Genomic DNA, 230,686 nt, shown 5'->3' with positions numbered 1-230,686 from the left:
TCGTCAAATCCTAATGACGAAAGCCTTTGTTTTTTATTTATGATGTTCCTAAATTCTTTAAGAACTATTTATAGTTCAGTCCCTCTCTGTTTGTAAATAAGTTACTCAACTTGCTCAATTAAGTTTTAGTTTCGATGCTTAGTGGTATTTATGCTACATGCTAACTAAATATCTATTGATAAAGGAAGCAATTATTGAAAAAGATTTATTTGTCATTGGAATGGTTGAGTTAATAATTATCTCTATTTTTATGAAATTATTGATTTTTCTAAAAAAATAATTAATACTATAATAGAATTCATTTCATATTTTTATTTTCACTTAAATATGAAAGCGTTATTACCGAGAATACAAAGGAGGATTCCATGATACAACAAAAACATACACAAATTGAGCAAGATCTAGGGGTAAAAAAATCTACCATTATTGGACCTGGCTTGATTGTTGCTGCTACTGGCGTAGGTGCAGGTGATTTAGTTGCCGCACTTGTGGCAGGTACAAATTATGGCTTAGTTTTTCTCTGGGCGATTCTTATAGGTTCCATTCTTAAATTCGCTTTAAATGAAGGTGTTGGTCGTTGGCATTTAACAAGTGGTAAAACGATATTAGAAGGCTGGCGCCTAATGGGGAAATGGGCTACAGGTTATTTTGGTGTTTATTCAGTCATTTGGGGCTTTGTTTATGGTGCTGCAGGTACAGCTTCATGTGCGCTTGCAATGGCGGCATTATTCCCGCAACTTTCTTTAACTCAATGGGCAATCATACATGGGTTATTAGCATTTATATTAGTATGGTGGGGAAAGTATAAAACATTTGAAAAAATTATGAACGTGTTAATCGGACTCATGTTTATCGCAGTTGTTGGATCTGCCCTTTTAGTCATCCCGCAACTAGGTGATATCTTGGGGACTGCTGTACCGACACTTCCACAAGGATCATTAGTGTATGCTCTCGGTTTAATTGGTGGTGTAGGTGGTTCACTAACTATGGCTTCTTATGGTTATTGGTTACAAGAGAATAAATGGAAGGGACCATCTTTTATCCGTGCTGTTCGCTATGATTCTGCAATTGCATATATTGTTACTGGGTTGTTTACAATCTCACTTCTAGTATTGGGTGCAGGATTATTATATGGAACTGATGTTAATATTAGTGGAGAAAAGGGATTAGTAGAATTTGCTTCAATCTTAGGTAATGAACTACATCCATCTGTTCGATATTTATTCTTAATCGGATTCTGGTCAGCTTCATTTAGTTCTGTCCTTGGAGTATGGAATGGTGTTCCTTATTTATTTGCGGATTTCATTAGATCCATTCGTCACCAAGACATTAGTAATGATGATTTAAGTAAATCAAAGGCATATCGTTTCTATGTACTATGGTTAACATTCCCTCCAATGCTCCTTCATTTTATAGGAAAGCCTGTTGGATTAATCATAGCATATGGCGCACTAGGATCTATCTTTATGCCTTTTATGGCAATCACGTTGCTTTATTTACTAAACAAGAAAAAATATGTTGGTTCTATTGATCGCCATCAGTGGCTATCTAATATTGCGCTAGGCGTTAGTATTTTACTATTCATTATTTTAACTATTATTGAATTAAAAGGTATATTTTTTGGTTAATCGTAGACATGTGGATTTGATATAGGATTTCTCTTTATATGAAAAGTTACAAAGGTTGTTTTTTATTTCAATTATCAATCATACAAAATAGCAAAGGACATGGTGAAGTACCATGTCCTTTATTATTAGTTAATTTCTTGATACTCTTTTGTCGTTTTTTCCTGCAAGGATAATAGACGTTGTTTGATTTCTTCTGTATTTACATTTTTTTGTGAAACCCCGGATTCGATAGCAGCACCAGCAACCGCTGCCGCAACATAAGCAGCCACTCTGCTGTCAAATGGATCTGGAATGACATAATCGCAATGAAGCTCTTCCGCATCAATAATTCCCGCAATTGCATAAACAGCTGCAAGCTTCATTTCTTCATTTATTTCTTTCGCTTGAACATCTAATGCTCCCCGGAAAATACCAGGGAATGCTAGAACATTATTGACCTGATTCGGAAAGTCAGAACGACCTGTTCCTATTACAAGTGCACCCGCCTCTTTTGCCTCCTCAGGCATAATTTCCGGTACAGGATTTGCCATTGCAAAAATGATTGGATCTTGATTCATGGAGCGAACCATTTCTTTTGTGACAGCACCTGCTGCTGAGACACCAACAAATACATCTGCACCGACAAGTGCATCTGCTAGTAAGCCTTGTTTTTGTTGTTTATTCGTTATACGGGCCATTTCATCTTTAAATGGATTCATTCCCACAGTTCGACCTTCATATATAATTCCTTTTGTATCACATAAAATGGCATCTTTTACACCCATACTAAGAAGTAGCTTAACAATTGCTACTCCTGCAGCACCTGCTCCATTTATGACGACAGATATATCTTCGATTCTTTTATTTGCTAATTTTAAAGCGTTAATTAACCCTGCTGCTGTTACAATAGCTGTACCATGTTGGTCATCATGAAAAATCGGAATTTGACAAACCTTACGTAAGCGCTCTTCAATTTCAAAACATTGTGGAGCCGTAATATCTTCCAAATTAACTCCGCCAAACGTCGGCTGTAACAACTTAACAACTTCAACAATTTTATCAGGATCATTTGTATCCAGACAAATAGGAAATGCATCCACATCAGCAAATGATTTAAATAATAAAGCCTTCCCTTCCATTACCGGCATGGCAGCTTTTGGACCTATATTGCCAAGGCCAAGTACAGCTGAACCATCTGAGACCACCGCGACAAGGTTTCCTTTCATCGTATAGTCATATACTTTGCTTTCATCTTCATATATATCTTTACAAGGCTCAGCCACACCTGGTGAATATGCCAAACTTAAATCTTTCGTATTACTTACCGCAACTTTCGAATGGACACCAAGCTTTCCTTGATTTTCCTTGTGCATTTTTAATGCTTCTTCACGTAGAGTGGACATCTTTTTGTCTCCTTTTTTTGTGTGTAGTAGAAAACGATTTTTTAAAAGAGATAAGGAATCTTTGTGCAGTATGGACCTATTTTCAAGGCAGATTGACTAATTATGTTAGCCTTCGAATAGTGAGTAATAATCCATACTATGAATTCCCCCTAAAGATATCGTTTCATCATTTTCATAAAGATAAGTATTTTTTTAAAAGTATCGTATTTACCTTAGCCAAAACCATTACAAGATTGTAGGTCCCATGGCTGATTTGTTGTTAAAAATGCAGCTAATTCTTTACTTTTTTGTTTTCGTTCTTTACGCATTCTTGCTCTCTCGGGCGCAGTTTCATGTAACTTTTTCTCTTCTTCCGTTTCGGGAATCACTTGTGGAACGCGAGTTGGACGTTTTTGTTCATCCAGTGCGACAAAAGTTAAGAGGGCGGTCGCTGCCATTTTACGTTTACCGCTTTTTAAGTCTTCCGCAATAATTTTCACAAAAACTTCCATGGATGATGTTCCTGTCCATGTCACATACGATTCAAAACAAACTGAATCCGTCGGCTGAACAGGATGTAAAAAATCAACTGAATCTGTTGAAGCCGTTACACATTCTCTCCGGCTATGACGCGCTGCAGAAATGGAAGCGATTTGGTCAACATCACTCATTAACCTGCCTCCAAATAATGTATTGTGGTTGTTAACATCATTTGGGAACACACGACTTGTTCGTATTACTCTAGACTCTTTACAATATTTTGCTTCCATCCACACATCCCCTTAAAACCTAACTCTCTATTGTCGTTTTATTGCTTTCCCCAAATATGGATGAAGCTTCCCTATAAAAGTTTAGCTCTCATCTTATAGAGAAGCTTGCTAAGTCAATTACTTTTTATCCTTCTAATAATAAAGTTTCCGGGTCTTCTAAAAGATCTTTTATCATAGCCAGGAAGCTAACTGCTTCTTTTCCATCAACGATTCGATGATCATATGAAAGGGCAATGTACATCATTGGACGGTTTTCAATTCGGTCGTTATCAATAGCTACCGGTCTTGTTTGAATCTTATGCATACCTAGAATTCCTACTTGTGGTGCGTTTAAAATCGGTGTTGACATTAAAGATCCAAACACACCGCCATTTGTAATCGTAAATGTACCACCTTGTAAATCTTTTAATGTTAGAGCATTGTCCCGGGCTTTTTTACCAAGCTGGCCAATTTCTCTCTCAATATCAGCGAAGCTTTTTTGATTAGCATCACGCACGACTGGTACTACTAACCCCTCCGGAGCTGCTACTGCAATACCAATATCATAAAATTTCTTTAATACAAGCTCATCCCCTTGAATTTCGGCATTCAATAGAGGGTATTTTCTTAAAGCCGCTACTACAGCTTTTGTAAAGAACGACATGAAACCTAGACGGACATCATGTTTTTCCAGGAAGGCATCTTTGCGTTTTTTCCGGATATCCATAACTGCTGTCATGTCTACTTCATTAAAAGTCGTTAACATTGCAGCAGTATGTTGGACTTCTACAAGACGTTTGGCAATGGTTTGACGACGACGGGACATTTTAATGCGTTCTACTGATTTATCATTCTCTTGATTTGCCTGTAGAGCAGCTGGCTTTGAACTCGGATTTTCTGATTTTTGCTCTTCTTTTTCTTTTGTAACAGGCGTCTGTAAATGTGCTTTTACGTCATGCGGTCTAATTCTGCCAAGTGGATCACTGCTTACTACTTGATTTAAATCAATTCCCAGTTCTCTTGCCAATTTTCTAGCGGATGGTGAAGCAATCGGCTGTAATGTTTTTGAATTTTGCGGTGCGCTTGGTGTACTAGGTGGTTGAACCTCTTCTTTTACCGGTTCTTTCGACGCTTCTGCCTCGGCTCGAACTGTACCCTCTGCAGCATTATCTTCTAAAATAGCGATTACGTCACCTACTTCGACTGTATCTCCAGGCTCTCTTAGTACTTTTGTTACGACACCAGAGTATTCAGTATTTACTTCTAAATTGACTTTGTCTGTTTCAAGTTCTACAATGCCTTCTCCTTTGGACACTTGATCACCTATTTTAACAAGCCATTCTAAAACCGTTCCCTCTGTAATGGATTCTGCTAGTTCTGGTACTTTTACTTCAATCATGTGATTCTCCTCCTAGACTATTTTGTCTTACTATTAAAAGTGAATCTGCTACCTTAGTTCACTTGTCGGATTATGTTCGGTTAAAACATTCCAATTCCATGATTTAGTGTATCTACTAGACTATCTACTTCAAATGTTTGCTCAATAATACGTTCTTGTTCTCTTTTATGCACAAGTGGATCACCACCTGCAGGACTGGAACGATGCGGACGACCAATGTACCCTACTTCCAGAATGCCGGAAGCAAGTTCAATTAGAATAGGAGCGATATAATGCCATGAACCCATATTCTTCGGTTCTTCCTGTACCCAGATTATTTCACTTAAGTTCGGATATCGCTGTATAATTTCCCTTACTTGTTCCTTTGGAAATGGATACAATTGTTCAATACGAATGATGTGAACTTCATCCAGGTTTCGATTTCCTTTCATTTCCTCAACTTTTGCAGCCAAATCAATGGCCATTTTTCCTGTTGTGAATACTAAACGCTTCACTTCATTTACATTTGATCCCGTTTGCGGCTGTTCTACTACTGTTTTAAAATGACTTTCGCTAAGCTCTGTACCTGCAGAAGCAGTTAATGGATGTCTAAGCAAACTTTTCGGTGTCATGATGACTAACGGTCGAACAAATTCGGTTCCCAAAATAGCAGCCTGACGACGTAAAATATGGAAATATTGCGCTGCACTTGTTAAGTTTGCAACTGTCCAGTTATTTTCAGCTGCTAATTGTAAAAAGCGTTCAATTCTAGCACTGGAGTGTTCAGGACCTTGACCTTCATATCCATGCGGCAACAGAAGAACAAGTCCTGATTTTTGTCCCCATTTCGCTCTTGCTGCGGAAAGGAATTGATCAAAGAATGGCTGAGCAGTGTTGGCAAAATCACCATATTGCGCTTCCCACATCACAAGTGTTTCAGGTGCAAACACATTGTAGCCATATTCAAAACCGATAACTGCCGCCTCAGACAATGGGCTATTGTGAACAGCAAACGAAGCCTGAGTTTGTGGAATTCGGTGCAAAGGTGAAAAGGTTTCATTTGTTATGGAGTCATGCAATACGATATGACGCTGTGCAAACGTTCCACGTTCCGAATCCTGACCTGTTAGACGAATTGGCGTACCATCTTTTATGATTGTTGCAAATGCTAGTGCTTCCGCTGTCGCCCATTCTACCTTCCCGTTCTGTTCCAAGGCATTTTTTCGGCGTTCAAGGATGCGCTTTAATTTTGGATAGACATTAAAGCCCTCTGGCCATTTCAATAAATCCTCATTTACCTCTCGAAGGTTATCTAGCTGAACCTTTGTTTCGATAGATGGAATTCCTTTAGCAATAACCCCCGGGACCTCTACATCAGCAGCAGGTTCATCTTGTTTATTCTCTAACGCCTTTTCATATTCAGCTTTCACTGTTTCCTGCACAGTTTGATAGATTTGCTGTATTTCTTCTTGACCGAGGGTGCTGTTTGTCTGTAAATGATCAGCATATAAATCTCTTACTGTCTTATGACTAGTCACTATTTTGTAAGTTTTAGGCTGAGTAACTGCCGGATCATCCATCTCATTATGTCCAAATCGGCGATAACCGACCAAGTCAATCAAAAAGTCTTTTCCAAAGCGTACACGGTATTGATAAGCTAGATGGACGGCTGCCAAACAAGCTTCCGGATCATCTGCATTCACATGTACAACAGGAATTTCGTATCCTTTCGCTAGATCACTAGCATATCTTGTATAACGCGAATCATGGCTGTCTGTTGTAAATCCAATCATATTGTTGGCGATAATATGGATCGTACCGCCTGTTTTATATCCCTTTAATCCCGCTAAATTCAAGGTTTCTGCTACAATCCCCTGCCCTGGAAACGCGGCATCACCATGAACTAAAATTGCAAACGCCTTCGATGTATCTTGTACAGGGTAGCCGGCTTGATTGCGTTCTTCTTGAGCGGCTCTAGCAAATCCCTCAACTATTGGATCAACAAATTCAAGGTGGCTTGGGTTATTTGCTAAGGTAATACGGGTACGAACCTCACCGGAACCTGTGATAAATCGGTCGCTTCCTAAATGGTATTTCACATCTCCTGTCCATCCCTCACTTATATCGAGTAAATCTCCTGATGGTCCTTGCTGCTTTGCATTTGAATGCTGAAATTCAGAGAAAATTTTATGATAAGGTTTTTCCATTACATGTGCCAGAACACTTAAACGACCGCGGTGGGCCATTCCAATCATGACATTACATACCCCATCCTTAGCCCCTTCCCTAACCGCATGATCGAGCATCGGTACGAGAGAGTCGACTCCTTCAATAGAGAATCTTTTTTGACCGACAAATGTTTTGTGTAAAAACTGTTCAAATCCTTCCACTTCTGCCAGTTTCGTTAATAACTCTGTACACTCTTTTTTGGATAAGTCACGCTTTACAGCACCGCTTTCCACCATCTGAGTTAACCATTCTCGTTCTTCCTCTTCATGTACATGACTGAACTCATATGCTAAGGATCCTGTGTAAAAATCCGTTAATAGGTTAACTGCATCAAGTGCATTGTGAATACCCTTTGGAGCATTTGTCCATACCAACTCAGTTGGAATCGCTTTCAAATCATGCTCACTTAGGCCATATCGTTCAGGAGTTGGGAGAGAGTTATTTTTATCTTCATTCTTTTCTAACGGATTAATTTTGGCGGCTAAATGTCCATTAAGTCGAATATCATCAAGCAGTTTAGCTGCTTTTAATATTTTCTTCGTACTTGTCAGATCGCTTTGAACAGCTCCTGTTATTTCAATACTATTTTGAACGTGCATTCCTTCAGCTTGTAAAGGAGAACCCCAACTTTTGAAAAGCTCCTTTAATTCTGAATCAACCGAGTCAGCACCATTTACATACATTTCATATTGTTCCATTACATAGCCAAGGTTTGGACCATGAAAATGACTCCATGGATTTTGTTTATATTCATTTCGTGTCAACGACAATGCCCCCTCGAATAGGTATTACGTATATTTTTTATTGCATTATGAAAGAAGTAATTTACCATTGCTTACGAATAAGGATAATGCAATAATTAAAATAAATAAAATATTGAAAAATTATATATAAATATAATTAAAATTTATATCGCAAGGATTGGGAAAATATGGATTACCGAGATTGGGAGATACTAAAGGTTCTTTATAGTCAAAAGAATATTACAAAAGCAGCTAGACTTTTATTTATTACTCAACCAGCATTAACAAACCGTTTGAAGCACATGCAGGAGGAGCTAGGTGTTAAAATCGTAACCCGTGAAAGCAGAGGCGTTCATTTTACTCCACAAGGAGAATATCTTGTCCAATGTGCGGACGAAGCCCTTTCTCACTATCAAAAAGTCAAAGAAAATGTCCAAAATATGAGTCATATTTCCAGTAATGAAGTTGCAGGCACATTAAAATTAGGCGTTTCAAATTTCTTTGCTAATTATGAACTTCCATATATCTTAAAATTATTTAAAGCACAATATCCTCATGTTGAATTTAAGGTTGTTACGGGGTGGAGCAGAGATGTCACTCAACTGATCCACAACAAAGATGTTCATATAAGTTTTATACGAGGAGACTATGGTTGGAGAGGGTTATCAAAACATTTATTGTTTGAAGAAACAATATGTATTACTTCAAAGGAAGAAATAGATATTACCGAACTCCCCCATCTACCAAAAATTGAATATAAAGTAGATTATTTACTAAAATCAATAGAAGATCATTGGTGGGCTGAAAACTATTCAAAAGAACCATTTGTTAGTATAGCAGTCGACCAAGTTGATACCTGCAAGGAAATGGTGATCAATGGTCTAGGTTACGGGGTCTTGTCCAGCAGGGTTCTTACCGGGATTGATGACTTATATAAAATAGAATTAAAGGATCAGAATGGAGATCCTATATTGCGAAGAACGTGGATGTATTATCACGAGGAATCTCTGGAATGGAATGTTGTTAAGGCTTTCGTTAATTTTATTAAAGATTTTGATTGGAAATAGGTTGAAAGGTTTGTTCTGTTTAGATTAGAAATCCTTTAAAATTAATATTACTAGATACAAAGGGAAAGATGAATTTTCATCTTTCCCTTTCCTTTATTCTTACACTTCAGTTGTTTGGAAAACTGTCGAAAATGCTCCTTATGTGCTTCTAGCATTTCATAAGGATCCGACATAGTTTTGAAAGCGTTAGATTTGTTTTTCACTTTAAGGCATTTGTTTCTTATAAGTAACACTGCGTTTCTCTTTTGAAGTATAATGACAAAAGAATGTACACAAGAAGGGAGAAAAGGATTTGTTTACGAATGAGGTAATTGCAACATTCAATGACCTTGAGATGCTGATTTATAAATATGTTATGCAACATAAAGAAAAAGTCATTTATATGCGGATAAGGGATCTTGCTGATGAGGCTCATGTTTCCACATCTACAATCATGCGATTCTGCAGGAAATTAGATTGTGAAGGTTTTTCGGAATTTAAAGTAAAACTGAAATTATCAATGGACGAAAAGAGTGACACATTGATCAAAAGCGGCCAGCATGTGGTAGCGGAGTTTTTAGAACGCACCCAAAATGAGCATTTCACTACTAAGCTCGATGATGCTGCGGACACCATATCTAAAGCAAATCATGTATATTTTATCGGAATCGGCAGTTCGGGTACTCTTGCCGAATATGGTGCTAGATACTTTTCAAGCTTAGGGACGTTTTCTACATACTTAAAAGACTGGTATACACCTATTCACGCCAACTTAAACAACAGCATCACAATTGCTTTATCCGCATCGGGAGAAAATCACTTTACCCTCTCCCACATCCATATGTTGAAAGATAAAAACAGTAAGATTCTAAGTATTACAAATAACGGACAATCTACAATAGCCAAAATTTCCGATAAAAATATATCCTACTATGTGTCTGAAGAATTTTATGAAACATCGAATATCACGACTCAAATTCCAGTTGTTTATATACTTGAGGAATTAGCAAGAAGGGTATATGAAAAGAATAGAAAGAGTCATTAACGTAAAAATTCTTTCCATAATAAAAGCTCCTTTTATAAACGTAAAGTAGGAGCTTTTTTCAAACTACCGCTTATTGAATATAATTCCCATAATTCTTCCCTAGTTTTTCGTTTAATATCTCAAATCGAACAAAACGATCTTCGCGCAAATATTCCTTTTGGTCTATGATCAAAAGCATAATAGGGGCAGTTAAAATCTAGGATTGAGAGGGTTCACACGTAATGGTTTGGAGATCAGGTTAAGCAACAGAGCTGATAAATACACGGAAAAATTCCGCTTAATTAATAATTAATAATTAATAATTAATAGTAAAAAAAGGCTGTAATAGACGGAGGGATTCCGCCTATTGGCTCGAAAGATTCGAAAATAGGAAACTTTGCTGTGCATAATCGGAAAAACTCCCCTTATTTTCTCCGAAACAAGCTCCATTCTGCATTTAACCGAAAAAACTCCGCTTATTTTACTTTCGTGATTCTTAGATAAAGGACAAAACATCTTATTTAAAAGATTACAGTGAACCATATACCTGTGAGTGAGGTTTTATATACCAATAATGATGCCAATACGATAGTCATTTCAGCACATATTATTAAAAATACACCTCAAAACAGAACGGTTTAGGATATAGTGGAAGGACATCTTTCCATTTTTTCCATTTATTCTTTTACTTCTATAACAAATGGATAAACATTGACCTGATCCCCGAACTTGAACTCTGCCCATAGCTTATAAATTCCCGGTTTATCAAACTGTGTTTCAAATACAGTCTTATCATCCGCTACCGGGTGAACATGGATATATTGCTCTCCATTTTCATCCAAAATAACAACATGGCCTAAGGCGCCTAAATATGGATCAGGCTTTGCATTCTTCACATCAAAGTTAAGGGTTATTTCTTTGTTGACTTCAAAAGACTCAGTTATTAATTCAACTGTTTGACCATTGATGGTCTTAATAAATTCCTTATCGGCTACTAGATCATTCTCCTCGTGTTCATGATTCGCTTTACCAACATGGAATTCCATAGGTGTTACAGAATATTGAAAACCTTTTGGTTTAATGTCAACAAACGCTTGATAAGAATGACCTGGTAAACTTACCTTCTGTTTGTAGATTCCATCTCCCGCTTTCTCGGGATGAAAATGGTGGTACTCTTTTAAGTCTGAACTCACGACGATGAAATGCATGTATTTTTCATGGGAAACTTCCAGTTCCGGAACATTGTTATTCTTATCTTTTAACTCAATGGTGATTTCTCCGTTAGCATAAGAAACCTTTGGTGTAACGTCGCTAATTGTGTTTACACTATGATTTTCGTCATCGTGATGACTATGATTCTTATTTTCTTCTTCCTGATCAGTAGTTTCATGGGTAAGGTGTTCTTCTGATTTTGGATTCATACTAGCGTAAACTTTGAAACCTACAATGACTACTCCAAGGTACACGATTGCTGAAATGGTCCAAATCAATATACTTTTTTTCAAACTAGGCGCCTCCTTTCTACTTTTAAGCCTTTAACTTAATTCTTTGAAGCCTTAAGGCATTAATAACAACAGATACAGAACTGAAAGCCATTGCTGCTCCGGCTAACCATGGAGCTAAGAATCCTAATGCAGCAATTGGAACACCTAAACTGTTATAAGCAAGTGCCCAGAAAAGATTTTGCTTAATATTTGTGATTGTCTTCTTACTCATATAAATTGCGTCTGCAATACTTGTTAAATCCCCGCGGATAAGCGTGATATCAGCTGCTTCCATGGCCACATCTGTACCTGTACCAATCGCCATCCCAATGTCAGCTGTAGCTAGTGCCGGGGCATCGTTTATTCCGTCTCCTACCATGGCTACTTTTTTACCAGCCTGCTGAAGCTTTTTCACTTCTTCTGCCTTGCCTTCCGGTAAAACCTCTGCAATGACGTTTTTAATTCCAACCTGTTCTGCAATTGCTTGAGCCGTTTTGGTGTTATCCCCTGTAATCATAACTACATCTAAGCCCATGCTATGCAAGCGGGAAATGGCTTCTTTAGATGTATCTTTAATGGTATCTGCAACAGCAACAATACCTGCATAGTGTCCATCAATGGCTACGAGCATCGCTGTTTTCCCTTGCTTCTCTAAATTCTCCATTTTCACTAATTCAGTTTTTACATCGATATTATGTTTCGCCATCAGCTTTCTTGTACCGATAACTAGTTCCTTACCTTGCACAGCCGCTTTTATCCCAAAACCTGGAATGGCTTCAAAGGTATCGGCTGATCCTAGTGTAATATCTTTTTCTTTAATCCCTTCAACGATTGCTTCGGCAAGTGGGTGTTCTGAGTTTCGCTCTGATGTACCAACAAGCGTAAGAAATTCTGTTTCATCGATACCTTCAGCTAAAATAACGTCAGTTAAAGATGGTTTTCCATTTGTAACTGTACCTGTTTTATCAAGAATAACAGTGTCTAATTGATGAGTTGTTTCAAGGTGCTCCCCACCTTTAAATAAAATACCAAATTCAGCTGCACGACCGGATCCAGCCATTATGGAAGTTGGTGTGGCAAGACCAAGTGCACAAGGACATGCGATAACTAATACCGCAATGAACTTTTCAAGGGCTTCGGCAAAATCTCCGGGGCTAACAGCAAAATACCATATAAGGAAGGTTACAATCGCTATACCGACTACAATAGGTACGAAAATACCTGAAATTACGTCAGCTAAACGTTGGATCGGTGCTTTTGAACCTTGGGCTTCTTCCACCACTTTAATAATTTGAGCTAAAGCCGTATCTTTCCCTACTTTTGTTGCTTTAATTTTTAGGAAGCCATTTTTATTGATCGTTGAACCAATGACATGGTCTCCTCCCTTTTTATCGACTGGAATACTTTCTCCGGTTAGCATTGATTCATCAAGCGCTGATTGTCCTTCAACAATTTCACCGTCAACCGGCACTTTTTCACCTGGTTTCACATAGACGATATCGCCTTCTAATACATCTTCAATTGGAATGATCATTTCTTGACCATTACGCATAACCGTTGCGTTTTTCGCCTGTAACCCCATTAATTTCTTAATTGCTTCTGAGGATCGGCCTTTCGCTTTTGCTTCAAATAATTTACCTAATATTATTAATGTAATAAGAACAGCACTTGTTTCATAATAGAGCTCAACCATATGTTCGTTTGAACCGATTGACATAATACTTAAATACAAACTATAAAAATAAGCAGCTGATGTACCTAATGCAACGAGTACATCCATGTTTGCACTTTTATTTCTTAACGCCTTATAAGCTCCAACATAGAATTGTCTACCTACGATAAATTGAACAGGTGTAGCTAGAGCTAGTTGGACCCAAGGATTCATAAACATATCCGGAAGCCAAATAAAGCGTGTAAATTCAAAATGACTGACCATGGCCCACAATAACGGAAATGACAAAATGACCGAGAAAAGAAACTTCCCTTGTTGCTTTTCAATTTCTTTTTGACGATGATCGACTTGTTCTCCTTCTTTTTCTTGCTTTTGTTCAAGCGAATAACCTAATTTTTTAATTGCCTCTTTCATATCAGAAATGGATACCTGATCAGGGTTATATTCCACACGAACTGTTTCTAACGCGAAGTTAACTGTTGCTTGATCAACGCCTTCTAATTTGTTTAGCCGTTTTTCAATTCTATTCGCACATGCAGCACACGTCATTCCCGTAATATCAAACTCCATTTTCTCGCTTACAACGTTATAGCCTAAAGATTGGACTTTTTCCTTAAACTTCCCTACATCCGTAATATCGGGATTATATTTTATATTCGTTTTCTCAAGGGCAAAGTTCACATTAGCCTCTTCGACCCCTTCAATTTTTTTAAGTCCTTTTTCAATTCTTGTCGCACAAGCTGCACATGTCATACCTTGGATTTGCAGTGTTGTTTCCTTTTGATTCATGTTTTCTCACTCCTCGCTACATACTACTAGGGGGTATATATTTTTGTAAAAAGTAATTGTGCCGGCTACCAGCACAATCACTCTGTATTTCTATATAAAATTAACTTTCCACATCATATCCTTGATCTTCAATTACATCTGTAATTTCTTTCATACTTACGACGTTCGAATCGAATGTTACATCAACTTTTCCTGTATCAAGATGTACCTTAACGGCTTCAACACCTTTTAACTCTCCTACATTTCCTTCAATTGAATTCACGCAATGTCCACAAGACATTCCCTCTACATTTAGTGTTACTTGTTTCATAGAAAATTCCTCCTTAACATTTCTATTATACAATACCCTAGTAAGGTATTTAATAAACAACTTTTATCAAAGAACTATCATAAATTCAATTTACCATACCCCCTGTGGGTATGTCAACAGATAGACTGCCAGCATCTTTCAATTACTGAGATTTAGAAAAACGTTTAAACACTTCCATTAATTCTGAAATGGCCTCTTCTCCATCTCCATCCCTAATCGCGTCTGATACACAATGGTGTGCATGCTTTTCCAACAATTGAAGGCCGACTTTATTCATGGCTGCGTTAATAGCCGAAATTTGGGTGAGAATATCTACACAATACCTCTCATTTTCAATCATATTTTGAATTCCTCGGACTTGGCCTTCGATTCGTTTTAAACGGGTAATCAATTGATCTTTTTCTTTTGTTGATCTATGTGTCACTTTTCCTTCTTCAGAATTAGCCATGCAATTCCCTCCCTCTTTTTCCCTTTAATATATAAAGTTAAATATACGTAACTGGGGTATAATATAATTGTACCATATAGTTAAGGAGAAAGGTAAACCCGCAGCAATTTTAAGAAAGCATCAACATAACTATTGCTATTTTATTATAAGCATAACGAGCTATCGAGTAATAAGAAAAAACGCTAGAATCTTTTTTAACTGATTCTAACGTTTTATATGTTAGGTATTATTTTCTATCATTTAAAATCTATGTTCTTAACCTAAACCTTTGTACTTTACCTGTTGCTGTTTTTGGTAATTCCTCTAAAAACTCTACTTCTCTTGGATATTTATATGGAGCCAAATTATTTTTCACATATAATTTTAGCTCACCCGCAAGTTCTTCAGAAGGTTCGACTCCTTCTTTTAAGACGATGTATGCTTTAGGATATACTAAATTATTCTCCGTTTTCTTTCCAATAACAGCAACTTCCAAAACTTTTTCATGATGATAAAGCACTGTTTCAATTTCAATTGGTGAGACCCAGATGCCACCAACCTTTAACATATCATCTGATCGACCTGAATACCAAAAGCAACCATTTTCATCACGATAATATTTATCACCGGTGTACATCCATTCACCGTAAAATTTCCGATGATTTTCCTCGATATTGCACCAATAGCCACCAGTTAAACTCTCACCTTTAATAACTAAGTCACCAACCACATTTGGACCAACCTCTTGTGAGTTATCATTAAGAATTCTTGCCTCATACCCAGGAACGACTTTTCCTGTGCTGCCACTTTTGACATCCCCAATTCGGTTCGAGAGGTATATGTGCAATGCCTCGGTTGAGCCAATTCCATCGAGTATATCTAAATTGAAGATTTCTCTCCATTTATTTATAAAGGCAGAAGGAAGCGGTTCCCCTGCAGATACACAGATTCTGACAGAAGAAAGGTCTGGAATTGAACCTGTTTTTTCTACATAGTTAATCATGGCACCATAAAGAGTTGGTACTCCGAAAAAGACGGTTGGTTTTGAGTCAATAATTTTATTAAAGATGTTTTCCGGGGTTGGTCTGTCTTTCATTAGAACGGTCGTCCCACCGGCTCCAAGCGGAAAATACATGCCATTACCTAGCCCGTAAGCAAAAAACAGCTTTGAAGCAGAAAACGTAATATCAGCTTCAGTTATGTTCAACACTTGTTTTGCAAAGTTATCAAAAGCTGCTTCCATACTTTTATGGTAGTGCATGACTCCTTTCGGGTTGCCTGTACTACCTGAACTATATAGCCAAAAGCCTGGATCTTCTGGGGTTGTATATAAAGATTGTAATTCAGAAGATGCTCGATTCGTCATTTCATGAAAATTGAAAACGTCCGTACTATGTGAAGCTTGTTTCGAAATAACAATAATATGTTTTAGAAATACAAAACGTTCACGAAACTCTTGTAAACTGTTCCAAATATCCTCATGAACGACAAGAGCCTTTGCACGACTATTATTTAACATATACTCATAATCCTGGGGCTGTAACATCGTGCTGATTGGTATAGGAACAGCTCCTATTTTCATTGTTCCAAAAAACGTTGCAATAAACTCAGGAGAATCATAAGTTAATAGAATGATCCTATTTTCTCTTTCAATATCAAGTTCCTTTAAAGCGCTTCCAAATTTATTCACCTGTATAAGAAGATCATTGTATGTTACGTGTTCATCATCACCAATAATGGCTATTTTTTCACCCAATCCTCTTCGTACATTTTCCTCAATGAACCGATTAGCTGCATTATAACGCTCCTTTAATCCCTTAAAGGTAGTTGCTGATTCGATCACATTTTTCCCCCCAAGAAAAACGATTTTATGAACTTGTTAGGCATATATTGCTTGAATACATTCTTCACATTAATCAAAAGGTAAAGTAGAGTCTTTACCTTTTGATTTAATATTCGTCTTCCAACCAGGTAATCCTTTTATTTTCCTGACCAATTAGCACCGCGTTTTTCAATAAATGCGCTCAGCCCTTCTTGAGCATCTTGTGAACGGAATAATAGATTTTGCAGCTCGCCCTCATAACGAACAGCTACATTTAATGGCATTTCTTTTCCATTCATAATGGATAGTTTAATATTTGATGCTGCATATGTTGCACTGCTTGCAATTTTCTCTGCGTATTCTAATGTTTTTGCTCTTGTTTCAGCTTGAGGGAAAACACGGTCAACCAGCTGAATATCCAGAGCTTCCTGTGGTGTTAACGTTTCACCTGTTAAATTAAGATCCAACGCTTTCGAATGGCCAACTTGACGTGCAAGACGTTGGGTTCCGCCTGTGCCGGCTAATACACCTAGTGTAATTTCCGGTAAGCCGATTTTTCCTGCTTCATCTCCCATAAAGCGTAAGTCACAAGCAAGTGCCATCTCTAATCCGCCGCCAACTGTATGTCCTTCTAAGCAGGCAATCCAAATTTGTGGAGAGCGGGCGATTTTATCAAGTGTTTCGTTACAGAATAAGCAAAATTGTGTTTTAAAGCGAGGCTCTGCAGCTTTTAAAAAGTTAATATTTGCTCCGGCTGAGAAAAACTTCGGCATATCACTCATTAACACAGCCACTTTAATATCACTATCAAAGCGGATATCGTCAATCGCAGCATTTAATTCTCTGTAATAGTCAAGATCATAAGCATTTGTTTTGTTTACATGAATGTGTACTTCAGCGATTCCATTGTTTTTTACCACCGTTAAATTTTTTGTTTTCGTTTCTGCTGTCGTCATTTTAATTCCTCCATTTTTTATTATCTTTGTAGTTAATTTAAATCTGTTTTCGCATATTTTGTTGTTCTGATGAGAAAGGTTGAAAATTAGTCCGTTCCATTGCGCTGCAGAGCTAAAATAGTGTTTTAAAAGCCACAACCTTTGTGAAAACAGCCTACTCTTAAAAAATTAAATTCCAAATAGGTTTAAAGGACGTTCTCCAGTATAAGAGACAACACTTTTTGTTTCTGTATATAAATCCAATGTCTCAACACTCAATTCTCTTCCAAACCCTGATTGCTTATAGCCGCCAAAAGGTGTTCCAGGGAATGCAGAGATTGGGTTATTTACCATCACAATTCCAGCTCGCAGTCCTGCTGCAAGTCGATGAGCTTTACCGTGATCTTTTGTCCAAACAGCTGACCCAAGTCCAAAAATCGTATCATTAGCTAATTTCAGAACTTCTTTTTCATCACTGAACTTCATTACAACAACTACAGGACCAAACACTTCCTCTTGTGCAATTCTCATATCATTTGTGACATTGCCGATGATTGTTGGCATATACCAATAACCTTTTTCAAATTCAGGCCCCTCAGGACGCTTGCCTCCATATAAAACTTCGCCACCTTCTTCGACTGCGAGCTGTACATAACCATCCACCACTTCTTCATGGCTTTTAGAAATTAATGCACCCATATGTGTTTCTTTGTTGAAAGGATCGCCTACCTTTAACAGCTTTGCCTTTTCTATGAACTTTGCTAAAAATTCATCGTAAATATTTTCATGAACAAACAGTCTTGATCGCGCTTCACAAGATTGACCGGTGTTATAAAAAATTCCATAAAGAGATCCAACAACGGCTCCATCAATATCACAGTCATCAAACACAATGTTCGGTGATTTCCCGCCTAACTCAAGAGTCACTCGTTTTAATGTCTGAGATGCCCGGGCCATGATATCCTTACCTGTTTCTGTTTCTCCAGTGAAGGCCACCTTATCGACACCCGGATGTTCTGTTAAATAAGGGCCAATTTCAGAACCGCTGCCTGTAATGACATTGACAACCCCTTCTGGTACACCAGCTTCATGGCAAATGTCAGCAAGCATATACGCGGTAATTGGTGTGTTCGAAGCTGGTTTTAAAATGACGGTACATCCTGCGGCCAGTGCAGGAGCTACTTTCCATGCCGCCATCATGAATGGATAATTCCAAGGAATAATTTGTGCGCATACACCAACAGGCTCCTTTAATGTGTAGTTAAAGAATCCATTTGGCATAGGATTTGTACGGCCTCCAAATGTTGAAATAGCTCCTGCATAAAATTCGAAATCTTCAATCGCCTGAGTAATCTGTCCTTGTGCTGCAGCAACTGTTTTACCAGTATCCAACACCTCTGCTTCAACCAATTCATTGAAACGCTTTCTCATAATGGCTGCAATATTATTCAACAACCTTGCACGCTTTGTATGAGTTTGTCTTGGCCATTTTCCTGTCTCAAATGCATTTCTTGCCGCTTCAACTGTCCGATCAACATCATCTTTTGTTGCTTTGGCAACCTTTGCTAACACCTCACCGGTTGCAGGATTAATTGTTTCGAAAAAATGATTGTTACTACTATTTGAGTAGTCGCCGTTAATGTATAATTGGTACGTTTCTTTTATCACGCCGGTTTGATTGCTTACATTTAACACTTCGCTCACTCTCCTTAAACTTTTTCAATAATTGTAGAAATTCCCTGACCTACCCCGATACACATTGTCGCTAATCCATAGCGGACATCCCGCTTTTGCATTTCATGAACAAGAGTCGTTACGATTCGGGCCCCGCTACATCCAAGAGGGTGTCCTAAAGCAATGGCTCCACCATTCACATTGACCTTTTCCATTGGAAGACCAAGCTCTTTGATACATGCAACAGATTGTGCTGCAAAAGCCTCATTAATTTCGATGAGATCAAGGTCATTGATTGTAAGGTTTGCTCTTTTTAATGCCTTTAGTGTTGCGGGGATCGGACCAATCCCCATATAGCCGGGATCTACACCACTTACAGCGGAAGTAACAATTTTTGCAATTGGTTTTAAGCCGAGCTGCTGAGCGGTCTCTTTTTCCATGATTAATAACGCACTTGCCCCATCATTAATTCCTGAAGAGTTGCCCGCAGTTACCGTTCCTCCTTCTCTGAAAACAGGCCGGAGTTTAGATAGCGCTTCCATTGTTGTGTCAGGTCTTACATGTTCATCTGTATCAAACGAAACAGTATCACCTTTCTTTTGAGAAATCTCCATTGGAACAATTTCTTCTTTAAATCTGCCTGTTTTGATAGCTTGTTCTGCTTTCTTTTGACTAAGAAAAGCTAATTCATCTTGTTCTTCTCTTGAAATCCGGTATTTTTCAGCTACATTTTCTGCTGTTTCTCCTAGACTAATAGGAGGGTACATTTCTGCAAGCTTAGGATTAACAAGGCGCCAGCCTATTGTTGTATCATGTAATGTTTGATTTCCGCGTGGATTTGTTATATGCGGCTTCATCATGACATACGGAGCTCTAGTCATACTTTCTGTTCCACCAGCGATAAATACTTGACCAAGACCTGCTTTAATGGCTGCTGATGCTTGGTTAATAGCATCAAGTCCAGAACCACACAAACGATTGACAGTTACACCTGACACTGTTTCAGGTACTCCTGCTAATAGCAAACCCATCCTGGCAACATTTCGATTGTCTTCACCACCTTGGTTTGCACATCCAAAATAAACATCTTCAATGAGATCTTTATCAATTGAGATTCGATTGAGCAATTCTTTTATGACATGTGCCGCAAGATCATCTGGCCTGACACTTGTTAAAGCGCCGTTCACCTTACCGATAGGTGTTCGAACAGCATCAATGATGACGGCTTCTTTCATAGTGAAAACTCCTTTATATTACGATTTTGATAGTGATAAAAACACTTATCTTTTTCACCGCCAATCCACCCTGCATAAACAAGCTTTTTCATAAGAGGTGCAGGTCGGTACCGCTCTTCCCCATACTGTTTATATAAACCTGCTAAAACAGCGTATACATCATCTAACCCGATCTTCTCACACCATTCAAAAGGACCTAACGGATAATTTGTGCCCTTTTTCATCGCTTGGTCAATATCATAAGCAGATGCTGTACCTTCGGTTAATGCAAAAGCAGCTTCATTAATAATGAGTGACAGAATGCGCGGAAATACTAATCCAACTTCATCCTCCACAACTTCTGTCTCTATACCTAGTAATTGAAACATTGATTGTACATTTTGGAGATAACGTAAATCAGCCTGTAGGGGAAGTGCCACTTCAACAAGGTCATGCTCATAAAAGTCAGCAAAAGCAGCAAACCCTACAAGTCTATCAGGTTGTTGCAGCCATGAAGCTGCTTCTGTTGCAGATACGTGAAGAATGGATGATAGGATACATGTGTCAGGCGATACGATCGACTCTATTTGTTGTAAATTTCTTTTCTTTTCCTCTAAATGAAGATTCGTTGTTTCAATGACGAGATCAGCTTGCTCCAACAACGAAAACTCATTAAAAGGAATACTTCCCTTCACTTTTTTCTCAAGAACTCCTACCACTCTCTTAGCTAGTAAATTTTCACCTATAACGGCTATAGTTTTATTCATCATAATGAAAGTATCCTCCATTAGACTTCCGCCCCAAGCTTCCAGCTTGAACCATTCGCTCCTGGTAAAAATGCGGTCTAAATCGACTTTCTCCATGAAAACCGGCATGAACTGATTTCGTTGTGGCAAGATTCACATCAATACCTATTAAGTCCTGTAATTGGAATGGACCCATTTTAAACTTTCCTGCCCGTTTCATAATGCGATCGATTTGCTCAACATCAGCAACTTGATCATTCATAATTCTTAGTGCTTCATTATAAAAAGGGCGAGCAACCCGGTTCACGATAAATCCCGGAGTGTCCTTACAAACTACAGGAGTTTTATTAATGTTTTTCGCAAATTCTACTAATCTCTCTACTGTTTTCGGCTCTGTTTTTAATCCTTTTATTACCTCTACTAAGGGCATCAATGGAGCTGGATTAAAAAAGTGAAGGCCTATGACCCGCTCAGGATGTAACATATGACCGGAAATTTCTGTAATTGAAAAAGATGATGTATTTGTAGCTAAAATTGTATCTTGTGAACAAATTTCTTCGAGTTGTGTAAATAGAGATCGTTTAATCTCAATTTTTTCAGGGGCTGCCTCTATTACTAATTGACAATGGTTAAAATCCTGCAGGTCTGTTGTTATGTCTAGGAGGTTGATGCTGGAGGTCATTTCTTTATCTGTTAGTTTCTTCTTTTCAACTAAGCGATTTAACTTTGCTTCAATAGTTGTTTTTGCCTTTTGCAAAAAATCATACTGAAGATCGTATAGGATTGTTTTGTAGCCATGTTGAATCATTAGCTGTGCTATACCGGCACCCATTGTTCCAGATCCGACTACACCAATTTGTTTTATTTGCCCCATTGTTAGTCGACACCTTTCATTCTTTCGTTTCAGAGTCCTGCCAACGAATGTATTCGAAAACACAACGACAATTGTTGCAATAATACTGTCTCACTAACTGAGCTGTCCCAAATGATGAAAGCTTATCTACCTTGTTTGATGAACAAAATGCGCATTTTACTTCAGAACGTTGATCAAGCATTGGAAACAGCTCCAACATTCAGTAATTCATTGACAATTTCTTTACACTTAGAAACTAAGTTTTCATTTTTATTTATAATATTTTGCGAGAGTAAGAGATGGTCTGACTCTATTGTCTTCAACCACTCAACAACTTCAATCATCACCTTCTCTAAAGAGATCTTAAAATGTCCAGGTATAGATCCCTTATCATTTAGTAACTGTTTACACCAAACTTTCGAATAAACCAGATGCTCATTTTGCTCTTTTAGCATTTTGCTGAAAGGATGATTAATATCGGTATTTCCACTTTCGATAATTGCTCGCATGACTAAATCTGTCGCTACATTTACCGCATAAAGACCGGCAATGAGTTCAATCCAATTATTTATTTCTACATTTCGACTAAATGCCTTTCCTGTTTGATCTTTAATTTCAATTTTACTGCCGTTTACACCCTTTAAATCATTCGCCCATCTGTAAATTAATCGGGAGTGACCTAATTCCTGCTGAGCCATTGCAATGGCCGATAGTGTTGCTTCCAGTGTTGGTCCGCTTACACCAATTTCAACAAGACGATCACCTAAAATATATTTATTATCTGCTATCGTTTCAGCGAGAGTTATTAATGAGCTGTAATTGTTCTCTGCCATTTAGTTCACCCCTTCCTTTTTAAATAATGGTTCGGGACTACGTAAGCAAATCAACGACTCTTTTGGCACGACATGCATTTCCACCCAATCTTCTTCATCATAAATATGTTCGGCATAAATTTTGGCTAAGTCGTCACATGTTGCTTTAAAAGACCCAACTTGAATCAAATCGTCTCCACGCTTAATTCGGGTAAAAAGTAAGTAGTCAATCTGTTTCAATTCTGTCATGAACTTACCCCCCAATGCTTTAACATCTTCTTTCCTTCTTCACTAAGGTTGTTAACCGTCCAAGGCGGATCCCATACAACCTGAATATTTACATCATTAATTTCTTCTTCCTTAAGCAAGCGCTCTTTGATATCGCTTTCAATCCACTGCATACAAGCGCATCCTGTTGACGTATATGTCATCCGAACTTCTAATTGATTTTTATTTTTCATAATTTCATAGATTAACCCCATATCTACGACGCTGATTGGAAATTCAGGATCCATTACTTCCTTGAGGGCATTCCAATATTTTGCTGTTGCTTGTGCATTGATTGTTGTTTCGTTCAACACTTATACCACCTCTTCTCTCATTTCTTGTAACTCCCTGGCACCCTTTTGAATTCTATGAACAAATTCTTCATTCTGCGGTCCGCGGGCTTTAAAGCGTTGAATTACGTTTTCCCATGTATCAGGTTGATCAAATAACCATTTTTTATTTTCTACATCGAACTTACATGGGAATGGTACATCTAAAACATATTTACCTTGTTCTTCATCATAGTGAGCTGGAACTTTTACACCAATTGACTCACAGAATGGAACAGCCGTTGATAACCACCTTTGACGAAGTTCATCATTTGTTCTCCCTTTTAACCTGTAATCAAGTTGTGCCGAACGGCTTTTCAGCCCATCTGCCACACCAAAAAACTCGAGAGCCATTAAGAACATCCAATCAACAGCTTCCTGAACCTGCTTAGCTGTTTCCGGCTTTTTCATTCCAGCTTTCATAATGATTTCACCATTTCTTAAATGAAACAATTCTTCTTTATCTACTTTAACTAAGGCACGTTTCCATGGTCCGTATGATGTATGCTCATGCGCATCACCGAGCAATGTATATCCGGCGCGGTCAAATAGCCCATTAAAAACACCTAATTCAATCCAATTGTCTAATTTATAATCAAATGCATAAGGATTCTTCCACCGATTCGGCTGTCTCTCATACAATAGACTGTTAACGTCTTCACCTAGATCCTCTAATAATCTGAAAGCAATATGAGCATGCCCAATTTCATCCTGCATAATTGCTAGAGCGGTAATTTTATAGTTTAAGTTCGGTGCTTGATTATAGACAGTTAAGAGTGGAGGCACACTTAGAAGTTCAGTATCTCCTACAATCGTCAATGTTTGCTTTAATGCTTTTAAATACTCCTCGTTCATATCTTCAATATTTTCTACCTTAAAGCCATTTTGGACTTTCTCTAATAGAATCTCGGTTTGATTCACACTCATTGTTACACCTCATCTTTATTATGTTTTTTATTTCTTCGTCTATATTTAATAATATAAATCATTCGCAATAGTCTGTCAATGAATTTATTATGTTTTATTTACGAACGTACAAAATATGATACAAAACAAAAAACACATGAATTCTGGGTAGAGAATTCATGTGTTTTGATACTTTGTTCGTTTCATTGCGCTGCAGACTCTCGCTTTCCGCGGGGAGGAAGCTGAGCCTCCTCGGCTTTGCCTGCGGGGTCTCAGCCTTTCCTCACTTCCCGCAGGAGTCGAGTGTCTTCCGCTTCATTCCACTATAGAGGTTAAAAATAGTATCTTTAGAAACAATCATTCCGAAACAGTCACTAAATAAAATCCATTATTGATGTGAAACATTTATTTTTTCATGATAAATGATGGGTCTTGTACCTTGACATTCAATTCGATTTTCTTGTTCCAGGTAATTTAAATGGGCAATTGTTTCCGCTATAGCAAATCGCCATTGGTGTGGAGTTAAGTTTTTATGTGAGAAGAGAATTTCTGCGATTTCAAATGCCGTTTTTCCTCGGGCCAAATTTTCTATTTTGGCTAATCGCTCATGATGATGGGCGATTAGTTCATCAATTCGATCGTTTACGTTTTCAATTGACACATTGTGTGCAGTGTAGGCTGTTTTGATGGATAATGTTTTCAGCATTTTTAACGACTCCATATAATCGTGTAATGGTTTTTGGCTTGCTCCCGGCCACACGCTTATGTTCGGAGTAATTTTATCCAAAATCATATCTCCAGAAATCATCGTTTTATCATTTTCTTGGTAAAAACATATATGACCACTGCTGTGTCCAGGGGTATGAATAACCTTCCAATCCTTATGACCAAATTGAACTTCCAAACCAATTTTTTTAAATTTTGGCAATGGCAAAACACTTTTTCTGAGCTTTTCCATATGCATAATAATCTTTTCACTTAGTTGTTCAGGTACACCATGTTTAAGGATCATTTCTTTTAATTTTACGGTTTGAACACTGTTTTCGCCAAATACTCTTTCCATCATTTCAGTATCAATTTCATGCATATAAACATCCGCACCTGTTAATTCCTGCATCCATCCGGCCAAACCTGTATGGTCAGGATGAAAATGTGTTAAATAAATCGTCTTTATATCTGAAAATTGTATAGTTAAAAATTCAAAGACCTTTGCCCATGTTTCTCTTGCTTCACTGTAGTTTAATCCAACATCTATCAAGGTATATCCATCATTTTGTTTAAATAGATAGCAGTAAACATACTTCATTGGAAAAGGAACTGGAATTCCGATTCGATAGCCGTCATATTTTATCTTTTCAATATTCACCGTTACACCCCCAATAAAACACAGATATTTTGTTCAATATCCCAGCACTAAATGACAACGCTTACTTACTAGATTTTTTGATATTATTCTCCTTTAAAGTTCGGTGGACGCTTTTCTCTAAAAGCCTCTAAAGCTTCTATTCTATCTTTGGATGGAATAATGACTTCATATGCTTTCGATTCAATCGCAAGACCTGTATGCATATCAACACTTGATCCATAATTGATCGCATATTTCGCTTGAGTAACAGCAAGAGGGCCATTTTGCATGATTTCTTCTGCAAGTGAAATGGCACTGCTTGATAACTCATCCATTCGATCAACAACTTTATTAAGTATTCCTAATTCAAAAGCCTGTTGTGCATCAATTTTTCTCGCTGTAAGAATAAGCTCCTTTGCTTTTGATGTACCTATTAAACGGCTTAATCGCTGGGTTCCGCCTGCACCTGGAATAATTCCCCAACTAACTTCTGTTAAACCGATTTTAGCTGTTTTGATAGCATAGCGGAAATCACATACAAGTGCAAGCTCGAAACCGCCCCCAAGTGCATACCCATTTATTGCTGCAATCGTTGGCTGTGGTAATTCTTCAATCATTGAGAAAACATCACGAATTTTGTTCACATTTCTTCTTACTTCTTTTTCGGTTAAAGTACGTCTTTCCTTTAAATCAGCTCCGGCACTAAATGCTTTTTCACCTTTTCCAGTGAATATAACAACCCGGATTTCCTTATTAAGTTTAATGTCTTCTACAATGTTTTCAAGTTCTAAAAGTGTTTCATAATCAAAACAATTCAACTGCTCTTCACGATTAATCGTAACAAATGCAAGGTGATTCCTAACTTCCATTAATACTTTACTCATGAATATCCCTCACTTCTATCGAGAACTATTAATACATTATAGAAACTTGATGAACCTGGGGAATTGGGTGTAGTAGAGTGAGACAGAAAAGAATATTACCTATACACGAACATCTCTAAATGGATTTATCGCTTTATCACGCTTTGCCTGGACATCACGATCAGGTGCAGCTTCATAAAGAGTTTCAAAGAAGCGGACAGCCGGAATAGAAATTAGTTGATGAATATTCCAAAATAATTCCCTTGCCTTTGCACCAGACCATTTATCAGGTAGTAAATCACGAGGAAAACCAGGATCCTGAAAAAGAAACTTCCGATATTCATGGACAAGTTGTGTTCTTTCAATAAAACATTCTACATCTGAAATGCTGTTATTTAGTGCTTTTTCACATAGAGTTTCATAGATAGGGGTATATTTGTTGATAAAAATATCATATTCACTTGAGATTGCTTCAAGATCCCAACCTTTATCAATAATACTTTGGTTGTCATGTGAAACAATTGAAGAAGCACTGAATAAAAAGGCATTCTCTTCAATCTCGTACGTTTGAATCAGTTCTAATACTTGATCTTCCAATGCATTAGGACTAACCCATGTACTGTTTGAAATGGCTCCAAACCCTGTCCAGTTCAATTCTTTTCTAATTTCATTACGAAGTTCCCGCTTTTCCTCTGGAAACGAATAGGTTAAAATTCTCCACATACCATCCCATGTCTCACTTTGCGTGGTATAAACCCTTTTTACCCCATCTTCCATTCTACGATTTCCTTGATCTGATAATGAATAATAGCTTTTATTTCCTATCTTTCTAACAGTTAATAAATTTTTTTGAACCATTCGTAAAATAGCGCCTCTTACAGAAGATTCTGAAACTCCAAAATGGCTCATCATCTGTATTAAGCTTCCAACCCAAATTTCTCCTCCATAATATTCAATGTATTCTCCGTATAATGTAAACATCAAAGACCTTGGCTTCAACTTCTTCACCATCCAAATTGATTATGTTATGTTCATATGAGACATTATAGAGGATTGTTTGCGATTATGCATTAAATACAGTTCTATCAGCCATGTCTTTTGTATGCGTATTTTCTTGTAAAATGTTTTTCACCTCTAAAGGAATGGGGACAGCTTTTATTTGTTGATCTTGTTGGCTTACCCAGCCTCTCAATTCATATCCGTGACCAGTTCTTACATTCCCTTTAAAGACTTGATGACTTAATTTAATTGTTTTATTGTTTATCTCCTGTACTTCTGTATGAATGGTCATAATATCTTCATATAATAAAGGTTTTTCAAAACTGCATCTTGCGTCTAAAAGTGGAAGAATAATATTTCTCTCCTTCTCAAGCTTTTGTGGAGATAAATTACAGCTTCGAAAGAATTGATGACCTGCTATATCAAACCATTTAAAATAATTTGGATAATAGACAATACCAGCTTTGTCGGTATCTCCCCAGTTGACCATAATGTTTATTTCATTTGAACGCAAAGTATCCCCCCTATTTCTTTCCAGTCCAAAATCCTTCAGGATCAATCTCCCGTATAACACGAAGCTCTTCTTCAGAAGGCGGAGCTGTTTCGATTAAATTAGATGATACTTTTAACTCCCAACCTGTATTTTCCTTTACATCCTCAACAGTAATACCCGGATGCACACTACTTAATTCCAATTCCTTTGTAACAGGATCCGGCCTCATAAGTCCAAGCGTAGTAATTAGTGCACCAATACCACCCCGTGGAAGACCTTGTTCCTCTCTCCAATTTCCTCCACTTCCATATCCAGGAGAAGTAATATAATCAACACCCTCTCTAAATCTTCTTTTCTCATGATTCATAATGACAAGAAGTCTTTTTGAAAGTGAAGCAATATCTGCTGCTCCTCCGCTTCCCGGGAGTTTTATTTTTGGATTTTTATAATCACCTATATATGAGGTGTTTACATTACCATACTTATCTATTTCAGCCCCACCGATAAAACCACAATCAACATTGCCTTGCTGCATTAAAAACATTAAGTGATTTGTTGATGTACACCATTGAGCACCAATCACATTAGGAGTATCTCCCATGGTATAAAGTAATGTTTTAGAAGGCTCATCACGGACAATACCACATTCATAAAATCCAACCGAATTTGGTGCATGCAGCTTTTTCGCCACTGCAAAGGCAAGCATCGGTAAACGCATGCCAACAAACACAACTTCCTCGTCTTTTATTTCTCTTGCCGCAGCAACTACCATTAACTCTTCTGTTGTAAAGTTCAACTTCTTCACTCCCTTTTATTCAGAGGCATAATTAACCGGTGCGGCTAAATGCTGACTCTTCACTTTTAATGCTTCCATTCTTAATTGACCAACTATCTCTAAATAGTTTTCATGTGATTGAACGTCTTTTACCCACTTATTGATCCAATCAATAAATCCTTCTCTAGATTTTGTAAGAGTATGATACTCTTGGAAAAATTCGTGATCTCTACCATAATGACCTTGCATTGGAGAAGGATGGCAAAATGCCGGACAATGTACGACAGATGTCACTTTAAAGCCGGGCACAAATACTCGATTAGGATCACTTTCTATGACACTCGTATCCACAATTTCCTCAGCTAATAAAATAACCTTTTTACTTGCAAGTGCCGCATCCTGAGCTATCCCAAAATTCCCCCAAAGATGAGCGTTTCCATTTTTGTCTGCCCGTTGTACGCCAATAATCGCAACATCCGGGTTTAAGGCAGGAACATGGACCAGTTTTTCCCCGTTATACTCTTCCACCTTAAAGTGTTGATTACTTTCTAAAAGCCCTGTTCCTAAAAGAGTTTTCGCTGGTACATACGGTACCCCCATTGCACCGGCCAGTAGTGCCAATCCTATAGAAAAATTGCTATGATCCTCAATTTCTATTCGTAAAGGAATACTTTTTTCAATAGAACGACGATAATTATGACCAAGACCCGCACTTACATTTCCTGCCCATGCGGCAATTATTTTTTTCACTCTTCCGTCACCAATTAACATATCAAACAAAATATCTGAAATAGGAGCGATGACGGTTAGCTCACTTTTTTCCTGGCGAATGATTTCATGTGCAGCGGCAAAGGGAATCATTGGCTCCAAGCAAGCGCCTAATACAACGGAATCACCATGCTGAATATGCTCTTCAATTGATTCTTTCAAGGTTTGCAGCTTATTCCTCATAAATACTCACTTCCATTCTTTTATTCTTATGAAAACGGCGATATCGGTTTTCCGATATCGCCCACTCGTATCATTTGTTTACTGTCCAGACCAATTAGCACCGCGTTTTTCAATAAATGCGCTCAGCCCTTCTTGAGCATCTTGTGAACGGAATAATAGATTTTGCAGCTCGCCCTCATAACGAACAGCTACATTTAATGGCATTTCTTTTCCATTCATAATGGATAGTTTAATATTTGATGCTGCATATGTTGCACTGCTTGCAATTTTCTCTGCGTATTCTAATGTTTTTGCTCTTGTTTCAGCTTGAGGGAAAACACGGTCAACCAGCTGAATATCCAGAGCTTCCTGTGGTGTTAACGTTTCACCTGTTAAATTAAGATCCAACGCTTTCGAATGGCCAACTTGACGTGCAAGACGTTGTGTTCCGCCTGTGCCGGCTAATACACCTAGTGTAATTTCCGGTAAGCCGATTTTTCCTGCTTCATCTCCCATAAAGCGTAAGTCACAAGCAAGTGCCATTTCTAGTCCGCCGCCAACTGTATGTCCTTCTAAGCAGGCAATCCAAATTTGTGGAGAGCGGGCGATTTTATCAAGTGTTTCATTACAGAATAAGCAAAATTGTGTTTTAAAGCGAGGCTCTGCAGCTTTTAAAAAGTTAATATTCGCTCCGGCTGAGAAAAACTTCGGCATATCACTCATTAACACAGCAACTTTAATATCACTATCAAAGCGGATATCGTCGATTGCAGCATTTAATTCTCTGTAATAGTCAAGATCATAAGCATTTGTTTTGTTCACATGAATGTGTACTTCTGCAATTCCATTAGCCTTTTTAACTGTAAGCGTTTTCGTTTTAGATAGTGTGATTGACATGATAAAACCTCCCAAGTGTTATGTGTTTATTTCTTTCGTAACTAATTCATAATATACAGAATAGTTTTCCAACTTTCAAAGTTAATTAAAGGCTGTTTTCTTGGGGATTTACCATTTATTCTATCTTTTTCTCTATTATACTCTGAAATACTAATTATTTTACGAACGTTAAAAAAACATAATTTTAATTTAGTTTATACAGTCTCAGTCTTCTCATTTTTATTAAGAACAACATGCCTTTAAATATATAAGAAATAATTTCTTTATAGATTTCACATCTTGACAGATGATTGAGAATATTTTATATTACTTATAATTAACGAAGGTAAAATAAACGTAATGTAAATAGGAGGTATTCTATGTCACACCCATCTGTTCAGGAAATTACCATTATTGGAGGAGGGCCAACAGGGCTATTTGCTGCATTTTATGCTGGAATGAGAAACTCTTCTGTTAAGGTTATTGAAAGCTTACCTCAACTAGGAGGGCAATTATCTGCCCTTTATCCTGAAAAATATATTTACGATATAGCCGGATTCCCAAGAGTCCGTGCACAGGAATTAATTGACCGCCTCAAAGAACAAGCTCAACAATTCAACCCTGCCATCTGTCTTGACCAAATGGTTGAGAACTTAGAGATTATTGACGATGGTGTCATTCGACTCACTACAAATAAAGAAGCACATCTAACAAAAACGGTTATTCTCACAGCCGGTAACGGTGCCTTTCAACCTCGCAAACTTGAATTAGAAAATGCTGAAATCTATGAATCAAGCAATCTTCACTATTTTATCGACAATCTTGAAAAGTTCAGAAACAAAAAGGTTCTCATTTGTGGTGGGGGTGACTCTGCTGTTGATTGGTCCTTAATGCTGGAACCTATTGCCGCTCAAGTAACTCTTGTTCACCGACGTGATAAGTTTCGTGCTCATGAATCAAGCGTTACTAATCTAATGAAAAGTAATGTTGTGATAAAAACCCCGTTCATTCCTGTTGGCCTTAATGGAGATGGAGAGACAATACATTCTGTTAAACTGGAACACTCAAAAGATGGAACGGAAGAAATAGTGGATGTAGATGATGTCATTATTAACTACGGGTTTCTATCATCACTTGGTCCAATGAAAAACTGGGGGCTAACAATTGAAAAAAACTCTGTTGTTGTAAACTCGAAAATGGAAACCAATATTCCGGGGGTTTATGCAGCCGGAGACATCTGTACGTACGATGGAAAAGTCAAGCTAATCGCTACGGGATTTGGTGAAGCTCCAACTGCAGTTAATAATGCAAAGGCCTATATTGACCCAAAAGCTAAAGTACAACCGCTTCATAGTACGAGTATATTTGCGTAATCTATCATTTAATTGGAGGCGACTTTGATGGCTAAGTATACAATGGTTGATAAAGAAACATGCATTGCATGTGGAGCATGCGGGGCTACTGCTCCTGATCTTTTTGATTATGATGATGAAGGAATTGCTGAGGCAATATTAGATAATAACCAAGGAGTCACAGCTGTTAGTGAAGACTTTGAAGATGATTTAATCGATGCAGAAGAAGGGTGTCCAACTGAATCGATTAAAGTTTCTAATCAACCGTTTCATACACATGCGGAAGTATAAACTTAATTTAGAAAAGCAGGGGTGAAATGATCTCCCTGCTTTTTAATTACTCCTAATGTCAATTAGAGAATTAATAATGATTTATAATGATGGACGCTTCTATCTTTTTTTGTTTTCGAAATGTCCTTCATCAGTCCTATGAAGGACATTCCTCTACCTTTTTAACTTTGTTGTGTCTTTCATGAGCCCAATGAAGAACATTCCTCTCCTTTTCTGACTTCTTTTTGTCCTTCATTCAATGAAAAGACATTTCTCTTCCTTTTTGTCTCTGCTTTGTCTTTCATAAGCCTTCTGAAGAATATTTCTCTTTATTTTTGACTTTGTTTTGTCCTTCATAAGCCCCATGAAAGACATTCCTCTTCCTTCTGACTTTGTTTTGTCCTTCATTAGCCCCATGAAAGACATTCCTCTTCCTTCTGAATTTGTTTTGTCCTTCATGTGACCGATGAAGGACATCCCTCTACCCTTTCTATCTCTGTTTTGTCCTTCATGAGCTCAATGAACACCAAGAGGACGAAAAAAATGGCCAGCAATATCTGGCCATTTTCAACTTACGAACTTAACGATAAATATTTATTTTTAACCCCTGAATCAAATTCCTTTGGTGTTCCCTCAAACACAATAGATCCCTTATTTAAAATGTATACATAATCGGCTAAATCCATTGCCATGGCTAAATTCTGCTCAACAAGCAGCATCGACATGCCATTATCTTTTAACTCCCTAATGATTCTAATCACTTCCCTAACCATTAAAGGTGAAAGGCCTTCTGATGGCTCATCTAGTAAGAGAAGCTCCGGATTTGTCATAAGAGCTCTTCCAATTGAAAGCATTTGCTGCTCTCCTCCGCTAAGTGTTCCTCCCATTGATGTTTCTCTTTCTTTTAGTCTTGGAAACATCTCATAAATTTTATTCAAATCCCATCCATTATTGATTGGTCGATAGGTCGTTAATAAATTTTCTTTTACTGTTAAATCACTAAAAATCCTCCTTCCCTGAGGCACAATTCCAATTCCATGTTTCGAAACTTGATAGCTTGGCTTTCCGTTTATTTCTGTATTTTTTATTAATACCTTCCCGCTTTTGGGTGGTACAATCCCCATTATGGAGTGAAGTGTTGTTGTTTTTCCCATCCCGTTACGGCCAAGAAGAACAGAAACTGAACCTTTTTTCACTTTTAAAGAAACATCGTGAAGAATATGGCTTTCTCCATAGTAAGTGTGGAGATTTTGAACATCTAACATTTGACTTCATCTCCGCTTCCGATATAGATTTTGTTCACTTTCTCATCTTTTTTTACGACCTCAGGTGGGCCATCTATTAAAATCTCACCTTCAAATAATACGATCATACGATCAGCCAAACCAAACACGATTTCAAGATCATGTTCAATAATCATGACGGTTAAATCTTTTGGGAGTTTATAAAGTAGATCGACAATGTGATTTGTTTCTGACTGAGACATTCCGGCTGTTGGTTCATCGAGTAATAGAATGGTAGGTTCTGTGGCAACACCAAGCAGTATTTCAATTTGTCTTTGCTCACCATATGATAGATTTTTTACAATCGCATTTCGTTGATGAAATAAGCCCCATTTTTCAAGCAGTTCATCGGCCTTTGTATAAAGGTCACGATATTGTTTTGCTCCTCTCTGCTTGAACCATACATGACCAATTCCATTCTTCCTCTGCAATACAAGAAGCAAATTGTCAATTACAGACAACTCATTTAAAAGATTATTTTTTTGGAACGTTCGAACAATCCCATTTCGAGCACGTTTATAATTTGGTTGTTTTGAAATATTTGCTTTTCCGTAATAGATTTCTCCGAAACTTGGCTCCAAATCTCCTGTTAACAAATTAAAAAACGTCGTTTTACCAGCACCATTCGGTCCGATGATCCCTATTCTTTCCCCTTTTTCTACTTCCAAAGAGATATTTTTTAAAATGTGTAAGCCACCAAAACTTTTACCTATCCCACTAATCGTTAAGATTTTGTCTTCAACCAAGCAACTCACCTCTTATTTTATTGACATTAAGTAGCATGAGATTTTTTTTGTTCATAAGCTTGTTTTTTCCTGGTTTTGATAGAAATGAGCATACGTTCTCCAATACCAACGATTCCTTTCGGGAAAAAGATGACGAAAATAATAAACACGGAACCAACAATGAGCATCCATGAATTTGTGTACGAACTAATTAAGGTTTCAAGGGTAACGAACAAGGCTGCACCCAACACAGGGCCGGTCATCGTTCCTGCTCCTCCAATCAAAACCATAATAAGCGCAGCACCGGACATCGTCCAATATACATCACTAGGTGCAACAAACCCGTTAAAATATGTGTACAAAGATCCTGCGATTCCTCCGAAGCTTCCGGCAATTAAAAACGCTGCGTATTTATAAAGGGATGTGTTATACCCCATTGACTTTATTCTTGTTTCGTTTTCACGAATCCCAATTAGCACTTGGCCAAAAGGTGACCTCATGACAAGCCTTAATGCAAAATACGTGAGTAAAAAGATTAGCAAAATGAGATAGAAGATATAGACTGGATTGGAAAATTGGAATGCACCTAGCACAGCTTTTGGAATACCTGATAATCCGTTAGACCCTCCGGTCAGGTTTGTAGATTGATAGATATAGGAATAAATCATTTGAGAGAAAGCTAATGTTAACATTAAGAAGTAAAACCCGCTTACTTTTAAACAAAACATCCCAATAACTGCAGCTACAAGAACAGATATCAGAACAGCTAAGCCTACTGTCATGATTAAATTACTAGTAAGATTCTTTGCAACTAGCCCGGCAGTATAAGCACCAACTCCAAAAAAAGCTGCATGACCTAATGAAACAAGTCCTGTATAGCCAACCAATACATTTAAACTCAACGCAAAAATCGCAAAAATTAGTATCTCAGATAGCAAATTCAAATGAAAGAGCGACAAGAAAAAAGGGGTCAGGCATAAAAAAATAATAATAATTAGGTATTTTGCAAATGTTTTTTTCATGTTAAGCGACCTTCTTTCCAAATAATCCGTTTGGCTTAACAACAAGAATGACCACCATTAATCCGAATATAAGGAACATGCTGAGATCAGGGAACACAAATCGACTAAATGTTTCAAATACTCCTACAAGCAGGCCGGCCACTAATGTTCCTGCTATTGAACCAAGTCCCCCAATAACAAGCACAACAAGGGCAAGTATTAATGTTTGGAATTCCATACTAGGATAAATTCCGAGGATTGGACCTGCAATAACACCACCAAAACCAGCTAGAAGTCCACCAATGACAAAGACAATAGTAAATACAAGTGTAATATTTACTCCAAGGGCACTAACCATTTCTTTATCATTCAAACCCGCTCGAATAATGGCCCCCCATCTTGTTTTTGCTTGGATAAACCATAATAATGCCGCAATAATAATCCCAATCACAATAACCACAATTCGATATACTGGGAAAACTTGACCAAATATAGAGATGGAGCCTGAAAAAACAGAAGGAACTTTAATTGTAAGAACATTAGATCCCCAAATATGTGATGCGATGTCATGAAAAACATAAGCTAGGCCGAATGTAAGCAATACTTGAGATAAATGGCCTAATTTGTAGGTAGGGCGGAGCAAGACAAGCTCCACCACTAACGCTAACAACGCTACACATATCGGGGCAATTAGTAATGCTATCCAAAAGCTTTGGGTATATGTTGCGGTTAGTGAATAAGCGATGTAGGCACCGAACATATACATTGAACCATGTGCTAAATTTAAAACTCCCAAAATCCCAAAGACAAGTGATAATCCACATGTGATGACAAATAGAAGCAGACCATATGACACACCATTTACTAATTGCGCTCCGATTAAATCCATCTCAAAACTCCTTTCTTATCATCATTACTTGCCAGGATCCTGAACTTTTTCAATCGTATCAATGATTTTGTTCTCTGTTTTCCCTTCAGAAATGATCGTTTCAGAAATGTACATGTCTTGAATGACATGATGTGTTTCTTTATCAAAGGAAATGGTACCTCTTGGACTTGTAAACGAAACATTGGCCATAGCCTCCACAAACTTATCTGAATCTGAAACATCTCCTTTAGTAGTAGCAAGTGCTTCAGCGATGATTCGTGCAGCATCATAGCCTTCTAACGATTCAATTGTTGGTCTTCTGTTATAAGCTTCTTCGTACGCTTTAACAAACGCTTGATTTTCCTCAGTTTCTAAACTGTAATCCCAGAATGTTGACGCGTAAGTACCTTCTGCAGCGTTCCCAATCGTTTCACGTAAATCTTCAGCCACTAACCATCCAGAACCAACAAGCTTGTATTTTTCTTTTAATCCAAACTGCTCATACTGTTGAACGAATCGTACAGCATCACTACCGGCAAAAAATGCATAAACACCATCTGCTTCCACTCCACCAATTGTGGTTAAATAAGAAGAATAGTCATTATTCCCAAGAGGTGGATACACTTCACCAACAATTTCTCCGCCTGCATTTGTATAAGCCTCAATAAATGCTTGTGAAACTTCCCTTCCAAATGCATAATCAGCAGCTGCAATGTATATTTTATCTCCTACATTTTCAAACGCCCATTCACCCATAGAGTGACCTATTTGCCATGATGAAAAGGATGATCTCCAAATATAATCACTGCGTTTTGCTCTAGTTAAATCATTTCCTCCTGCATGTGAAGTAAGATATGGCAATTTCTTGGAATCAACTTCATCACGAATTGCATAAGCAACAGCCGTACTGACTGATCCATTTAAAATATCAATATCATCCTGATCCATAAGTTTACGTAGTTTTCGTAAAGCAACCTGGGGATCTGCCTCTGTATCTTCCTCAATTAATTCAATCTTTTTTCCCTCTACTTCCCAATCAATACTGTCAAAATACAACTTCATTCCATCTGATAAATCTTTCCCAAGAGAAGCGTAAACACCAGAAAACGGAAGAATTGAACCAATCTTAATCGTTTCGTTGCTATCACCTTGTTGAGAGGATTCATTTTCTTCTTCATTTGTACTTGTATTAATGGCACTGTTTCCACAAGCAGCTAGTAAGGTTAAAACCAAGATGAAACTGAACATTTTACCTAATCTTTTCTTCACATTCATCCACCCCTTTACAGTCTTTAGTAACCGCTTACAAAAATACCTATCCTCCTTTTTAAGTATTCTAACTATTAGAATATATCCGAAAGCACTATTAATCAATATCTTTTTTAAACTTTCGTAAATAAAATATTATATAAATTTTTGTAAAATAAAGAAAAACCCATATAAAAAAGACTTTTTCACCATTAATTCATTATATAAATAATTTCTTCGTAAATATTACATTATATAATATATTTAATATAAACTGGTTTTGTAGTACTATTGTTATAAGGAGAGGTGGTATATATGAACATGAATAGCAATTATGAAATTTTTCCGGTTATTGTTCCCACACAATCAAGTTTAAGAAGTATTAATTTTTACATTGTGAAATCTGAAGATTCTCTTTCTTTAATTGATGCAGGGCTTAATAACGAGGGTTGTTTCAATGCATTAAATAAACAGTTAAATGAAATGGGATGTTCTATTTCAGATTTAACTGACATTATTTTAACTCACCATCATATTGACCATGTCGGCTTGGTGAATCGTATTTTTACGGAACAACAAATTCCAGTTTACACACACCCTTTGTCTATTCCCCGCTTAACAAGAGAAAACTCCTTTCTTGAAATGAGAGTTGAATTTTTCTCCACTCTATATTCACAAATGGGCTGTGGAGAAATGGGAAATAAACAAGTTCATTATTTAAAAGAAAGCATAGTAAAAAACAGGGATCATGCGATAACAGCAGCTCTTACACCATTGGAAGATTCTAAGCTTCATCACTTTGATATTATTCACACCCCAGGTCATGCCCCTGATCAAATCGCCCTTTATCATTTAACAAACAAATGGTTACTGTCTGGTGATTTATTGATCAGCCATATTTCCAGCAATGCATTAGTTGAACCTGACCCATATGGAAAAAGGATACATACTCTTGTTGAACATATTGATTCTTTAATGAAATGTCGGTCCTTACAGCTTGACCTTGTTTTCCCGGGACATGGTGAGGTGATTGATAAACCGGAGGATCTCATTCAAAAACGACTTGATAGAATTGAAGAAAAGGCGGAAAGATTGAAGAGTTTCATTAATGAAGGATTTAATACAGGAAGTGCTATTGCCCAACACTATTATAAAAACAACTATGAAAAGCAGTTTTCTCTCGTTATGTCAGAGATTATTGGGTTTTTAGATTACTTAGAGGGTAAGAGGGAGATTACGAAGGGCTTGGTTGAAGGGGTTTGGAGGTATTCGGTTTTATAGTTTTTTTCCTTTGTGTAAAAGGCAACATTTAATATGGAATGTTGCCTTTTATACTTTGACTTTTTCAGCATTAATTTGTTGTTTTTAATGCAGTTAAGGTGAAATTTAGTTCGTTCCATTATGCTCCAGAAACTATAGACTATAGTTTTACTTTTTCCACCGCATGCCCGCCAAACTCATTTCTTAGCGCTGATACCACTTTTCCAGTGAACGTATCCGTACTTAATGAGCGGTAACGCATTAAAAGCGCCAATGCAATAACAGGTGTAGCTGTTTGTAAATCAAGCGCTGCTTCTACTGTCCATTTCCCTTCACCGGATGAGTTCATCACCCCATTAATTTCTTCCAAATTAGAATCTTTAGAGAACGCTCTTTCTGTTAATTCCATCAGCCATGAACGAATAACAGATCCGTGGTTCCATACTCTCGCAACTTGTTCATAATCGTATTGAAATTCACTTTTATCTAGTATTTCAAATCCTTCACCAATCGCTGCCATCATGCCGTATTCAATTCCATTGTGAATCATTTTAAGGTAGTGACCGCTTCCTGCCTTACCAGTATAAAGACAGCCATTTTCAACAGATGTGTCTTCAAAAAGCTCTTTTACGATTCTCCAAGCTTCATGGTCACCCCCGACCATATAGCAGGCTCCATTTCTAGCACCCTCCATACCGCCTGATGTACCAACATCCATAAACCGTATACCCATTTCTTTTAAACGATAATATCTTGTAATGGATTCTTTATAGTGTGAGTTTCCGGCATCTATCACAATATCATTACTGTCTAAAAGAGAAGTTAATTCATAAATAACAGTATCAACAACTGAATGTGGAACCATTAGCCACAAAACTCTGGGCTTTTCTAATGATTGAACAAGATCTTTTAAATGGTGATACCCTTCAGCCCCATCTTTCACGATCTCTTTAACTGCTTCTCTATTAAGGTCATAAACTGAAATCTGGTGACCTGAATCTAACAAATTTCTACCTAAATTCAACCCCATCTTGCCTAGTCCGATTAGTCCAATTTTCATATGTAGCCTCCTAAAAAGTTTAGATCGTTTACCACCAATTAAACCCATCCTCTTGTATCAAATGAGTAGATTCTATAGGTCCTAACGAACCGGATTTATAAAAATAAAGAGGTGCTTTATTTTCTTTAAATGCTTCTAATACAGGTTGAACCCACTCCCAAGATAATTCGACTTCCCGCCAATGAGCAAAGAATGTGGCGTCACCTTTTAATGCATCAAATAGTAAAAGTTCGTAAGCTTCAGGTACAGATTGTTGGTTATTATAGTAATGAACTTTTACTGGTTCAATTTCCCCGTTAAATGGGTTTTTCATATTTAACTTTAATGATATAGACTCATTTGGATTTATTGAGATCACCATACAGTTTGGTAATTTAGCCGTATCATTATTTTTAAATTCAATGACGATTTTAGTAGACTTTTCCTTCATTCTTTTACCAGTTCGTATATAAAAAGGTACACCTTTCCACATCTCATTATCAATCCATACACGTGCGGCAATATACGTGTCATTAACGGAGTTAGAAGCTACTCCACGCTCATCACGATAACCAATTACCTTTTCCCCTGCTATTTCACCAGATTGATATTGCCCTCTGATCACATTACCTTTTACTTCATCTTTTTCTAAAAAGCGGAGCGACTCCATAATCTTTATTTTTTCATTCCTAATGACTTCAGGACTACTATTTTCCGGTAAATTCATACTCGTCATCATTAGTAGTTGCAGTAAATGGTTTTGCAGCATATCTCTAATTGCCCCTGCATGATCGTAATATCCCGCTCGATCTTCCACACCAACTGTTTCACTTGCAGTAATTTGTATATTGGATACATTTTGGTTATTCCAAAGTGCCCGAATAATAGGATTTGCAAATTTTAATGCTTCAAGGTTTTGCACCATCGGTTTTCCTAAATAATGGTCTATTCGGAAAATTTCATGTTCCATAAAACTTTTTGTTAATTTTTCATTTAATTGTCGGGCAGATTCTAAGTCATGGCCGAACGGCTTTTCTATAATAAGACGTTTCCATCCCGTTGTATGACCTAGTCCACTGTTCTTAATATTTAAAGAAATATCATCGATTAATTCCGGAGCAACAGACAAATAGAACATTCTGTTTTCAGGTATTCCATGTTTTTCTTCAAAATCTTTCACTGTTTCTAATAAATCGAGGTAATCAGAATTCTTTTTTGCATCGAAGGTAACATAGGAAAAAGACTGAAGAAAATCTTTGATATCAACATTGTCATTTCGCGTTTCTCTTGAAAATGTTTTGATGGATTCAATCACATGTTTCTGAAACATAGCTGTGGACCAATCACTCCTCCCTAAACCTATCACTCTAAAAGTCTTCGGGAATTTTTCATGAATAAATAAGTTGTATAGTGCCGGGAAAATTTTTCTTTTCGCTAAATCTCCTGATGCACCAAACAAAATAAATGTCATGGGGTCTAACTGAGTAGATACATTAACATGCGATAAATCTTCAGGACTATCCTTACGGAATACAGCTAAGCTACTCATCATTTTCCTCCTTCATCTCTTTTCTTACTTGCTAACTAATTATGGAGTCAGTATAACTTGAGTTGTAAATTTAAGTAAGTACGCACTTTTATTTCATTAAGTGTCAAAAACCATACCATGTATACTAAGGAAAAAATGAAATAAGTGAAGAACTTATATTTTTTGTAACCTTTACTAACAAGTATCTTTCAAATCCAAAATTTACATGTAAAAATGAAACCACTTTAAACAATATCAACTAGAAGAAGATTAATAGGGAAGCAGATAATTGATTTTCGAAACGAAATGAGGTGAAAAAAGTGGAGGAAAACAAACTGTCATTTGAATCAAAGAAAATCATGACAATGGGTACTGTCAAGGAAATGACAGGTCTTTCAGAGCGACAAATAAGATACTATGAAGAGAAAAAACTAGTATTTCCAGAACGATCATCATCAGGTACACGAAAATATTCTTTGTCAGATATAAAACTATTAATTAACATTGCAGAGCAAATACGAAAGGGAATCCATACAGATATGATTCGAGATCAAATACATGGAGAAAATCTTTCAATCACTTAAGATCATTTTTTTAAAAAGATGTTACATTTCATAACATCTTTTTTAAAATTATCCCAATATTCAGGAAAATCAACTACTTTATAAAAAACCTCATATGTCATGATGTATGTATTCCAGATACTTAATGTTGATAGCAACGGTCTTAATGGAAAAGAAAAATTATAGGAGTGATTGTAATGAATGAAGGTACTTTAACAAAAATGGATATTGATTATTTAAGCAAAAAACCTGGTGTCCAATTAATTAAAGCTGGTACATACCAGAAGAAAGAGCTTAATGAGCAATTAGGAATTCCAAATTTAAAAAGTCAAATTATTGATGTACCGATAACTTCTAAAAGTGAAGCATTCCAAATCGGTTACTTTTCTATGCAGCCTTCAGAGGATTTTGAGTTTACTTATACTTTTCTCGAAGCTAAAGTCGTGATTAGCGGAAAGATTATTATCCGTGACGACCAAGGTGTTAAATATGTGGCGGAAGCAGGAGATGTATTACTTTTCACTCCTGATACAACCGTTATTTTTGACAAAGAAAGTGATGGGCAAGCCATTTATTCTGCACACCGTTCACCAGAACCAGCATTCTTGTAAGACCGAATAGGTTAGAAAGCATTCTACCAATGTTTCTCGTAGAATGCTTTCTATTTTTACCATCATAACCTTACATTTTAGGAGGATCCTCATGACTGAAGAAAAGGTAAAACATATTGATACTCGTCCCTTAATCGAACGATTTCCATTTCCATTCAAAGCAGATTCCTATCGCTATTCCAATAATGCAGAGTCTCTTATACCGTCATTTGTATTAGACGTTACACCTGAATATTTCCATGAAATAAGTGAAAAAAGAAGAGTTTTAGACAGCAGAAATGAGCAGGCATTCCAATCATTCCCTCATTCAATGGATGCACAATGGGAGCTCCTTGAAATGATTATTGATGAAATGACAGAGAGATTTCCGACCTTTTTCAGCGTAAAAAAAATGGATGACCTATGGACATTTCAAAACCACTTACTGAAGGAAAAATACACATTTGTCTTTGGCGATTCAACCACTTTACCTTACGAACCACTTGATTTTATCGGCCGACATGTTCAAGAAGACTTAGTTTATCTTGCAAATAGAGACGGAGATCTATACATGGATGCCGGTCAGCTTTGTTTTCCTGCTAACTGGTCAATCGCCTTTAATCTTGGGATGACGTTTACCGAGTTTCATTCTCCGGTACCTTTCACTGATCGCGGCTTTATAGAGAAAGTGAGAAACTTCCTATTAAGAATGGAACCTGGTAAACCTTTTACTCGATTAAATTGGACGATAACTGTTGAACATATCCTTGATACGTTTCCAGAAAACTATGATGAATGGGGACCGAAAAAAGAGAAGATCACAACCGAAAACATTGGTGAACTTGTGCACTTAAGAGTAGAAGATCAACGATTATTCCGTCTCCCTAAATCAAACGGAATTCTTTTTAGCATTCATACAAGTTTACTACCAATAGAAGAACTACAAAAAAATGAAGAGTGGTTAACTCGTTTTTATCATGTTTTAACTGATTTACCTGATCACATTGCTCAGTATAAAGGTTTTCTCTCTTATAAAGATAAAATGATTCAATATTTAGAAGAGATATTACAAAAAAAAGCAGGTGTCTTAAAATGAACACTTTAACATGCGAGATCATACAAGAATATAAAATGTTTAATTCCGTTTATAGTGCAGAGGTAAAGGTGAAAGAAGGGTCTTTTCCAAACGAAGTAGGAATCTCAAACTCTATGAATTCCTTACATTCACTCGTAAGCTATCACGTTATTTCAGGTGATGAAGGATTATACCGTCTCTATTACCAATCTCGTCATGAATCACCATTTATAGAATTACAATTTAACGAAGATAAACTACCAATAATATCCAAATCATATAAGAAATTATTATTATTTATTGATGATTTTTCACTAATTGAAAGCCTTGCTCTTATTCGTTATTTAACAACTCAACCATTTAATGGCTATGTATATTTACTAACAGAGATGAACAATGAAGATAATAAATCTCTTTATTTTCAAGATATTCTTGGAAATCAATTCTCAAAAATATCCTTCTCACATAAAGAATTGAATCAAACCTTGCAATCCCAAGAGATTGGTACAAGACTCTTTTTAGTAGGAAAATGGGCAATGGTTGACGATATCGAAAAGATCGCACATGAAATTGGGTTTACGAATGAAGAGATTGTTAAACATGGATTGGGTGAAAAGGTAGACCATATTTTCTGTGTGAAGTGTTATCAATTCAGTATAAAACAAGATCCCTTGCAAGAAGAAACAACCTGTAGTCATTGTCAAATACGATTAGATATTTCCAATCATTTTTCGAAAAGGCATAATGCCTATCTTGGCTATATCCATATTTAAAAAATAACACAAAGGAGTACTGTAAGATGAACACAACTACAATCGATGTTATCGTTGAACAAATCCGACAAGAATCACCTAATGTAAAAAGCTTCAGACTTGTTCCGGCAAATGGTTCACATCTTCCACGTTTTAGTGGCGGCTCACACCTCACTACGTACTTAGATACCGAAGCTGGTGTTCTTGAACGCCATTATTCTCTTACAACCGACCCTAACGTCAACAATTATTATGAGATTGCCATTCGTCGCAGTGAAACATCTAAAGGTGGTTCAATTTATTGGCACGATAAGGTACGTGAAGGAAAAAAACTATCTGTCAGCTATCCTAAAAATCACTTTCCTCTAAGCTTTCATGCAAAGCACCATGTATTTTTCGCTGCTGGTATTGGGATAACTCCCTTTTTAGCAATGGCAGCGGAGTTACATAAACATGGTAAATCTTTTGAGCTTCACTACGCCTCCCCGTCCAGGGAAAAATGTGCCTTTTATGACTTACTTTCTACAAACTATAAAGACGTGACACATTTCTACTTCTCGAATGAAGGACGTAAAATGACTTCTACTCTTATGGAAAACAAACCAATTGGGACACATGTTTATTTTTGTGGATCAGAAACAATGATGAGAAATTTTGCTGAGGCTGCAAAAGCAATTGGCTACCCTGAAAAAAGTATTCACTTTGAATTATTCACTCCCCCTGACTTCGGGCCTCAACACCCTTTTCAAGTTAAATTACGACAAAGTAACATCGTACTTGATATCCCTGAAGACCAGTCATTATTAGATACTCTTTTAAAGCATGACATCCAAGCTCCATATTCCTGTAAGATTGGCGGTTGTGGAAGCTGTCAAGTTGAGGTACTGGATGGTGACATTGATCATCGGGATTTCTTTTTAAGTGAAGCGGAAAAAAATGAAGGGGACGCGATGTTAACCTGTGTATCTAGAGGGAAGGGTTGTATTACATTGGATTTATGATGAAACGGGTAAATCATTCTTACCCGTTTTTTGTTGCCAATTACAAAAGAAATGTAATTATAAAAGATAACAGAGGCTCTACTGTGCCCTTCACAACTTATGCAATCAACTATTTTCAGGTATAAATCTAGATATTTTAGGGTAGCCTTTATTATAAATAGCCCCTATCGTAATGTAGCTCTGATTTGGTTTTCTATAAAAACAGATTAACCTACGATGTTACGAGTAAGGGGCTATTTTGTTCAATATAACCTATACTATTTTTTGAGCTAAGAGTTTTATCTAAGTTTTAAAATACAAATTCCCAAAAAAGATAGTGGAATGGAGCGGAAGAAACTTGACTCCTGCGGGAAGTGAGGAAAGGCTGAGACCCCGCAGGCGAAGCCAAGGAGGCTCAGCTTCCTCCCCGCGGAAAGCAAGTTTCTGGAGCGCAATGGAACGAACAAGTTTTTAAGTTTAACTATGTTAAAAACAACAAAGTGTACGAAACTAGGTCTAATCATATTTCCTGTTGAAATTTATACTTATTTTATACAACCCCATAAACAATTACTCTCTCTGAAAGTAAAAACTCCACACCAATTGTTACGTTCTTAACCAATCAGTGTGGAGCTTTTAAACTTTTTTCTACTATTATATATACTATCAGTTTACCCCTTCTACTTTTACAGGAATCGTAAATTCCGGTTCCCAGCTTACTTTTAACTCTTCTTGGATACTTGGATATAAATCTGCTGTTTCTTCAAATGATTGTCTTTCATGTCTCATTACCGTCACAATCAGCGCGCCAACCACGGCTACAGCTAAAACGATTGATAACCATATTCCAATAGAAGCAGGACCAAAAGTAAAATATGCACCAACATTTTCCCAACTTGTTATAGGACTTGTATTCATTACGTTCCCTCCATTATTTATCCAATTTTATTTTGAGCTGTTACTTTCAACTTTTCTCTATCCTGTGTCGAAGGAATTCCTTCCGGATAAGCAGAACCTGGGATTTCCGCTAAATCAATTCCGATAATCTCAGCTTGCTCTGGAATCCTTAATACATTCATCTTTTTCATTACCAAGGAAATAACATATCCAGGTATAATACCTAAAGCTATAATGATGACGGCACATATTAATTGACCTAAGAAAGAAATTTCCGGACCATTTATATTTGGGTATCCGGAAGCAAATATCCCAACTGCCAGAACAGACCATATCCCTGCAAATCCATGTACAGCAATGGCCCCTACTGGATCATCAATTTTTTTCCTTTCGAGGTAATTCCCAATTAACGCACAGATAATCCCACCACTGATTGCAATTAAAAATGCAAGTGCAGGGTGATAAAGATCCAAACCAGCTCCAACTGATATCATTCCTGCAAGTCCACCGGAAGCTACCCAGAAAGGATCTCCTTTTGTGATCAGGTAAGCACCTATGAAACCACCAGCTAATCCCATCAAGGCATTAAATGCAAAAGCTGATAAATTTGTAGGTGTTCCATAGATCGTTAACCACTCCCCATTACTTACAGCAATAATACATCCACCTAAAAATCCAAAAAATCCTACAAAAATGAGCATTAATCCTAATAATGTTGAAGGAAGATTGTGCGGCAGAATCCTGTTCGGCTTGCCATCTTCCGTATACTTCCCTATTCTTGGTCCTAAGTTGATGAGAACACCAAGTGCAAAGAATCCGGCGATGGCATGAACGACTCCTGCGGCTGCTACATCATGATATCCCAGTTTCGTTAAAAACCACCCTTCACCATGCCATCCCCAAGAAGCTGCAAGATTCCAAATGACAGATCCTAAGACAATCGCTAAAATCATAAATGCACTAAGTCGAATTCTTTCTATAATAGCACCTGATAAGATTGAGGCGGTTGTCGCTGCAAAAAGAGCAAAAGCTCCCCAGAAGATTCCGCTGGCATGGTCCGTCACATTCGGACCCATGTTTTCACTCCAAGGTAAAGCCGCCATTGCAACGTCAGTCATCCGGGGAATGAGTCCATCTGGAAAGGCATTATAGATCCACCAACCAAAAAAATAAAATGTCGGGATCACGACTGCTAGAGTCATAATGTTTTTCACGGCAGAAGCAAGTACGTTTTTCACCCTTGATACACCAATTTCATAGGATAAAAATCCCGCGTGTATTAACAACATGAAAGCAATACACCACCAATAGAAAGCCTCAATCGTTGTAGCAGAGAAAATTTCAAACGAATTAGCTAAATCTTCCACGATCTCTTTCCCCCTTTTTTCGTTTAGTTTTTCCTTACAATAATAATCTCAAAATTCAAAAAATAAACATACCTGATTTTCTCTTATTTTGGGAAAATCCTATTTTCATTGATACATAATGTTACATGAACAAAGAATTAAATGTGTTTTTTACAAATCTTATCCTGTTTGTTTGTTATAAAAACTAACAAAAAAAGACCAGATACATAAGATCTGGTCCGAGTTCATGTGATTATGAAATTGCTTTTGCGGAAGACTCGCTATCATTTGTTGAAGAGTATGCAGGTTCTTCGTGAAAGCTCAGATCCAGACCCATAAGCTCTTCTTCCTTACTCACTCTAAGTGGTGTAAAGATACTTACAATTTTAAGAATAATAAACGTACCAATTGTTGCCATAGCGATCGCAGTTAGTACACCGATACATTGGTGCAATAATTGTTCTGGATTGCCATAAAACAACCCGTTGTTTCCAGCTTCATTCACTGATGTTGTGGCAAATAATCCTGTAGCAATAGCGCCCCAAATACCACCAAGACCATGAACTCCAAATGCATCTAATGTATCATCATACTTAAAGCGGGCTTTAATAAAATGAATACCGAAGAAGCATACTGGTGCTGCTACTAATCCAATAATGAGAGCTGAGATGACAGTAACAAATCCAGCTGCAGGTGTTACACCTACTAATCCGGCAATTGCTCCAGTTGCTGCTCCGACTAGTGTTGGACGTTTACGAACTTTCCATTCAATGAACAGCCATGCAAGTCCGCCTGCTGCCGCAGCGACTTGTGTATTGGCAAAAGATAATGCCGTTAAACCATTTGCAGCAAGAGCACTTCCTGAATTAAATCCAAACCAACCAAACCATAGTGTAGCAGCCCCAATTAAGAACAGGACAATATTATGTGGTTGATGATCTTTCTTTAAATGTTCAAATCTAGGTCCGATCACGATAGCTGCTGTTAATGCACTTACACCAGATAGGATATGGACGACAGTTCCACCCGCAAAGTCTAACTCACCCATTGTGAAGAGCCAGCCTCCTCCCCAAACCCAGTGAGCCATTGGTGCATAAATAAACGTGATCCATAAAACCGAAAACAAAATCCAAGCCGGGAATGAAATTCTCCCTGCAATACCACCTGAGATAATGGCAACTGTTATTGCAGCAAAAGCACATTGAAAAATAGCAAATGTATAATGAGGAATTGTAAGTGATCCAAGTGCTGCCTCTTCCCCAACATTATTAAATCCTAAGTAATCAAGCCCGCCTATAAAACCGCCAATATCAGTACCAAAGGCTAAGCTATATCCCCATAAAACCCACACAATGCTAATGACTAACAAACTTACAAAACTATGCATCATGGTGGATACAACATTTCTGTCACTGACTAGTCCTCCATAAAATAAAGCCAAGCCAGGCACATGCATGAAAATAACGATTGCTGTTGCAATTAACATCCATGTCGTATCACCGGAATCAATGACTACTTCTGTTTCTGCAGCAAACACATTGACTGGAATAAATAAGATAACAAGTGCTGATAAGATCATGAGCATTTGTTTGTTTTTTAGTAAAAGCTTCATAAAGTTAACCCCCATAACATTTTTAGTTTGAGATATCTAAAATTAATGATGCCTGTGATCATGATTGACTTCATCTTTTTGAATTGGTTCTGCTTTTTGATCAATGAAGTTAAAAACCCCTACAATTAACACCGGAATAATAATCGATAAGATAAAGGAAAAGGATGGACGAGTCTTTTTTTGTGGCACTTTCCGTTGTTCGAATCCTTCTTTTTTAATTAATAGCAACATATAAGCCATGCTAACAATGTATATAGTATCGAAGAAAAATAACGTCAAACTAAAATCCTGACTTGGCAGCATTTCTCCTAACATAGCTCCCATCATTCCTCCCATTAAACTCGAACAAAGAGCTTCGGTGGAGGCCATATGTCCAAATGGTCTGGCAATTAGCAAGGCAAAAACAAAACTGATAATAATAGCTAATATAGTTGCTCTTGCAAAGTTGCCTTGCATTAGAATTCCCATTATCAACCCTATGAGAGTACTGCTGGTCATTCCAAGAATCATGCCTGTCATTTTAGAGGTCATTTTTGTGATGTTTTGTTTTTTCGGATAAACGATAAGAATATAAAACGTGAGGTATGCTACTAATAAAGCAGAACTGATTAAAATCATATGCGATTGAACACCACCTATTATTGATGGAACATAGAGGATGAATTCCTCTATGTTCCTTTGATCATTAGTGACAACTTGAACCTTTCTTCGGAGCTGGACGCGGTAAATCAAGAGCCGGGTTACGATCAAAGAAACCGACTGGTTTTAGTTGGAAGCTTTGATATGCTGTTGGCATTACCGGCCAATCTTCAGGACGTGTAATATGATGGTGTCCCATTGTGTACCAAATGACCACATCTTCGTTTTCAATGTTACGGTCAGCTTTTACATAATGTTCTAAACTGTCGCCACCTTTATGCTGATTTGGATATAGACCAGATGCATACATTTCCCTGCGATCAAATTTCGTCACATGTAAGTGATTTTTAATAAATCCTGCACGTTGAATAACTGTTGCGTCATCACTTGCAAATGGTAAGCAGTTTTCACCTGTGACAATTTTATAGCTTACTGGTTGACCTACAAAGTTCTTCGAGTTAGGATTAACTATTTTCCATGTTCTTTGAGTCGGAATATCTATATTTCTAACAGACTCTGTTTCCGTTTTAAATGTTTTTGATACAGGATAGAACGCATTATTATTTGGATTGTGCGGTCCTGGTGTTTCAGCAACTGTATGTGTTTCAACTACTGAGTTCTTCACACCATCAATCATCGGATCAATACGGAAGTTAAAGAAATGCTGGTGATGTGGTGCGTTTACTTGTGGAGAAACCATTGTTCCATATTTAGGAATTTCCCCTTCATCAAGAGCTCCTACATTTAAAATACCAGTTAATTTCACTTCACACTCAATTGTTCCATCTTGATAGAATGACCAGAAGAATCCGTAATCATAGTTTGCTACTGTTGCAAAGAAGGAAATGACGAGGCGACGTGAACGACGAACCTCAACTTGATTTGTTCTCCAATCCGTATGCTTCCAAGCAATTCCATAATCTTCTTCATGTAAGCAAACTGCATTTTTAACTGTAAATGGTTCACCTTTACTATTAGACATAACAGCATCAAAATATTTAATATAACCTAAGCAGTCACATCCAAGTTCCAGTGAATTTGCAAGCTGTCCAATTCCGTATTCGCCTGCATCAAACGCATTTTGCCAGTTATGTGCAGGGTTTGTGTCAGCATAAGGTACAACCATTTCAGATAATGCTGCTCGATAAAGGATCGGACGTACTGTTCCTTTATCTTCATATCCAACAGTATGTAGCACAAGACCTTCCCTAGGTGTGAATCCAAAACGGATTTTCCATTTTTGCCATTCGATTGAATGACCTTCAATATTGAAACTTGGTCCTTCAGGTTGAGTAATGTCTAAAGGTTTCACATCTTCACGTGTATTTATTTCATAGCTTTCAGCTTCTTCAGGAGCATAAGCACCATCTGTTGGTGGTAATGGTTTTACACCATAATCTTCAATTCTTAAAATTTCCATTTTATTCACATCAACAACGGCAATAAGTCCAGTGATTGGATATGCATATCCATTTTTGTTTGCTGCTGGTCTAACCCATGCTAATGCTCTTACTAATCTTTTTCCTTCATCTTCTGCGATATTAAAGTAACCTGAAGACCAAGGATCAACCATAACCAAACTAGGATCTTTTATTCCTCTCTTTAGGAGTGCTTCTTGATAGTCAGCATCGTTTATCACTAATTTCTCTATTTCATCAAACTCGTCTAAAATAAATCCCGGGCGAACATCAGGAATGAATTCCCATGAAATGACATCGTTTTTTGTTAGTGATACTACTGCTTCAAATGTTTCACTTGTTTCAGGCTCTAATAGAATAATATGGGCTTCCCTTTCAAATTGGTCTCCCTCTTTAAAATTGATTACGACTTCTTTTTCCGGCTCATGAAGGATAACCTGAGCAAATCTAGCTTTTTCACTTAACTCCTTTTTTTCTCTTAAAATGGCAACGGCCTGAGTAATTTCATCTGTTGTTAATGGTTCTAAAGGATGTTTAATTCGATTTTCAACGGCTTGCATGTATACATCGCTCCCTTTTCAATTTTTATATTTTTTGAAAATTAAAAAATATTTAATCTATTTTTACTCCAAATTAGAATCTCTCAGCAATCGATATGTCACATATTCTCCCATCATTTTTACAAAAAGTCTCAAAATTCTCCTTTTCTACTACTAAGTGCAAAAAAAAATACTAAGTAATGAATTTCATTACCTAGTACTCTTAAAAACTAACATTAACGAACTGCGTCTTCTTCGAATTTTGTATGTTCTAAATATTTCTTTCTGTAATTTTTTCCCCATTCATACATGGATTCAAGGATCGGCATTAATGTTTTACCTTGTTCTGTAAGGGAATATTCTACTTTTGGAGGTACTACTGGATAAACTTCACGATGCACAATTAAATCTTCTTCGAGCTCTCTTAATTGGTTAACTAACATTCTTTGGGTAATTCCTGGAATTAGGGTTTTTAATTGGTTAAAGCGAAGAGTTCCATCTTTCCCCAAGTGCCACATGATTAGCATTTTCCATTTACCACCAATTACATTCAGCGTTAATTCTTTTTCACAGTTAAATGTTTTCTCATCGAAACGGCTCATTAGGTCCTCCTTTTTTGTACCCACACTTTCACTTAGTATACTTTTATACACTATATGATTTAAAAGTGCGTACTTTTTTTTTTGATCAATTCAAATATAATTGAAACCGTAAGAATATACAAACAACCAATTCGAGGAGGAATAAGTTATGGAATTACAATTAGCATTAGACTTAGTGAATATCGAAGAAGCGAAACAAGTGGTAAGTGAAGTTCAAGAATATATTGATATTGTTGAAATTGGTACTCCAGTCGTTATAAACGAAGGACTAAGAGCTGTAAAAGAAGTAAAAGAAGCTTTCCCTTCTCTTACTGTTTTAGCAGATTTAAAAGTAATGGATGCAGGTGGCTATGAAGTGATGAAAGCTTCTGAAGCAGGTGCAGGAATTGTAACAATTCTTGGTGCAACAGATGATGCAACAATTAAAGGTGCTGTTGAAGAAGCAAAAAAACATGGAACAAAAATCTTAGTAGATATGATCAATGTGAAAGATATTGCACAACGTGCTAAAGAGATTGATGCTCTTGGTGTTGATTATATTTGTGTACATACTGGATATGATCTTCAAGCACAAGGAGAAAATTCCTTTGAGCAATTACGTACAATCAAAGGTGTTGTATCAAACGCGAAAACTGCTGTAGCTGGCGGAATTAAATTAGAAACTTTACCGGAAGTTATTGCAGCCGGGCCGGATTTAGTTATTGTTGGCGGCGGAATCACTGGTAAAGATGATAAACAAGGTGTTGCAGCTGAAATGCAAAAATTAGTAAAAGAAGCTACTTTAGTATAAAAGGGCTTGAATATGGAAACATCCTATTATCTATCAAAAGTACTGGAAGAATTGAACCAATCTGTTCAATATATAACTGATGCTGATGCTGAGAATCTAGTTGGAGCCATTAGATCCTCTAAAAAAGTGTTTGTTGCAGGTGCAGGTCGATCAGGTTTTATGGGCAAGTCATTTGCCATGAGGATGATGCATATGGGAATCGACTCATATGTGGTCGGTGAAACAGTGACTGCCAATATTACAGAAGATGATTTACTTATTATTGCTTCAGGTTCCGGAGAAACAAAGAGTTTAATTACGATGGCTGAGAAAGCAAAAGGGTATGGGGCTAAAGTGGCTGTTGTTACCATTAATCCTGAATCCACAATTGGAAAACTAGCTGAAATTGTCGTCAAGATGCCTGGTTCACCTAAAGACCAGGAAACAAGCAAGTATCAAACGATCCAACCAATGGCTTCTCTATTTGAACAAACGTTACTACTATTTTTTGATTCTGTCATTCTTAGATATATGGATTTGGAAGGGTTAAATTCTTCATCTATGTTTAGTAGACACGCTAACCTTGAATAGTCATTATTTTATAAGCAGAAAGGGATTTATTTGAGCCTTTTCTGCTTATATATTTTTTTAGGCACTCCCCACCAATAAAAAATTTCATTTTCTTCCGAGTTTCTACTATTATAATATTGAGAAAAACCGCAATAACGGTAAGATGAAAACACTCCCAAACAATGTGATGCCTCCTGGAATTTTTCAAAAAAGTTCGTAGGAAAATCTAACACACTAACAAAAAAATCAAGGTATTTCCTTTACTATTAATTTAAAAATACATAGGAGTTGTTCAGATTGTCAGGGGTTATACAAAAATCAATGGTATTGCTAAGTTTATTGAAGCCTAGTAATGAAAAAGATGATTGGAGTACTACTGAAATAAGTAGAGAAATTGATATTCCCGTTCAAACTGTACATCGGTTATTAAATTGTTTATGTGAGGTAGGATTTGTTGTTCAAAACAAGGAAACCCGCAGATTTAGTCTTGGTACAAAAATAATAGACTTAGGTCTTTCTGTTAGGGAAAATAATACGATTCGTAATACTGCTCTGCCTTTTCTTATTGAATTATCAAAAAAAACAAAGGAAAATGTATATTTAACAATTGTAGAAGGAAATGAAGGGGTTGTTTTAGATTGTGTAAATGCTGCAAAACCAATCTATCATTTTAATACCGAAATTAAGGGGATACGTCTTCCGCTCTCAGTAGATGCTCCTAATAAAGTATTACTTGCAAATGTAAACCTCAATACAAGAGATAAAATAGTCTCTGATCTTTTAAATCAAAAGCTGATAACTGATAGAACTGAATTAGAGTCCGAGTTAAGGATCATAAAACAATACGGCTTTTCCATCACTTTAGGAGAAAAAGAGAAGGATATCACCAGTATTGCAGCCCCTATTTTTTCATGGGATGATACGGTTGTTGCATCAATTAGTATATCCATTTATCATGCTTGGCTTTTGGAACAATTAAATACATACATAGACGCAGTGCTAAAATGTTCGAAGGATATTTCTAGAGAATTAGGGTGGATCGGTAATTGAAAGTTAGTCAGTTTTATAAAACAAAATTATCTTAAAAAGAAAGACAGCTTTCGCACTTTGTTGTTATTTAAAGCAGTTAAAAGTGAAAGTTAGTCCGTTCCATTGCGCTATAGAGTTACAATATCATTGAAAAGAAACAATTTTTTCTAAAACAACCAAAAGAAAAGATAGCTAATTATTTCCTAGCTATCTTTTCTTTTATTTATCATTCTTTTAGATCTTCAATCGAGTCAATATCCATATATGCTGGAACGACTAATCCAAGCTTAGTTCCAGTAAGGTTTGGACCCAGGTCTTCAAATTGTCCTTCGTATTCAGCGTAATAGTCAGCATGAGTTGTAGGCAACCACGCACCTACCATCGCATCTCCGCTTCCATCTGCAATACCAGCCCACATTGGACCTGCATCAACTTGAACTAGTTCCACTTCATATCCAACACTTTCCAAGACATTTTCTACAACATGTGAACTTGCGATAACATCATCCCATGCTACATAAAGAATCTTTAACTCTTCACCGTCAACGTTGTTAACCCCTTCAGTCCAAGCGCTAACCAATTCTTCATTTTCGCCTGCCCATTGTGCTGCTGCTTCTGCCGGATCATTTCCTTCTTGGATTAAATTCATCACTGCTTCGATATGTTCCGGTTCCCAATTAAATTGATCAAGAAGCTTATAAGCATCAGGATGGTCTTCCTTTAATCCTTGACGAACAATTGTGTTAACATCTTCTGCTCCACCATAGATACCTTTCGGATCTTCTAAGTATTTTAAGTCATAGCTTGCAAACTTCCAGTGCGGGCTCCAGCCTGTTACAATAATAGGTTCCTCTTTATCATATGCCTTTTTCAAAGCTGCAGTCATAGCTGCACCAGAACCCTCTACTACTTCCCAGTCATCTAGCCCGTATTCAGGTAAAACTTCATTGATCGTCAATTTCATGATTCCTGCACCTGGATCGATTCCCACAATTTCATAATCAAGCTGTTCTCCTATAGATTCAGATGAGCCTTCTGAAGATGATCCTCCTGTTTCATTTCCTCCACATGCAGCTAAACCTAAAGTGAGTGTTAATGCAGATGTAACTCCTACTAATTTTTTTAACATTATACTGTTCCCCCTTGTTTTTTCTTACCTATATTTTGTGTGATACGGTCCAGCAAAATAGCAATGACGACGATTGCTAATCCAGCCTCAAATCCTACACCAGTTTTAATTTGGGTAACAGCACGATAAACTTCTGTGCCGAGACCTGGCGCTCCTACCATAGATGCGATGACAACCATGGATAACGCTAACATGATACTTTGATTAATTCCTGCCATAATCGTTGGCATAGCCAGTGGCAATTGCACCTTTAACAGCTTTTGCTTAGTCGTAGAACCAAAAGCTTCCGTTGCTTCAATTAAGTCTGCAGGTACTTGTTTAATACCAAGTACAGTTAACCGAATCGTTGGCGGCATGGCAAAAATAACGGATGCAATAACTCCTGGCACCACACCTATACTAAAGAAAAAGATGGCTGGTAATAAGTAAACGAAAGCCGGCATCGTCTGCATCAAATCAAGGATCGGTGTAACGATTTTCCTTACATTTTCACTTTGTGATGCCCAAATTCCAACCGGAATTCCAATGACGATTGAAATTAACACAGCCGTTAACACGAGCGCTAACGTCTCTAACATTTCCTCCCAATATCCTAAATTATCAATAAGTAGTAAGCCTATTAATGCAAATAAAGCAATTCTTATATTACAAACCTTCCAAGCTAGTAAACTTATAAGTATAATTAGTAAAATTGACGGGATAAAGCTTAAACCTGCAACAATTCCATCAACAAAAAATCCAACCCCATCAGATATGCCGTCAAACAATCCCCCGAAGGTATCTGTCATCCAATCGACTAAAGCATCTATCCAATCAGCTAAGGGAAGTTTCGGTAACATTCCTTCCACCTTACATCACCTCCTTAGCAACCGGTACTTCAGGTTCGGCAACCCCATTTATATATTGTTCGTTCCCCGTAAGTGCTCCTATTACTGCACCTTTAATTAAAATCCCTTTTAATCGGTTATTTTCATCCGTAACCGCAACTGGAATTGTTGCAGATGAAACTTTATCAAATAGATCGATTAATAACGTTTCCGTTCCTACCACACTTATATCTTTCTCTAGGAATGAATCTAAGGACTTATTTTCTTCGGCTGCTTTTGAGGCATCTTTGGCGGTAATAACACCGAGAAGAGTCTGCTGTTTATCAACAACATATATAGAGGAAATCCCTAAATTTTTCATTAATGCAAGGGCAACACGCGGACCCTTATCAACTTGTACGGTTTCGGCACGTTTCATTACATGTTGTGCAGTCAGTACCTTAGAAAGATCAACATCCTCTACGAATCTCTCAACATATTCATTAGAAGGATTCATTAATATTTCTTCAGGTGTTCCTATTTGTACGATGTTACCATCCTTCATAAGGGCTATTCTGTCACCAATACGAAGGGCTTCATCCAAATCATGGGTAATAAAGACGATTGTCTTCTCCATATTTGATTGTAACTCTAGCAACTCATCCTGCATGTCTTTTCGGATCAACGGATCCAATGCGCTAAAAGCTTCATCCATTAAAAGAACATCAGGATCATTTGCCAGTGCTCGTGCAAGTCCTACACGCTGCTGCATTCCACCACTCAGTTGACTTGGAAGTTGGTTTTCATAGCCCTTTAATCCAACTAATTCCAATGCTTCTAATGCTTTATGGCTTCTTTCGTCCTTTGCTACACCTTGAATTTCCAGCCCATATTCCGTGTTTTCAAGAACTGTTTTATGCGGAAACAAGGCAAACTTTTGAAATACCATACTTATTTTTTTCCTTCGTACCTCTCTTAGTTCTTCCTTATTCATCTTCACGACATCTTTCCCATCAATTTGAACCTGCCCTAATGTTGGTTCAATAAGGCGGTTAAGCAATCGTACTAAGGTCGATTTACCACTCCCTGATAAACCCATAATCACAAATATTTCGCCCGACTTTACTTCAAAGGACGCCCGGTTAACTCCAACAGTTGAGCCGGTTTCCTTTAATATTTGCTCTTTTGATTTTCCTTCTTTCACTAACTGTAAAGCCTTCTTTAATGATTTCCCAAAAATCTTGGTCACATCATTAACCCTTATCTTCACTTCATTTTCTCCCATTCTTTCACTCCTTTTTATTTGTTTTTCTAGGACCTTCTTAATTGTAAACTGAAAATTCAAAGTAGTTCAAACGGCATATATCGCCTTAATTGTTTGTGTAGTACGTACAGATATAACTGTACGTACTATGCAAACAGAATACTTAGAAATCCTCCATAATCCTCCATATCAGCTAGTAAAGGAGTTGTTTACATTTCTCTAATTAATATGTAGGCTGAATGTAAATATTAATAAAATATTTTGGGATGTGAGATGATTGAAAGGAAATGAAGAGTTAGAAAGAACAAGAACAATGGTAATCGATGCAATTGCTCAAAATATGAATCTTTACGGAATCACTCCCTCTGCAGGGCGATTATACGGGCTTCTTTTCTTTTCTGATAAACCGCTTACACTTGATGAAATGAAAGAAGAGCTCGGCATGAGTAAAACAAGTATGAGTACTGCCGTTCGAAGCTTACTCGATTTAAATATGGTGGATAAGGTTTGGGTAAAGGGCGAAAGAAAGGATCTATATGTCATTAAAGAAGACTGGTATCAGTGCTTTTTTGATTACTTTACAATAAAATGGCGCACAGCGATCACAATGAATAGCATTGCTATGGAAAAATCTATATCCAGTTTACAAGAGCTTATTGCTGATCCGAATACTTCTGAAGATATTCGTGAGTCTGCCGAGATGGATATAAAAAAGCTTAAAGAAAGACTCGAATATTACGATTGGCAAAACAAACTCTTCGATAGCTTTGAAACGAAGGAGATTTTAGATTATATACCAATTGAAAAGAAGGAAAAATAGGAGGGGACGTTAACGTCCCCTCCCTTATTTAAGTTGGCATTTTTTATATTTTACAGACAGGTTAAGACACTGAGAAATTTGTGATAATGTGTAAAAGAAACAACCGTGTTAATCTTCAATAAATGTTTTCTTATCCCCTTTTCAACTTTCCATTTCTACTATCATTTTTTTCCTAAAAAAGGACATCTTAATAATAATAATCTTTAAAAAGTTTAATTTCTTTAGTTGTTATAGTTATTTTGCAGGTTTGATATACAGATGCTTGAGAGGAGTTTTATTGTGAAATTGTATCAAGTAAGAAAAGGACAATTTGTATATTACAATAATGAATTACATAAGGTTTACGGAGTTAAACCAATGTATAAGCAATCCATTCATCTTATACGGCTAAGAGATCTAACTCAGCATTTAACAAAAGCTGCACAAGTAGAAAGATACAAGCCCAAAGAACTAGACAGCTTTGTTTTTAACTATAAAGCATACACGCTTAGAAATGATCGAAAGGCTGAAGTCGGAGATTATATTTTAATTCACAATCCAAGGCCCGATTCCTTAGATACTTATTTTTTAAATGAAATTGAAGAAGTTGAAAAAGTGGATGAAAAAGGAATCATTACTAGTAATTCTCACGGAGTCAAACACAATGAGTACTTATTAATGGTACCCGGCCGCGATAATGGCAGCCATCCAATTGACTTTAAGGATATTTCAACTGCTGACTCATTACATTTACAGGACATTGAGTTACATCTAACAAGTAGTATAAACAATGGATTTATACCATCAGTAGGTGACATATATAAAAAGAAGGAAAGTACTGAATTATTTGAAGCTATGGTTGTTGCAGTTAAGGATCACAGTGTTTATCTGGGAGGCGGTTTAGAAGTACCGCTAGTTGAGTTAATGAACATCGACAAGTGGATTTTTCTGTATAGTCTTTACGACAAGGAGGATAACTAATTAAAACGCAGCATTTTCCCTTACAAAAAACATGCTCTATACTTCCGGGAGGTTTTTATGGCCAGCAAACGTAAAAAAGAATCTAGCGTTTTTATTATTTCATTATTACTAATCCTCACTTTTATAATATGGGGAGTGTTTTTTACAGATAATCTCGCTTATGTAACAGATATCATCTATAATGGTTCAATTGATTATCTCGGGTGGGTATATCTTGCTGCTTCCCTATTTTTCGTGGTTTTCTCTGTTTATTTACTTTTATCTAAGTACGGCCATATTCGACTCGGCAAAAAAACAGACAGACCTGACTTCAGTACCCCTTCTTGGCTGGCGATGTTATTCGGTGCCGGGATGGGTATCGGAATTGTCTATTGGAGTGTTGCCGAACCAGTTACCCATTATACAACTCCACCGTATGGAGAGGGCTATACAGTGGAAGCCGCCAATACGGCAATGAAATATACATTTTTCCATTGGGGTCTGGACCCATGGGCCATCTACACGGTTATTGGTTTGGCCCTTGCTTTTTTCCAATATAACAAAAGACTTCCTGCAGCGATTAGTTCTGCGTTCCATCCTATACTTGGTGACAGAATTTATGGTCCGATCGGCAAAACGATTGATATACTGTCAATCTTTGCGACTGTTTTCGGTATTGCAACATCTCTAGGCCTTGGTGCGATGCAGGTTACAGCAGGAATGCATGACCTATTTGGAGTTCCTAATGAGTTATTCGTTCAGATGATTGTGATTGCAGTGGCGACAGTCCTTTTTATCATCTCAATTAATACAGGCTTAGAGAAAGGAATCCAGTTCTTATCTAATGCAGCGATGGTTTTCTCCTTTGCGATTATGTTGTTGATTTTAATTGTGGGTCCTACAATGACTGTTTTCAAAGTTTTCTTCAATACAACGGGTCTCTATCTAAGTGATTTTATCCATATGAGTTTAAGACTGAAGCCCTTTAGTGAAGGAGAATGGATTGCATCATGGACATTATTTTATTGGGCATGGTGGATTGCCTGGGCTCCATTCGTAGGAATGTTTATTGCCCGTGTTTCAAAAGGAAGAACAATAAAAGAGTTTGTTTTTGGCGTTCTGATTGTTCCTACCCTGGGGACTTGTCTTTGGATGTCCATTTTTGGAGGCTCCGCATTAGAGATCGTTCAAAGCACTGGAAACCATGAGCTGGCTAAAAATATTACCGAAAACGTCTCATTAGCTATTTTTACCTTCTTTGATTATCTCCCCTTAAGTTCTTTCTTAAGTATTTTAGGGTTTGCTGTTGTGGCTATTTATTATATTACAGTTGCCGACACAGCTACATTTGTATTAGGTATGTTAAGTGAAGGCGGAACGCTAAATCCTTCTAATAAAATAAAAGTAACATGGGGCATTATTCAATCAGCTTTAGCTGCAGTTCTACTCTTAGCTGGCGGCTTGGATGTATTGCAAACAGCATCGATTGCAGCTGCTCTCCCATTTGCGATTATCATGCTCGTTATGTCCTATTCCTTATTGAAAGGGTTAAAAAGTGAAGCAGAAATACTGAAAGGCAAAAAAAGATCAACACATTCTTAAAAACAAAAAAATCTCCTTGATACTATATTTCATCAAGGAGATTTTTTGTCTTATATCACTTACCACATCATTCTATTTGTATTTACTAGGAAATATTTCTAATGGGCACTTTCAAACAGTATTTTATTCATACTGCCGCTTTTATATCCTGTTAGGTCAAGTGTTACATAGGTATATCCATATGTCTGAAGTTTTTTTACAATTTCATTGTGGTGCTCTAGCAATTGAGACATCTCAGACGGCTCCACTTCAATCCTCGCAATCTCTCCATGAGTACGCACCCGTACTTGGCGGATACCAAATGTCCTGATAGCCTGTTCTGATTGATCAATTCTATTAAGTTTTTCAATCGTAATCTTTTCTCCATAGGCAATTCGTGAAGATAGACAGGCAAAAGATGGCTTATCCCACGTCGGTAATCCCATTTGTTGAGAGAGCTCCCGAATATCGTCTTTATATAGATCCGCTTCCTGGAGTGGTCCGCGTACGTTGAATTCCTTTGCAGCTTTTGTTCCTGGGCGATGTTCACCAAGGTCATCGGCAATTAAACCGAAAGCTAGATTTTTATATTGCTGCTCATGCATGATTGGGACCAAATGTTCAAACAAGTTTTTCTTACAGAAGTAGCAACGGTTTGAGGTATTTTCAGCATATCCCGGGATCGCCAGCTCCGACGTTTGAATCACTTCATGCCGTGCTCCAAGAAGTTTAGCTAATTTTATGGCTTCCTGGAGCTCTTCAAAAGGATATGTCTCACTGTCTGCTGTAACAGCAAGCACATTCTCCTTCCCCAGTGTATCAAGTGCTGCTTTTAATAAAAATGTACTATCCACACCTCCGGAAAAGGCAACGACCACAGTCCCCATTTCTGCCAAAATCTCTTGCAATCTTTCATATTTACTTTCCAGCAATTTTATCACCCTTAAAAAAATTGATATTTATATATTTCCTACTCCTCTACATAAGGAATGGTTAATGGTCCAAGTGGTAGGACAGCAATTGTCATGTTTTCTCCATAAACTTGTTTAAGCTCTTCAAGTGTTTTTTCTATATTATGGGTTGGTTTAAGCATAGTAGATCGCACTTGCTCATCTGTCAGCTTTGAGTAAACATGAATATCCGCCCAAACCTGGGTAACCGCTTGTTTTTGAACCTGCCACTGATCAAACATTTTAAATTCTGGATTCTCGATTAAATCGAGCAAGCCTTGTGGGCTATCAGCAAGTTCAAAGATTTTCGAATAATTTCCGTGATCAGGAAGACCATCAGAACATTCAGATGCAACAATAATTGTTCCACCCTTTTTTACGATTTTATGAGCAGCACTCATACCTTTTACAGCTTGATAGAGATTCTGATCAAGTGGATAGCCGGAATTTGATGTGATCACAACATCAAAGCGCTCTTCACATCGAATCATTGCATGCTCTTTTACAAATTCGCACCCTCTGTCATGTGCTTCATATAGTTCCCCCGCAAAAACAGCGGTAATTTCTTTTTCACGATTCAATGTTACATTAAGCATAAAATGAGGCTTGCACATCTTGTTGACTTCCCGTGTCATTTCCTGAACTGGATTCTCAACCATATTCCCCCATGTTGAGCGGGCATCACCGATCATTCTGGCGTTATGGAACGTCATAATTGTTTCAATTCCAGCGATTCCAGGCATGATTCCTTTAGGTCCTCCAGAGAATCCTGCAAAGAAATGCGGCTCAATAAAACCTGTAACAATCCGGAAATCTGCTTCAACGTATTCTTTGTTTAAATAAACATCACAGCCAAATTTACTTTTTCCTAAGTTAACATGCGTCTCTTTATCATGGCAGTGGTTGTTTATAATTCGGATATTATCAACTACCCACTCGCCAAGCATTTGGATGAACTCTTCTCTCGTCTGATCGCGATGTGTTCCTGTTCCATTAATAATTACGAAGTTTTCAAGAGGTACATGCTTTAACTCTTCAAGCAGAGCAGGAATTAACTTATGATTCGGCGTTGGTCTTGTTATATCACTAATGGCAATTGCAACTTTATCTGTTGGTTTGACCATTTCTTTTAAAGATGGAGTACCTATCGGATTGTTCAATGCAGTCTTTAATGCCTCCATATCATTTTCCAATCCAGCCAGGTTGTTAGGCTCTACCACAAATGTTTTATCAGGTAGATTCAGAGTTAAACCTTCTTTTCCATATAATAATGTTGTTTTCACTTTAATCCCTCGCTTTAATATATTGGAAATAGTTACAGAACGATCTTCTTTGGATCTTTAAGAAAAACCTTACCCCTGAGCATCTCAGGGGTAATTTGGAGTTATTTAACAATAGCTTCCTGACTTTGGTCGACGGTGGCAGAACTACTTCGCTCATTCTTCCCGTCAATCCCTCTTTTCCTTTGCCATTTATCTACGAGGATAACGGCAATTGGACAAAGAATCGCTGTCGTCAACACTGAAATCGAGATTTGCGCCGTTGCAATGTTCACGATCCCTGCATATGCCGCCGCATCTGCTTCTGACATCATACCAGAGCTTGCCGCTACTGCAGCTGCTGCTGCAATCGCTGCTGGTGTACCAACTGCATTTCCTGCCGTAGATGCTTCAGCAACCGGTGCAATATAGCTCTTTTCTCTAAATAATTTAAAGACAAGCATACCTGTAAGCCCTGTCAAAACTGTTGTCAAAATTCCAAGTGTAAGTCCTGCAGCTAAAACTTCCGGGTTAAAGAATGTGGCAAAGTTCATCCCTGCACCCAGGGCAAAAGCAAAAAACGGAACAGGAAGAATTTCTCCTGGTTTTAAGAACTTGCGAATGTCAGAGTCAAGATTCCCTAAAATCATTCCAATTAAAATTGGAAGTAACACAGCTATAAATGAGATAATCGGGAATTGCGATCCGAGTAAACCTAAAGACATTAATGTAAAAAATGGTCCATCATTAAGGGACAGAACGGCTACAGCACCTATATCAGAACGGTTTCCGTATTGACTTGTTAATGCAGCAAACATCCCGCCATTTCCATTTGTCATCGCGGCAATGATGGCAACAGTAGATAAGCCGAATATCCCGGACATTGGATCAAATAAATACCCGAAAAGTAGACCAATTGCTAAGCCTGTTAAATATTTTGAAGACGTAAGCATTACGCCTTTTTTTAATGCAGTACCCCCAACACGGAAGTTCATTTGACTTCCTGCACAGAAAAGAAATAAAGCAATTAAAACAAGTGCTCCATCTTTAAACAGCTGTTGAGAAAAACCTCCAATTCGCAGAAATTCATAATGACCGTCTTCTGTTGGAGATACACCTAAAGACTTCAGACCTTCCATGATAAACGGAAGATGCATTTGGTCGATTGTATTTAGCGCAGCACCTAACATAAGTGGGACAACCATTAGCCCCCCAGGAACTTTTTCAATGGTCTGTTTAATTTTCATTATAGTGAACCACCTTTCCTTGTTGCATTTTATGATCGTTAAAATAGGATCGTACAACTTGCTCAGCGGCGAATTCGATTAGTTTCTCTGCATTTTCCATTGCTTCATTCAACGTCATTGGCCGATTTATAATGCTATTTACACTTACAATTCCATATTGATAAAGGACATCAACTCCTGCTCCAACAGATCCTGCAAGAATAATAGTAGGAATGTCATGAGACTGGGCCGTCTGTGCAACCCCCATTGGAGTTTTTCCTGATGCCGTTTGGAAATCTACTTGTCCCTCACCGGTAATAACTAAGTCTGCTCCATTAAGAGTCTTCCGGAATCCAGTATGTTCGATAACAACATCGATGCCCCTCCTCATGTTTGATGGAAAGAAAGCTTGAAATGCACCACCAATTCCCCCGGCAGCTCCTGCTCCTTTTAATTCATGGAGCCTGACTCCGGTTACTTTTTCAACACAATCTCCCCAATGGGACAAATTGGTATCAAGCTTTTTAACGATATCTAAATTTGCCCCCTTTTGCGGACCGAATACGTAAGAAGCACCATTGGGACCAATTAAAGGATTCTCCACATCAGATGCGATTAAAAACGTTGAAGTACGAATCCGTGGATTAAGATCACTCACATCAATAGTGTGAACCTTTCCAAGCTCACCACCGCCTTGGCCGATTTCATTTCCATTCTCATCTAAAACCTTTAAACCAAGTGCCTGCAGCATTCCTACCCCGCCATCATTTGTGGCAGAACCACCTAATGCGAGAATGAAGGATGTATACCCACTGTCAAACGCATGACGGATCAGCTCTCCTGTTCCGTAAGTTGTTGCCTTGAGAGGATTTAATTGCCCCTCAGGGACCAGTGCAAGTCCTGAAGCTGTCGCCATCTCAATAACACATGTTTTGTTATCACCTAAAATGCCATATTCTGCATCAATCTGTTGCCCTAGTGGACCGGTAACTCTAACCGCCTTCGTATGACCATTTGTAGCTGCAACCAATGTATCAAGTGTCCCCTCACCACCATCTCCAATTGGCAAACAAACTGTCTCAAAATCAGGGAACGCTTTCAAAATTCCTCTTTCAATCGCAAGTGCTGCTTCAACTGCACTTACACTCCCTTTAAATGAGTCAGGTGCTATCACAATCTTCATAAATTTCTCTCCTTCCCCAAAAAAGAAAACGTTTACATTTAATATATTCATTATACTAAGGTTGTTTAATTAATTCATCGTGTGTACCATATAAAAAAGAGAGGGAAAATTAAGATTTTTTTGTAAGGTATAACTAATTTTATGGAGGAAAAGGGATGCTAACAAAAGAAATGGCCCAGACTATCGTCAATGAAACCTCACAGAAATTAAATCGAAACATCAATATTATGAATGAAAAGGGAATTATTATTGCTTCCACTGATCCTTCACGAATTGATGACATCCACGGGGGAGCCGAAGAAGTATTAAGAACCCGCAAGCCCTTGACCATTTTTGCCGATAAAGAAAAAGGATGGCGCGGTGCCCATCAAGGGATTAACCTCCCCATCGAGTTTCACGGAGAAATTGTTGGGGTGATCGGTATCACAGGAGACCCCACAGAAGTCAAAGACTTTGCGGGTATTGTCAAAATGATTACAGAATTAATGATTAAAGAAAAATTTATAGCAAATCAATTGGAGTGGCAGCAACGAATGAAAGAAATGATCGTTGAAGAATTATTAAAAGAGCTGCCTTCTTATAAAAATGTTGATCGTGGCTTAAATTTACTTGAAACAGCACTTATAGCCCCATTTACTATACATGTTGTCCAACTACAAGAACGTTCCATTTCCAACCAAACGATTATTCAAGCAGTAGAGAGAATAATCGGTGATCACAATGGATTTTCATGTTTTATTAATATTAATAGACTTTTCTTCGTCCTTTCAGGTATGCCGGAAGCTGAAGCCAATAAGAAACGAAATCGAATTTATAAAGAATTAAAAAATAAGAAATTAACATTCAAACTTGCCTATAGTACAACATTTTCATTACTTAATGAATTTAGACATTCGTACACAAACTGTGAGTTAACCTTAAAACTCAGCTTGGAAAGCGAGGATTTCATCTCATTTGCAGACATTGAAGCAGAAGCCTTAATTCATTTAATTGATTCAGCATGGACCGAAAAATTCTCCGAACGGATAATAAACAATAGCATAAAAAAATACACCCAAACACTCGAAACCTTTTTTAGTAAAAACCTAAACATTCAACAAACAGCAGATGAACTGTTTATCCATCGAAATACACTGATTTATCGATTAACCAAAGTTCACGAAGAAACCGGTTACGACCCCAAAAATTTTAAAGATGCCCTTACGCTCCAACTTGCAATTTGGTGTGCTAGGAAGTCTTAGTGTGATGTAAAGCTCAATCAGTTTGGTTAACTTTGAAGAGGTTAATTTTCTATCCGTTTAAGCTAGCCTAAGAATTCATCCTTTGTATTTATTTTTTAATGTTTTTAAATTTTATAGGCATTCGGAATTAAATCATTTCGAATGCCTTGTTTATACAAACTCAACCGATAAAATTCTCGAAACATGTTTCTATGTTCATCTTAGTTTCATTTCTTCACCAATCGACATCTACTATAAGGTTCCTGAGGTTTAAGCAAGATTAATAAAGCTTTTTGGTAGATTCAGTACCTTCTCCTTTAGAGTTAATCGTATATAATTAGACTTCAAACGGAATAACAGAATCGATCAGTTTTTGTGCATACTCATGTTGAACACGATAAAGCTCTCTCGTATCAATTTGTTCAACAATTTGTCCGCTTTGTAAAAACATGATTTTATCACATAAATGCGAAACAGCTTGTAAGTCATGAGCAATAAATAAAATCGTGATGTTCATATCCTCTTTAATCTTGCGGAATATTTCCATCATTTGTGCCTGTATCGAAACATCAAGTGAGCTAATCGCTTCATCAAGAATTAACATTCTGGGATTCATACTTATCGCTCTCGCAATACACACACGTTGTAATTGCCCGCCGCTTAATTCGTGTGGATATCGGTTGGCAACCGATAAAGGTAAGCCGACCATTGTTAATAATTGTTCCACTCTATCCTTGATACCCTCTTTTTCTCCAAATGCATAAAAAAGTTCCGCTATAATATCACTTACTTTAAAGCGGGGATTAGCTGATGATGTGTAATCTTGGAAAACAACACTCATTTGTCCCTTGTTTCTTTTCAACCAATCTGAAACATGTTCCCCTTCAACAACAATGCTACCCTTATCTACTTTTTCAAGACCTAATATCAATCGACTTAAAGTGCTTTTACCACTGCCGCTTTCACCCACTAATCCTACACATTCACCGGCATTGATTGTAAAAGATATACCATCAAGGACATTCAGCTTTTCCCGTTTTAAAAAACTACCTGTTTTCACATATCCTTTATATACTTCTTTTACCTCTAGCATCTTAAAACAGTATCCCTTCTCATTGCCTCTGTAAAGGACTTTGTTAATTGTACTCTAGTACTAACTAAATATTGTGTATAGCTATGCTTAGGATGTAGAAATACCTCTTTTACATGACCGTACTCTACTTGTTTACCTTCCTTCATAACAAGCACAGTTTGCGCTAATGTCTGTACTACTCCAAGATCATGAGAAATAAAAATGATCGCTGTATTTTGTTCCCTTTGCATCCTTTGAAATTCTTTTACAACTTCATTTTGAGTAATCGAATCCAGGGCAGTTGTAGGTTCATCAGCAATAATAATATCCGGTTTAACTGCCATTGCAATGGCGATCATACAGCGTTGTAGCATTCCTCCTGAAAGTTGATGAGGATATTTTTTTAGAACTTGTTTCGGATCTTTAATGTGCATCTTTTCAAGTTCTTCGACTGAGCGTGTTTTTGCCTCTTTTTTCGAAATGTTGAGGTTTTCACATAATGTTTCAATCATTTGACTGCCTATTTTCGATAATGGATCAAAAGCGGACATCGCATCTTGTAAAACCATACATATACGCTTTCCTCTTATTTCTCTCCATTCTTTTGCTTTCATATCAAGTAAATTCTTTCCCCAAAAGCATACCGAGCCCGTTACTTCGATGGAGGGATGAAGTAAACCTAGAAGGGCCTTTGCAGTCAAGGATTTTCCACTTCCACTTTCCCCAACAATCCCGAGACAAGTATTATGTTCTAATGAAAAACTTACATCCTTCACTAGTTCTTCTCCCTTTTGTTCTATAATGGTTAAGTTTTTAACTTCTAACAAACTCATTTATTTCACCCCGCACGCTTTCCCCGCTTAGTATTGAAGGCATCCTGTAAGCTGTCACCTAAGAAGTTAAACGCCGCGACAACTAATAAAATGGCGATCCCAGGGGCAACCATCTGAAAAGGGTGCACTATCATTACATTTTTCGCTTCATTGAGCATCATTCCCCATTCAGGAGTTGGAGCTTGTATACCCAATCCTAAAAAAGAAAGAGCTGATATCATTAAAATCACCGCTCCAGTATCAAGTGTAGCAAGAACCGATATTTCACCTGCTGCACCGGGGAGTAAATGTTTTTTTACAATATGCCCCATACTGCATCCTGAAACGCGGGCAAAACGGACATAATTTTGATCCGTATAATGTAAGACAATCGTCCGAATCATACGAGTATACCATGCCCACTTGGCAATAATGCATGCTAACACAACATTAAAAAGCCCGGGACCTAACATCCCTATAATGGCTAAAATAATGATCTCATTTGGAAAAGATAGAAAAACATCGCAGATTCTCATGATGAACCCATCCACTTTCCCGCGTAATCCTCCTGCAAGAACACCAAGCAGTGTTCCAAATAGAATCGTCATCGTCATGGCTAGTAAAGAAATAAATACTGTCGTACGAATTCCAAATAATACTCTTGATAAAATACATCGACCTAAATGATCTGTACCTAATGGGTAATTCATACTCAGGCTCGCAAATTTTTCTTTCACATTCATTTCAGCCGGACTATGTGGAGCAATAATTGGAGCAAAAATTCCTGCTAGTATCACAACAAGTAAAAAAAACATACACAAAAGAGCGAGACGATCCTCTTTTAATCTTTTTAACACATCCACACTTATGCCTCATTTCTCAATCTCGGATCTAAAAACCTTGCCACAATATCTACAAGTAAATTACATACAACAAATAAAGAAGCCATTAGAAAAACATAGGCCTGAATCATTGGATAATCATGATTAAATATCGCGGTTACACATAGTCTGCCAACTCCCGGCCACGCAAAAATATTCTCTATAATAACTGTTCCGGCTATAAGCTTTGGAATAGACATCCCTAGAGCGGTAATGGCTGTTTGAAGTGAGTTTTTCATAATATGACTAATAATGATTCGTTCCTTTAAACCGCGGGCTTTTGCATATAATACATAATTTTCTACTTTGTTTTGCACCATATTATTCCGGAGCAGCCTTACGTACGTTGAAATATAGGCAAGCGAAAGGGTTATGGCAGGAAGAATAACCGAGCTCGGCGTCTCCATACCACTCGTCGGAAACAAGTTCAACTTTACCGAAAAAAACCACATAAAAAGAAGGCCAATCCAAAAACTCGGTACTGCCTCAGCAAAAAAGACAATCCCTCTAATACTTCGGTCGATTAGACTACCTTCATATATCGTACAAAGTACAGCTGCTACCATACTAACAATCAGAATGATTAAAAGTGATATGAATGCTAACAATAGAGTTGCCGGTAGAGCCTGAAGTATTTCTTCAATGACTGGTTCATTCGTTATATAACTATTGCCTAAATCACCGTGCAAACTATTGGTTATCCAAGTAATATATCTTTCGATAAAAGGCTCGTCCAACCCAAGTTCTTCACGCATCTCCGCTACTGCCTCTTTAGTCGGTGTAATTTCATTTACCCGAAGTGCCACTTCTGCAGGATCGCTTGGACTTAGACTCATTAAAATAAACGAAAACAATGATATCCCTATTAGTAGTGGTATTAGACTCAAGATTCTTTTAAAGATGTAATTTTTCATCTATTACTTCAAATCTCCTTAACATTTGAAAAGGCAGATACATAAATCTGCCTTTTCAACGATTCACTTAGTTATCGAAATACATGTTTTCAAAAGGTATTTCGTATTGAGATACATTAAATGATACTCCTTTTAACTCAGGAACATGAACAGCCTTCGTACGTGAATAGGTAAGCGGAATATAGACATCTTCGTTATGAACGTATGTTAAAATATCTGCATACATTTCCTTACGTTTTTCTTCATTCGCCTCAATCATCACAGCTGTAATTGTATTATCTAGCCATTTTTTCTTATCTAGCCCGATTTGTGCTTGGTAATCACCATGAGCCGGTATCCTCCAGGATGATAAATAAGATTGAGGGTCATATGGTGTTCCCCAAGATAAAGAATACATTAAATCAAAATCCCCGGTTTTTTGACGATCTAAAAACGCCTGTTTTTCTTCACCAATAATGTTAAGACTAACACCGACATTTTTTAGATCACTTTGCATATATTCACTGATCGTTTTTTCTTGGGCATTATCAGAATTATAGTAAATAGAAACCTCTAATTTTTCCCCGTCTTTATAGCGATATTGATCATCCGCTAGTTTCCAGCCGGCTTCTTCTAATAATTTATTTGCTTGATCAGGATCAAATGATTTCTTCTCTAAATCTACATCACTATAAGGTACAGTGGATGAAAGCAGCGTATCTGCAACTGTTTCAGAGCCATTTAAAATATCTTTGGCAATGGTTTGTTTATCAATTGCATATTGAAACGCTTCACGAACTTTTTGATCTCCTGTTATTTCCTTGTTTGAATTTAATAGTATCGCACGGGATGCAATTGGCTGACTAACCTCTGTTTGGTATTTTCCTTGTTCTTCTAAGGCTTTGAAAGAATTAATATCTATCATATCTCCGTCCGCTCCGAAAATGAGATCAATCTCTCCTTTCTCAAGAGCGAGGAGTATTGTTTGATGATCTGGCATAACCTTCCATCTTACAGATTGGACTTTCGGTTTTTCGCCCCAATAATGTTCATTTACTTTAAAGACAGCATATTGATCTTTTTTATGTTCCGTTAACACCCATGGACCTGTGCCTGCATAGGTTTTCACTCCATCTTTTGTTTGTCCATCTACAAACGACTTTGGAGATATAAATCGAAACGGACGGGTAAGGCCTAATTCCGTTAAAGTCGGGTAGTATGGATGCTTTAGCACAAGTTTATACGTATATTCATCTACTACAACGTTTTCCTTAATTTCATTCACCATGTCAAGCCATGCATGGCGCTCACTATTGTCTAAAATAGCATCCATATTCAATTTAACAGCTTCAGCATTAAATGGTTCTCCATCTGAGAAAGTAACTCCCTGTCTTAAATGGAAGGTATACTCTAATCCATCATCTGAAATAACCCACCTATCAGCTAAAGCTGGTTTCACACCATCCTCTGTATTTACTACAAGAGATTCAAACACCATGTTTTGGGCAGACATCTCTCCACTATACAAATGAGGATTAATATCACGGATATCTTTTGTACTAGCATATACGATCTCATCTCGGTTACTGTTTTCACTTTGTGATTCACTATTCCCCTGACAGCCCGCCAGTAGTACAAAGCAGCATAAGATAAAAATAAGTAATTTATTCGTTTTCACTGATGTAACTCCCTTTTGTTTTTCTACTTATGTACATTCAAACTCATATCCATATGTACTGTTTTCCAGATTGGATCATCTTCAGCTAAGCTTACCTTAAATCCTTGATTTTCCCAAAACGATATCGCTCCAGGTAAAAAAGGATGTGTATGTAAATAAAGTCTTTGATATCCGGCACCTTCACTAAACTTCAACGCTTCCCGAAACAGTGTCGTTCCAATTTTTAAGCGTCTATACGTCGAATCTATGTAGCATTTCACAATTTCAGCAGTTGGAATATTGTTGTAAAAGCCTTCTAATTGATGGAATCTTCCATCGTAAGGAACAATACCGATTGTTCCGATCAAAGTCCCATCAGGCATTCGTGCTGAAAACACTGCAGCATTTTCCCGTTGGATATAATGTTGCCTAAAATGGAGTAAGTCTGGCGGGAGTTGGTCTTGTGAGAGCATCGGAAAAACTTCACTTCTTATTTTCATCATAAATTCAATAACCTGACTTATGTCTTCTTCACCAGCTTTATCTATGGCATAGGGTTGTTTTATATTCACTATTGTCATCCCTCCCTTACTTCTATTAAACTTACTTCCTCAATACCAATTTAATCTCCAATTAGTTCACATGACTCAATTCATTCTGACAGTTTAGAATAACACTATAGTAACACAATCCCGATAATTTGTAGCACACTCAAAAGATAAAAGAATAAATTAATTCTTTTTCAAAGTTTCCACTTTCCTAAAATAATCATTCTTGAATTAGTCCTTATAATGATAAATAGTGCTTATCCTTAATAAGCGTTAAGCATTTCCGGAAGACTGGTATATTATTTTACATTTGGATATGTTGTCTCATTGGCTCAATTTATTTAATTAAGTACATTTTAGGTTGAAAATCACGTAACGTCATGTTCTATACTGCACATAGGAGGTGATCGTAATGAAAAATTTTTTACAATGGAAAAGCATCATAATTGGAAAGATTGACAAAAATCATCCTCAAACAGAAAAGATTAACCAAACAATCGATGAAACTTTTACTTCTGTAAATAACATCATCAATGAACTAACATTCATTTGCGGTAACAACAAGCATGATTAATTTTTAGTCACTTTTCTTCCCTAGTGAACCTAAATCTCTGCTTTTGGACCGTGTACTATAAAATATTGATGCAGGCTCTAAAAAATCCAAAATCAAAAAGGAAGGGAAATGATCAACTAATCTTTTCCCTTCCTTTTTAGTTGAACCTTTTTCAACCCCAGTTATATTAAAGTTACTAAATGAGGCACCATTTAAAATACCCCTTTTTAACGTACATTTCGAATGAGCTTGATATGAGTTTTGTTCTTCATACTAGTGATGAAAGACATTTCGGATGAGCTTGATATGAGTTTTGTTCTTCATACTAGTGATGAAAGACATTTCGGATGAGCTCGATATGAGTTTGTTCTTCATACTAGTGATGAAAGACATTTCGGATGGACTTGATATGAGTTTTGTTCTTCATACTAGCGATGAAAGACATTTCGAATGAGCTTGATATGAGTTTTGTTCTTCATACTAGTGATGAAAGACATTTCGGATGAGTTCGATATGAGTTTTGTTCTTCATACTAGTGATGAAAGACATTTCGAATGAGTTCGATATGAGTTTTGTTCTTCATACTAGTGATGAAAGACATTTCGAATGAGCTTGATATGAATTTTCTTCTTCATACTAGTAATGAAAGACATTTCGGATTAGCTTGATATGAGTTTTGTTCTTCATACTAGTGATGAAAGACATTTCGGACTAGTTCGATATGAGTTTTGTTCTTCATACTAGTGATGAAAGACATTTCGGTTGAGTTCGATATGAGTTTTGTTCTTCATATCAGTGATAAAAACCAACAAATCATTATAAAAACTATACCTACTAAAAGATGTACCAATGTATTCTTTTCTACATTGGTACATCTTTGTGATTTCATCGTTTATTTTATGAGCTTATCCTCGTATAAATCCACCTTCTGAATGAATAATTTGTCCAGTAATCCATTCAGCTTCATCACTTGCAAGAAAAGAAATTATTTTTGCTACATCATCCGGTGTACCAATACGTCCCATTGGGAATTTAGGTAATAGAAATGCTCTTATTTCATCATTCATCCATGTAGAATCAGTTGGTCCCGGGTTTACAGCATTAACAGTTATTCCTAATGGTGCAAGTTCTTGTGATAATGACCTGGTAAAAGCAGAAATAGCACCTTTTGTTGCTGCATAGGCTAACTCTCCGGGCATTGGACCTAAATCCTGCCCTGATGTCATATTGATGATTCTTCCTGAATTTAAATTTGCTTCTTTAAATCGACGTGCAAATTCAACACAAAGAAGAAAATTTGATCTCATATTAACCGTATAATGTTCATCAAGTGTTTTAGCATCTAATGATAAATAATCATTACTGGTAGAATGAGCTGCATTATTAATGAGGATTGATGGATATCCTAATTTATCCTCAACTTCTTCAAAAATTTTGTAAGCAGCGTTTTCATCTGATAAATCTATTTCCATTGCCACACTGCTGACACCTTTTTGTAAAAGTTCTTCTTGAAACCTTTCTATCCATGCAGCTTCAGAATTCCAGTGGGTAAAGAAAATATCAATATCCTGTGATGCTAACTTACGGCAAATGGCTGTACCGATATCTTTTTGACTGCTTGCTCCTGTAATAACTGCCATTTTCTTTTGAGTATGACTCATTATTTTACCCTCCATATGAACAGGACATAATGATATTGGTAATAGAGATGCAGTTTCTTATAAAAATGAAAAGCAGACACCATAAAAGTATCTGCCAAGTATTGGGTAATACATAACTCCACACCACTCGTCCCTATTTTATAATGAATATCCAATAAATAGACAGACTACTCCCTTAGAAAGTTATCAATTTATTTCATTACAGAGTTTGCCACATGTAGAATCTCAATTCCCCTTTCATACATCTCTATCCTTAATATACAAACTTGACTGGTAAATAACAACAATTTCTATTGGAATCATCTGGATTTCATACATTAGTCGAATAAGAAAAAGAAATTAATTAAACCAATCTCTTTAATTATTTAAGATATAATTATTTTGCCAATATAACCGCTCGATAAGCTAGATAAGTAATTTGCTCATAATAAAGTCCGTTTGTTCTTCATCACCCATATAAAAAGCGTGTTTTCCAGTTTGGACAAACCCCATTTTCTTATAAAAACCAATCGCATTTTCATTCTTTTCCCATACACCGAGCCATATTTTCTTTTTATTCTCCTTACGTGCCAGTTCTATTGCTTTAGTTATCATATATTTCCCAAGCCCGTGTTTTTGGAATTTCTTTTTGATATATATCCTCTCAATTTCAACTGATTCTTCACCCATTTTTTCAGTTTGAGCATCATTCTTATTGATCTTTAAGTACCCTGCGACTTCATTACTATAAAAAACAAAATAGAATTGTGAAGAAGTATTGGATAATTCTTTTTCTAATTGTTTTACGTTAAAAGCCTTTTCCAAATAAGCCTTCATACTTTCAGGTGAATTCTGATCTTTAAAGGTTTCATTAAATGTTTCGTAACTAATTTCCTGGAGTTTGTGTAAATCCTCCAGATTACACTGTTTTAAAGTTATATTCATATAAATATACGGCTCCTTTATATCCTCAATAATTTCTCTTGTTTCCTTTTTTTACAAATTCCCAGTCTTTTTCAATATTTTTTCTTACTCTATGAAGGAGATTGTAAATAGTTTCTGTATCTTCCTCGGAAAACCCCTCTTGTGCAACCATATTCGAATAATCATTTTCTCTTTTAATAAAAGGATAAACTTGATTCCCTTTCTCTGTAGGAAAGAGTCTTTTAATTTTTTTATTATACTCATCCTCTTTCTTTTCAATAAAGCCATTCATTTCAAGTTTTTTAATAGCACGAGCTGCTGTTGTTCGATCTACTTTTATCATCTCAGCTACTTTTTCTTGAATGATTCCCGGATTTTCACATATTCGCACAAGATATAAATACTGGCCTTTTGTCAGATCATATTCTTTAAATTCTATATTACTTATAGAATCTAATGCCCTGGCGATCATGCCAATTTCACGCAAAATTTCTCTCATGATTTATCTCCCTAACTTTTTTTGTTGCATTTACAATAAAAGTGATATAAATTAAATGTATTCTATTTTTGTTGTATTTGCAATAAAATGACCTCATTACTCTATAAGGACTGAAAAAAATGAATGTAAAAAGAATTACGCTTGATGAAGATTTAAAGGCAGCATTTGCTATTCGAAAAGAAGTATTTGTGAAGGAACAAGGTGTCCCTTTAGAAGGTGAATTTGATCAATTTGATACACTGAATGGACTTTGTGAGCATATATTAGTTCATTACAATGATCAACCAGTCGGAACAGGAAGACTAAGAGTAGCAGATGGCTTTGGAAAATTAGAAAGAATTTGTATCCTAAAGCCATTTCGTAAATTTGGACTAGGTAAAGTTATGATTAAAGCATTGGAAGAAATTGCAGAAGAAGAAGGAATATTGCAGGTCAAATTACACGGACAAACACAGGCAGAGGGTTTTTATAAAAAACTTGGGTACCAAACCTCTTCTCCTATATTTATGGAAGAGGGAATCCCCCACATTTTAATGGTAAAAGAACTAACTTCTAAATAAAAATGAAGAGAATGGTTTAAGTGAAATATGCTTTTTATGTAGCAGGAATTTTCACCTTAACGCTTGGTATTTCATTCACAATCCAATCTGATCTTGGTACATCACCTTTTGATGCACTTTTGGTTGGTTTATCCTTAAACGTTGGGCTAACGGTGGGCAGCTGGGAGATCATTATAGCTTTCATACTGATAGGCTGTAATTCATTTATAAAAAGACAAAAACCTGAATTGTTGGGTTTGGTAACAGCTTTTATCACGGGTATTGGTATTGATATGTGGATTTTACTATTACACAACTTACTAACACCTGAACTATTATCTAGTAAACTGGTTTGCTTTGGAATCGGCATGGTTCTAATTGGAATGGGGACTGCGATATATTTACACACAAATTTTGCTCCTATTCCAATCGATCGTTTAACTTTAATCATTCAAGAATTAACCAGAACTAATATACTGTTTTCGAGAACACTCATTTATTTTGTATTCTTAATTATGGCATTATTATTCAAAGGACCAATTGGTGTTGGAACTGTACTTACAGTTTGTTTTGGTGGAGTATTACTTAATTATTTTATGCCAGTTACGAGGAGAATGCTAGATAGGATTTAACGTTTTCAAAACCTTATCATTCTTTCAAATGATAGTAAAAAAACGTCTTATTCCAGTATTATCGAGGGATATAGACGTTTATTTTGGTTTAGTGTTCTTCAACAATCTAAGTGCTATTCGTGAATATAGTAACCTTCCTTCTTAACAAGAGGTATTTAAAGGAGATTATAAATGCAAGAATTCACACAATCTTTCTTAGAGGATGAAATTTCTGATCAGGAACCAAATAATTAATCTCTAAGTCTTGTGTAAAAAACTTATTACTAAACAAGTACCCTATTGCACCTACAATGGCAAACAATAAACCCTTCATCTTCTTTCCCCTGATAAATTCCAAATAAATAAAATACCGTTTCATCATTTTATGTAACTGAATTCATTATTTCTCTAAATGGCAATTAGTCGAAGACCAAAAAGGAAATAAGGTTGACGCTGCAATCTATTAATTCGTGTTCATTACATGTGCCCGTTAGTTATACATAAAGATTTACACAATAATTGCATATTATATAAATAGTGCGACAATAAGTAATTATTTTTTATTTTTTAGTTCTAAAAGTATAGGTGCTATATTTAGTACGATTGAAACAATTGTCAAAAACCATAATGCCTTTTCCATAGTAGGTACAACATCCAATAAAGCTGGCCAATCTTCACTTTTTACCCAATTAGATACAAGGCTATATTCTGCACAGAGTGTCAATGCTGTAAATGATAATCCCATTGCCATTGCAAGTTTATAATCTTTTCCTGTTTTATACCTATAAAGATTTATAAAAGTTGCTACTATTGCAATAATTCCTAATAGTATCCACATAAATATACCTCCATAATATTTTTATTTAAGATGAACAATTATCTGAAAAGATATATTAAAAGGTCCAGTTATCCTATGTTGAAATCTGGCCTTACACACAAAATATCAGCTATCCTTATTTAATTAACGCACCTGTTGAAGAACAAAACTACTTCATATAAATATGAATTAACTGATATATGGCTATACAAAGTCCTAGGAAACTCGCTTTTAGTTTAGATGAATGGTTTCTTTTACTACGAAACAAGTAAAGGAACACTACTATAAATCCCAAGGGAAGCCATAGCTGAAAAATACCCTCTTTTGTACTTAGAGAATAAATTGGGGCAATGTATGTGCTAATCAGAAAATAAAAGAAAACCGTAAAACGTCGTGTTTCTAATCGCTTACTCCATTTTACTAACAAGATAATAATTATTATTGCGATAATCGTAATGTGTAAGGGAGGTAGAACAATAGCACCGTTCCCAATTTTGAATTCCATTTTAGACTGTCCTCCTTATTTAGAGTATATCTTTATTTGTGGTGAGATATGGGGAGGTTTTATTCAAACTAGCAGCTCACTAGTATATAAACTTATACTCTACCTTGCTCATTAGTTCGAACAAGGAAATAAGCCACTAAAAAAGAAATTCCAAACTTTAACTTTTGCACCTTTAGCTTAATAATATCTACATAACCCAAGTAAGGAGAACTGAAATGATAAAACTTTGAATGAGTAAAATTGTATATCCTTTTTTCTTGCCTGCTTTACCTTTTGGTAAATATGTTTTAATATAAAGCTGAATGATTATAACTAGTACAAGGAAAGTAAAGATGTATGTTAGTACAAATTCATAAGCCACTTCCAATTCTCCTTTTTATTGACTATTAACTATATAATAGCATAATTTCCTTAAATTGGTTGTTGAACTAACCCGCTCTATTCCTTTAAGTACTATAAAAAGCCCTTACCTTTATTCAAGATAAGGGCTTGATTGTTGATGATCAATATTGATTAAAGCGCTTTAGTTCGCGGCAAAATCTTTCTATATATTACTCAATCAATTCAACAGAAAGTGTATTAATTTGGGCAGGATATGATTCTAAAACCGTTCCATCAAATTCTACCTTTATCTTGTCCCCGACCTTGAATGTTTTTGTATTATTTACAGAAAGGTCAACAAACACATCACCTTCTGGGTTTCCCTCAAATATTTTGGCATAAACGAGTGCCCTGTGACCGTTGATTTCCTTGATTGTTCCTATAAAGTTAGAATTTTCTGTTTCAATTACTACTCCTTGATTATCATCTTCAGAAAAACTACACGCAGATAGTAATCCAATTAATACAATTGAGAATAATATAGGATATTTTCTTTTCAAGATGCCCACACCTCTATTATGCAACTATGATAAAGTAAGCACTGTTCCTTGTCAGGATAGCGTTTGATTGTTGAAGAGCTAAAAGTCAATCTTTAAATAGATTATTAATTTTTCTTTTTTCCTAATAGAGCACCAACTAATAGACAACCAATACCAATTATATTCATAATAATATTACCTAAATCACCGAATTGATCAATTGTTAACCCTAGCAAAAAAGCACCGAACAAAATGAGTAAAATACCCAAAAACAAAAATATATTAAATCCCCTTCTAACATACCTTGATCCGCAATAAAGTTATCTAGTGAAACTGCAACATGATAAATCAATTCTGCCATTCAGTCACCCTCCAAGAAAATGAATTTCATAAATTAATTCTATAAAACCATTTTAATATCCTTTTCTTGTTAAACAACCAATCCAGTTAATTCATTATGCTTTATTCAATTAAATGGCCCTTTTCATGCAAAATAAGCGCAGATCCTTATTCCGGAAATGCGCCCTTTACTTGAATAAGCTAATACATAATATCTTTGAACTACGAAGTAAGCATAATACATAAAATAATACTAATTTTAAATAATCTTACATGTTATAATTTAACAATATTAAAAATTTGAGGTGACTATAATGATTAAAAATTTACCTTTACTACTTGCTGTGTTTCTTGTAGGTTTAGGCTTACGAAGTATTACAGCAACAGCAAGCTTATCTCCAATGTTATATTGGCCAGTAGTAATAATTTCTACGGTGCTACTCATTTGGAGCATGGTAGCTTTAATTTTAAATATCGGTATACAAAAACATGAAAAAATAAGAGCCAAAATGGATCAGTAATAACTGTTCCATTTTTTTGTTGTAGTTGCTGCGCAATTTGTGTCAAATATGAAATTACACAATCCTTGTTAAAGTATTGCGCCTTTTTGCTGAAGATCACTCCTTTACTGATTCTTCGAACTTCGACATAACACCATACATTAAGACCATCAACTAATTTGTATTTTTTTGGAACTTTTGATCATTTCAATCGTATTTGATAACAAATACAATTGTTAGGAGTTGATTCCCATAGACACGCAAATGATATGTAAGGCCTGCGGTAGTCAAAGTTTCTCTGAAGGACAATTAGGTAATGGTTATACAAGTTTGAAGCCCATAGATAATCCCTTTTCTAATGGCTCACCTCTAATATTCACCATTTGTAAAAGCTGTGGTGAAGTAGCTTCTATAAAAGTCAAAAAACCAAACAAATTTTGAGCTTGTATTTTTACAGGCTTTTTTTATTACTTCGTAATTTCCATCAATTCTATTTTTTTCAAACAGAAATAAGCACTTTTCATTGTTCCAGAAAAGCGCCCTATTCTTGAATAACGGAAATATGAAATTTGAAAAGAACACTTTACTAAAGCCACATATGTATATCTTTGTTACTCTTACTCAATACATAATTCTGAAATATTCTTCCAGCCATACGCAACATCCTCTACTGCTGCTCCTCCAAACGTACTAGTCCTATGAATATATTCTTTTCCTCCCATACGTTCATAAAAACCAAGTCCAGATTTATTCTGTTTCATTACCCAAACCATCATAGAATAAATACATTTTTCTTTAAAATGTTTAGCAATAGCTGAAACAAGCTGCCTACCAACACCTAATCCTCTACATTCCTGTAAGAGATAAAGCGAATATAGTTCTCCATCAAAATTATTTTCATCAATACTTTTACCTGATGCAAAACCTATAATTTTCCCTGTATTACTAATTGCAACATAAATAAAAGGTTCATTTTCGTTATTTAAAAAATCAATCCATCTTTTTTCTGCATCTTCGTACGATAATTCGTCCAGATAATCGTCAGGTACTAGACCACGATAAGTAGTCCTCCAACTATCAACATAAACTCTTAATACGCCCTTTATATCTTCTTTACTTGCTATTCTCATTTCCAAGTTAAGTGCCTCCAATGCAAAACAGTAAAATAATGAAATTTATTATATCATTCTTTCTTCAACCCCAGTTTGCCCAATAAGTGTTATTCCCTATAATGGCCCTTAACATGAAAAGCACTTATCTTTATTCAAGATAAGCGCTTAGATTGCTGAAGATTGTTATTGAATTAACGTTTCCCCTTAAGTGCAATATATAGGCAGATATTATAAATTGAATAAATGCATAACAAAAAAAACAAGTGGAGGAATTATTATTGATGGTAGAAGATTTAAGGTATTACATTTCTTAATCCCCAAAATACTTAAACCTGATGCTATGATTAATATACCTCCTACAATGGTCACTTCGTTTAGAAGATCATTATTTATGGAGTTCTCCATTAAAATAGCAATTAAATAAATCGAACCCTGCCAAATAAATAAAACAATTCCTGAAACAGCAATACCAATGCCAAATGTGGATGCTAAAACAATAGAAGTAATTCCATCCAGTATCCCATTTGCAAGAAGATACGTATAATCTCCCTTTAACGCTGCCTCAACAGGACCAATAATCGATAGTGTTCCGATACAAAATAATAAGATAGCAGTCGCTAACCCTTCAGCTAAATTACCCTTGGAATACTTATTAACTAAAGCATTAAATTTTGATTCCAAATCCATCCTTTGACCAAGCAATCCCCCTGCTGCTAAACTTATTATAAAAAGTACAGGATATTTACTAGAAGGTAAATGTTCTACTAACGCATTAATTCCTAACCCCAATGCAACTAACCCCATAGCCTGCATTAGAATGTTATGATATTCATCTTTTATTCCCTTTTTAAAGATGCTACCGACAATGCTACCTATTAGTATCATCATTGTATTAAAGATTGTTCCAAACATAATTATTTCTCCTTTTAACTATTTTCCTATTCTAAAAATATAGACCCTCCCGTTAGGTGAGGGTCAATACTTTATTGGTATTTGTATTTCTGTCAAATAGTCTTCTTTACTACCGGAGATATAATGGTCTATTATTGTTCTTTCAATGGAGTCCCCGATAATTTCGAAACCATTATCATTAATAAAATTCAGTAAGGCTCGATAATGTTCAGGGGAAGCGCTATGATTACCGTTATAATAAATACAAACATACATTCCTTCTGGAATGGTGGCCACTAAAGGACTCTGAATATCATCTTCTTCAATTAAAATAAATATTGAGTTATATTCATTGAATTTGTTGTTTACTATATTATTAATACTTAAGGTAAGACCCACTCCCCCAATGAATATAGAAGAACTCCTATTGGACTGACTCTCTAATTGCCGCAGGGAAACTTCCAGCTCTGGTTCTGAACTGATTCTTTCCATTAACCTTACTATCCTTCTTTCTTCCATCCTTTTTATGAATGGAACATCCAATTCCTTTATTGCTCGTGCCCGTTTAATGTCCTTTATTCTATTTTGAAACCTGCTATTAATTTGCTCTAGTTTTTTAATTTTTTCTTCTGTTAATCGTTTCTGCTCCTCTAATAGAATTAAAAAACCTTCGATATTCCTGTGATCCAGATGTCCTTTAATTTCCTTTAATGAAAAGCCTAATTCCTTTAAATAGTGAATGGTATTCAACTGTTCAAATTGTTCTGTTGAATAATATCTATAGCCATTGTTTTCATCTGTATATATAGGTTTCAATAAATCAATTTCATCATAATATCGAAGAGTTTTTAACGTCATATTATGAAGTTTAGCCATTTCTCCAATTGTAAATCTATTCTTCAATTTAATCTTCCTTTGAAAGCCGTCATCTTAACACTATAATACATGATCATTTGGTGTTAAATAAACCTGCACAATTATTTTAACTACATTCCTTCATAGTTTTAGCTTATTATTCACACACGTTATTCAACAATCTGGCCCTTTAAATGAAAAACAAGCGCCATCCTTATTCAAGAATGGCGCCCTTATCTTGAAGACTCAATTTCAAGATAATATAAAAGTTATTACATAATAAACTATAGTTTTCACTCCAATTTGAGGAATAAGATCCTGATTGTGTTCACTTAAAATAATGAAGGATTAACTGCATGAAAAAGGAGCTATCAAAAAGTCCAATTTTGACTAATAAGCATATTAATGAAAAACACTAGAATACTGTTAATGAACTGTATCCCGAATAATGGACACTTATAAAAAAGTCCATTATTCGGGATTTTTATGTTTTATCATAGAAAACCCGTTATAATTAAAACAAATAGAGAGAACGGGGAACTAATATGAGTAAAATTATTTTTAATGAATTTCAACGTAAACAACTTGAGAACAACCCAAATGTTAATCATGTATCAGATCGTTCGATCTCATACAAACCTGAATTTAAAATTGCTGCCATTAAGGAAAACCAAAATGGCAAAGGGCCAAAAGATATTTTCATTGAATATGGATTTGATCTAGACATAATTGGACCAGAAAAGCCTCAACAATGTTTAAAACGTTGGCGAAAAACTTATGAAAAGTATGGTGAAAAAGGTTTTAAAAATGAGCGTCGCGGAAAAGGAAGCACAGGACGTCCATCTTCGAAGGATCCTACATTAGAAGACAAACTAAAAAAAGCTGAAGCACGTATAGCCTTCTTAGAGATGGAAAACGATTTCTTAAAAAAGTTAGAAGAACTAGAGAGGAAGGCGAAGAAACAAGACTAACATTATCAGAGAAGTTCCAACTAATTGAGGCCACCATTCGTAAACATGGTCTGGTTAGGATGATTTCCTATCTGTGTGAATTAGCTGCAGTAAAACGCAAAAGTTATTATGCCTGGCTTAAGGCTGAACCTAAGCGTATCCAAAGAGAACGTAAGGATGAACAGGATTTTAAACTTATAAAACAAGTCTACGATGAAAAAAATGGTAAATCAGGTGGACGAGATATAAGAATGGTTCTAGAAAATGACTATTTTACTGTGATGAATCTCAAGAAAATCTATCGTATTATGAATAAGTTTAACCTAAGGTCCAAAATTAGAAGGTCAAACCCATATAAACGAATGGCTCAAGCAACACAAGAACACCGCACATGTGCTAATATCCTAAATCGAAACTTTGTACATAATGAGCCTGGTAAAGTGTTACTTACTGACATCACGTATCTTTATTTAGAAAATGGAACACCTGTTTATTTGTCATGTGTTAAAGACGGTTCTACACGCGAAATTTTGGCCTATTATCTATCGACAACATTAGAAATGAGACTTGTTTATCGAACCCTTGATAACTTAATTGCTGCTTTGGACGGAAACATTCACCCGGAAGCTATTCTACATTCTGATCAAGGATTTCACTATACAAATCCAGAATATCGACAGAAGCTTAAGAAACTTAGGTTTATTCAATCAATGTCTCGTAAAGGAAACTGTTGGGATAACGCACCAATGGAATCATTCTTTGGCCATTTAAAAGATGAAATTGACGCATCTTCATGTCAAACACTCACACAGCTAAGAGGGGTAATTGAAGATTATATGGTCTACTATAATTCATACCGATATCAATGGGGATTAAAGAGAATGACCCCGGAACAATACCGGGGTCATCTATTAAGTGCATAAAGGTCTTTTTATAAACTGTCTATTTTTAAGGGTACAGTTCACAAATCAACATTCTTGGTTTTTATTTTTCTACTATTTGCGGCTTTTGGGACAGCACCTTTTAGCTGTTTGTTAAATTAAAAACACTTTTTGTTTAGAGTTCATGACTCAAAAGCACCATGCCATTCTTTTTGTTTTTCTTTTCTTTTAAGCATTTGATAAAATTCAAATTTAGTTACTTCAAAATAAGCGAAACTCCAAAGAACACCTATAACAAAGGCAATTAAGCCTAATAAAATCCAAAAACTAAAAATTGCATACAATGATATTAATGAGAGTCGGTTTCCTTTCATCATCTTACAGCTATTCTTAATACAGTTTAATATGCTTATTTTTGGTTCTTCATAAAGTAAATACATACACTGGGATAGACCGAGATACACCCAAATTATTATTATAATAGTTAAAATCAGACCAAGTAATTTTATAATTCTTATACCAGTAAGCTCCCCAATAAAAAGCGTTAAAAAATTAACTATTACAATTGCAGTGAGTATCACGATTCCAAACTGTAATAATCTATTAAGAGAGTTAATTAAAAATCCTTTAATTAAAAGACTTTTAGTTTTAAAACTATATAAAAATGTTAATAGGAACCTTTTCCTTATATTAAATTTGATGTTATGTATTAAATCAACTATAGCAAAGAAACAAATACTACCAATAAAACCGCCTAAAATCACCACAAATATACTATCCGAAGCTGAAAATGTTAATAATCGAAAGTTAAAATCTCCATTATTAAAAGTGAGTGTAGACCTGCCAGTTCCTGTGATTACACCAATGAAAAAACATAAAAACATCATAAAGACAACCTTAAACCAATTACCTTTTAATACAGCGAATGCCTTTCCTTTTACATCGAATATCATTTCTTTCTCCTTATTTTTTTGAATTTCTTGCTCCAGAAATGCGCCCTTTTCTTGAAGACTCGATATCGAGATAATATTAAAGGCATAACATAATTCTACTGTTTTTGCGCCCCTTTTTTTAGCAACAGGCTATTTTACTATTAAGAGCTAAAAGGACTAAAAGTGCCGGAAAAACTGAAAGCTTAACCATTTCCAGATAACATAACTAAGTCATACATATAGTCGACAACCTCTCCCATTCTCCAAGCTATCACCGCCAAACTGACAGCAATTATAGCTAAACTTACTACTTTAACAAACTGTAATTGTTCTTTATTAACAATAGCCTCTCCTCGTTAGAATTTTAGATATTATTTTTATTTCACAGCCCACTGATGTAGCATTACCCAACAAATGCGCCCTTTTGCGGAAGATCCTAGTGATAATTCATATTTATAAAATCCCAGAGATCTAACATAAAAAAATCAAATAAAATAATCATAGTAGTAAAAAACAGTTAAACAAAAACTTATTACTATAAACATCACTAATCCTAAAGTAATTGGAGATAAACGAAATCGAAACAATTTCACTCCCCCAGCGTCCTGCCCTGTCATTCCTTTTACATTTGCATTATATTGGTTTTGACTATGAGTAGAGGAATATAGGAGTATCCATAATATTGCAAATATGGATACTCCACCTAAGAATAAAATCTCCATAAGTTCAATTGAAAAAACTATAGATATACCCCATAATACACCTGTCTCTATTAATAAAGTTAAAATTACTCCCAATACTTTTTTCACTTTTATCCCCCCTCATCTATATTTATTTACGAATGATCTATAAGAAAGTTCCTAAATTTACCACATCCTATACAAGAAACCTTCTGAAATAATAAAGAGCGCTCATCCTTGCTCAAGAATGGCGCTTGATTGTGGAAGATCCGTTATACGATTATCACTAACTAAGGTGAATCAGAATATAAAGACCATAAAAGAATAAAACTATTGTTGAAGCTGTTAAAATCCAATCTATTTTGCTTGTCTTGACTACCTTTATTTTGTTATACCAAAATGTCTTAAACATCATAAAAATAAAAAGTGAAATTAGTACAAATAAAATAATTAAAAGTATATATTCAGCTGTTATATATAAACGACCAAATGAAAACAGTGCTAAAAATAATAAAAAGATAGGGAACTTGATGTTTCGGAATTTTTTAGGATTAAATAAGAATTCAATAACTTTTTCTTTCATCTACTCACTCTCCCACCATAATTATGATGTTTCACCTTCCAAATACTGCTCAGTTAGTACAAATAGCTTAAATAATAAGTGCGTCAATCTTTTTTTAGATTAATGCGCTTCTATTGTTGAAGATTTGAAACTCAAAGATATTTATCCTTCAAGCAGATAAACACAATAGTGTACTTGCAAAAGATCGAAGGATATGAAGTCTAAGTATCTAGATTTAGTATAGATCCTATTTTAATACTTCATTTTGTTGAATTCACTAATAAATATGACCTACCTACTATAAAGGGAATTATAAATGTCTTTGCTTTCAAGTTTAAGGCACTAAATACATGCAGCCCTTCCATTAAAGATCATTAATTATAGATTATTAGCTTCTTACATAGTCGAACATGTTTGTTAAGTAAAACTCCTCAAATTCTATATATTAACTAAAAAAATATATAACTTAGCCCACCACTATATAATTTCCTTGACCATTTTTATATTTGTAATCTTATAGCCTAAATCCTCATATAATCTTCTTGCAATTTTGTTATGACCAAAAACTTGAAGACCTATCTTCTTAATACCTATCTCCTTACTGACTTTCTCAATAAGCTTCACCGCTACTTTTCCATATCCTAATCCCCGATGACCTTCCATAATATTAATATCATAAATAAAACCATCTTCATCGGACTTCCTCGCAAGCCAAAGCATTCCTACTATTTGGTCATCTAATTGTATATTATATAAATAATTTTCTTGAGTTTTTTCACCTTTTGGTAGGAGTTTGACAAATTCAGCCCTTGCGTTAATTAGTGATTCCTCCCTAGGCCAGTTTCCAGATAAGGTCTTTTCTAATGCATAGTTTTCAATAGCGGAAGTCAGATATTCTTGAAACTCATTCGAATTCATCAAAACCAATTTAACTGATGCTAGACTAAAAAGTAGACACAGATTGTTATAATAAAAATAAAAACTATAACGAGGTGTGTCGAAATGCCAAAAGGTACTGGGAAAAGATATGATGAATCATTTAAAAAGGAAACAGTAAAGTATATTGCAGAGAACAACAAGTCTGTGGCTCAGGTAGCTAGAGAAATGGATGTTAATGAGAATACTATTTATAACTGGATGAAAAAATATGGCCAAGAACCAGGAGTGAAGTCTGTTCAATCGTTCTCTTCTGCAGAAGCTGAATTAAGAGCACTTCAAAAGGAAATGCGTGATCTCAAGGAGGAGAATGAAATCTTAAAAAAGGCGATGCACTACTTCGCGAAAGACCCTCGGTAAAGTATGAATTCATCTATGAAAATCGCTCCCAATTCCGAGTAGAGAAGATGTGCAATGTTTTGGGAGTTTCTAAAAGTGGATACTTCAAGTGGCTAAATCGCCCAAAAAGTGAGAGACAGAAGAAACATGAAAAACTCTCACAAGAGATATTAAAGACCCACCTTGAATTCAAACAACGTTATGGAAGTGTTAAAATCGCAAAAACACTAAAGAAGCGTGGTGTTAAAGTAAGTGACCGTACGGTTTCACGGATCATGACACGAAACCAATGGAAGTCTTTTACAGTCAAAAAGTACAAGGCTACGACCAATTCGAGGCACCATCATCCTGTAAGTGAAAACGTCTTAAATCGACAGTTTAAAGCGAGTAAACCCAACCAGTTCTGGGTCACGGATATCACTTATATTCCGACAAATTTAGGGCTGGTTGTATTTGGCGACCGTAATGGACTTGTATTCTCGTAAGATAGTAGGCTGGGCCATGGATAAAAACATGACTAAAGATTTAGTTATCAGTGCGTTAAAGATAGCGTACAAGCGTCAGAAATCTGGAAAAGGTGTCGTCCATCATTCAGATCGTGGTGTTCAATATGCTTCTTATGAATATCAAAATCTATTAAAACAGTACAATATGACTGGCAGCATGAGCCGAAAAGGAAACTGTTACGACAACGCTTGTATTGAGTCCTTTCACGGGATTCTAAAACGAGAGCTTGTTTACCAAACAAAGTATAAAACAAGAGAAGAAGCAAAAAAATCACTATTTGAATACATTGAGTTCTTTTACAATTCCAAGCGAATTCATCCGACATTGGGGTATTACACACCGAATGAATTTGAACAAATGTACAGGAAATTCGCAGCTTGATTTCTCCTTCATAAAAAAGTTTAAATCTTTATAAATTTAAATTTTTTTATGAAGGCCACCAAGCGAAAGCGCGATAGAAATCTGTGTCTATTTTCTTGACGTAGTATCAACTACTTTATCTCTATTAAAAGGTTTAAACCAATAAGTATCATTTTCTATAAATTTAGATGCTAAATATAGAGATATTAAGGTTTGAATAATAGTTAAGATAAATAATTGTATAATCTTAATGTCTTTTGAAGCAATTACTGATATGATCATAAAAAACAAAAAAACTATGAAAAGAAAAGGTGCATCCTGATTTTTTAAATGTTGTTCATATTCATAATAGTGGAATAGAAAAGGAACCGGTATTAACAGCACTAAATAGTTCAAATACTTCATATGGACCTCCTTTAAAAAACGCACAAGGTGTTTTTTCCTATACTTTGGGTGTCATAACGTATTTCTTAATCCAAGAAATACTTATACCTATTAAAAGCAAGAAAGATAAAATACAAATAATACTTATGATTGGTTGGTATTTTAAAGCATAAAAGAACTTATCAATTTCATAAATTTGTTGAGGTTCTTTCATATTTACAGGAGTAAAAACAATATGTTCTTTCCAATTTTCTTCAAGCATAATGTACGAACCCGTCCAAGAAGTTGCAAAAAAACTATATGCAAATACAGGAAATAAAAGGATAAAAATAAGGAACTTTTTCAAATTTCATTCACTCCTCATTAAATAACTCATTTAACCGGATTAAAGTTTCTTGTTTATCAAACGAACTAAACCATCTAAATTGTTGGTCATCAATAATTCGATAATGTTGGCTAACCAAATTTTGTTGTAATCGAAAATTTCCCTTTTTATTAATTTCTTGCCACCAGATTTTTCCTCCCATTGTCTTATCCTTTGGTTTTTCCATTCTATCGTGGGCAATTGTCTCAATGACTTCCAGAGGCTCATCGCCTAAAACAGATCGTAAAATCTCACTGTCTCTAAATAAGGAACATATTACAACTGAATTTGACCAACCAGCTAAGGATCTCCCTTTTTCAATTTGAACAAGAGTTTTTTTTTGAGATGCCCATGATTTCAGCCATTTTGTCTTGAGAATACCTTTTTTCTAGACGAATTAATCTAATTTTCGATGATATAATTTTGATAATTTGATCTTTATCCATGCTAACCTCACTTTGTTTACTTTATGCTTCAAATAAAGTTTGATTATAGTTAAATTACAAACCCCTACCTAGAGACAATGTAAAAACTCCATTTTGAATAAAGATTGATCAAAATGGAGTCTTGCTAAATAAGTATAAAATTTCCATAAAAAAGATTGATCATTTTCTTACTGTTTATTCAACAATCGCGCCCTTTAATGAAGTAATTGAGTAGTTTCTATTAGCTGGTTTAGTACAATAAAAAAAGGATCGCCGCAGCCATCCCAATCATTAACTCTTGCACCCAATAGTTGAAAAACATTCATTTTTCAATTCTCACTAATGTTTTTTCAGGAATACTTATCTTGTCTATATCAAAGGTATTTAGTCGGAGGGACAGTTCACCGTCCCTCTTTTCCGTTTCTTCACCGATCCAACAGCTAGTTTAATAAGCCCTTGCCCACTACTGCATCTTTAATTTTCTTTTCTTACAAGTTGGAACAGCACTTTATATGTCCGGAGTGTATGTGGCAACACATGGGATGCTGGTGTGTTAATTTTATTGCTTAATAATCGGACTCGACGATGCCAATGTGAGCAGTCCATAGCACAAATACCATAAATAAATTATTTTATACCAAATTTTTTATAATGACATATATCGCCATTATCTGAACGAATGCCAAGATACTGCATCCAACAATCCACTATTGCCTGAAGTCTCCCGCCACTGACGCTACCAATATCCCACTTCCAAAACCACCCAAAAAAAACTGTAATTTTATAAATCCTATTATTAGCATAATTCTTTAAAATTCCTCTATAATTTCAAAATTTTAAAAGAATAATTAAATAACCGGATAATAGAATCAAAATCCCAATAAAATCAATAAACGAAGGTCCATGTGCGTTACTGAAAGAAAATAATCGCTTACTGGCAAAGAAATTACCAATAAACCACAAAACATTAGGAACATTGCTAAAACTATTCTTTGTTTCAAACCTCCATTTCCCTTCATTTTTTTAGTAGAGCAGGGAGGAATTGTTGGTGCGAGAAATCCAGTTAAAACAAATTTAATTAAACTTCATCAAAACTGATTAATATTGGAAGTTTAATTGTTCTAGTTTCTAATGTCGGAGTTTGCTAGTTTTTTATTTAAGATTCACTTAAACCAATACAAAGGGTTTATGTGTACCTGCATCGGCCGGATGTACTCTATGACGGTAGAATTCGGCTTTAACAGGATCCAGCGGTTTACGACCTAGGATTAAGTCCGATGCCTTTTCCGCCAACATCAACACCGGTGCATGAATATTGCCGTTAGTTACGTAAGGCATAGCAGACGCATCGACCACTCGTACATTGTCGAGACCATGGACCTTCATGGTTAGCGGATCTACGACAGACATGGGATCTGAAGCGGGCCCCATCTTTGCCGTACAACTCGGATGAAGTGCAGTCTCGGCATCTTTCGCTACCCAATCCAAAATCTCCTTATCTGTACGAACGGAAGGGCCGGGTGAGATTTCTCCCGAATTGTAGGGTGCCATAGCTGGTTGAGATAGGATATCACGTGAAACTTTTATCGCTTCAATCCACTCACGCCGGTCCTGTTCGGTAGAAAGATAGTTGAAGACCATACTCGGGTGCTGAGTGGGATCACTCGAACGGATCTTCAATTTCCCCCGAGCATCGGAGTACATAGGTCCGACATGTACCTGGAATCCGTGAGCAGTGGGCGCTTTCTGTCCGTCGTACCGAACCGCTACAGGAAGGAAATGGAACATCAGATTTGGGTAAGCGACGTCCTCGTTCGAACGGACGAAACCTCCGCCTTCGAAATGGTTAGTCGCTGCCGGACCAGTGCGTCCAAGCATCCACTGCAAACCAATCCAAGGCATCCGCCGTTTCTGTAAGTTAGGCTGTTCGGAAACCGGCAGCGGACAAGAGTGTTGGATATAGACTTCGAGATGATCCTGAAGGTTTTCGCCTACACCAGGAAGGTGAACTACCGGTTTGATGCCGAGTGAGCGCAGATAATCAGCATCGCCCACACCCGACAGCTGAAGTAACTGCGGCGTGTTGATTGCACCACCAGCGAGTATAACTTCACCCGCCGTAACATGATGAGTCTTCCCGTCTCGTCGATATGTCACACCGTTGGCTCGCCTACCATTGAAATCGATACCTGTAACAAAAGCACGGGTTTTCACAGTGAGGTTCTGACGCCCCATAACCGGATGCAGATATGCACGTGAAGGTCCAAACCGCCTACCTTTGTACACATGCTTATCAAACGGACCGAATCCCTCCTGCCGAAAACCGTTCACATCGGGGGTTCGCGAGTAGCCAGCCTCTACAGCTGCCTCAAAGAACGCTTGGAATAGAGGATTAGTAGCTGGACCGCGTTCCAGTTTGAGAGGACCATCGTGGCCACGCAGTTCATCTTCTGGATCGGAACCTAAAGCATTTTCCATACGTTTAAAATACGGGAGACAGTGCGAAAAATCCCACGTTTCCATACCTGGATCTGCTCCCCAACGTTCATAGTCTAATGGATTACCGCGTTGGTAAATCATGCCATTGATTGAGCCCGAACCTCCGAGCACCTTTCCCCGGGCATGCTTGACACGTCGTCCATTCATATAAGGTTCAGGGTCAGACACGTATCTCCAGTCGTAGAGTGGCTTCCCTGCGGGGAACGGCAAAGCTGCTGGCATTTGGATCAATAGATCCCATGAATAATCCCTACGTCCTGCCTCTAGAACAAGAACAGTGCGTGTCCCATCTTCACTTAGACGGTTGCCGAGAACACAACCCGCACTACCGCCGCCAATAATAACAATGTCATATGTTTCTTTCATCTACCAGACCTCCTTGGATGTTGAAAAATTTGAATGCAGTGATAAATATGAAAAGCATTCATTAAAAAATCCTACTTCAGTTATTGAATCCGTTAATAGCTTCTAGGTTAAAGCAACGGCGTAAATCCATTCTTATCCTTTTACATATTAATATCACAAGGGTTTACAATGGAATACGAATCATTAAACGCTTCTTTATCCCAGCGCGGAATCATATCCCAAGGTACTCCCTGTTCGGCAAGTTTAGGAATTCCAACGTCTTCCACTAGTTGATAAACCGCTTAAGAACTACTCCTTCATTTTATAATTTTAAAATTCTGCTAATTGACTTGCTTTTCCCTTTACTTCTTTAAACCAATTCATAGGTTCTGGTTGCGTATTTAAATAAATATGTTTGATTTCTGTATATTCTTCAATCCCAACATGACTCAACTCCCGTCCGATTCCGGACTGTTTATAACCACCCCATGGTGCTTGTGGAAAGTACGGATGATAGTCATTAATCCATGTTGTTCCCATACGAAGTTTCCTTACAACACGCTCGGCACGGTTCATATCGCGTGTCCAGACTGCTCCAGCAAGTCCATACAAACTATCGTTAGCAAGACGGACTGCCTCTTCCTCTGTTTCAAATTTCTCTATTGTTAGTACAGGGCCAAAGGATTCCTCTTGTACAATGTGCATATTCGTATGACAATTTGTAAAAATAGTTGGTTCGATAAAAAAGCCTTTTTGCAGCTCAGGTGCACTAGGCCTTTTTCCTCCAAGAACAAGCGTTGCACCTTCCTTCAGCCCTGTTTGAATATAATCTTCAATACTAGCCAAATGCTCAGCAGAGATAACCGGCCCCATTTGAGTATCTTCATCGAAACCGTCTCCAATTCTAATATGCTTTGCTCGTTCTACGACTGCTTCTACAAATCGATCGTGAATGGATTTTTCTAGAATTAATCGGGCACCTGCGGAACAAACTTGTCCAGCATGGAAGAAAACAGCATTTAGGGCATAATCAACAGCCGTATCAAAATCGGCATCCGCAAACACAAGGTTTGGATTTTTTCCGCCAAGTTCCATTGAAATCTTTTTAAAGTTACCACTGGCTGCTTTCATAATTTGTCTGCCCCCTTCTGCTCCACCTGTAAATGAAATAAGGTCGACAAGCGGGTTTTCAGCCAATTCTGACCCGACTGATGAACCTGGGCCCAATACAAGGTTTATGACACCTTTTGGAAAGCCTACTTCTTCAAAAATCTCACACATTTTGATCGATGTAAGTGGTGTAATTTCGGCTGGTTTTAGCACAACTGTATTGCCCGCAGCTAATGCCGGTGCTAGTTTCCATGATGCTTGAAGCAATGGATAATTCCAAGGAGCAATCAATCCACAAACACCAACAGGTTCACGTATGACACGACTAACTGAATTTGGATTAGGAGATTCAATCATCAAACCTCCGTCTTTATCAGCAAGTCCTGCATAATATTGAAACACCCCAGCAATCCCATCCATATCAGCAAGACTTTCTGTAACCGTTTTCCCTGTATTCAGTGACTCTAACTCAGCCAATTCTTGTTTATTCTCTTTTATTTTTTGAGCTACTTGAAAAAGAAGATCACCTCGTTCAGCCGCTGATAGGTGACCCCACTCTCCTTCATCAAAAGCATTTCTTGCTGCTAGAATTGCTTCTTTTGCATCTTCCCTGCTTCCTCGAGGAACTGTTTCAATCACTTCTTGATTAAAAGGATTGATGATCTCTTTAGTTTCATTACTTTTTGCCTGAACCCATTGACCATTGATGTACATTCGTTTCATTAGAAATAGACACCTCCAAAAATTGGTATTTGTTAAGAAAAAATTAAACGTTTTTAATATACCGAAAGTATAAAACTTTCTTTTTATTCTGTCAATACTAAATTTTCCGAATATTTTGTATTGACTTTTACTTTCTCTCTGCTATATTAAATTTATATTTTATGTATTATTTTTACGAAAAAGGGGGGTGATATTATGGAGAGGATGTGTGTTAATGTGGTAGAACGAGATCTTCAACCCCATGATAAGGATTATTTAGAAGTACTAGAAGAAGCAGAGGCAATTGTTATTGATGCTATAGCTGAAACGATGGATTTATATGGAATAACTCTATCAGTCGGCAGACTTTATGGAGTTCTATATTTTAGTGAAGAACCAATGACATTGAACCAGATGAGCAATAGTTTGGGAATGAGCAAACCAAGCATGAGCACAGGTATTCATTCTCTAATGGATATCGAAATGGTACAAAAAGTTTGGCGAAAAGGGGAACGAAAAGATTTATATACAGCAGAGAAAGACTTTTTTGTATCATTTGTTTCCTTTTTCTGCAAAAAGTGGGATCGTGAACTCTCAATAAACTTACAAGCGATCGAAAAAGCAACTCAACAATTAAATTCTCTAGTAGAAAATCCCGATGTGCCTGATGCTTTACATCGAAAAGCAAAAAAAGATCTTCAACTACTTGAAGAATCAACTAAATATTATTTGTGGTTAAAAAAATTGGTACATGCATTTCGATCGAAAGACCTGTTTAAAATGATTGAAGAATATGATGCGGATTAAAACCGTCCCTACATCAATATGGGGGAAAATACGAGGTTGAAACGCTCCTTTAAAAGGGGCGAAAAAAAATGGCGCTATACAAATACCCTTAGATTAGTTGTTATAACAAGATAAATCAGAGCTCTCTCAGATTCACTAATTGGTACATCTAATTAGCTCATCTATACTGTAAGCATTTTCAAAAAAAAAAAAAAAACATAATATTAACCATTCCTACAAGAGGAAAGACCTATTTCTCCTGAAAAGTGCAGTCAAGAATCTCCTTTACGTTGTGAAAAAATATAAAGAACCCCTCTGTTCAACCTATCCTTTATCCATAGATTTACAGCAAGAGCAAAAAAATATAGGGTTGATTATTATTTTACTATACAAAGGTAAAAAAGGGCGAACTAAGTAAAGTTGGCGCTATACCGTTCACCCCTTAGATACGATGGTCAAATAACATGACACATCTAATTATAATTTTAACATATCTACATCCAGGTCGCACCTATCCTTCTATGTCTTTCTGAAGATTGATTAGATGTCAAGTGATTATATAGATGAACACCTAACACTAACCATAAGAAAGAAGGGATGAAATTGAGTGGAAATCAGGCAACTCAACTAAACAGCGATGTTGAAACTTCCACGGAGCTTTCAGAAAGTCCAAAGCGAATATTTTGGACTCCGTTAAAAACAGCAGTTGCTGGTTTTATCGTATTCACTAGTTTTACAGTGATTTATTCTCTTATAACCAAAAAAAGCATTTATTGGCCAGGCTTGTTCATTATGCTGGCTTTATACTGTCTTTTCTATTACATTGGTGCAAAAGCAGTCGAGAAAAGGCGAGGTAAAACAGATGACATGCTTGTTGCTGGAAGATCAATGCCACTTTGGCTATCCATGTTTACGATGACAGCGACTTGGGTTGGTGGAGGGTACATCGCCGGAACGGCTGAAACGATCCACGCTTCTGGTATTGTGTGGACACAAGCACCATGGGCATATGGAATTAGCTTAATATTTGGAGGCATTTTTTACGCACGAAAAATGAGACGAATGGAATTTATGACTATGCTGGATCCGTTGGAATCTCGATTCGGAAATAAAGTAGCTGGGCTTCTCTATTTCCCTGCTCTTCTTGGAGAATTGTTTTGGAGTGCTGCTATATTAACGGCACTTGGGACAACATTCAGTGTTATTCTCGGTTTAAGTTTTACAGTTTCAATTATTATTTCATCTATCGTTGCGATTGCGTATACAGTAGTCGGGGGTCTTTGGGCAATTGCTCATACGGACGTTTTACAAATCACGATTATGTTTTTTGGGTTGTTGTTAGTATTACCGTTCGCTTTCTCTCATGTAGGAGGTTTTCAAACGGCTTTTGAGAATTATGCTACCAACATGCAAGGAGCGCTAAGTCTTTTTCCCCCGTTAACTGGGTGGAATGATCCTGAATGGGGAAATTTATATTGGTATTGGTGGGATTTCGCACTTTTATTAGTGTTCGGGGGGATCCCTTGGCAAATCTATTTCCAACGTGTTCTTTCTGCAAAGAACGAAAATGTGGCGATGTGGCTATCGATTTGGGCGGGAGTGTTATGTATTTTGTGTGCGATTCCACCTGCATTAATCGGAATTGCCGGTTTTAGTGCTGATTGGGGATCACTTGGGACATCAGCTCCGGAACACTCTTCGATGATCCTTACCTATGTATTTAAATATATGACACCAGGGCTTGTTGGTGCAATTGCTCTTGGTGGATTGGCTGCAGCTGTTTTAGCAGCTGTTGCAGCATCACTCCTATCGGCATCAGGTATGGCAGCTTGGAACGTTTATCGTCCGCTCGTAAAACCGAAAGCAAGCCCGAAGCAATTGCAAAAAGTCATTCGAAGCAGTGTCATTATTGTTGGGGTCGGGGCAACATTAATTGCCTTAAATGCCAAAAGCGTTTATGCGTTATGGTACTTATCGAGTGATATGGTATATTGCATTTTATTTCCGCAACTAACCTGTGCCCTATACTATAAATGGGCAAACTGGTATGGAGCGCTTTCTGGTTTTATTGTTGCCTTCGTATTAAGGGTTGGGGGTGGAGAGCCATTACTTGGATTACCACATTTTATTCCATATCCTTTAGTAGAGGATGGAACGGTATATTTCCCTTTCCGTACTACTGCTATGCTTGCAGGATTGATTACCATTCTCGTAGTCTCTTATTTGACCCGACATAAATGTCCGCCACTACCACTGCGCAACTTACACAGTGATAAAAATGAACATCTCGCTTCATAATATGAAATTAATAGGAACATTAGGTAGCCTCGGTCGAAAAGACGCAATCGGCACGATCGGAGATCATAAAACCCAGTTAAAAGGTTTTCCAGCAACATTAATGAAGGAAGCTAGTAACATTCGTTACCTTTCACACATTAATGGACTGTTCAGTTTGGCATATTGATTTGGACAAGAGAATTTTTATACTAATTCTTTAAAAGGCTTTTTGCCTAGTAAATCAATCCAGACTTAAGTCAAATATAGAATTAGAACTGTTCACAGCATGCCCTTGTTCACCCTTTTCATAAATGGAAACACGTATAATAAGTCATGGAACGGAGATTATACAATCAAATTGAAAATCTATTAAATTTAAACACTCTCCGTTCCGTGGAAAAACGTGAGTGCACAAATCATAGTAAATCAGAATGTAACCAGTGAAACGGCAAAAGCCCCTTACATGAGGGGCTTTCGCTTATTAATATCATTACTCTGCTAAATATGCAGCTCCCTAGATGATCATATTCAAAAAGGACACCTTCTTCTTCGAGAAGTGCCCCCTATCGTATTACAGAAATTTCTCTACTTGCCCTTATGTCTTTGAATTTGAATTGTCCACCGGTAAAAAGTCAAAAATTTCACCGGACTCGATTGAATCCACCAGTTGTTGGAGCCAATAACAGTATTTCCTGTATTCCTCTAACTGTTGCAAGTCTTGCCTAGCTCTTTCTTTTAACCTTTCTTCAGTTTTTTCATCTTCCATGACTGCTTGAAGTCGATGTTCCGCTTGTTCAATGGCGAAAAGGTTCAACTCAGCCTCTCTTTTCCATTTGCTTCCGAAAAATTGGCTAAAATAATTAAAGAAATTTTTCTCAGCCACAAAATGGTCTTTCCTGGAGCCTTTTTGCCATATCTTCTGGACGATGTTGATTTCCTGTAATTGGCGGACCGCTGTGCTCATACTGGGTTTGCTCATACCGACATCGTCTTTCATTTCATCAAGAGTCATCGGATGCTGTTTAAAGTACATGATGGCATAGAGTCGGCCAATTGACGGGGTGATACCGTACAAATCCATCGTTTCGGCAATGGCATGAATGACTATTTCCTCGGCTTGGCTGATTTCTGATTCAGCAGACGGTTGTTTGTTTTCGTCCATGGGTAACCCTCTTTCTAATTATTTCGTAGGGCAGGATGTTCACTACCTTAGGACTTGATTTCGGTCGGTATTTAGTCCCACGTGCCGATTGTCCTACCCCGACTACCTAAATCATAACCCATTTAAAATAGGACAACCAGAAATAACTGGTTATCCTTATACGAACAGGTGATTTAACTAAATAAAGCGTCTAAAGGATCTTTCTAGATGAAAGTCTTTTTATTACCTGTAAGGATGATTATGTTGACTAAATTTGTATAGCGTATACATAAGATACTTTTTTTAACTAACAGACAGGTTGGAGAAAGACATCAAAAGAACCTTAGCTTGAAAGTTCTTTTGCTGCACCTGTATTTTTAGATGAGTTCGATATAACATCTGCTTCTGTATTTTTAGATGAGTTCAACAATACAACTCCACCTATAATCTGGTTCTACCTCCATTCAAGTACGAGAATCTAAAACTGTAAATGGCAAAGGAAGAAGAGTATATGTATCTGGCGATACAATGAATGTTTTTCAAGATTATCTAATTGATTATCATGATGCGGATACCAATCATGTATTTATAAATTTAACTGGTCCTAATAAGGGAGAACCATTAAATTATCAAGCAGCTTTCGATGTAATTAAACGTATAAGAAAGAAAACTCAGATTGATATTACACCCCATATGTTAAGGCATACTTATGCCACTGAGCTTCATGAACAAGGGGTAGAAATATCGATAATCCAAAAGTTGTTGGGTCATTCGAACGTTCAAACAACAATAAAAACGTATATTCATCCGACCGATGACACTATACGAAAAGAGTGGCAGAAAGCACATGACAAGATGAAAGGTGACAATAAAAATGATTTTAAATAAAGCTACTGAACAACAAGCTATAGCTCTAAGATATGAGCAAATTATGCAAGAGTTAAGTGGATATTGGAAAAACAATCAATGGGATGCATTAGAATGCCCTCTTTACAAAAAAAAACAAAAATAAAAAGCCAATCAATTAAATTTGAGGAAGCATTAAATCCAAGAATTAGAAATGAATTTAAATAGTATTTCTTCAGACGATTGACTAATTCAGAAATAAATATGGCGACAGTATGGAGTAGTACTAGTGCATTCAATAGATTGCAAGATTTTATTTTCAGGTTTTATTCTGATATTAGTTCTATTCTAGACATTCCTTATGGGAAATTTTCAATTCACTATAAAACCTATCTTTTTGAACATGGGAAAAGCGACTTAACAGTAAAAGGCTACCTCCAGTTATACAATCGAATTTATTCATTTTTCTTTGACTGGTATGATCAACGAAAGGAAACAGAGAAAGATATTTGGGATGTTCGAAAACTAGGTATTGATTACAATAATAGTAATTGTGGTTACACCCTAAATTTCACTTCTGTACCAAAGCCTTTTCGAAATTTGGCAAAAAGATATATCGAAAAGCGTGTTCTAATACAAGAGAGTTTAAGCTGGGGATCAGCCATACAAACCATGGCAAAGCTGCAAGAATTCTTTAAGTATATTTATAGAAAGTATCCAAATTGGCAAGACTTAACCTCATTAAGTAGAACCGATATAGAGGGTTTTATATATTTCTTGCGAACTTCCCCTATGGGTGGAGATAGCGTTCATAAAGGCCAAGCCCCTTCTGAGAATCACATACATCGCTCATTATCTGTACTAGAAACGTTTATTGTATATATTCAAAGATATGAATGGGATGAAGCTCCCAAAAAGCCTGTAGGAATCTTAATTGTACCTGAAGATAAACCTAGACTACCTCCAAAGGCATCTAACCAAATTAAATACATATCTGATTTTGTTTGGAATCAGATCGTGGATCACATGGGAAAACTGCCACAAGAGATTGTACCGATTGTAATATTGTTAGAAGCATCAGGTTTTAGAATTTCAGATGTGTGTACTTTGAAAGTAGATTGCTTGATTCAAAGAGAAGATGGTTGGTGGATCGTCGGTGATCAGCGTAAAGTAAAGGGGAAAAATCATCGAGTCCCAATTTCAGAGGAAATAGCTAAGGTTGTGCTTTCTCAACAAAAATTAACAAGGGAAAAATCGACTTCAGAAACAAATCCATTAAATTATTTATTTCCAACTTATCACGGGACAAGAAAAGGTCAGCCTATTTCGAGGGACAACGTAGTAAATAATTTAAACAAACTAGCTATAGAGAATAATATAGTTGATGAAAAAGGTGACATCTATCGATGTAAAGCACATGCATTTAGACATCGTTATGGAGTAAACCTTATTAATAACGGTATGAACATTTTACATGTACAAAAGCTTATGGCTCATGTGAGCCCTGAAATGACACTGGTATATGCCCAGATTCATGATACAACTCTTCGAAAAGAATGGGAAAAAGCTACAAGCAATGGAGCTGTAAGATTGAATACAGGCGGCAAAATTATCGCTACAAGTATAGAAAAACAAGCAGACGAAAATGGATTAGAGTTAGAATGGCTACGCCACAATTTGGATTCCATCCGATTAGATCACGGTTTTTGTATTAAAAGCCCCAAAAATAATTGTGACTTTTTGGAACAAACTTTAGAACCACCATGTATAAAAAACAATTGCCGTAGTTTCCATGTAGATCAGACGTTTCTAGATTTCTATAACGACCAAATTCTTAAAATGGAATCTGATATTGAGATATATCAAAAGTCAGGTAGAAATAGATCAATTGAAATTATTCAGCCAAAATTGAAAAAGTATAAAGAAATTAGAGATGGAATTATAAATAATGGTGGGATTTATGGACTCCCTAAAACAAGAAGAGAATTGAGAAACTAAATATAGAAAGAGATGAAATACAATGGCAAATAAAAACCCAAACACTGAACCATTACTTCGAAGTATCGAAGATAAGAAGCAAAAAGCCAAGCAAAAGGTTGAAAGCACCATTAAAGAAATGATTAAACAAAAAGAAAAGATAAATTTTAATTCTGTATCAGCAAAATCAGGAGTATCAAAACCTTTTTTATATAAATACAGCGAGATCAGGTCTAGAATTGAAATACTAAGAAATCAGGAGGAAAAGTTAGATTCACCGAACCAAGTAAAACGAAATATGACAGAAGACTCTAAAGTTGTGATAATTGCATCACTTCGAAAGAAAGTGAAGCATCTCGAAGAAGAAAATAAGAAATTGAAGGACCAATTAAAGGTTGATTGGGCGGAAATTTATAAGGATATCAATTAAAATAAACCATATCTTTAGTAACATGTAAACATAGAATGAGGTTCGATCGAACCTCATTTTTTTCCATGATACTATATATAAGGTCCATTTAATAGATAACTCAATCTACAAAAACCTTGAAAGACAAAGGGAATTCTGTATCTTTATCAAGAATCGCGCCCGATTGTTGATGATCACTGTCCAAAATATGAGCAAATTAGAGTTACATATAAATTTTTATAAGGAAAGATAGTGATTGCATGTGATAGAATTATCTTAAATAAGAGGTGGAGTTTTTATGTCAATGTGGAATCCTGCTGGAATACTTATATTCACCTTAATTATTGCAGCACTAATAGGTATTGTATTTATAAGTATTAAGAAATTAAAAAGGAAATAGGCGCAAATCTTATTCAAGAATGGCGCCCTATAGCAGTAGACTCGATTTCAAGATAACCTTTAAAGACATTAATTTAAAGCTGAAATTACTATGAAGTCAATTGATTTTAGAAATTACATTAGGATATCCCCTTTGTTTCTATGCACCTTTAAATCTTACTAAGAACGGAGTTAGCAGAGAACCAATAAACGCTAAGAATACTCCAATAGCAAAAGTCAATAAAACATTATTAAAAGGTGATAGAAAGTTTATAAATATTAACATTGGTAAAATAGTAAGAAGAGTAACGATAAAACGTCCAGAAACAGTAATACGATGCTTCATACCACAATTTTCACATATAATTGGTTTGTATACCCATCCCCAAAACGACCGATAAATATTATTCCAACTAAAAGGCACATTGCATTTTTTGCACTGCTGCACAGCACGCACCACCTTCACCATAACCTTTTCCTAATTTTAACATAATTTAATTATTGTTATGCTACAATCTGGCCCACAAAACGGAAAATGAGCGCCAATTCCTCTGGAATAGCGCCCGATTGTGGAAGATCGTTATTGAACTAAAGCACCCTTTAACAGAAGATTCGATTTCAAGATAATCTCAAAAGGAAATAATAATGTTCTTTCACTATTACCATCATTAGTTGAAGGACTTAAATAAAAAAGTACGTATCCTACCTGACCAACGCACCAGCACAGTTAATGATTATGTAAAATTTCTTTATTTTGTAAGCTACAAATTTACTACAATAATTTTGATTCTAATAGTTTTGTTAATTGTTCCTCTGCATAAAAAAATCCAAATAGCTTTTTGCCCTTATGAATTTCTTTCTTTATTTCCGATAATTTTTGTATCGCTTGTTGCTCATCCCCTTTTACTTTTGCCAGAATCGCTTGACTTCTTTTATAACTAATAGGCTCTATTGGATTCAAAAATTGATGCAGCTCGTTTATTCTTTCCTCATCATAATTTCCCTCAATAATCAAATCTATCTGCTGAATGTGATTGATAAATTGCAACGCTATTTGATTTTGCTTAGTTACAGGTAATTTCTTAAACGGTTCAAGTAATGCGGAAGCATTTTTGTACCCTTCTTTTATTAGTGTGTAGTAAAAAAGAATATATCCAACCATAACATTGTCAACAGATGGTTGTAAGGTTTTTGCTTTTTCAATTAATTCTAAGGACCAGTCCGTTGGATGTATTGGGGAATTCATTTCTTTCATCAATAATAAAGATATTAAAAATTCTTCAGTCTGTTTACCTTGTTTTGACAGCTCAAGTAAGACCCTTCCATCTGATTTTATAGCTCCTTGGTATGGCAAAATCGTAGCGAAAAAAATAACTAAATTAAATATTCCGAAGTATGTAAAGAAGTGTATGCCCATTGATGTGCCTAATATTAAACTGATACTCGCTGTTATAATAGAAAAAATTGGTCCACCAGCAACAAACCGTTTATGTTGTTTAGCAATACTTTTTAAATCGCTTGATAGAGGCGAACAACTTGCTACACCCCCAACTAATAACCAAATGTCATTCACCTTAATATGTAAATGATCAGTATTTTCAATTGTTAAAGGACCAACCGTTAAATAGTTAAATCTGTAACCTGACCATATACCAAACAATACGTGTCCTAACTCATGAATTAACAAGGTAATAAATAAAAGGACCAAAGTTAAACCCATAAAATTCGCCATTGTAGCGTATTTTGTAAAGTTAAATAAAAAAATTAATATCGCTATAATAATTGTTAATCCTAAAGGTTTTGTAATAGTATTCATATAGTTCTCTCCCCTACATGTAATACGGATAAAGTAATCGAAAGTTTCAATGTGTTGGACTTAATTGCCCTTAATTTAATTAAAAGCATAGAAAAACGGACCGCTGAAACAGTCCATTCAAGTTTTTGTATGCCTATCAACATTAATTAGGAAAAATTCGTAAATACTCATGCAAATAAAGTTGCTCATTATCTTGAATTCAAGTCTTCCATTTAATGGCCCTTAACATAAAGAAAGAGCACAATTCATGCTGCGGAATTGCGCCCTTTTCTTTAAAAACTAAAGATAAAATATAGACTAGCTAAGTATGCTAACGACATTAAACTTAGAAGGAAAACAAAAGATGCATAAAGTAAAACCTTTGACTTTTTATTCATTACTACGCCATTTTTTAAGGAGTTAGAGAACCCTAATAACAAACCTCCTAAAATCGATATTAATCCGAACAATGGATCAATCATGCCACCCATCCATATTCCTATCATAAAAAGCATTAAATAAAATATCGGATTGAAAATAATATTCACAGCCACTTTGATTCCCCCCTTATTTAAATCCAAAATAATTTAGTTAAACGCACCCATCTGCTACATATATATTACAGCGTAGCACAATTTCAATATCCCTTTAAATACTTTTGTTTTTGTTGTTACTCGACAATCTGGGCCCATAACAAAAATAAGCGCATCTCTTGTTTGATATATGCGCCCGTTACTTGAATAAGTTATGGTGCAAAATTTTGTACAACATCCCTTACAAACATAAGTCCACCAATAAGAAGCAAAATTAATATTGCAGTTAAAATTAAGACTACCTTTTTGTTCTGTCTTTTTATAATAATTAAAATGATTAATGCAATTAAAACTACAAAAAATAGTAATGAATACATATTCTCCCTTTCTTAGCCCATAGATTTCAATACCTAACCTATTCCTTTTATTAAAACATTTTTTATCATTAACCTCTTTAGCAGATTAATTAGCTTTCAATTTTCTTTAGTTTTACTCCACTTGCAACAACTCCAATTAAACCAGCAATTACAAATATATATGCTACAAACAAAGGTGTAAAAGTAAGAGATTCAGTAAGTATTCTAAACACGCCAACAGCAAAAATAAGAAAACTACTCACAAATGTAATAATTGTTCGAGTTTTATTCATTTTTCTCCCCCTTAAAAGTAAATAATTACCTATATATAAGTTAACACATATAGTTTTTTTTACCATTATTTCGATTTAATTCCAATTAACCTGCCAAGTAGTTTAAGTATAGACCTTTATAATATCCCCTTTACTTTAAAAGCGGTATTAAACAATCGGGCGCTTATATGTAGTATCTGTTCAAAAACATTGATAGGGTGCACCATTTATCATTATTTACATGTAACCATAGATAAGCCGTTTAAGGACTTGACTTGGAGCCTCTGTGGTCATGATTGGTCTTGAAAGGCTGAAGCAGGTGTTTCAGTGGCGTATCAGCCTATCATACCCACCCCTCCAAGTAAAGTCCTATCGTTGTTTACGTTGGAAACTATAATTAATAACTATATATAACTAGTAAACAAAGATAGGAAATAGGCTGTTTTTGTAACTTTATTAACGTTAATTACGGTCCAAAACCATACTACATATAATGGCCCTTTTGTGGAAGAAAGAGATACAGATAGAATCTCTAATGATTCTTCCTCCCTAACGTGTTAAAACATTTCTCGCTCGTTCCTCATTTAATAAAAAAACGTCTCAGCTCCTGCACTATCAAGGATCTAAGACGTTTTAACAATTCCTATTTAGTTGTGTTAATCAATACTTCACACGAAATCTATATTTGGAAGATTAATAAGTGCTTGCTCTCTCTGTTCCTATTGCTACTTCCAACTTGATAATACCTAATGCACGAACCTTTACTTTATTATTAATTCAACCGGGGGACATGCCCCCGTTGCTTTAAAATATAAAATCAAGCTTTCTTTTTTGTCGGGTATCCAATGAGGATAGCGATAATTCCACAGATTCCTATAAGAATTGGATAGAATGAGTATTGCAGGATGCTTACTGGTGATATTCCCGCGACGCTTGCAGCTGCCAGAAGTTGTGCTCCGTATGGCAGAAGGCCCTGGATCGCACAGGAGAAAATATCTAATATACTTGCTGACTTTCGCGGGTCAATCCCATACTGATCAGCCATATTTTTTGCAAGCGGACCGGCGATCAGAATTGCAATCGTATTATTGGCCGTGGATAGACCAGTTAAGCTCACAAGACCGGCAATTCCAAATTCTGCACCCTTTTTCGATTTAATTCTTCGTGTCGCAAGGTGAAGCAGAAAGTCAATTCCGCCGTTAAATTTAATAACCTCCACCATTCCAGCTATTAATATCGCAAGAAAGGCGATTTCATACATGCCTGCCATTCCTTCGCCAATCGTTTGCAAAAGGCTCATTAAATGGTAGCTGCCATCCGCTAAGCCAACAGCTCCCGCGAGAACAGTCCCTAATGCAAGAACAAGGAAAACGTTCATTCCAGCTAACGCAAAAATAATGACCAGAACATAGGGAACAATTTTTACCCAATTATAGCTTAAATGCTCTACTTGTGCCGTTTCACCCATTGTAATAGCACCTAAAATAATGCCTGTTACAATGGCTGCCGGCAACACAATCCAAAAATTCACCTTAAATTTATCCTTCATTTGTACGCCTTGTGAACGAACCGCAGTGATAGTTGTATCTGAAATAAAGGATAAATTATCGCCAAACATTGAACCTCCAATAATCGCCGCCATTACTAAAGCAATTGAAAGCTCGGTATGTTCGCTTATCCCAACTCCAATTGGCGCCAATGCCACAATCGTTCCCATCGACGTACCCATGGATAGGGAGATAAAGCAGGCAATGATGAACAAGCCTACAACAAGCAAGTTTTGCGGAACAACCGATAAAGCAAAGTTAACAGTGGAGTCTACTGCCCCCATGCCTTTTGCTGTTTCTGAAAAAGCCCCAGCCAAAAGAAAAATAAGAACCATCAACATGACATTTACATTACCTGCACCTTGGCAAAAAATATCAACCTTCCGCGAAAACGATTCTTTTCGACTCATCGCCAGAGCAACAGCACCCGAAATCACAATGGCTACTATGACTGGAAAGGCATAAAAATCACCTGTAATAACTCCTGAACCAATAAATAAAACCAAAAACACAACAAATGGGATTAGCGCCCATGGATTACCTTTTTTCATTGTTCCACCTCCAAATATTAAATGGGACGGGTCTTTTGACCATTCTGTGCCCCATAAGAAAAACTCAAGGCGCCCGCCTATCGGCTCGAGCTAGACACTAAAACTACGCACAAACTTTTATGCTTTCTTATCTTCTTAGAAAAACTTGGCTTGTCGCCAAGTCCTAATGGCCAAAGCCTTAGTTTTTCTTATACTATCATCCATAAAAATTTATGTACTTTCTGATAGTACAAAAAAGCCGCTTCTCATAAAAACAAGAAGAGGCCTTATATCTATAAAATACTCTTCTCATCTATCAAGCCTTTCTTGTTGGAATTGGCACAGCAACTTAATCACTAAGTTCCGCTGCCGAGATCTCATCTGGCCAGTCCCTCCATCTCTCTTGATAAGAAGAAAAATCTATTTTTTTGTCACAGTATAAAAGATTACATGATATTTATTGCTATATCAACAAAATTTTTCTGGATAGTTTTTGGTTCTGGACAGAACTGAATATCTCACTTCCGTCATGATCATATTATTATTCCAAAATGATTTATTAAAATCTTTTGTAGATAAAGCCTAACAAGCAAAAGAACCGAAGAACACGAAAACGAGGGAGTACGAAAAAATACCATTCCCTTCTTTCGTGTTTACAATTTTGTTGAAAATCAATAGTACATCTAACGCTTTTCACCATGGTCTTTACTCTCTAAACCAAGTTCTAATTTCTTAATTTCTAATTCTATCTTTTTTTCTTCTATCTCTAATTTTTTCTTTTTTAAATCATTATCTATTTTCCTAACATATCCATAGTATATAAGAGAAAACCCAATAATTATTGTTATATAAAAATACAAATTCAAATGATTCACCACCTAAAAAAGACTAACAATTATGTAGTTACAATTAAATGATTACATACACATAAAAAAAAGAGGCGATCCTTCTTCCTAAAGACTTTTCATAAATAACACAACCCTGTTACTATCTTATTAGACTAACATCCCCCTTTATATATATTTTTTACAATTTCAATCTATACTAAATTATTAAGGTTTACTTCTATGTATGGCTTCTTGTACCCAAAACTTTTTTGTATCTATCATTGCAGCTCGCATTCAACCATTTCATCATTCATTTCTTATTCTCTATTATGGCTTCACGTAACTTTTTTATCTCTTCTGTTTGGTCCAAAATATTATTATTTACCTTTCTTAAAGCATCAAATATAGCAAAAATTCCCGCAAATATTAACATACCAAAAAGGATAATCATCTTAACACCTTCTTTAAATGAATTGGATGAATTAATTGTAACCTAAAATTACATAAAAAAAGAGCCCTCTCCTGTTTGAAGTGCAATAACACTTAATATTAGAACTTGTTTCCACAGTGATTTGTTAGCTCAAATTAATTGTTAAGCTCATAAGACCTAATGAATTAGGAAATCATTATACATGAGGTGATATTGTGGATGGTAATAAATTAAAACTCACATCTTCGGAGATAGGTTCACTTTGGGGAGAGTATGTAAACGGTACAATGACTGATGTGGTAAATCAATATATGGTTTCTATTATTGAAGACGAGCTAATTAAAAAAATTTTTGAAGATGCCATAAATACTTTCGGAAAACAAAAGAAACAAATCGCAAGTTTTATCGAGAACGAGGGGTTTCCAGTTCCAATTGGATTTAATGAATCTGATCTTTTTAAAGATAAGCCAAGACTGTTTTCAGATATATTCTGCCTAAATTACTTACATATTATGACATTACATGGTTTACTTGGGCACAGTACTTCACTGGCTATATCAGTTAGAAAAGACTTAAGGGATTTTTACGATTCATGTGATAATGACGCTAAAAACATGTATCATCAAACAATCGAGTTATTGCTTGAAAAAGGAAATTTTCAAAGAGATCCCTTATTATATCCCAATAAAAATCCTGAATATATTTCCAGCAAGGATTTCACAGATGGATTTTTCGGTAAGGGTAGAAAATTAGCAGCAACCGAAATCATTAGTATTTCTTTAAACCTTAAAAAGAGCATAATGGCGAAAACACTTTCTATTGCGTTTAGTCAAATCACTCAATCAAAAGAAGTAAGGAAGTTTTTAACTGATTCCGAGAATACTGCTGACGAACAAATAAAGGATTTTTCCAAAATTATGCAAAGGGATAATTTACCTGTTCCAAAATCTTGGGAAACCGAAGTGACAACCTCAACTGAATCTCCTTTTTCAGATAAACTAATCTTGTATCATGTTGGTTTTTTATTTCAAGCAGCCCAAAACTATCATGGGGCAGGTTTAGCATCAGCTATGCGAACAGATCTTGTAACGACTTATGAGTCAACCATTCTGAAAAATCTTATGGTAACAAAGAAGTGGTTTGATTTAATGGTTCAAAATAAATGGCTCGAACAGCCACCGCTAGCTCCTAATAGGAAAGAAATTGCGACAGAGATATAGAAGGGATGTTTTTTCCTCAATTAGTGAATACATGAATTATTAATGCGTATTTCTCTATGTTAGTTTAAATATTTTTTTAACCATCCTTATTCATTATTAGGATGGTTTAGTTCGTTTAACTTAAAATTCGAAATTGCCTTTATTTGGTTTTTGCGTATGGCTTTGTACTTGCTGCCTTTGTAAAAGCATTCACATTTTTTTTTACGTATGCTTTTTTCTCTTTTTCACCTTATAAGCATACAGAAATGGTTTATTTTTACAAAACCCACAGCTTTCGAGCTCATTTTTCCCTTTATTTGGATTTTGCATATGGCTTTGTACTTGCTGCCTTTGTAAAAGCATTCACATTTTTTTTTACGTATGCTTTTTTCTCTTTTTCACCTTATAAGCATACAGAAATGGTTTATTTTTACAAAACCCACAGCTTTCGAGCTCATTTTTCCCTTTATTTGGATTTTGCATATGGCTTTGTACTTGCTGCCTTTGTAAAAGCATTCACATTTCTTTTTTACGTATGCTTTTTTCTCTTTTTCACCTTATAAGCATACAGAAATGGTTTATTTTTACAAAACCCACAGCTTTCGAGCTCATTTTTCCCTTTATTTGGATTTTGCATATGGCTTTGTACTTGCTACCTCTGTAAAAGCATTCACATTTCTTTTTTACGTATGCTTTATCCACTTTTCCCCTTCTAAAAGATACAGATGAACTCAAATCTACCTTTATTTGGTTTTTACATATTTATTTATACTTAAGCAATCAAATACTGAAAAAAGGGCCATCCATTATTTTGGACAGTCCCTCCATTTCCGCCATTTTGAATTTCTAATAAAACTCTAATACTATGCCAAAACGGCAATTTTACGTGCAATAGATTCTGTTAAACGAGATGCTACTTTTGGAACAGCCCATTTAATAATTGGTGATATCACTGCACCCGATAATCCTCCTGCACGGACGTCCACCGTACAAGTCATTGTTGTTTTACCGTTAACTTCTTCTGCAGTAAAGTGACCGCTTCCTGTAAAATTATCTGTTAAACCTTTTAATTCAAACTTTATATTTGAAGGTTCATTCCATTCGGTAATATCTACCTGCGCTTTTATTGTTTTTTTAATACCTTTCACATTACCTTCAAATGTCCAAATTGATTGCTTGTCATTTATGATTTCATGTTCTTTATAGGCTGGTACCGATGTTGCCCATTTTTCAAGATCACTGACATAGTCCCAAACTGCTTGTACATCTACTGGAATTTCTACTGTATGTGTTCCCTTTGCCATTATGATTCCCACTTTCACTATGTATGAATTGCAAAATTAACATTTCACAAAATAATTATTACATAAAAAAACATAAACTTACATCAATAATTATAAATAGCTTCCCTTTTTATAATCATCTAATATCTGTCTTGTTTTGCGGAGCATTTCACCTACATGTGCTAGATGTAAAGATTAATGAATTTGATAAAATGAAATTTGTACATCATTTGGTCTTCTAATGCCTTCACCAATAAAAATCATTCTATTCAAAAAAGAGTACTTTTCACTGCTTGTTTCAAAGGTTGGAGTTGTTTTGAAATAATAAGAACCGTCTGGAACCTGCTCACCACGAATGATTTTATCAATAATATCCTTAGGACCATGTCTGAATCCTTTATTAATCACATAGATAGGGATGCCATCATCCGTTTCAATCACATAATGAGCAAGCGCCTCTGTTACACCATCATATCTTATCATCTGGTAATCAGCCCCTCCTGAAAGGACTTTCCCTTTTATCCCATTGCCTTCGAACGCTCCCCCAATAATTGGTATGACTCTTCTTATCCCTGTTCCAACATCACCAACTTCAATTGGATCTGCCACCTCAATATTTGCTTTAAAAAGAAATGTTGTTTCCATCTGTTACCTTCCTTTCGTCTTTTATTGTCAATCCAACTACTAAAACTTGAAACAACAAATCTATCATTTCTCGAAAAATAGTAAGTAAAGAAAACCCCTTTAAAATGACAAACTTATTTCGCCACTTTCACTGGACGATTCTCTGGGTGTATCTCTTCTTTTGCTTCATAATAATTTCCGTGCTTTTCCTGAACAAATAACATCGCAACACCACCAAGTAACGCTGCTCCTCCAATTGCGACAAAGTTAAATTGCGGCAATAGATTCATCGTTAATAGGAATCCAACAAAGGTTGGTGCAACAATTCCCCCTATACGACCAAAGGCCATCGTACTTCCAATTGCTGTAGAGCGCATACTGGACGGATAGTACTGTGAAACAAAGGCGTTAGAAATATTTTGCACTCCTACTGAAGCTGCACCAATAATCGCAATTAAAATAAAGGCAATTCCCATGCTATTTGTCAACCCAATAAAGGATAACGCAATTGCTCCACAGAAAAATAATGGAACAAGAACCTTTTTAAATCCAATTTTGTCCACCAAACGACCGAAAACAATCGTTCCTATAATAGCACCTACCTGCATTACAGCAGTAAAGGCAAGACTTGAGCTAAGGTCATAACCTGACTGCATCATAAGTCGAGGCAGCCATGTGTTCATTGAATAAATTAAAACAAAGGCACTAAAACAGGAAATCCAAAACATAATCGTACTGAACGCTCTTTTATCTTCAAAAAGCTTCACAACTGGTGAGCCCTGCTCTTTTGCCGGCGGCTTAACAAATTCGAATTCCCCTCCTGCACTCAAACTTGGATCAACCTTCATTAGCGTTTCTTTGGCTTCTTCAACCTTACCTTTTTCAATAAGAAATCCTACCGACTCCGGAATACTTTTCATTAAAAATGGAATAAACAATAGTGGAATACCAGCTAACCAATAAACAGGTTCCCATCCAACGGTTGGTAGTAGGGACCGGCTTGTAAGTGCTGCTAAAAGTGCTCCAATTGAATAGCCGCAGAAAATAAAAGAAACAATGGCAGATCTCACCCTTTTGGGAGAAAACTCAGTAGCGAGAGCAATAACGTTAGGCATTACTCCACCTAGACCTACCCCCGCAATTATTCGAAATACGGCAAATAAAATTGGACCTGTTGCAAAACCAGATAACATAGTAAAGAAACTAAATAAGAACGTTGTAAGCAAAATGATCTTTTTTCGGCCAATTTTATCAGACAGCATCCCAAATATAACTGCCCCAAGTGCTGTTCCAATAACCGTGTAACTTCCTATTGCACCAGCTGTTACATCTGAAATCCCCCACTCCTGTATTAAGGAAGGCACAGACGCACCATATACAACAACATCATATCCATCAAATGTAATAACTAAAAACAACCAGGCAATAAGCCATACGTGAAACGAAGAAATTTTACTATTATCAATAACATTCATCGGGTTAATCACTTTCATTTCGTTATCCTCCTATTAAATATGCAGTAAACGTTTACAAATAACTCTCCTTTTTTAAATATTCAGATTTAATAGTTTTAATTATAATAGGTTTTAGGGAACAATAGGTAACTATTTTATTTTCGTTCGTTTCTGACATAATAAAAAACGTCTTATTCCCGTACTTTCAAAGGTTTAAGACGTTCACTGTGTTAAATTGAAGGTAAATTAATAGAATAATAGGGAATATTCTCTTTCCTATCCCCCTTCTATTATCCAGTATTTATTTAGCTATACGAACTTGAGTTTGTAACCTATCTCTACATCTTCTCAATAATTCACAGAAATCATAAAATTCAATCAAGAAGATGAATTTCATCCCCTACATGAATGTCCCCTGTTTTAACTACAGAAGCATAAACACCAAAAATATTGTTTCTTTCTTTTATAACCGTCCTATGTAAACTCGGATCTCGTTCGGCATTTTCAGGATTAACAGTAATAATCATACACCTTTTACAATACTCAACGAATTTCATTTCTACTTCAGTTCCGATCTTAATACGTCTGCCCATCCATTCTTCTTCAATAAAAGGCACTTTATCCTTTAACGAAATAAATAAATTTGGACGAAAACGTCTTGAATCAACTTCATCTTTCCCCCATAGTTCCTGCAATTTATGTAATGAGGCATCTGTTGCAAGTAGAACATGTTCTTCAGCAATTGGTCCAATTGGGACATGTGAAGGAGTATATTTTTTAGTAGAAATGTTTCGTTCCGACTTGTTTTCCATTTCACTAATTAATTCTTGATCATCCCAATCAAAAACCTTACCCTCAGGTGTGATTACTTCAACTTTGGGATATTCATCCATCGATTCTTCTCCAACAAATTTTGCTTCATATCGAACCATTTCATTGAAATATGTGATGGTTAAGAAATCTCCTTTCTTTGTTTCATCTAAATAAACATGACTGCGGTCTCCATATAGACCATAGTCCATTATTTTAGATTGTTGGACACTTTCTCCACGAAATGATTTTACCGGATGGCGAATAATTTCCTTTATATGACCGACTAACATGTAATTCTCTCCTCTTTCCAATATCAATTTTAATAGTATAACAGATGGGATTGTAAAGTATTACGCCCAATAATATTAGAATGTTATTGAATTTCATACTGATATTTTCGTGTTCACCAAGGTGTTTCAATTAAAGCTCTGAAATAATCCTTACTCTTTCCCTATATGATTTTTTCGATATTTAAGTGGCGAAATATTATATCTTTGTTTAAATGATCTTGAAAAATAAGGTCCCCATTTATACCCGCATAGTTCCGCTATTTGTTCTACAGGATAATCCGTTTTAATTAGAAGATTCCTGGCATGTTCTAACCTATATTCCTTTAAATATTCCATAGGGGTATATCCGTAATACTGCTTCAAATATTTGGCAAGTGTGTTTTCATGTAGATTGAATTTAGTAACTAACGTGTCATTTGTAATATCTTCTTGAAAATGTTCACGAATAAATTGTTCGACTTTCTCGGCAATTAATACGCTCGAATCTTTTGCGTGTTGTTGTCCATCTAAGAGATTTATGAGAGAAAAAAAACGTTGCTGTAAATCCCAAAAAGATATATTTGTATCCTTTTTTGTCGTTCCAGCTAGTAACTCTTGTATTTTCTGATAGATTTCATCCGTATCAATAAGCTGAGATTTTTTAGATAGATGAATGGTATGGAATTTATTATGAAAATGAAGCGAAGGAATTGGGATATTTGACTCCAGTTGTTTGGCTTGATGACTTTGTACGTAATGGCCAGTGGTATAAAAGTGAATCCAATAAAATTTAGTTATTTCATCTGTTGCTTTTAATGGATAGTGGTGCTTGTTCGGTAATAAAACCAACATTTCATTTTTTCGAATGGTATAATCCACACCTTCTTCTCCTAAATATAAAGCTCCTTCTTTAACAAAGATCAAATCAAAATATTCCAGGTTTCTTCTGTCAGGATGCCAAGCACCTACTCCATACTCAGTCAAGTTCCCTTCAATAAATATAGGAAATGGTGGAATAGCAATAGATATTACTAATTGATCATTCACTGATTGTACTCTCCTTAGTATAAGTTCCCATTGTAAGATAATTATACCATCAAAAGTGAAAAAGTATCAAAACTCATTGTAATCGTTTATTTAATTTATTTTCCCCTTTGCTATAATTAAGTCGAACGTTTACATGAAACGCTTACTTCCTTAATTTTACGCGATTTTCAATTCAAACATTTTTAAAAAGGAGTTGCGAGATGGAAAATCAAAACTATATGATTGAGTTCTGCCCAAATGGAAATGTATCAAAATTAATCTTAAAAAATGATCCATACAAGATGAATTGGGTCGTGGATGAGAACTATCTAGAAATCGTACATTATGATGATAAAGATAAATTATTCGGGAATTTTTCCATCACCATAAACGATAAAAAGTATACAAATCATGAAACCCAAGGAAAATTAAGCGAATCTGCTGGACTGACAACAGTCACATATGATTTTGATGAAGTAGCGGTCATGTTTCATTATGACTTGAGCAAATCAGAAGACTCTTTACGCTGGACGATTCAATTAGTCAATCGAACAAGTAGTGAAGTCTATATTTCAGATTTTAGTGTTTGGTCCTCATTTGCTTATGTCATGTATCGCATGAATGATTTAAATATGCAAACAAGGCACTCAACAGCCGTTTTTCCTTCTATTTCAAAAAGTTTTACTAAGTTAGCATGTGTACGACGAAGTAATACTGCACCACATCTTGGAATCTACCAGCTAAATGGAGAAACAAATTCAGTAGGAACCTACTGTGAATATAAAAATCTTTTTTTTGAAAATGCTTCTCCTTCATTAGACGGCATTTTATTCCATCAACTGGTATTTGCAGGCGGGTATCCTGAAGACTTTACTAATTCTGATTGGATCTATTGTAAAGACGGCTTTTCAATGAAAGCAAATGAAACGAAAGACTGGCAATTTGTACTGGAAGCATTTGATGATCAAGAGGATTTCTATGAGGTTGGTAAGAAGCATGGACATCCTGTCTATAACTTTGAACCTCTTGCCATTACAAACCAACCATATGATTTCTCTTTTAGTCTACCTTCCAATCGATCTTTAAAGGATGCTTATGTAGAGTATAAAAGTGAAAACGATGTGGTAAAGGTACAAAATATCATGTCAACTATTCATAAAAATGAAAGCGGTTATCAAGCGACTTTACTATTTGAGGAACCTAGTGAGCTTAAAGTTTCTATTGAGCTAGATAATGGCAAAATGGATAGCGTTATTGTGAATGTGATGAAACCAATTCAAAACATCATCGCCAATAGAGCAAAATATGTCAGCAATGTTCTCTATAGCGGACCTGATGGAGAAACTCCATTTTCCTATACCCCTATTTCGAATCAAGGAGAGTCTCTAGGAAAACTAAGCTTTGTCTTGAAGAAGAATTTATTAGGTACCACTGATCAATCTGAGGTGCAAAAGGTAGAAGAAAGTTGTGTGAACTATATTCGACCTAAATGGTTTATTAATGGAGATTTTACAAAGCCAGCCTTCCTTTACGGCGATTTCTACCGGTGCATGGATTTTGAATATATAGGTCATGTTTTTTATTTGTTGTCACAGTTTGATCAAAGTATTTTAAAGTATAACAGCCCTGATACTTATTTAGAGTGGGCCGCAGATGTATTTACATTACGCGTAAACCCTGACTTACATCACACGGAAAGAGGAAAAGAAGAAGCTCAGATGTTGGGGACATTCTTCTTATATATTAATGGCTTGTTAGATGAATTAAAGAGACGAGGATTAACGGATAAATATGATGAAATCAATGCTTTATGGTCTGATATTGCTACCAATGTAGCAAATGAAAGTAATTCTTTTAAAGCAGCGGTAACTGAACATTTTTATGATAACGCTGGATTTGGTCCTGCAGCAGGTGCATTAGCAAGTTCCGGCCATATTGAAGCTGCTAAAAAATACGGAGAATTATTGATAGCCAACATAGGTTTTTCTAATGATTTTAGAGCTCAAAATCCTGATCGCTGGTGGGAAGCACTTTCTTATATGATTCACTCTTTATGGGGTGGTTTAACGGCAGCTGCCACTCTGAAGGTCTATGAAAAATTACATGATCCACGTTATTTAAAGGCTGCTTATCGAGCTACGGTCGGAATTTTATATTGTTATGATACGGACGCAAAGGCTACTGACAAGAGATTAACGACCGGTGAAGCAGCATCTACCTATAGTGTTGCCGGGCCAAATGTGAATCGTCCTGATTTATCAAGAAATCGGTTTGGACAATCAACATTTTATAGAGATGGCGGAATCTTTTCGAAGTTGTTTAACAAAGAAGAGGAAACTTCTGACTGGGATATGGGAGAGGAACTTGCCGCATATCTAGACGGATTTGGTCAAAAAACATTTTTGTATGTAGAAAACAATCAAATAAAAGTAATAAACGGCTGTATTGAACATACAGAACAGGGACTTTTAATTCATAGTTATGCTCCATACCCAACGGAATATCATTTTTATGATGTAGATTCACACTTTATTTCAAAAAATGGAGAATTAGTAAGTGAAATTCTTTATGCAGACGGACGCTTTCAATTAGTTAAAAACGAGCAGGAGGTTGGATAAAAAATGGCGATGGCACATAAAGAACTTGAAGCCATGCATAATGGCGAATCAAAACAGTCGAAATTATCATTAAAGCGAATATTGGCTTTCGCTAGTACCGATACAGCAGGGAATTTACTCTACTGTACCTTAACGAGCTATATCATGTATTTTTATACAGATGTATTAGGAATTTCTGTAGCAGCAGCAGGGATGATTTTACTTGTAGCTCGAATTGTCGATGCTTTAGATGCTCCAATTTGGGGAATTGTTATTGATCATACGCGTACTAGATGGGGACAAAGTCGTCCTTACTGGTTATGGCTCTCCGTACCGTTTGGAGTTTTCGTTTTCCTGGCTTTTCTAGTTCCAGATCTATCAACAAATGGAAAAACAATTTATGCATTAATCACATATATATTAGCTGGTGTTGTTTACACAGGTATCAGTGCTTCCATGTCATCGGCACTTCCGAATTTGACTTATGATTCAAATGAACGAGTTCGCTTAAATTCTTGGAGAAGTAACGGAGGAATGATTGGGTATGTTATTACGGCTTCGTTTACCCTTCCTTTGGTTGCCTTCTTTGGACGAGGTAACGATGAATTAGGATTTAGTGTAACAGTAGGTATTTTTGCAGTTGTAGCTGTTCTGCTTCTTCTTTTCGCTTTTAGCGGAACAAGAGAAATTGGTACTACACAATCTAAGAAATCAATTTCGATTCGTGAAAGTTTCCGTGCTGTTAAAGGAAATTGGCCATGGATTACATTAGTTTTAGTATTTATCTTTTATTGGTTAGGAAACACAGCCAGAGCGTCGACAGTGATTTATTATAGCGAGTATAATTTGGGTTATAAGAATTTGGCCGCTATTTTAAATGGTCTTGTGGTTGTTCAAATGGTTTCGATAACAATACTTTCTTTTCTAGTTAAACGCTTTATAAAATCGCATACACAAATTATTGGATTGTCATTGGCTGCCATTGGTCAAGTTATTATCGGGTTCTCCGGAAGTAACATCACGTTAATTATTATTGGATGGATCGTTGCTTCACTAGGTACGGGTATTGCAGTAACTTTACCGTTTGCCATGCTTTCAGATACAGTCGACTATGGCGAGTGGAAGAATGGTATAAGAGCTAGTGGATTTTTAACAGCAGTTGGAATTTCCTTCTGTATCAAATTAGGTGCAGGATTAGGCAGCTTTATTCCATCATTAATTTTAGATGCTGCTGGTTATGTGGCTAATACGACACAAACGCCTCAATCATTGGCAGCCATTAAATTTTGCTTCACTTGGTTACCGGCAATTTTCTTTATTGTGGGAGCAGTGATCATGTTTAAATATATTAAATATGAAAAAAATGAAGCTAAGATTAAACTTGAATTAGAAGAGAGATTAAATACGAACGTTTAAATTTCAACCTTATTATTACTGTAGTAAAGGATGTGTGAAAATCTTCAAGATTTTCGCACATCCTTTTTTAGATTAGTTTTCTTTTTCACGTGCCACTCTCATAGTGTTGAATAACACTATAGGGATGTAACATCTAAAGTCGGTTAAAAATCTATAAGAATTATTACTCAATTAATTCAACAGAAAGTGTATTTATTTGGGCTGGATTTGATTCTAAAACCCTTCCATCAAATTCTACTTTTATCTTGTCCCCGACCTTGAATGTGTTATTAAGAGAAAGGTCAACAAACACATTGCCTTCTGGGTTACCCTCATATATTTTGGCAGAAACGAGGGCCCCGTTACCGCTAATTTCCTTGATTGTTCCTATAAAACTAGAATTTTCTGTTTCAATTACATCTGTTAGCTCATCCTCCGAAGAACTAAACGCATACAATAATCCAATTAATATAATTGCGAATAAAATAGGATATTTTCTTTTCATGATACCCTCACCTCTTTTAAGAAATTTTGCCCTTTTGTAAAGTAAGATCGCCATTCATCTTCAGAAAAAGCGCTCAATTGCTGAAGATTGATATTCAACTACTGACCCGTTAGCTCAATAAGATGGGAACTGCCAAACGACAACTCCATCTCTCATTAAAGCACCTTTTCGTAATAGCTTATCTTCAACAAAAAGATGGGTAATCGTAACTTCCTTAATTATTTATTCACCCATAATTTGTTTAAACATGATAGTCGTCCCTTTCAAATAAACTTTACCAGACATATTGTATATCGTTAACTAACTATTAATTAGAAGGGGATAAATTTGGGAATTAGACGACCAAACAACTGCGAACATTTAGTTGACTGTTGTCATTATCCATTGCAAATGTCATTACACATTTTTTCAATCCAATTTTCATTTGCCTATATCGGAGAGTAACAGGTTTTCGGTATGGCATATGGCAACATTTGTGTAAAAATAGAAAGGATGACCGTCATGGTCATCCTTTTTAAATTAATTTAATTTCTCGGCTTGAAAAACATCTGCTTTCAATGGAGCACCTACCATCTCCTTAGCAGCTGCGCTGAATTTTTGGAAGTGACTACTTGCATTATGGGCCTGGACAGCCTCCATGTCCTTCCAACTTTCTACCATAATAAAGCTGTTAGTATCTTTTGGATCCTGGAATAAGTCGTAGCTGTTATTACCAGCTTCTGCACGGCTCCCCGCCATAACTGCTTCAATTTCGTGAAGGAATTCTTCTTTTTTCTCTGGTTTAACTGACATTTTAGCGTGGATGATAATCATAGTTTCTCTCTCCTTATTTCCATTCTGTAATTTGTTCTACCGGCATACGATAGGACTTGTAGCCTGTATCTACTGCTTTACCGATAGAAAGCAGCATGACTGGAACATAACGGTCCTTATCCAAATCAAATGCTTCTGCGATTTGATCTTTCTCATATCCGCCAATCGGACATGTATCGTAGCCATATGCCTTTGCAGTCAGCATTAGCTGCATCGATACTAAACCACTATCAATTAAAATTGTTTCCCTATTTGCCTGTTCCGTAATAGATGAAAGCAGGTTACGGATAGAGGGTACTTGCTGATCTTTTACTTCTTGGGGCATTAGACCATGCTCTACCGCTTTTCCATAGATTTCTTCCAAATAGTCGAGGTTATTCATATCAGCAAAAACAGCTATTACTGCAGAAGAGGTTTTCACTTGCTGCTGATTGAATTTGGCAAGCGGTGCAAGCTTTGCTTTTGCTTCAGGGCTTTTAATCACAACAAAACGCCAAGGCTGTAAATTGACTGATGATGGTGCCTTAGTTGCTGCTGAGAGTATTTCAGACATTTCTTCCTGGCTAATTTTCACGTTTTCATCATACGTACGGATGGCACGACGATCCTCTACGATTTGTAGAAAAGCTTCTTTATTATATATAGGTGTTTGGTTCATTCGTTTTCTCCTCCTAGTTGATTCTTTGTGACACTGGACACATTTACCCTGACCTTGTTCAGCATTTGTAAAAATTGTTCTAGCTCTGCTTCTGTAAAGCCAGCAAGAGTCTCATTCACGAACTGGCTTTTTTCCTGATATGATTGCTTGATGTGACGCTTCGCTTCTTCCTCCAGCTTCACCCATGTAGCTCGCTGATCATTTGACTTCTTATAGCGCACAATCGTACCGGCAGCCTCAAGTTGCTTTAAATGTCTGGTAACAGCGGCGGCATCGATATTGACTTCCCCTTGCAATGCTGATTGGGTAACTTCCTCATGCTGCAATAAATAATGAAGAATCTCCACACGAGAAGGGCTTGCTCCTAAGCATGACTCAAACTTTGAGCAGAGCTCCTTATTCACAGCCTGCAGCTCCAAGAAAATCTGCAAACGAACGGAACAAATAGTCATCGGCATAACCCCTTTCTATATAGTTGATGCATCAATAATTGATACATCAATATTTGATAGGTCAATCATATATTGTAGCAATAAGTATGTCAATTCTATTGCTTCATAAATACGTTATTTATAATTTAAGCTATGTTAAATAACTCTGTTGATAGTTGAACATTAAGAACAATCGTTGATAATAAATAAAAAAGTAAGAGATGGAGTTGTTAAGAATGGCTTTGAAGGACATAATCCAAGAAATTAGAAAGTTAAGCACAGCGGACCAATACCGCCTTAACGAGTTCTTTGCCAACTCTCTGGCTGCATATTCCGCAAGTGAACCTGTGTTTAAGGACGACGAACAGCACTTATTCCTCGAAATAAGTGCTGTTCAATCCTTCATAATGTCCTTATTTTCCTGAGGTGCAATTACTGCTTTTTGTTGATTTCCTCCACTCAGATTGGAAACAGACTGATCAGGAGAAGCAATTTTAATACTTAATTCCTTGATATAACGATCTGCAGTAGCATTAACGTCTTTCCAACGAACTACTCCAGATTTTGAGTGTTTCTTAAGTTCTGCCATTAAGATATTCTCTTTTACAGACATAGATAAAAATAGTCCTTGTTCTTTTCTACTTTCTGGTACGTGTGCAATACCTTTGGATATCGCATCAATTGGTGAGTTGATTTTCACTAATTTGTCATCTACATAGATTTCTCCGCTTTTTAGATTGGAAGCACCGAATATGGCCCTCACTAATTCTGTTCTTCCTGCACCTACAAGTCCTGCAAGACCGACAATTTCACCTGGGTAAACCTTAAATGACACATTTTTAACTATCTTTTTATCCGCACACTAATCAAAAAAAATCACAAAATATTTTTTAAAAAAGATAGTTCACTGCATCTTTTGATAGTTACGTTTATATTTAGTGAGAAGCTAAAAAACCCCATTTCTCAATGGGGGAGGATACTGACTGCTGATTATCATTATTATTTAATTTCGTTTATCCATTCAGAAGTAACACTTACCATTTCATCCTGTTGCTTCTTTACAGAGATAGCTGCCTCATTATCTCCTTTTTGAAAACCGTAAACACCAAATTGAGCATGATTGCCACCTTTTATTTCATGTATTGTAGCATTTCTGGACAAAAGCTCCTTTGTTTCGTTAATTTTACCTACTGTGGTTAAGCCGTCCTTTTCTGCATAGAGCGATAGGATAGGAGTCATTGTTTTTGAGAAATCATTCCCTTCACTCGTATAGGATCCTAATAGAAAAACTCCATCTACTTTTTTAGGATGATCATAAGCAAATTTCGCCGCTGCAACTCCTCCTAGCGAATGACCGCCTATTATCCATTTTTCAACTGATGGGTAGCTCTCTATTATCTTAGTAGCTTTGCTGGAATCAAGCAGTGCAAAATTAAAACGAACATTTGGTATGGCAACTAAATAACCTTTTTCCGCTAACTGTTGCCCATAGTAGCTGTATGCTTCGGGCTCTACTTTTGCACCTGGATACAACACAATCCCTAACTTAGTGGTTGAGTGCTGATTGAAGATTATCCAATCATCCTCATACTGTATTTCACTTTCATCTATAAGTGTATAAAGCTCTGAAGAGGGTTTGTAAGTTTGTTGTGACCATGTGAAAAACCCAAGAAATAACACTACCAGTAATAAAGTAATCCCAAGTAGAATGTAGGTTATTTTTCTTTTCATCCGTAGACTCACTTCCATTATTAAATGATAAAGGATGTGCAAAAACTCGGGCACATCCTTTTTTTGATTAATTCTGTTTTTCTTTTATCCCTTTCAATTTACCTGGCCAAAAAGCAAACTTTCCTAACACAGTAGTAATGGCAGGTACAAGGAATGGACGAACAATAAATGTATCTAAAAGGATACCTAAAGCTGTGATAATACCGAACTGAACCAGAACTTGAATTGGTAATGTTGCTAGAACAGCGAAGGTAGCTGCCAAAATAATACCAGCTGATGTGATCACACCACTTGTTTCACTTACCCCTTCTTTAATCGCTTGTTTTAACGGCATGTATTTTCTTTTTCTCCAAATGCTTGAGATCATGAAAATATTATAATCTTCTCCAAGAGCTACCAGGAAAACAAACGCATATAAAGGAATGGCGCCTTGTATAGCATCTACACCCATTACATTATGAATAATAAACCATCCTAATCCCAAAGCAGCACTATATGACAAAACAACGGTTCCAACCAAATATAGCATCGCAACAATGGAACGTAAGTAAGCTAAAAGAAGAATAGAGATGAAGACAATAATTAATGGAACAATGAGATCAGTGTCTTCATTACTCGTGATCATGGTGTCATATTGTGTAGCCGTTTGACCCCCGACCCATACTTTTGACTCCACAGAAGAAACAGTTGCTTGTGTTAATGCCTGTTCAGCTGCATCTCTTAACTCCGGAATAGCTTCCATCGCCTCTGAGCTATATGGATTCACATTATACGTAACATCATATACCTTTAAATTTTCATTATCGACACTATTTTGCGGTGGAGATACTGTATCAACAAGATGATGTTTCTCTAACTCTTCCTCTAAGTCTACTGTTTTTCCTTCCGTATCAATGACAATTTGAACAGGTGCTAAATCACCGGGAGAATAAGCATCAGAAATAACCTGAAACCCTTCCCGTGATGGCATATCTTCAGGGAAAGAAGATAATAAATCGTAGGTATACTTAATTTGGCTCGAGTACATTGAGAAAGCCCCAAAGAAAACTAAACAAGCGATAATAATTGCCCACGGCTTCGTTGTAACAATATTTCCTACCCAATTTCCGAAACGACTTTTTTCCTTTCGTTTACGTACCGGCTTCCCTTTCTTTTTAGCCAACTCTTCTTCCATTTCAGAAGTACGAGGAATGAACGGGTAAAAAGATGCTCTTCCCATAACAGAAAGTAAAGCTGGAATAAGCGTTAGACTTGCAATTCCCATTACAAAAATAGATAAGCTAAAAGGAATAGCAAAACGATGGTAAGCTCCATATTTGGCGACAATTAAAACAAGCAGAGCAATAACAACTGTTAATCCGCTCATCGCGATTGCACCTGAAGCTTCTTGGAATGCATGAATTAATGCTTTTCTCTTATCTTTTACTTTTCGAAGTTCATCGCGGTACTGAGAAATTAAAAATAAGCAGTAATCAGTTCCAGCTCCAAATAATAATACGGTCATGATAGCTATTGCTTGTGAATCGACCGTAATCCACTCTTTATCTGCTAAAATACCAAGAATTGGACTAAGGACCATGTAGGCAAAACCTACACCAATTAAAGGAATAATGGCTAAAATTGGAGAACGGTAAATGACAAGCAGTAAAATTAATACTAATAAAACAGTTGCGATTAATAACGTCACATCTGCCCCTTCAAAAAGGCTTGTAGCATCCACTGAAATACCTACCGGACCTGTCACACGGGTGCTTAGTTTATCTTGATCATTGATAGCTGTTGCAAAAGAATCGTAAGAAACCTGCTCTTCTACGTGCTCTTTAATCTTATCTAAATTTTTTCTAGAATACTAGTTTCAGTGTTTTCTTTAAAGAAAATCGGTTGTACGAGTGTTGTGCCATCTTCTGAAATCATTTCCTGCAAGGCAGGTATTGGCATCTCATGCAAAGGAGGTATAGAGGATTGTCCTTCTAAAGGTTTATCGGATAAATCTTTTGATATATCTTGGATAGCCTTTAGATTTTCCTCATTTAAACCTGCTTCATTATGCCATGTAAGTAACGCTGGCACTCCTGAAGAATTAGGGAATTCTTCTTTGATTAAATTGTCTGCCTTTACAGAAGGCGAATCATCACTTAAATTTGGGGCATTATTAACCTCTGTCTCGCTCACAGGCGGCCAGACAATGGTTAACACCACCGTTGCAATAATCCAGGCAGCAATGACAATCCAACGGCTTACTTTCCCAGTCATATATTGGCTGAATGTTGTTAAAGGCGACTTTTTCACATAAACTCCCTCATTTCAATGTTTGTTTGTTTTTATAAATTACATTAAAATTAATATAGAACTAAGGATAATTATATATACCGGAAGGTTAATTAATCAACTAAATTAGTTGTGGCAATTTCTTGAACTAGAAGGAGGAACGTCATGCATGACTAAGAGAACACCTGGCAGACCAAAAGTTAAAGCTGAAATGAATATAACTAGGGAGCGAATTTCAACAACAGCCGCTCACCTATTTTTGACATACGGATACGAAAGTGTTTCAATGCAACAAGTAGCTGAAGCCAGCAATGTAACAAAAGCCAGTGTTTATTACTATTTTAAAGATAAAGCAACACTATTCACTAAAGCTGTATCAAGCATGTTTCAACGTATTACAACCCGCGTAGAGGAGTTATTACAAAGTTCGAAAGGATTAAAGGAAAGATTATATGAAGTAGTGCTGGAACATTTAAAAAGACCTCATGTTGATTTTGAAACATTATTACAAGAAGCGAGTTCTTCGCTCTCAGAAGATCATATCAGTGAAATTCGTAAATCAGAACAATACATCCATCAAGCACTGGAAGGTATATTTAAACAAGCAGTGGAAAATGGAGAAATCGTTACAACAAGCCCATTGCTGCTTGCACATGCATTTTCCAACGTAACAATGATTCGAAATAAGACGGAATTAATAACAGAATTAGGAGGATATGAAAAAACAGCTCAAGCACTAGTAGAACTTTTTTGGATAGGAATAGGTCCTAAATAGATGTTACTTTATAAAACTTATTTCAATTAATTTAAAGCCTAAAGATACTAGTAATCTTTAGGCTTTTTTGCAATCTTAGTATGAAGTAATTTACTGTTTTATCTATTTTATTACCTAAGAAATAACAACATTCAAAAAGTATAAAAAATACACTGAATATTATTTTAAAGCATGTTACATTCAACCTGTACTAACCAATATGATACATGAAGGGAAGAAAAAATGATGAAATATAAGGTTGAAACACTTCCAAACTATCGTGTGGCTTACATCCGACGAGTCGGACCTTATGGGAATGGAAATAGTGAAGTGTGGGAGAAGTTAAAAATATGGGCTGGAGAAAAGAACCTTCTTAACTCATCTACTATACTACTCGCAGTGCAGCAAGATAACCCCGAAACAACACTGCCGGAAAATTGTAGATTTGACGCCTGTATTGTGATTTCAGAGGAAGATCAAATAGATGATTCAATCAGCAAAAGTGAACTTTCGGGCGGACAACACATGGTCTTTCAAGTAAAACATACAAAAGAAGATATTCAACAAGCTTATGCTGCTATTTTTCCGTTTTTACAAAACAATGGATATCAAATAGAAAACAAACCAATTTTTGAAAGATACATTGGTGATATGAATAATAACCATTATTGCGAAATATGTGTCCCTGTAAAACTATAATTTTATATACTATCATTTAAAGAAGTCATAGAAGAAAAAGTTGGTTATTTTATACTTAACTTCTTATTCTTCCGTCCATTCTATAAAATACAGAAATGCAACTTTTCTTTAGGCTGTTTTCGCAAAGAATTTTGCTTGCTTTTAAGATACTATTTTAACCTCTATAGTGGAATGGAGCGCAAGACACTCGACTCCTGCGGGAAGTGAGGAAAGGCTGAGACCCCGCAGGCGAAGCCGAGGAGGCTCAGCTTCCTCCCCGCGGAAAGCGAGTGTCTGGAGCGCAATGGAACGAACTAATTTTTACATTAACTGCATCAAAAACAACAAATTATACAAAACAACCTTTCTTCATTCCGTCCATTCCAGTGCTTTTCGTTCTATCTCTTTAACAAACTCATCCTTACCATTTATATACGATTCAATATCATAAGGAAATTGCTGAGCTAGTCTCTCTTTTAATTCACCGTAATTCTCCACTTCATAAAGATGTGACTTTAAATAATCGCGAAAAGCTAGGTGTCGTTTTATTTCATAGCTTCCAGCCTGATAGATATGAACGTGATGTGAACGATTGTCTCCGCCTTTTTGGAAATATCTCCGTCCAGGAATTCCGTTTTCACCTTTAGGATCATAGCCGATTTCCTGCATCTCGATAGTATATTTATCAACATTGTTTATATCTTTCACAACAGGCATTATATCTATTATTGGTTTTGCTTTTAACCCTGGAACAGACGTACTACCAATATGATGAATATCTACAACTTCATTCCCGAAAATATGCTTTAGTTTTTCAGATTCTTCGCTAAACAGTTGAGCCCATTTTTCATTGTATGAACACACTTCCACCTTTCGCAACTTGTCTCTCCTTCAAATCCTTCAGATTTCAAAATCTACAAATATACTGTCCTCTACTCCAATCTCTTTCAAATAAGAGACAACTTTCTGATGTGCTGGATGTGGACCGTAGTTATCTAAAGATGCTCGATCTTTAAATCGAACCGTTAATCCAACGTCAAACCCCTTACTTCTGTTTGAAAAATTCAACCCCTGCTGAATATCTACTATACCCGGAATGACTTCTTTTAGAAGAAGTGTCTTCCTAATTAATTCTTCCTTTTGTTCAATGGTTGTTTCAGCTGAAAATTTAATTAACACAATATGCTCGATCATCATAACATACTCCTATTTACTATTTAACGTCTCCCGGTCAAAACCAGCGACCTTCTTGTACATATTTGCGATATCCTCAAGTTCTTGTCTAGTAATAACATCATGTAAATAATCAAAGCCATTAGGTGCTCGATCTTCTACAATCTGCATAACAATTTCCGGACCATTCTTCCGATTTGTATAAACAATATTGGACGTTGGCTCTAATCTTACTTGTTCATACTCTTTCAACGCTTGTTCTGCATGTGGTTGTTCCATAATTGTCTGCCCTAATGCATCTGCATCAAGAATTGCTTGTGATGCACCGTTTGATCCAATCGGATACATTGGGTGTGCCGCATCTCCGAGTAAAGTGACTCTTCCAAACGTCCATTGTGGAAGAGGGTCGCGGTCTGCCATCGGAAATTCATAAACAGCATCTGTTTTTTCGATTAACTCCGGTACATTCAGCCAGCCAAAATCCCATTTAGCAAATTCTGGTGCAAATTTTTCTTTATCTATTTTTTTGTTCCAATCGGTTATAGATGGCATTTCCTCTACTGCAAGTTCCGCAATCCAATTCACAAGAGAACGTCCTTTTGCTGCTGTTTCGGGACATACAGGGTACGCCACAAATTTTTTATCCTGATACCCGGCCATAATCATTGATTTTCCCGTTAAGAAAGAAGTTGATTCTGTCATTCCACGCCATAAAATCCGACCGCTATACTTTGGTAGACCTTCATTCGGATAGTAGAATTTCCGGACAGTTGAATGAATACCATCTGCGGAAATCATAATATCCGCCTCATAAGAACCAATACGTTCACCGGTCTTTTTGTTTTCAAAAAAGGCTGTCACCTTGTCGTTTGTTTGTTCAAATGATGATAAATGGTGTCCTGTGAACACTGCATCCTCACCTAATGTATCCTTCACCGCTTGGAGCAATAGCATTTGCAATTTTCCACGATGGATTGAATATTGAGGCCAACGATAACCTGCATTTATTCCTCTATCCTCTTGCCAAATCTCTTGACCAAATTTATTAACATACATGAGTTCCGCCGTAGGAATTCCTGTCTTTTTAAGTTCCTCTGCTAAACCAAGTTCCGTAAGTACTCTTACAGCATGAGGCAGAAGATTAATTCCAACCCCAAGCGCTTTAATTGTTTCCACACTTTCAAAGACACGCACTGATACGCCAACGCGGTGAAGTTTAAGTGCAGACACAAGCCCTCCAATACCACCGCCAATAATTATTGCCGAATTGATGCTAGACAACACAATCCCCTCCATGATGTAAAAATAATTCGATAGCTGATTCTTAAATTCAGACTCTTTATAATTATTACACAAATGTTAAAATTATCAATTAAAAGATGACAGAGTAATAGTTTTTATGAGAACAACTTCAATTACGTCCTTAAAAGAGTTCTACACACCTTTTTCCGGTTGACTACTACCAAACTCCTTCTACCGTGTATATATGGGAAAGTGATTAGAGAGTAGCGGATATTTCACATAAATTTAAAAAATATTTTTAAATAATCAATCTTGGTATTTTAACACTTCTTCTTCACTATTCGAGCTAAGTCACCATATTCGGTGTCACTGCTTTATTGTAGTTTTTCTTTTTCTTTTTCTTTTTCTTTTTCTTTTTCTTGTCCACAAATCGTACGCTTTTAGTTAACGATACGTGATCATAAACATTCGTTATGCTTTAGGAGCAAGATGAAATTATATCAGTAAACCTTTTCCACTTCCTAACTTAATGTAGTTAACGACTAAAAACTATAATAATTCTGCTATATTCATAAATTAACAATGTGATATATTAAAGACAAGAAAAGGTTTACAAAGAGATTGAAGGAGGCGGAAGCATGGCAGATATTGATTCACCATCTCATTACGTTGCATACCCTAAAGCAAATGTGTTAATTGCTGGTCATTTTCTTGTGGAAGATACATATCAAACGAAAAGACCTGAAGGAATGAGTGATTGGTTGATCACCTTTACTCTTGATGGTGAAGGTTATTTTAAAACCGGTGACGAAGATATTACATGCAGTCAAGGAGATGTCACTTTATTAAAGTCAATGGCCCCTCATCAATATGGAACAAGAAAGGGAAAAACATGGCAGTTTGTCTGGGCACACTTCTCTCCAGAACTATTTGAAACCAATTATTTAGCAGATAAAGATCTTGTCAATCTACCAATAGAAAACGAATATACCCGTGACAGGATTCACCAATCATTTGAAAAGCTTATCCAAGATTATCGAGAGAGAAAGAAATATTGGTATGAATTATGTGAAATTTCTTTAAAGGAAATTCTTTTATTAGTTGCTCAAAGACAAGAGCAAACGTTAGATCCACGTATCGATGAAGTTCTTCATTTACTTTCCAAACAAATGAAAGAATCGATTAGTATTAAAGAGCTGGCTAAAGATGTTGGATTATCTCCTTCACGACTTTCACATGTGTTTAAAGAAAACGTCGGAAATTCCATCCTTGATACACTGAAACAAATGAGACTAAATCAAGCAGCTCTCTTACTTGAACATACTGATCGATCTGCCTCAGAGGTGGCTTTCGAGGTTGGGTACCAAAACTATAATCATTTTGCTATTCAATTTCGAAGTCGCTATGGAGTTGCACCGAGACATTATAAGAAATTAAAGCTGCAAAACCATGTTGTTGAAAGTCATGGTGAATAGTTCAGTTTTCCGATAAAGATAAAATATTTGGTAGGTTATTGATGAAGGAAAAAGATATGCTATTTTCGCATAATTTGTTATTTTTGATGCAGTTAAAGTTAAATATTAGTCCATTCCATTTCGCTGCAGTCCACTATAGGGTTAAAATAATGTTTTTAAAACCACAACTTTTATAAAAACAGCCAAAAGACAAGAAGCTCCAATCCTTATCTTGAAGGCAATGGAGCTTTCAAAAAGATGATCCTCGAAGGATTCAAAACTACCTTTTCTTGTCAATAATTTTATTACTTTATTACAAAGTACAAATGACGTGGATTCAGTTGAATTTCGAAATATAACCTATAAATCTACTCTATTACTTATTAGTAATTCCCTCAAATTCACTCATCGTAGTATTTATTTTATGTTGTGTTGAAATCACACTTTGCTGCGAGCTTTCTGTTACTTCACTAACCTTCATTACTTCTTTTACAATGTTATCTACGTTTTTATTCATTTTGTTAATAGTTTCATCAACACTGCCGGCTAATTTACGTACTTCTGTTGCAACTACATTAAAGCCACGTCCATGTTCTCCTGCACGCGCAGCCTCTATTGCTGCATTCAATGCCAAAATATTAGTTTGGGATGAAATGCTTCTAATTGACTTTGATAATGCACTAATTAAATCGGTCTGTTCCTTCAACGATTGAATGGCTTTTATATTCTCTAAAGAGTTATTATTAACCATTTGCCCTAAGTCAAAAGACAAGTTTTTTAATTGAGTAACGATATCAATCGTCTTATATTCTCTCTCTGTAATATCTGTAGCAATTTTTAGAACTGCATAAACTTCATTCGCTTCATTTAAAACTGGAATGTACGTTGCTTCTAACCAGAGCAAATTTCCCGCTTAATCAACTCGTTGAATCTTCGCCTGAAACTTGTTTCCGTTCCTTAAATTCTCCCATAGATCAGCATATTCTTTACTGTTCTGTAATTCAAAAGGGCAAAATTGTTTATGTTGCATATTTTTCATTTCATCAACGTGATAACCTAAAGTTTGAGCGAAATTCTCATTTACCCATATGACCTTCCCTTCAAGATTAAATTCAATCATAGCTAAGTTAGATTCTAATGCGGCTAACACATGATTTTCGTCCAATACTTGGGTGCCTGTAAATATATTTGTAACCATGTTCAATATACTTCCTTTATATGTATTTTTTGAATATTATAGGGAAATAAGGAAAAATAGACAATATATTTTTGACTTTAATAACATATTTTTAATTCATCAAAACACTTTTCGAGTCCACAAGAACAAAAGCGCAACCGCCTTGATCAGCCTAGGGCAAATAAGACGCAAATGAATAGAAGACGTTCTTTGTCTTCAATTCATTTGTGGGTTATGACCTCGAGGGGCTAGGCGCTGGCAGTCAAAATACGCGACGTCCTGTCGCACTGACTGCACTTGCACATCCTGTGCTTCGGAGCTGGCTGTCGAAGTGCTTATCCACAGTTCAAGAGTTTTATAATTTCCTGGTAAACAATAAAAAAGTACATCACAAAAATAAGTGATGTACCGATTGTTTTGAACTAAAAATTGATTATAAAAACCTCGTAAGCATTCAACATGAATTCTTTTGATCTTCTTAAAGATTATTAAAATACCGCCTTATTCAAGAGACCGATCCCAGGCGATAAAGTTTGTAGTTGATCTGATCTTACTTGATAAGCAACCACTCTATTTTTAAATTGTTTAACTACATCTACATGGTCTGTATAACAGAAAACAAATAATGTAATTGCCTTTTTCCCTTTTTTCATGTCGACAACAATTGGGGATACATTTGTCTCTGGATGTAAGAATAACTGTTCATTTCCTTGAAATACAAAATATTTTTTCAAAAATATTGCTTCATTAAAATAATCGGTAAATTTCATTTTCTCTTCAGACTTTAGATGTTTACCGTTATATGTTACTTTGACATCTTTTGAATTTAGAGTTGGATGCAGTGCAAATTTTCTTAAGATCCAATCTACAACATCAGATGGCATACAAGTTAATACAATTTTAATTGCTGCTAGTAAAAATGAAACGATAAAAGCGGATATCATTTCAACTGGTCAACTCCTTGATGATAGTCAAAACAAGATCTTCCAAAGGGGAATTTTATTAACAGTCAATTTTCCTTTTATTGTAAGATCTGTAACATCTTATTTAATAAATATATAAGCTCCAATAACTAAGATTGAAAGAATAATCACAACGGCATAAATAGACGTTAATCTACTAATATTACCTTTTGTATTTTTAGTATAGCTAACCTCTGTATCCTTTGCCGCATATATTGTTCCAATCAATGCCAATACCGCTAAAAGAATAATAATAATTACCGCAAATGCCATTTACAAATCTCCTCTTAGATTAATACATGTGCAACACTGTTATCTTTCTTTTATATAGTAACTTATGATATTTATAAGTTAACCATCCAATTATGGAATATTTATACCATCCACTTCAATTATCTGTTGGTGAATTTGGAATGGGTGGAGGATTAATGAACTTAGCGGATGCTCTTAAACGCCTCAGCAAACCGCGAAATTCCTTCTCGAATTGAGTGTTGATTCTCCCGGCCAAACGTAAAGCGAACATAGCCTTTTTCCGTTCCAAAAATACTTCCCGGAATAAACGCTACGCCTCTTTTCACCGATTCCTCGAGTAGTTGATATTCACTAATTGAATCTTTTAGTTTACACCACATATGAATTCCTCCCTTTGGGACTAGAAACTCTGTTTTGTTACCTAATAATGTAGTTAAACTATCCGTTAGCTCATCTCTTTGACGTCTTAACTCTCTTCGGAGCATCGTAATATGGGAAGCGAATTCGGTTGAACCTATAAACTCGTTGGCAACCCATTGTGGAAAAATACTATGACCAAAGTCAACTTGTTGTTTCGCGTCAGCTAGACGTGCAATAACGTTTGATGGACCAATGATCCAGCCAATTCGTAAACCTGAGGCAACAATTTTAGATAATGAGCTAATATACAAAACATTTCCGTTAAAATCCATTGATTTCAACGTTGGATTAACATAACCGTCAAAAGTCGTTAAACTGTACGGATCATCCTCAATGATAGGAATACCGTATTCGGCTGACATTTCTAACACACGCTTACGACGCTCTAGAGAAAGAACTGTTCCTGTTGGATTATGATGGTCAGGATTTAAAAAGACCATTCGAATTCGATGCTTTTTATGTAAAGATACAAGATCATCAGGATTTATCCCATTCTTATCAATCGGTAAGAGAAAGGTCCTCAGTCCGGCAGATTGAAAGATCGGGAGGGAAAAGCAATAGGACGGATCCTCAATGGCAACAGCATCTCCCGGCTTTAGAAGACATTGAACAATAAGGTGAAGGGCCTGCTGGGCACCGGATGTAATGAGGATAGAAGAAGAAGTAGCATCAATGTTTTTATACTCTTTTACATGTGTGGCAATCGTCTCCCTCAATGTAGCATTTCCTTGGGGATGATCGTAACCAAGATGGCCTGTAAAAGGCCGGTCAGACAAAATCTTTTGAAATTGTTCCGCAGGAAATAACTGTGCTGTCAGCTCACCACTGGCCAAATTAATCAAATCTTTTTTTTCTGTTTCCATCCGGATTCGTTGGACTACAGGAAGGTTAGGCAAAAAGGAACCATCCTCTACATACCTGCCCCAATTCGGAATACGCTTGTGTGATACTCCCCAAATATCTGTACTAACACGTGTTCCGCTACCTTTTCTTCTACTCACTATTCCAAGTGACTGTAACTCTTCATAAGCAGCCACTACTGTGCTGCGGTTCACCTGTAATTCCTTCGCAAGAGTTCGTTCAGAAGGTAACAAACTGTCAGGCGGAAAAATCCCTGATGAAATTCCCTGTTCAATATAGTTGGCAATCTGCTTATAAATAGGCATTTTATCTGTTCGATCCGGTTTCCATTCCATTTTCGTTAAAACCCTTTCCACAATTATCTTTATCGCTAATTATAAGGAATTATCAAATGACAGTAAAATTTGATCGTATATAGCAAGTTTTGCTTCATCTTTTTAAGAGGTTATTGTTTGTTAAGAAACAATAAAAGGGAACCGAACTATTATTTCATGAAAATAAAAAAGCAGAGGTTTCATTTTCTAAAACCTCTGCTCCTTACCTATTATCTTCTCCAGATAGCTTCATTCCATTTTAATTCATTACGGAATTGTCTTACTTTTGTATCCTTATCGATGACAACGACTTCAATTTTTGCCATATCAGCAAAGTCGTATAATTGCTCTGTCGTTACCTCAAAAGAGAATACCGTATGGTGTGCACCACCAGCATAAATCCACGCTTCTGTCGCTTCACTTAATGATGGTTCCGGCTTCCACAATACTTTCGCAACAGGTAATTTTGGTGTATCAATCGTTGGTTGTTCAGCTTTTACCTCATTGATAACAAGACGGTATCTTCCACCTAATTCGATTAGAGAAGCATTCACTGCATCTCCACCTCTACCATCAAATACTAGACGCGCAGGATCTTCTTTTCCACCGATACCTAAAGGATTAACAACAATTTTCGGTTTAGTAGCAGATACTGTCGGACAGATTTCAAGCATGTGCGAACCAAGAATCATTTCATTACCTGGCTCTAAGTGGTACGTATAATCTTCCATGAAAGAAGTTCCTTTATTGCCAGAAATAATTTTCATTAGACGTAGTAATGCAGCCGTTCTCCAGTCACCTTCACCCGCAAATCCATAGCCTTCTGCCATTAAACGTTGTGCAGCAAGTCCTGGAAGCTGCTTCATGCCATGTAAATCTTCAAAGTTTGTTGTAAATGCGCTGTAATTTCCTTTAGATAGGAATGATTTTAATCCTAACTCAATACGTCCTTGCTCAAGGATCGCATCTCTCACTGCTCCCGGCTCACTTGCTTCTGCCGGAAGTTCGTATAATTCATTATACTCTTTATAAAGTGCATCCAAGTCTTCATCCGTTACTTTGCTCATTTCTTCCACTAGATCGCCGATACCGTAATAATCAACTGTCCAGCCAAATTTAATTTGAGCTTCAACTTTATCCCCATCTGTTACTGCAACGTTTCTCATATTATCTCCGAAACGGGCTACGCGAATGTTTGGACCTTCTGTAACACCTACAGCTGTTTTCATCCAGCTAGCTAATCTTGTCGTTACATCTTTATTTTGCCAATGTCCAACGATCACTTTTCTTGATACATCCATACGAGTTCCAATAAATCCGTACTCTCTGTCACCGTGTGCTGCTTGGTTCAAGTTCATAAAGTCCATGTCGATTTCATCCCATGGGATATCACGGTTATGTTGAGTATGAAGGTGAAGCAATGGCTTTTGTAGAGCTGTTAGTCCAGCAATCCACATTTTTGCAGGTGAGAATGTGTGCATCCAAGTAATGATACCCGCACAATTTTCATTCGAATTAGCTTCTAACGCTAATTGTCTAATCTCATCTGCCGTTTTAACAACAGATTTGAATACGATATTAAAAGGAAGGTCTCCTTCTTTATTTAATCCCTCTACAACTTCCTTAGAGTTGTCAGCCACTTGGCGTAAAGGTTCTTCTCCGTATAAGTTTTGACTACCAGTAACAAACCAAAATTCATAAGGTTTAGTTTTTAACATGTGTCTTCCTCCTAAATTTATCATGATAGATTGTTATTTTCAGATAGTAATTGAGAAATGCTTATTTTTTTTGTCCATAATAGGCATTTGCACCATGTTTTCTTAAATAGTGTTTATCTAATAATGTCTGGTCCATCGGCGGGATTTCCGGGTTAATTTGATATGTGTGGAAATTCATTTTCGCCACTTCTTCTAAGACAACAGCGTTATGCACGGCTTCGCTTGGGTCTTTCCCCCAATTGAATGGAGCATGACTATGAACTAGTACACTAGGAATCTGTAAATGGTCACTATCTTTAAATGTTTCAACAATGACATTTCCAGTTTCCAACTCGTACTCACCTTGTATCTCTTCTTCTGTCATTTTTCTCGTACAAGGGACAGTACCGTAAAAATAATCCGCTTGCGTTGTACCTAGTGCATGAATCGGTTTACCTGCCTGCGCCCAGCTTGTTGCCCAAGGAGAATGCGTATGAACAATTCCTCCAATACCGGGAAAGTTTTTATAAAGAACTAGATGTGTCGGGGTATCAGATGATGGGTTTAAATCACCTTCCACAATATTCCCATCTAAATCAAGCACAACTAGATCTTCTACAGCCAACTTGTCATAAGGAACTCCACTCGGCTTAATAACGACTAACCCTTCCTCTTTATCAAAACCGCTTACATTTCCCCACGTAAACGTTACCAAACCATACTTCGGTAAAGCCAAATTTGCCTCCAACACTTGCTTCTTCAAACTTTCTAACATAAGCTGTTTAGCACTCCTTTCAACCAACCATTATCTTGTACGCATAAACTTGTATTCTATGACTAAATCATATCGCAATTTGTACGTACAATCAATAAAGATTTTTAAAAAGATCTGTATCTATCTAAAATTTTTATACGTACTCCTGTATTAGGAGTACGTGTATAATTAGGCCAGTAGAAATATTTTTATAACACAACAGGAAAAAGCTATTCCTGTCGTGCTGAATATTCATTTTTTATTGAAGGTTTTCTACTGCTGCTCTTTCGATGACAAGCCCGTCCTTATAACGTTCCATAAATTGTTCAAAGCCTTCTACATCTTTTGGATCTGGATATACTTTCTTCACTGTTTGACCAACAAATACGTGATCATTTAAAAACTCTTCCAAGGATTCATTTTCCTTTTTGTTTATCATATAAGATCCAAGCAGAGCCATTCCCCAAGCTCCACCCTCACCTGCGGTTTCCATAACGGAAACAGGAACATTAAAAGCAGCTGCCAAGATACTTTGTCCTACACCTTCTGTTTTAAACAAACCGCCATGACCTAAAACTTCATCCAATTTGACATTCTCTTCCTTAAGTAAAATATCCATACCAATTTTCATGGCACCGAATGCTGTAAATAAATTTACGCGCATGAAATTAGCAAGATTAAACTGACTTCCTGTTGAACGAACAAACAATGGACGACCTTCTTCAAAATGAGTCATATGCTCACCTGAAAGATAGCCATAAGATAATAGGCCGCCTCCATCCGGATCTCCTTGAAGGGCTTGCTTAAATAAGGTTTCATACAATTTATTGCTATCTGCCTCAATACCCATTGCTTGTAAAAAGTCTCTAAATAATCCTACCCATGCATTTAAGTCAGAAGAACAGTTGTTTGAGTGAGCCATCGCTACTAGATTACCTGTAGGTGTTGTCACAAGATCAATTTCAGAATGAACCTTAGACAAATCTTTTTCCAGTACAACCATGGCAAACGCTGATGTCCCTGCTGAAACATTTCCAGTACGTTTCGCTACACTGTTTGTGGCAACCATACCAGTTCCCGCATCACCTTCCGGAGGACAAAGCGGAATACCTGCCTGCAGCTCTCCAGTAACATCCAGAAGTTTCGCTCCTTCTTCTGTCAGTACGCCGGCGTTTTCCCCTGCTAATAAAACGTTAGGCAGAATATCTTCCAGTTTCCATGGTAAATTCTTACCTGCATTCAATTCATTAAATTGAGCAATCATTGTTTGATTATAGTTTTTTGTGTTTAAATCAATCGGAAACACGCCTGATGCTTCTCCAACTCCTAAAACCTTCTGTCCGGTCAATTTCCAATGAACATAACCAGCCAAAGTTGTCAGAAATTGAATGTCACTAACATGTTCTTCCTTGTTTAAAATCGCTTGATGTAAATGAGCAATACTCCATCGTTGAGGAATTTGATAGTTAAACAACTCTGTTAATTCTTTTGAAGCATCTCCGGTAATATTGTTACGCCACGTACGGAATGGCACTAATAGTTCTTCATTTTTATCGAAAGCCATATAGCCGTGCATCATCGCACTAAAACCAATTGCACCAATTGTTTGTAAAGTGACTCCATACCGCTCCTTCACATCATTAGCCATCTTTTGAAAGCTGTCTTGAACACCCTTCCACACTTCCTCTAAACTATATGTCCAAATATTATTTACATAGCTATTTTCCCAATCATGGCTGCCAGATGCGATTGGTGCATTATTTTCGCCAATAAGAACGGCTTTAATTCGGGTTGATCCAAGTTCTATACCAAGTACTGTTTTACCACTTTGAATTGCATTTTTTATATCAACACTCATTCAATCTTCCTCCAATAGATTCAAAATTTAATAGCTCACTATAGTAATCGCTTACATAATCCTAACTTTTTAACATTACATTTACCAATAATTGCTGTTTTTTGATATAATTGGCTTATCACCAGGAACTAACGGAGCAAGCCTTAATTTTTCTTAAACTATCATCCATAAAACTTTATACTTTCTGGTAGTAAAATAAAAACAAACCATCTTGTTCGTATATATTTGAAATTACATCTCTATAATACTACAATTTGTACGTACAATCAATATCAAATTGGTTTGCCTTGTGACAGTCTTCTTTCCCTCCACATATTTAATTTCTCTTAATTCAAGTCATTCCTATAAATGTTTATTAAAGTATCGAATACATAGAATAAAAAAAAAGAAATAACTATACTACTAATGGTAAAAGTTAATTTTTATTGCATTTTCACAGCTCAAATAGTTAATGGTATACTTAACCTTAAATATCGACCTTTTTCAAGGAGGAAATGAATAATGGATTTTAATAAAAGAGCGTCCAATGCATCGAAGTTGGCAAGTGCTGTACAATCTGGGACAATTAATGTGAAAGAAATGGCTTCTATTGTAAACACTGCAAACAACTTTAAGTCAAGTATTGTTTTGCATGCAGAAGGCAAAATTATTGATGTGAAGAGTTTTCTTGGCTTAACTGTATCTTTAATGTCTAATTCTACTCAGTATAAATTAGAAATTCACGGTGATGATGAAGAAGCAGCAAAAGAAGCAATGATAAATGCTTTTAATGAATATGGAATTAAGGTTGAAATTAATTAATCTGCACTTTGATTTGAAAGGAAAGGAGTTTATTCTCCTTTCCTTTTTATATATCTTTACTATTCAGTTTGGTTTTACTAGAAGATTGGTTAATATTTGGGCTGTTTTCGTATGGATTGTTGCTTATAATACTGTTTTTTTACTCTATAGTGGAATGGAGCGGAAGACACTCGACTCCTGCGGGAAGTGAGGAGGCTCAGCTTCCTCCCCGCGGAAAGCGAGTGACTGCAGCGAAATGAAACGAACTAATTTTCAACTTTATCAAAACATTTTGCACTGAGTAAGCGATTTAACAACATAGTAACTATAGTAAATTGGATATAAAATTAACTACATCCCCTTGATAGAAAAGTAATATTTATTAGAAATAATTTTAAAATATAAATTTCAATAGGTAGTACATCGCAGAAATATTTACAAATTTCTAAAATTACCCAGACCAATTTTCTCATTTATTCCTCTTAAACCCTTGATATGACTTACTTCTCCTCTTTAAAACAGCCTTCATGAATAATAAACCTGTCTTTAATAAAGTGTTTACATTGTATCGTTATACTTTTTGTGTACTACATAACAAGGAGGAGATCTAGTTGAAAAAAGTTTTAAACCCTGTTTTATGCTTGGCAATGGTCACAATGTTGGTTTTTAGTACCTTTGCAGCAACACCAAATGTATTGGCTTCTGAAAAATCAGGAAAAGCCACTGAGGTAGATTTAAAGGTTATGACTTATAATTTAAGATATTTAAATAATAATGATCCATCACCTCATACTTGGGCAGAAAGAGTTCCGGCTATTAAAAAACTCATCCGCAAGGAACAACCTGATATTTTCGGTACTCAGGAAGTTTTATATCAACAACTAAAAGATCTTGAAACGAATTTGAAAAATTATAACTGGGTTGGCTTAGGTCGAGAGGGAGGAAGCAAAGGCGAATACTCCGCTATCTTCTATAATGAAAAGCAATTTTCTCCTATAGAATACGATCACTTCTGGCTGTCAGATACACCGGATGTAATTGGATCCAAGTCTTGGGGTAACAATATTCCTCGTATGGTAACGTGGGCAAAATTCCTTGATAAAAAGAGCAAGCAAAGCTTTTATGTTGTGAATACTCATTTCGATCATCAATCTGCAACTGCTAGAGAAAAGAGTGCTGAATTAATTATTGAGAAGATAAAAGAATTTGATGCAGAACTTCCGATTGTTTTAACAGGCGATTTTAATACAAGCCCTGATAGTGTTCCACACCAAACACTAACAAGTGAAGAGGCATTTGTTGATTTATTTAATACTGCTGAAGTTAGAATCAATGAAAACCTCGGAACCTTTAATGGATTCAATGATGTGACTGGTGGTGGACCTGATAGACGAATTGATTGGGTTCTTGCGAAAGGAAACGTATTTACACATAAAATTGAAATCTTAAATGATTATAAAAACGGACAATTCCCTAGTGATCATTACCCGGTCATGGCTGATGTAACTTTTTCATACTAATACCCACTTAAGAGGGCTCAATCCCCTTTTTCAAATAAGGATTGAGCCTCTTTTCCTTTGAAGCAATTTTATACATTTACACTAACTACTTCTGATGAGAATGGAATATTTCCTTCACCTTATGATAAGCAAGCTTTTCTCTTCGATAACGATCTACTAATCCCTTATTATTCTGCGATTTTGGTCTTCCATGAAACCAGCCCTTGTCTACCCTGCAATCTGCATACTGCCAGATGATCACTCCACTTAAATCCTCATCGGATAAAATGGAAGTTATTTGTTCATCTAAAGCATACTCCTGATATTCTTCCGTCCACTTCTCCTGATTATTACTTCTATGACCATAGATTGCACCCGCCCCTATTTCACTAATCAGTAATGGCTTACCTGCTCCACCAGTACGATTAACGAAATTTTTAAGAGTGCTCAAACAATCTTTTACTGGTGTATCATGGTACCAGTACGGATAGATATTAAAAGATACAATATCAACCAAATCCAGGCACAAATCTGAGCCTATATGAGCTTCAAGGCTGGCGAAGGATACCGGACGACTTGGATCCAGACTCTTTATAAGCTCAAACTGCTTAGCATAGCATGATCTTCCAAACTCTGTGTTGCTCACACATTCATTTAAAATCCCCCATACATAGATAGATGGATGGTTAATATGGTTTTCAATCATTTCCTTTATACAATCCAAACTTTGTTTTTCAAAGTTTTTGTGTCTCATCTGTTTTTCATTTAATCCTCTAGCATGAGACTCTTCCCATACTAGTATCCCGTTTTCATCACATAAATCCAGGAAACGTTCATCATTAGGATAATGGCTGGTACGAATGCAATTTGCACCTAATGATTTAATCAGTTCGATATCACGATACATGGCTTCAATGGGAATCGCACATCCAAATTCCGCATAGTCTTCATGACGGTTCACCCCTTTAATGATAACTTTTTCATCATTAAACAAAATATCTTTTCCGTCGACTTTTATTTCCCGAAAGCCTACTCTGTCAATGATATCGTCCACTACTTTATCATTGTACAAAAGCTTAGTGTCCATTATATACAATTTAGGATCTTCCAATGTATATGTAATTGCCAATGGAAATTCAAAGGTCTTCTCCAATAGTGTTTTAGCATTAGGCTGAAGGACTTTGTCAGAAAAGGAAACCTCCTCATCTCCGATCTTAATGTTCAGAGTTACATTCTGTTGCTCATTGGACAGATTTCTTACCGTGGAACTGATGGATCCATACCATTTCCCATTTTCCCGATATGGAATAAAGTGAACATTTTCAATAAACATTTCACCAATCTCTTCCATGACAACTGGGCGCGTAATTCCACCGTATGAATAATAATCATTGCTCACATGCAGAGCGGATTCCTCGTGAAACGAATTATCTACCTTAACCTCCAACAGATGCTCACCATATGGTATATCCTCTACTAATACGCTAAATTCTGTATAGGCATTATAATGGTATCCCACCTGTTTCTTATCCAAGTAGACATGTGCCGTGTGGCTGACTCCTTTGAATACTAAACGGGCATTACCGCCAAAGGTTACTTTTTTAGAATAAACCGCTTTTCCTTTGTAAGACGAAAGCCTAGGATTGCTTTCCCAGCAACCTGGAACAAGCATTTTGAATTTCTCCTGTTTTTCATTATCTGAATTTAAGGTATGAAAATCCCAGACAGGATCAAGTGAAATTTCTTTACGTATAATGTGATTTTGAAATAATCTCGTATTCATAAATTTCCTCCATAAGATTAGTTATCTACAATTATAGAAAACTTATATAAATATGGAATGCAAGAGAGTAAGCACTTCATGTCAAATAGTAACATTCGATAATACACATAAATACAACTGGTATAATAGTTTAACAGGTGTATGTCTAAAAGTTGGGTTTTATATTTACAAATAGATAGTGGGTATGCCCGGGAAAGTCCATTTAAGAATGACGAATGGAAATGAGTATTTAAGTAGGTGTTCCTACTTTCTGAGGAAAATTAAATTTTATTAAGTTCAGAGTTTGCCTTATCGGTTGGGGGAAAAGGGAAAGTACCTGAGTTGAAAAAATAGACGGAAAAATTCCCCTTATGTAGTATATTATTATTAAAAAAAGCATAAATAGACGGAGAGATTCCGCCTATTGACTCGAGAAATGCGAAAAAGGGAGATTTTGCTTTGCATAATCGGAAAACCTCCCCTTATTTATCCCGAAACGAGCTCCATCCTGCATATACCCGGAAAATCTCCGCTTATTTTCCTTTTGCTGATTACTCGATTCAGGACAAGACATCCTCATAATAGTAAGTGAGACTTTTTATAAATAAGTGTTTTGTATTCCTAATAAAGAAACTCGCCATTTCATCTATGTCGAGTTTTCCCTTTTTATACACCAATAACAATGGCAATTCCACTGTCATATCTGCACGTATTTTAAGAAAAGCACACCAAACAGAATCCTTTGTTTTTAGGTGTCTGCCCCTTTTCGCTAAAAATATCGCGATTAATTCAAGGAATGATAATTCATGCCTGTCAAAATTGAATTTACTTTATCAAGTCGCTCTGTTGTTCTTTCCGGATTATTTATTGCAATGGCACTTATTAGATAATCTGCAACAAACATAGAAGAGACCGCAGAATTATGGAAAGCAATACTACTGGAATTACATGGAAGAATCAAATTAGAATGTTCGACAAGTGGTGAGGAATAACTATCAGTAATCGAAATAACCTGCATACCGTTACCTTTTGCTGATTTTGCAAAGTCTATAATCCTTCTTGCATAACGCGGAAAACTTATCGCAATAAGTAAATCTTTAGAAGTCATATTTACCACACTATCGACCCAATCACTTACATCCGCTACAACAAGATGTGTATTTCCTAAAAGGCGGTTCAGTCCATGTGTTAAATACTGAGCAACTGGAAGTCCGCTCCGAACGCTCGTACAAATAATTCTTTCTGCCGAATTAATTAGATCTAGTGTTTTCTCAAGTGATTCAGGTGTAATCGTATCCAACGTATCTTGAATATTATTAATTTGTTTCTCCGCATAACGACTCCACAAGTTATTTTCACTAATCCCTTTTATATTAGCTTCTAATCTAGTCTGCGGTGCGGCTTGATTTCTTAAAATTTCCTGGAGACCTTTTTGAAATTCTGTATATCCTGAATAACCAATATTGAATGATAAACGCATAATAGTAGTTGTACTCGTCCCCACTACACCAGCTAATTGATCAATCGTTAAAAATGCTACATCAAGTGGATGTTTAATGATATAATCAGCTACTTTACGTTGAGATTCTGTTAATTCTGATATTCTCTTTTGTAATTTTACTATCGGATTTTCCATTTTTCTCTCTCCATACAAGAATTTGTTGTATATTTTCCACCTTTTCTTTATAAAGGAATAATATCATTTTTCATTTTTTTTGTAAAAAATGCTAAAGAGAATTAATGGAATTCAAAATTCAGGTACAAAAAAAGACAGACCCCATAAAAAAGTCTGCCTTCCCTTCTATTTATTGAACACTTCTCATTTCTCCATTTTCTTCTTGAGAAGTGGCTATGTGCTCTTCTGCTATGTTTTCCTTTGGAAAATACCCTAGAATATAACCAATTACTCCCGCCATGGCACTCAATATAAAGGTAGGATTCGCAAATATATCCCACGTTTTTATAACGAGATCTCCATTTTGGAAAATCAATCCGGCTAATTGACCAAAGACTAAACATGTACCACCAAGTAAGAACAAGATGAGGCAAAATTTGAATAAAAAGATTAATATATTTTTCACTATCTCTCTCCTCCTTTACACCGGTAGCGGTAGAATGCCCATTGCAATCAAGTAGCCGATTAACAAGATTGGAATTACGTAATACATAATTAGTGGCATAAATGTTTTTTCAGGTTGTGCACCAGCAAGTGATGCTGCTATAAAAATCGATCCAGATGCTGGTGGTGACGCCCCTTCTGTAGAAGCAAATACAAGAATAGCTACTACTGCTAATAGTGGATCAACCCCGGCAGAGACCATCGCCGCAAACGCAACCATACCAATTGCAGTCAACGTTGCTGTCGAAGATAATGGCCCTGCAACAAGTGCCACAAGTAACGCAATGATTAATACCATTAACCATTTAGAAATAGATATAGATTCCATTAATGATGTTAAATCTTCCGCAAGACCTAATTCTGTCAAAACTTGACTTGACGCATAGGCAAAAACAAGTAATGCACCAATTGTTGAAAACCGAGGAATCGCATTGTTAAGAAACTTCATCCAATCAGGCTTTGTTTTTGGCAGCTTTGTCCATCCTACTAATGAACTGATCATAATGATCAAAATAGGAATCCACGTTATAAGAGAAATGCTATCTAAAGCATCTGCACCGATAGCTGGATTATTCTCAAAACCTTCTGCTAAAGGACCAATTGTCATTACAATTGGAATGATTGCACCGAAAAAGATCAATGTTGACTTCCACCCTGTACGTAACGATTCTTTGAGTGGTTGAATAAATTCAGGAGAAATCGCTTTAATATTATCCCGTTTAACAAAGTACATGATTAAAAAGATTCGATAAACAATCTGATAGACACCCGCAATGAATAAACCAACATATAAATCTCCTTCAGCTACTACTGCACCTATAGGAGCAAACCCCAACATGATGAACATTGAAGCACTTGGAGGAAGTGCTGCACCAAGTCCTCCATTCCCCGCAACAACCGTTGCCGACAGTTCTCGACTAAACTTCGATTGAACCATCCATGGAGCAGTTATGGAACCCGTTGTTGCTGTATTCCCTGAATTCGATCCTGCAAGCGTTCCCATAACTCCAGATGCAATTGTGTCAACATATGCAGCTCCTCCGGGAAGACGTCCTAAAAGCGAGTTTAAAATCTTTACCAGGCTGTTAATAATAGCCGTGTGGTCAATAACATAGGCCATAAAGACAAAGGCAACTGAAGCATAAAGAACATCATTTGTTCCTGCAAATACAAGTCCATTCCACATTAAATCAAGCGCATTTGCTCCCCCGAATAATGAAGTAGCGATAAATCCCGCTAACATCGCTTCAGCAATATTTCTTTTTAAGACAAGATTCCAACATACTATAATTCCAATAAATAGGATTAATGCCCAAATTCCGATCCCCATACCAACACCTCACATGAAGTATATTTTACAAAAGGTAACAGCATAATTACACTTAATCAGCTGTCACCATTGTGTTTTTCTAGTCAACTTACTACTTTACAAGCTTCAATGACTTGCTGCCAATGCTCTGGTTTTTCCCCTTTAAATTTCTCTCTTAAATTGAAATCAGCTAATCTTTCTAGTTTAACCTTCGCCGCCTGAGACATTATTGAATCAACGTTAGCTGTATCCAACATATCAATCGTTCCACCAAGTTCAACTGATCGTCTTAGAGCATGAATGGAAGTACCTGTTACAAGTCTGTTCATCGTTTCTTCAAAAGAACGACCATTCATTGTTTCACTAATTGAATCAATGACAAGCTTCTCCACGTTAAATTCATGGGCCGCCTCAAGAAGCTCAAGGTATAAAGCGGCAATACCTTTCATATGAATACTTCTTATTAACTTTACTGCGGTAGCTTCACCCGGAGTATTACTTACCTTTGTCATATTCATTTCATAATTTTTCATTAAATCCAGGAAAATATCTGTGCCATCTCCGCTAGCTAGAATTGGAACTTGATGTTTGTACACAGGTAAAGGTCCCATCATTGCTGCATCTACAAATTTCCCGCCTTTTTCATTAACATTTAATGCTATCTCTTTCTTTATATCAGGTCCTGATGCTGACACATCTATATAGATAAGTTCGTTTTTAATGTATGGTTTAAGTTGTTTGCTAACATCAAGCGCTTTATCTGCCGGTACAGCAACGATAACTGCATCTACTTCTCCTAAAACTAATTCAGGAAATTCAACCAATGTTGCATTTGCTTCGTTAGCCCGCTTTAAAATTAAAGAACTAAACTCCTCTACATTCCAAAGTGGATCATATGCAGTAACCATTAAACTTTCATATTTTTTTAATCCTGAAGCTATCTCAAAAGCTGCTTCTCCAAAACCGATAAACCCCAAATTCATTTTGTTTCCCCTCTCAATCAATATCCATATTGTTTCATTTTATCTGCTAACCAACCCGGTGCTATACTCTTTCCATCCAGATTCTCTTGCTTACTCTTCTCTATAAAGCTATTAATCGTTTGTAAACGCTTTTCTTCATACACTAACTTATCTTCAGCCTTTCTAAGTACTTCCTCAATTTTGTCCTTAGGAACAACTGTAACTCCATCTTCGTCTCCTACTATTAAATCTCCAGGGTGTACAGAAACGCCAGCACATGATATCGGGATATTAATAGCTCCCGGGCCGTCTTTAAATGGTCCATTAGGAATGAAGCCTTTCGCAAAAATCGGCAGACCAATTTCACCTAGCATTTCTTTATCTCTGACAAGTCCATCAACAATGATTCCTTCTAGACCATTTGCTTTGGCTGCTGCAGCCATTAACTCACCGAGATAAGCATTTTCAGTGTGACCTTTACCATCAACGACAAGGACATACCCTTTACCACCACAGTAAATCCCCTGATGTAAAAACAAATTATCACCAGCTCTTAAATCAACTGTTAAAGCTGTCCCTACAACCTTCATCCCTGCAGCTACAGGCTTCACTCTATAATCCATTGCCCCAGTACAACCGAGTGCATCTGTAAGAACGGTTGTGTTTAATTTTTTTGCACGTTCTATTACTTCTTTAGATAGTAGCTCAGCATTATTACTCACTATAAGACACCCTTTACAAAATGATTTTCATGATAATCGCGAATCATCTACTTTATTGATAACGATTACAAAACACATTTAAAAAAATGACCAATTAATGGTGTAGTAAAAATAACAACTATAATTTATTCTGTAAAATTTATTACCACACCATCATAATATCACCGTTAATTAATGATGTAAACCGTTTATTTATTGTATTTTCAGATTTTTATATCAACGATCCTTCTAAGTTAGTAATCTAAATTACAAGGTTGATAATTCCTGTCTTATTTTTGTCATCATGATTCGGCCATTTCTTTTAACAAGTTATTTCTAAACTTCGGTTCGGTATTGATTTATAACACAAAAAGAGGTTAGGTAATTAAACCTAACCTCGAACTATTAAATATCAACCAATATTTGTAACAACTCAAATCTATTAACCTTTTATTCCACCTATCATTACACCCTTAACAAAATACTTTTGTAAGAACGGGTATAAACAAAGAATTGGTAATGTTGCCACAACAATAGTCGCATACTTTACAGTCTCGCCAATCGGAATAGCATCTACTGTACCAACTCCAGATGTCATGCTACTTGTGTCGTTTGCAATTAAAATTTCACGTAAGATGAGCTGAACCGGAAAAAGTTCCCGATCCTGCAAGAAGATCATCGCAGGGAACCATGAGTTCCAATGATACACACCATAGAAAAGAATCATAACTGAGACTACAGGTAGTGACAGTGGTAGAATGATCTTAAAAAGAATCGTAAAGTCATTTGCCCCATCAATACGAGCTGACTCTTCCAAGCTTGCCGGTATACCTTGGAAGGCAGTACGCATGATAATGAGATTAAACGCACTAACTGCTGTTGGGAAAATTAACGCCCAACGAGTATCAATCATATTCAATTCACTGACGAGCAAGTAAGAAGGGATAAGTCCTCCCTCGAAAAACATCGTGAAAACAATCATAAACATAATCAAGTTCGCCCACATGACATTTTTTCTAGAAAGCGCATAGGCACCTAAAGAGGTTAGGAAAATATTTAGAGTTGTACCAATCACTACATAGAACAACGTATTAAGGTAAGACGTCACAATCATTGGATTTTTAAATACCAATGTATACGCTTCAAGGGTGAAATCTTTTGGTGCAAGCATTATCCCTCTATTTTGGGCAACATAAGTGGGATCACTCACGGATGCAAATAAAATATAAAGGAGTGGGTATAGCGTGATGATTGATAAAAAAACGAGAAAAATGATATTCCCATAATCAAATAAACGCTCTCCCAGTGTCTTTTTCATCATGTATCCCTCCTACCACAATTTGGTGTCTCCAACTTTTCTTGCTATACCGTTAGCTATGATCAGTAACGTAAAGGCAATGACCGCCTTAAATAGACCAACAGCAGCACTGTAGCTGAAGTTACTCTCCAGGATCCCTTTTCTGTATACATAGGTTCCGATTACGTCAGCCGTTTCGTAGGTTGTCGGGTTATACATTAATAAGATTTTCTCATCACCAACTGTCATAAACTTTCCAATAAGCAAGATTAATAAGATAACAATTGTTGGCATAATTCCCGGTAATGTAATATGAATCATTTGTTTAAAGCGGCCGGCACCATCCATCTTTGCAGCTTCATACAACGCTGGATCAATATTTGACATCGCCGCGAGAAAAATAATAGAACTCCATCCAACGTTTTGCCAAATGTCTGATCCGATAAAAAGGGTTCTAAACCATTCGGCTTCTCTCATAAAAGCAATCGGTTCAATGCCAAATAAAGATACTAATATACTATTTACCACACCGTCTCTTGCTGTGAAATCAAATAATATACCGACGATAACGACCAATGAGACAAAGTGAGGCATGTAGGTAATCGTTTGAACTGTTCGTTTGAATATTCTGCCTCTCACTTCATTCAGTAATAAGGCCAGGATGATTCCTGCAGGAAAGGCAAAAAGCAAACTATAAAGGCTAAGAAGAATGGTATTTGTTAAGAGTCTCCCAAAATAGTAACTATTAAAAAATTCGATAAAGTGATCAAAACCTACCCACGGACTTCCAAGAAAACCAAGGACTGGTGAGTAATCTTTGAAAGCAATTTGTAATCCATACATAGGTCCATATTGGAAGATAATATAATAGAGGACCACCGGAGAAACCATTAAATAGATCACTTTGTTTCTTCTGAAATCTTTGATGACATTCTCTATGAAGCTATTAAATTTTGTGTTTAAGCTACTTTTAGTGTTTGAGTTAAACGTTGTAACTTCCTTTTCCAATTTCGCCATTACTCCACCCCTTTCTCCATAATATAAGCATGTTTAAAATGCTGTTGCGTTGAGAATCTCCCAACACAACAGCAGAAACACTAAATTACCTTTCCATATAACGATCTAGAGCAGCTTGTTGAAGTTCAATTGCCCTTTCAATCCCCATTCCTTTTAATGTTTCAACGAAATCATCAAAATTATCCAGCGGCTCTTCACCCATGATGAATCTGATAACGGTTTCATCATAATACGTGTTTAAGTCACTCATAATGGAGTTAAATTCTTCACTTTCTTCAACATTTAGAGTAGTTGGAGGCATATTAATTTTATTCTCTGCTGATTCCCCCCATATCTTAACCGCATCTTTTTGTTCAGGTAATTCATAGTATTGTTCTAAATAACGTTTATCTTGAATAAGTGGTCCACCATAAGATGCTCTTATATATTTTCCTAGAGCTTGTGTCATTGGCAAACCATCTGGATTATTAGTAATTTCCTCAGTGTAAGTAGGGTTTCCGTCTACCATTTCATAGCTTTCTCCTTCAATACCAAAGTTAAAGAGCATATGTCCTTCCTCTGAGTATGCAAAATCAAGCCATTTCACAATTTCTTCCGGGTTCTCCGCAGTACCTGAAATGGCAGCACTATGCATACCGGAATATGCATGCTCCAGATGACCTGTCGCTGCCTTTTCTCCTTCTTTAAGGCTAGGATTAGGTGTAGGAATAAGCTTAAAATCAGGATTTTTCTCTTTCATTAATTCCGTATATTTCCCAATTCCACCACCACTAAAGCCAAAGAAACTACCAAGTTGATCATTTGTTACCTTTGCATCCATTAACTTAGAATCAACTGCAGAAAAATCCGGGTCGAGTAATCCTTTCTCATACCAACTATTCATCGTTGTTAAAAAGTCCTTAAATTCAGGTTGAATTGACCCGTATTTGACAGTCCCATTGTCGTTATAGAATTGAGCATGAATGCCATACCCTCCAACAAACGCTCCAATATACTTAAAATCATTAAGCTGAACCATAAGCGGAATTTCATCTGCTTTACCATTTCCGTTAGGGTCCTCATTTTTAATCGCTGTTAAGACTTCCTCCCATTCACTAATCGTTGATGGTACTTCTAAATCAAGTTTGTCCAACCAATCTTGACGGATGATCATCCCCAAAAATACCATTAGTGATTCATCACCGCGAAGGAATGGAAACGTATAAATATTCCCATCATCGGTTGTCACCATTTTCTTAACTTCCGGGTTTTCATTTAGATATTTATTTAGATTTGGTGCATATTGTTCGATCAGTTCATTCAAGCGTATAATTGTACCCGCTTGAATCGCCTGATCAGGACCATTCGGAACAGTCCGCCAATTATACTCAATAACATCAGGTAACTTTCCAGATGCAACCATAAGGTTAAACTGTTCCGTAATATCCGAACCTTCCCCTGATGGATGTTTAAACTCAACCTTTGTACCCGTAATCTGTTCTAACTCTTGATATGCTGCTACATCGTTTAGGCTTTTTGATGTTGCTGCCACATTAGGAACTAACTCAGTCCAATAAGATATTTCATCCGGATATTCTACGTCCTCTGGATCCTTTAGTTCAATTTCTTTTCCTTTCTCATTTCCTTCACTAGACGTCTCATTGCCAGAACACCCAACAACTAATAGTAAAAATAGTAGAAGTAAAAATAGTCCTGATAGCGCTTTCGATTTCATCAGCATGTTAAGCAGACCTCCCTTTTATAGTTACCTTGAAAAACTTAGCTCGAATGAAACATAATTCAAGTAAAGTCTAAAGCCCGAGGTGCAAATGTGTAACAAAACATGTAATTCAAGATTTAGATGCTTATACAAGATCCTTTGCATACCAATGCTCAGGAATAATATCCTTTTCCAACTCTAAAAGTTCTTCAATGATTTGATCAGCATCAGCGATGGAGTTAACGAGAGGATCAGTCAGCATAGCCCTTCTAAGCTTCCTGCGGTCGCCTTCCATAACGGCTTCCACTGTTAATTCATGTGTATCCAGCACTATCTCTTGCATGCCGCGAATCCCGCGAGGCATATCGCCTACAGGTAAAGGCTTCACCCCATCCATCGTGACTTCACATAAAAGTTCTAGGAAGGAATCATCATTCATATTTGTTACCGCGCCTTGATTAAGTGTATTAATGTAGAACGGTTTCCCTAATCCGCCCACCATATTTTCAATAATATCTGTCGCATGGTCAGGACCAAATGTATCCATATACTCGCTGATTGGTGTTTCACCGCTTAGAAAACGGTCAATTTGCTGCCACATCTCATCATGGCGCTTATAACGATCTTCCGTTTCCCAAATCGATAATGGCGGTATCGTATCTTCCAGTTTGCCGTGCCCTTGCCAATAAGGAACATATTCCTTTGTATGTGCCGTACAAGTTGGAACATAGCCGAATATGTCATACAGTTGATAGCTGATGGCATCATTGTAAAGAGCCTTTGCCCCTGTGTCACCACCTACTGTTTCGGTTTCTGCCGAACGCTTTAATGATTCAGCAATAAGCGTAAGGACATCTTTTCCTTCATACTCTGCTTTTAACAGCCAAGTGAAGTGATTTACTCCGGCAATTCGTAAATCAAATTTACCGTCAATTTCTTCGGAATACTCACTTTTGTCCTTAATGATCCCTGCTCGTTCAGCATAAATCCTTTTCTTATGTGGCATATGATGTGAATCACACAAAGCAAACGTTTTTACATTCGGTGCATATCTTTTTAATGCCATCCCATTTACCGTTGAAGGGTTAATATAATTAATGACCCAGGCTTCAGGACAAATTTCTTCAATATCCTTTGCACAATCCATAATCATAGGAAGCTCGCGCATCGCTCGGAAAATTCCACCTGGTCCGATCGTATCACCAGAGCACATTCGTATCCCATACTTTTCGGAAATCTCACAATCTATTCCCCTGTACTTTACCGTATCCTTAGCAAAACTAAGTACAACAAAATCCGCATCTTGAAGAACTTCCTTACGGTCAACTGATCCCTCAATCTTCAAATCTACTCCATTAGCATCAACAACCATTCGGGCTAAATTGACCAATTTGTTTAATCGTTCTTCGTTTGTATCTACTAAAGTCAAAGTACCTTTGTTTAAATGTTTAGAATGAACCATTTGCCAAATACACTGACGACCGAAAAACAAACTCCCTGCTCCTAAAACGACGACCTTAGGCTTCTGAATTGTAATAGAAATCCCCTCCAATACATGTAATATCTCCAATTATAGATAGCGGTTACATAATTAGAAATGTAAGAGAGTAATCACTTCATGTCAAAAAGTAATATTAGATAATCCTTATAATTTCTTATGATATAATATGAAAATAATGAAATGTCTAAAAGTATCAATAATTTGTCTAAAAGTATGAGGGGGGTGTTTTTACCGATGAATAGTTTAGATATCTTCAACGAACTTTCAGAGCTCATCAAGCTGGGAATAAACTCTTGTAGTGAAGTTGCACATCCTAATAGTTGGATTGAAAGAAGACAACATAAGGATTATGACTTATGGTGCATTCAAGAAGGACAGATTGAAATTCGTATTCAAGAAGAGGTGTATCTCGCTTCAGAGGGAGATTTGATTCTTTTCACTCCAAAAATTTCCTATACTGCTACAACCTTAAGTACCGGTTGCAAATTTATCTTCACACACTTCGATCTTAGTCTCGGGGATCATATCAGGATATTAGACAATTTTCAGCTTTCTGGCATTATTAATACTACGCTTGTTGAAGAGGAGCTTGCCCTTTTTTTAGATACGTATAACCAATATAAACATAATGCCCCAATGTCAGGGATTCGATTGAAGGGTTGTTTGACGATTTTAATCGCTAAGATTTTAGAACAGTATGGCCGTAACCAATATCGAGGACAATTCATGCATGATCCAACGAATCAAAAAATGACCATGGATTTGGTTAAGCTTCAGCCTGTATTCGACTTTATCCATGAACATCTTCATCAACCCATTCGAGTGGAAGAGATTGCTGATGTAGCGGGTATGTCTGAGAAGTATTTTATCTCATATTTTAAGCAATCTATTGGTCTGACACCAGGACGCTACATTTACCAATTAAAAATGAATCGTGCCCGGGAATTATTGTACCTTAAACGCTATTCCATCCAGCAAATCGCAAGTATGCTCGGCTACCCTGATCCTTATAGCTTCTCTAAAGCGTTTAAAAAATATTATAAAGTGCCGCCTTCTAAGTTTGTATGGTAAGGTTACACGTTCTGTTGATGTATGTTGATATATTATCCGAGTTAGTTCCCTATATCTAAAAAAACGTCTAGATCCCTATCTAGACGTTTTTTGACTCTGGTATAGTTGAGTTAATTGATGCTTTTTACACGAAAAGATGAATTGTCTCTAATTCTCAACTTTTGAATAAAAATTCATATGACACAAACAATATAAGTAAATAAGCTAAAAAATTAGGAGGGATCGCATGGTAAATGTATGGGAAACAGTTATGGATGCCATGAAATCCATGACAGATCAAGATGAAGATCAACCTCTTCATGTAGGAGAAGTGATGGGATGCTGGATGTACTTAGCAGGCCTTGAATTAGCAAAAACTTCTGTTCAAGCAGCTATAAATACCACAACAGATAATGAACTAAAAGCAATGCTTGAAGAAGACATGAAACTAGGAACCAGTCAAAGGAAACGACTTCACGATTTTATGATTAAGGAAGGAATTACATTACCATCTGCACCTGAAGATATGCCAATATCAGAACCTAACAGTGTTCCTCCCGGTGTTAAATTAACGGATGATGTCATTGCAAACGAATTATCTTTAAAAATTATTAGTTTAATTATGCGTGCTGCTGGCGCTGCTTCAGAATCGATACGTACCGATGTAGGTTTATTGTTTATTCAATTTCAAACAGAAAAATTAGCTTTCGCAACTAGATTAAAACAGTTAATGCGCAAGCGAGGATGGATTAAAGTCCCTCCTTTTTACGTCCCACCTGGTTCTAACAACCGTTAGGTTAAAAATTCTATAGTGCTATATACATGAGTGATGAATGTAAAAATTAAGCATAGCAAAAAAGTAAATGAAAGTTTAGCTATACATAAACACTACTATAAGCAAAGACGCCAACCTATAAGATACAGAGGATCGGCGTTTTTATCATTTTTAAAGATTTTTAAAAGCAAGTCCTGATTGGACCTGCTTGCTATTTGACTATTACTTTTCCAACCATTCCTTCCTGGAGATGGTACCGACATATCAGTTCAAATGTACCAAGCTGTTTCGGTTTCACGGTAATGCTTTTTTCTTTTCCAGGCTGAACCTCAGCGTCAATTTCTAGCTTTTCCACTGTGAAGGTATGCTCTTTCTTACCTTTATTTTTCAATATCAACGTTGTGGTTGTTCCATTCGAAATAGTGATAACTTTCGGATTAAAGTAATCATCGTTCAACTCAACCTCAATCGATTTTACCGACTCCATAGGCTGAGTTACAACTTCGGATTCGGCAAATACGCCGCGTGAGCCTAGAGTTGTCACAACCACAATCATCGCAAGCACAACGACCAATCCTGTTACCCACTTTTTCACAGACATTCACAATCCCTCCTTTCCTAAACACTATTTTTCTCTAACTCATAAAATATTATCAATATAAATTTGATTCCAACGTGTGCTTTAGAATAGTAACTCTTTTATCTGGAACAGAGAAAAGAAAATCGAAAAGAGATGTGCATAGCTGTAAGAAGATTTAAAGCTTTTTTATATGGAAAAACCTATTAAACACATTCTTAATGCCACTAAAAGTTTAAATAGAAAGAAAACGGGAAATTAAAAAACCAATACCCTATACCAAATTAGTTTAGGAGGATGGTTTTTATGACACAAGTAGTTTCCTATAAAAATTCGAATGTTTCATCAAACGAAGAAGAACAGAACGGAAAGCTAGTAAAAGGAATGGTTTGGGGAGCAGTAATTGGCGGAGCACTAGCCATGCTTGACTCAAACACGAGACAGAAAGTAGCTTCCAATACGAAGAGTTTGAAAGACAATACAATAGAAATGGTTGGACAAGTGAAAAATGATCCATCCGGTGTTAAAAACGACCTACAAGAACGAATCAAATCAGCCCAATCTATTTTAAAGGACGCCATCAACGATGCTCAAAACCTATATGAAAAGATAAATGGAGAAATTGTCGGCCAGGTCAACCAAGTCAAAGAGGAGTCAACAGATATTCTTTCGACTGCCAAGGAAGCTACATCCGAGCTTAAAGACATCGGCGGAAAGGTAAAGGAAGCTGGCGCAGAAGTTATGGATGAAAACAATAACCAATCAAGCGGTTCCATGAATAGTGTTTCTACTTCAAATAATAGTACTGGCTTTAACAGCAATTCACCCAAAAACAATGACAGTAAATTACCAGGTCAAATTGGACGATAAAAAACCGGACTTCCCGGTTTTTTTTTTGCTTTCAACCAGATAATAGCAATACTTGTTTTATTATTCTTGAAAATTTAAAAGGAATAAGTTACAAATGGAAGAGTTAATAGTTTTCATCATGAAGGGAGTTTTACATGCAACTTTTCGGAATTTTATTTTTACTATTCTTCTTTGCAATGAACATGTACATCGGCTACAATGGCTGGATTTGGTTAAATTCAAAATTTATGTTTACATATAAAAAAACATACTTCTCTGTAATAGGCTTTTTATCAGTCTCTTTTATCCTAGGTAGAATACTAGATTTAAAGATACTCGACACCGTTGGCAGTTATTGGATGGTTGTGGTTGGGTACAGTATTGTTGTACTGCCTATTGCAAATATTATTTACTTTGCATTAAAAAAGAAAGGAAAGTTTCAAATTGGAATAGGGGTTTTGGTATTTTTCGCATTTGTCTTTATATATGGTTCATATAATGCATGGAATACAACCGTTAGAAATTACGAAGTACATATTGATAAGCAATCGGAAATGAAGAAATTAAAGGTGCTGCTTGCATCTGACATTCATATAGGTGAAAAAATCGGGACACATAACTTATTGCAAATGGTCGAGATTGTTAAAGAGCAGAATCCTGATATTGTTTTAATTGCTGGAGATATCATTAATAACGAGATGGAACCTTATCTAACTAATAAAATCGGGGATATCATGAAGGAAATAAAAGGTCCTCTAGGAGTCTATGCGGTTCCAGGCAATCACGATTATTATGAGAATAAGGTTGATGCTTTGGAAACCGAAATAGAAAAAAACGGTATTCACTTCCTACAAGATGAAGTAATCAACGTTAATGAGCTATTTTATATAGTAGGAAGACAAGATTTCACTGAAAAAGATCGAAAGCATATTAGCGAATTGGTTGCTGATTTAGATCAATCTAAACCAATGATTATGATTGACCATCAGCCAAGAGAACTTGGTGCTGCCGAGGAAAGTGGTGTAGATATCATTGTTTCAGGCCATACACATAGAGGCCAGCTTTTCCCAGCAAACTTCATTACAAACAGATTATTTGAAAATGACTGGGGCTATTTACAAAAAGAACAACTCCATTCATTCACCTCATCAGGACTTGGTTTATGGGGACCGGAATTAAGAATTGGAAGTCAATCAGAAGTAATGGTGATTGATGTAACCTTTAAATAATGTAAATGTGGACTGGTGTAATGTTAGTCTTTTCAGATTAACCTACTTCTCAGCAGGTTAATGTTGATTTATTTTTCTAACCACCACAATTATTAAGCTCAAACATTTGTACAAATGTTTGAGCTTATATGTTATATACCACTAATAATTTGTATTAAATTACAGTTTTCTAAATAAAATGGAAATAATTATCTACTTAGCTTATAGACTCTTGTTTCATACGGTCTTAGTTTAATAGAATAACCAAGGGTATCATCGTTTTGGTAGTTAGCAAGTAATAATTTACTTGAGGTGAATTTTAATTTTTTAGGAAGCTTGTATGTAATTTGATCTTGAAAAAGATTACACATAACTAGAATTTGATCGTCACCTTTGGTTCTTGTATACGAATACACCTTGGTATGTCTTTCATTTATATTGTTATAATCTCCATATACTAATACTTCATGATCTTTGCGGAGTCGAATTAAACATTTAAAATAATTTAATATTGAATCTGGATTATTTTGTTGTTGTTTGACATTTATCTCTTTATAGTTTGGGTTTATTCCTAACCAAGGTGATCCAGAGGTAAATCCTGCATTTTCACTATCATCCCACTGCATTGGTGTTCGACTATTATCTCTTCCGCGCTCCCAAATAACCTGCATGACATCCTCATGGGCCCTTCCCTTTGCGGTCTCAATATTATAGTAGTTGACCATTCCTATATCGTTATATTGATTGATAGATTCAAACTTTACATTCGTCATTCCAATTTCTTGTCCCTGATAAATAAATGGTGTTCCTTGCATTAAAAAATACATGGTTGCCAAACTTTTCGAACTTTGAACATGAAACTTCTTATCGTTACCCCATGTAGATACACTCCGTGGTTGATCATGATTTTCTAAAAACAAAGCATTCCAACCATTACTTTCAAGCGCTTTTTGCCATTTCGTTAAGGCTCTACGTAAAGAATGTAAATCGACTCCACCATTTGAACCCTTATCCCATAATCCCAAATGCTCAAACTGAAAGATCATATTAAACTTACCGTTTTCTTCGCCAACCCACTCTTCCGCTTGACTAGTAGATACTCCATTCGCTTCACCAACGGTCATAATATCGTACTTATCAAATGTTTCCTCTTTTAACTCTTGAAGAAACTCTTGTATTCCTTCACGATTCATATGTCCTTGATATGAAGGGACGTAGTCTAACTCTTTCGGGTTTGGTAAATCAGGTAATCCTGAAATTTTCTTAATGTGACTAATGGCATCAACTCGGAAACCATCAATACCTTTATCAAGCCACCAATTAATCATTTCATAAAGAGCTGTGCGAACATCTGGATTTTCCCAATTTAAATCGGGTTGTCTTGCAGAAAAAATATGCATGAAATACTGTTTGGTTTTTTCGTCATATTTCCAAGCGGAACCTGAGAAAATACTTTCCCAATTATTTGGTTCTTTATTACCTTTACCGTCTCTCCAGATATACCAATCCCTTTTTGGACTATCTTTTGAGGAACTAGATTCTATAAACCATGGATGTTCATCAGATGTATGATTTATTACTAAATCAATAATTAGCTTCATATCCCGCTTATGAACTTCTTCTAACAATTGATCAAAATCTTGCATTGTACCAAAATCGTCCATAATGTCCTGGTAATCAGATATATCATATCCATTATCATCATTAGGGGATTTATACATTGGGCAAATCCAAATGACATCGATACCTAGACTCTTTATATAATCTAGTTTTTGTATCATTCCTTGTAAATCACCAATTCCATCACCATTACTGTCATTGAAAGATCTTGGATAGACTTGATATGCAACCGCTTCCTTCCACCATACTTTTTTCATGTCAAATGGCACTCCCTAATTCATTTTTTCAGTTGATAATTACATTTAAAAACCTACATAGTGTTCTACGCTTTGCTCTGTTATAAAAACGTTTCATCCTTTATTCCTACGAATAGCTATCATGCTGTCGGAACCGATCCTTAAGTCACTTCCAGCAGCTACGCCACTTTGAACTAGCTTTTTATTTTACTTGAATGATAGAGAAACCATATGGAGCCAATTCAATCCTCGAGTTTTCTTTTACCAGTTCATTGTTCCATATATCAAATGGAATTTTTCCAGTAAAGTCATATGGGATATTCACTTCTATTTTTTTACTTGAATTATTTATTGCAATAATAATCATTTCATCATTTGATTTCTTTGAATAGATAATATGATTCGTACGATTGTTTGTTTCTAAAATTTCAAATTCCCCATAATTCCCCAATACCTTATACCTTTTTCTCAATGAAATTAGCTTTTTGACAAAACTAAACAATTCAAGATCTTGTTCTTCTTTATCCCAAACCATACATTTTCGACATCCAGGATCATTTTCACCAGTTAAACCAATTTCATCCCCATAATAAATACAAGGTGTCCCCAAAAAGGATAACTGTAATAAGAATAAAAGCCTTAGTTTCTCCTTGCTATCATGGCAAATCGTTAAAATTCTTGGAGTATCGTGGCTTCCTAGTAAATTAAATGCTACTTCATTTACATTTTTCGGATATAAAGTTAGTACGCTTGTTAACTTGTGTGCAAAATCTTCGGCCTGTATTTTATCTTTTGCCAAAAAATCTAACGCTGCTTCTGTAAAAGGATAATTCATTACAGCATCGAATTGATCTCCTTGTAACCATGGCATTGAGTCGTGCCAAATTTCCCCTAAGATATATAATTCTGGTTTAACTGACTTAACCGCTGTTCTAAATTCTCTCCAAAATTGGTGATCAACTTCATTTGCAACATCTAGACGCCAGCCATCAATATCGAATTCTTCAACCCAATAACGACCAACTCTAAGTAAATATTCCTTTACCTCTGGGTTTTCAGTATTCAATTTCGGCATCATATGTGTAAATGCGAATGTATCATAATTAGGTTCGGGTAGAGGCTTTACAGGAAACTCTCTTAAATGAAACCAATCTATGTACTTGGAGTTTTCCTGATTTTCTAGAATATCCTGAAATGCATCGAAGTAAAAACCACTATGGTTGAATACGGCATCGAGCATGACACGGATACCATTTTCATGGCAAATTTCAACTAGTTTCTTGAAGGTTTTTTTGTCTCCAAACTGAGGATCAATTTCTAAGTAATTGATTGTGTCATATTTATGGTTGGATGGAGCCTTAAATATTGGAGTAAAGTAAATTCCCGTAATTCCCAGGTCAACTAAATGATCTATATGTTGAATAATCCCTTCAAAATCTCCACCAAAGAAACTAGTTGGCTTTGGATCCTCACTTCCCCACGGTAGTACTCCCTTAGGGTCTAATTCTGGACAACCATTTGCAAATCTTTCAGGGAATATTTGGTACCATACAGTATCCTTCACCCACTCTGGTGCTTGAAATACATCCACTTGATTTAAGAATGGAAAGCAAAAATAAAACCCCGAATCTTTCGGATCATGATCTATAAATCCTCTTTCTCCATATACGATAGATTCATTTTGAGAATGTAATTCAAATCCATAGCGTAACCTGCGGTAATCAGGCTTCACCGCAACAAACCAATAATCAAATAACTCATCTGATCCTTCTAAAGACATTGGTTTCGTAGAATTATTCCATCCTTCCTTCGTCCACTGATACGGATCTCCAAAAATTAAATACACTTTTGTTACATCACCTTTTTTAGTACGAAGACGAATGTGAAGTGTTTCCTTGTCATATGCATACGCAAAATTGTTTTTCGGTCTGTGATAAACAGCTTCTTTTAACAAATTAAAAACTCCTCTCGTTTCAGAAAATGATTAAACGTTTAATCAATTAGTGAGTATAGGAGCATAATAGCCACTAGGCTATTAGAAACTCCTTTTTATTGTTTTCTTATAGGTGCTGTACTTTGTCGTACTTTTAAACTAACTGGACTAATAATTTTTCGATCCTGTGGATTTTTATTTTCAATTTGATCTATTAATAATTTTACAGCTGATTGCCCTCTTCCATAAATATCCTGCCTTATGGTCGTTAAACCTGGGGTTAAATATTCCGAGAAGTAGAGGTCATCAAATCCCATCACTGAAAATTCCTCTGGAACAGAAATATTTAAATCATAACAAGCTTTCAAAACTCCCATTGCTGCCATGTCAGAAAAAGCGAAAATAGCAGTTGCCCGATCTTTATATTGCAACATTTGCTGCACTGAGTGATAACCTTCCTCTACTGAAAATTCATTTTGAATAATTAATTCATGATTATACTCAATCCCAGCCTCTTCCAATGCCTTGCGGTAGCCTAATAAACGATAATGACCTATTGAATTAACCTCAGTTACCTTACCTGATAAGACCAAAATAGATCTATGGCCCAGGTTCAGTAAATGTTTAGTCCCCAGATACCCACCCATTTCATCATTCAATCCAACTTGGTAAAGGTCTGAGTCTGCCAAATAACTGTCCATATAAACAGTAGGTAATTTTAACTTTTGAATATCATCTAAAAGCTCAGGGTTATCATTTGCACCAAACACAATTAGTCCATTAATATGTTTTTCTAATAAAAACGATAGTTCCGGCTCTTCTTTTAAACCAGTTACAATAACGTGAAATTTTCGATCTCTTGCCCCACTTTCAACTCCTGCAATAAGTTGTGAGAAAAAGGGATTCATGATGATTTCTCCTCTTGGTGCGAATGGTACAACCAACGCAATCAATGGATTCAACTTATCCTTCAAGCTTCGAGCAGCTACATTTGGCATATAGTTGGACTGCTTTATAATTTTTTCTATTTTTTTTCTTGTCTCTTCGGAAAAACGTCCTTTTCCATTAATAACATTTGATACGGTCCCTATTGAAACATTTGCCATACTAGCTATATCCTTAATCGTTGGTCTATCCATCTATCCTATTCCTCTCACTATAGAACATAAAATAAAATCAAATCAATTTCTTTATAACCCGAATACTTTTAATCTTTCTTCTAAATAAAAGGGATTAAACATTTATCTCTTAACAACACGATAATCAATCAACTTCTCTTATTTTATCACGAATTAATTAGATATAGCGACGCTGTACCAATTTATTAAATCAATTAATTTCTCATTAAAACCAGAGTTGAATAAGGCGGTAAATCTACCTTTTCCTTTAATATTGGTTTTTCAAAAGTAGAATAGTAGACTTGCTTAAATTCCTTGTCCTCTTCATCTAATTTCAAGACAAGAAGATCTTTAGATACGTTATGAAATATAAGAACCTCTTGATCATCTGTTCTTCCTAGCGAAAAACTGCTTACAGAAAGAAATAGAGCTTTTTACAATCTCTATTTCTTCTACCCTGAGTTTACCCTTTATTAGCTCCCGCTTTTAGACCATCTACAAGTTGGTCCTGAAAGATGAAAAATAAAATAGTAATCGGTACAGCTACTAATACTGCCCCTGCTGCAAAAGTTGTAAATTCACTATTTCCCCGTCCTGTTACCATTTCAAATAAACCAATTGCTAATGTCTTCTTTTCACCTGAGCGAAGAACGAGTCTTGCAAAAATAAAGTCCATCCACGGTCCAATAAAGTTCGTGACCCCAATAAATACTAAGATCGGTTTTGAAAGTGGCATCATAATTTTATAGAAGATTGTGACATGGCTTGCACCATCAATTTTTGCTGCTTCTTCTAAGCTTCTTGGAAGACCATCAAAGTATCCCTTAACTAGCCATGCACCAAATGGAATCGAACCACCTGCATATACTAGAATCAGCCCCCAATGGTTATCTAGCAAATTCATTTGCAATAAGAGAATATAGATTGCAATCATTCCCATAAAACCAGGGAACATTTGTAAAACAAGCATTGTCATTAGCCCCTGTTTTCTACCTGGAAAACGGAATCTTGAAAATGCGTATGCTGCTGTAACAACTAAGAAAGTAGATAAAACCATATTCCAAAACGCAATTTTCAGCGTATTTTTATACCAAAGAAGATAATCCGTTTCTTGGAATAAATAGGCGTAATGCCGCAATGATAATGACTCTGGGATTAAACTAGTTGAAAATAAGGAATCGCCAGGGTTCAAGGACCCAGTAATAACCCAGACTACCGGATAAAGGACAAAGATCGTGGTAATAATTAAAATGGTATAAATGATCACGGTGCTTATTTTATTTTTCAAAGATAAACCGATCATGACATCATATCCTCCTCTTTAAAGGCTCTTGTTTTTCTAAAGTTATATATGGAGAAGGTCGCAATTACAGCAAATATTAAAATTGATACAACAGAAGCGACAGCAAATTGGCTATTATCGAGCGTCAATTTATAGATCCAGCTTATTAATATATCTGTGGATCCAGCGTATGAATAATCCGTATTTACTGGTCCACCCTGTGTCATTAAGTAAATAATATTAAAGTTATTAAAATTTCCTGCAAATGACATGATTGCAAGTGGTGCAGTAGCAAACATAATTAATGGCATTGTAATTTTCCAAAATCTTTGCATTGGAGAAGCTCCGTCTACTTCGGCTGCTTCATATACTTCTTTATCAATACTTGTCATGACACCACTCATCAACACCATCCAAAATGGGAAACCAAACCACATATTTACAACTACAAGTGTAACTTTAGCCAACAATGGGTCTGCTAACCAAGGTATAGCTGATTCAATAATGCCTAAATCCATTAAATATTTATTAATCGGTCCAAACTGTCCATTAAATATATTTCTAAAAATTAAAATTGATACAAACTGAGGAATGGCCCAAGGTAAAATAAAGATACTTCTCCAAACCTTCTTAAATTTAACCCCTTTTTGATTAATTAAGACGGCAAAAATCAGTCCTAAAAAGAATGTTGTTAGTGTTGAAAGTACAGCCCATATAACAGTCCAGCTGAATACTCCATAAAAAGTCGTACTCCATGTTTTCATTTGGAATAACTGAATAAATGTATCAAAGCCAACCCAATCGACTAAAGACTTTGGTGGTAAATGATTAGGTGCTGAATAGTTTGTAAAAGCAATTAAAATACCAAATAACAAAGGTAGAATCGTTAAGAAGGATGTAAATAGGATAGACGGTGTTAACAAAAGGTACGGGAACCCATTTTCCCAAATATTTTTAAACATTTCTTTTACATTATTGGGTTTAATTCCTTTATCACTTTTAGTTGCAACTTTGTATGCATCACGGATATTTAAATAATAAAACCATAAAAATAGAAGAAATGAAATTAAGAATAAAATTCCTTCGATCATTAAAAAGATAGAATGATCTCCTTGCACAATTTCAAAGCCTTTTCGTGTTTGTGCAGTTTCACCGAGAGTTGTTAGTCCCCACAATGCCCATTGAAAAGGCAGAGTCCAAAAAATAAGAAGATACAGTTCTAAAGCAAGAAAAGACAAACCTTTTAAAATTTGTTTATTGTATATTTGCCCAAGACCCATAAATAGTAAAGACAACAGTGCAGCGATTTTAGGTTTTGTGAAGAATGGTTTATTAGAAGATGTCGGATTTCCAGGAGTTTTTATTACTTTTTGTTGTCCAGGCTTTTTTACATCACCTAAATTGGTACTAGCTTGTTCACCCACAGTATTACCTCCTTCTTAACGGTGAGCTAATATCCTATAGATATTAGCTCACCATTACTACTTTATTTTGTTTGTGAATCAATTGCGTCTTTAATTTGTTGAACCCCTTTATCAAGTGCAGCTTTTGGTTCTGATTCTCCATTCCAAAGTGAAGTAAATGCTACTTCCATTCCTGCCCAGACATGTTGCATTGCAGGAATATTAGGCATTGAAATAGAATATTGCGACTGTTCTAGGAAAGCAAGATTCAGTTCATCTGATTTAATTGTTTCATCTTCAAGTAGAGCATTAGAAGGTGGTAATTGTCCTGTCATTTCATATCGTTTTAGTAGCATTTCATCCGTTGTAGCAAATTGAGCCAATAATGTCGCTGCTTTAGGGTAATCACTATAAGCGTTTACAAATAAAGATTTAACACTTGAGAAAGTTGTAGGAACTTCTCCATTGTCTAGCTTAGGCATTGTTTTCACTCCAAAATTTACACCTGCTTCTTGATGACCTTTTACTGCCCATGGACCAGTTATATAATATAAAAGTTTTCCCTCATTAAATTGTGAACTAATGACATCTCCAGTTATGTCTTCTTTTTTAAGTGGTAGGATTTCATCATGAATCTTCTTCATTAATTCTGCAGCTTTAAGTCCACCTTCATTGTTTAATCCAATATCTTCTGGATTTGTGTTATTCTCACCAAATATATAACCGCCATATCCTCCAAGGAATCCATGAATCAGGTAAAAGTTACCAGGTTCAACCATAAATCCATAAGATCCTGGATTTTTTCCCATAAATTCTTTTGATTGTTGCATCAGTTCTTCCATCGTTTCAGCTGGTTCAAAGCCCATTTGATCAAGTAAATCTTGGTTATAGAAAAGACCAACTGTTTCGATTGCTAATGGATATCCAAACATTTTATACTCTCCATCTGAATTTGCAGAAACCGCTGTTACTGCTCCTTCCATGAAACGCTCTTTGTATTCATCCGCAAAATAATTATCATAGATTAATCCAGCTACTTCCATATTCCCAACATGGTCATGTGCTCCTGTAAATACATCTCCACCTAAGCCAGCAGGTCCATCTGTTTCAAGCTTACCAGCTGCATCAGTATGACTCACTTCTTCGACTGTTACTGGAATTCCGTATTCATTAGTAAATTCTCCTGCAACATATTCTGCCCATTCAGCTTCTTGATCTCCGTTACTCCATAATACAAGTTCTGCTCCTTCTTCTGGTTCAAGTACAGTTGCTTCAGTAGATGTTTTTTCCGTCGTATCTTTAGTCTCTTCCTGTTCTGAACCGCCGGGTTTACTACATGCTGCTAATACAACAATAAAAAGTGCAACAAAAAATAAACTCAAAACCTTTTTCATTAATAATCTCCCACCTTTTTAGTAGTAATATTTCATTTATTTCAACGCCTATTTGATAGATTCATAAAATAGGCATTTAAATAACAACATGGTAAAACGTTTCATCAAATATCATACTGAGAATACATCATTTACATAGGTACTCGTTTAACATTTAATTGAAGCAAGAAGCCAGTTTCATAGTAGATCTTAGCAAAAATAGAAGTAAACAATTCAATATTTGATATAACGTTTAATCATTTTGTGAAAATCAAATGTTTCCTAAATAAAGTGAGGATTTCATTTTCTGCTTACACTATTTAATCAAATAGTTATTGAATCCCTCGTGATATAACGTTTAATCATATTTTGCAAATTCCCATTTTGGGTCTCTTTTTTGATATAACGTTTAATCACATTGTATATAAATATTATGAAAGTTTAGGAAGTAATCAATAAATATATGATTATCAGAAATCTTCTTTTATAAAATATAACTTTCCTCTTAAACAACAAGTTAAGTAAACGTTTTCAATAAAGTCATTATAAAATCCAAGGTATAATTTGTCAATATATTTTTAAAGCGCTTTCTTGTTTTAAAAATCTCAAATTGCCTCTTCAACATATTCTGTATCACCATGCTCTATGTTTTTGGTAATTTTTTAAACAACCAAAAAGGAGGCTTCCATTAAAGGTCCCCTCCTTTTTCTAGTTTTATTTTTACTTATCGTGCTGCTTTAACAGCTTCAATTGCAGCCTCATAATCAGGATGATTTGAAACTTCGTTTACATATTCAACATAAGTAACCTTATCACTTGAATCAATAACAAAAACGGCTCTTGTTAATAGGCGTAATTCTTTAATATGAACGCCATACGCTTCACCAAATGAAAGGCTACGGTGATCAGAAAGCGTTTTAACATTCTCAAGCCCATTTGATCCACACCATCTTTTTTGTGCAAATGGTAAATCAACGCTGATTGTTAATACTTCTACACCGCTTACACTAGAGGCATCTTCGTTAAAACGACGAGTTTGTGCATCACAAACCCCAGTGTCAAGTGAAGGTACTACTGAAATTAAGCGGACCTTTCCTTCTGAATCCTCAAGTCTTACTGGAGATAAATCATTATCAAGTACTTCAAAATCAGGTGCAGTGTCTCCGACTTTTATTTCTTTTCCTACTAATGTAACGGGATCATTTAAAAATGTAACTGAAGCCATACCAATTCCTCCTTTATGTCTATACATTAGATACACTTAGTTCATTAATGCAAACAAATTAACTACCAAACTAACTCACTTGTAATCTTGTATACTAAGTAATCCAATAATTAAAGTTTACTTTTCCAATTTGTCCTTGTCAACATCATATGCTCATTTCTTTTTATCTTTTGTTTATTAAAAAGCACCTTTTCAAATTCAATTTATTTAAAGGGTGTTATTTAATTTGTTGTTTTTAATGCAGTTAAAGATAAAATTTAGTTCGTTCCATTGCGCTGCAGTCACTCGCTTTCCGCGGGGAGGAAGCTGAGCCTCCTCGGCTTCGCCTGCGGGGTCTCAGCCTTTCCTCACTTCCCGCAGGAGTCGAGTGCCTTCCGCTCCATTCCACTATAGTGTTAGAATACTGTTTAATAGCCACAATCTTTGCCAAAACAGCCTATTTAAAAAACTCAACCAAGAATAGAGACACTCCAGGAATGACTGTAATGACAGTTAAGCTTAAAATCATCGCTACAAAAAATGGAATTGTAGCTTTAGCTAGGGACTCAATAGATAAACCAGATATACCAGAACCAACAAATAGATTTACACCTACAGGTGGTGTTATAAATCCTATGGCCAAGTTTACAATCATAATAATTCCAAAGTGTATAGGATCTATTCCAATATTTATAGCAATAGGCAATAAAATTGGAACTAATATAATAATTGCTGCGACAGTATCCATAAACATCCCAACAAATAATAGTAAGAGATTAATAAGTAATAATATGACCAGGGGATTCGAAGATATACTTAATAATGAATCAGCTACCAATCTAGGAATTTGTTCCATCGTTAAAATTCTTCCAAATGCATTTGCCGTTCCAATAATAATTAATATTGTTGCAGATGTTAATGCTGCATCCTTTAATACCTTAGGAAATGTCTTAAATGTCAGCTCTTTATAAACAAAAATACTAATAATTGCCGCGTATACAACAGCAACTACAGCTGCCTCAGTTGGCGTAAAAATACCTCCATATATGCCTCCTAAGATAAGGATAGGAATAAATATTGCCCACTTCGCCTCATTAATCCCGGATAGTGCTCTTTTAAATGTGAACTTTTCACCATTTCCTTTATAGTTATTCTTTTTCGAGTAAATATAACTCCATCCCATCATTACAGCACCAATAAGAACACCTGGTATGATACCGGCAATAAACATATCACCAATTGATACACTACCAGATACACCGTATATAACCATTGGAATACTTGGTGGAATAATAATGCCTAGTGCACCGGCAGCTACGACAACTGCAGTTGCAAATTTTTTATCATAACCATATCCAACCATTGCAGGAATCATAATCCCGCCAACTGCTGCAACTGTTGCAGGACCTGACCCGGAAATCGCTGCAAAAAACATACAAGTCAGTACTGCCGCCATTGCAAATCCACCTGTAAAATTCCCTACAAAAACATTAGCCAGCTTAAAAAGACGCTCAGATATTCCACCTTTCCCCATAATTTCTCCTGCTAAAATGAAGAAAGGAACTGCCATTAAAGGAAATGAATCAGTAGATTGAACAAGACTTTGTGCGAGGTATTCAACTGATGTGACATCTGCATATAAAATTGTGACAAGAGAAGCCAATCCCAATGAAATACCGATAGGGACTGTCAAAAGTAAAAAGAATACGAAACTACCAAACAATACGAGTGCTGTCATACTTATCACCTACTCCCCAGATCTAAATAGATCAAATTGAATTTTCATTCTTTGAATGATTCTAATAGCCGTTAATAATAATCCAACCATTGGAGCTGCGTACACCCATTGCATAGGTATATTTAAAGCGGGTGAAGTACGTGTAACTTGAATGACGACTTCAAAACTAAAGTATATAAGAATAACAGCAAATGCTAAAAATGCTACATTTGCGCACATCGCTAACAAAAACTTGCCTTTTCTTTTAAACAGCATTGCCAATGCGTCAACACTTATATGTGCTTGCCGTTTCACTCCATAACTTACCCCGATATAAATCATCCATATAAAAGCATACCTGGCTAGCTCCTCTGACCAAACAAGGGAGGAACTTAACACATACCTCATAAACACTTGGATAAAAACGACTACTACTGTTAGGATACTAAGTAAAATAAGTAAGAAGCCCTCTATATTCTCATCTAACCATTTTATAACCGACATAAATTTACCCCCTTTATAAAAAGCAGAATCTACTGAAGATAACCATTCGGATAGATTCTGCTTTTCTCACCTTTTTACTCTTGAGCCTTTAGGATACGGTCGATAAGGTCTTTACCATAAGTATCTTCATATTCTTCATATACAGATTTGGAAGCTTCTCTAAAAGATGCGATATCTGGTTTATTTACTTTCATTCCCTCTTTTTCAAGCTCTTTTAAAAGAGTCTCTTCATCCTTCATAACTAAGTCTCTATGAAATGTTGAAGCTTCTTTTAAACTTGATTGAACGATTTCCTGTTGTTCAGGTGTTAGCGTTTGCCAAAATTCATCACTAATTGCGACAGTCGTTGGGCTATATGAATGACTTGTTAAACTTAGATATTTTTGAACTTCATAGAACTTCGTTGCATGGATATTTGAGATAGGATTTTCCTGTCCATCCACCGTACCTTGTTGTAAGGCCATATAGAGTTCTCCAAATGCCATTGGGGTAGGGTTTGCTCCAAGCGATTCAAAGATACTAACTAATATAGGCATTTCAGGCGTACGAATTTTTAATCCTTTTAAATCTTCAACTTTTTCAATTGGTTTTGAATTATTCGTCACATGTCTGAATCCGTTTTCAAAATGTCCCAGCACACGTAAATTGTCATCAAGTAACCCTGCAAATACTTCTTCACCGATTGGGCCGTCTAATGCTTCCCATGCCTGTTCATTTGTCTCAAATAAGAAAGGTAATCCAAAAACATCTACCTTTGGTTCATATTGTGCGAACGTACTAGCAGCCACCATTTGAATATCGTTAAATGAAACACCTTCTACCATTTGCGGCTCACTGCCTAAAACTTCATTTGGGAAAACTTCCACAGTTATTTGATTATTGGACTTCTCTTCTACTAACGATTTAAATTTCAAAGCAGCCTCATGTCTTGAATTTGATTCAACTGCGCTATGTGCAAATTTAATATTAATTTTGTCTCCATTGCTACTACTCTTTTCACTTGATGTTTCTTTCCCACCGCATGCTGCTAAAAAGATCACCATCATTACTAACATGATAGATAAAATTGTTTTCCTCATCATTGCTCCCCCTTAAAATCTTACTTTTATATTTTTTAATAGGCCGTTTTTAAAACATACCTATCTTCTCACAAAGGTAATAGAGATTAATTTTTCATCATATCAAGAACAATTTTTATTGGAGAACCGTTTTTTGTTAAGGCTACTTCCATCGCCTCATTTATCTGGTCAAATTGATATCTATGCGTAATTAATGATTCAAGCTTATACTTACGACTCGCTAAAATATCAATTGCCATATTAAAGTCTTCTTTTACATACATAGAAGATCCATATATCTGAATCTCTGAAATCATCAATCTATTTAAATCAATCGAAACTTGTTCTTCGAATAAGGCAATAGAAATGATTTTTCCTTTTCTTTTGATAATATTCAAGGCATCATCTACTATCGTTTCATAACTCGCAGTAAGAAAAACATGATCAAATTGGCCAATATGAGCAGCAGCATATTCTTTTAAGGATTGATACCTTACATTCACAACATCTGTTGCACATAGTTTTTTTCCTATTTCTAAATTTTTATCGATCGCATCTGTCAAACATATCGTTTCAGCCCCTTTGGCATGAGCAGCAACTGCCGTAACAAGTCCTATAGGTCCTGAACCAAGTATGGCTACTTTATCTCCCTTTTTTACTTCGGCAATATTTACAGCATGAACACCTACTGCTAGAGGTTCTGTAAGGACAGCTAAATCTGGCGTTAATGATTTCGGAAGTTTGTAAACACTCTTCTCTTTAGCTACTACATATTCTGCGAAACCCCCATCCCACTTTGTTGTTCCGAGTACAACTTTTTCTTCGCAAAGATTATAGTCCCCTTTTATACAAGAATGGCAATTCCCACATCCAATCTGCGGTTCAATCGTGACCATATCTCCTTCTTCATAAGTTGAGACACTATGCCCCAACTCTATTATTTCGCCGACTACTTCATGTCCTAAAATGCTTGGTGGATGCCGAAAAGGATGTTTTCCCAAATATGCATGAATATCAGAACCACATATCCCGGCACTTATGACTTGAATTAACACTTCATTCCCCTTTATTTTTGGTACCTCTTTTCCAATGACCGTAAAATGTTCAACCCTATCAAATAATGCTGCTTTCAAAGTCCTTCCCCCTTAAGCTATTTTTCATAAGAAAAACACACGTAGGTAATCGCTTACATTTTTGATTAGTAAAACTTAAACTTGATGAGCGGAACATGATGTTACATACAGTAGAAGCCATATTCAATGACCGCAATCTGTTAAAAACTTCTGATGGTATCAACTCAAAAAGTAAACTGGAGACTGTTTTGCTGGCGATTACAAAAAACTAAGAACAATATTGTTATCTTATAATCTTGTTAACTTGTATGCTAAGTTAACTTATATCCACAGTATATCTACCCTTGACTAAAATGTCAATGTAAATCAGAAGAATATTCAGAACCTTCCGTTACTTTTTTTGCATCAAAATATATAAAAAAGGACTTTATCAAGAATGGAAACCTTGATAAAGTCCTTTAAGCATTTAGTATAACCGTTCTTTTACAATTAATCTTTCCAATATCGATCATAGAGGTTCTGCATATGAGTCGTCATTAGGTCTACAGCTTTCAATTCATCATGCTCTTCGATGGCTTTAATAAGCATTTTATGCTCTTCAAAGTTAACGTCTCGATAATCTGGACGAGTAAATGTCCGATCTCGAATGAGCTTCCACATTTCCTGCTGTTTCATTGCATTACTTATTGCAGCCATAATTTTAATAAATAAGTCATTATGAGAAGCCTTAGCTATTCCTTTATGAAGAGCTTCATCAGTCTCCGGGACATAGATGCCAGACTTTGTTTCTTCCTCCATTTTTTGAATTGTTGAGCGAAGTTCCTCAATATCCTCGTCAGTTGCTCTTAGTGCAGCATATTTAATAATAACCGGCTCAATATTCATTCTTGCTTCTACAATATCTTCTGGGGAGGTTGAATCCAATATAAAAGCTGAATCAGAATGATTTAATATTTGTGTATTTTTAACATACACACCTTCTCCTTGACGAGAGTATATGATACCATTCAACTCAAGAGCACTTAATGCTTGTCTAACCGGAGCACGACTAACTCCAAACTGTTCACAAAGCTCTCGTTCTGCAGGTAATTTATCACCTATATTGAAAGATCCTGATTGGATTTCTGAAAGAATTTGATTATAAATTTGTATATATAATTTTTCACTGGATACTCGATTAAAGCTAATTTTAATCACTTCTCTCAATATGTATTCTTACGTGTAAACGTTACTAAAACACATTTAATTATAAGCTTTTCTCTTTTAAAGAGCAACACTAATACAGGATTAATTTAACATATATCGACGCTATGCATGTTTCCTGCTGCGGTAGGGTTCTCATTATAGGCAATACAGATGTACCTGTGGATTCCCCTTCGAACCACATCACCATAGTTTCCAAAGCATTAAAATAGAGTGATGGGTAGACCATCACTCTCGTATAACATTATCTATATTGCATTTCAAGTTCAGTTACCTTATTAATACGATTTTCATGTCTTCCGCCATCTTCGAAAGAGGTAGTTAACCATATTTTTGTAATATCACGAGCTAATCCTGGACCAATGACACGCTCTCCCATAGCTAGAATATTCGAGTTATTATGTTCTCTCGTTGCTTTAGCGCTGAAGGTATCGTGAACAAGTGCACAACGTATTCCCTTTACCTTATTAGCGGCAATACTCATTCCAATACCAGTGCCACACACTAATATGCCTCTTTCTACCTCACCTTTTGCTACCTTTTCTGCTACCGGGACCGCATAATCAGGGTAATCTACGGAAGATTGACATTCACACCCTAAATCAATATACTCTATATTCATTTCCTCAAGCAAAGAGATAATTTCTTTGCGAATTGTTATACCACCATGATCTGATGCAATAGCTACTTTCATTTTATTTCCTCCTACACGTTTATATCTATCACTCTGACTAAATTACTAAGTTGTACTTCATTAAATTGAAAACCTTTTCATTTAATTCAAAAAGAACGAATATAAAATTATTATTTTGTACGATCAATCTTTTTAGCGCTGTCACAGCATTCACACTTAGAATAAAGAACAGTTACCTTTTCATTTTCAAAGTGATCTATCGTTGAATTACAATTTTGGCAAATTACTGTACCCATCTGTTCTCCTCCTCCATTCAATATATTATCTATAAATATTATGCCTTCCAATATCGCTCATAAAGATTTTCCATATGAGAGGTCATTAATTCTACTGCTTCTTTTGCATTATGTTCCTCAATAGCTTTGATAAGAGATAGATGTTCATCAAAATTTATATCTCTATAATCTGGTCTGGTTACCGTTCTATCTCGAATAAAATGCCACATTTCCTGCTGCTTCATTGCATTGCTAATAGCAGACATAAACTTTATAAATAAGTCATTATGAGAAGCCTCTGCTATTTGTTTGTGTAATGTTTCATCTGTTTCTGGTACATATATTCCGGCTTTCGTTTCTTCTTCCATCTTTTTGATCGTCTTTTGAAGTGCTTTAATATCTTCATCTGTAGCTCTTATTGCAGCAAATTCAATGATCAACGGCTCAATACTCATCCTTGCTTCAACAATATCCTCTGGGGAAATCGATTTTAAAAAGAAGGATGTTTGGAAATTCCCTGTTAGAATCTTATTATTTTTCACGAATACGCCTTCCCCTTGGCGTGAATAAATAACTCCATTCAACTCTAATGCACTAAGAGCCTGCCTAACAGGTGCCCGACTCACATTAAAAAGTTCACATAACTCTCTTTCCGAAGGAAGCTTTTCCCCTTCTTTTACTACGCCAACTTCAATCTCTGATAGTATTTGATTATAAATTTGTATATATAGTTTTTTACTGGAAACAGGGATAAAATTGATCGTCCTCACTTCTCTCTATAGTAAGTTATAGAAAACTATTAAAATGAATGTTGAAACAGGCAGCCAAATCTTGGTTGCCTGTTTCAACTATAGAAATTAATCCATGTGAGAACCACCGTTAATATCTATCTCTTCGCCTGTAATATAAGATGCTTCTTCTGACGCTAAGAATGAAATTGCTGATGCAATTTCACTAACTTCACCAGGTCTACCCATTGGAATGCTATCAATAACCTTCTTTGCATCTTCTTCAGGAAGAGACTTCCAAATTTCTGTGTTTACTAGTCCAGGTGCAACACTGTTTACAGTGATTCCATCAACAGCTACTTCACGTGCAAGATTTTTAGAGAAGCCTAATACAGCAGCTTTAGATGCTGAATAATGTGCTCCACCAAAAACTCCTCCACCTCTTTTTGCAGATACAGAGGACAGATTAATGATTCGACCAAACTTTTGTTTTTTCATCGGCTCTAGTACTGCTTGAGTACATAGGAACAGACCAAACATATTAACATTAAAGACTCTCGTCATATCCTCAAGTGTCATGTCCTGAACAGTTACTTTTTGAGATATGCCCGCATTATTAACGAGGATATCAATTCTTCCGTATTCTACGAGTACCTTTTCGATCATGGCATCAACAGACTCTTTATTTGTTACATTTAATTCTACACCTAATGCCTTACCACCAGCTTCAGTAATCGCGTTTACAGTATCATCGATTCCTTCTAAGTTTAAATCTGCTACAACAATCGCTGCACCTTGTTTTGCAAGAGCTAATGCAATTGTACGTCCAATGCCTTTTTTTGATCCACTTCCTGTTACGATTGCTACTCTATCATGTAATTGAAACATTTTCTTTCACTCCTAATTTTGTAGTTTTATATATTTATTTAAGTAATTTTTTTGCAGTATTAATGATGTTTTCAACAGTGATTCCATTCATTTCTAATAGCTTTTCATATGGAGCAGACTGACCAAATTGATCCTGAACCCCAATTCTACTTACTTTCCCTTTGCCTTCTTCAGCTACAACTTCACACACAGCGCTACCCAATCCATTTAATATATTGTGGTCTTCGACAGAAATAATTTTTCCAACTTCTAAACATTCAACCACAGCATCACGGTCTAATGGTTTAATTGTATGCATATCTAATAGCTTGACAGAGATTCCTTCTTTTTCTAATTCTTTTGTCGCTTCAATTGCTAAGCGCACAGTGTCACCGTTTGCAATAATGGCTATGTCTGAACCTTCTTGTAACTTTTTAGCCTTACCGATTGTAAATTCTTCATGCTCATCATAAATGATTGGAACAGTATCTCTTGTAAAGCGAAGGTAAACAGGACCATACATTTTTGCTGCCTGCTCAACCAGCTTTCTAGTAGAATAGTAATCTGCACCCATAATAACTGTCATATTTGGAAAGCTTCTTAATACTCCCATATCTTCAATGGCTTGGTGACTTCCACCATCACTAGCTGGAGTTAATCCACCGTGAGAACAAGCAATTTTAACATTTAAGTTTGGATAACAAACCTCTTGTCTGATTTGCTCTGCCATTCTTAAAGAACCAAAAACAGCGTAAGTGCTTACAAAAGGAATCTTCCCAGTGGTTGCAAGACCTGCTGCTAAACCAGCTGCGTTTTGCTCGGCAATTCCAACATTTATATGTTGATCAGGTAATTGCTTAATAAAATTGCTCGTTTTACAAGATTTCGCAATATCAACATCAATTACATAAATATCTTTATTTTCTTTTCCTAGCTTTACAATTTCATCACCAAAAGCTTCCCTGGTTGCTTTCTTTGTCGTTAGCGTTTTTTCTAAGATACTCATTATTTTAACCCCCCTGCGATTTCTCCAATTGCCTGTTTATATTCTTCATCATTAGGAGCTACTCCGTGCCAATCAGCAACATCTTCCATATAAGAAACACCTTTACCTTTTATCGTGTCCATCACGATACATTTCGGCTTACCATTTTTAGCAAATCTTACTTCATCAAGTACCTCAACAATCTCTTCCATTGAGTGTCCATCGATTCGTTTTGTTTCAAATCCAAACACTTCAAATTTCTTTTCTAAATCTTGTAATGGCATGACTTCATCAGTAGTGCCATCAATTTGAAGTCTGTTGTTATCAACAAATACAACTAAATTATCTAATTGATATTTCACTGCAGTCTGAGCTGCTTCCCAAATCTGGCCTTCTTGACATTCCCCATCACCTAATAAGGAGAAGACACGATAATCTTTTTTATCTCGTTTTCCTGCAATCGCCATCCCTACACCACAAGAAAGTCCTTGACCTAATGACCCAGTTGAGATATCAATACCAGGACATTTCTTCATGTCTGGATGCCCTTGGAATGGAGAACCATATTCTCTTAATGTGTAAATTGTGTCATATGGGACATACCCTTTTAAGGCCAAAGCTGAGTATTGAATTGGACAAACATGTCCTTTGGAAAGGACAAATCTGTCACGATCTTCCCAATTAGGATTGCTTGGATCAATGTTCATTTCTTTAAAATATAGCGCTGTCATTAGATCCGCAGCAGATAATGAACCACCTGGATGACCTGCTTGTGCTTTGTGAATCATTGTTACAGCTGTTTTTCTCATTTCTATCGCTATGTCTTTTAATTCTTCAATACTTATATTTTTCAACTTTTTCACCTCAATGAATTATTTTTAATTGTAACCTTATAATGTTGTTTACTTGTCATACAAGTTAAGTCGCACTTGTCTAACGAGTTTTTCTATAACTGTAGTATACATCTTTGACTTTCACTTGTCTACTAAGTATACAAATTATTTTTAATAAATTTATATTTTGTTAGAAATACTTGGCTTGTAGCAAAGTTCTAATGGCGAAAGCCCTAGTTTTTCTTATACGATCATCTTTAAAATTAGTTCGTTCCATTGCGCTTCAGACACTCGCTTTCCGCGGGGAGGAAGCTAAGCCTCCCTCTAGAAATGTTGGAATATCAACCTTTAAAGCCACTTTCCTGGCTAATAAAATTTTTTTATCCTTAATTATTTAATAAGATTTTCTAAATGTTCAAGAATCTGTAAGGGGAAGCTTACGCTTCGCTAGAGCTAATTGGAAATCATTAACTCTAAAGTGCTTATATGATGCACATTGGATCTCTGCGAATCTTATGATGACGAACCCTCCCATGTCTCTTGGCGTCTAGCGCATACATTCCTTCGTTTGGTCTATTCATAAGGCAGAGGCTGGCGATGCTCCTCGAGGGACTCTTGGTCTAATGGCTCATATTGTGCCGGCTTCTCCGTGTCATCCTCTTGTTTAGATTTCACAAACTACTAAGAAGTAGCTCAAGCTGCCTCTTGGAGGCAATGGAGGTCTCTTATCATAAGACTTGCATTAAAGTGCACACGTTTCACACACAAAGCGTGTAGAATTTTAAGTAACTTCCCACATAATACAACCATGGCTTCTTTCTTCTTCAGCGGATTAACAGTACGAGTTGTGTAGTATTGGTAAAGGGATTTAAATGCTATGTTATGTTGAATCAAAGGAAGAATAACTCTGTATAATATAGCTCTGAGTTTTCTTCTACCCCTTTTTGAGATTTTCTTTTGACCTTTATGTTTGCCTGAAGAGTTTTCCCTAAGTGTGAGTCCCGCTAATTTAATTAGTTGGCGTGGATGCTCATAATGGCTAAGGGAACCAATCTCAGAGAGTAATTCAACTGCTGTATTTTCACCTAAACCAGGAATAGATAAGATATACTCGTAGTCTGTCAATTGCTGTGCGAGTTCAGATAATCTTGAAGATAAAACTTCTAGTTGTTTTGAAAGAGCCTTGAATTGAGAAAGCAATGTTTTTATCTCAAATCGTCCCATTTCTAATCCCTCTGTAAGTCCGATGGACTTGGTGGCTAGCATTTTTAACTTTTGAATCTTAGAAAAAGAAAGACATTGTAGTCCTTCTACATTTTTGTATAGCTGAATCAGTTCTTTATCACTTTTACCATCAAAATCGATTGGTAATGGTGTCATTTCAAGCACAGCGCAAGCGTTCTTCCCAAAACTTTTGAATATGTGCTGAAACTCAGGGAAATAAAGATCTGTCCAACGTATCATACGGTTTTTAATAGATGTAATATCTTCTTGTAATTTAGACCGAAGGCTCGCTCCGTTTCGAAGTTCTGCTTCTACTCCAGTTAGTATTCGAGAATAAGTGAACCGTCCGTCACGTATTAAGCTAGCGATAACACGAGCGTCTTTTTGGTCGTTTTTGGTTTGAAGGTTATCATCTAATTCTTTCGTTCTATTGACGTGCATAGGATTTACCAAGACAAATCGAATTTGCTGATCAACCAGATATGCAGCTAAGTTCATCCAATAGTGCCCAGTGGGTTCAAATCCAACTATAACCTCTGATTTTTGATGGAGAGATTGTAGAGACTTGATTCTTTTAACCAGCTGTTCAAAACCGGCATCTGATTGAAAGAACGGAAATGATTTCTCTAACACACGGCCACGATCGTCCATTGCACATGCAAAGTGTTTCTGCTTGGCAATATCGATTCCAATGACCAAAGTAGTTTCAGAAACTTGATTAATTTTGTGATTGGTATTACTATTCATCATATGTCCTCCTGTATGGTGATTGAGTTTCGATTGGGAAGTTGATACTCAAGCATCTTACAAGAGGACTTTTTATTTTGCAAGAACCCTTTAGGATTATAAACAGGAATGCTCCTCGGCTTCGCCTGTGGGGTCTCAGCCTTTCCTCAATTCCCGCAGGAGTCGAGTGTCTTCCGCTTCATTCCACTATAGAGTTAAAGTAGTAATTAAAAGCAACAATCTTTGCGAAAATAGCCAAAAAATAAGAGGAGAGACATAATCTCTCACTCCAACTTACAGTAATAAAAGTGTTAATTTGGGTATAACTGCAATAATTGCCAAACTAACAAGCATGATGAAAAAGAACGGGACAACAGCTCTTACTAATGTAGGCATACTAAGTCCGGATATACCTGAGCCGACAAATAGATTCACACCAAGTGGCGGTGTAATAAAACCAATCGATAATGTCACAATCATGATAATTCCAAAATGAATTGGATCTAAACCTACTTGGCTTGCTACTGGAAAAAGAATTGGTGTAAAGATAATCACTGCTGCTGATGTATCAATAAAACATCCTATAATGAGTAACAAAAGAATGATGATTAATATGATCACTATTGAGTTTTCAGATATTGATAAGAAAGACTCTGCAACAGCTTGTGGTATTTTCTCCATTGTTAGAATCGTACCAAATGCGTTTGCTGTTCCAATAATAATGAGAATAGAAACAGAGCTTATAGCTGCTTCCGCAATAATTTTAGGGAATTTGCTGATTTTGATTTCCTTATGCAGGAATAGACTAACAAACGCTGCGTATACAACTCCAAAAACAGCTGCTTCTGTTGGAGTAAAAATTCCTCCGTATATCCCGCCTAATATAATGATTGGAACTAAAAGTGACCATTTGGCTTGATTTAAAGCACTAAGCATCTTTTTAAAGCTGAAGCTCTCTTTCGTACCTGAATAGCCCTTCTTCTTGGAATAGAAATAACACCAAATCATCAAACAAATTCCAATTAAAATTCCAGGGATAATACCACCTAGGAATAAATCCCCGATTGACTGGTTAGCTGAAACTCCAAAAAGAACCATCGGGATACTTGGAGGAATAATGATTCCAATAGACCCAGCTGTTACGATTACAGCAGTTGCAAATTTTCTATCATAGCCTTCCGCTACCATTGCAGGAATCATAATGCCGCCAACTGCTGCTACTGTTGCTGGCCCAGATCCGGAAATAGCCGCAAAGAACATACAAGTGACAACTGCTGCTATTGCGAAACCGCCTGTATAACGACCTACAAATATATTAGCTAAATTGAATAATCGACTTGATATTCCTCCCTTACCCATTATCTCACCGGCCAGGATAAAAAAAGGAATGGCCATTAACGCGAAATTATCAGTCGAAGTGACAAAGCCTTGTGCAAGAAACGTAATAGAAATATTCGGTGAATAAACGGCCGTGACTAAACCCGCTAACCCTAGAGAGATTGCAATCGGGACGGAAAGAAGCATAAACAAAAAGAAGGTACCAAATAATACAAAACTAGTCATACAATTTCCTCCCGAAGATCAGTCTTTTCTTCACTCTGGTCAAAGTTAGGTTGATTTAACGTTTTCAATTGGTTTACTAAACGAACTAATTTTTGAATGAGACGAATCGATGTTAAAATCATTCCGACGACAGGTGCAGCATAAACCCATTCAAGAGGTAATTCCAATGCAGCTGATTCTCTCGTTACCTTTAGGACGATATCAAAACCGTAGTAAGTCATGATCACAGCAAATAGTAAAAATGAGAAACTGGCGATCATATCAATGATTATTTTTCCCTTTTTTTCAAACAGCATTGGAAAGGCATCGACACCAAGATGTTTTTCTTTTTTCACTCCATAACTAATACCTACATATATCATCCAAATAAATAGATATCTTGCAACTTCCTCTGACCAAGTAAGAGACTCTCCCAGCACATATCTCATAAATACTTGTGTAAATACAATAATTACTGTAAGAACACTCAATACGATTAAGATATATTCTTCAAAGTGTTCTTCTAACCACTTGATTACTTTCATGACATGCCCTCCTTATGGTGTACTTTGAAACTTATTGTTTTTGTTCAACTGCCTTCAAAACGTTATTAACAAAATCCTCTCCGAACCTATTTTTATACGCCTCATAAACTGCTTCAGCTTTTTCTCTAAATTTATCTCGATCTGGTTGAATAACTGTCATACCGGCATCTTGTAGTTCACTAATCATCTTTTCTTCATTTTCTCTTAAAATCTCTCTGTGGAACGTTGCAGCTTCACTTGCACTGCTTTTAATAATCTCCTGCTCCTCTGGAGTAAGCGTTTGCCAAAACTCTTCACTAATGGCTACAGGTAATGGCATATATTGATGTCCAGTTAAATTTAGATAATCTTGAATTTCATTAAATTTACTAGCATACGTATTTGCGATTGGGTTTTCTTGAGCATCGACAGTACCTTGTTGTAAAGCCATATATAATTCGCCAAATGCCATCGGTGTAGGGTTAGAACCAAATGCCTTAAAGGTACTTATTGATAGTGGAAACTCCGGTGTTGTAATTTTCAAACCACCTAAATCTTCCGGTTCTTCAATTGGTTTATTTGACGTAACATGACGGAAACCGTTCTCAAAATATGCTACTACTCTTAACCCATCTTCTAATAGAGGTTCTGCCACTCGCTGTCCAATCTCACTATCCAGATTACTCCACGCCTGTTCGTAGGAATCAAATAGATACGGTAATTCAAACACACTTATTCTTTGATCATATTGACTAAAAGCACTCGCGGCTACCATTTGAAGGTCATTAAACGTAACACTTTCTATCATTTCCACCTCAGAGCCGAGTTGCTCATTAGGATACACTTGCACTTTCATTTTTCCATCTGATTTTTCTTCTACAAGTTCTTTAAATTTCATAACAGCTAAATGTCTTTCATTTGATTCTGCAGCGCCATGTCCAAACCTAATGATGGTTTCGTTATTAAAGCCTACTGCATTACTAGTAGTTAAGAAAACTACTAATATACTTAGAGCTAATCCTATTGTAAAAATGATCATCAACTTTTGAAGCGTTTTCATTTTATCCCCACCCTCTGATCCTTTTTATTTTTGGGTTAAATAATGAGAAACCTAATCTAATTTGGCCTTATTTTGGTAAGCGCTTTAATTTTATTTAGTTTTACATGCAATTTTCTCAAGAAGTTAAGTGTAGAATAATTTGGCTGTTTCCGCATACTTTGTTGTTATTTAATTCAGTTGATAGTAAATAATAGTTCGTTCCATTGCGCTCCAAAAACTTGCTTCCCGCAGGAGTCAAGTTTCTTCCGCTCCATTCCACTATAGAGTTAAACTATTATTTAAAAGCAACAATCTTTACGAAAACAGCAATTATTAAAATTAAAGAGACTTATCCTGAGCCATGTTTATATTGCACAGATGGGTTATGTAATCCTTTACATTTTCACAAAAAATTCGGTAAAGTTAAACATACCTCATAAAAATAAAGAACACACTATACTTTTTCTTCTTGTTCACTTGTCTACTAAGTAACCTTGTAGTTAAATTGTACTTTTCATAAAACTAATTGTCAAACGTTTTTTTGATAAAGCATATTGTTATTCATCATTTTCTTACACACTCTTCTCTTATAAAAATAACGTTTCACATATAAGCCAAAATAAAAAGATGCTCCAAAAGCCAGGCTCTTTGAACACCTTTTTTATTATTTTGTAGTAATTTACATTTTGTAAAGACACGATATTATCTATCTAAATAAATACATCAAGAATTAAAATAAACCCTAATCCAACTACAGCTGTAATAGAAGAAAGTACACTATAGGTTGCAAAGGTTTCTTTCATGGTCATTCCCATATACTCTTTTACAATCCAGAATGCTGCGTCATTTACATGTGAGCCCATACAACTTCCGACCCCTGTTGCAAGGGAAACCAATACTAAATTAACGTCTGGGGTTTGGCTCAATATCGGGATAACTAAACCTGCCGTTGATAATGTGGCAACCGTACCGGATCCGAGTGCAATACGTAAGATTGCAGCTACTGTCCATGCAAGTAGAACTGGTGAAATGGCCTTTCCTTCGAATAGTTGAGCGATATAATCCCCTACTCCGCCATCTATAAGAACTTGCTTAAAAGCTCCTCCTCCACCAATGATAAGAAGGAGCATTCCTAAGGCATTAATAGATTTTCCACATGATCCCATCAATGTTCTCATTGGAATCTTCCTGGCAATTCCCATTGTGTATATAGCTAACAATAAAGATAGCAAAATCGCTGTAGAAGAGTTTCCGATAAAACGAATTAATAAGATAACGCCATTATCCGAGAAACCTACTAATCTCTGAACAAAATCTACTATTGTTCCAAAAGTCATTAAAATAACCGGAAAGATGGCTGTAAAAACACTGATCCCGAAACCAGGGGTCTCGTCCTCTTTAAACTCTTTTTGTTCACCTATTGAATCCAAATTACTTTCTCTTGAAAATGTAGCTGGCATCCATTTCTCTACTAATCTTGTATACCACACTCCTGCGACTGCAACAGTTGGTATCGCAATGACAATACCGACGAGTAAAACTGTCCCCATATCTGCCCCATACTCCGCAGCAACAGCCGTCGCACCCGGGTGGGGTGGAAGAAAGGAATGCGTTGCTAATAAGGTAGCACTCATTGGAAGACCTAACTTAATAATCGAAATGTTTAACTCTTTGGCAATCGTAAAGATAATAGGAATTAATAAAACAAAGGCGACTTCATAAAATAAAGTGATTCCAACAATAAATGAAGCAAACACCACAGCCCACTGAATTTTCTTTTCCCCAAACCGGTTTATTAACGTCATGGCAATACGGTGTGCTCCACCCGCATCTGCAATGAGTCTACCAAGCATAGCACCGAGTCCAAAGATTAAACCGATATGACCAAGAGTCCCTCCTAAACCGCTTTCAATTGTATGAACAATATCCCCTGCAGGAATTCCCAATAATAAAGAAACAATAAAAGATACAATAATTAGTGACACAAAGGTGTTCAGTTTAAATCCCATAATTAATATGAGTAATATGACAACTCCAATAGCTGTAAATAATAATGGCATAATTGCCCTCCGTTCTACTATGCTAGTTCTCTAGTATATCCTGTTCATTTACTTTTCGTAAAAGAATTTCTTATACATTGTCATTTCCTATATTTCCTTTGTTAGCCCTTACAAACCTTTCCGGTAAGCTTATGTTGATAAATTAAGTGCCAGCTGATATAAAGAAATGTCGATTTTATGAAGTTCTTTGGCAGCTTGGTTAAAATGGGTGTGAGTAATTTTTCCATCCTTTATACTAACCATACTTCCATGCTTACCTTCTAGTAGAAGATCAACCGCTTTTGCTCCCATTTGACTACCAATCATTCTGTCATAAGCAGTAGGGGTTCCACCACGTTGTAAGAAACCTAGGACAACTACTCTTGAATCTAAACTAATATGTTCTTTTAATTCATCTCTTATTTCTTCAGCACTACACACTCCCTCTGCAACTATGATGATAGATTCCTTATTCCCCTGCTCTCGTGCCTGTTCGATACGGGTAATAAGATCTTTCATTTGGTAAGTAGCTTCTGGAATGATAATTGATTCTGCTCCTGTACAAAGTCCAGACCATAAAGCAATATCCCCGGCATCACGCCCCATAACCTCTACAATTGTCGTCTTCTCATGAGAGTATGCTGTATCACGAATCTTATCAATGGCATCAATAGCCGTACTTACTGCCGTATTAAAACCTATTGAATAGTCTGTACCAGAAATATCGTTATCAATTGTTCCTGGTATTCCCACTACTGGAAGTCCCTTTTCACCTAATTTCATTGCTCCTTGAAAAGATCCGTCACCACCAATTACGACTAGACCTTCAATCTCTAAATCTTTTAATGTTCGTATGGCATTGAACTACCACTCATCCTGTTTAAAACGCTCACTTCTCGAGGTACGTAAAATGGTTCCGCCTCGCTGGATGATATCCTTTACATTCTTCTGATTCAGGGGAACAATATTTCCTCCTATGAGTCCCTCATATCCATTGTAGACCCCGAATACTTCTAATCCTTTGTTAGCCCCGCTCAATACTACAGCCCTAATTGCAGCATTCATTCCAGGAGAATCCCCACCGCTTGTTAGCACAGCAATTTTTCTCATAAATTCCCCTACTTTCATTAAAAAATATATAAGATTTAACTGTTTAGTAAACAAATTAATGAATGAACATCACTCTCTTGTTTACTTGTCTACTAAGTAAACCACATATTAAATAATAATTTTATTCTTAGTTACTGTCAACTATTTTAAAGTACTAAAAACCCAATATACGATTAGAACAAAAGAGATTTTAAGAAATCTAGACATGTAATTGTTTTCTTCCCTGATGTTCCCGTTTTCATCAGAAATGCTACCGTTACCATCGGCTTTGCCTTTATCAAGTGGAAGAACGATAATGATTACATAAATTTCGTTCATACGAAAGAAGGTAAAAATAAATGGAAAAGTTTCTACAAAAGTTAATTGAAGGCATGGAATATTACGCAAAATCATACACCATTTCTGGAAACCATAATCTCTCTAGCTCTAAATCTTTCCGGTCTAGTTCAAAGAAAGAGAAAGAGATTGAGATTAAACATATACAAACTCTTTTCGCAGCACAACATAAATAATTTACAGAAACCTGCATAGAATATGTTGGTTTTTTCTTAGGAAAAATCTGAATGAACTTAAATAAACCCCTTCCGAGTTAAGTAAACCGTTCTATTTTGAGGTGCATTTTAAAAATATATGCTGAAATGACTATCGTATTGGCATCATTATTGGTATATAAACGGTAAGACTCGCCGAAGTAATTGGCGAGTTTCTTTATTAGGGATATGAAACTTACAGGTGATAGGGTTCATCATAATTTTTTTAAATAAGATGTCTTGCCTTTATCGAAGAACTGCGAAAGTAAAATAAGCGGAGATATTCCGGTTACAATGCATAGTGGAGCGTGTTTCAGAGTAAATAAGAGGAGTTTTTCCGCTTATGCAAAGTAAAGTTATCTATTTTCGAATCTTTCGAGCCAATAGGCGGAATCTCTCCGTCTATTTCAGGCTTTTTTACTATTAATTATTAATTAAGCGGAATTTTTCCGTGTATTTATCAGCTCTGTTGCTTAACCTGATCTCCCAACCGATACGTGCGAACCCTCTCAATCCTAAATGAGGGAATCAGCAGCTTTTTAACGACCAGCTAATAAAGATAATAAAATTGGTACTCAAAACGGCACTGCAAATGACAGAAGACTTGACCATCTTTTTTAGTTTTACAATACTTACTGTCCATCATAATAGCGATGTCAATTGCTATCAAAGTTAAGGGAATTTCGTAGAAAAAGTTAATAAATAAGGAAAAAGACGTATGCCAATTCATACGTCTTTTCTTGTGTCATTAAGTAAGGATTCACCTGAAAACGGAACCCTTTACGAGTTAAGGAAGAAGTTTATTTAAGTCATTTTGTTGTTTCTTTTGGAATTATATTGTCTCCTTCTAACTTTTTAGGGAGATTATTAATAAAGCTTTGGATATTACTTTCCATCAATTCTTTGATTTCATCTGTTAACTAACAACAGTAAGGAAGGTGAAAGCACTCTTGAATGGGAGGGGTATCAAAGATAATTGTAGAATTTTCGATACAAATGTGAATTTTATACTTTTCAAAGATTAGATTAACTTCTTTTATAGACATTGTTTTAATTACGAAATAAATGCAATCAATCTTATGAAACACCGTAGTTAATAGGTAAGATTAAAATAACTTTTTTTCTATCTTCCTAACCTTTTTCAGGGTACTATCCAGCTCTTTTCGAATTTCACTAATAGTTTGATAATCTTCTTTATTTAATAGTTTTTTTTCTTCCTGCTCCTTATTATCCTGAAGTAGAAAATCAGATGATGGTTTAAATTCCTCCTGGACTTTAATTAATTCTCTAAATTCCCCTTCTGTAAGATACCTTTTTTCATTTACCAAACTTTGCGAATCCTTTTTAATAGATAATTGTTTTCTGTATTCTGAAGGCGTTTTTCCGAAGCTATTTCTAAACGCCGTATTAAACGATTTCACCTCTGAAAATCCATAGGATAAAGCAATATCTGAGATTTTTTCTTCCAAATTGGCAAGGGCATAAGTAGCTTCCCTTAACCTAATTCTAGTCAGATATTCGTAAAAGTTGATACCAAGATTAAGCTTAACGATTTGCGAAATGTAGCTCTTATTATATCCAAATACATTCGAGAGCTCTTCTAAACTGATTTTATTTTTATAATTCTTATCAATATAATGAATAATTTCATTCACGGCATCATTTTTCCGCTTGTTACTTGCCATTTCTGTTGATGATATCTCTTCTGGAGGAAAATATTTAACCAAATTTGCCGTTAACTCATGAAGGAGACTCTCACACCACAACTTTTCAGTTGGTGTATTCCCTCCCATATATTGAATCATTTCAACAGCAAGTCTTCTTATTTTCTTGAAAGGTTCTTTATTATGATGTTCACCTATTGATATACACTTAAACTGAAGTAATTGGTAATCACTAAAATAGGAGCTAAAATAAATTGGATGCAGATGAATAACCATTGCGATGGAATTTGGTTTTCTCGCAAGAGTTGCATGTCCTACATTACTATTAATAATCATGAGATCGTCTTCTGCTAATATATCGTTCCTGCCATTGTGACTTACTTCAATCTCTCCCTGAAGAACAATTAAGAGTTCCATAGCATCATGCCAATTATAATGATAGGATCCTATATAGTATACATATTGCTTAACATCAATATCTCTTTTGTGATTTTCCAACGAATAATACATTTGATCCATATAATTCACCAACTCTCTTAAAGCAATTTGTAATTCAAATTATACCCCTCTGTATTAGATTAACAATAAAAAAGCGATGCTTTTTTCAGCATCGCCAGAAAATAATATCTACAATTCATTTTTAAAAACTAATGTCTACTTTACATAATTTCTTAGTTGACCAATATGCTCTACTTCAACGACTACAGTATCTCCCACTTTCATAGGACAACTTCCTGAAGGTGAACCAGTAGCAAGAATATCACCGGGCTCAAGTGTCATTACCTGTGAAATCCAACTAATAAGGAAAGGAATAGAAAGTGACATCTGATTCGTATTACCCTCTTGGACAACTTCTCCATTTAAAGTGGTAACAATCCTTAAGTTAGTTGGATCTATACCCGTAACAATACAAGGACCCAACGGAGCAAATGTATCGAAACCTTTTCCTCTTGTAAACTGAGGATCTGATTTAGTAAGATCTCTTGCTGTCACATCATTAAAGATAGTACAACCAAAAACATAATCTAAAGCTTCTTCTTCCTTTACATTTTTAGCACGTTTACCTATAACTAATGCTACTTCTCCCTCTAATTCTACTTGTTTGGTTAAATTAGCCGGCGGAAGAATGATTTCACCTTGATCTGGAATGAGAGAAGAAGTGGGCTTTAAAAAAAGAAATGGTTCACCAAGATTTGCCGTCCCACCAGTCTCTTTTGCATGCTCAGCATATGTCCAACCAAAATTAACAATTTTCTTGGGAACCACCGGCTCCAAAACCTTTACTTCATTATATTTTACTCTTTCGCCATCAAACTTTAGTTCATTGTTAACTACATCAGTGAAATCACTAGACAATTGTATAATTACATCTTCATCAACAATTCCATAATACACTTTACCTTGGTACTGATAGCGAACTATAGTTTGTGTATTCAGTAATGTCTTCATTCCACACGAACTCCTTCACTTACTTGATAAATCGAACCTGTTTGCTAATGAGTTCATATTGTTCTTCCTTCTTTTTATTAAACTCTATCTTATTTTGTTCAAAAATATTGTTTCCTTCTGTATCGATAGAAACAATTAGCGGGCCAAATTCTTTTACTTCACATACCCAAAGTGATTCAGGCATCCCTAGATCTTTCCAATGCACCTCTTTTATTTGTTCAACTTTTGTTGCTGCAAATACAGCATTTCCAGCTGGAAAGACGAGATGGAGTGCTTTATGTTCCCTGCATCCTTCTTCGGTATTTTTTCCCATACCACCTTTACCTACTATAAGTTTCACACCTGTTTCTTCAATAAATTCCTTCTCAAATTTCTCCATTCTCATACTAGTTGTAGGACCAACTGAAACAATCTCGTAATTATCATTCCCAAGGTCCCTAACAATAGGACCTGCGTGAAAAATTGCCTTTCCTTTAAGATCAACTGGTAACGGAATTTTTTCTTCAATAAGTCTTCGATGGGCAACATCCCTGCAGGTTACGATTGTACCAGTAAGATAAATAATATCTCCTGTTTTAATATCCTTTAGATCTTCATCTTTTATTGGTGTTGTTAATACCTTCTTACTCATAGTGTTACCCCCTCGTGAGTATCAATTTCGTAATTCAAATTAGCGTCAAAGGTAATTTTTCCTCGTCTATGAGACCAACATCCTGTATTAATCGCCACTCCAATAGTTGAAGGATGTCGTGCGGTGTTCACAACATTTACACCCATTAGAGATTTAGATCCCTTTAGACCCTGAGGTCCGAGACCAATCGCGTTTATTCCATCTTCAAGGAGTTTTTCCATTTTCGCTGCATTTTGATTTGGATTTTTACTTCCAACTGGTCTCATTAGAGCCATTTTGGAGTTCATAGCGGCTGTTTCAACAGATGTTCCAATCCCTACACCTACTAGAAGTGGAGGACATGCATTGAGTCCGTAACTTGTCATTCGATCAAGTACAAACTTTACGACGCCTTCATACCCTTCACCAGGCATAAGAACCGTTGCCATTCCTGGAAGGGTACAACCTCCCCCTGCCATATACGTATAGATTTCTACTTTGTCACTATCTTCTTCAATCTCCCAGAAGATACTAGGTGAACCATTACCGATGTTTTCTCCTGTATTGTATTCATCAAAAGTCTCTACTGAGTTATGACGTAATGGTGTTTCTTTCGTTGACTTATATACACTCTGTCTTAAAAGTTTTTCCAATTGTCCAATTAACGGGAAGTTCTCTCCACACTTTACAAAATACTGAAGAACTCCTGTATCCTGACAAGATGGTCTCTTTAACTCATACGCTAGTTTTTGGTTTTCTTCCATCGTTTCATAGATGATTTTTGAAAGAGGATTTGTCTCTTCTTCACTTAGTTCTTTTAGTTTAGCTTCTACATCTTTAGGAAGCTTGTAGCTGACAAGGGAAATAAACTTTGACATGATGTCTGTCATTTTTTCTACTTCTTGTTTTTTATCCATTTGTATTTTTTCCATATTAACTCTCCTTTTTATACTTACTTTAGTTTAGAAGGAACATGATAAAATCTGCTACAAAGTATCTTTAAACAATCCTCAGTTATTAGATTCATTACAGCTATGAATAATGAATCTAATAATAAATAGTGGACTAATTTTTAATCTCCTAAAAAGAAGTATCTTTGAGGATGTTTCTTATTCAAAATCTTAAATTATCAAAATTGTAAACGCTATCCGATTATTTAAAGGTTTTTCTTGTTTTTCCTAGTTACCTAGAACTTTCAACCGTTTATCTACTTGAAATCAATAAAAAACTAACCTTTTCATTTCATTTAAACAAAGCTATTCACAAGAGGAGTTCATGGATTTATAAACTATATTTTTATCTTTTTTTAAACCTTACATTCTAAATTAATACCTTAGTAAATATTTTAGATTTATTTTTTTATAGCTCTATTTATAAAATCTTGTTTTTTTCAAGTTATCTTTCTACATAATCACGTTTAACAATCAAAACTTACTATATCTCCTTATCGATTTCTGATTATGGATAGAAAGGGAAAAGAATTGGTAACAAAATCATGGCTACAATTGTTGAAATTAAAAGTAATGGTGCACCCGCTTTTACGTAATCTTTAAACGTATAGCCTCCCAAACTGTATACCATCGTGTTTGCCGGCATTGCAATTGGTGTTAAATAAGCACAAGATCCTCCAATTACTGTTGCCATTAAAACAGCTTTTGGATCTGCTCCCATTACATTCGCAATCGAAAGACCTATTGGAACCAATAGTGCTGTAGTGGCAGTATTGGACATAAAGTTTGTCATGACTGCTGCTAAAACAAATACAACGAATAATAAGAGATAGGGTGACGGATTCTCACCTAAGGTGCCAACAATAGTACTTGCTAATAAGTCTCCCGCACCGGATTTCACCATTGATTCTGCAAGTGCCAGTGAACCTACAAATAGCAAGATCGTATTCATATCTATAGATTTCATTGCATTTTTCTCTGAAATAACTTTTGTAGCAACTAAAACCAATGCCCCTATCCACGCTGAAATATATAACTTCACGCCAATTAGATCTTCAAATATCATGGCCAAAATTGTTAGAATAAGTACAATTAATGCCACATTCTGTTTCCATTTTGGTACCTTCGAGTAATCAACTTTTTTACTATAGATATTATCTGAATCCAGGGGATCATCTTTTCTATCCGGGAGCAGTTTATATCCGAATATACCAAAATATATAATCCCAATAATAAGCATTGGCAGACCAACTTTTGCATATTCAAAGAAACCAAACTGCAAACCCATTTCCTGTAATGCCGACTGAGCTATCATGTTACCTGGAGCACCAATTAAACTAAGGTTTCCTCCCATTGCTGAAGCCATCACCAAAGGCAAAAGTAGTTTAGATCGAGCAAAACCAGACTTTGCAGCTATACCTATTAGAACTGGTATAAGTACTGCTGCTGTTCCTGTATTAGAAAGAACTCCAGACATTAAACCTGTAATAACCATTACAGCAATGATTAACTGTCTTTCTGTTTTCGCAAACTTAGTAATTACTCCTCCTACTTTCTGAGCCATCCCAGTATCAAAAAATGCAGCACCTACAATAAACATGGCCATAAAAAGAAGAACATTACCATCTACAAAACCCGCAAATGCTTCTGCTGGGTCCAGAATTCCAGTAAGTGTAAGCCCAACAGCAACAATCATTGCTGTAATTGAAAGTGGTATCTTTTCCCAAGCAAACATAATAACAGCGAAAAGTAAGAATAATAGTGTAATAATTTCAGGACTCAATATAATATCCTCCCTCCAAGTAATTATTATCTTAACACACCTTATGAAAACGCCTTCATGCATTGAATGTTAAATCATTAGGAAGATTACCGCTATTCACTTTTTTGAAAGCGTTTTAATTTCTAACTCTACTTTTGTGACCTTTTATCAACCTTTCTAACCAAAAGAATATAAAGAATTCCCTATTTATAAAATAACCTCAAGTAGAGATTTCAAAGGTTGAAATCATTAATAGGCCAACTGAATTATATTTTCCGCTCAATTTTTGTTAAAAAAATTAACTAAGAAGAGTTTTTATAAATAAAAATATAAAAAATTTTTTTCTCTTTAAATGTAATCAATACATTACGCATTAGCCTTATATGATGACAATGGGAGGCATTCGTTTCCTGTTCATGTTTTCACTGTTAACAAAGATGTCGCTCCCACACTTTATACATCACGTTAATAATTGAATTCTTCTTTGAGGAATATAGAATCAAAAAGCTTAATAAATGAAAGGTTAATGAACATTAAAAAACATTGGGAAGGACTTAGCACGAGGGAAAGGATTAGAATAAACGCTGAACAAAAGTCTATACTGCAACTATTGAGTGTTGGGAAGGGTTTAGGAAAGACTTCTTATAAATAGAGGGTTAGAATGTAGATAAGTAAAATTACTAGCCCCTCAGAGTTTGTGCCTCAAAGCACGAATCCATGTGAGGAGCGTAGTTACAAGAGGAAATCAGAACCACAGCAAGGTGAGTAACACCACCTAATTGTATTTTACTTTTAGTTCTCCCATACGAAGGCTGCCGAAAAATATAGCATTACTAATCATAAGAATCATAAATGGAATACCACCCTCCCCATTGGTTAAGAACAGGAAAAATGTATATATAAATAAAGAAATTGAAAAAAGTAAAAACATTGCAATCCATAATTTATTCGTCTTACTTTTCTTCATTTCATCTGTTTTTCTCATTTGTTATCCTCCTTCATTTAAATAGTTGACCAATTATTGTATTAAGATTTTTTGCTAATACTAAAATCAAGTATCATATATAATATAGGATTTACAATTTAACGCGTGACAATACACTTTTAGGTATGTTTTTCTTAGTGAACCCTTTTCCTTTTTGCATGCAAATGCAAACTCACTTAACTGTCTACAAACAACTACAAAAAAGATCCAATAAAAAAACGCCTTTTCTCCTGTACTATTAAGGATTTAAGACGTATTAATTACTCAAATTAAGTTGTGGTAATAGATACTTTACACGAAGTTTATATTCCGAGATTAATAGGGACTTTCCTTCCCCCATTAGTTTTTTATATCTTTTCAATATATATCTGACTTGAAAATTAGTTAACGTATTTATTATACAATCTCAAATTTATTTATAACTCGTGAAATCATGTACTTCAACACTGTATCGAGTATAGTGAAGCCTTTCTACCTTATGGTACTGAATCTTGCTTGCACTATTATGAACATGGTATTAACGATTGCTTCAAATTTTTCCTCCAACGTAAAAGACTGAGCAGGACAGTTCGTTAATACATGTGTTCTGCTCAGTTATTTTTAGAAAACAGTATTCAATTAAATGGACAATGCACCTGTAATAATACCAACTACTATCATGACAAGAGCACTGCCAACAGCGTATTTAGTAGAGAATTTAATATGGTCACGAAAATTTATACCAACAAACCCAATTAATACATAAACAGAGCCAACAAGAGGACTTAACAAATAAAGAGGCTGACCAAGAAGTGATGCTTGTGCAATTTCTAATTTGTTGATTCCAATTTGTGAAGCTGTTTCAGCTAAAATAGGAACAATACCAAAATAATAAGGACGTTCGCCATAAAGAAAGTGAATGGCATGCTCGTCAAAACTGTATTCCATAACAAGACGATGGTCAACATTCTGTACATAACGTCCGCCACCAGGTTTTGCAATAACAATTCCTTCAGCCTCTAATACTCGAAGAGCTTCTCTCAGGGAAGTTCTACTGCATCCAAGCATAGTAGAAAGATCCCGCTCGCCAGGCAGATTGTCATCTTGTTGAATCACTTGGATAAATATTCTACAATTTTTATAACCGGGTGGATACAGGTTTGACGAAAAAATTCCTTAAAAATACTTTCCCACTAATAATCCCGTTTTCCTGAAAGAAGGCATATAGAATTCCCTAAAGACCAGTTAATAACACTTATCTTTAGAGTATTAAAATATATATACTCCAGATGTGAAGGATTCATTTAGTATAATTTAGATACTATTCTTAAAAAAATGAACCAAAAAGGAGGAGCTAACTAAAGGAACCTCCTTTTTTTGTATTTTATTTTCACTTACCGTGCTGCTTTAACAGCCTCAATTGCAGCCTCATAATCAGGATGATTTGAAACTTCGTTTACATATTCAACGTAAGTAACCTTATCAGTTGAATCAATAACAAAAACGGCCCTTGCTAAAAGGCGTAATTCTTTAATATGAACGCCATATGCTTCACCAAATGAAAGGCTACGGTGATCAGAAAGCGTTTTAACATTTTCTAGCCCATTTGATCCACACCATCTTTTTTGTGCAAATGGTAAATCAACGCTGATTGTTAGCACTTCTACACCGCTTACACTGGAAGCATCTTCGTTAAAACGACGAGTTTGTGCATCACAAACCCCATAAATAGTTCTTGGAAGCCAATACTCCTAATATGGAATATTGGCTTTTTTGCAGAAACTCAAAATAAAATAAACCTTTTCCGAAGTAAGGAAAAGGTTCTATTAATCTACCTTTACATAGGAAAGTAATTAATAAGAAATCTATAAATGAACTCGAGTTGAAGATGATGGATGCAAATCAGAACTGACGTCACCATTTGTTGTGCGGTTGACTAAACATAACAAAAATAAGCGGCCTTGTTTTCACCTTTACTGGTAAACAAGGCCGCTTAAATTATTTTTTCAATCATTACTTTTTATCCCTTTCGTTTACATATTAATCTAATGTTTTATCATTTTATCTTTAAACTTTTCCGTACTATTATCTTTTACTTGATGGATCAAATATGCAACATAAGAGTTTAGTTCAAATCGATCTCTTTTAACAAAATCCGAAAACGTTAATTTGCTTTGTTTAGACACTATTTATCCCCCCCTTGTTTAAATCCTTTATCTAAATAGTTACCATTCTATTAAACTTTTATACATACAAATAAATATACGGAACATAGAAAAAACATTAAACTCTTTAAATCTGTTCCTGGTATCAGCCCCACCTACGCCAAATACTTTGACAGCCACTCACGCCATCCAACCTATTGTTATTGTAATTGTAAGCGTTTTCTTTTTCAAGAGTTATTAGAAAACAAGTTTCGACATAAAAGATAATAGACAAATGTTTCTCTGGTTCCTAAAATACATTTTGCATTGAACTTTGTTTGTTTATTATGTAATCTAAAAATATTTAACTGTTTTCTAGTTTCATGTACTCTCTGTTTGACTGACAAAAAAGGTTGGAGGTAATTACCGATGATTTCATTTAGTATTATTGGAGGTGCCAGTTTTAGGGCTCAATATTACCTTAGAATTGCACATGCACTTCCTGAGCAATTTCGTGTATGCGGAATGGTTGTTAGGAACGAGGATAATGGATTGTATTTAGAACAAAAGTGGAATATCTCTACTTACAGTACTCTCGATCAACTCTTGGAAAATGAAAAACCTGACTTTGTGGTTGTATCCGTTAGTGGATCAGCATGTCCTGGCTATTTGCTTCAATTAGGAGAGCTTGGTATCCCCGTATTGGCAGAAACTCCCCCTGCTCCATCAATAGAAGAGTTAGTAACCCTCCATGAAAAACTAACCAGCAGAGGAGCTAAAGTACAAGTCGCAGAACAATATCATTTACATCCAATACAGGAAGCGAGACTTTCCATCATTCAATCGGGGAGAATAGGAAATGTTTCACAGGCCACTGTTTCGATTTCTCATTTTTATCACGGCGTAAGCTTAATGAGAAAAATGCTTGGGATTGGCTTTGAGGATTCAATCATAAGAGGAATGCGATTTACAGCACCAATCGTTGCTGGGCCAGATCGCAGCGGACCTCCAAAAGAAGAAAAGATGATTATGGCTGAACGAGACTTGGCCTGGGTTGAATTTGATGGAAAGTTAGGAATCTATGATTTCACAAAAGACCAGCATCGTTCGTGGATTCGTTCCAATCATCTGTCAGTTCGTGGAGACAAAGGGGAAATATTCGATAACCGTTTAACATTATTGACTGACTATTCAACTCCTGCTTCCTTGGATTTAAAAAGGATTAATAGAGGGGAAGAAGAAAACCAAGAAGGGTACTACCTTGATGGAATCATGGCCGGAGAACAATGGATCTATCGCAATCCTTTTGTCCCTGCAAGGCTATATGATGATGAAATTGCAATCGCTTCATGCTTGAAAAAGATGGGAGAATATATTGCAGGAGGCCCAAGTTTTTACAGCCTTCCTGAGGCCTCACAGGACCAATACCTCGGTCTTATGATGGAAAAGGCCATCATTTCTTCAGAAATCGTTAAGACAGTTCGCCAGCCATGGGCTGAAGTTTGAATTCAAACTTAACATGTAAACAACATTCTATTTAAAGCCAATTATTCTTATTTGTTACGAAGATATTCCAATATCTTATGGATTAAGAGTTTTAAAGTTTCTATCGAACCTAGAAATTTACTAAGGCAATTCCAATCACTAAATAAAAGAAGCTTATTTACCTAAGATTACATTCCATGATTTACGACACCTCCATGTTACTGCATTAATGGCATTGGGTGAAAATCCAAAAGTTGTTGCTGATCGACTAGGTCATAGCCGTGTTCAAGTCACTTTAGATATTTATTCACATGTTAGTACAGAGTTACAACGACAAACTGCAAATAAGTTTGAACAAGATTTTTTTAGTGACAATGTACATTCATCATTTAAGCTATTTTTCACAATTGGTAGTGAAGAAGCAAAAAAGCTCCAATCCCTTATCTACCAAGGAATTGAAGCTTCTCACTCTGATGATCCGAGAGGGATTCGAACCCCCGACCCCTACCCTGTCAAAATTGGGTGGGGAATTAATAGAGTTAAATGTAATATAACTGCGTTAAATAAGTATTAATAAATCAACGTTTTTTAGCTTGTGGTTGTAAAATAAGTTAATTAACATCAATGAAATAAATTAAGTCTGTGCAATTTTTGTGCAATATTAGAGTATTGGTCTAGCTAAGGATATCAAGCTCTTGTACCAAAAAAGTTACCTAGATCGTATTTTAAGATCAACCGGAACATTCATGGATGACCTATTTTTCATCCGAGTCCCCAACTTTTTATACTTCCTTAATTAAAAGGCCGACCTTTTCTCGTACGAAGGTCGGTTTATCTCCATGATTAATTTTCGGAATTATCTATTTTATTTTGATTGAGGTTTACATTTACAATTTGTGTAAGTGCCTCTTTGTTTGGCGTAACTGGGCGACCAAGAATTTTTTCAAAATCATTGCTTTCAATTTCAAGTGAACCATTTCGAATGCTTTCTTGAATTCCTACTACTATCGGAATCACAAATTCTGGTAAACCTAAACCTTTCATTACTTCGGCATATTCTTCGTCACTAACTTGTTTTACAGGTATTTCTTTTCCTAATACACTACCAAGAGCGGTAACCAATTCTTCTTGAGATAAAAGCGCACCAGAAAGTTCATATACTGTATTTTCGTGCCCTTCACCTACAAGAACGGCTGCTGCTGCATCTGCATAATCTTGTTGTAGTGCCCAGCCAACTTTACCAGTTCCAGCAGAAGTTACCCATGGAGCTCCTGCCATAGCACCTTGAATGCTACCAATTTCATTTTCCAAATACCAATTATTACGCAAGAAAGAATATGGGATACCCGTCTTCATGATGGCTGCTTCTGTCGCAACATGAGGAGGAGCCATTAAATTTTTGCTTTCTGTTGCATTTGCGATACTTGTGTATGCAATAAATTTTATCCCTGCACGTTCAGCTGCTTGCACTGCATTTGTATGTTGACGAATTCTTGTATCATTATCACCATCTGCAGAAATAATTAATAAACGATCAATCCCTTTAAAAGCATCATCTAATGTTTCTGGATGGTCAAAATCACCTTTTCGAACCTCTACTCCACGAGCTCGAAGTCCTTCTGCTTTCTCAGGATCTCGAACACTCACCGCCAGCTCACTCGCAGGTATAGATATTAATAATGACTCCACAACCTTAGATCCTAATTTTCCAGTTGCACCTGTAACTAATATTTTCATTTATATTCCTCCATTATGGTTTCGCTTGTAACAAATTTGATTACATGTATTTATTTTAGTTACATGTAGTCATTTTGTCAACAGGTTAGATCCCATATATTATTTTGTTCGAAATTTGGTATAATAGACTTGTAATCAAATTAATTACACTTATAAATTAGTAAACAGATTTATTCACAAGGTGGTGACTGAACATGTCAATCAGCAGCAGATTCGCTGTCGGCATTCATATATTAGCTTTAATTGAATTAAATAAAGAAGGGATAACGTCTTCTGAATTTTTAGCATCCAGTGTGAACACAAACTCAGCAGTGATCAGAAAACTCATGGGAATGTTAAAAAACGCTGGTTTAATAGAGGTAAAACCAGGTGTTGCAGGGGCTAAACTCTCAAAAGAATTATATGATATTACGCTGTTTGACGTTTATAAAGCAGTGAATGTAGTACAGGAAAAAGAGCTATTTAGCATCCATGAAAACCCAAATCCAAAATGTCCTGTAGGTAGGAACATCCAGAATACAATCGAACCATTGTTCACATCAGCTCAGTTAGCTATGGAGAAGATGTTGAGGAGCGTAACACTTGAGGATGTTGTGAAAGATATTGCTATGAATGAGAATAACTAGTAAAAAGGCATTCCAAAAATGGGATGTCTTTTTTAGCCGAGAGTTTGACCTAGATTTGAGCAAGAATACCTGAAATATTCCCTGCATCCACCTAGCTTGGTATCAATGATATCACCCTTTTATATGATAACCCTCTACTAATACTTATCTAAGTAAAATATATAACCCCACAAATAGCAGTGAAAAAGAAATGACAACTCCGTAAATATAAGTTAATCTTGTTAGATACCTTTTGTTTTTTTACTGTAGTTAGATTCTATATTTTTTTGCTGTGAATATCGTACCAAGTAATGCAAATATGGCTAAAATAAGAATAAGTATTACAGCAAATGTCATAGATACTTCCCTTTCACATATTTTTTCCAAAATTTCCATTATCTCTTGAAAAACCGCCAGATATTAATCCCTGGCGGTTTTCGATGTGAAAACTTAATTTGTTTTTGCAGGTACTTTTTCAAGATTCACCCACTGACCTTTTTCAGCTGATTCAAGAATCGCATCACTAATAACAGCAATTCGATATCCATCATCAAAGTTAGGAGAAACTGTTGTATCATCCACAATTGATTTAATAAAGTCATACGCTTCAATAATTTTTGTTTCACCGTAACCAATCCCTAACGCAGGAATTGGCCATAAGCCCTCACCGTACGGATGCGCTGGTCCAGTGTAAACAGTTCTGAACCCTTTTGCATCTCCTGGATCGTCTGAGAAGCAGACTTGAAGTTCATCACGACGCTCATAGTTGAAGTAGATAGAGCCTTTATCACCGTGAATTTCAAATGTTAGAAAGTTATTGCGTCCCCATGCATTACGAGTTGCTTCAATGCTTCCAACTGCACCATTTTCAAATTTGACTAATGTTGTGATTTCATCATCTACGTCTACTTTACCTTTAGGAACATCTCCTGCACTTTTTACAGTTCCTAATTTGTCTGCGCCGCCTGATTGAACTGGTCTTTCTGGGATCCACGTTTTTGATACGGCATTGACATCAGTGATTTCCCCAACTAAGTAGCGGGCAAAATCAATAACATGTGTACCAATGTCACCTAATGCACCTGATCCTGCAATTTCCTTTTGGAAGCGCCATGATAATGGTGAATTAGGATCTGCAGACCAATCTTGAAGATATGTTCCACGGAAGTTCAAAATGTTTCCAATTCTACCTTCTTCAATATATTTTTTTGCAAGTGCAACAGCTGGTGTTCTTCTGTAGTTAAAAGCAACCATATGCTTTACACCTGCTGCTTCTACTGCTTCTAACATTGTTTTTGTTTCGGCAGCATCTCTAGCTAAAGGTTTTTCACAGATTACATGTTTACCAGCTTTTGCTGCAGCTATGGCAATTTCAGCATGTGAATTATTTGGTGTCACTATATCAATAATGTCGATCTCTGGATTTTCTACTACCTCTCTCCAGTTAGATGAGTAATTATCAAAACCTAATTTTGCTGCTGCTTCTTTTGCAATTTCATCTGTCACGTCGACAAGCGTGTGACGATGTGGGACAGCAGGTGCCGGCCAAAAAAACATTGGCATTCCCGCGTAAGCAAGAGCATGTGCCTTTCCCATAAATCCTCCGCCAATCATTCCTACGTTTAATTTTTTCATATTTATTCCCTCCAATTAATTTTGTCTTTTATTATTTTGCAGCTTCTTGAATCGTATCTGGAGCTTCTTTTGAATAAACAAGTTTCCAAGAATCTAATACATTATCCGGTGTTACTTTTAATGCGGGAACTGCTACATATGCAGGTGCTTCTTTTCCAAGCAAACCATATCCAGCTAAAATCGCTTCTGATATTCCTTGATCATATGGAAGCTGTGCGCCTAAGCCTTTAATCATTCCATCTGAAGCAATATCAATGGCAACTGTTGTTCCTAAGTCAATTGTTGTGATAACTAGGTCATTTCTTCCAGCTGTCCGTGCTGCCGCTAATGCCCCCTCTGCAGGAACATCCCAAACGACAAACATGCCATCAAGATTAGGGTTCTTTGTTAACATACCTGAAGCGACTTTTTCTCCATCGTTCGGTGCCACAATTCCACCACGCTCTACGATTTCAATGTCTGGATATTTTTCTGTTATTGTTTTCTCAAATGCTTCAACACGTTGTTTTGTAACAAAGTAATCTGCATCATGATAGACAACACCGATATTCCCTTTCCCACCTAATTCTTCTGCCATTATTTCAGCTGCCTGAACTCCATTTCCATAGTTATCAGCGGATACAACGCTTACATAATCCTTACCAGCTTCTAAATTATTTGGCTTATTATCCATAAATACCACTTTTACTCCCGCATCGGTCGCTTTCTTAAATGCCGATGCTGTAGACACAGGATCAACAGGGATCCCAACGATGATATCTGGATCTTTAGCTAATACTGTTTCAATATCTGATACTTGTTTTTCTGCTTTAAATTGCGCGTCTGTTACTGCTACTACCTCAATTCCCATTCTGGCAAATGTTGCTTTCAACCCTTCAATTTGTGCTGTAGCCCAGTCATTTCCAGCATAGTGCATAACAATGGCTGCCTTATAGTTACCTTCTTTAATCTTTTGAACTTCCTCTTCTGTTAGCTCAAGTGTTTTTGCTGACACAGCCGACTCTCCATCAGGCCCTTTACTTAAGATTTCTTGATCAGGAATTTCCTGATTAATAGCGATAGGACCAGATACTTCTGTTGCGACTTCTTCTGTTGAACCTTGATCTTGATCACTTGTTTCAGAGGTAGTAGAACTTCCTTGGCTGCATCCTGCAAGACCTAGCATTGTCGCTAACGAAACCATAGATAAAATAGAAAGTAACTTTTTCATAATGTGCCCCCTTGTTTTGGACAATCTTTATATTGATGTCAAAGATTCATATTTCGAAAGATATTTACGGCTAATGTCTGCACCAGCCTTTGGATCTTCGTAGCTATCAAGTTCAACTGTTATCCACCCATCATATTGAACTTCTTCTAACACTCTTACCATTTCATCAAATTCTTGGTTTCCTTCACCTAATGGTAAAAATTCTCCATTTTGATAATCCTTAAAATGAACATATTGAATACGATCAATATATTTTTTAATGATGTCTACCGGATCCCCCCCACCTGCTTCAATGTGTGCAGTGTCAGGACATAAGTTAATGACAGTTAATGGCATTAATTTATCTAATTGTTCCGGTGACTGCACACAAGTACCTAAGTGTGGATGGTAGCTTGCAATAAGCCCATATTTTTCAGCAATATGACTGACCTTATTTAATGCTTCACCTAAATCTCTGTAATCGCTCTCTAAAATACCTTTAGCTCGAATTGCTCCTCCACCAACAACTAGGTGCTCTGCTCCTAGAGTAGATGCTAGAGCAGCAACTTCTTCAATTTTCATTAATTCATCTTCTAAAATGTCCGGAAAGATAAAGTTCCCACCAGTATAAACTCCGATAAAGTCTAGTGAATGCTCTTCAATCAAGCTTTTAAACTCTTCTTCTTTCCCTTTATATTGCATAAGGTTTCCATCAAAAAGTTCAAAACCCTTGTAACCTGCTGCGGCAATATCTTTCAATGCTGCTTCCGTTGATCCATTTGCAAGATAGTATGCATCTTTTACTGACGTTACACCTGCAGGATGGCCAATTACGCCTCCCCAAGTGTTCGTTTGATAACCTAACTTCATCATGTTCCTCCTAATTCAAATGATTATATTGACCAATACTCACCTCTCTAAAGGGCTGAGTAATGCAACAGTAGACTTACGGTGGATTCTAACATATAGAATCCACCACCTTAGTTCTTAGTAGATTTCAGATATCTTTTGTTTTAAGAATTCAATTGATGTTTTTGCGTACCAATCTGGTTCTGACTGTCTAGAATGGAAACCAACTTCCATTGAAAGATATCCATCATAATTAATGTCCTTTAATGCTTTTAACACCGCATCAAAGTCACATCTTCCTTGTCCTGGAGGAAGGCGATCATTGTCCGAAATATGAACATGGTGTAATTTTTCCTTCATGCGATAAACATAGTCACTAGGTACTTCATTTCGATAAAGTGCATGGAATGTATCAAACATTACTTTCACATTATCCATTTCTGATTCCTCGGCTAAAAGAAGTGCATCATCAGCAGTTTCTATTAAATTACTATCAGCAGGAGTAGGTTCAACAACTAACGTGATGCCAAGATCTTTTGCATAATTTGCAACTTCTTTTAAACCTTCTAAGCTATAATTCCATGCATCCTGCTGTGATGTCCCAAATGGTACCCATCCGGCAATCCACATAACAGTTGGACATTCCCAATCATGTGCTAATTTAACAACATCTTTATAATGCTGAATCGTAAATTCTCTTTCCTCTTTAATTGGTGAGCTTGGATTCATACCAGGTCCACCACCTGGAGCTGGTAGCATAGCTGAAACTTTTAAGTTTTTTTCTTTTAATAGATTAAATATTTCTTGTCTTCTCTCTGCTGATAAATAATCTGGCCAAGCATGAGGACTTGCGCAGCCAATTTCAATTGCATCATAACCAAATGATGATAAACGGTTTATTACTTCCTCTAGTGGATAAGAAGGTACCCAAGCTGGAAAACTACTATAAACCCATGTATTGAAAGAAATGCCCTTTAACATACATCATCAACTCCTAATTATTAGAGAATAGTAGGGGCCTAAAAAAGTAATGTCAGTAACCCTCTTCTCTGTTTTCACCAAACAAACACAGCTTTTTCTGTCTTTCTTTCATCAAACATACGGAATGCATCTGCTGCTTCTTCAAGCTTGAACGTATGTGTGACTAGTTTTTCAACAGGTAGATTTTTTCTCACAATAAATTCTGTAATTTCATCAAATTCTTGAATTGGGAAATACCATGAGCCCATAACAGTAGTTTGTTTACGGATTAATTGTTGGCTTGGTTTAATGGTTGTTTCCTTGCTTTCACCAATGAATGCCACACGTCCATGAGCTTTCACACAATCTAGGGCATCATTTTCAGCATAAGGACTTCCAGAGCAATCGATTGCTGCATCAGCACCTGCTCCATTTGTAATGCGATTAATCTCTTCTTGTACATTAAATTCTTTTCCATTAATTGTGTAATCAGCACCTAGATCTTTTGCTAATTCTAGGCGTTCATCAAGCATATCAACGGCAATAACAGTTGCGCCTAAGCCTTTTGCAATCATTACTCCAGCTCCACCCATAGGTCCCATCCCAAAAATAACGAGCGTATCTTTTCCAGATATGTTCATTCTTTTTTGAGCATGGTAGAGAGTCCCCACTGCATCCGTCGATACAGCAGCTGTAACAAAGCTCATACTATCAGGTAATCTCATGCAATTTTCAGCTGGAACAACCATATAATCTGCATCACCACCATGAGAGTCAAAGCCAATACATTTAAAGTCCTTACAGAACATTTTGTAGCCACTCTTACAATGTGCACACTCACCACAGCCTAGTGCTAAGTAAACAGCTACTCGATCTCCTTCTTGGAATTTTGTCACTCCTGGACCTACACCTGTAATCACACCTGCCGGCTCGTGACCTGGAACCGTACAACCTGTTTTTGTCCCTTCAAATACAGACGTACCATGGTATAAGCTCATATCACTACGGCATATAGCGGATGCTTTTAACTGAATTAACACTTCTCCCTGACCAGGAGTTGGAATGTCTACCTCACGAATTTCTACTTTTTTATCTCCTGGGAAAAAAACAGCCTTCATTGACATTGTTGTTTCGCCTCCATTGTTGAATGTTTGCTTTTATTAAGCCCACCACATTTCAGTTAGCTCTTCTTTAAACATGGCTCCTTTTAATAGAGAGATTGCTTTTTTTAGTCCTTCATCAGTCGAAGCCAGCATATCTTCATGTTCAATTGAGATCACATAATCATAACCAACTGCTCGCAATGTACTAATCATGTCTTTCCATAATTTCTCTTCATGTCCATATCCAACTGATCGAAATGTCCATGATCGATCTAAAATCTCACTGTAGTGCTTCGTATCTAAAACACCATTTACTTTTATGTTTTCTCTATCCAAATAGGTGTCCTTTGCATGGAAATGGAAGATCGCATTTTCACGTCCAAGCTTTTTAATCGCTGCAATCGGATCGATTCCTTGCCAAACTAAATGACTTGGATCAAAATTTGCTCCGATGTTATCCCCAGCATGTTCTCGTAACTTTAGCAATGTTTCAGGGTTATAAACGACAAATCCAGGATGCATTTCAAAAGCAACTTGAATACCACGTGATCTGGCAAACTTCGCTTCTTCCTTCCAGTAAGGAGTCACCACTTCATTCCACTGCCAGTTTAAAACCTCTGTAAATTCGGGCGGCCAAGAGCATGTTACCCAGTTTGGATTTTTTGCTTCATTATGATCTCCAGGACATCCGGAAAATCCATTTACAACAGGTATTTCTAATTTTTCAGCTAGGAGAACTGTTTTTCTCCACACCTCATGTGAATCATTGGCTACCTTCTTATTAGGGTGCAGAGGATTCCCATGGAAACTAAGTCCACTAATGGATAATCCTCTGCTTTCAATCGCTCTCATGAACCTCTTTGCTTTTTCAGGTGATTGAAGTAATTCATCTGGATCACAATGATGGTTACCAGGATAATTTCCTGTTCCAAGCTCAACTGTTTCTAATCCCATTTCCTTCACTTTATCCAGCATCATTTCAAACGGGAGGTTTTGATAAAGTGGTGTAAAAACACCTAGTTTCATGAGTAGACCTCCTTTTCTTGCTTGACCTTCACCCATTTCTGCTGTTTGTGACTTTCTAAGATAGCATCAGTAATACACATTGATAAGTGACCATCTTCAAACGTGGCAAAGTTAGGCTTATCTGTTTTAAGACTTTTCCCTTCTCTAATAAATGTATAAAAGTTTTGCATCATATTTTTTAACGCATCTGGCCAGCCCTCATTATGTCCGCCTGGATGATGAATTGCAGATTTTGCTGCTGCCGAGAATAAGCTTGGATCAGCTAATAGGATTTCGTTTGGCTTGTCACGGTGACCAATCCACAATTTTTCCGGTTCCTCTTGATTCCAAAATACTGAGCTCTTACTAGCATCGATTTCAAAGCTCAATCTATTTTTTCTTCCCGCACTTACTTGTGATACGGTGAAAACGCCTTTTGAGCCATCCTCAAAACGAACTAGTACAGATGCATAATCCTCCGTATTGATGGCAACATCCTCATAATCCTGCTCTTCATGACTAGCTGCACTGAACGTATTACTGCCAGATGTTGCTTTCTTTCTTACGGGGATAACCGTGGCAAGATCAGCAAAAACTTCTACAATTTTTTTCCCTGTTACATATTGAACCGTGTCACACCAATGTGAGCCGATATCTGCTACAGCACGGGATTTCCCCCCTACTTCTGGAGCTAATCTCCAGTTAAAATCCGTTTCATATAATAACCAATCTTGTAGATAGCTTCCATGCACCAAGTTGACCTTTCCTAAATCACCGTTTGTAATCATGGCTTGTAAATTTTGCACACTTGCATGCTGTCTATAATTAAAATTCACACCATGAACAACACCCTTTGTTTGAGCCAGAGCCAACAGCTCCCCTGACTCTTCGCTATTCATTGCTAACGGCTTTTCAGATACCACATGTTTACCGGCTAAAATGATGTCCTTATTTATCGTAAAGTGGACGTGATTTGGTGTGCAATTATGCACAACCTGGATCTCGTCATTTTTAAGCATTTCGCGGTAATCACCATAAGCAAGTGGAATGCCGAGTTCAGCAGCTTTAGTTTCAGCTTGCTCTTGGCTTGTTTCTGCTAATGCAACCACTTCTACAAATCCAAGTCTTCTAATTGCTTCGATATGAGTTGGCCCAATAAAACCTGTACCAATAATCCCTACCTTTATTTTTTTCATGTTTCATCCTCCTGTTCTGTCATTTTTTCTTGATGATTTCTTTTCTCTATTTATCTCTTAATTGCTTTTTTACCGAAAGCCACAGCTAAGATGATAATGATTCCTTTAATAATCATCTGCTGACTAACATCAAGACCCATAATGATCAATCCATTATTAATTGTTCCAATCATTAGAGAGCCAACAAGAGTTCCAACAATTGTTCCCACTCCACCAAATAGGCTTGTCCCTCCTAGAATTACAGCTGCAATGACAGAAAGCTCATCACCTTCACCAAAAGAGAAACGTCCTGCATTCATACGCCCTGCATATAATAGTCCCGCTAAACCAGCCATTGCACCTGTTCCTAAGAAAACGAGCAACTTAATTTTCATTGTTTTTACACCTGAGAAACGTGCAGCGCTTTCATTACCACCAGTTGCTAATACTTGTCTTCCAAAAGACGTCTTACGTAGTAAAACATGAGCAATGATTGTAAAGACAACCGTCCATAAAAGTAAAACCGGAATTGGACCAATATCACCAGAACCAAAGATAAAGTTGAAATTTGAGTTAACAATTGGAACTGGAGCTGTATCTGTTACCCACATTGCAAGACCTTTTATCGCTCCCATTGTCCCTAGTGTTACTAGGAAAGATGGAATTGCTACTTTTGTAACGAGTAAACCGTTAATTAAGCCAACCACAATACCCGTACCAACACCACCGATTAATCCGCCAATGATGCCATAGCCTGCCTGTAGAGCTAATGCCCCAACTAATGAAGATAAAGCAGCAATTGATCCAACCGAAAGATCAATTTCACCTGTACTAATAACAAATGTCATTGCAAGTGCCATTAAAGAAATGGTTGCTGTTTGTCTCACAATATTTAATAGATTGCTTGAAGATAAAAACCCTTCATCATATAAATTGATAGAAAAGTAAATTAACACTCCTACGAAGGCAAAATAGACGATATAGTTACGCCATTCAAATTTTTTAAACATAGGTAATGCTGGTTTTTCTACTTTAGAAACCTTGGATTGCATATTGAAGATCCTCCTCTGATTTAATCTCAGTTCGTTGTAGTTCCTTTTTTATCTTGCCTTGATGCATCACAAGGACACGATCACTCATAGCAAGAAGTTCCGGGATTTCTGAAGAGATAACAAGTATAGCCTTACCGCTATTTGCTAGTTCTCTAATAATTTCAATAATTTCTGTTTTTGCCCCAATGTCTACACCAATAGTTGGTTCATCAAGCAAAAGAACAGTCGGATTATTAGCTAACCATTTTGCAAGAACAATTTTTTGCTGATTTCCACCTGACAACAAGCCTGATTTTTTAAAGATATCATCAGTTTTTACATTTAACTTTTTAACAAGTTGATTACTTATTTCATTTGCTTTTTTGTTATCAATAAACAATCCTTTGTTCACTTTAGATAAAATTGGAAGAATCATATTGTCTTTCACACTATGTTCTAGAACCAATCCCTGCACACGTCGATCCTCGGGAATTAATGCAATGCCTGCATCTATTGCCTCTTTAGCCGAATTGATTGAACGTTTTTGACCATCAACGTAAATTTCACCACTGTCTATTGGGTCAATTCCAAATAAACAACGAACTAATTCCGTTCGACCACTTCCCATCAATCCAGCAATTCCAACTATTTCTCCAGGTTGAATTTTAAGATTAATATTTTGAACCTTATCTCCAGCGCTTACATTTTTCACCTCAAAAATCGGCGGTGCTTCTTTCGAGTATTCCCTCTCCTGATATTCAAAGGCTTGGTCAAACTCTTGTCCTACAATATGCTGAATAACTGTATCAAGATCCGTTTCACTACAATCCTCGGTTGTAATATATTGACCATCACGCAAGATCGTGATGCGATCACAAATTTCGAAAATCTCATCCATTCTGTGAGAAATATAAATAATCGCATAACCCTTTGCTTTTAATTGATTGATGAATTTGAATAATACTTCCGTTTCCGTTTGAGTTAACGAAGAGGTCGGCTCATCCATAATCAATATTTTCGCTTCCTGAGATAGTGCTTTTGCAATCTCAGTCATTTGCCAATAACCAACTCCTAGGTTATGAACAACATCAGATGGTTTAATATCCACCCCTAGTTCCTTTAAAAGTACCTCTGTTTTTTTCTCACATTCTTTATCATTTAAAAGCCCAATTGATGTCTTATCCTCTCTCGTTAAATAAATATTCTGGGCAACTGTAAGGGTTGGTACTAAGCTAAATTCTTGGAAGATCATTGAGATCTTATTTGCCTTTGCGTCATCAAAGCTTTTAATGCTTACAGGCTTTCCTTCAATTAAAATGTCTCCGCTGTCTGCTGTATAAACGCCAGTAAGGATTTTCATTAATGTTGATTTTCCGGCACCATTCCCACCCATCAAGGCATGTACTTCTCCTTTTTTCACTGAAAAGTTGACCTTGTTTAGGACCGTAATACCATTAAACGCTTTATTTATATTCTTCATTTCAAGAATAGGTTGATACATTGTTTGTTCACCTTCCTTTGGTTATAGAGGCTATAAGAGCCTGATAGCCTCTAAATTATTTCCATGCATCTTTCACAGTAGAAGGAGCTTCAACTCCATAAATTAATTTCCAAGCATCAAGAACATTTTCTTTTGTTACTTCTATAGCAGGAGAAGCAACATAAGGAGGAGCTTCTTTACCTAATAGGGCATATCCTGAAAGAATTCCCTGTGCTACACCTTGATCATAAGGTAATTGAGCACCTAGTCCTTGAACGATTCCATCAGATGCGATCGAAATTGCTACATTTGTACCTAAATCAACTGTTGTCACAACTAAGTCATCTCTTCCTGCTGTACGAGCCGCTGCCATAACACCTTCTGCCGGTACATCCCAAGGAGCGAAAATACCATCAATGTCTGGGTTTCTTGTCAGCATCGCTGAAGCAACTTCTTCTCCTTTATTCGGGTCCGTTATTCCACCTTGTGCTACGATTTCAATGTCAGGATATTTCTCTTTGATTGTTGCTTCAAATGCATCTGAGCGGTTTTTGGTTACGAAGAAGTTAACATCGTGATAAACGATACCAACTTTCCCTTTACCACCAATTTTTTCTGCCATAATGTCCGCTGCTAGAGCACCGTTTCCATAGTTGTCACCTGAAACAATACTGATGTAATCCTTACCTGCTTCAAGACCTTCTGCCGCTCCATCCATGAATACTAGTTTAACGCCTTGTTCTACTGCTTTTTTATAAGCTGGTGCAGTTGATACTGCATCAACTGGAACAGAAATCATGATATCTGGATCTTTCGCTAATACTGTTTCAATATCGTTTACTTGTTTCTCAGCCTTAAATTGTGCATCTGTTACAGCTACAACTTCAATTCCCATTTTTTCAAATGTATCTTGCATCGCTCCAACTGCCGCATTCATATAATCTGTACCTGAATAGTGCATAACAATGGCTGCTTTATAATTACCATCCTTAATTTTTTGAAGCTCTTCCTCAGTTAACTGTAATGACTTTGCAGAAACTGCTTGTTCACCATTTGGTCCTTTATCTAGAACTTCTAAATCTGGAATCTCTGGATTAATTGTTAATGGTCCTGATTCAGAGAGGTAATTTTCATTTTTTTCTGTGCTTCCTTCTGTTGTATGTGCTTCTTCCTTATTTCCACATCCGATTATTACACTAAAAACGAGTAGTAATAACACGGAAAGTAATAAATTCTTTTTCATTTCATAACCCCCAAATTTTTCAGTAGATTAACCTTTTGTATGGTACAACTAACGTTTTTTTAACAACCACCTCCTTTAAAGTTCAATTGCCAGAAATTTGTAATCGTTTACAAATTAACCGTAATGCGAAGTTTTATAAAAGTGCTTTCTTAACTTATAGAGAAAATGAATGAAATCTAATTTCTTTATTTTGTAATCCATTACATTTTCTTTATAAAAATAAACTTTTCCTCCCTGTTTACTTGGTTTAAAGTTAAGAGTGAATTGATATTTGTAATGGATTACATTAAGCGTGTAATGATTTATTGATTTTTGAGCACGATTCTCTTATGACAAGACTGTCATCTAAAATATATTGATTTTTCTCGATTCTCTTTTTATCCATAAGCATGATTAATAGTTCCATCGCTTTAGACCCTATCTCAAAAGCTGGTTGTGAGATTGTTGTCAAAGCAGGTTCGAAAATAGAGGAAAAATGAATATCATCAAATCCAATAACCGAGATATCTTCAGGTACTCTAAGGTTCATTGTTCTTATGGCTTTAACGGCACCTAAAGCCATTTCATCATTCGCTGCAAATACTCCTGTTGGCATTCTATTGAGCGCTAAAAACTTCTTCATTAAATTAAATCCGCTTTCATAATTAAAATGACCTTCTTGTACTAATACTGGATCTACTGATATGCTATACCTTGCCATTGCCTGGTAAAAACCCTTTAATCGATCCTGTCCTAATACACTATCAAGTGGCCCAGAAATAGTTCCTATTCTTCGGTGTCCCAACTGAATTAAATATTCTGTTGCCTTTCTAGCACTGCTAACATTGTCAATTGAAATGGTAGGAATAGAAGATCCTTCAATATATTCACAGGCAAGCACTACTGGAAATTCAATAGCCATTTCTTCGACAAGCTCTGGTTTCATTTTTGCTGTTAATAAGATCATACCGTCTGCTTTTTTCTGACGGAGCATATCTAAATACCGACTTTCCTGTTCACTATCATTCCCAGCATCACCAAGTAAAACTTGGTATCCGTTAGCAGATGCAAGATTTTCTATTCCTCGTAGAACCTTTGAAAAGAAAGGATTAGATATATCCGGAATCACAACAATCACTGTTTTAGTTTCTGACGTCCTTAGCTGACGAGCTAAAACATTTGGATGATAGTTTAATTCTTTAATGGCTCTTAATACTTTGTTAATTGTTTCCTCTCTTACAGTATCAGGCTTACTTATGACTCTAGAGACTGTAGCAGTAGAAACATTTGCCTTCTTTGCAACATCTACGATTCTAACCATCTAAGACTCTCTTTTCTATTAACTTAATAATGTAAAATTGTAATCGCAATCATTTTCGTTTAGATAAAATGTAATGCTTGTTTATTTCTTAGTTATATCTTATCGATTATTGAAAATCGAAAAAACATGGTTAAATTAATTTTTCACCATGCATTTTTAGTGTAGATGTAGGGATAAGTGTTTACGTTTTCTCTTTTAGAAATTATAGGCATTAAACAACCAAAAACCCTCAGAAATCTGAGGGTCCCAGAGTGTAGACAAAGTAAAATTGCTAGCCCCTCAGACTGATTGCTAACGCTTGCCTTTCGAGGCACGAAGCCTTGTGAGGAGCGGAGTTACCGGGGTTGGTAATGAGCACCGCAGCAAGGTGAGTAACAAAGAAAGCGAGCGTTTGTCAACAGTCTGAAACCCTCAGAAATCTGAGGGTCCAGGAAAAATTTTAATTATCTCAACAAATTATTTACAGCCTCATCAGCCTTCGTTAATGCTTCTTCAACTGACATTTTCCCAAGTTGGGCATCGTGTAAATAACCGGTTATAACACTTTCCCATTGTTCTTCCTGTGGGAAAAATGGACGCGCTTTTGCTGTCTTCATTGCTTCATTTACTGCTTCGTAACGGCGAAATTTCTCAACATCAGTTCCATCAACTTCCACTTGCTTAAGAGTTGGATCTAAATAAGAAGAGAGTCGGACTGGATCTCCTCCACCCATCTGAGCTTGTCTGACATCATTTTGTTTACTTTCTAACCAAACCATAAATTTAAATGCTTCGTCAGGATGTTTTGATGTTCTGGGAATAACAATTGTCCAGCCCGCTAGATGTGGAACAGATGCTTTCATTGCTGGCGTTTGGGCAAATTCCCATTGGCCAACAGTATTAGAATAGGCATGATCATCTACCTTATCAGCTGCCCAAGACCAGTGAATAGCCATTGCAACGTTTCCTTCTGCTGCATCAGCTGATACTTCTGAAAAGGTATAATCATTTATACCTGGAGGAGAGAATTGCAGTAGGTCAATCCACGTTTTTGTCGCCTCTATGACTTCTGGAGTTGATAATGATGATGTCATCTTATTCCAATCAATGACATCTCCGCCGTTAGAATAGACAAATGTTAACCATGTATGCACATTGCCGAACCCTTCGCTAGCTTGTCCAGCCCAGCCATATATTTTTTTTCCATTTACGATTTTCCCATTAAAAAATTCAGCCATATCGCGAAATTGATCCATGGTTTTGGGAGGTGTTAGGTTATATCCGTATTTACTTTTAAACTCTGATTTCAATTTATTTTTTTTGAATAAATCAGAACGATACCAAAGGATATGAGGATGGATCGTCTGTGGCAATCCATAATTATTACCACCTTCGCCATAAGCACCATTTTTTCCGTTCCATTGTGTTAGGGATAATGCTCTAGGTAAAAAACCTTCCGTATCAAGCTGTTCTTGTACCATATAGGTGTCCAAAGGGAGTAAACTATTAGTAGACACGAGTTCAGGTACCCAGGTATAATCAACATTAAAAAGATCATAACTAGCATTACCAGCAATCGAAAGAGACATTTTTTGAAAAATCATATCGCGTCCGACCAACTCAATATTTACAGATACACCTGTTTCTTCCTCGTATTCTTCCGCCAATTGTTGGGTTACCTCTCCCCATGTCGTGTTAAGAAAAACACCATTTAAAGATATTTGCTTTTTCACCTCAACCTCTTTATTTTCTTCCAAGGCCTCTTCTTGCTTTCTTAATGGTTGATTGCAAGAGGCTAAAATAAAAGAGCTCACAAACATCAAGACCATCAAGAGAGTAAAGTTCTTTGTCAATAATCTCCCCCCTTTTGTTAACTATTGTTCAATCGCGAACTGGATGACGAATGATCACTCTAAAGCCTTGATGATGATCTTCATCAACTTTTATTCCATAATCAGTTCCAAAATGAATCTGAAGTCTTTTATGAACATTTTTCAAACCAATGCCATGATGTACATGACTTGAGTTTTGTTCTTTATCCAATTTGTTACTCGTCAGTCCTGGCCCGTTATCTTCAATAATAAAAATAATATCCTGTTCAATGCGCTTAGCTGTTAACAGAATTTTCCCTTTCCCTTCTGGGAGGTTACTAATTCCATGCTTGATGCAATTTTCTACGATTGGTTGAAGGATTAGCTTGATGACGTTATATTTTAATATCGTTGGATCTACCTGAACAAATACTTTAAATAAACGATTACTTCTTAGCATTTCTATGTCTAAATAATTCTTGGCATGCTCAAGTTCTCTTTCAATCGTTGTCCACTCATTATTATTATTTAAACTGAATCGAAGTAAGTTAGCTAATTTCGTTACCATTAGAGCAATATTTTTTTCATCTACCTTTTCTGCTCTCCACTTAATTGCATCTAGTGTATTATAGAAAAAATGTGGATTAATTTGATGATTTAATGTCTGAAGCTCAAAATTTCGTTTGTCAGATTCCATCTTTTTTGTTTGTTCAATAAGTTCAGACATTCCTGTAATCATTTGGTTAAACCCGCCAACAAGCTGACCAATCTCATCTTTTCTAGACCTTTCCATACGGAAATGCTTCAATACTCCAATTCGGACTTTTTCCATATGTAAGACAAGAGCCTTAATTGGTAATGTAAAATTACGAACAATAAAAACAAGGTAGACCGAAACAATAAATATACTGATCACAACAATCCACAAAGTAAAGTTTTTTATTTGTTCAATATTTCCTGTAACCTCTTTGTTTGGCAGGGCAGTGATTAATTTCCATCCCTGCTCATTTAATTGAGTTTCAGCAATATTCCAATCCTCTTCTGGTACAAATTTTTCATGATAAAGAGAAGAGTTTGCGTCAGAAATAATGTTATTTTCTCGATCAACAATCATCGTATTGTAATTTTTAAAAGATGAGGGGAAGGATAATTCCTCTCGAACAGATGAATCAGGAATTTTTAGGACAATAACACCAAGTGGTTCAAAATAATAAGATGAACGAACCGCTCTTATATAAGTGAAAACTGGTTTATTTGAAGTTTCATCCCAATAATGGTACCAAATCCCTTTATCTTTCAATTCAAAGGCTTTTAACATCAATTCCGTACTTGGCTTAAAATCATTTCCATTAATTAGCTCCAAATAATTTGGATAGTACTTCATTTGTTTTGGAAAGACATAAACTCCGTATGTCCCTTTTAACTGGGCAATAAGCTGACTGATCCGATTGATAAAAGCCTTTTCTTCTTCATAAGATGTTGGTGGATTAGTTTGCAAGAGCTTTTGTAACTGTATAGATGTCACCATTTTTTCTGATTCAATTTCTGCATCTTTTAATAAACGATTAACCTGCTTTTTATTTAATTCTATATTGTCTTGAAGAAGCTGAGAGGTAACCGTTTCTAACTGAGACTTAGATCGATCATATGATAAATAACCTAATAATACTAATGGAATTATGATGGATAAGGAAATAAAGACAAACATTTTGTTAAATAAATTATCTTCTATTCTTACCTTTTTAATTTTCATTTTCCGTACCTATACTCTTTGGGTGTTTGACTTGTTCTTTTTTTAAAGATAGTACCGAAATGCTGTAGATTTTGATAGCCTACAGATTCCGCTATCTCATATACTTTCATGCTTGTTTCTCTTAGGAGTGTTTTCGCTTTGTTAATCCGCGTCTCTGTTAAAAAATCCATATATGTTTGTCCCGTTTCTTTTTTAAACAACTGACTTAGCCAGACTGGATGTAAGGATAGCTCGTCTGCGATTATTTGTAAGCTCAAATCCTCCATGTAACTAGAATGAATTATTTGAATGGCTCTCTCAATTATTGAATTGGTAGCATGTGTTGAAACCGTATGACCAACACTCGTTAAATACTCAAATAATACCTTTTCATATTCTTCTAATGTGGTGCATTCATCCACCTTTTCCCATACACTCATTGGGATTTCTTTAAGCTCCTTTGAGGTTTGTTTACTTATACTTGTAAGGGTCTGTGACAAGTAGTTTAATGTTTTTCGCGTAATATCGTCTCTTGATTCAAGTCCATCGAGTAATATGACCTGTTTAAAGAAAACCTTTACCACCTGACGAATGCTTTCTTCATCTTTATTTATAACTAATGATGCTAAATGGTTAGCTGTGGTAAGGTCTGTAGACATCAGATGATCAGATTTTGTATAGTCCTCGCGATTTGTTAGAGAGCTAATTTGAAATTCTTTTAGTGTAGAGCTGTAAGCCGCATGCATTTCCTCAAATGACGATACTTTTGTGCTAATGCCTATTGCTAACTCGATTTTTTGATATTCCTTTATCTTTTTGTGAATAGACCTAGCTATTTCCTCGGCATCTTCAATAGTTGTTAATAATACCCATCGATTTTTAGGATCTTTATAAAGGATTGAGTGCATATGATCTCGGATTACATCTTGCATAATATTTCCTATCACAAAAGTTTTTAATTGATTTTCTTCTGTAAAAGGTTTCCCGTCAGGATAGCCCTTTACATCAAAAATAAGGAGTGAGAAGGATTTATTCGCTAACCAATCAATATTCCATAAACACAGTCTATGATAGAGATGTTCTTCAAGAGGTGTTCTTTTTAAACAAAACTCGACTAGATAGTTATCCCTCATAGAACGTGTTCCAATCTCTACAAATGACTTTTGCTGCTCAGTATACAGAAGTTGTTCTTTTTCCTCCTTTATCATTGAGAGAGTCCTGTCTACCTTTTCTGTGAACTCCTTTGTGCTATATGGTTTTAATAAATAATCTACTGCACCAAAGCGTATACTTCTTCTCGCATATTCAAAATCACCGAAACCGCTTACAACAATAACCTTTGGTTGGTAGTCTTTATTTACAACCTCTTCAATTAAATCAAGACCAGATATACCAGGAAGCATAATATCGGTAATAATTAATTCTGGATAGTGTTTATAAATGACCTCTCTTGCATCTTCCGCATTAATTGAGGTGTGTAATTCTACTTCGACATTATAAAGAGAATCAATAGCCTTTTTCATTCCCATTAAGGAATCTGGTTCGTCTTCAATCAATAATAACCTCAATCTTTTACCCTCCATTCAGTGGGAAATTACATTTATATTAACCAGAACAAGTTTTAGTGGTCAATTATAATAACAATATGTTCTAGAATTGATGAATTTATGGGGAATTTTGGATAAGTTACTCGGGGGTTTAGTCCTTATTAGAGAAGAACCAAGACTTACTTAAAAAGCCTCGGTTTCCTACAGATTACTATCTCTTACAAATTAACTAATACAAATTACTTTTTTTAAACTGAATGTCCACCAAAATTCATTTCGAAGGGCAGCGACCACTTTCCCTGTAAAGGTGTCACTATCTAAGAACGGTAACACATCAAAAGAGACATGGCTATAACAGGCGTGGCTGCCTGTCAATCCAAAGCAGTTTCCACTGTCCACTTTCGATTCTCCTGATGATTGCATTATACCTAAATTTGCATATCTCCTTCAAATAAGGTAAGCAAAAATTGTTTTATACAAATCCACCAACATATCCTACTTCTAATGACAAATCTATTTAATGTTTAGCTTCATTAACAAGCTGCTTCATTGAGTTTAACTTTGCAGAAAGTTCGATAAACCAGTTCTCATCGCCAGTTGACAACGCTAAATCTATTAGAAAAAGAATTTGTTCCTTGTTTACCACTTTAGAAATCGGCAATTTCTTAACCTGTTTAAGTGAAATGGATATTTTTTTACCAATTGTTTCATCAGCTTCACTTTTAATGACAGATACTCTTACTGTTCCTTTTGGAAAATCCAGTGATTCGATATAACCAATGATTATTTCTCCATCCTGTAACTTTCCTTTAATCCAATCACCTGTTTTTAAATTGGCATGATTATTCAATGACATGTTTTTTTCACCTTCTTACATGATTTTAGATTATTAAAATATGAACATCCTTCTCTTTTATAGATAAGTCGAATAGAACTGTAATTATTTTCATTACATTTATATCAAAAAGCAGCCTGCGAAGATTAATCCTTTGCAGCCACTTATGATTCTTGATTAATCAGGTCCACAACTTCTTTTATCGTATAATCCTTCAAAAACGTACCAAGATGTTTTTCTGCACCTGTAAAAATTGCAAAAAGGACATGTTGCATGTTTTTGCCTACAATACATTGCTTATTTGATTCAGGACATTTAGGCTGAAGGGCACCTTCAGAAGTAATTGTATATATATCCCAAAGATTCACTTCACTTAAATCTAGTGCAAAAATAAATCCGCCACCTGTTCCTTCTTTTGATTTAATAAATCCATGTTTTTTTAACAAACTTAGGACTTTACGAATACGAACCGGATGGACACCAGCACTCTCAGAAATAGCATCACTTGTTGACATTCGGTCATGCTGTAAAGCAAGATATGTTAAACTATGAACGGCAAGAGTAAAATCACTATTCATGGCCTGCCTCCTTGTGACTAGTCTTCTATTTTTTACATAATTTAGATGATGAATTAACATACTGTAATACTAAATGTTACAGATTAGATTGTCAAGATTAGTTGATTTTTAGACCTATAAATATTTTCAAACTATTTCATCTTAATTTGCAGCTCTTTGCATATTCATGTTCACAAATGTTCGAAGCTTACGTGGAAGAAAACGACGAATCTCTTCTTCGTTATATCCAACTTGCAATCTTTTTTCGTCCTGGACAATTGGTCGACGTAACATTTGTGGGTGCTTCATGATTAAATCATAAAATTTGTAAAGTGGTAGAGATTCAATATCCACATTTAAATCTTGAAACGTTTTTGAATTAGTAGAAATAATCTCAGTAGTCCCTTCTTCAGTCAAGCGAAGAATCGATTTAATCTCATCAATTGTAAGAGGCTGAGATATAATGTTTCTTTCAACATAGTCTATTTGATGTTCCTCAAGCCAAGCTTTTGCTTTTCGGCAAGAAGTACAGCTTGGTGTTGTATATAGAATTACCATTCTTTAGACACTCCTTATAAAATTATTAGTTAAGGCTGTTTTTAGTGTTTCCATCCATATTAAGTGACAGAAACAGGACATTTCCTGTTGAGTTTTTCATTTTAGCACCTAAAAGTTATACTGTAACTTTAATCATTACAGTAAATGATGTCAACTGTGAATATATGGTTGAGTGAAATTTGTTATTCAATTAATTTGTTCTATAGCTAATAACGACAAGCACTTTCTACGTTTATAAATTCAATATATTTAGATAGGTAAAAACCACAAGTATCAACTAAATAATGCTTGTGGTTCTACTCTCTTCATCATGAAACTATTCTCTTAATATGATGTAGTTTTATTTACAGGTGTGTCCATCACAATTTCCATATAAGTCTTCCCCCATTGATACATAGAATCGAGTATCGGCATTAAGCTTTTCCCTTGTTCAGTCAATGAATATTCTACTTTTGGTGGAACAACTGGATAAACTTTTCGTTCAACAATTAGATCTTCTTCTAACTCACGCAATTGATTAACAAGCATTCTTTGAGTAATGCCTGGGATAAGAGCTTTGAGTTCCCCAAATCGTTTGGTTCCCTCTTTTCCTAAATGCCACAATATAAGCATCTTCCATTTTCCACCAATAACTGAAAGAGTTAATTCTTTTTCACAGTTAAACGTTTTTTCATTTAAACGTGACATCTGTATCACCCCAAGGTTCATAGAATATCAAATAGTATACTTTTTGTCACTATGTAAAAATAAAGTGCGTACTTCCTCATTTTTAAACTACGTATTATACTAACATCCGTAACATTGTTACGAGAAAATGTTGGATTCAGCTGCAAGAAATAATAAAAATGAACAATGGAGATTATTAGTATTGTTCAATATGTAAAAAAAATTATTAGGAGTGGTTATAGATGGAATTACAATTAGCATTAGATTTAGTGAACATTCCAGAAGCAATTGAACTGGTTAAAGAAGTAGAGGAGCATATTGATATCGTTGAAATCGGTACACCGGTTGTAATTAATGAAGGTCTCCATGCAGTAAAGGCTGTAAAAGAAGCATTCCCAAATTTAAAAGTATTAGCTGACCTTAAAATTATGGATGCTGCTGGATATGAAGTGATGAAAGCTTCCGAAGCAGGTGCTGATATTATTACAATTCTTGGAGCTGCAGAAGATATGTCCATTAAAGGTGCAGTTGAAGAAGCGAAAAAACAAGGTAAAAAAATACTTGTTGATATGATTGCGGTGAAAGATCTTTCAGCTCGTGCTAAAGAATTAGATGAGATGGGTGTAGATTATATTTGTGTACACACTGGCTATGACCTTCAAGCAGTTGGAAAAAACTCATTTGAAGATCTTCAAACGCTCAAAAGTGTGGTAAAAAACGCAAAAACGGCAATCGCAGGCGGTATTAAATTAGAAACACTTCCAGAGGTTATCAAAGTACAACCTGATCTTATCATTGTTGGTGGCGGTATTACTGGACAAGAAGATAAAAAAGCTGCTGCTGCTAAAATGCAAGAAATGATGAAGGTTACAGTAGGTTAAATTAACATGCAAACAACTCAATATTTAGCTGAGATCCTAAAAGAGCTTCATCGTTCATTAGACTTAATTGCAAACGAAGAAGGAGAAAAGCTTGTAAACGGGATACTCGAATCAAAAAAGATCTTTGTAGCTGGTGCAGGTAGAACAGGCTTTATGGCCAAATCTTTTGCGATGAGAATGATGCATATGGGAATTGACGCCTATGTAGTCGGCGAAACAGTCACACCCAACTTTGAAAAAGATGATATCTTAATCATCGGTTCAGGTTCTGGAGAAACCAAAAGCTTAGTTTCTATGGCTGAAAAAGCTAAAAGCATTGGTGGTAAGATCGCAGCTGTCACGATATTCCCTGAGTCCACAATTGGGCAGTTAGCAGATTTCACAATTAAATTAACTGGATCACCAAAAGACCAATCAGAGGGTCATTATCAAACAATCCAACCAATGGGCTCACTCTTTGAGCAAACCCTTTTACTTTTTTATGATGCTGTCATTTTGAGGTTTATGGAGAAAAAGGGATTAGATACGAATAAAATGTATGGCAGACATGCAAATCTTGAATAAACATTGGGCATAAGAATGTAGTAGCCGAAAGACCGCGATGATTTCAGAAAAGCTTTGCGGTCTTTCGGTTTATTTTTCCGAAAATCTTGTAATGGTTTATTAAAATTTTTAAATAAGGAATGATAGTATGGTCTTATTAAAAGGTAAAAACACCTTAATTACTGGGGCTGGAAGAGGAATTGGACGTGCTACTGCGATTGCTTTAGCACCAAGAAGGCGTTCATCTTGGATTGACTAGTTGTTCAATGTAATGCTAATTTGCTCGAAGTAATAATAAGGAAAATTTTTGGGGTTATACTAACGGTATAATTAATGAAAATAAGGAGGAACCATTATTGGATCGTTTGCATGAATTTGACAATATTCTTTATGATAGAAAAGAGAATACTGATTCCTTAATTAACTATTGGGTAGACTACTCTAACCCTCTTACGTGGCAATTTTGGATTCTAATTGCTATTCTTTTAGTCCCACTAATAATTCTTTACTTCAAAATTGATCGGAGCAAAGTATTTCTAATAGGTTTTTTTGGATATAACGTTCATGTTTTTTTTACCTTTATCGATATTTACGGCATAAATAGAGGTTATTGGCATTACCCTTATCAAGTAATCCCTGCTCTGCCAAGCATTTCATTAGACACTTCCTTAGTTCCAGTGGCTTTTATGCTTATTTATCAATGGACATTAAATAATCAGAAAAATTATTACATATACGCAATAATACTAGCTGCTATATTTGCATTTATTTTAAAGCCTATATTAGTAAATATTGGTCTTTTTAGAATGTACGGTAATATAAATTACTTTCATTTATTTATCGGTTACATAATTGTACTATTAATATCCAAATGGATAACTTGGATATTTCACAAATTATATAAACCTAATTTTTCAGCTGAATGAGGATTAGAAAAGTACTCATTAAATTTGGGTACTTTCTTAATTTGTTATTATTTACATCACTGTTTTTTGAAATTTTTGTAAATTCAGCAGTAAAAGACGCTTGCTTTTCTAATTAAATAGTCCGGTTGTATAAATCATTATTGAAGGAATATAGTGTCAAACTTTTTAATTATGGCCATTAGTTGTTCAATGTCTTTGATCTGATTACTTCGCTATCTTCATAAAAACCAACAAAGTATGGAAAAAAGTCTTTCGTTTTAAAATCCTACATCAAACCATCTAAGTTGCCTCCAAATTTTTATACCAAATTCACAAATATTTTTTCAGAGTTAATTATCCTATGTCGGGAAAAATACTCAAGCACCAGATTAAAAAGGAGGATTACTTTGAATGCATTCTCAAAAATTAGCTCCACACGAATCTTTGGACTTACATGAGGTTATTAACTTTAAAACACTTTGTGTCGCAAAATCAAAGTTAATGCAAGGACTAGCTTTTGATCAAGACCTTAGAAACTTAATGCAAAAAGATGTTGATCAATCCATCCAGGCACTTAATGAGTTACAGGCAATTTATCAGCGTGCGCCTTTTGAAGCTCCTGTCCCACAAAATCGTCCAACGCCAATTATCAACTGAAAGGAAGGTTACAAGCATTGAACAATGACTATTTAGACCCAATAAATTCGTTACATGTTCCTGAGCTTGCAGATACAACTTTTGCAATGGATTTTCTTATTCGTGCAAAAGAGGCGGTAAGAAATACGGCTGTGGCTTTAACCGAAACCTCTTCACCTGACTTAAGAGCCATGTTGCGAAAGCAATTAACGCAAAGCATCGCCATGCATCAAGAAATTACGGAGCTTATGGTTGAGAAAAAATGGTTTCATCCACATGATTTAAAAGAGCAATATAAATTGGATCAGCTTTCTGCAAATAACACAATTATGGTTGGAAACATGAATCTATTTCCTGTTGAGACCAATCGAAAAGGTATGTTTGACCGTACACCCGATGAACATTAATATTGGAGGTTATATAGTATGAAGGCCGTAACATATCAAGGTATCAAAAATGTTGAAGTGAAAGAAGTTGAAGATCCAAAAATCCAAAAGCCTGACGACATGATTATTAAAGTAACAAGTACGGCAATTTGTGGATCTGATTTACATTTAATTCATGGAATGATTCCTAATATGCAAGAAGACTATGTGATAGGGCATGAACCAATGGGGATCGTTGAAGAGGTTGGTCCGGAAGTAACTAAATTGAAAAAAGGCGACCGCGTCATTATTCCATTTAATATTGCCTGTGGTGAATGCCAATATTGTAAAAGCAACCTTGAGAGTCAATGTGATAATTCAAATGAAAATGGTGATATGGGGGCCTATTTCGGTTATTCGGGTACTACAGGTGGTTACCCAGGTGGTCAAGCAGAATACTTAAGAGTTCCTTTTGCCAATTTTACTCATTTTAAAATACCAGAAACCTGTGAAGAACCTGATGAGAAATTAAGTGTTATTGCAGATGCAATGTCCACTGGCTTTTGGAGTGTTGATAATGCAGGTGTAAAAAATGGAGATACTGTGATTGTTCTAGGTTGTGGACCAGTTGGCCTTTTTGCTCAAAAGTTTTGTTGGTTAAAAGGAGCAAAACGAGTAATTGCTGTAGATTATGTCAAGTACCGTTTAGAACATGCGAAACGTACAAATAAAGTTGAGATAGTTAATTTTGAAGACCATGAGAATGTAGGAAGTTACCTGAAGGAAATCACAAAAGGTGGAGCGGATGTTGTCATTGATGCAGTTGGAATGGATGGAAAAATGACCGAAATGGAGTTCCTAGCTACGGGATTAAAGCTTCAAGGTGGTGCCATGAGTGCAATTGTTATGGCTTCCCAAGCCGTTCGTAAAGGAGGGACCATCCAAATTACAGGTGTGTACGGTGGTCGATATAATGGATTCCCACTAGGAGATATCATGCAGCGTAATGTAAACATACGCTCAGGACAAGCTCCGATGATCCACTATATGCCTTACATGTTTGAATTAGTTTCCACTGGCAAGATTGATCCGGGTGATGTTGTGAGTCACGTTCTTCCACTAAGTGAAGCGAAACGTGGTTATGAAATTTTTGACACAAAAACAGACAATTGTATTAAAGTCGTATTAAAACCATAAGGAAGGAGAATTTAAGGATGGATTATGCTTTACATGAAGTGCTTGAGGTTCAGGAAATAGCCTCATTTAAAACAACCTGTTTAACAAAGTCCAAAACGATGAGAGCTCTCGTATCCGATCAAGAGCTAAAAGATATCATGCAGCAGGACATTACGATATCAAGTCGTCAGTTAGATGAATATTCTTCTATTTTATCTAAAGCACAAGGAATGCACTAGTTAGGAGATGAATAAACATGAACTCAATGATAGAAAATTTAACTGGAATGAATGCGATGTCTGATCAAGTCATAGCCACTGACTTATTGATTTCAGCAAAAAGTGGTGTTAGAAACTATGCAATGGCAGTTACTGAAGCAGGAACGCCTGAAATTAAACACACTCTTACTCGCCACCTAGAGGAAGCCCTCGACATGCATGAAAAAATATCGAACTATATGGTCTCAAAAGGATGGTATCATGCTTATGATACCAAAGAACAAATTCAACTTAATTTACAAAATATTAATACAGCAATGAATTTACCGACCCTATAACCTAGTAGAGGAACTATTTTTATTAAAGAAAATAGTTCCTCTACTATCAATATAAATTCTCCATTTCTCCAACAAATGAATTTGGATTTCTATCTATTTGTAAACTATTATGAGATTGCTTTAACCTTTCTATAGTGTTTTTCAACAGATAGTGGAGATCTATTCATTAATTCTGCGATCTTATTATATTTAAGTCCCTTATTCTCCCTAAGCTCAATAAGTTTTCTTTCCTCAAGTTTTGTCCAATGCTTATAACTTCTTTGCTTCATATTTTCAAACCTTTCAGTAGTAATATTCGATCCTAGATCTTATTAATGTGAAAGAATATGTTCGTTTATCACCTATAGATAACGAAAACAATAATCCACTTTATGTATCTTATGGAGTTTTTAAACTGTTGTCTAACTCCTTTCAGACATAGATCTTTATCATTCAATACAAATTCATAGGGTTTTAATCATGAATCTTATAAATTGGAACAAAAATTGCATAAAATAAAAAACTCAGTATCATTTACTAAGTTTTTTATAAGGATTTATATGTTTGTATAAGAAGTATCTTATTTTTTGAGATTTTTACCGGTTTTGTATAATTGCTAAACCTTCCAATATAGCTTTGACCTTTGGACTCAATCATTTCTAAATAATCCATATTAATGATATATGACCTGTGACATTCTATAAACCTTTTATCAAGTTGTTGACACAAGCTTGTAAGACTTTCATAAGATTCATATTGTTTATTTATTGTATGGATAATAGATTTTCTATCCCTTTTTTCAATAATGATGATCTCTACTAATGGGATAAAAACAATATTATTGTAATGTTTTATAATTAAATTACTTTTTATTTTGTTTTTTTCTTTATTGCTATTTATAAAAGAAGTCTTTAATTCATGATCAGCACTTTGCTTTTTAGTATGTTTTGTAACGTCAATACACGATCCTACCACTTCAACAACTTTCCCATTTTTCTTTTCTGGTCTTAGAGAGGCCACTTGATAAACCCCATTAATCTCGGTTTCATACTGAACAAAATTACCCTTCCATGCTTCCAAATAGTATTGATGTTTAATTTTGGCATAATCCTCTGGGTAGAAATCATGTAATGTTTTCCCTACAATATCACCTTGTGTAAAACCTAAATGAAAAAGTAACTCCCCTACACACAACGTATGAATAAAAGCATCCTCTTTTTTTGTAAACTTATAAACCATTCCTGTATTAGATGCATCTAATTGTTTAACATAACCAAATTTATTCACGCTATCTCTCCAGTACTTACAGATTATTTTTAAGGATATTAATAGGGGATTTTTTACATCCGGTCATTCCACTAAGGTTTTAATAAAATTGACCCAGGATTTTTTGGGAATGGTGAGGCATTTTTAGGTAATAAATAAAACGAAGTCCATCTTAGAGGTATTGGTAAAACATTATATATAATAAACTCAATTTAATACTCTTGTCTATCGGAAAAAAGAACCTATTTAGAACAACTATAAGCTATTACTATTCTGCAAGAATTGAAGTTTCATTTTTGCGAATATACCTTCCCATTATGGTTATTATAAACATATCATAAAGTCATAGTAGGTGATGTAAGTGGATGCGCGCTTTGAAAACATGGATAAAATACGTTTATTAGAAGACCAAATTTATCGTTTAGATGTTAGAGGGTGGTTAGAAAACGAGTTTTTATCATGGGAATGGTGGATTTTACTGATTTTTTTAGTTGTCCCTTGGTTTATATGGCTTAAGCTTGCTAAAAGAGATTTGCTTGTGGAATCATATCTTTATGGTTCAATTATTATCATCATCACCATATTATTAGATACTGTTGGTTTACAATTTAGTTTTTGGGAATATCCTATTGAATTTTTACCGGTTATTCCTCGGGCCTTTCCATTTGATGTTTCAATGGTCCCTATTGCTTTTATGTTATTATTCAATTATTTTAGAACATGGAAAACCTACTCCATCGCCCTATTGATTATGGCTTTAATCTACGCTTTTATAGGAGAGCCTTTTTGTGAGTGGATTCATTTAGTCTATTACATTAAGTGGAATTACCTTTATTCATTTTTGTATTATATAGTAGTTGGAATTGGGGTTCGCTCCTTAGTACTTACCATTGTTTCTTTGAAGAGGTAAAAACATAATTATTCCACTTCTATCACAATGGCAAATTCATGTCGATATAGCCGGTAGACTGATTATGTGTGGAAAACTTACTATAGGGTAAGTGTTTTTTAATTTTGAAACAGTTCATATGCACGTTTTAAAAAAATAAAAATCTAACTTTATTTTAAAGACTTTACCATGAAATCGAATATAAAGTCCTTCTATTAGCCAAAGTATGATTAACATAGTTGTAAAGGAGAAGATTTATGGATATAGCCCTCATTTTAGAATACCTTTGGGTTTTAATCGTCTTAATTGGTTTAGAAGGAATCTTGGCAGCTGATAACGCATTAGTTATTGCCATAATGGTTAAACATTTACCTGAAGATAAGAGAAAGAAAGCATTATTTTATGGACTAGCTGGAGCATTTGTATTTAGATTTGGATCGCTATTCATTATTTCATTCTTAGTAGATGTATGGCAGGTTCAAGCGATTGGTGCCTTATATTTATTGCTTTTATCTTTTAACCACATATTTAAAAAGTTTGTGCTAAGAAAAGGAGAAAACAAGAAAATAGGAGATGAAAAACAAGGCTCTGGATTTTGGACAACAGTACTAAAGGTAGAATTAGCTGATTTAGCATTTGCAGTAGATGCTATTCTCGCTGCGGTAGCCTTTGCTGTTGTATTACCAGAAACTCCATTACCTCAAATTGGTGGCTTAGATGGTGGACAATTTTTGGTGATATTAGCAGGAGGAATCATCGGACTCGTTATTATGAGATTTGCTGCTAACTTCTTTGTCGGTATTCTTCACAAAAAGCCTGGTCTTGAAACTGCCGCTTTTCTTATTGTAGGTTGGGTTGGTGTTAAACTAGCTGTTTATACTTTATCTCACCCAGACTTAGCATATTTACCACAAGGATTTGCAAAATCTGCTGGTTGGAAAATAACATTTTGGTCTGTTTTATTACTGATTGCTGTCCTAGGCTGGTTTCTTTCGAGGGAAAAGAAAGTTGATGAAGAGACACTGACATAAAAACATTTAACCAAAGCAAAGATCATTTATTAGAATGACCTTTGCTTTAGGTTATCAATATTTCCTTTCGAGCTTCTTAAGATTTCCCTATTAAAAGCAATTTGTTCTATGAACACACGCGGTTTTGGAAGATGAAAATAGGAAAGAAGTTATAATTCTTACATTTTCTCATAGATATTTCGATTAATTTTACAACTAAATCGATATATTTTTTAAAAAAGAGATCGATTCCATTATTTATATAAATACCTTTTGGTAAACTAAATAGGTTTGTCTCCCAATATCGGC

At 36.0% G+C, this 230,686-nt stretch carries 217 protein-coding genes, 12 pseudogenes and 1 riboswitch; of the genes and pseudogenes, 58 read left to right on the top strand and 171 right to left on the bottom strand.

The window, feature by feature from the left end:
* The first annotated feature begins 365 nt into the window (after window positions 1–365).
* Window positions 366–1,628 carry an Nramp family divalent metal transporter gene (locus HWV59_RS07605; protein ID WP_175638493.1) on the top strand — a complete coding sequence of 421 codons (1,263 nt, stop codon included), beginning with the start codon at window positions 366–368 and terminating at the stop codon, window positions 1,626–1,628.
* Window positions 1,629–1,753: 125 nt separating this feature from the next.
* Here the strand turns inward: HWV59_RS07605 and HWV59_RS07600 are convergent, their stop codons facing one another.
* The 4 genes from HWV59_RS07600 to HWV59_RS07585 all read right to left on the bottom strand — a co-directional run bounded on the left by HWV59_RS07600 (window position 1,754) and on the right by HWV59_RS07585 (window position 8,109).
* Window positions 1,754–3,010 (bottom strand): NAD(P)-dependent malic enzyme, encoded by a 1,257-nt coding sequence (locus tag HWV59_RS07600; RefSeq protein ID WP_102230032.1) that lies wholly within the window; start codon window positions 3,008–3,010, stop codon window positions 1,754–1,756.
* A gap of 212 nt (window positions 3,011–3,222) precedes the next feature.
* Window positions 3,223–3,759: an acyl-CoA thioesterase gene (locus tag HWV59_RS07595; protein ID WP_102230031.1), complete on the bottom strand. Its 537-nt coding sequence runs from the start codon at window positions 3,757–3,759 to the stop codon at window positions 3,223–3,225.
* Window positions 3,760–3,883: 124 nt separating this feature from the next.
* Window positions 3,884–5,137, bottom strand: a complete 1,254-nt coding sequence (gene odhB, locus HWV59_RS07590; protein ID WP_102230030.1) for a 2-oxoglutarate dehydrogenase complex dihydrolipoyllysine-residue succinyltransferase — start codon at window positions 5,135–5,137, stop codon at window positions 3,884–3,886.
* An 80-nt stretch (window positions 5,138–5,217) separates the two neighbouring features.
* Window positions 5,218–8,109, bottom strand: coding sequence for a 2-oxoglutarate dehydrogenase E1 component (locus HWV59_RS07585; protein WP_268921758.1), 2,892 nt, complete (start codon window positions 8,107–8,109; stop codon window positions 5,218–5,220).
* A gap of 167 nt (window positions 8,110–8,276) precedes the next feature.
* Between HWV59_RS07585 and HWV59_RS07580 the strand changes: the two genes are divergently transcribed.
* Entirely contained in the window at window positions 8,277–9,155 is an 879-nt protein-coding gene (locus HWV59_RS07580) for a LysR family transcriptional regulator (protein ID WP_102230029.1), read from the top strand.
* Window positions 9,156–9,447: 292 nt separating this feature from the next.
* Window positions 9,448–10,179, top strand: coding sequence for a MurR/RpiR family transcriptional regulator (locus tag HWV59_RS07575; protein WP_102230027.1), 732 nt, complete (start codon window positions 9,448–9,450; stop codon window positions 10,177–10,179).
* 656 nt (window positions 10,180–10,835) lie between these two features.
* Here HWV59_RS07575 and HWV59_RS07570 read toward each other — a convergent pair.
* The 22 genes from HWV59_RS07570 to HWV59_RS07465 form a co-directional block, all read right to left on the bottom strand.
* Window positions 10,836–11,663: a hypothetical protein gene (locus HWV59_RS07570; protein WP_175638492.1), complete on the bottom strand. Its 828-nt coding sequence runs from the start codon at window positions 11,661–11,663 to the stop codon at window positions 10,836–10,838.
* A 22-nt stretch (window positions 11,664–11,685) separates the two neighbouring features.
* The gene (locus HWV59_RS07565) at window positions 11,686–14,103 is read right to left on the bottom strand and encodes a heavy metal translocating P-type ATPase (RefSeq protein WP_175638491.1); all 2,418 of its coding nucleotides are present in this window, start codon (window positions 14,101–14,103) and stop codon (window positions 11,686–11,688) included.
* A 100-nt stretch (window positions 14,104–14,203) separates the two neighbouring features.
* On the bottom strand, window positions 14,204–14,413 hold the full coding sequence (gene copZ, locus HWV59_RS07560; RefSeq protein WP_102230025.1) for a copper chaperone CopZ: 210 nt from the start codon (window positions 14,411–14,413) through the stop codon (window positions 14,204–14,206).
* Window positions 14,414–14,555: 142 nt separating this feature from the next.
* On the bottom strand, window positions 14,556–14,861 hold the full coding sequence (locus HWV59_RS07555) for a metal-sensing transcriptional repressor (protein ID WP_175638490.1): 306 nt from the start codon (window positions 14,859–14,861) through the stop codon (window positions 14,556–14,558).
* A gap of 247 nt (window positions 14,862–15,108) precedes the next feature.
* On the bottom strand, window positions 15,109–16,683 hold the full coding sequence (locus tag HWV59_RS07550; protein ID WP_175638489.1) for a benzoate-CoA ligase family protein: 1,575 nt from the start codon (window positions 16,681–16,683) through the stop codon (window positions 15,109–15,111).
* Window positions 16,684–16,820: 137 nt separating this feature from the next.
* Window positions 16,821–17,618, bottom strand: coding sequence for an enoyl-CoA hydratase/isomerase family protein (locus HWV59_RS07545; RefSeq protein ID WP_102230022.1), 798 nt, complete (start codon window positions 17,616–17,618; stop codon window positions 16,821–16,823).
* A 168-nt stretch (window positions 17,619–17,786) separates the two neighbouring features.
* Window positions 17,787–19,292, bottom strand: a complete 1,506-nt coding sequence (locus HWV59_RS07540) for an aldehyde dehydrogenase family protein (RefSeq protein ID WP_235991688.1) — start codon at window positions 19,290–19,292, stop codon at window positions 17,787–17,789.
* A gap of 14 nt (window positions 19,293–19,306) precedes the next feature.
* Entirely contained in the window at window positions 19,307–20,506 is a 1,200-nt protein-coding gene (locus HWV59_RS07535; protein ID WP_175638488.1) for a thiolase family protein, read from the bottom strand.
* Entirely contained in the window at window positions 20,503–21,255 is a 753-nt protein-coding gene (locus HWV59_RS07530; RefSeq protein ID WP_175638487.1) for a 3-hydroxyacyl-CoA dehydrogenase family protein, read from the bottom strand. The genes HWV59_RS07535 and HWV59_RS07530 overlap by 4 nt, the downstream gene beginning before the upstream one ends.
* Window positions 21,245–22,105 carry a 3-hydroxyacyl-CoA dehydrogenase NAD-binding domain-containing protein gene (locus HWV59_RS07525; RefSeq protein ID WP_175638486.1) on the bottom strand — a complete coding sequence of 287 codons (861 nt, stop codon included), beginning with the start codon at window positions 22,103–22,105 and terminating at the stop codon, window positions 21,245–21,247. The genes HWV59_RS07530 and HWV59_RS07525 overlap by 11 nt, the downstream gene beginning before the upstream one ends.
* 16 nt (window positions 22,106–22,121) lie before the next feature.
* On the bottom strand, window positions 22,122–22,286 hold the full coding sequence (locus HWV59_RS07520; protein WP_175638485.1) for a PaaD-like zinc ribbon domain-containing protein: 165 nt from the start codon (window positions 22,284–22,286) through the stop codon (window positions 22,122–22,124).
* Entirely contained in the window at window positions 22,279–22,917 is a 639-nt protein-coding gene (locus HWV59_RS07515) for a Phenylacetic acid catabolic protein (protein ID WP_175638484.1), read from the bottom strand. Before HWV59_RS07515 ends, HWV59_RS07520 begins: the two co-directional genes overlap by 8 nt.
* Entirely contained in the window at window positions 22,918–23,145 is a 228-nt protein-coding gene (locus HWV59_RS07510; RefSeq protein ID WP_175638483.1) for a hypothetical protein, read from the bottom strand.
* A complete protein-coding gene (locus tag HWV59_RS07505) occupies window positions 23,142–23,474 on the bottom strand; it encodes a metal-sulfur cluster assembly factor (protein ID WP_268921757.1) in 333 nt (110 codons plus the stop codon). Before HWV59_RS07505 ends, HWV59_RS07510 begins: the two co-directional genes overlap by 4 nt.
* A gap of 3 nt (window positions 23,475–23,477) precedes the next feature.
* Window positions 23,478–24,419: a Phenylacetic acid catabolic protein gene (locus HWV59_RS07500; RefSeq protein WP_407941557.1), complete on the bottom strand. Its 942-nt coding sequence runs from the start codon at window positions 24,417–24,419 to the stop codon at window positions 23,478–23,480.
* Between the two features lie 367 nt (window positions 24,420–24,786).
* Window positions 24,787–25,764 (bottom strand): MBL fold metallo-hydrolase, encoded by a 978-nt coding sequence (locus HWV59_RS07495; protein ID WP_175638482.1) that lies wholly within the window; start codon window positions 25,762–25,764, stop codon window positions 24,787–24,789.
* Window positions 25,765–25,847: 83 nt separating this feature from the next.
* Entirely contained in the window at window positions 25,848–26,627 is a 780-nt protein-coding gene (locus HWV59_RS07490) for an enoyl-CoA hydratase-related protein (protein WP_175638481.1), read from the bottom strand.
* Window positions 26,628–26,726: 99 nt separating this feature from the next.
* Window positions 26,727–27,605, bottom strand: a complete 879-nt coding sequence (locus tag HWV59_RS07485; RefSeq protein WP_102230014.1) for a PaaX family transcriptional regulator — start codon at window positions 27,603–27,605, stop codon at window positions 26,727–26,729.
* Window positions 27,606–27,669: 64 nt separating this feature from the next.
* On the bottom strand, window positions 27,670–28,119 hold the full coding sequence (locus HWV59_RS07480; protein WP_102230013.1) for an acyl-CoA thioesterase: 450 nt from the start codon (window positions 28,117–28,119) through the stop codon (window positions 27,670–27,672).
* Between the two features lie 10 nt (window positions 28,120–28,129).
* Window positions 28,130–28,903, bottom strand: coding sequence for a CoA-transferase subunit beta (locus tag HWV59_RS07475; protein ID WP_235991687.1), 774 nt, complete (start codon window positions 28,901–28,903; stop codon window positions 28,130–28,132).
* 6 nt (window positions 28,904–28,909) lie between these two features.
* Window positions 28,910–29,824 carry a CoA transferase subunit A gene (locus tag HWV59_RS07470; protein WP_175638480.1) on the bottom strand — a complete coding sequence of 305 codons (915 nt, stop codon included), beginning with the start codon at window positions 29,822–29,824 and terminating at the stop codon, window positions 28,910–28,912.
* Between the two features lie 78 nt (window positions 29,825–29,902).
* Window positions 29,903–30,700 (bottom strand): enoyl-CoA hydratase/isomerase family protein, encoded by a 798-nt coding sequence (locus HWV59_RS07465; RefSeq protein WP_102230011.1) that lies wholly within the window; start codon window positions 30,698–30,700, stop codon window positions 29,903–29,905.
* A 359-nt stretch (window positions 30,701–31,059) separates the two neighbouring features.
* On the opposite strand from HWV59_RS07465, the gene HWV59_RS07460 reads away from it, so the two are divergent.
* Both HWV59_RS07460 and HWV59_RS07455 read left to right on the top strand, forming a co-directional pair.
* On the top strand, window positions 31,060–32,052 hold the full coding sequence (locus HWV59_RS07460) for an NAD(P)/FAD-dependent oxidoreductase (protein ID WP_175638479.1): 993 nt from the start codon (window positions 31,060–31,062) through the stop codon (window positions 32,050–32,052).
* Window positions 32,053–32,079: 27 nt separating this feature from the next.
* Window positions 32,080–32,322 carry a ferredoxin gene (locus HWV59_RS07455; RefSeq protein WP_102230009.1) on the top strand — a complete coding sequence of 81 codons (243 nt, stop codon included), beginning with the start codon at window positions 32,080–32,082 and terminating at the stop codon, window positions 32,320–32,322.
* A gap of 231 nt (window positions 32,323–32,553) precedes the next feature.
* Here the strand turns inward: HWV59_RS07455 and HWV59_RS07450 are convergent, their stop codons facing one another.
* The 6 genes from HWV59_RS07450 to HWV59_RS07425 form a co-directional block, all read right to left on the bottom strand.
* Window positions 32,554–32,760 carry a hypothetical protein gene (locus HWV59_RS07450; protein ID WP_175638478.1) on the bottom strand — a complete coding sequence of 69 codons (207 nt, stop codon included), beginning with the start codon at window positions 32,758–32,760 and terminating at the stop codon, window positions 32,554–32,556.
* Between the two features lie 113 nt (window positions 32,761–32,873).
* Window positions 32,874–33,566 carry an ABC transporter ATP-binding protein gene (locus HWV59_RS07445; protein ID WP_102230008.1) on the bottom strand — a complete coding sequence of 231 codons (693 nt, stop codon included), beginning with the start codon at window positions 33,564–33,566 and terminating at the stop codon, window positions 32,874–32,876.
* Entirely contained in the window at window positions 33,560–34,330 is a 771-nt protein-coding gene (locus HWV59_RS07440) for an ABC transporter ATP-binding protein (RefSeq protein ID WP_175638477.1), read from the bottom strand. Before HWV59_RS07440 ends, HWV59_RS07445 begins: the two co-directional genes overlap by 7 nt.
* A 26-nt stretch (window positions 34,331–34,356) precedes the next feature.
* Complete coding sequence (locus HWV59_RS07435; protein ID WP_175638476.1) at window positions 34,357–35,331, bottom strand: branched-chain amino acid ABC transporter permease; 975 nt, start codon at window positions 35,329–35,331, stop codon at window positions 34,357–34,359.
* A gap of 1 nt (window position 35,332) precedes the next feature.
* Entirely contained in the window at window positions 35,333–36,199 is an 867-nt protein-coding gene (locus HWV59_RS07430; RefSeq protein ID WP_175638475.1) for a branched-chain amino acid ABC transporter permease, read from the bottom strand.
* A gap of 24 nt (window positions 36,200–36,223) precedes the next feature.
* Window positions 36,224–37,453, bottom strand: a complete 1,230-nt coding sequence (locus HWV59_RS07425; RefSeq protein ID WP_407941552.1) for an ABC transporter substrate-binding protein — start codon at window positions 37,451–37,453, stop codon at window positions 36,224–36,226.
* Window positions 37,454–37,741: 288 nt separating this feature from the next.
* On the opposite strand from HWV59_RS07425, the gene HWV59_RS07420 reads away from it, so the two are divergent.
* Window positions 37,742–38,707, top strand: coding sequence for an MBL fold metallo-hydrolase (locus HWV59_RS07420; protein ID WP_175638474.1), 966 nt, complete (start codon window positions 37,742–37,744; stop codon window positions 38,705–38,707).
* Window positions 38,708–38,846: 139 nt separating this feature from the next.
* On the opposite strand, the gene gnd is transcribed toward HWV59_RS07420, so the two are convergent.
* Window positions 38,847–39,746, bottom strand: coding sequence for a phosphogluconate dehydrogenase (NAD(+)-dependent, decarboxylating) (gene gnd / locus HWV59_RS07415; protein ID WP_102230003.1), 900 nt, complete (start codon window positions 39,744–39,746; stop codon window positions 38,847–38,849).
* A gap of 28 nt (window positions 39,747–39,774) precedes the next feature.
* The gene (gene zwf, locus HWV59_RS07410; protein ID WP_407941621.1) at window positions 39,775–41,196 is read right to left on the bottom strand and encodes a glucose-6-phosphate dehydrogenase; all 1,422 of its coding nucleotides are present in this window, start codon (window positions 41,194–41,196) and stop codon (window positions 39,775–39,777) included.
* Window positions 41,197–41,573: 377 nt separating this feature from the next.
* Here zwf and HWV59_RS07405 point away from each other — a divergent pair, with 377 nt between their 5' ends.
* The 5 genes from HWV59_RS07405 to HWV59_RS07385 all read left to right on the top strand — a co-directional run bounded on the left by HWV59_RS07405 (window position 41,574) and on the right by HWV59_RS07385 (window position 45,234).
* A complete protein-coding gene (locus HWV59_RS07405; protein WP_235991686.1) occupies window positions 41,574–41,837 on the top strand; it encodes a MerR family transcriptional regulator in 264 nt (87 codons plus the stop codon).
* 176 nt (window positions 41,838–42,013) lie between these two features.
* Complete coding sequence (locus HWV59_RS07400) at window positions 42,014–42,427, top strand: cupin domain-containing protein (RefSeq protein WP_102230001.1); 414 nt, start codon at window positions 42,014–42,016, stop codon at window positions 42,425–42,427.
* A 91-nt stretch (window positions 42,428–42,518) separates the two neighbouring features.
* Entirely contained in the window at window positions 42,519–43,502 is a 984-nt protein-coding gene (locus HWV59_RS07395) for a heme-dependent oxidative N-demethylase family protein (protein WP_102230000.1), read from the top strand.
* Entirely contained in the window at window positions 43,499–44,254 is a 756-nt protein-coding gene (locus HWV59_RS07390; protein ID WP_175638472.1) for a dimethylamine monooxygenase subunit DmmA family protein, read from the top strand. Before HWV59_RS07395 ends, HWV59_RS07390 begins: the two co-directional genes overlap by 4 nt.
* A 26-nt stretch (window positions 44,255–44,280) precedes the next feature.
* Window positions 44,281–45,234, top strand: coding sequence for a PDR/VanB family oxidoreductase (locus tag HWV59_RS07385; protein ID WP_102229998.1), 954 nt, complete (start codon window positions 44,281–44,283; stop codon window positions 45,232–45,234).
* Between the two features lie 645 nt (window positions 45,235–45,879).
* On the opposite strand, the gene HWV59_RS07380 is transcribed toward HWV59_RS07385, so the two are convergent.
* The 6 genes from HWV59_RS07380 to HWV59_RS07355 form a co-directional block, all read right to left on the bottom strand.
* On the bottom strand, window positions 45,880–46,131 hold the full coding sequence (locus HWV59_RS07380) for a hypothetical protein (RefSeq protein ID WP_175638471.1): 252 nt from the start codon (window positions 46,129–46,131) through the stop codon (window positions 45,880–45,882).
* 17 nt (window positions 46,132–46,148) lie between these two features.
* Window positions 46,149–47,477, bottom strand: a complete 1,329-nt coding sequence (locus HWV59_RS07375; protein WP_217708451.1) for an ammonium transporter — start codon at window positions 47,475–47,477, stop codon at window positions 46,149–46,151.
* A 232-nt stretch (window positions 47,478–47,709) separates the two neighbouring features.
* The gene (locus tag HWV59_RS07370; protein ID WP_217708487.1) at window positions 47,710–48,966 is read right to left on the bottom strand and encodes an ammonium transporter; all 1,257 of its coding nucleotides are present in this window, start codon (window positions 48,964–48,966) and stop codon (window positions 47,710–47,712) included.
* Window positions 48,967–49,110: 144 nt separating this feature from the next.
* On the bottom strand, window positions 49,111–49,686 hold the full coding sequence (locus tag HWV59_RS07365; RefSeq protein ID WP_102229995.1) for a hypothetical protein: 576 nt from the start codon (window positions 49,684–49,686) through the stop codon (window positions 49,111–49,113).
* 67 nt (window positions 49,687–49,753) lie between these two features.
* Complete coding sequence (locus tag HWV59_RS07360; RefSeq protein ID WP_102229994.1) at window positions 49,754–51,685, bottom strand: primary-amine oxidase; 1,932 nt, start codon at window positions 51,683–51,685, stop codon at window positions 49,754–49,756.
* Window positions 51,686–51,900: 215 nt separating this feature from the next.
* Window positions 51,901–52,266: a winged helix-turn-helix transcriptional regulator gene (locus HWV59_RS07355; RefSeq protein WP_102229993.1), complete on the bottom strand. Its 366-nt coding sequence runs from the start codon at window positions 52,264–52,266 to the stop codon at window positions 51,901–51,903.
* Between the two features lie 148 nt (window positions 52,267–52,414).
* Between HWV59_RS07355 and hxlA (HWV59_RS07350) the strand changes: the two genes are divergently transcribed.
* The 3 genes from hxlA (HWV59_RS07350) (at window position 52,415) to HWV59_RS07340 (ending at window position 54,655) form a co-directional block, all read left to right on the top strand.
* Window positions 52,415–53,056: a 3-hexulose-6-phosphate synthase gene (gene hxlA / locus HWV59_RS07350; RefSeq protein WP_175638469.1), complete on the top strand. Its 642-nt coding sequence runs from the start codon at window positions 52,415–52,417 to the stop codon at window positions 53,054–53,056.
* A 12-nt stretch (window positions 53,057–53,068) separates the two neighbouring features.
* On the top strand, window positions 53,069–53,626 hold the full coding sequence (gene hxlB / locus HWV59_RS07345) for a 6-phospho-3-hexuloisomerase (RefSeq protein ID WP_175638468.1): 558 nt from the start codon (window positions 53,069–53,071) through the stop codon (window positions 53,624–53,626).
* Window positions 53,627–53,902: 276 nt separating this feature from the next.
* The gene (locus HWV59_RS07340) at window positions 53,903–54,655 is read left to right on the top strand and encodes an IclR family transcriptional regulator (RefSeq protein ID WP_175638467.1); all 753 of its coding nucleotides are present in this window, start codon (window positions 53,903–53,905) and stop codon (window positions 54,653–54,655) included.
* Window positions 54,656–54,860: 205 nt separating this feature from the next.
* Here HWV59_RS07340 and HWV59_RS07335 read toward each other — a convergent pair whose 3' ends face one another.
* From HWV59_RS07335 to HWV59_RS07325, 3 genes are read right to left on the bottom strand one after another with little or no spacing between them, the layout of a single operon-like run.
* A complete protein-coding gene (locus tag HWV59_RS07335) occupies window positions 54,861–55,763 on the bottom strand; it encodes a glycine betaine ABC transporter substrate-binding protein (RefSeq protein WP_102229989.1) in 903 nt (300 codons plus the stop codon).
* Window positions 55,763–56,602, bottom strand: coding sequence for an ABC transporter permease (locus HWV59_RS07330; RefSeq protein WP_175640002.1), 840 nt, complete (start codon window positions 56,600–56,602; stop codon window positions 55,763–55,765). The genes HWV59_RS07335 and HWV59_RS07330 overlap by 1 nt, the downstream gene beginning before the upstream one ends.
* Window positions 56,603–56,612: 10 nt before the next feature.
* Window positions 56,613–57,854, bottom strand: coding sequence for a quaternary amine ABC transporter ATP-binding protein (locus HWV59_RS07325; protein ID WP_102229988.1), 1,242 nt, complete (start codon window positions 57,852–57,854; stop codon window positions 56,613–56,615).
* Between the two features lie 256 nt (window positions 57,855–58,110).
* On the opposite strand from HWV59_RS07325, the gene HWV59_RS07320 reads away from it, so the two are divergent.
* The 3 genes from HWV59_RS07320 to HWV59_RS07310 all read left to right on the top strand — a co-directional run bounded on the left by HWV59_RS07320 (window position 58,111) and on the right by HWV59_RS07310 (window position 61,194).
* Window positions 58,111–58,653 (top strand): GbsR/MarR family transcriptional regulator, encoded by a 543-nt coding sequence (locus HWV59_RS07320; RefSeq protein ID WP_102229987.1) that lies wholly within the window; start codon window positions 58,111–58,113, stop codon window positions 58,651–58,653.
* Between the two features lie 279 nt (window positions 58,654–58,932).
* On the top strand, window positions 58,933–59,613 hold the full coding sequence (locus HWV59_RS07315; protein ID WP_175638466.1) for a hypothetical protein: 681 nt from the start codon (window positions 58,933–58,935) through the stop codon (window positions 59,611–59,613).
* 57 nt (window positions 59,614–59,670) lie between these two features.
* Window positions 59,671–61,194 carry a glycine betaine uptake BCCT transporter gene (locus tag HWV59_RS07310; RefSeq protein ID WP_175638465.1) on the top strand — a complete coding sequence of 508 codons (1,524 nt, stop codon included), beginning with the start codon at window positions 59,671–59,673 and terminating at the stop codon, window positions 61,192–61,194.
* A 98-nt stretch (window positions 61,195–61,292) separates the two neighbouring features.
* On the opposite strand, the gene larE is transcribed toward HWV59_RS07310, so the two are convergent.
* The 4 genes from larE to HWV59_RS07290 all read right to left on the bottom strand — a co-directional run bounded on the left by larE (window position 61,293) and on the right by HWV59_RS07290 (window position 65,791).
* On the bottom strand, window positions 61,293–62,105 hold the full coding sequence (gene larE, locus HWV59_RS07305) for an ATP-dependent sacrificial sulfur transferase LarE (RefSeq protein ID WP_175638464.1): 813 nt from the start codon (window positions 62,103–62,105) through the stop codon (window positions 61,293–61,295).
* A 38-nt stretch (window positions 62,106–62,143) separates the two neighbouring features.
* Entirely contained in the window at window positions 62,144–63,406 is a 1,263-nt protein-coding gene (larA, locus tag HWV59_RS07300; protein WP_175638463.1) for a nickel-dependent lactate racemase, read from the bottom strand.
* Window positions 63,407–63,507: 101 nt separating this feature from the next.
* A complete protein-coding gene (locus tag HWV59_RS07295) occupies window positions 63,508–64,629 on the bottom strand; it encodes a 2-keto-3-deoxygluconate permease (protein WP_175638462.1) in 1,122 nt (373 codons plus the stop codon).
* A complete protein-coding gene (locus HWV59_RS07290; RefSeq protein WP_175638461.1) occupies window positions 64,619–65,791 on the bottom strand; it encodes a glycerate kinase in 1,173 nt (390 codons plus the stop codon). Before HWV59_RS07290 ends, HWV59_RS07295 begins: the two co-directional genes overlap by 11 nt.
* 155 nt (window positions 65,792–65,946) lie before the next feature.
* Between HWV59_RS07290 and HWV59_RS07285 the strand changes: the two genes are divergently transcribed.
* Window positions 65,947–67,032: a CdaR family transcriptional regulator gene (locus tag HWV59_RS07285; RefSeq protein ID WP_175638460.1), complete on the top strand. Its 1,086-nt coding sequence runs from the start codon at window positions 65,947–65,949 to the stop codon at window positions 67,030–67,032.
* 316 nt (window positions 67,033–67,348) lie between these two features.
* Here the strand turns inward: HWV59_RS07285 and HWV59_RS07280 are convergent, their stop codons facing one another.
* From HWV59_RS07280 to HWV59_RS07255, 6 genes are all read right to left on the bottom strand, one after another.
* On the bottom strand, window positions 67,349–68,104 hold the full coding sequence (locus tag HWV59_RS07280) for an ABC transporter ATP-binding protein (RefSeq protein ID WP_175638459.1): 756 nt from the start codon (window positions 68,102–68,104) through the stop codon (window positions 67,349–67,351).
* Entirely contained in the window at window positions 68,098–68,916 is an 819-nt protein-coding gene (locus HWV59_RS07275; RefSeq protein ID WP_175638458.1) for an ABC transporter ATP-binding protein, read from the bottom strand. The genes HWV59_RS07280 and HWV59_RS07275 overlap by 7 nt, the downstream gene beginning before the upstream one ends.
* Before the next feature lie 5 nt (window positions 68,917–68,921).
* The gene (gene opp1C, locus HWV59_RS07270; RefSeq protein ID WP_175638457.1) at window positions 68,922–69,758 is read right to left on the bottom strand and encodes a nickel/cobalt ABC transporter permease; all 837 of its coding nucleotides are present in this window, start codon (window positions 69,756–69,758) and stop codon (window positions 68,922–68,924) included.
* 2 nt (window positions 69,759–69,760) lie between these two features.
* A complete protein-coding gene (gene opp1B, locus HWV59_RS07265; RefSeq protein WP_175638456.1) occupies window positions 69,761–70,690 on the bottom strand; it encodes a nickel/cobalt ABC transporter permease in 930 nt (309 codons plus the stop codon).
* A 67-nt stretch (window positions 70,691–70,757) separates the two neighbouring features.
* Window positions 70,758–72,347 carry a nickel ABC transporter substrate-binding protein gene (gene nikA / locus HWV59_RS07260; RefSeq protein ID WP_175638455.1) on the bottom strand — a complete coding sequence of 530 codons (1,590 nt, stop codon included), beginning with the start codon at window positions 72,345–72,347 and terminating at the stop codon, window positions 70,758–70,760.
* Between the two features lie 23 nt (window positions 72,348–72,370).
* Window positions 72,371–72,898, bottom strand: a complete 528-nt coding sequence (locus HWV59_RS07255; protein ID WP_235991685.1) for a GNAT family N-acetyltransferase — start codon at window positions 72,896–72,898, stop codon at window positions 72,371–72,373.
* Window positions 72,899–73,286: 388 nt separating this feature from the next.
* Here HWV59_RS07255 and HWV59_RS07250 point away from each other — a divergent pair, with 388 nt between their 5' ends.
* On the top strand, window positions 73,287–73,448 hold the full coding sequence (locus tag HWV59_RS07250; RefSeq protein WP_175638453.1) for a hypothetical protein: 162 nt from the start codon (window positions 73,287–73,289) through the stop codon (window positions 73,446–73,448).
* Between the two features lie 884 nt (window positions 73,449–74,332).
* Here HWV59_RS07250 and HWV59_RS07245 read toward each other — a convergent pair.
* The 3 genes from HWV59_RS07245 to HWV59_RS07235 all read right to left on the bottom strand — a co-directional run bounded on the left by HWV59_RS07245 (window position 74,333) and on the right by HWV59_RS07235 (window position 76,490).
* Window positions 74,333–75,088, bottom strand: coding sequence for an SDR family oxidoreductase (locus HWV59_RS07245; protein WP_175638452.1), 756 nt, complete (start codon window positions 75,086–75,088; stop codon window positions 74,333–74,335).
* A 405-nt stretch (window positions 75,089–75,493) separates the two neighbouring features.
* A complete protein-coding gene (locus tag HWV59_RS07240) occupies window positions 75,494–76,012 on the bottom strand; it encodes a GNAT family N-acetyltransferase (RefSeq protein WP_175638451.1) in 519 nt (172 codons plus the stop codon).
* Between the two features lie 25 nt (window positions 76,013–76,037).
* The gene (locus tag HWV59_RS07235) at window positions 76,038–76,490 is read right to left on the bottom strand and encodes a MarR family winged helix-turn-helix transcriptional regulator (protein WP_175638450.1); all 453 of its coding nucleotides are present in this window, start codon (window positions 76,488–76,490) and stop codon (window positions 76,038–76,040) included.
* Between the two features lie 119 nt (window positions 76,491–76,609).
* On the opposite strand from HWV59_RS07235, the gene HWV59_RS07230 reads away from it, so the two are divergent.
* Window positions 76,610–77,050, top strand: a complete 441-nt coding sequence (locus HWV59_RS07230; RefSeq protein ID WP_175638449.1) for a GNAT family N-acetyltransferase — start codon at window positions 76,610–76,612, stop codon at window positions 77,048–77,050.
* Window positions 77,051–77,070: 20 nt separating this feature from the next.
* The gene (locus HWV59_RS07225) at window positions 77,071–77,661 is read left to right on the top strand and encodes a YczE/YyaS/YitT family protein (RefSeq protein WP_175638448.1); all 591 of its coding nucleotides are present in this window, start codon (window positions 77,071–77,073) and stop codon (window positions 77,659–77,661) included.
* Between the two features lie 181 nt (window positions 77,662–77,842).
* Here HWV59_RS07225 and HWV59_RS27265 read toward each other — a convergent pair whose 3' ends face one another.
* The 6 genes and pseudogenes from HWV59_RS27265 to HWV59_RS27380 all read right to left on the bottom strand — a co-directional run.
* Window positions 77,843–77,974: a hypothetical protein gene (locus HWV59_RS27265; protein WP_268921756.1), complete on the bottom strand. Its 132-nt coding sequence runs from the start codon at window positions 77,972–77,974 to the stop codon at window positions 77,843–77,845.
* A gap of 219 nt (window positions 77,975–78,193) precedes the next feature.
* Window positions 78,194–78,478 carry a hypothetical protein gene (locus HWV59_RS07220; protein WP_175638447.1) on the bottom strand — a complete coding sequence of 95 codons (285 nt, stop codon included), beginning with the start codon at window positions 78,476–78,478 and terminating at the stop codon, window positions 78,194–78,196.
* A gap of 671 nt (window positions 78,479–79,149) precedes the next feature.
* The gene (locus HWV59_RS07215; RefSeq protein ID WP_175638446.1) at window positions 79,150–79,323 is read right to left on the bottom strand and encodes a hypothetical protein; all 174 of its coding nucleotides are present in this window, start codon (window positions 79,321–79,323) and stop codon (window positions 79,150–79,152) included.
* Between the two features lie 190 nt (window positions 79,324–79,513).
* Window positions 79,514–79,843: a DUF3221 domain-containing protein gene (locus HWV59_RS07210; protein WP_175638445.1), complete on the bottom strand. Its 330-nt coding sequence runs from the start codon at window positions 79,841–79,843 to the stop codon at window positions 79,514–79,516.
* A 104-nt stretch (window positions 79,844–79,947) separates the two neighbouring features.
* On the bottom strand, window positions 79,948–80,097 hold the full coding sequence (locus HWV59_RS07205) for a serine kinase (RefSeq protein WP_235991683.1): 150 nt from the start codon (window positions 80,095–80,097) through the stop codon (window positions 79,948–79,950).
* 8 nt (window positions 80,098–80,105) lie between these two features.
* A pseudogene (locus HWV59_RS27380) lies at window positions 80,106–80,183 on the bottom strand (dihydrofolate reductase family protein); the annotation flags it as partial.
* A 292-nt stretch (window positions 80,184–80,475) separates the two neighbouring features.
* Here HWV59_RS27380 and HWV59_RS07195 point away from each other — a divergent pair.
* Window positions 80,476–80,682, top strand: coding sequence for a hypothetical protein (locus HWV59_RS07195; RefSeq protein WP_062687344.1), 207 nt, complete (start codon window positions 80,476–80,478; stop codon window positions 80,680–80,682).
* A 596-nt stretch (window positions 80,683–81,278) separates the two neighbouring features.
* Here the strand turns inward: HWV59_RS07195 and HWV59_RS07190 are convergent.
* The 3 genes from HWV59_RS07190 to HWV59_RS07180 form a co-directional block, all read right to left on the bottom strand.
* Window positions 81,279–81,791: a GNAT family N-acetyltransferase gene (locus HWV59_RS07190; RefSeq protein WP_035198894.1), complete on the bottom strand. Its 513-nt coding sequence runs from the start codon at window positions 81,789–81,791 to the stop codon at window positions 81,279–81,281.
* A gap of 210 nt (window positions 81,792–82,001) precedes the next feature.
* Window positions 82,002–82,685: a DUF554 domain-containing protein gene (locus HWV59_RS07185; RefSeq protein WP_175638444.1), complete on the bottom strand. Its 684-nt coding sequence runs from the start codon at window positions 82,683–82,685 to the stop codon at window positions 82,002–82,004.
* A gap of 63 nt (window positions 82,686–82,748) precedes the next feature.
* Window positions 82,749–83,567, bottom strand: coding sequence for a MerR family transcriptional regulator (locus HWV59_RS07180; RefSeq protein ID WP_035198865.1), 819 nt, complete (start codon window positions 83,565–83,567; stop codon window positions 82,749–82,751).
* A 497-nt stretch (window positions 83,568–84,064) separates the two neighbouring features.
* On the opposite strand from HWV59_RS07180, the gene HWV59_RS07175 reads away from it, so the two are divergent.
* Window positions 84,065–85,392 (top strand): IS3 family transposase gene (locus tag HWV59_RS07175; protein WP_175638443.1). Its coding sequence is split into 2 segments (ribosomal slippage): window positions 84,065–84,434 and window positions 84,434–85,392, totalling 1,329 coding nucleotides; the frame shifts between segments, so codons are not numbered across the junction.
* Between the two features lie 140 nt (window positions 85,393–85,532).
* Here HWV59_RS07175 and HWV59_RS07170 read toward each other — a convergent pair.
* The 4 genes from HWV59_RS07170 to HWV59_RS07155 form a co-directional block, all read right to left on the bottom strand.
* Entirely contained in the window at window positions 85,533–86,303 is a 771-nt protein-coding gene (locus HWV59_RS07170) for a DUF975 family protein (protein WP_175638442.1), read from the bottom strand.
* 464 nt (window positions 86,304–86,767) lie between these two features.
* Window positions 86,768–87,091: a hypothetical protein gene (locus tag HWV59_RS07165; protein WP_175638441.1), complete on the bottom strand. Its 324-nt coding sequence runs from the start codon at window positions 87,089–87,091 to the stop codon at window positions 86,768–86,770.
* 157 nt (window positions 87,092–87,248) lie between these two features.
* On the bottom strand, window positions 87,249–87,545 hold the full coding sequence (locus HWV59_RS07160) for a hypothetical protein (RefSeq protein WP_175638440.1): 297 nt from the start codon (window positions 87,543–87,545) through the stop codon (window positions 87,249–87,251).
* A gap of 456 nt (window positions 87,546–88,001) precedes the next feature.
* Window positions 88,002–88,442: a GNAT family N-acetyltransferase gene (locus tag HWV59_RS07155; protein ID WP_175640000.1), complete on the bottom strand. Its 441-nt coding sequence runs from the start codon at window positions 88,440–88,442 to the stop codon at window positions 88,002–88,004.
* 84 nt (window positions 88,443–88,526) lie between these two features.
* Between HWV59_RS07155 and HWV59_RS07150 the strand changes: the two are divergent.
* Window positions 88,527–89,687: pseudogene (locus HWV59_RS07150) on the top strand (IS3 family transposase).
* A gap of 421 nt (window positions 89,688–90,108) precedes the next feature.
* Here the strand turns inward: HWV59_RS07150 and HWV59_RS07145 are convergent.
* The 5 genes and pseudogenes from HWV59_RS07145 to betB all read right to left on the bottom strand — a co-directional run bounded on the left by HWV59_RS07145 (window position 90,109) and on the right by betB (window position 95,516).
* Window positions 90,109–90,396, bottom strand: coding sequence for a DUF4306 domain-containing protein (locus HWV59_RS07145; RefSeq protein ID WP_175638439.1), 288 nt, complete (start codon window positions 90,394–90,396; stop codon window positions 90,109–90,111).
* A gap of 7 nt (window positions 90,397–90,403) precedes the next feature.
* Window positions 90,404–90,860, bottom strand: a pseudogene (locus HWV59_RS27005) (helix-turn-helix transcriptional regulator).
* Window positions 90,861–92,006: 1,146 nt separating this feature from the next.
* A complete protein-coding gene (gene betA, locus HWV59_RS07135) occupies window positions 92,007–93,704 on the bottom strand; it encodes a choline dehydrogenase (protein WP_175638438.1) in 1,698 nt (565 codons plus the stop codon).
* Between the two features lie 140 nt (window positions 93,705–93,844).
* Window positions 93,845–93,970 carry a hypothetical protein gene (locus HWV59_RS27260; protein ID WP_268921754.1) on the bottom strand — a complete coding sequence of 42 codons (126 nt, stop codon included), beginning with the start codon at window positions 93,968–93,970 and terminating at the stop codon, window positions 93,845–93,847.
* A 43-nt stretch (window positions 93,971–94,013) separates the two neighbouring features.
* The gene (gene betB, locus HWV59_RS07130) at window positions 94,014–95,516 is read right to left on the bottom strand and encodes a betaine-aldehyde dehydrogenase (protein WP_175638437.1); all 1,503 of its coding nucleotides are present in this window, start codon (window positions 95,514–95,516) and stop codon (window positions 94,014–94,016) included.
* Window positions 95,517–95,711: 195 nt separating this feature from the next.
* Between betB and cudC (HWV59_RS07125) the strand changes: the two genes are divergently transcribed.
* The 3 genes and pseudogenes from cudC (HWV59_RS07125) to HWV59_RS27000 all read left to right on the top strand — a co-directional run.
* Window positions 95,712–96,302, top strand: a complete 591-nt coding sequence (gene cudC, locus HWV59_RS07125; RefSeq protein ID WP_235991682.1) for a choline uptake/conversion transcriptional regulator CudC — start codon at window positions 95,712–95,714, stop codon at window positions 96,300–96,302.
* Window positions 96,303–96,959: 657 nt separating this feature from the next.
* A complete protein-coding gene (locus HWV59_RS07120; RefSeq protein ID WP_407941620.1) occupies window positions 96,960–98,579 on the top strand; it encodes a sodium:solute symporter family protein in 1,620 nt (539 codons plus the stop codon).
* 13 nt (window positions 98,580–98,592) lie between these two features.
* Window positions 98,593–98,745 (top strand): annotated as a pseudogene (locus HWV59_RS27000) (NAD(P)/FAD-dependent oxidoreductase); the annotation flags it as partial.
* Between the two features lie 408 nt (window positions 98,746–99,153).
* Here the strand turns inward: HWV59_RS27000 and cudC (HWV59_RS07115) are convergent.
* Window positions 99,154–99,720 carry a choline uptake/conversion transcriptional regulator CudC gene (cudC, locus tag HWV59_RS07115; protein WP_175638435.1) on the bottom strand — a complete coding sequence of 189 codons (567 nt, stop codon included), beginning with the start codon at window positions 99,718–99,720 and terminating at the stop codon, window positions 99,154–99,156.
* A 441-nt stretch (window positions 99,721–100,161) separates the two neighbouring features.
* Here cudC (HWV59_RS07115) and HWV59_RS07110 point away from each other — a divergent pair, with 441 nt between their 5' ends.
* From HWV59_RS07110 to HWV59_RS07100, 4 genes are all read left to right on the top strand, one after another.
* Window positions 100,162–100,587 carry a tyrosine-type recombinase/integrase gene (locus HWV59_RS07110; RefSeq protein ID WP_175639998.1) on the top strand — a complete coding sequence of 142 codons (426 nt, stop codon included), beginning with the start codon at window positions 100,162–100,164 and terminating at the stop codon, window positions 100,585–100,587.
* The gene (locus tag HWV59_RS26995) at window positions 100,574–100,711 is read left to right on the top strand and encodes a hypothetical protein (protein ID WP_235991681.1); all 138 of its coding nucleotides are present in this window, start codon (window positions 100,574–100,576) and stop codon (window positions 100,709–100,711) included. The genes HWV59_RS07110 and HWV59_RS26995 overlap by 14 nt, the downstream gene beginning before the upstream one ends.
* Window positions 100,712–100,809: 98 nt before the next feature.
* On the top strand, window positions 100,810–102,543 hold the full coding sequence (locus HWV59_RS07105; RefSeq protein ID WP_235991680.1) for a tyrosine-type recombinase/integrase: 1,734 nt from the start codon (window positions 100,810–100,812) through the stop codon (window positions 102,541–102,543).
* Between the two features lie 22 nt (window positions 102,544–102,565).
* The gene (locus HWV59_RS07100) at window positions 102,566–102,952 is read left to right on the top strand and encodes a DUF6262 family protein (protein WP_175638434.1); all 387 of its coding nucleotides are present in this window, start codon (window positions 102,566–102,568) and stop codon (window positions 102,950–102,952) included.
* A gap of 517 nt (window positions 102,953–103,469) precedes the next feature.
* Here HWV59_RS07100 and HWV59_RS07095 read toward each other — a convergent pair.
* From HWV59_RS07095 to HWV59_RS07065, 7 genes are all read right to left on the bottom strand, one after another.
* Entirely contained in the window at window positions 103,470–103,775 is a 306-nt protein-coding gene (locus tag HWV59_RS07095) for a TIGR04104 family putative zinc finger protein (RefSeq protein WP_175638433.1), read from the bottom strand.
* A gap of 306 nt (window positions 103,776–104,081) precedes the next feature.
* On the bottom strand, window positions 104,082–105,125 hold the full coding sequence (locus HWV59_RS07090) for a site-2 protease family protein (protein WP_175638432.1): 1,044 nt from the start codon (window positions 105,123–105,125) through the stop codon (window positions 104,082–104,084).
* A 272-nt stretch (window positions 105,126–105,397) separates the two neighbouring features.
* Window positions 105,398–105,658 carry a hypothetical protein gene (locus HWV59_RS07085; RefSeq protein ID WP_175638431.1) on the bottom strand — a complete coding sequence of 87 codons (261 nt, stop codon included), beginning with the start codon at window positions 105,656–105,658 and terminating at the stop codon, window positions 105,398–105,400.
* A 445-nt stretch (window positions 105,659–106,103) separates the two neighbouring features.
* Window positions 106,104–106,286: a hypothetical protein gene (locus tag HWV59_RS07080; protein ID WP_175638430.1), complete on the bottom strand. Its 183-nt coding sequence runs from the start codon at window positions 106,284–106,286 to the stop codon at window positions 106,104–106,106.
* Between the two features lie 796 nt (window positions 106,287–107,082).
* On the bottom strand, window positions 107,083–108,363 hold the full coding sequence (locus HWV59_RS07075; RefSeq protein WP_175638429.1) for a Na+/H+ antiporter NhaC family protein: 1,281 nt from the start codon (window positions 108,361–108,363) through the stop codon (window positions 107,083–107,085).
* A 285-nt stretch (window positions 108,364–108,648) separates the two neighbouring features.
* Window positions 108,649–108,755: riboswitch (SAM riboswitch) on the bottom strand.
* A 270-nt stretch (window positions 108,756–109,025) separates the two neighbouring features.
* A complete protein-coding gene (locus tag HWV59_RS07070) occupies window positions 109,026–109,208 on the bottom strand; it encodes a hypothetical protein (protein ID WP_175638428.1) in 183 nt (60 codons plus the stop codon).
* A 271-nt stretch (window positions 109,209–109,479) separates the two neighbouring features.
* Window positions 109,480–109,620 carry a hypothetical protein gene (locus tag HWV59_RS07065; protein WP_175638427.1) on the bottom strand — a complete coding sequence of 47 codons (141 nt, stop codon included), beginning with the start codon at window positions 109,618–109,620 and terminating at the stop codon, window positions 109,480–109,482.
* Between the two features lie 194 nt (window positions 109,621–109,814).
* On the opposite strand from HWV59_RS07065, the gene HWV59_RS07060 reads away from it, so the two are divergent.
* A complete protein-coding gene (locus HWV59_RS07060; protein ID WP_175638426.1) occupies window positions 109,815–110,819 on the top strand; it encodes a DUF3231 family protein in 1,005 nt (334 codons plus the stop codon).
* An 842-nt stretch (window positions 110,820–111,661) separates the two neighbouring features.
* On the opposite strand, the gene HWV59_RS07055 is transcribed toward HWV59_RS07060, so the two are convergent.
* From HWV59_RS07055 to HWV59_RS07035, 5 genes are all read right to left on the bottom strand, one after another.
* The gene (locus HWV59_RS07055; protein WP_175638425.1) at window positions 111,662–112,102 is read right to left on the bottom strand and encodes a CoxG family protein; all 441 of its coding nucleotides are present in this window, start codon (window positions 112,100–112,102) and stop codon (window positions 111,662–111,664) included.
* A gap of 174 nt (window positions 112,103–112,276) precedes the next feature.
* Window positions 112,277–112,726, bottom strand: a complete 450-nt coding sequence (locus tag HWV59_RS07050) for a DUF3237 domain-containing protein (RefSeq protein ID WP_175638424.1) — start codon at window positions 112,724–112,726, stop codon at window positions 112,277–112,279.
* Window positions 112,727–112,839: 113 nt separating this feature from the next.
* On the bottom strand, window positions 112,840–114,198 hold the full coding sequence (locus HWV59_RS07045) for an MFS transporter (protein ID WP_175638423.1): 1,359 nt from the start codon (window positions 114,196–114,198) through the stop codon (window positions 112,840–112,842).
* A 335-nt stretch (window positions 114,199–114,533) separates the two neighbouring features.
* Window positions 114,534–115,262 (bottom strand): MOSC domain-containing protein, encoded by a 729-nt coding sequence (locus HWV59_RS07040; protein ID WP_102232572.1) that lies wholly within the window; start codon window positions 115,260–115,262, stop codon window positions 114,534–114,536.
* A 150-nt stretch (window positions 115,263–115,412) separates the two neighbouring features.
* On the bottom strand, window positions 115,413–116,288 hold the full coding sequence (locus tag HWV59_RS07035; protein ID WP_102232571.1) for a helix-turn-helix transcriptional regulator: 876 nt from the start codon (window positions 116,286–116,288) through the stop codon (window positions 115,413–115,415).
* A 200-nt stretch (window positions 116,289–116,488) separates the two neighbouring features.
* On the opposite strand from HWV59_RS07035, the gene HWV59_RS07030 reads away from it, so the two are divergent.
* Together HWV59_RS07030 and HWV59_RS07025 are read left to right on the top strand one after the other, a co-directional pair.
* A complete protein-coding gene (locus HWV59_RS07030) occupies window positions 116,489–118,885 on the top strand; it encodes a hypothetical protein (protein ID WP_175638422.1) in 2,397 nt (798 codons plus the stop codon).
* Between the two features lie 3 nt (window positions 118,886–118,888).
* Window positions 118,889–120,280: an MFS transporter gene (locus HWV59_RS07025; protein ID WP_217708449.1), complete on the top strand. Its 1,392-nt coding sequence runs from the start codon at window positions 118,889–118,891 to the stop codon at window positions 120,278–120,280.
* A gap of 163 nt (window positions 120,281–120,443) precedes the next feature.
* On the opposite strand, the gene HWV59_RS07020 is transcribed toward HWV59_RS07025, so the two are convergent.
* The 4 genes from HWV59_RS07020 to HWV59_RS07005 form a co-directional block, all read right to left on the bottom strand.
* Window positions 120,444–120,764, bottom strand: coding sequence for a DUF3221 domain-containing protein (locus HWV59_RS07020; protein ID WP_175638421.1), 321 nt, complete (start codon window positions 120,762–120,764; stop codon window positions 120,444–120,446).
* Between the two features lie 519 nt (window positions 120,765–121,283).
* Window positions 121,284–121,577 carry a putative quinol monooxygenase gene (locus HWV59_RS07015; protein WP_175638420.1) on the bottom strand — a complete coding sequence of 98 codons (294 nt, stop codon included), beginning with the start codon at window positions 121,575–121,577 and terminating at the stop codon, window positions 121,284–121,286.
* 13 nt (window positions 121,578–121,590) lie between these two features.
* Window positions 121,591–122,235 carry a nitroreductase family protein gene (locus HWV59_RS07010; RefSeq protein WP_175638419.1) on the bottom strand — a complete coding sequence of 215 codons (645 nt, stop codon included), beginning with the start codon at window positions 122,233–122,235 and terminating at the stop codon, window positions 121,591–121,593.
* Window positions 122,232–122,693 carry a MarR family winged helix-turn-helix transcriptional regulator gene (locus HWV59_RS07005; RefSeq protein ID WP_217708447.1) on the bottom strand — a complete coding sequence of 154 codons (462 nt, stop codon included), beginning with the start codon at window positions 122,691–122,693 and terminating at the stop codon, window positions 122,232–122,234. Before HWV59_RS07005 ends, HWV59_RS07010 begins: the two co-directional genes overlap by 4 nt.
* Window positions 122,694–122,902: 209 nt before the next feature.
* On the opposite strand from HWV59_RS07005, the pseudogene HWV59_RS07000 reads away from it, so the two are divergent.
* Window positions 122,903–123,025 (top strand): annotated as a pseudogene (locus HWV59_RS07000) (IS1595 family transposase); the annotation flags it as partial.
* A gap of 35 nt (window positions 123,026–123,060) precedes the next feature.
* Here the strand turns inward: HWV59_RS07000 and HWV59_RS06995 are convergent.
* The 3 genes and pseudogenes from HWV59_RS06995 to HWV59_RS06985 all read right to left on the bottom strand — a co-directional run bounded on the left by HWV59_RS06995 (window position 123,061) and on the right by HWV59_RS06985 (window position 126,686).
* The gene (locus HWV59_RS06995; RefSeq protein ID WP_235991679.1) at window positions 123,061–123,501 is read right to left on the bottom strand and encodes an ATP-binding cassette domain-containing protein; all 441 of its coding nucleotides are present in this window, start codon (window positions 123,499–123,501) and stop codon (window positions 123,061–123,063) included.
* A 164-nt stretch (window positions 123,502–123,665) separates the two neighbouring features.
* Window positions 123,666–124,397: an alpha/beta fold hydrolase gene (locus HWV59_RS06990; RefSeq protein ID WP_175638417.1), complete on the bottom strand. Its 732-nt coding sequence runs from the start codon at window positions 124,395–124,397 to the stop codon at window positions 123,666–123,668.
* Between the two features lie 67 nt (window positions 124,398–124,464).
* Window positions 124,465–126,686: pseudogene (locus HWV59_RS06985) on the bottom strand (MMPL family transporter).
* 148 nt (window positions 126,687–126,834) lie between these two features.
* Between HWV59_RS06985 and HWV59_RS06980 the strand changes: the two are divergent.
* Window positions 126,835–127,440 (top strand): TetR/AcrR family transcriptional regulator, encoded by a 606-nt coding sequence (locus tag HWV59_RS06980; RefSeq protein ID WP_175638416.1) that lies wholly within the window; start codon window positions 126,835–126,837, stop codon window positions 127,438–127,440.
* A 225-nt stretch (window positions 127,441–127,665) separates the two neighbouring features.
* Window positions 127,666–128,118: an AraC family transcriptional regulator gene (locus HWV59_RS06975; RefSeq protein WP_102232563.1), complete on the top strand. Its 453-nt coding sequence runs from the start codon at window positions 127,666–127,668 to the stop codon at window positions 128,116–128,118.
* Window positions 128,119–128,466: 348 nt separating this feature from the next.
* On the opposite strand, the gene HWV59_RS06970 is transcribed toward HWV59_RS06975, so the two are convergent.
* Genes HWV59_RS06970 through HWV59_RS06960 form a run of 3 tightly spaced genes read right to left on the bottom strand, consistent with a single transcriptional unit; the run spans window position 128,467 to window position 130,551 of the window.
* Entirely contained in the window at window positions 128,467–128,976 is a 510-nt protein-coding gene (locus tag HWV59_RS06970) for a GrpB family protein (protein WP_175638415.1), read from the bottom strand.
* A 21-nt stretch (window positions 128,977–128,997) separates the two neighbouring features.
* Complete coding sequence (locus HWV59_RS06965) at window positions 128,998–129,291, bottom strand: Dabb family protein (protein WP_175638414.1); 294 nt, start codon at window positions 129,289–129,291, stop codon at window positions 128,998–129,000.
* A 12-nt stretch (window positions 129,292–129,303) separates the two neighbouring features.
* Window positions 129,304–130,551, bottom strand: a complete 1,248-nt coding sequence (locus HWV59_RS06960; RefSeq protein WP_217708445.1) for a flavin-dependent oxidoreductase — start codon at window positions 130,549–130,551, stop codon at window positions 129,304–129,306.
* Between the two features lie 599 nt (window positions 130,552–131,150).
* Between HWV59_RS06960 and HWV59_RS06955 the strand changes: the two genes are divergently transcribed.
* Window positions 131,151–131,987, top strand: coding sequence for a helix-turn-helix domain-containing protein (locus HWV59_RS06955; RefSeq protein WP_175638413.1), 837 nt, complete (start codon window positions 131,151–131,153; stop codon window positions 131,985–131,987).
* 355 nt (window positions 131,988–132,342) lie between these two features.
* Here the strand turns inward: HWV59_RS06955 and HWV59_RS27510 are convergent.
* The 7 genes and pseudogenes from HWV59_RS27510 to HWV59_RS06920 form a co-directional block, all read right to left on the bottom strand.
* Window positions 132,343–133,164 (bottom strand): annotated as a pseudogene (locus HWV59_RS27510) (methyl-accepting chemotaxis protein).
* A 467-nt stretch (window positions 133,165–133,631) separates the two neighbouring features.
* On the bottom strand, window positions 133,632–134,087 hold the full coding sequence (locus HWV59_RS06945; protein WP_175638412.1) for a YfmQ family protein: 456 nt from the start codon (window positions 134,085–134,087) through the stop codon (window positions 133,632–133,634).
* A gap of 99 nt (window positions 134,088–134,186) precedes the next feature.
* Window positions 134,187–134,378 carry a hypothetical protein gene (locus tag HWV59_RS06940; RefSeq protein WP_102232557.1) on the bottom strand — a complete coding sequence of 64 codons (192 nt, stop codon included), beginning with the start codon at window positions 134,376–134,378 and terminating at the stop codon, window positions 134,187–134,189.
* Between the two features lie 161 nt (window positions 134,379–134,539).
* Window positions 134,540–135,973, bottom strand: a complete 1,434-nt coding sequence (gene pdxR / locus HWV59_RS06935; protein ID WP_175638411.1) for a MocR-like pyridoxine biosynthesis transcription factor PdxR — start codon at window positions 135,971–135,973, stop codon at window positions 134,540–134,542.
* Between the two features lie 209 nt (window positions 135,974–136,182).
* Window positions 136,183–137,670: an L-arabinose isomerase gene (gene araA / locus HWV59_RS06930; protein WP_175638410.1), complete on the bottom strand. Its 1,488-nt coding sequence runs from the start codon at window positions 137,668–137,670 to the stop codon at window positions 136,183–136,185.
* A gap of 61 nt (window positions 137,671–137,731) precedes the next feature.
* Window positions 137,732–138,424 (bottom strand): L-ribulose-5-phosphate 4-epimerase, encoded by a 693-nt coding sequence (gene araD, locus HWV59_RS06925; RefSeq protein WP_175638409.1) that lies wholly within the window; start codon window positions 138,422–138,424, stop codon window positions 137,732–137,734.
* A 238-nt stretch (window positions 138,425–138,662) separates the two neighbouring features.
* Window positions 138,663–140,261 carry a xylulokinase gene (locus HWV59_RS06920; RefSeq protein WP_175638408.1) on the bottom strand — a complete coding sequence of 533 codons (1,599 nt, stop codon included), beginning with the start codon at window positions 140,259–140,261 and terminating at the stop codon, window positions 138,663–138,665.
* 501 nt (window positions 140,262–140,762) lie between these two features.
* Here HWV59_RS06920 and HWV59_RS06915 point away from each other — a divergent pair.
* On the top strand, window positions 140,763–141,062 hold the full coding sequence (locus HWV59_RS06915) for an HPr family phosphocarrier protein (protein ID WP_235991678.1): 300 nt from the start codon (window positions 140,763–140,765) through the stop codon (window positions 141,060–141,062).
* 590 nt (window positions 141,063–141,652) lie between these two features.
* Window positions 141,653–142,561, top strand: a complete 909-nt coding sequence (locus tag HWV59_RS06910) for an endonuclease/exonuclease/phosphatase family protein (RefSeq protein ID WP_235991677.1) — start codon at window positions 141,653–141,655, stop codon at window positions 142,559–142,561.
* Window positions 142,562–142,646: 85 nt separating this feature from the next.
* Here the strand turns inward: HWV59_RS06910 and HWV59_RS06905 are convergent, their stop codons facing one another.
* The 10 genes from HWV59_RS06905 to HWV59_RS06860 all read right to left on the bottom strand — a co-directional run bounded on the left by HWV59_RS06905 (window position 142,647) and on the right by HWV59_RS06860 (window position 154,949).
* On the bottom strand, window positions 142,647–144,323 hold the full coding sequence (locus HWV59_RS06905) for a glycoside hydrolase family 2 protein (protein ID WP_175638407.1): 1,677 nt from the start codon (window positions 144,321–144,323) through the stop codon (window positions 142,647–142,649).
* A 763-nt stretch (window positions 144,324–145,086) separates the two neighbouring features.
* Window positions 145,087–145,938 carry a MurR/RpiR family transcriptional regulator gene (locus HWV59_RS06900; protein WP_175638406.1) on the bottom strand — a complete coding sequence of 284 codons (852 nt, stop codon included), beginning with the start codon at window positions 145,936–145,938 and terminating at the stop codon, window positions 145,087–145,089.
* A gap of 169 nt (window positions 145,939–146,107) precedes the next feature.
* Complete coding sequence (locus tag HWV59_RS06895) at window positions 146,108–146,383, bottom strand: hypothetical protein (protein WP_175638405.1); 276 nt, start codon at window positions 146,381–146,383, stop codon at window positions 146,108–146,110.
* Between the two features lie 15 nt (window positions 146,384–146,398).
* Window positions 146,399–147,751 carry a TRAP transporter large permease subunit gene (locus tag HWV59_RS06890; protein WP_175638404.1) on the bottom strand — a complete coding sequence of 451 codons (1,353 nt, stop codon included), beginning with the start codon at window positions 147,749–147,751 and terminating at the stop codon, window positions 146,399–146,401.
* Window positions 147,752–147,834: 83 nt separating this feature from the next.
* Window positions 147,835–148,713 carry a DUF1932 domain-containing protein gene (locus tag HWV59_RS06885; RefSeq protein WP_175638403.1) on the bottom strand — a complete coding sequence of 293 codons (879 nt, stop codon included), beginning with the start codon at window positions 148,711–148,713 and terminating at the stop codon, window positions 147,835–147,837.
* Between the two features lie 17 nt (window positions 148,714–148,730).
* Window positions 148,731–149,414 (bottom strand): RraA family protein, encoded by a 684-nt coding sequence (locus tag HWV59_RS06880; RefSeq protein WP_175638402.1) that lies wholly within the window; start codon window positions 149,412–149,414, stop codon window positions 148,731–148,733.
* A gap of 421 nt (window positions 149,415–149,835) precedes the next feature.
* The gene (locus tag HWV59_RS06875; protein WP_175638401.1) at window positions 149,836–150,714 is read right to left on the bottom strand and encodes a carbohydrate ABC transporter permease; all 879 of its coding nucleotides are present in this window, start codon (window positions 150,712–150,714) and stop codon (window positions 149,836–149,838) included.
* 9 nt (window positions 150,715–150,723) lie between these two features.
* Complete coding sequence (locus tag HWV59_RS06870; RefSeq protein WP_235991805.1) at window positions 150,724–151,581, bottom strand: ABC transporter permease; 858 nt, start codon at window positions 151,579–151,581, stop codon at window positions 150,724–150,726.
* Window positions 151,582–151,792: 211 nt separating this feature from the next.
* The gene (locus HWV59_RS06865; RefSeq protein ID WP_235991676.1) at window positions 151,793–153,427 is read right to left on the bottom strand and encodes an extracellular solute-binding protein; all 1,635 of its coding nucleotides are present in this window, start codon (window positions 153,425–153,427) and stop codon (window positions 151,793–151,795) included.
* A gap of 124 nt (window positions 153,428–153,551) precedes the next feature.
* Window positions 153,552–154,949, bottom strand: coding sequence for a family 4 glycosyl hydrolase (locus tag HWV59_RS06860; RefSeq protein WP_407941618.1), 1,398 nt, complete (start codon window positions 154,947–154,949; stop codon window positions 153,552–153,554).
* Window positions 154,950–155,141: 192 nt separating this feature from the next.
* On the opposite strand from HWV59_RS06860, the gene HWV59_RS06855 reads away from it, so the two are divergent.
* Complete coding sequence (locus HWV59_RS06855; RefSeq protein ID WP_175638398.1) at window positions 155,142–155,978, top strand: AraC family transcriptional regulator; 837 nt, start codon at window positions 155,142–155,144, stop codon at window positions 155,976–155,978.
* A gap of 226 nt (window positions 155,979–156,204) precedes the next feature.
* Complete coding sequence (locus HWV59_RS06850) at window positions 156,205–156,753, top strand: DUF3231 family protein (RefSeq protein WP_102232536.1); 549 nt, start codon at window positions 156,205–156,207, stop codon at window positions 156,751–156,753.
* Between the two features lie 190 nt (window positions 156,754–156,943).
* On the opposite strand, the gene HWV59_RS06845 is transcribed toward HWV59_RS06850, so the two are convergent.
* Window positions 156,944–157,333 (bottom strand): cupredoxin domain-containing protein, encoded by a 390-nt coding sequence (locus HWV59_RS06845; RefSeq protein ID WP_102232535.1) that lies wholly within the window; start codon window positions 157,331–157,333, stop codon window positions 156,944–156,946.
* A gap of 282 nt (window positions 157,334–157,615) precedes the next feature.
* Here HWV59_RS06845 and HWV59_RS06840 point away from each other — a divergent pair, with 282 nt between their 5' ends.
* Window positions 157,616–158,179 carry a YtxH domain-containing protein gene (locus HWV59_RS06840; protein WP_175638397.1) on the top strand — a complete coding sequence of 188 codons (564 nt, stop codon included), beginning with the start codon at window positions 157,616–157,618 and terminating at the stop codon, window positions 158,177–158,179.
* Window positions 158,180–158,313: 134 nt separating this feature from the next.
* Window positions 158,314–159,387, top strand: a complete 1,074-nt coding sequence (locus HWV59_RS06835; protein ID WP_175638396.1) for a metallophosphoesterase — start codon at window positions 158,314–158,316, stop codon at window positions 159,385–159,387.
* A 188-nt stretch (window positions 159,388–159,575) separates the two neighbouring features.
* Here the strand turns inward: HWV59_RS06835 and HWV59_RS06830 are convergent, their stop codons facing one another.
* The 34 genes and pseudogenes from HWV59_RS06830 to HWV59_RS06670 form a co-directional block, all read right to left on the bottom strand.
* On the bottom strand, window positions 159,576–161,243 hold the full coding sequence (locus HWV59_RS06830) for a glycoside hydrolase family 13 protein (protein ID WP_175638395.1): 1,668 nt from the start codon (window positions 161,241–161,243) through the stop codon (window positions 159,576–159,578).
* Between the two features lie 181 nt (window positions 161,244–161,424).
* Window positions 161,425–163,176 (bottom strand): alpha-glycosidase, encoded by a 1,752-nt coding sequence (locus HWV59_RS06825; protein WP_175638394.1) that lies wholly within the window; start codon window positions 163,174–163,176, stop codon window positions 161,425–161,427.
* A gap of 95 nt (window positions 163,177–163,271) precedes the next feature.
* Window positions 163,272–164,294 (bottom strand): LacI family DNA-binding transcriptional regulator, encoded by a 1,023-nt coding sequence (locus HWV59_RS06820; RefSeq protein ID WP_102232530.1) that lies wholly within the window; start codon window positions 164,292–164,294, stop codon window positions 163,272–163,274.
* 194 nt (window positions 164,295–164,488) lie between these two features.
* Window positions 164,489–164,653 (bottom strand): annotated as a pseudogene (locus HWV59_RS27605) (hypothetical protein); the annotation flags it as partial.
* 83 nt (window positions 164,654–164,736) lie between these two features.
* A complete protein-coding gene (locus tag HWV59_RS06815; protein ID WP_102232529.1) occupies window positions 164,737–165,576 on the bottom strand; it encodes a sugar ABC transporter permease in 840 nt (279 codons plus the stop codon).
* Window positions 165,573–166,979, bottom strand: a complete 1,407-nt coding sequence (locus HWV59_RS06810; protein WP_235991675.1) for a sugar ABC transporter permease — start codon at window positions 166,977–166,979, stop codon at window positions 165,573–165,575. Before HWV59_RS06810 ends, HWV59_RS06815 begins: the two co-directional genes overlap by 4 nt.
* 62 nt (window positions 166,980–167,041) lie before the next feature.
* Entirely contained in the window at window positions 167,042–168,352 is a 1,311-nt protein-coding gene (locus HWV59_RS06805; protein ID WP_102232528.1) for a sugar ABC transporter substrate-binding protein, read from the bottom strand.
* A 703-nt stretch (window positions 168,353–169,055) separates the two neighbouring features.
* Window positions 169,056–169,556: a thiol peroxidase gene (tpx, locus tag HWV59_RS06800; RefSeq protein WP_102232527.1), complete on the bottom strand. Its 501-nt coding sequence runs from the start codon at window positions 169,554–169,556 to the stop codon at window positions 169,056–169,058.
* A gap of 436 nt (window positions 169,557–169,992) precedes the next feature.
* Window positions 169,993–171,273, bottom strand: a complete 1,281-nt coding sequence (locus HWV59_RS06795) for a TRAP transporter large permease (RefSeq protein ID WP_102232526.1) — start codon at window positions 171,271–171,273, stop codon at window positions 169,993–169,995.
* A gap of 9 nt (window positions 171,274–171,282) precedes the next feature.
* The gene (locus HWV59_RS06790) at window positions 171,283–171,756 is read right to left on the bottom strand and encodes a TRAP transporter small permease (RefSeq protein ID WP_102232525.1); all 474 of its coding nucleotides are present in this window, start codon (window positions 171,754–171,756) and stop codon (window positions 171,283–171,285) included.
* A gap of 74 nt (window positions 171,757–171,830) precedes the next feature.
* Window positions 171,831–172,835: a TRAP transporter substrate-binding protein gene (locus HWV59_RS06785; RefSeq protein ID WP_175638393.1), complete on the bottom strand. Its 1,005-nt coding sequence runs from the start codon at window positions 172,833–172,835 to the stop codon at window positions 171,831–171,833.
* 86 nt (window positions 172,836–172,921) lie between these two features.
* Window positions 172,922–173,947 carry a zinc-dependent alcohol dehydrogenase gene (locus HWV59_RS06780; protein WP_175638392.1) on the bottom strand — a complete coding sequence of 342 codons (1,026 nt, stop codon included), beginning with the start codon at window positions 173,945–173,947 and terminating at the stop codon, window positions 172,922–172,924.
* A 429-nt stretch (window positions 173,948–174,376) separates the two neighbouring features.
* Window positions 174,377–175,084: a FadR/GntR family transcriptional regulator gene (locus tag HWV59_RS06775; protein ID WP_175639991.1), complete on the bottom strand. Its 708-nt coding sequence runs from the start codon at window positions 175,082–175,084 to the stop codon at window positions 174,377–174,379.
* A gap of 250 nt (window positions 175,085–175,334) precedes the next feature.
* Window positions 175,335–175,784 carry a ribose 5-phosphate isomerase B gene (rpiB, locus tag HWV59_RS06770; protein WP_175638391.1) on the bottom strand — a complete coding sequence of 150 codons (450 nt, stop codon included), beginning with the start codon at window positions 175,782–175,784 and terminating at the stop codon, window positions 175,335–175,337.
* Between the two features lie 110 nt (window positions 175,785–175,894).
* On the bottom strand, window positions 175,895–176,020 hold the full coding sequence (locus tag HWV59_RS06765) for a GapA-binding peptide SR1P (protein WP_175638390.1): 126 nt from the start codon (window positions 176,018–176,020) through the stop codon (window positions 175,895–175,897).
* Window positions 176,021–176,058: 38 nt separating this feature from the next.
* Window positions 176,059–176,769: a FadR/GntR family transcriptional regulator gene (locus HWV59_RS06760; RefSeq protein ID WP_175638389.1), complete on the bottom strand. Its 711-nt coding sequence runs from the start codon at window positions 176,767–176,769 to the stop codon at window positions 176,059–176,061.
* Window positions 176,770–176,856: 87 nt separating this feature from the next.
* A complete protein-coding gene (locus HWV59_RS06755) occupies window positions 176,857–177,615 on the bottom strand; it encodes an SDR family NAD(P)-dependent oxidoreductase (RefSeq protein ID WP_175638388.1) in 759 nt (252 codons plus the stop codon).
* 34 nt (window positions 177,616–177,649) lie between these two features.
* Window positions 177,650–178,600, bottom strand: a complete 951-nt coding sequence (locus tag HWV59_RS06750; RefSeq protein ID WP_175638387.1) for a transketolase family protein — start codon at window positions 178,598–178,600, stop codon at window positions 177,650–177,652.
* A complete protein-coding gene (locus tag HWV59_RS06745) occupies window positions 178,600–179,433 on the bottom strand; it encodes a transketolase (protein ID WP_175638386.1) in 834 nt (277 codons plus the stop codon). The genes HWV59_RS06750 and HWV59_RS06745 overlap by 1 nt, the downstream gene beginning before the upstream one ends.
* Window positions 179,434–180,105: 672 nt before the next feature.
* Window positions 180,106–181,383, bottom strand: coding sequence for an IS110 family RNA-guided transposase (locus HWV59_RS06740; protein WP_175638385.1), 1,278 nt, complete (start codon window positions 181,381–181,383; stop codon window positions 180,106–180,108).
* Between the two features lie 273 nt (window positions 181,384–181,656).
* Window positions 181,657–182,925, bottom strand: coding sequence for a TRAP transporter large permease (locus HWV59_RS06735; protein WP_175638384.1), 1,269 nt, complete (start codon window positions 182,923–182,925; stop codon window positions 181,657–181,659).
* Window positions 182,922–183,449 carry a TRAP transporter small permease gene (locus HWV59_RS06730; RefSeq protein ID WP_102232515.1) on the bottom strand — a complete coding sequence of 176 codons (528 nt, stop codon included), beginning with the start codon at window positions 183,447–183,449 and terminating at the stop codon, window positions 182,922–182,924. The genes HWV59_RS06735 and HWV59_RS06730 overlap by 4 nt, the downstream gene beginning before the upstream one ends.
* 31 nt (window positions 183,450–183,480) lie before the next feature.
* On the bottom strand, window positions 183,481–184,488 hold the full coding sequence (locus tag HWV59_RS06725) for a TRAP transporter substrate-binding protein (protein ID WP_175638383.1): 1,008 nt from the start codon (window positions 184,486–184,488) through the stop codon (window positions 183,481–183,483).
* Window positions 184,489–185,177: 689 nt separating this feature from the next.
* Complete coding sequence (locus tag HWV59_RS06720) at window positions 185,178–186,527, bottom strand: gluconate:H+ symporter (RefSeq protein ID WP_175638382.1); 1,350 nt, start codon at window positions 186,525–186,527, stop codon at window positions 185,178–185,180.
* Between the two features lie 129 nt (window positions 186,528–186,656).
* Window positions 186,657–187,616, bottom strand: a pseudogene (gene pfkA, locus HWV59_RS06715) (6-phosphofructokinase).
* Window positions 187,617–189,252: 1,636 nt separating this feature from the next.
* Entirely contained in the window at window positions 189,253–190,329 is a 1,077-nt protein-coding gene (locus tag HWV59_RS06710; RefSeq protein WP_102232363.1) for a helix-turn-helix domain-containing protein, read from the bottom strand.
* 135 nt (window positions 190,330–190,464) lie between these two features.
* On the bottom strand, window positions 190,465–191,259 hold the full coding sequence (locus HWV59_RS06705; RefSeq protein ID WP_102232362.1) for a fumarylacetoacetate hydrolase family protein: 795 nt from the start codon (window positions 191,257–191,259) through the stop codon (window positions 190,465–190,467).
* 19 nt (window positions 191,260–191,278) lie between these two features.
* On the bottom strand, window positions 191,279–191,890 hold the full coding sequence (ttdB, locus tag HWV59_RS06700; protein WP_102232361.1) for a L(+)-tartrate dehydratase subunit beta: 612 nt from the start codon (window positions 191,888–191,890) through the stop codon (window positions 191,279–191,281).
* Window positions 191,887–192,801, bottom strand: a complete 915-nt coding sequence (gene ttdA / locus HWV59_RS06695; protein WP_235991674.1) for a L(+)-tartrate dehydratase subunit alpha — start codon at window positions 192,799–192,801, stop codon at window positions 191,887–191,889. The genes ttdB and ttdA overlap by 4 nt, the downstream gene beginning before the upstream one ends.
* A 526-nt stretch (window positions 192,802–193,327) precedes the next feature.
* Window positions 193,328–194,602, bottom strand: coding sequence for an SLC13 family permease (locus HWV59_RS06690; RefSeq protein ID WP_102232360.1), 1,275 nt, complete (start codon window positions 194,600–194,602; stop codon window positions 193,328–193,330).
* A gap of 754 nt (window positions 194,603–195,356) precedes the next feature.
* Window positions 195,357–195,566, bottom strand: coding sequence for a hypothetical protein (locus HWV59_RS06685; protein WP_102232359.1), 210 nt, complete (start codon window positions 195,564–195,566; stop codon window positions 195,357–195,359).
* A 618-nt stretch (window positions 195,567–196,184) separates the two neighbouring features.
* Window positions 196,185–196,661 carry a GntR family transcriptional regulator gene (locus HWV59_RS06680; RefSeq protein WP_142385651.1) on the bottom strand — a complete coding sequence of 159 codons (477 nt, stop codon included), beginning with the start codon at window positions 196,659–196,661 and terminating at the stop codon, window positions 196,185–196,187.
* A 278-nt stretch (window positions 196,662–196,939) separates the two neighbouring features.
* A pseudogene (tpx, locus tag HWV59_RS06675) lies at window positions 196,940–197,275 on the bottom strand (thiol peroxidase); the annotation flags it as partial.
* A gap of 315 nt (window positions 197,276–197,590) precedes the next feature.
* Window positions 197,591–197,731: a hypothetical protein gene (locus HWV59_RS06670; RefSeq protein ID WP_175638381.1), complete on the bottom strand. Its 141-nt coding sequence runs from the start codon at window positions 197,729–197,731 to the stop codon at window positions 197,591–197,593.
* A gap of 387 nt (window positions 197,732–198,118) precedes the next feature.
* On the opposite strand from HWV59_RS06670, the gene HWV59_RS06665 reads away from it, so the two are divergent.
* Window positions 198,119–199,195: a Gfo/Idh/MocA family protein gene (locus HWV59_RS06665; protein ID WP_175638380.1), complete on the top strand. Its 1,077-nt coding sequence runs from the start codon at window positions 198,119–198,121 to the stop codon at window positions 199,193–199,195.
* Window positions 199,196–199,403: 208 nt separating this feature from the next.
* On the top strand, window positions 199,404–199,748 hold the full coding sequence (locus tag HWV59_RS06660; protein WP_235991673.1) for a hypothetical protein: 345 nt from the start codon (window positions 199,404–199,406) through the stop codon (window positions 199,746–199,748).
* Between the two features lie 269 nt (window positions 199,749–200,017).
* Here HWV59_RS06660 and HWV59_RS06655 read toward each other — a convergent pair whose 3' ends face one another.
* Complete coding sequence (locus HWV59_RS06655) at window positions 200,018–200,911, bottom strand: SDR family oxidoreductase (RefSeq protein ID WP_102232354.1); 894 nt, start codon at window positions 200,909–200,911, stop codon at window positions 200,018–200,020.
* A gap of 194 nt (window positions 200,912–201,105) precedes the next feature.
* Between HWV59_RS06655 and HWV59_RS06650 the strand changes: the two genes are divergently transcribed.
* A complete protein-coding gene (locus HWV59_RS06650) occupies window positions 201,106–201,537 on the top strand; it encodes an Rrf2 family transcriptional regulator (RefSeq protein WP_102232353.1) in 432 nt (143 codons plus the stop codon).
* 429 nt (window positions 201,538–201,966) lie between these two features.
* Here the strand turns inward: HWV59_RS06650 and HWV59_RS06645 are convergent, their stop codons facing one another.
* The 19 genes and pseudogenes from HWV59_RS06645 to HWV59_RS06560 all read right to left on the bottom strand — a co-directional run bounded on the left by HWV59_RS06645 (window position 201,967) and on the right by HWV59_RS06560 (window position 222,192).
* Complete coding sequence (locus HWV59_RS06645; RefSeq protein ID WP_102232352.1) at window positions 201,967–203,151, bottom strand: levoglucosan dehydrogenase; 1,185 nt, start codon at window positions 203,149–203,151, stop codon at window positions 201,967–201,969.
* A gap of 31 nt (window positions 203,152–203,182) precedes the next feature.
* The gene (locus HWV59_RS06640; protein WP_102232351.1) at window positions 203,183–204,361 is read right to left on the bottom strand and encodes a substrate-binding domain-containing protein; all 1,179 of its coding nucleotides are present in this window, start codon (window positions 204,359–204,361) and stop codon (window positions 203,183–203,185) included.
* Window positions 204,362–204,388: 27 nt separating this feature from the next.
* The gene (locus HWV59_RS06635) at window positions 204,389–205,210 is read right to left on the bottom strand and encodes a sugar phosphate isomerase/epimerase family protein (protein WP_175638379.1); all 822 of its coding nucleotides are present in this window, start codon (window positions 205,208–205,210) and stop codon (window positions 204,389–204,391) included.
* Between the two features lie 117 nt (window positions 205,211–205,327).
* The gene (locus tag HWV59_RS06630; protein WP_175638378.1) at window positions 205,328–206,170 is read right to left on the bottom strand and encodes a sugar phosphate isomerase/epimerase family protein; all 843 of its coding nucleotides are present in this window, start codon (window positions 206,168–206,170) and stop codon (window positions 205,328–205,330) included.
* Window positions 206,171–206,244: 74 nt separating this feature from the next.
* Entirely contained in the window at window positions 206,245–207,273 is a 1,029-nt protein-coding gene (locus HWV59_RS06625) for a zinc-dependent alcohol dehydrogenase family protein (protein ID WP_175638377.1), read from the bottom strand.
* 36 nt (window positions 207,274–207,309) lie between these two features.
* Window positions 207,310–208,278 carry a sugar phosphate isomerase/epimerase family protein gene (locus HWV59_RS06620; protein ID WP_175638376.1) on the bottom strand — a complete coding sequence of 323 codons (969 nt, stop codon included), beginning with the start codon at window positions 208,276–208,278 and terminating at the stop codon, window positions 207,310–207,312.
* A complete protein-coding gene (locus HWV59_RS06615) occupies window positions 208,275–209,453 on the bottom strand; it encodes a Gfo/Idh/MocA family protein (RefSeq protein ID WP_175638375.1) in 1,179 nt (392 codons plus the stop codon). Before HWV59_RS06615 ends, HWV59_RS06620 begins: the two co-directional genes overlap by 4 nt.
* Before the next feature lie 50 nt (window positions 209,454–209,503).
* Window positions 209,504–210,484 carry an ABC transporter permease gene (locus tag HWV59_RS06610; protein ID WP_175638374.1) on the bottom strand — a complete coding sequence of 327 codons (981 nt, stop codon included), beginning with the start codon at window positions 210,482–210,484 and terminating at the stop codon, window positions 209,504–209,506.
* Window positions 210,465–211,964, bottom strand: a complete 1,500-nt coding sequence (locus HWV59_RS06605; RefSeq protein WP_175638373.1) for a sugar ABC transporter ATP-binding protein — start codon at window positions 211,962–211,964, stop codon at window positions 210,465–210,467. The genes HWV59_RS06610 and HWV59_RS06605 overlap by 20 nt, the downstream gene beginning before the upstream one ends.
* A 55-nt stretch (window positions 211,965–212,019) precedes the next feature.
* Window positions 212,020–213,186, bottom strand: coding sequence for a substrate-binding domain-containing protein (locus tag HWV59_RS06600; protein WP_175638372.1), 1,167 nt, complete (start codon window positions 213,184–213,186; stop codon window positions 212,020–212,022).
* A gap of 286 nt (window positions 213,187–213,472) precedes the next feature.
* On the bottom strand, window positions 213,473–214,486 hold the full coding sequence (locus tag HWV59_RS06595; protein ID WP_175638371.1) for a LacI family DNA-binding transcriptional regulator: 1,014 nt from the start codon (window positions 214,484–214,486) through the stop codon (window positions 213,473–213,475).
* Between the two features lie 443 nt (window positions 214,487–214,929).
* Entirely contained in the window at window positions 214,930–216,318 is a 1,389-nt protein-coding gene (locus HWV59_RS06590; protein ID WP_102232336.1) for an ABC transporter substrate-binding protein, read from the bottom strand.
* 28 nt (window positions 216,319–216,346) lie between these two features.
* The gene (locus HWV59_RS06585; protein ID WP_102232335.1) at window positions 216,347–218,029 is read right to left on the bottom strand and encodes a sensor histidine kinase; all 1,683 of its coding nucleotides are present in this window, start codon (window positions 218,027–218,029) and stop codon (window positions 216,347–216,349) included.
* Window positions 218,026–219,576, bottom strand: a complete 1,551-nt coding sequence (locus HWV59_RS06580) for a response regulator (RefSeq protein ID WP_175638370.1) — start codon at window positions 219,574–219,576, stop codon at window positions 218,026–218,028. Before HWV59_RS06580 ends, HWV59_RS06585 begins: the two co-directional genes overlap by 4 nt.
* Window positions 219,577–219,803: 227 nt before the next feature.
* Window positions 219,804–219,984: pseudogene (locus tag HWV59_RS26990) on the bottom strand (phosphogluconate dehydrogenase (NAD(+)-dependent, decarboxylating)); the annotation flags it as partial.
* Window positions 219,985–220,072: 88 nt separating this feature from the next.
* Entirely contained in the window at window positions 220,073–220,411 is a 339-nt protein-coding gene (locus HWV59_RS06575) for an IDEAL domain-containing protein (protein ID WP_102232333.1), read from the bottom strand.
* Between the two features lie 143 nt (window positions 220,412–220,554).
* Complete coding sequence (locus HWV59_RS06570; protein WP_102232332.1) at window positions 220,555–220,968, bottom strand: RrF2 family transcriptional regulator; 414 nt, start codon at window positions 220,966–220,968, stop codon at window positions 220,555–220,557.
* 141 nt (window positions 220,969–221,109) lie between these two features.
* Entirely contained in the window at window positions 221,110–221,505 is a 396-nt protein-coding gene (gene spxA / locus HWV59_RS06565) for a transcriptional regulator SpxA (RefSeq protein ID WP_102232331.1), read from the bottom strand.
* 324 nt (window positions 221,506–221,829) lie between these two features.
* Window positions 221,830–222,192: a winged helix-turn-helix transcriptional regulator gene (locus HWV59_RS06560; protein ID WP_102232330.1), complete on the bottom strand. Its 363-nt coding sequence runs from the start codon at window positions 222,190–222,192 to the stop codon at window positions 221,830–221,832.
* Between the two features lie 221 nt (window positions 222,193–222,413).
* On the opposite strand from HWV59_RS06560, the gene hxlA (HWV59_RS06555) reads away from it, so the two are divergent.
* From hxlA (HWV59_RS06555) to HWV59_RS06515, 9 genes and pseudogenes are all read left to right on the top strand, one after another.
* On the top strand, window positions 222,414–223,052 hold the full coding sequence (hxlA, locus tag HWV59_RS06555) for a 3-hexulose-6-phosphate synthase (RefSeq protein WP_102232329.1): 639 nt from the start codon (window positions 222,414–222,416) through the stop codon (window positions 223,050–223,052).
* Between the two features lie 6 nt (window positions 223,053–223,058).
* A complete protein-coding gene (gene hxlB / locus HWV59_RS06550; protein WP_102232328.1) occupies window positions 223,059–223,616 on the top strand; it encodes a 6-phospho-3-hexuloisomerase in 558 nt (185 codons plus the stop codon).
* Window positions 223,617–223,743: 127 nt separating this feature from the next.
* Window positions 223,744–223,861: pseudogene (locus HWV59_RS06545) on the top strand (short chain dehydrogenase); the annotation flags it as partial.
* Window positions 223,862–223,951: 90 nt separating this feature from the next.
* A complete protein-coding gene (locus tag HWV59_RS06540; RefSeq protein ID WP_175638369.1) occupies window positions 223,952–224,521 on the top strand; it encodes a CBO0543 family protein in 570 nt (189 codons plus the stop codon).
* Window positions 224,522–224,911: 390 nt separating this feature from the next.
* The gene (locus tag HWV59_RS06535; protein WP_175638368.1) at window positions 224,912–225,157 is read left to right on the top strand and encodes a spore gernimation protein GerQ; all 246 of its coding nucleotides are present in this window, start codon (window positions 224,912–224,914) and stop codon (window positions 225,155–225,157) included.
* Window positions 225,158–225,174: 17 nt separating this feature from the next.
* The gene (locus HWV59_RS06530; protein WP_102232325.1) at window positions 225,175–225,543 is read left to right on the top strand and encodes a spore coat protein; all 369 of its coding nucleotides are present in this window, start codon (window positions 225,175–225,177) and stop codon (window positions 225,541–225,543) included.
* 18 nt (window positions 225,544–225,561) lie between these two features.
* On the top strand, window positions 225,562–226,698 hold the full coding sequence (locus HWV59_RS06525) for a zinc-dependent alcohol dehydrogenase (protein WP_102232324.1): 1,137 nt from the start codon (window positions 225,562–225,564) through the stop codon (window positions 226,696–226,698).
* 17 nt (window positions 226,699–226,715) lie between these two features.
* Entirely contained in the window at window positions 226,716–226,916 is a 201-nt protein-coding gene (locus tag HWV59_RS06520) for a hypothetical protein (protein ID WP_102232323.1), read from the top strand.
* Between the two features lie 17 nt (window positions 226,917–226,933).
* Window positions 226,934–227,233 carry a spore coat protein gene (locus tag HWV59_RS06515; RefSeq protein ID WP_102232322.1) on the top strand — a complete coding sequence of 100 codons (300 nt, stop codon included), beginning with the start codon at window positions 226,934–226,936 and terminating at the stop codon, window positions 227,231–227,233.
* A 107-nt stretch (window positions 227,234–227,340) separates the two neighbouring features.
* Here HWV59_RS06515 and HWV59_RS27505 read toward each other — a convergent pair whose 3' ends face one another.
* Together HWV59_RS27505 and HWV59_RS06505 are read right to left on the bottom strand one after the other, a co-directional pair.
* Entirely contained in the window at window positions 227,341–227,502 is a 162-nt protein-coding gene (locus HWV59_RS27505; RefSeq protein WP_102232321.1) for an SANT/Myb-like DNA-binding domain-containing protein, read from the bottom strand.
* 256 nt (window positions 227,503–227,758) lie between these two features.
* Complete coding sequence (locus HWV59_RS06505) at window positions 227,759–228,499, bottom strand: PAS domain-containing transcriptional regulator (protein ID WP_175638367.1); 741 nt, start codon at window positions 228,497–228,499, stop codon at window positions 227,759–227,761.
* Between the two features lie 340 nt (window positions 228,500–228,839).
* Between HWV59_RS06505 and HWV59_RS06500 the strand changes: the two genes are divergently transcribed.
* Window positions 228,840–229,388, top strand: a complete 549-nt coding sequence (locus tag HWV59_RS06500) for a CBO0543 family protein (protein ID WP_235991672.1) — start codon at window positions 228,840–228,842, stop codon at window positions 229,386–229,388.
* A gap of 236 nt (window positions 229,389–229,624) precedes the next feature.
* Window positions 229,625–230,398 carry a TerC family protein gene (locus HWV59_RS06495; RefSeq protein ID WP_102232319.1) on the top strand — a complete coding sequence of 258 codons (774 nt, stop codon included), beginning with the start codon at window positions 229,625–229,627 and terminating at the stop codon, window positions 230,396–230,398.
* Window positions 230,399–230,686 lie beyond the last annotated feature (288 nt).

Origin of the sequence: Metabacillus schmidteae, assembly GCF_903166545.1 — a bacterium.
Lineage (GTDB): Bacteria > Bacillota > Bacilli > Bacillales > Bacillaceae > Metabacillus > Metabacillus schmidteae.
The sequence above is the reverse complement of the archived record's forward strand: the minus strand, read 5'-3'. Positions and strand labels throughout refer to the sequence as shown.

Bases quoted from the DNA above. Each gene is read 5' to 3' on its own strand.
- HWV59_RS07605 (WP_175638493.1), top strand. From the start codon at position 366: ATGATACAACAAAAACATACACAAATTGAGCAAGATCTAGGGGTAAAA.
- HWV59_RS07600 (WP_102230032.1), bottom strand. From the start codon at position 3,010: ATGTCCACTCTACGTGAAGAAGCATTAAAAATGCACAAGGAAAATCAA.
- HWV59_RS07595 (WP_102230031.1), bottom strand. From the start codon at position 3,759: ATGGAAGCAAAATATTGTAAAGAGTCTAGAGTAATACGAACAAGTCGT.
- odhB (WP_102230030.1), bottom strand. From the start codon at position 5,137: ATGATTGAAGTAAAAGTACCAGAACTAGCAGAATCCATTACAGAGGGA.
- HWV59_RS07580 (WP_102230029.1), top strand. From the start codon at position 8,277: ATGGATTACCGAGATTGGGAGATACTAAAGGTTCTTTATAGTCAAAAG.
- HWV59_RS07565 (WP_175638491.1), bottom strand. From the start codon at position 14,103: ATGAATCAAAAGGAAACAACACTGCAAATCCAAGGTATGACATGTGCA.
- copZ (WP_102230025.1), bottom strand. From the start codon at position 14,413: ATGAAACAAGTAACACTAAATGTAGAGGGAATGTCTTGTGGACATTGC.
- HWV59_RS07555 (WP_175638490.1), bottom strand. From the start codon at position 14,861: ATGGCTAATTCTGAAGAAGGAAAAGTGACACATAGATCAACAAAAGAA.
- HWV59_RS07545 (WP_102230022.1), bottom strand. From the start codon at position 17,618: ATGACGACAGCAGAAACGAAAACAAAAAATTTAACGGTGGTAAAAAAC.
- HWV59_RS07535 (WP_175638488.1), bottom strand. From the start codon at position 20,506: ATGAAAGAAGCCGTCATCATTGATGCTGTTCGAACACCTATCGGTAAG.
- HWV59_RS07530 (WP_175638487.1), bottom strand. From the start codon at position 21,255: ATGATGAATAAAACTATAGCCGTTATAGGTGAAAATTTACTAGCTAAG.
- HWV59_RS07525 (WP_175638486.1), bottom strand. From the start codon at position 22,105: ATGGGGCAAATAAAACAAATTGGTGTAGTCGGATCTGGAACAATGGGT.
- HWV59_RS07520 (WP_175638485.1), bottom strand. From the start codon at position 22,286: ATGCTTGATCAACGTTCTGAAGTAAAATGCGCATTTTGTTCATCAAAC.
- HWV59_RS07515 (WP_175638484.1), bottom strand. From the start codon at position 22,917: ATGGCAGAGAACAATTACAGCTCATTAATAACTCTCGCTGAAACGATA.
- HWV59_RS07510 (WP_175638483.1), bottom strand. From the start codon at position 23,145: ATGACAGAATTGAAACAGATTGACTACTTACTTTTTACCCGAATTAAG.
- HWV59_RS07500 (WP_407941557.1), bottom strand. From the start codon at position 24,419: ATGAGTGTGAATCAAACCGAGATTCTATTAGAGAAAGTCCAAAATGGC.
- HWV59_RS07490 (WP_175638481.1), bottom strand. From the start codon at position 26,627: ATGAGTAAAGTATTAATGGAAGTTAGGAATCACCTTGCATTTGTTACG.
- HWV59_RS07470 (WP_175638480.1), bottom strand. From the start codon at position 29,824: ATGAGGAATAAGCTGCAAACCTTGAAAGAATCAATTGAAGAGCATATT.
- HWV59_RS07465 (WP_102230011.1), bottom strand. From the start codon at position 30,700: ATGTCAATCACACTATCTAAAACGAAAACGCTTACAGTTAAAAAGGCT.
- HWV59_RS07460 (WP_175638479.1), top strand. From the start codon at position 31,060: ATGTCACACCCATCTGTTCAGGAAATTACCATTATTGGAGGAGGGCCA.
- HWV59_RS07455 (WP_102230009.1), top strand. From the start codon at position 32,080: ATGGCTAAGTATACAATGGTTGATAAAGAAACATGCATTGCATGTGGA.
- HWV59_RS07450 (WP_175638478.1), bottom strand. From the start codon at position 32,760: ATGAAGGACAAAACAAATTCAGAAGGAAGAGGAATGTCTTTCATGGGG.
- HWV59_RS07445 (WP_102230008.1), bottom strand. From the start codon at position 33,566: ATGTTAGATGTTCAAAATCTCCACACTTACTATGGAGAAAGCCATATT.
- HWV59_RS07435 (WP_175638476.1), bottom strand. From the start codon at position 35,331: ATGAAAAAAACATTTGCAAAATACCTAATTATTATTATTTTTTTATGC.
- HWV59_RS07430 (WP_175638475.1), bottom strand. From the start codon at position 36,199: ATGGATTTAATCGGAGCGCAATTAGTAAATGGTGTGTCATATGGTCTG.
- HWV59_RS07425 (WP_407941552.1), bottom strand. From the start codon at position 37,453: ATGAATGTGAAGAAAAGATTAGGTAAAATGTTCAGTTTCATCTTGGTT.
- HWV59_RS07420 (WP_175638474.1), top strand. From the start codon at position 37,742: ATGAACATGAATAGCAATTATGAAATTTTTCCGGTTATTGTTCCCACA.
- gnd (WP_102230003.1), bottom strand. From the start codon at position 39,746: ATGAAAATTGGACTAATCGGACTAGGCAAGATGGGGTTGAATTTAGGT.
- zwf (WP_407941621.1), bottom strand. From the start codon at position 41,196: ATGACATTTATTTTGTTTGGTGCATCAGGAGATTTAGCGAAAAGAAAA.
- HWV59_RS07400 (WP_102230001.1), top strand. From the start codon at position 42,014: ATGAATGAAGGTACTTTAACAAAAATGGATATTGATTATTTAAGCAAA.
- HWV59_RS07395 (WP_102230000.1), top strand. From the start codon at position 42,519: ATGACTGAAGAAAAGGTAAAACATATTGATACTCGTCCCTTAATCGAA.
- HWV59_RS07390 (WP_175638472.1), top strand. From the start codon at position 43,499: ATGAACACTTTAACATGCGAGATCATACAAGAATATAAAATGTTTAAT.
- HWV59_RS07385 (WP_102229998.1), top strand. From the start codon at position 44,281: ATGAACACAACTACAATCGATGTTATCGTTGAACAAATCCGACAAGAA.
- HWV59_RS07380 (WP_175638471.1), bottom strand. From the start codon at position 46,131: ATGAATACAAGTCCTATAACAAGTTGGGAAAATGTTGGTGCATATTTT.
- HWV59_RS07365 (WP_102229995.1), bottom strand. From the start codon at position 49,686: ATGATTTTAATCAGTTCTGCTTTATTAGTAGCATACCTCACGTTTTAT.
- HWV59_RS07360 (WP_102229994.1), bottom strand. From the start codon at position 51,685: ATGCAAGCCGTTGAAAATCGAATTAAACATCCTTTAGAACCATTAACA.
- HWV59_RS07355 (WP_102229993.1), bottom strand. From the start codon at position 52,266: ATGAGCCGTTTCGATGAGAAAACATTTAACTGTGAAAAAGAATTAACG.
- hxlA (WP_175638469.1), top strand. From the start codon at position 52,415: ATGGAATTACAATTAGCATTAGACTTAGTGAATATCGAAGAAGCGAAA.
- hxlB (WP_175638468.1), top strand. From the start codon at position 53,069: ATGGAAACATCCTATTATCTATCAAAAGTACTGGAAGAATTGAACCAA.
- HWV59_RS07335 (WP_102229989.1), bottom strand. From the start codon at position 55,763: ATGTTAAAAAAATTAGTAGGAGTTACATCTGCATTAACACTCACTTTA.
- HWV59_RS07330 (WP_175640002.1), bottom strand. From the start codon at position 56,602: ATGTTACCGAAACTTCCCTTAGCTGATTGGATAGATGCTTTAGTCGAT.
- HWV59_RS07325 (WP_102229988.1), bottom strand. From the start codon at position 57,854: ATGGGAGAAAATGAAGTGAAGATAAGGGTTAATGATGTGACCAAGATT.
- HWV59_RS07310 (WP_175638465.1), top strand. From the start codon at position 59,671: ATGGCCAGCAAACGTAAAAAAGAATCTAGCGTTTTTATTATTTCATTA.
- HWV59_RS07295 (WP_175638462.1), bottom strand. From the start codon at position 64,629: ATGAAAATTAAACAGACCATTGAAAAAGTTCCTGGGGGGCTAATGGTT.
- HWV59_RS07290 (WP_175638461.1), bottom strand. From the start codon at position 65,791: ATGAAGATTGTGATAGCACCTGACTCATTTAAAGGGAGTGTAAGTGCA.
- HWV59_RS07285 (WP_175638460.1), top strand. From the start codon at position 65,947: ATGCTAACAAAAGAAATGGCCCAGACTATCGTCAATGAAACCTCACAG.
- HWV59_RS07280 (WP_175638459.1), bottom strand. From the start codon at position 68,104: ATGCTAGAGGTAAAAGAAGTATATAAAGGATATGTGAAAACAGGTAGT.
- HWV59_RS07275 (WP_175638458.1), bottom strand. From the start codon at position 68,916: ATGAGTTTGTTAGAAGTTAAAAACTTAACCATTATAGAACAAAAGGGA.
- opp1B (WP_175638456.1), bottom strand. From the start codon at position 70,690: ATGAAAAATTACATCTTTAAAAGAATCTTGAGTCTAATACCACTACTA.
- HWV59_RS07250 (WP_175638453.1), top strand. From the start codon at position 73,287: ATGAAAAATTTTTTACAATGGAAAAGCATCATAATTGGAAAGATTGAC.
- HWV59_RS07245 (WP_175638452.1), bottom strand. From the start codon at position 75,088: ATGAGTCATACTCAAAAGAAAATGGCAGTTATTACAGGAGCAAGCAGT.
- HWV59_RS07240 (WP_175638451.1), bottom strand. From the start codon at position 76,012: ATGAATATAACTTTAAAACAGTGTAATCTGGAGGATTTACACAAACTC.
- HWV59_RS07235 (WP_175638450.1), bottom strand. From the start codon at position 76,490: ATGAGAGAAATTTTGCGTGAAATTGGCATGATCGCCAGGGCATTAGAT.
- HWV59_RS07230 (WP_175638449.1), top strand. From the start codon at position 76,610: ATGAATGTAAAAAGAATTACGCTTGATGAAGATTTAAAGGCAGCATTT.
- HWV59_RS27265 (WP_268921756.1), bottom strand. From the start codon at position 77,974: ATGAAGGGTTTATTGTTTGCCATTGTAGGTGCAATAGGGTACTTGTTT.
- HWV59_RS07220 (WP_175638447.1), bottom strand. From the start codon at position 78,478: ATGTGGATACTATTAGGAATTATTGCAATAGTAGCAACTTTTATAAAT.
- HWV59_RS07195 (WP_062687344.1), top strand. From the start codon at position 80,476: ATGATTAAAAATTTACCTTTACTACTTGCTGTGTTTCTTGTAGGTTTA.
- HWV59_RS07190 (WP_035198894.1), bottom strand. From the start codon at position 81,791: ATGAGAATAGCAAGTAAAGAAGATATAAAGGGCGTATTAAGAGTTTAT.
- HWV59_RS07185 (WP_175638444.1), bottom strand. From the start codon at position 82,685: ATGTTTGGAACAATCTTTAATACAATGATGATACTAATAGGTAGCATT.
- HWV59_RS07170 (WP_175638442.1), bottom strand. From the start codon at position 86,303: ATGATATTCGATGTAAAAGGAAAGGCATTCGCTGTATTAAAAGGTAAT.
- HWV59_RS07160 (WP_175638440.1), bottom strand. From the start codon at position 87,545: ATGAAAGAAAAAGTTATTGAATTCTTATTTAATCCTAAAAAATTCCGA.
- HWV59_RS07155 (WP_175640000.1), bottom strand. From the start codon at position 88,442: ATGAATTCGAATGAGTTTCAAGAATATCTGACTTCCGCTATTGAAAAC.
- betA (WP_175638438.1), bottom strand. From the start codon at position 93,704: ATGAAAGAAACATATGACATTGTTATTATTGGCGGCGGTAGTGCGGGT.
- betB (WP_175638437.1), bottom strand. From the start codon at position 95,516: ATGAAACGAATGTACATCAATGGTCAATGGGTTCAGGCAAAAAGTAAT.
- cudC (WP_235991682.1), top strand. From the start codon at position 95,712: ATGGAGAGGATGTGTGTTAATGTGGTAGAACGAGATCTTCAACCCCAT.
- cudC (WP_175638435.1), bottom strand. From the start codon at position 99,720: ATGGACGAAAACAAACAACCGTCTGCTGAATCAGAAATCAGCCAAGCC.
- HWV59_RS26995 (WP_235991681.1), top strand. From the start codon at position 100,574: ATGATTTTAAATAAAGCTACTGAACAACAAGCTATAGCTCTAAGATAT.
- HWV59_RS07105 (WP_235991680.1), top strand. From the start codon at position 100,810: ATGGCGACAGTATGGAGTAGTACTAGTGCATTCAATAGATTGCAAGAT.
- HWV59_RS07100 (WP_175638434.1), top strand. From the start codon at position 102,566: ATGGCAAATAAAAACCCAAACACTGAACCATTACTTCGAAGTATCGAA.
- HWV59_RS07090 (WP_175638432.1), bottom strand. From the start codon at position 105,125: ATGAATACTATTACAAAACCTTTAGGATTAACAATTATTATAGCGATA.
- HWV59_RS07080 (WP_175638430.1), bottom strand. From the start codon at position 106,286: ATGAATAAAACTCGAACAATTATTACATTTGTGAGTAGTTTTCTTATT.
- HWV59_RS07075 (WP_175638429.1), bottom strand. From the start codon at position 108,363: ATGAAAAAAGGTAATCCATGGGCGCTAATCCCATTTGTTGTGTTTTTG.
- HWV59_RS07065 (WP_175638427.1), bottom strand. From the start codon at position 109,620: ATGATTATCCTTTTTGGTATGTTAATATTTGCGGGAATTTTTGCTATA.
- HWV59_RS07055 (WP_175638425.1), bottom strand. From the start codon at position 112,102: ATGGCAAAGGGAACACATACAGTAGAAATTCCAGTAGATGTACAAGCA.
- HWV59_RS07050 (WP_175638424.1), bottom strand. From the start codon at position 112,726: ATGGAAACAACATTTCTTTTTAAAGCAAATATTGAGGTGGCAGATCCA.
- HWV59_RS07045 (WP_175638423.1), bottom strand. From the start codon at position 114,198: ATGAAAGTGATTAACCCGATGAATGTTATTGATAATAGTAAAATTTCT.
- HWV59_RS07040 (WP_102232572.1), bottom strand. From the start codon at position 115,262: ATGTTAGTCGGTCATATAAAGGAAATTATTCGCCATCCGGTAAAATCA.
- HWV59_RS07030 (WP_175638422.1), top strand. From the start codon at position 116,489: ATGGAAAATCAAAACTATATGATTGAGTTCTGCCCAAATGGAAATGTA.
- HWV59_RS07025 (WP_217708449.1), top strand. From the start codon at position 118,889: ATGGCGATGGCACATAAAGAACTTGAAGCCATGCATAATGGCGAATCA.
- HWV59_RS07020 (WP_175638421.1), bottom strand. From the start codon at position 120,764: ATGAAAAGAAAATATCCTATTTTATTCGCAATTATATTAATTGGATTA.
- HWV59_RS07015 (WP_175638420.1), bottom strand. From the start codon at position 121,577: ATGATTATCATCCACGCTAAAATGTCAGTTAAACCAGAGAAAAAAGAA.
- HWV59_RS07010 (WP_175638419.1), bottom strand. From the start codon at position 122,235: ATGAACCAAACACCTATATATAATAAAGAAGCTTTTCTACAAATCGTA.
- HWV59_RS07005 (WP_217708447.1), bottom strand. From the start codon at position 122,693: ATGCCGATGACTATTTGTTCCGTTCGTTTGCAGATTTTCTTGGAGCTG.
- HWV59_RS06990 (WP_175638417.1), bottom strand. From the start codon at position 124,397: ATGAAAAGAAAAATAACCTACATTCTACTTGGGATTACTTTATTACTG.
- HWV59_RS06980 (WP_175638416.1), top strand. From the start codon at position 126,835: ATGACTAAGAGAACACCTGGCAGACCAAAAGTTAAAGCTGAAATGAAT.
- HWV59_RS06975 (WP_102232563.1), top strand. From the start codon at position 127,666: ATGAAATATAAGGTTGAAACACTTCCAAACTATCGTGTGGCTTACATC.
- HWV59_RS06965 (WP_175638414.1), bottom strand. From the start codon at position 129,291: ATGATCGAGCATATTGTGTTAATTAAATTTTCAGCTGAAACAACCATT.
- HWV59_RS06955 (WP_175638413.1), top strand. From the start codon at position 131,151: ATGGCAGATATTGATTCACCATCTCATTACGTTGCATACCCTAAAGCA.
- HWV59_RS06945 (WP_175638412.1), bottom strand. From the start codon at position 134,087: ATGATATCCGCTTTTATCGTTTCATTTTTACTAGCAGCAATTAAAATT.
- HWV59_RS06940 (WP_102232557.1), bottom strand. From the start codon at position 134,378: ATGGCATTTGCGGTAATTATTATTATTCTTTTAGCGGTATTGGCATTG.
- pdxR (WP_175638411.1), bottom strand. From the start codon at position 135,973: ATGGAATGGAAACCGGATCGAACAGATAAAATGCCTATTTATAAGCAG.
- araA (WP_175638410.1), bottom strand. From the start codon at position 137,670: ATGTTAAAAACTAAACCTTATGAATTTTGGTTTGTTACTGGTAGTCAA.
- araD (WP_175638409.1), bottom strand. From the start codon at position 138,424: ATGTTAGAAAGTTTGAAGAAGCAAGTGTTGGAGGCAAATTTGGCTTTA.
- HWV59_RS06920 (WP_175638408.1), bottom strand. From the start codon at position 140,261: ATGAGTGTTGATATAAAAAATGCAATTCAAAGTGGTAAAACAGTACTT.
- HWV59_RS06915 (WP_235991678.1), top strand. From the start codon at position 140,763: ATGGATTTTAATAAAAGAGCGTCCAATGCATCGAAGTTGGCAAGTGCT.
- HWV59_RS06905 (WP_175638407.1), bottom strand. From the start codon at position 144,323: ATGAATACGAGATTATTTCAAAATCACATTATACGTAAAGAAATTTCA.
- HWV59_RS06900 (WP_175638406.1), bottom strand. From the start codon at position 145,938: ATGGAAAATCCGATAGTAAAATTACAAAAGAGAATATCAGAATTAACA.
- HWV59_RS06890 (WP_175638404.1), bottom strand. From the start codon at position 147,751: ATGGGGATCGGAATTTGGGCATTAATCCTATTTATTGGAATTATAGTA.
- HWV59_RS06885 (WP_175638403.1), bottom strand. From the start codon at position 148,713: ATGAATTTGGGGTTTATCGGTTTTGGAGAAGCAGCTTTTGAGATAGCT.
- HWV59_RS06875 (WP_175638401.1), bottom strand. From the start codon at position 150,714: ATGATGAAAAAGACACTGGGAGAGCGTTTATTTGATTATGGGAATATC.
- HWV59_RS06870 (WP_235991805.1), bottom strand. From the start codon at position 151,581: ATGGTTTCTCCGGTGGTCCTCTATTATATTATCTTCCAATATGGACCT.
- HWV59_RS06865 (WP_235991676.1), bottom strand. From the start codon at position 153,427: ATGCTGATGAAATCGAAAGCGCTATCAGGACTATTTTTACTTCTACTA.
- HWV59_RS06855 (WP_175638398.1), top strand. From the start codon at position 155,142: ATGAATAGTTTAGATATCTTCAACGAACTTTCAGAGCTCATCAAGCTG.
- HWV59_RS06850 (WP_102232536.1), top strand. From the start codon at position 156,205: ATGGTAAATGTATGGGAAACAGTTATGGATGCCATGAAATCCATGACA.
- HWV59_RS06845 (WP_102232535.1), bottom strand. From the start codon at position 157,333: ATGTCTGTGAAAAAGTGGGTAACAGGATTGGTCGTTGTGCTTGCGATG.
- HWV59_RS06840 (WP_175638397.1), top strand. From the start codon at position 157,616: ATGACACAAGTAGTTTCCTATAAAAATTCGAATGTTTCATCAAACGAA.
- HWV59_RS06835 (WP_175638396.1), top strand. From the start codon at position 158,314: ATGCAACTTTTCGGAATTTTATTTTTACTATTCTTCTTTGCAATGAAC.
- HWV59_RS06830 (WP_175638395.1), bottom strand. From the start codon at position 161,243: ATGAAAAAAGTATGGTGGAAGGAAGCGGTTGCATATCAAGTCTATCCA.
- HWV59_RS06820 (WP_102232530.1), bottom strand. From the start codon at position 164,294: ATGGATAGACCAACGATTAAGGATATAGCTAGTATGGCAAATGTTTCA.
- HWV59_RS06815 (WP_102232529.1), bottom strand. From the start codon at position 165,576: ATGATCGGTTTATCTTTGAAAAATAAAATAAGCACCGTGATCATTTAT.
- HWV59_RS06805 (WP_102232528.1), bottom strand. From the start codon at position 168,352: ATGAAAAAGGTTTTGAGTTTATTTTTTGTTGCACTTTTTATTGTTGTA.
- tpx (WP_102232527.1), bottom strand. From the start codon at position 169,556: ATGGCTTCAGTTACATTTTTAAATGATCCCGTTACATTAGTAGGAAAA.
- HWV59_RS06795 (WP_102232526.1), bottom strand. From the start codon at position 171,273: ATGACAGCACTCGTATTGTTTGGTAGTTTCGTATTCTTTTTACTTTTG.
- HWV59_RS06790 (WP_102232525.1), bottom strand. From the start codon at position 171,756: ATGTCGGTTATAAAATGGTTAGATGAGAATATAGAGGGCTTCTTACTT.
- HWV59_RS06785 (WP_175638393.1), bottom strand. From the start codon at position 172,835: ATGAGGAAAACAATTTTATCTATCATGTTAGTAATGATGGTGATCTTT.
- rpiB (WP_175638391.1), bottom strand. From the start codon at position 175,784: ATGAAAGTAGCTATTGCATCAGATCATGGTGGTATAACAATTCGCAAA.
- HWV59_RS06765 (WP_175638390.1), bottom strand. From the start codon at position 176,020: ATGGGTACAGTAATTTGCCAAAATTGTAATTCAACGATAGATCACTTT.
- HWV59_RS06755 (WP_175638388.1), bottom strand. From the start codon at position 177,615: ATGTTTCAATTACATGATAGAGTAGCAATCGTAACAGGAAGTGGATCA.
- HWV59_RS06750 (WP_175638387.1), bottom strand. From the start codon at position 178,600: ATGAGTATCTTAGAAAAAACGCTAACGACAAAGAAAGCAACCAGGGAA.
- HWV59_RS06740 (WP_175638385.1), bottom strand. From the start codon at position 181,383: ATGAATAGTAATACCAATCACAAAATTAATCAAGTTTCTGAAACTACT.
- HWV59_RS06735 (WP_175638384.1), bottom strand. From the start codon at position 182,925: ATGACTAGTTTTGTATTATTTGGTACCTTCTTTTTGTTTATGCTTCTT.
- HWV59_RS06730 (WP_102232515.1), bottom strand. From the start codon at position 183,449: ATGAAAGTAATCAAGTGGTTAGAAGAACACTTTGAAGAATATATCTTA.
- HWV59_RS06725 (WP_175638383.1), bottom strand. From the start codon at position 184,488: ATGAAAACGCTTCAAAAGTTGATGATCATTTTTACAATAGGATTAGCT.
- HWV59_RS06720 (WP_175638382.1), bottom strand. From the start codon at position 186,527: ATGCCATTATTATTTACAGCTATTGGAGTTGTCATATTACTCATATTA.
- HWV59_RS06710 (WP_102232363.1), bottom strand. From the start codon at position 190,329: ATGGATCAAATGTATTATTCGTTGGAAAATCACAAAAGAGATATTGAT.
- HWV59_RS06705 (WP_102232362.1), bottom strand. From the start codon at position 191,259: ATGAAGACATTACTGAATACACAAACTATAGTTCGCTATCAGTACCAA.
- ttdB (WP_102232361.1), bottom strand. From the start codon at position 191,890: ATGAGTAAGAAGGTATTAACAACACCAATAAAAGATGAAGATCTAAAG.
- ttdA (WP_235991674.1), bottom strand. From the start codon at position 192,801: ATGGAAAAAATACAAATGGATAAAAAACAAGAAGTAGAAAAAATGACA.
- HWV59_RS06685 (WP_102232359.1), bottom strand. From the start codon at position 195,566: ATGAGAAAAACAGATGAAATGAAGAAAAGTAAGACGAATAAATTATGG.
- HWV59_RS06665 (WP_175638380.1), top strand. From the start codon at position 198,119: ATGATTTCATTTAGTATTATTGGAGGTGCCAGTTTTAGGGCTCAATAT.
- HWV59_RS06660 (WP_235991673.1), top strand. From the start codon at position 199,404: ATGGCATTGGGTGAAAATCCAAAAGTTGTTGCTGATCGACTAGGTCAT.
- HWV59_RS06655 (WP_102232354.1), bottom strand. From the start codon at position 200,911: ATGAAAATATTAGTTACAGGTGCAACTGGAAAATTAGGATCTAAGGTT.
- HWV59_RS06650 (WP_102232353.1), top strand. From the start codon at position 201,106: ATGTCAATCAGCAGCAGATTCGCTGTCGGCATTCATATATTAGCTTTA.
- HWV59_RS06645 (WP_102232352.1), bottom strand. From the start codon at position 203,151: ATGAAAAAATTAAACGTAGGAATGATTGGCGGAGGATTTATGGGAAAG.
- HWV59_RS06640 (WP_102232351.1), bottom strand. From the start codon at position 204,361: ATGAAAAAGTTACTTTCTATTTTATCTATGGTTTCGTTAGCGACAATG.
- HWV59_RS06635 (WP_175638379.1), bottom strand. From the start codon at position 205,210: ATGAAGTTAGGTTATCAAACGAACACTTGGGGAGGCGTAATTGGCCAT.
- HWV59_RS06630 (WP_175638378.1), bottom strand. From the start codon at position 206,170: ATGTTAAAGGGCATTTCTTTCAATACATGGGTTTATAGTAGTTTTCCA.
- HWV59_RS06625 (WP_175638377.1), bottom strand. From the start codon at position 207,273: ATGTCAATGAAGGCTGTTTTTTTCCCAGGAGATAAAAAAGTAGAAATT.
- HWV59_RS06620 (WP_175638376.1), bottom strand. From the start codon at position 208,278: ATGAAACTAGGTGTTTTTACACCACTTTATCAAAACCTCCCGTTTGAA.
- HWV59_RS06615 (WP_175638375.1), bottom strand. From the start codon at position 209,453: ATGAAAAAAATAAAGGTAGGGATTATTGGTACAGGTTTTATTGGGCCA.
- HWV59_RS06610 (WP_175638374.1), bottom strand. From the start codon at position 210,484: ATGCAATCCAAGGTTTCTAAAGTAGAAAAACCAGCATTACCTATGTTT.
- HWV59_RS06605 (WP_175638373.1), bottom strand. From the start codon at position 211,964: ATGTATCAACCTATTCTTGAAATGAAGAATATAAATAAAGCGTTTAAT.
- HWV59_RS06600 (WP_175638372.1), bottom strand. From the start codon at position 213,186: ATGAAAAAGAATTTATTACTTTCCGTGTTATTACTACTCGTTTTTAGT.
- HWV59_RS06595 (WP_175638371.1), bottom strand. From the start codon at position 214,486: ATGGTTAGAATCGTAGATGTTGCAAAGAAGGCAAATGTTTCTACTGCT.
- HWV59_RS06585 (WP_102232335.1), bottom strand. From the start codon at position 218,029: ATGAAAATTAAAAAGGTAAGAATAGAAGATAATTTATTTAACAAAATG.
- HWV59_RS06575 (WP_102232333.1), bottom strand. From the start codon at position 220,411: ATGTCATTGAATAATCATGCCAATTTAAAAACAGGTGATTGGATTAAA.
- HWV59_RS06570 (WP_102232332.1), bottom strand. From the start codon at position 220,968: ATGAATAGTGATTTTACTCTTGCCGTTCATAGTTTAACATATCTTGCT.
- spxA (WP_102232331.1), bottom strand. From the start codon at position 221,505: ATGGTAATTCTATATACAACACCAAGCTGTACTTCTTGCCGAAAAGCA.
- HWV59_RS06560 (WP_102232330.1), bottom strand. From the start codon at position 222,192: ATGTCACGTTTAAATGAAAAAACGTTTAACTGTGAAAAAGAATTAACT.
- hxlA (WP_102232329.1), top strand. From the start codon at position 222,414: ATGGAATTACAATTAGCATTAGATTTAGTGAACATTCCAGAAGCAATT.
- hxlB (WP_102232328.1), top strand. From the start codon at position 223,059: ATGCAAACAACTCAATATTTAGCTGAGATCCTAAAAGAGCTTCATCGT.
- HWV59_RS06535 (WP_175638368.1), top strand. From the start codon at position 224,912: ATGCATTCTCAAAAATTAGCTCCACACGAATCTTTGGACTTACATGAG.
- HWV59_RS06525 (WP_102232324.1), top strand. From the start codon at position 225,562: ATGAAGGCCGTAACATATCAAGGTATCAAAAATGTTGAAGTGAAAGAA.
- HWV59_RS06520 (WP_102232323.1), top strand. From the start codon at position 226,716: ATGGATTATGCTTTACATGAAGTGCTTGAGGTTCAGGAAATAGCCTCA.
- HWV59_RS06515 (WP_102232322.1), top strand. From the start codon at position 226,934: ATGAACTCAATGATAGAAAATTTAACTGGAATGAATGCGATGTCTGAT.
- HWV59_RS27505 (WP_102232321.1), bottom strand. From the start codon at position 227,502: ATGAAGCAAAGAAGTTATAAGCATTGGACAAAACTTGAGGAAAGAAAA.
- HWV59_RS06495 (WP_102232319.1), top strand. From the start codon at position 229,625: ATGGATATAGCCCTCATTTTAGAATACCTTTGGGTTTTAATCGTCTTA.